196 protein-coding genes, 1 tRNA gene, 1 other RNA gene and 1 pseudogene (1 of these 199 cut by a window edge) are annotated in these 230,686 nt (G+C 37.9%); 105 read left to right on the top strand and 94 right to left on the bottom strand.

The features are described from left to right. Window positions 1-664, top strand: the final stretch of a protein-coding gene (locus DK857_RS01005) for a bifunctional metallophosphatase/5'-nucleotidase (protein WP_075673988.1). 959 nt of this gene lie to the left of the window's left edge; 664 of the gene's 1,623 nt are visible here — the last part of the coding sequence; its start codon lies off the left edge, out of view; it ends in the stop codon at window positions 662-664. Between the two features lie 262 nt (window positions 665-926). Here DK857_RS01005 and DK857_RS01000 read toward each other — a convergent pair whose 3' ends face one another. The 3 genes from DK857_RS01000 to sbcD form a co-directional block, all read right to left on the bottom strand. Then, window positions 927-1,526, bottom strand: a complete 600-nt coding sequence (locus DK857_RS01000; protein ID WP_109393221.1) for a nitroreductase family protein — start codon at window positions 1,524-1,526, stop codon at window positions 927-929. A gap of 130 nt (window positions 1,527-1,656) precedes the next feature. Next, window positions 1,657-5,385, bottom strand: coding sequence for an SbcC/MukB-like Walker B domain-containing protein (locus tag DK857_RS00995; protein ID WP_109401323.1), 3,729 nt, complete (start codon window positions 5,383-5,385; stop codon window positions 1,657-1,659). Continuing rightward, entirely contained in the window at window positions 5,385-6,614 is a 1,230-nt protein-coding gene (gene sbcD / locus DK857_RS00990; RefSeq protein ID WP_109393223.1) for an exonuclease subunit SbcD, read from the bottom strand. The genes DK857_RS00995 and sbcD overlap by 1 nt, the downstream gene beginning before the upstream one ends. Window positions 6,615-6,835: 221 nt before the next feature. On the opposite strand from sbcD, the gene phoB reads away from it, so the two are divergent. The 3 genes from phoB (at window position 6,836) to brnQ (ending at window position 10,670) form a co-directional block, all read left to right on the top strand. Then, window positions 6,836-7,525: a phosphate regulon transcriptional regulator PhoB gene (gene phoB, locus DK857_RS00985; RefSeq protein ID WP_109393224.1), complete on the top strand. Its 690-nt coding sequence runs from the start codon at window positions 6,836-6,838 to the stop codon at window positions 7,523-7,525. Window positions 7,526-7,548: 23 nt separating this feature from the next. Continuing rightward, window positions 7,549-8,847: a phosphate regulon sensor histidine kinase PhoR gene (gene phoR, locus DK857_RS00980; protein ID WP_109401322.1), complete on the top strand. Its 1,299-nt coding sequence runs from the start codon at window positions 7,549-7,551 to the stop codon at window positions 8,845-8,847. Between the two features lie 479 nt (window positions 8,848-9,326). Continuing rightward, window positions 9,327-10,670, top strand: coding sequence for a branched-chain amino acid transport system II carrier protein (brnQ, locus tag DK857_RS00975; RefSeq protein WP_109393226.1), 1,344 nt, complete (start codon window positions 9,327-9,329; stop codon window positions 10,668-10,670). 69 nt (window positions 10,671-10,739) lie between these two features. On the opposite strand, the gene ydhT is transcribed toward brnQ, so the two are convergent. From ydhT to DK857_RS00930, 9 genes are all read right to left on the bottom strand, one after another. Continuing rightward, window positions 10,740-11,711, bottom strand: a complete 972-nt coding sequence (gene ydhT / locus DK857_RS00970) for a protein YdhT (protein WP_109401321.1) — start codon at window positions 11,709-11,711, stop codon at window positions 10,740-10,742. A gap of 25 nt (window positions 11,712-11,736) precedes the next feature. Next, window positions 11,737-12,534, bottom strand: a complete 798-nt coding sequence (gene phsC / locus DK857_RS00965; RefSeq protein WP_109393228.1) for a thiosulfate reductase cytochrome B subunit — start codon at window positions 12,532-12,534, stop codon at window positions 11,737-11,739. After that, on the bottom strand, window positions 12,531-13,202 hold the full coding sequence (locus DK857_RS00960) for a 4Fe-4S dicluster domain-containing protein (protein WP_109401320.1): 672 nt from the start codon (window positions 13,200-13,202) through the stop codon (window positions 12,531-12,533). The genes phsC and DK857_RS00960 overlap by 4 nt, the downstream gene beginning before the upstream one ends. 66 nt (window positions 13,203-13,268) lie before the next feature. Then, complete coding sequence (locus DK857_RS00955) at window positions 13,269-13,982, bottom strand: YdhW family putative oxidoreductase system protein (RefSeq protein ID WP_227003098.1); 714 nt, start codon at window positions 13,980-13,982, stop codon at window positions 13,269-13,271. A 22-nt stretch (window positions 13,983-14,004) separates the two neighbouring features. Next, window positions 14,005-16,107 carry an aldehyde ferredoxin oxidoreductase gene (locus DK857_RS00950; protein WP_109393230.1) on the bottom strand — a complete coding sequence of 701 codons (2,103 nt, stop codon included), beginning with the start codon at window positions 16,105-16,107 and terminating at the stop codon, window positions 14,005-14,007. 52 nt (window positions 16,108-16,159) lie between these two features. Beyond that, window positions 16,160-16,789, bottom strand: a complete 630-nt coding sequence (locus DK857_RS00945; protein ID WP_006535141.1) for a ferredoxin-like protein — start codon at window positions 16,787-16,789, stop codon at window positions 16,160-16,162. A gap of 612 nt (window positions 16,790-17,401) precedes the next feature. Next, window positions 17,402-19,162: a gamma-glutamyltransferase gene (gene ggt, locus DK857_RS00940; RefSeq protein WP_109401318.1), complete on the bottom strand. Its 1,761-nt coding sequence runs from the start codon at window positions 19,160-19,162 to the stop codon at window positions 17,402-17,404. Between the two features lie 297 nt (window positions 19,163-19,459). Further along, window positions 19,460-20,062 carry a peroxiredoxin C gene (locus DK857_RS00935; RefSeq protein WP_109401317.1) on the bottom strand — a complete coding sequence of 201 codons (603 nt, stop codon included), beginning with the start codon at window positions 20,060-20,062 and terminating at the stop codon, window positions 19,460-19,462. 601 nt (window positions 20,063-20,663) lie between these two features. Beyond that, entirely contained in the window at window positions 20,664-21,251 is a 588-nt protein-coding gene (locus DK857_RS00930; protein ID WP_109393384.1) for an acyl carrier protein phosphodiesterase, read from the bottom strand. A 107-nt stretch (window positions 21,252-21,358) separates the two neighbouring features. Between DK857_RS00930 and queA the strand changes: the two genes are divergently transcribed. From queA to thiL, 10 genes are all read left to right on the top strand, one after another. Then, a complete protein-coding gene (gene queA / locus DK857_RS00925) occupies window positions 21,359-22,432 on the top strand; it encodes a tRNA preQ1(34) S-adenosylmethionine ribosyltransferase-isomerase QueA (protein ID WP_109401316.1) in 1,074 nt (357 codons plus the stop codon). A 182-nt stretch (window positions 22,433-22,614) separates the two neighbouring features. After that, window positions 22,615-23,757: a tRNA guanosine(34) transglycosylase Tgt gene (gene tgt / locus DK857_RS00920; RefSeq protein ID WP_036911729.1), complete on the top strand. Its 1,143-nt coding sequence runs from the start codon at window positions 22,615-22,617 to the stop codon at window positions 23,755-23,757. An 85-nt stretch (window positions 23,758-23,842) separates the two neighbouring features. Next, window positions 23,843-24,178 carry a preprotein translocase subunit YajC gene (yajC, locus tag DK857_RS00915; protein ID WP_006535133.1) on the top strand — a complete coding sequence of 112 codons (336 nt, stop codon included), beginning with the start codon at window positions 23,843-23,845 and terminating at the stop codon, window positions 24,176-24,178. A 32-nt stretch (window positions 24,179-24,210) separates the two neighbouring features. Continuing rightward, on the top strand, window positions 24,211-26,058 hold the full coding sequence (gene secD / locus DK857_RS00910) for a protein translocase subunit SecD (RefSeq protein ID WP_109393234.1): 1,848 nt from the start codon (window positions 24,211-24,213) through the stop codon (window positions 26,056-26,058). A 10-nt stretch (window positions 26,059-26,068) separates the two neighbouring features. After that, on the top strand, window positions 26,069-27,037 hold the full coding sequence (gene secF / locus DK857_RS00905; RefSeq protein ID WP_109401315.1) for a protein translocase subunit SecF: 969 nt from the start codon (window positions 26,069-26,071) through the stop codon (window positions 27,035-27,037). A 116-nt stretch (window positions 27,038-27,153) separates the two neighbouring features. Continuing rightward, the gene (nrdR, locus tag DK857_RS00900) at window positions 27,154-27,603 is read left to right on the top strand and encodes a transcriptional regulator NrdR (RefSeq protein WP_006535128.1); all 450 of its coding nucleotides are present in this window, start codon (window positions 27,154-27,156) and stop codon (window positions 27,601-27,603) included. A gap of 70 nt (window positions 27,604-27,673) precedes the next feature. Next, window positions 27,674-28,828, top strand: a complete 1,155-nt coding sequence (gene ribD, locus DK857_RS00895; protein ID WP_167394828.1) for a bifunctional diaminohydroxyphosphoribosylaminopyrimidine deaminase/5-amino-6-(5-phosphoribosylamino)uracil reductase RibD — start codon at window positions 27,674-27,676, stop codon at window positions 28,826-28,828. Between the two features lie 213 nt (window positions 28,829-29,041). Continuing rightward, window positions 29,042-29,512: a 6,7-dimethyl-8-ribityllumazine synthase gene (ribH, locus tag DK857_RS00890; RefSeq protein WP_023580887.1), complete on the top strand. Its 471-nt coding sequence runs from the start codon at window positions 29,042-29,044 to the stop codon at window positions 29,510-29,512. 28 nt (window positions 29,513-29,540) lie between these two features. Further along, window positions 29,541-29,954 carry a transcription antitermination factor NusB gene (nusB, locus tag DK857_RS00885; RefSeq protein WP_006535124.1) on the top strand — a complete coding sequence of 138 codons (414 nt, stop codon included), beginning with the start codon at window positions 29,541-29,543 and terminating at the stop codon, window positions 29,952-29,954. A gap of 98 nt (window positions 29,955-30,052) precedes the next feature. Then, complete coding sequence (thiL, locus tag DK857_RS00880) at window positions 30,053-31,036, top strand: thiamine-phosphate kinase (RefSeq protein ID WP_099659975.1); 984 nt, start codon at window positions 30,053-30,055, stop codon at window positions 31,034-31,036. Window positions 31,037-31,121: 85 nt separating this feature from the next. Here the strand turns inward: thiL and DK857_RS00875 are convergent, their stop codons facing one another. The 10 genes from DK857_RS00875 to xseB form a co-directional block, all read right to left on the bottom strand. Further along, window positions 31,122-31,457, bottom strand: coding sequence for a zinc ribbon domain-containing protein YjdM (locus tag DK857_RS00875; protein ID WP_109393237.1), 336 nt, complete (start codon window positions 31,455-31,457; stop codon window positions 31,122-31,124). Between the two features lie 383 nt (window positions 31,458-31,840). Continuing rightward, the gene (rbsR, locus tag DK857_RS00870; RefSeq protein ID WP_193528578.1) at window positions 31,841-32,851 is read right to left on the bottom strand and encodes a ribose operon transcriptional repressor RbsR; all 1,011 of its coding nucleotides are present in this window, start codon (window positions 32,849-32,851) and stop codon (window positions 31,841-31,843) included. Between the two features lie 4 nt (window positions 32,852-32,855). After that, on the bottom strand, window positions 32,856-33,782 hold the full coding sequence (rbsK, locus tag DK857_RS00865) for a ribokinase (protein WP_109401312.1): 927 nt from the start codon (window positions 33,780-33,782) through the stop codon (window positions 32,856-32,858). A 78-nt stretch (window positions 33,783-33,860) separates the two neighbouring features. Continuing rightward, the gene (rbsB, locus tag DK857_RS00860; RefSeq protein WP_109393240.1) at window positions 33,861-34,751 is read right to left on the bottom strand and encodes a ribose ABC transporter substrate-binding protein RbsB; all 891 of its coding nucleotides are present in this window, start codon (window positions 34,749-34,751) and stop codon (window positions 33,861-33,863) included. 42 nt (window positions 34,752-34,793) lie between these two features. Next, complete coding sequence (gene rbsC / locus DK857_RS00855) at window positions 34,794-35,759, bottom strand: ribose ABC transporter permease (protein WP_075672017.1); 966 nt, start codon at window positions 35,757-35,759, stop codon at window positions 34,794-34,796. A gap of 1 nt (window position 35,760) precedes the next feature. Continuing rightward, a complete protein-coding gene (gene rbsA, locus DK857_RS00850; protein ID WP_109401311.1) occupies window positions 35,761-37,269 on the bottom strand; it encodes a ribose ABC transporter ATP-binding protein RbsA in 1,509 nt (502 codons plus the stop codon). A 7-nt stretch (window positions 37,270-37,276) separates the two neighbouring features. After that, window positions 37,277-37,696, bottom strand: coding sequence for a D-ribose pyranase (rbsD, locus tag DK857_RS00845; RefSeq protein ID WP_109401310.1), 420 nt, complete (start codon window positions 37,694-37,696; stop codon window positions 37,277-37,279). 351 nt (window positions 37,697-38,047) lie between these two features. Then, on the bottom strand, window positions 38,048-39,913 hold the full coding sequence (dxs, locus tag DK857_RS00840; protein ID WP_109401309.1) for a 1-deoxy-D-xylulose-5-phosphate synthase: 1,866 nt from the start codon (window positions 39,911-39,913) through the stop codon (window positions 38,048-38,050). Between the two features lie 66 nt (window positions 39,914-39,979). Then, window positions 39,980-40,903, bottom strand: a complete 924-nt coding sequence (gene ispA / locus DK857_RS00835) for a (2E,6E)-farnesyl diphosphate synthase (RefSeq protein WP_109393244.1) — start codon at window positions 40,901-40,903, stop codon at window positions 39,980-39,982. Next, complete coding sequence (gene xseB, locus DK857_RS00830) at window positions 40,904-41,167, bottom strand: exodeoxyribonuclease VII small subunit (RefSeq protein WP_109393245.1); 264 nt, start codon at window positions 41,165-41,167, stop codon at window positions 40,904-40,906. A 201-nt stretch (window positions 41,168-41,368) separates the two neighbouring features. Here xseB and thiI point away from each other — a divergent pair, with 201 nt between their 5' ends. Continuing rightward, window positions 41,369-42,820 (top strand): tRNA uracil 4-sulfurtransferase ThiI, encoded by a 1,452-nt coding sequence (gene thiI / locus DK857_RS00825; protein ID WP_109401308.1) that lies wholly within the window; start codon window positions 41,369-41,371, stop codon window positions 42,818-42,820. 1,030 nt (window positions 42,821-43,850) lie between these two features. Here thiI and yajL read toward each other — a convergent pair. Together yajL and panE are read right to left on the bottom strand one after the other, a co-directional pair. Next, a complete protein-coding gene (yajL, locus tag DK857_RS00820) occupies window positions 43,851-44,468 on the bottom strand; it encodes a protein deglycase YajL (RefSeq protein ID WP_109393247.1) in 618 nt (205 codons plus the stop codon). Continuing rightward, window positions 44,437-45,357, bottom strand: a complete 921-nt coding sequence (gene panE, locus DK857_RS00815) for a 2-dehydropantoate 2-reductase (RefSeq protein WP_109401307.1) — start codon at window positions 45,355-45,357, stop codon at window positions 44,437-44,439. Before panE ends, yajL begins: the two co-directional genes overlap by 32 nt. Before the next feature lie 261 nt (window positions 45,358-45,618). Here panE and DK857_RS00810 point away from each other — a divergent pair, with 261 nt between their 5' ends. Beyond that, window positions 45,619-46,110, top strand: coding sequence for a YajQ family cyclic di-GMP-binding protein (locus tag DK857_RS00810; RefSeq protein ID WP_072063676.1), 492 nt, complete (start codon window positions 45,619-45,621; stop codon window positions 46,108-46,110). Between the two features lie 78 nt (window positions 46,111-46,188). Here the strand turns inward: DK857_RS00810 and DK857_RS00805 are convergent, their stop codons facing one another. The 7 genes from DK857_RS00805 to DK857_RS00775 all read right to left on the bottom strand — a co-directional run bounded on the left by DK857_RS00805 (window position 46,189) and on the right by DK857_RS00775 (window position 53,767). After that, window positions 46,189-47,559, bottom strand: coding sequence for an MFS transporter (locus DK857_RS00805; RefSeq protein ID WP_109401306.1), 1,371 nt, complete (start codon window positions 47,557-47,559; stop codon window positions 46,189-46,191). Window positions 47,560-47,732: 173 nt separating this feature from the next. Continuing rightward, the gene (gene cyoE / locus DK857_RS00800; RefSeq protein WP_109393250.1) at window positions 47,733-48,617 is read right to left on the bottom strand and encodes a heme o synthase; all 885 of its coding nucleotides are present in this window, start codon (window positions 48,615-48,617) and stop codon (window positions 47,733-47,735) included. A gap of 11 nt (window positions 48,618-48,628) precedes the next feature. Beyond that, complete coding sequence (locus DK857_RS00795) at window positions 48,629-48,961, bottom strand: cytochrome o ubiquinol oxidase subunit IV (protein ID WP_006535101.1); 333 nt, start codon at window positions 48,959-48,961, stop codon at window positions 48,629-48,631. Then, entirely contained in the window at window positions 48,961-49,572 is a 612-nt protein-coding gene (locus DK857_RS00790) for a cytochrome o ubiquinol oxidase subunit III (protein WP_109393251.1), read from the bottom strand. Before DK857_RS00790 ends, DK857_RS00795 begins: the two co-directional genes overlap by 1 nt. Next, entirely contained in the window at window positions 49,572-51,554 is a 1,983-nt protein-coding gene (cyoB, locus tag DK857_RS00785) for a cytochrome o ubiquinol oxidase subunit I (protein WP_109393252.1), read from the bottom strand. The genes DK857_RS00790 and cyoB overlap by 1 nt, the downstream gene beginning before the upstream one ends. Before the next feature lie 4 nt (window positions 51,555-51,558). Next, window positions 51,559-52,509 carry a cytochrome o ubiquinol oxidase subunit II gene (cyoA, locus tag DK857_RS00780; protein ID WP_109393253.1) on the bottom strand — a complete coding sequence of 317 codons (951 nt, stop codon included), beginning with the start codon at window positions 52,507-52,509 and terminating at the stop codon, window positions 51,559-51,561. A 496-nt stretch (window positions 52,510-53,005) separates the two neighbouring features. Beyond that, window positions 53,006-53,767 (bottom strand): nucleoside-specific channel-forming Tsx family protein, encoded by a 762-nt coding sequence (locus DK857_RS00775; RefSeq protein WP_109401305.1) that lies wholly within the window; start codon window positions 53,765-53,767, stop codon window positions 53,006-53,008. A gap of 368 nt (window positions 53,768-54,135) precedes the next feature. Here DK857_RS00775 and dbpA point away from each other — a divergent pair, with 368 nt between their 5' ends. Further along, the gene (gene dbpA, locus DK857_RS00770; RefSeq protein WP_109401304.1) at window positions 54,136-55,509 is read left to right on the top strand and encodes an ATP-dependent RNA helicase DbpA; all 1,374 of its coding nucleotides are present in this window, start codon (window positions 54,136-54,138) and stop codon (window positions 55,507-55,509) included. A 78-nt stretch (window positions 55,510-55,587) separates the two neighbouring features. On the opposite strand, the gene ampG is transcribed toward dbpA, so the two are convergent. Together ampG and DK857_RS00760 are read right to left on the bottom strand one after the other, a co-directional pair. Then, complete coding sequence (gene ampG / locus DK857_RS00765; RefSeq protein WP_109401303.1) at window positions 55,588-57,108, bottom strand: muropeptide MFS transporter AmpG; 1,521 nt, start codon at window positions 57,106-57,108, stop codon at window positions 55,588-55,590. 56 nt (window positions 57,109-57,164) lie between these two features. Next, window positions 57,165-57,743 (bottom strand): YajG family lipoprotein, encoded by a 579-nt coding sequence (locus tag DK857_RS00760; RefSeq protein ID WP_075671987.1) that lies wholly within the window; start codon window positions 57,741-57,743, stop codon window positions 57,165-57,167. 340 nt (window positions 57,744-58,083) lie between these two features. Here DK857_RS00760 and bolA point away from each other — a divergent pair, with 340 nt between their 5' ends. The 9 genes from bolA (at window position 58,084) to DK857_RS00715 (ending at window position 69,097) form a co-directional block, all read left to right on the top strand. Further along, window positions 58,084-58,398 (top strand): transcriptional regulator BolA, encoded by a 315-nt coding sequence (gene bolA / locus DK857_RS00755; RefSeq protein ID WP_075671985.1) that lies wholly within the window; start codon window positions 58,084-58,086, stop codon window positions 58,396-58,398. A 321-nt stretch (window positions 58,399-58,719) separates the two neighbouring features. Beyond that, window positions 58,720-60,024: a trigger factor gene (tig, locus tag DK857_RS00750; RefSeq protein ID WP_023580863.1), complete on the top strand. Its 1,305-nt coding sequence runs from the start codon at window positions 58,720-58,722 to the stop codon at window positions 60,022-60,024. Between the two features lie 257 nt (window positions 60,025-60,281). Further along, a complete protein-coding gene (clpP, locus tag DK857_RS00745) occupies window positions 60,282-60,905 on the top strand; it encodes an ATP-dependent Clp endopeptidase proteolytic subunit ClpP (RefSeq protein WP_004245088.1) in 624 nt (207 codons plus the stop codon). A 142-nt stretch (window positions 60,906-61,047) separates the two neighbouring features. Further along, window positions 61,048-62,319, top strand: coding sequence for an ATP-dependent protease ATP-binding subunit ClpX (clpX, locus tag DK857_RS00740; protein ID WP_006535087.1), 1,272 nt, complete (start codon window positions 61,048-61,050; stop codon window positions 62,317-62,319). A gap of 259 nt (window positions 62,320-62,578) precedes the next feature. Further along, window positions 62,579-64,939, top strand: coding sequence for an endopeptidase La (gene lon / locus DK857_RS00735; protein ID WP_075671981.1), 2,361 nt, complete (start codon window positions 62,579-62,581; stop codon window positions 64,937-64,939). Window positions 64,940-65,153: 214 nt separating this feature from the next. Beyond that, window positions 65,154-65,429 (top strand): nucleoid-associated protein HU-beta, encoded by a 276-nt coding sequence (gene hupB / locus DK857_RS00730; RefSeq protein WP_036911695.1) that lies wholly within the window; start codon window positions 65,154-65,156, stop codon window positions 65,427-65,429. A 476-nt stretch (window positions 65,430-65,905) separates the two neighbouring features. Next, a complete protein-coding gene (gene ppiD / locus DK857_RS00725; RefSeq protein WP_109401302.1) occupies window positions 65,906-67,783 on the top strand; it encodes a peptidylprolyl isomerase in 1,878 nt (625 codons plus the stop codon). Between the two features lie 289 nt (window positions 67,784-68,072). Continuing rightward, the gene (locus DK857_RS00720; RefSeq protein WP_227003097.1) at window positions 68,073-68,444 is read left to right on the top strand and encodes a ComEA family DNA-binding protein; all 372 of its coding nucleotides are present in this window, start codon (window positions 68,073-68,075) and stop codon (window positions 68,442-68,444) included. Between the two features lie 248 nt (window positions 68,445-68,692). Then, window positions 68,693-69,097 (top strand): acyl-CoA thioesterase, encoded by a 405-nt coding sequence (locus DK857_RS00715; RefSeq protein WP_023580858.1) that lies wholly within the window; start codon window positions 68,693-68,695, stop codon window positions 69,095-69,097. A gap of 128 nt (window positions 69,098-69,225) precedes the next feature. On the opposite strand, the gene queC is transcribed toward DK857_RS00715, so the two are convergent. Continuing rightward, window positions 69,226-69,930, bottom strand: a complete 705-nt coding sequence (gene queC / locus DK857_RS00710; protein ID WP_109401301.1) for a 7-cyano-7-deazaguanine synthase QueC — start codon at window positions 69,928-69,930, stop codon at window positions 69,226-69,228. Between the two features lie 158 nt (window positions 69,931-70,088). Here queC and DK857_RS00705 point away from each other — a divergent pair, with 158 nt between their 5' ends. The 5 genes from DK857_RS00705 to amtB all read left to right on the top strand — a co-directional run bounded on the left by DK857_RS00705 (window position 70,089) and on the right by amtB (window position 76,011). Next, entirely contained in the window at window positions 70,089-70,550 is a 462-nt protein-coding gene (locus DK857_RS00705) for an Lrp/AsnC family transcriptional regulator (RefSeq protein ID WP_036911686.1), read from the top strand. 55 nt (window positions 70,551-70,605) lie between these two features. Further along, the gene (locus DK857_RS00700; protein ID WP_109401300.1) at window positions 70,606-72,351 is read left to right on the top strand and encodes a SmdA family multidrug ABC transporter permease/ATP-binding protein; all 1,746 of its coding nucleotides are present in this window, start codon (window positions 70,606-70,608) and stop codon (window positions 72,349-72,351) included. Beyond that, window positions 72,338-74,125, top strand: coding sequence for a SmdB family multidrug efflux ABC transporter permease/ATP-binding protein (locus DK857_RS00695; RefSeq protein ID WP_109401299.1), 1,788 nt, complete (start codon window positions 72,338-72,340; stop codon window positions 74,123-74,125). Before DK857_RS00700 ends, DK857_RS00695 begins: the two co-directional genes overlap by 14 nt. Window positions 74,126-74,367: 242 nt before the next feature. Further along, window positions 74,368-74,706, top strand: coding sequence for a P-II family nitrogen regulator (gene glnK / locus DK857_RS00690; RefSeq protein ID WP_098941103.1), 339 nt, complete (start codon window positions 74,368-74,370; stop codon window positions 74,704-74,706). Window positions 74,707-74,718: 12 nt separating this feature from the next. Further along, the gene (amtB, locus tag DK857_RS00685; RefSeq protein WP_098941102.1) at window positions 74,719-76,011 is read left to right on the top strand and encodes an ammonium transporter AmtB; all 1,293 of its coding nucleotides are present in this window, start codon (window positions 74,719-74,721) and stop codon (window positions 76,009-76,011) included. A gap of 42 nt (window positions 76,012-76,053) precedes the next feature. Here amtB and tesB read toward each other — a convergent pair whose 3' ends face one another. Next, entirely contained in the window at window positions 76,054-76,929 is an 876-nt protein-coding gene (gene tesB / locus DK857_RS00680) for an acyl-CoA thioesterase II (RefSeq protein ID WP_088493671.1), read from the bottom strand. A 324-nt stretch (window positions 76,930-77,253) separates the two neighbouring features. Here tesB and ffs point away from each other — a divergent pair. Next, window positions 77,254-77,350, top strand: an RNA gene (ffs, locus tag DK857_RS00675) — signal recognition particle sRNA small type. 391 nt (window positions 77,351-77,741) lie between these two features. Here ffs and DK857_RS00670 read toward each other — a convergent pair. The 4 genes from DK857_RS00670 to DK857_RS00655 form a co-directional block, all read right to left on the bottom strand. Further along, entirely contained in the window at window positions 77,742-77,945 is a 204-nt protein-coding gene (locus DK857_RS00670) for an HHA domain-containing protein (protein ID WP_006535062.1), read from the bottom strand. A gap of 45 nt (window positions 77,946-77,990) precedes the next feature. Further along, a complete protein-coding gene (gene tomB / locus DK857_RS00665; RefSeq protein ID WP_109393261.1) occupies window positions 77,991-78,353 on the bottom strand; it encodes an Hha toxicity modulator TomB in 363 nt (120 codons plus the stop codon). A gap of 642 nt (window positions 78,354-78,995) precedes the next feature. Beyond that, window positions 78,996-82,145 carry an efflux RND transporter permease subunit gene (locus DK857_RS00660; RefSeq protein WP_075671963.1) on the bottom strand — a complete coding sequence of 1,050 codons (3,150 nt, stop codon included), beginning with the start codon at window positions 82,143-82,145 and terminating at the stop codon, window positions 78,996-78,998. Between the two features lie 14 nt (window positions 82,146-82,159). Further along, window positions 82,160-83,353 carry an efflux RND transporter periplasmic adaptor subunit gene (locus DK857_RS00655; protein ID WP_109401298.1) on the bottom strand — a complete coding sequence of 398 codons (1,194 nt, stop codon included), beginning with the start codon at window positions 83,351-83,353 and terminating at the stop codon, window positions 82,160-82,162. 124 nt (window positions 83,354-83,477) lie between these two features. On the opposite strand from DK857_RS00655, the gene acrR reads away from it, so the two are divergent. The 3 genes from acrR (at window position 83,478) to mscK (ending at window position 88,053) form a co-directional block, all read left to right on the top strand. Further along, window positions 83,478-84,122, top strand: coding sequence for a multidrug efflux transporter transcriptional repressor AcrR (gene acrR, locus DK857_RS00650; protein WP_109393263.1), 645 nt, complete (start codon window positions 83,478-83,480; stop codon window positions 84,120-84,122). A gap of 28 nt (window positions 84,123-84,150) precedes the next feature. After that, window positions 84,151-84,504, top strand: coding sequence for a DsrE/DsrF/TusD sulfur relay family protein (locus tag DK857_RS00645; RefSeq protein ID WP_023580846.1), 354 nt, complete (start codon window positions 84,151-84,153; stop codon window positions 84,502-84,504). A 126-nt stretch (window positions 84,505-84,630) separates the two neighbouring features. Continuing rightward, the gene (gene mscK, locus DK857_RS00640) at window positions 84,631-88,053 is read left to right on the top strand and encodes a mechanosensitive channel MscK (protein WP_109393264.1); all 3,423 of its coding nucleotides are present in this window, start codon (window positions 84,631-84,633) and stop codon (window positions 88,051-88,053) included. Here the strand turns inward: mscK and rsmS are convergent, their stop codons facing one another. Continuing rightward, complete coding sequence (rsmS, locus tag DK857_RS00635) at window positions 88,054-88,218, bottom strand: pleiotropic regulatory protein RsmS (RefSeq protein WP_109401297.1); 165 nt, start codon at window positions 88,216-88,218, stop codon at window positions 88,054-88,056. It abuts the gene before it with no gap. An 11-nt stretch (window positions 88,219-88,229) separates the two neighbouring features. Beyond that, complete coding sequence (gene priC, locus DK857_RS00630) at window positions 88,230-88,772, bottom strand: primosomal replication protein PriC (RefSeq protein ID WP_098941091.1); 543 nt, start codon at window positions 88,770-88,772, stop codon at window positions 88,230-88,232. 137 nt (window positions 88,773-88,909) lie between these two features. On the opposite strand from priC, the gene apt reads away from it, so the two are divergent. The 11 genes from apt to yjiA all read left to right on the top strand — a co-directional run bounded on the left by apt (window position 88,910) and on the right by yjiA (window position 102,094). Further along, window positions 88,910-89,461: an adenine phosphoribosyltransferase gene (apt, locus tag DK857_RS00625; protein WP_109401383.1), complete on the top strand. Its 552-nt coding sequence runs from the start codon at window positions 88,910-88,912 to the stop codon at window positions 89,459-89,461. A 253-nt stretch (window positions 89,462-89,714) separates the two neighbouring features. Further along, complete coding sequence (gene dnaX / locus DK857_RS00620; RefSeq protein WP_109401296.1) at window positions 89,715-91,688, top strand: DNA polymerase III subunit gamma/tau; 1,974 nt, start codon at window positions 89,715-89,717, stop codon at window positions 91,686-91,688. A 54-nt stretch (window positions 91,689-91,742) separates the two neighbouring features. Further along, window positions 91,743-92,072: a YbaB/EbfC family nucleoid-associated protein gene (locus DK857_RS00615; protein ID WP_023580840.1), complete on the top strand. Its 330-nt coding sequence runs from the start codon at window positions 91,743-91,745 to the stop codon at window positions 92,070-92,072. Continuing rightward, complete coding sequence (gene recR, locus DK857_RS00610) at window positions 92,072-92,677, top strand: recombination mediator RecR (RefSeq protein WP_069368552.1); 606 nt, start codon at window positions 92,072-92,074, stop codon at window positions 92,675-92,677. The genes DK857_RS00615 and recR overlap by 1 nt, the downstream gene beginning before the upstream one ends. Before the next feature lie 243 nt (window positions 92,678-92,920). After that, entirely contained in the window at window positions 92,921-93,589 is a 669-nt protein-coding gene (locus tag DK857_RS00605; protein WP_227003096.1) for a vWA domain-containing protein, read from the top strand. Further along, a complete protein-coding gene (locus DK857_RS00600; protein WP_109401294.1) occupies window positions 93,589-94,344 on the top strand; it encodes a PP2C family serine/threonine-protein phosphatase in 756 nt (251 codons plus the stop codon). The genes DK857_RS00605 and DK857_RS00600 overlap by 1 nt, the downstream gene beginning before the upstream one ends. A 17-nt stretch (window positions 94,345-94,361) precedes the next feature. After that, window positions 94,362-95,813: a DNA-binding protein gene (locus DK857_RS00595; RefSeq protein WP_157957583.1), complete on the top strand. Its 1,452-nt coding sequence runs from the start codon at window positions 94,362-94,364 to the stop codon at window positions 95,811-95,813. Window positions 95,814-95,828: 15 nt separating this feature from the next. Next, entirely contained in the window at window positions 95,829-98,336 is a 2,508-nt protein-coding gene (locus tag DK857_RS00590; protein ID WP_109401292.1) for a TonB family protein, read from the top strand. Window positions 98,337-98,672: 336 nt separating this feature from the next. After that, the gene (locus DK857_RS00585; RefSeq protein ID WP_109393270.1) at window positions 98,673-100,823 is read left to right on the top strand and encodes a carbon starvation CstA family protein; all 2,151 of its coding nucleotides are present in this window, start codon (window positions 98,673-98,675) and stop codon (window positions 100,821-100,823) included. Window positions 100,824-100,884: 61 nt separating this feature from the next. Next, complete coding sequence (locus DK857_RS00580; protein ID WP_004245057.1) at window positions 100,885-101,091, top strand: YbdD/YjiX family protein; 207 nt, start codon at window positions 100,885-100,887, stop codon at window positions 101,089-101,091. A gap of 22 nt (window positions 101,092-101,113) precedes the next feature. Beyond that, entirely contained in the window at window positions 101,114-102,094 is a 981-nt protein-coding gene (yjiA, locus tag DK857_RS00575) for a GTPase (RefSeq protein ID WP_109393271.1), read from the top strand. 178 nt (window positions 102,095-102,272) lie between these two features. Here yjiA and DK857_RS00570 read toward each other — a convergent pair whose 3' ends face one another. The 3 genes from DK857_RS00570 to pepT form a co-directional block, all read right to left on the bottom strand. Beyond that, complete coding sequence (locus DK857_RS00570) at window positions 102,273-103,595, bottom strand: L-cysteine desulfidase family protein (protein ID WP_109393272.1); 1,323 nt, start codon at window positions 103,593-103,595, stop codon at window positions 102,273-102,275. Window positions 103,596-104,267: 672 nt separating this feature from the next. Further along, window positions 104,268-105,635 carry a C4-dicarboxylate transporter DcuC gene (gene dcuC / locus DK857_RS00565; RefSeq protein WP_109393273.1) on the bottom strand — a complete coding sequence of 456 codons (1,368 nt, stop codon included), beginning with the start codon at window positions 105,633-105,635 and terminating at the stop codon, window positions 104,268-104,270. After that, complete coding sequence (pepT, locus tag DK857_RS00560; RefSeq protein WP_099659957.1) at window positions 105,632-106,885, bottom strand: peptidase T; 1,254 nt, start codon at window positions 106,883-106,885, stop codon at window positions 105,632-105,634. Before pepT ends, dcuC begins: the two co-directional genes overlap by 4 nt. Before the next feature lie 460 nt (window positions 106,886-107,345). On the opposite strand from pepT, the gene DK857_RS00555 reads away from it, so the two are divergent. Further along, window positions 107,346-107,963, top strand: coding sequence for a hypothetical protein (locus DK857_RS00555; RefSeq protein ID WP_109401291.1), 618 nt, complete (start codon window positions 107,346-107,348; stop codon window positions 107,961-107,963). Window positions 107,964-108,068: 105 nt separating this feature from the next. After that, a complete protein-coding gene (locus tag DK857_RS00550) occupies window positions 108,069-108,863 on the top strand; it encodes a hypothetical protein (RefSeq protein WP_109401290.1) in 795 nt (264 codons plus the stop codon). A 39-nt stretch (window positions 108,864-108,902) separates the two neighbouring features. On the opposite strand, the gene DK857_RS00545 is transcribed toward DK857_RS00550, so the two are convergent. Beyond that, window positions 108,903-110,243 carry an MATE family efflux transporter gene (locus DK857_RS00545; RefSeq protein ID WP_109393276.1) on the bottom strand — a complete coding sequence of 447 codons (1,341 nt, stop codon included), beginning with the start codon at window positions 110,241-110,243 and terminating at the stop codon, window positions 108,903-108,905. 199 nt (window positions 110,244-110,442) lie between these two features. Here DK857_RS00545 and DK857_RS00540 point away from each other — a divergent pair, with 199 nt between their 5' ends. Beyond that, window positions 110,443-111,342: a diaminopimelate dehydrogenase gene (locus tag DK857_RS00540; protein ID WP_109393277.1), complete on the top strand. Its 900-nt coding sequence runs from the start codon at window positions 110,443-110,445 to the stop codon at window positions 111,340-111,342. Window positions 111,343-111,428: 86 nt separating this feature from the next. Here the strand turns inward: DK857_RS00540 and DK857_RS00535 are convergent, their stop codons facing one another. Together DK857_RS00535 and DK857_RS00530 are read right to left on the bottom strand one after the other, a co-directional pair. Then, entirely contained in the window at window positions 111,429-112,256 is an 828-nt protein-coding gene (locus tag DK857_RS00535) for a phosphoenolpyruvate hydrolase family protein (protein WP_109401289.1), read from the bottom strand. Between the two features lie 16 nt (window positions 112,257-112,272). Beyond that, window positions 112,273-113,484, bottom strand: a complete 1,212-nt coding sequence (locus DK857_RS00530; protein WP_109401288.1) for a Tm-1-like ATP-binding domain-containing protein — start codon at window positions 113,482-113,484, stop codon at window positions 112,273-112,275. 231 nt (window positions 113,485-113,715) lie between these two features. On the opposite strand from DK857_RS00530, the gene DK857_RS00525 reads away from it, so the two are divergent. The 4 genes from DK857_RS00525 (at window position 113,716) to DK857_RS19090 (ending at window position 119,715) form a co-directional block, all read left to right on the top strand. Then, window positions 113,716-114,348, top strand: a complete 633-nt coding sequence (locus DK857_RS00525) for a TetR/AcrR family transcriptional regulator (protein WP_109393279.1) — start codon at window positions 113,716-113,718, stop codon at window positions 114,346-114,348. A 64-nt stretch (window positions 114,349-114,412) separates the two neighbouring features. Beyond that, the gene (locus tag DK857_RS00520; RefSeq protein WP_075674283.1) at window positions 114,413-115,045 is read left to right on the top strand and encodes a helix-turn-helix transcriptional regulator; all 633 of its coding nucleotides are present in this window, start codon (window positions 114,413-114,415) and stop codon (window positions 115,043-115,045) included. A 215-nt stretch (window positions 115,046-115,260) separates the two neighbouring features. Continuing rightward, on the top strand, window positions 115,261-116,823 hold the full coding sequence (locus DK857_RS00515) for a hypothetical protein (protein WP_109401287.1): 1,563 nt from the start codon (window positions 115,261-115,263) through the stop codon (window positions 116,821-116,823). Between the two features lie 51 nt (window positions 116,824-116,874). Beyond that, complete coding sequence (locus DK857_RS19090) at window positions 116,875-119,715, top strand: ring-infected erythrocyte surface antigen domain-containing protein (RefSeq protein WP_157957582.1); 2,841 nt, start codon at window positions 116,875-116,877, stop codon at window positions 119,713-119,715. A 22-nt stretch (window positions 119,716-119,737) separates the two neighbouring features. Here DK857_RS19090 and DK857_RS00505 read toward each other — a convergent pair whose 3' ends face one another. Then, window positions 119,738-120,148: a GNAT family N-acetyltransferase gene (locus DK857_RS00505; RefSeq protein WP_109401285.1), complete on the bottom strand. Its 411-nt coding sequence runs from the start codon at window positions 120,146-120,148 to the stop codon at window positions 119,738-119,740. 112 nt (window positions 120,149-120,260) lie between these two features. Here DK857_RS00505 and DK857_RS00500 point away from each other — a divergent pair, with 112 nt between their 5' ends. Next, window positions 120,261-121,316, top strand: a complete 1,056-nt coding sequence (locus DK857_RS00500) for an AbrB family transcriptional regulator (RefSeq protein WP_109401284.1) — start codon at window positions 120,261-120,263, stop codon at window positions 121,314-121,316. 123 nt (window positions 121,317-121,439) lie between these two features. Here DK857_RS00500 and DK857_RS00495 read toward each other — a convergent pair whose 3' ends face one another. Further along, on the bottom strand, window positions 121,440-121,790 hold the full coding sequence (locus DK857_RS00495) for a YacC family pilotin-like protein (protein ID WP_109393284.1): 351 nt from the start codon (window positions 121,788-121,790) through the stop codon (window positions 121,440-121,442). Window positions 121,791-122,003: 213 nt separating this feature from the next. Here DK857_RS00495 and cueO point away from each other — a divergent pair, with 213 nt between their 5' ends. Next, a complete protein-coding gene (cueO, locus tag DK857_RS00490) occupies window positions 122,004-123,584 on the top strand; it encodes a multicopper oxidase CueO (RefSeq protein WP_109401283.1) in 1,581 nt (526 codons plus the stop codon). A gap of 159 nt (window positions 123,585-123,743) precedes the next feature. Beyond that, window positions 123,744-124,286: a hypoxanthine phosphoribosyltransferase gene (hpt, locus tag DK857_RS00485; protein ID WP_098941060.1), complete on the top strand. Its 543-nt coding sequence runs from the start codon at window positions 123,744-123,746 to the stop codon at window positions 124,284-124,286. A 71-nt stretch (window positions 124,287-124,357) separates the two neighbouring features. Here hpt and can read toward each other — a convergent pair whose 3' ends face one another. Next, complete coding sequence (can, locus tag DK857_RS00480) at window positions 124,358-125,011, bottom strand: carbonate dehydratase (protein ID WP_036932822.1); 654 nt, start codon at window positions 125,009-125,011, stop codon at window positions 124,358-124,360. Window positions 125,012-125,785: 774 nt separating this feature from the next. On the opposite strand from can, the gene DK857_RS00475 reads away from it, so the two are divergent. The 4 genes from DK857_RS00475 (at window position 125,786) to DK857_RS00460 (ending at window position 129,176) form a co-directional block, all read left to right on the top strand. Then, on the top strand, window positions 125,786-126,721 hold the full coding sequence (locus tag DK857_RS00475) for an ABC transporter ATP-binding protein (protein WP_109401282.1): 936 nt from the start codon (window positions 125,786-125,788) through the stop codon (window positions 126,719-126,721). After that, on the top strand, window positions 126,718-127,488 hold the full coding sequence (locus tag DK857_RS00470) for an ABC transporter permease (protein WP_075674124.1): 771 nt from the start codon (window positions 126,718-126,720) through the stop codon (window positions 127,486-127,488). Before DK857_RS00475 ends, DK857_RS00470 begins: the two co-directional genes overlap by 4 nt. A 186-nt stretch (window positions 127,489-127,674) precedes the next feature. After that, on the top strand, window positions 127,675-128,907 hold the full coding sequence (locus DK857_RS00465; protein ID WP_109401281.1) for an MFS transporter: 1,233 nt from the start codon (window positions 127,675-127,677) through the stop codon (window positions 128,905-128,907). 86 nt (window positions 128,908-128,993) lie between these two features. Beyond that, a complete protein-coding gene (locus tag DK857_RS00460; RefSeq protein ID WP_098941055.1) occupies window positions 128,994-129,176 on the top strand; it encodes a DUF2526 family protein in 183 nt (60 codons plus the stop codon). Window positions 129,177-129,276: 100 nt separating this feature from the next. Here DK857_RS00460 and htpX read toward each other — a convergent pair whose 3' ends face one another. The 5 genes from htpX to DK857_RS00435 all read right to left on the bottom strand — a co-directional run bounded on the left by htpX (window position 129,277) and on the right by DK857_RS00435 (window position 134,878). Continuing rightward, window positions 129,277-130,242, bottom strand: a complete 966-nt coding sequence (gene htpX / locus DK857_RS00455; protein WP_109401280.1) for a zinc metalloprotease HtpX — start codon at window positions 130,240-130,242, stop codon at window positions 129,277-129,279. Between the two features lie 76 nt (window positions 130,243-130,318). After that, the gene (locus DK857_RS00450) at window positions 130,319-130,879 is read right to left on the bottom strand and encodes a LemA family protein (RefSeq protein ID WP_109401279.1); all 561 of its coding nucleotides are present in this window, start codon (window positions 130,877-130,879) and stop codon (window positions 130,319-130,321) included. Between the two features lie 287 nt (window positions 130,880-131,166). Further along, entirely contained in the window at window positions 131,167-131,985 is an 819-nt protein-coding gene (locus tag DK857_RS00445) for a dimethyl sulfoxide reductase anchor subunit family protein (RefSeq protein ID WP_109401278.1), read from the bottom strand. A gap of 2 nt (window positions 131,986-131,987) precedes the next feature. Continuing rightward, a complete protein-coding gene (locus DK857_RS00440) occupies window positions 131,988-132,539 on the bottom strand; it encodes a 4Fe-4S dicluster domain-containing protein (protein ID WP_072070981.1) in 552 nt (183 codons plus the stop codon). A 2-nt stretch (window positions 132,540-132,541) separates the two neighbouring features. After that, window positions 132,542-134,878, bottom strand: coding sequence for a molybdopterin-containing oxidoreductase family protein (locus DK857_RS00435; protein WP_109401277.1), 2,337 nt, complete (start codon window positions 134,876-134,878; stop codon window positions 132,542-132,544). 231 nt (window positions 134,879-135,109) lie between these two features. Between DK857_RS00435 and DK857_RS00430 the strand changes: the two genes are divergently transcribed. Beyond that, entirely contained in the window at window positions 135,110-135,799 is a 690-nt protein-coding gene (locus DK857_RS00430; RefSeq protein WP_109393291.1) for an IclR family transcriptional regulator, read from the top strand. 64 nt (window positions 135,800-135,863) lie between these two features. On the opposite strand, the gene efeB is transcribed toward DK857_RS00430, so the two are convergent. The 6 genes from efeB to DK857_RS00400 form a co-directional block, all read right to left on the bottom strand. After that, window positions 135,864-137,129 carry an iron uptake transporter deferrochelatase/peroxidase subunit gene (gene efeB / locus DK857_RS00425; protein WP_109401276.1) on the bottom strand — a complete coding sequence of 422 codons (1,266 nt, stop codon included), beginning with the start codon at window positions 137,127-137,129 and terminating at the stop codon, window positions 135,864-135,866. Continuing rightward, window positions 137,119-138,042, bottom strand: a complete 924-nt coding sequence (locus DK857_RS00420) for an EfeM/EfeO family lipoprotein (RefSeq protein ID WP_109401275.1) — start codon at window positions 138,040-138,042, stop codon at window positions 137,119-137,121. The genes efeB and DK857_RS00420 overlap by 11 nt, the downstream gene beginning before the upstream one ends. After that, window positions 138,032-138,868 carry an FTR1 family iron permease gene (locus tag DK857_RS00415; RefSeq protein WP_109401274.1) on the bottom strand — a complete coding sequence of 279 codons (837 nt, stop codon included), beginning with the start codon at window positions 138,866-138,868 and terminating at the stop codon, window positions 138,032-138,034. The genes DK857_RS00420 and DK857_RS00415 overlap by 11 nt, the downstream gene beginning before the upstream one ends. Window positions 138,869-138,870: 2 nt before the next feature. Further along, the gene (locus DK857_RS00410) at window positions 138,871-139,215 is read right to left on the bottom strand and encodes a cupredoxin domain-containing protein (protein WP_109393295.1); all 345 of its coding nucleotides are present in this window, start codon (window positions 139,213-139,215) and stop codon (window positions 138,871-138,873) included. Between the two features lie 69 nt (window positions 139,216-139,284). Then, window positions 139,285-139,842 carry an iron transporter gene (locus DK857_RS00405; protein WP_109401273.1) on the bottom strand — a complete coding sequence of 186 codons (558 nt, stop codon included), beginning with the start codon at window positions 139,840-139,842 and terminating at the stop codon, window positions 139,285-139,287. 303 nt (window positions 139,843-140,145) lie between these two features. Next, window positions 140,146-140,433: a helix-turn-helix domain-containing protein gene (locus DK857_RS00400; RefSeq protein WP_072063612.1), complete on the bottom strand. Its 288-nt coding sequence runs from the start codon at window positions 140,431-140,433 to the stop codon at window positions 140,146-140,148. A gap of 601 nt (window positions 140,434-141,034) precedes the next feature. On the opposite strand from DK857_RS00400, the gene gss reads away from it, so the two are divergent. Both gss and DK857_RS00390 read left to right on the top strand, forming a co-directional pair. Further along, window positions 141,035-142,912: a bifunctional glutathionylspermidine amidase/synthase gene (gene gss, locus DK857_RS00395; protein ID WP_109401272.1), complete on the top strand. Its 1,878-nt coding sequence runs from the start codon at window positions 141,035-141,037 to the stop codon at window positions 142,910-142,912. Between the two features lie 89 nt (window positions 142,913-143,001). Beyond that, window positions 143,002-143,355, top strand: a complete 354-nt coding sequence (locus DK857_RS00390) for a hypothetical protein (RefSeq protein ID WP_109393298.1) — start codon at window positions 143,002-143,004, stop codon at window positions 143,353-143,355. Between the two features lie 73 nt (window positions 143,356-143,428). Here DK857_RS00390 and DK857_RS00385 read toward each other — a convergent pair whose 3' ends face one another. Further along, window positions 143,429-144,085 carry a hypothetical protein gene (locus DK857_RS00385; RefSeq protein ID WP_109401271.1) on the bottom strand — a complete coding sequence of 219 codons (657 nt, stop codon included), beginning with the start codon at window positions 144,083-144,085 and terminating at the stop codon, window positions 143,429-143,431. 18 nt (window positions 144,086-144,103) lie between these two features. Beyond that, window positions 144,104-145,048, bottom strand: coding sequence for a DNA-binding transcriptional regulator DsdC (gene dsdC / locus DK857_RS00380; protein ID WP_109393300.1), 945 nt, complete (start codon window positions 145,046-145,048; stop codon window positions 144,104-144,106). Between the two features lie 223 nt (window positions 145,049-145,271). Here dsdC and dsdX point away from each other — a divergent pair, with 223 nt between their 5' ends. Both dsdX and DK857_RS00370 read left to right on the top strand, forming a co-directional pair. Then, on the top strand, window positions 145,272-146,609 hold the full coding sequence (gene dsdX / locus DK857_RS00375) for a D-serine transporter DsdX (protein WP_109393301.1): 1,338 nt from the start codon (window positions 145,272-145,274) through the stop codon (window positions 146,607-146,609). A 12-nt stretch (window positions 146,610-146,621) separates the two neighbouring features. Continuing rightward, window positions 146,622-147,950 carry a D-serine ammonia-lyase gene (locus tag DK857_RS00370; RefSeq protein ID WP_109401270.1) on the top strand — a complete coding sequence of 443 codons (1,329 nt, stop codon included), beginning with the start codon at window positions 146,622-146,624 and terminating at the stop codon, window positions 147,948-147,950. A 241-nt stretch (window positions 147,951-148,191) separates the two neighbouring features. On the opposite strand, the gene DK857_RS00365 is transcribed toward DK857_RS00370, so the two are convergent. From DK857_RS00365 to sfsA, 16 genes are all read right to left on the bottom strand, one after another. Beyond that, entirely contained in the window at window positions 148,192-150,561 is a 2,370-nt protein-coding gene (locus tag DK857_RS00365) for a TonB-dependent receptor domain-containing protein (protein WP_109401269.1), read from the bottom strand. Window positions 150,562-150,571: 10 nt separating this feature from the next. Beyond that, window positions 150,572-152,647 carry a TonB-dependent receptor gene (locus DK857_RS00360; protein WP_109401268.1) on the bottom strand — a complete coding sequence of 692 codons (2,076 nt, stop codon included), beginning with the start codon at window positions 152,645-152,647 and terminating at the stop codon, window positions 150,572-150,574. A 224-nt stretch (window positions 152,648-152,871) separates the two neighbouring features. Further along, a complete protein-coding gene (fbpC, locus tag DK857_RS00355; RefSeq protein ID WP_075673470.1) occupies window positions 152,872-153,912 on the bottom strand; it encodes a ferric ABC transporter ATP-binding protein in 1,041 nt (346 codons plus the stop codon). A 15-nt stretch (window positions 153,913-153,927) separates the two neighbouring features. Further along, on the bottom strand, window positions 153,928-156,006 hold the full coding sequence (locus tag DK857_RS00350; RefSeq protein ID WP_109393306.1) for an ABC transporter permease: 2,079 nt from the start codon (window positions 156,004-156,006) through the stop codon (window positions 153,928-153,930). Between the two features lie 74 nt (window positions 156,007-156,080). Beyond that, window positions 156,081-157,112: an ABC transporter substrate-binding protein gene (locus DK857_RS00345; protein ID WP_109401267.1), complete on the bottom strand. Its 1,032-nt coding sequence runs from the start codon at window positions 157,110-157,112 to the stop codon at window positions 156,081-156,083. A 2-nt stretch (window positions 157,113-157,114) separates the two neighbouring features. Next, complete coding sequence (uhpC, locus tag DK857_RS00340) at window positions 157,115-158,467, bottom strand: MFS transporter family glucose-6-phosphate receptor UhpC (protein WP_083629108.1); 1,353 nt, start codon at window positions 158,465-158,467, stop codon at window positions 157,115-157,117. Between the two features lie 67 nt (window positions 158,468-158,534). Continuing rightward, a complete protein-coding gene (locus DK857_RS00335) occupies window positions 158,535-160,091 on the bottom strand; it encodes an MASE1 domain-containing sensor histidine kinase (protein WP_109401266.1) in 1,557 nt (518 codons plus the stop codon). Between the two features lies 1 nt (window position 160,092). Next, complete coding sequence (locus DK857_RS00330; RefSeq protein ID WP_023580792.1) at window positions 160,093-160,725, bottom strand: response regulator transcription factor; 633 nt, start codon at window positions 160,723-160,725, stop codon at window positions 160,093-160,095. Between the two features lie 232 nt (window positions 160,726-160,957). Continuing rightward, window positions 160,958-161,338, bottom strand: coding sequence for an aspartate 1-decarboxylase (gene panD, locus DK857_RS00325; RefSeq protein ID WP_064719124.1), 381 nt, complete (start codon window positions 161,336-161,338; stop codon window positions 160,958-160,960). A 25-nt stretch (window positions 161,339-161,363) separates the two neighbouring features. Beyond that, entirely contained in the window at window positions 161,364-162,218 is an 855-nt protein-coding gene (gene panC / locus DK857_RS00320) for a pantoate--beta-alanine ligase (RefSeq protein ID WP_109393310.1), read from the bottom strand. 42 nt (window positions 162,219-162,260) lie between these two features. Continuing rightward, window positions 162,261-163,052, bottom strand: a complete 792-nt coding sequence (gene panB / locus DK857_RS00315; protein WP_109401265.1) for a 3-methyl-2-oxobutanoate hydroxymethyltransferase — start codon at window positions 163,050-163,052, stop codon at window positions 162,261-162,263. Window positions 163,053-163,412: 360 nt separating this feature from the next. Next, on the bottom strand, window positions 163,413-163,907 hold the full coding sequence (gene folK / locus DK857_RS00310; RefSeq protein ID WP_109401264.1) for a 2-amino-4-hydroxy-6-hydroxymethyldihydropteridine diphosphokinase: 495 nt from the start codon (window positions 163,905-163,907) through the stop codon (window positions 163,413-163,415). Beyond that, window positions 163,900-165,453 carry a polynucleotide adenylyltransferase PcnB gene (pcnB, locus tag DK857_RS00305; RefSeq protein ID WP_405124798.1) on the bottom strand — a complete coding sequence of 518 codons (1,554 nt, stop codon included), beginning with the start codon at window positions 165,451-165,453 and terminating at the stop codon, window positions 163,900-163,902. Before pcnB ends, folK begins: the two co-directional genes overlap by 8 nt. Window positions 165,454-165,544: 91 nt before the next feature. Continuing rightward, window positions 165,545-166,456, bottom strand: coding sequence for a tRNA glutamyl-Q(34) synthetase GluQRS (gene gluQRS, locus DK857_RS00300; protein WP_109401262.1), 912 nt, complete (start codon window positions 166,454-166,456; stop codon window positions 165,545-165,547). 53 nt (window positions 166,457-166,509) lie between these two features. After that, window positions 166,510-166,965, bottom strand: coding sequence for an RNA polymerase-binding protein DksA (dksA, locus tag DK857_RS00295; protein WP_023580786.1), 456 nt, complete (start codon window positions 166,963-166,965; stop codon window positions 166,510-166,512). Window positions 166,966-167,161: 196 nt separating this feature from the next. Next, window positions 167,162-167,872, bottom strand: coding sequence for a DNA/RNA nuclease SfsA (gene sfsA / locus DK857_RS00290; RefSeq protein WP_109393315.1), 711 nt, complete (start codon window positions 167,870-167,872; stop codon window positions 167,162-167,164). 85 nt (window positions 167,873-167,957) lie between these two features. Between sfsA and hrpB the strand changes: the two genes are divergently transcribed. Both hrpB and mrcB read left to right on the top strand, forming a co-directional pair. Next, a complete protein-coding gene (gene hrpB, locus DK857_RS00285; protein ID WP_109401382.1) occupies window positions 167,958-170,390 on the top strand; it encodes an ATP-dependent helicase HrpB in 2,433 nt (810 codons plus the stop codon). Between the two features lie 128 nt (window positions 170,391-170,518). Further along, a pseudogene (mrcB, locus tag DK857_RS00280) lies at window positions 170,519-172,825 on the top strand (bifunctional glycosyl transferase/transpeptidase); the annotation flags it as partial. 92 nt (window positions 172,826-172,917) lie between these two features. Here mrcB and hemL read toward each other — a convergent pair. Next, window positions 172,918-174,204 carry a glutamate-1-semialdehyde 2,1-aminomutase gene (gene hemL, locus DK857_RS00275; RefSeq protein ID WP_109401260.1) on the bottom strand — a complete coding sequence of 429 codons (1,287 nt, stop codon included), beginning with the start codon at window positions 174,202-174,204 and terminating at the stop codon, window positions 172,918-172,920. 275 nt (window positions 174,205-174,479) lie between these two features. On the opposite strand from hemL, the gene erpA reads away from it, so the two are divergent. After that, window positions 174,480-174,824, top strand: coding sequence for an iron-sulfur cluster insertion protein ErpA (gene erpA, locus DK857_RS00270; protein ID WP_006534944.1), 345 nt, complete (start codon window positions 174,480-174,482; stop codon window positions 174,822-174,824). 216 nt (window positions 174,825-175,040) lie between these two features. On the opposite strand, the gene btuF is transcribed toward erpA, so the two are convergent. Beyond that, window positions 175,041-175,868, bottom strand: coding sequence for a vitamin B12 ABC transporter substrate-binding protein BtuF (gene btuF / locus DK857_RS00265; RefSeq protein ID WP_109401259.1), 828 nt, complete (start codon window positions 175,866-175,868; stop codon window positions 175,041-175,043). 104 nt (window positions 175,869-175,972) lie between these two features. Continuing rightward, complete coding sequence (mtnN, locus tag DK857_RS00260) at window positions 175,973-176,668, bottom strand: 5'-methylthioadenosine/S-adenosylhomocysteine nucleosidase (RefSeq protein WP_109393319.1); 696 nt, start codon at window positions 176,666-176,668, stop codon at window positions 175,973-175,975. A gap of 127 nt (window positions 176,669-176,795) precedes the next feature. Between mtnN and dgt the strand changes: the two genes are divergently transcribed. From dgt to DK857_RS00240, 4 genes are all read left to right on the top strand, one after another. Continuing rightward, window positions 176,796-178,304: a dGTPase gene (gene dgt / locus DK857_RS00255; protein WP_109393320.1), complete on the top strand. Its 1,509-nt coding sequence runs from the start codon at window positions 176,796-176,798 to the stop codon at window positions 178,302-178,304. Between the two features lie 389 nt (window positions 178,305-178,693). Further along, complete coding sequence (gene rlmD / locus DK857_RS00250; protein ID WP_109393321.1) at window positions 178,694-180,019, top strand: 23S rRNA (uracil(1939)-C(5))-methyltransferase RlmD; 1,326 nt, start codon at window positions 178,694-178,696, stop codon at window positions 180,017-180,019. A gap of 71 nt (window positions 180,020-180,090) precedes the next feature. Continuing rightward, on the top strand, window positions 180,091-182,328 hold the full coding sequence (gene relA, locus DK857_RS00245) for a GTP diphosphokinase (RefSeq protein WP_098940995.1): 2,238 nt from the start codon (window positions 180,091-180,093) through the stop codon (window positions 182,326-182,328). Between the two features lie 149 nt (window positions 182,329-182,477). Continuing rightward, window positions 182,478-182,822 (top strand): colicin E1 family microcin immunity protein, encoded by a 345-nt coding sequence (locus tag DK857_RS00240; RefSeq protein WP_109393322.1) that lies wholly within the window; start codon window positions 182,478-182,480, stop codon window positions 182,820-182,822. Between the two features lie 17 nt (window positions 182,823-182,839). Here the strand turns inward: DK857_RS00240 and DK857_RS00235 are convergent, their stop codons facing one another. Next, a complete protein-coding gene (locus DK857_RS00235) occupies window positions 182,840-184,114 on the bottom strand; it encodes a colicin-like pore-forming protein (RefSeq protein ID WP_227003095.1) in 1,275 nt (424 codons plus the stop codon). Window positions 184,115-184,358: 244 nt separating this feature from the next. Between DK857_RS00235 and mazG the strand changes: the two genes are divergently transcribed. From mazG to DK857_RS00210, 4 genes are all read left to right on the top strand, one after another. Beyond that, the gene (gene mazG, locus DK857_RS00230; protein WP_109393323.1) at window positions 184,359-185,156 is read left to right on the top strand and encodes a nucleoside triphosphate pyrophosphohydrolase; all 798 of its coding nucleotides are present in this window, start codon (window positions 184,359-184,361) and stop codon (window positions 185,154-185,156) included. 511 nt (window positions 185,157-185,667) lie between these two features. Beyond that, window positions 185,668-187,305: a glutamine hydrolyzing CTP synthase gene (pyrG, locus tag DK857_RS00220; protein WP_109393325.1), complete on the top strand. Its 1,638-nt coding sequence runs from the start codon at window positions 185,668-185,670 to the stop codon at window positions 187,303-187,305. A 62-nt stretch (window positions 187,306-187,367) separates the two neighbouring features. Continuing rightward, window positions 187,368-188,669 carry a phosphopyruvate hydratase gene (gene eno / locus DK857_RS00215; protein WP_075673392.1) on the top strand — a complete coding sequence of 434 codons (1,302 nt, stop codon included), beginning with the start codon at window positions 187,368-187,370 and terminating at the stop codon, window positions 188,667-188,669. Between the two features lie 322 nt (window positions 188,670-188,991). After that, window positions 188,992-190,374: an SLC13 family permease gene (locus DK857_RS00210; RefSeq protein ID WP_109393326.1), complete on the top strand. Its 1,383-nt coding sequence runs from the start codon at window positions 188,992-188,994 to the stop codon at window positions 190,372-190,374. Window positions 190,375-190,632: 258 nt separating this feature from the next. Here the strand turns inward: DK857_RS00210 and mltD are convergent, their stop codons facing one another. Both mltD and gloB read right to left on the bottom strand, forming a co-directional pair. Then, entirely contained in the window at window positions 190,633-191,967 is a 1,335-nt protein-coding gene (gene mltD, locus DK857_RS00205; RefSeq protein ID WP_109401257.1) for a murein transglycosylase D, read from the bottom strand. A gap of 75 nt (window positions 191,968-192,042) precedes the next feature. Beyond that, a complete protein-coding gene (gene gloB, locus DK857_RS00200; protein WP_109401256.1) occupies window positions 192,043-192,798 on the bottom strand; it encodes a hydroxyacylglutathione hydrolase in 756 nt (251 codons plus the stop codon). A 38-nt stretch (window positions 192,799-192,836) separates the two neighbouring features. Here gloB and DK857_RS00195 point away from each other — a divergent pair, with 38 nt between their 5' ends. Then, complete coding sequence (locus DK857_RS00195) at window positions 192,837-193,553, top strand: methyltransferase domain-containing protein (protein WP_109393329.1); 717 nt, start codon at window positions 192,837-192,839, stop codon at window positions 193,551-193,553. Between the two features lie 4 nt (window positions 193,554-193,557). Here DK857_RS00195 and rnhA read toward each other — a convergent pair whose 3' ends face one another. Continuing rightward, complete coding sequence (gene rnhA / locus DK857_RS00190; protein WP_075673396.1) at window positions 193,558-194,046, bottom strand: ribonuclease HI; 489 nt, start codon at window positions 194,044-194,046, stop codon at window positions 193,558-193,560. A gap of 65 nt (window positions 194,047-194,111) precedes the next feature. Between rnhA and dnaQ the strand changes: the two genes are divergently transcribed. From dnaQ to fbaA, 11 genes are all read left to right on the top strand, one after another. Next, window positions 194,112-194,864: a DNA polymerase III subunit epsilon gene (gene dnaQ / locus DK857_RS00185; RefSeq protein WP_075673397.1), complete on the top strand. Its 753-nt coding sequence runs from the start codon at window positions 194,112-194,114 to the stop codon at window positions 194,862-194,864. A 123-nt stretch (window positions 194,865-194,987) separates the two neighbouring features. After that, a tRNA-Asp gene (locus DK857_RS00180) sits at window positions 194,988-195,064 on the top strand. A 134-nt stretch (window positions 195,065-195,198) separates the two neighbouring features. After that, on the top strand, window positions 195,199-195,744 hold the full coding sequence (locus DK857_RS00175) for an SMI1/KNR4 family protein (RefSeq protein ID WP_109393332.1): 546 nt from the start codon (window positions 195,199-195,201) through the stop codon (window positions 195,742-195,744). A gap of 1 nt (window position 195,745) precedes the next feature. Then, the gene (locus DK857_RS00170; RefSeq protein ID WP_109393333.1) at window positions 195,746-196,099 is read left to right on the top strand and encodes a hypothetical protein; all 354 of its coding nucleotides are present in this window, start codon (window positions 195,746-195,748) and stop codon (window positions 196,097-196,099) included. Continuing rightward, window positions 196,096-196,425: a hypothetical protein gene (locus DK857_RS00165; RefSeq protein ID WP_109401255.1), complete on the top strand. Its 330-nt coding sequence runs from the start codon at window positions 196,096-196,098 to the stop codon at window positions 196,423-196,425. The genes DK857_RS00170 and DK857_RS00165 overlap by 4 nt, the downstream gene beginning before the upstream one ends. A gap of 14 nt (window positions 196,426-196,439) precedes the next feature. Then, on the top strand, window positions 196,440-196,790 hold the full coding sequence (locus DK857_RS00160; protein ID WP_109393335.1) for a hypothetical protein: 351 nt from the start codon (window positions 196,440-196,442) through the stop codon (window positions 196,788-196,790). Between the two features lie 156 nt (window positions 196,791-196,946). After that, window positions 196,947-197,405: a hypothetical protein gene (locus DK857_RS00155; protein ID WP_109401254.1), complete on the top strand. Its 459-nt coding sequence runs from the start codon at window positions 196,947-196,949 to the stop codon at window positions 197,403-197,405. A gap of 556 nt (window positions 197,406-197,961) precedes the next feature. Continuing rightward, window positions 197,962-199,956: a transketolase gene (gene tkt, locus DK857_RS00150; RefSeq protein WP_109393337.1), complete on the top strand. Its 1,995-nt coding sequence runs from the start codon at window positions 197,962-197,964 to the stop codon at window positions 199,954-199,956. Window positions 199,957-200,213: 257 nt separating this feature from the next. Then, on the top strand, window positions 200,214-201,233 hold the full coding sequence (gene epd / locus DK857_RS00145; protein ID WP_075673402.1) for an erythrose-4-phosphate dehydrogenase: 1,020 nt from the start codon (window positions 200,214-200,216) through the stop codon (window positions 201,231-201,233). Between the two features lie 87 nt (window positions 201,234-201,320). Continuing rightward, window positions 201,321-202,484, top strand: a complete 1,164-nt coding sequence (gene pgk, locus DK857_RS00140; protein WP_109393338.1) for a phosphoglycerate kinase — start codon at window positions 201,321-201,323, stop codon at window positions 202,482-202,484. Between the two features lie 63 nt (window positions 202,485-202,547). Next, the gene (fbaA, locus tag DK857_RS00135; protein WP_109393339.1) at window positions 202,548-203,627 is read left to right on the top strand and encodes a class II fructose-bisphosphate aldolase; all 1,080 of its coding nucleotides are present in this window, start codon (window positions 202,548-202,550) and stop codon (window positions 203,625-203,627) included. Between the two features lie 251 nt (window positions 203,628-203,878). On the opposite strand, the gene dtpB is transcribed toward fbaA, so the two are convergent. Both dtpB and hpaC read right to left on the bottom strand, forming a co-directional pair. Continuing rightward, a complete protein-coding gene (dtpB, locus tag DK857_RS00130) occupies window positions 203,879-205,366 on the bottom strand; it encodes a dipeptide/tripeptide permease DtpB (protein ID WP_109393340.1) in 1,488 nt (495 codons plus the stop codon). 597 nt (window positions 205,367-205,963) lie between these two features. After that, entirely contained in the window at window positions 205,964-206,482 is a 519-nt protein-coding gene (gene hpaC / locus DK857_RS00125; protein WP_109401253.1) for a 4-hydroxyphenylacetate 3-monooxygenase, reductase component, read from the bottom strand. A gap of 591 nt (window positions 206,483-207,073) precedes the next feature. Here hpaC and hpaR point away from each other — a divergent pair. Beyond that, the gene (gene hpaR, locus DK857_RS00115) at window positions 207,074-207,511 is read left to right on the top strand and encodes a homoprotocatechuate degradation operon regulator HpaR (RefSeq protein ID WP_098940981.1); all 438 of its coding nucleotides are present in this window, start codon (window positions 207,074-207,076) and stop codon (window positions 207,509-207,511) included. A gap of 67 nt (window positions 207,512-207,578) precedes the next feature. On the opposite strand, the gene betT is transcribed toward hpaR, so the two are convergent. Together betT and DK857_RS00105 are read right to left on the bottom strand one after the other, a co-directional pair. Continuing rightward, the gene (betT, locus tag DK857_RS00110) at window positions 207,579-209,582 is read right to left on the bottom strand and encodes a choline BCCT transporter BetT (RefSeq protein ID WP_109401252.1); all 2,004 of its coding nucleotides are present in this window, start codon (window positions 209,580-209,582) and stop codon (window positions 207,579-207,581) included. A 366-nt stretch (window positions 209,583-209,948) separates the two neighbouring features. Further along, window positions 209,949-210,584: a hypothetical protein gene (locus tag DK857_RS00105; RefSeq protein ID WP_109401251.1), complete on the bottom strand. Its 636-nt coding sequence runs from the start codon at window positions 210,582-210,584 to the stop codon at window positions 209,949-209,951. 265 nt (window positions 210,585-210,849) lie between these two features. Here DK857_RS00105 and DK857_RS00100 point away from each other — a divergent pair, with 265 nt between their 5' ends. Then, the gene (locus tag DK857_RS00100; protein ID WP_109401250.1) at window positions 210,850-211,512 is read left to right on the top strand and encodes a DUF421 domain-containing protein; all 663 of its coding nucleotides are present in this window, start codon (window positions 210,850-210,852) and stop codon (window positions 211,510-211,512) included. Window positions 211,513-211,601: 89 nt separating this feature from the next. Here DK857_RS00100 and rnz read toward each other — a convergent pair whose 3' ends face one another. Together rnz and rtcR are read right to left on the bottom strand one after the other, a co-directional pair. Next, window positions 211,602-212,519 carry a ribonuclease Z gene (rnz, locus tag DK857_RS00095; protein WP_109393346.1) on the bottom strand — a complete coding sequence of 306 codons (918 nt, stop codon included), beginning with the start codon at window positions 212,517-212,519 and terminating at the stop codon, window positions 211,602-211,604. Window positions 212,520-212,528: 9 nt separating this feature from the next. Continuing rightward, on the bottom strand, window positions 212,529-214,121 hold the full coding sequence (gene rtcR / locus DK857_RS00090; RefSeq protein WP_109401249.1) for an RNA repair transcriptional activator RtcR: 1,593 nt from the start codon (window positions 214,119-214,121) through the stop codon (window positions 212,529-212,531). 560 nt (window positions 214,122-214,681) lie between these two features. Between rtcR and DK857_RS00085 the strand changes: the two genes are divergently transcribed. Both DK857_RS00085 and DK857_RS00080 read left to right on the top strand, forming a co-directional pair. Beyond that, the gene (locus DK857_RS00085) at window positions 214,682-215,821 is read left to right on the top strand and encodes a slipin family protein (protein WP_161711229.1); all 1,140 of its coding nucleotides are present in this window, start codon (window positions 214,682-214,684) and stop codon (window positions 215,819-215,821) included. Next, on the top strand, window positions 215,818-217,041 hold the full coding sequence (locus tag DK857_RS00080) for an RtcB family protein (protein WP_109401247.1): 1,224 nt from the start codon (window positions 215,818-215,820) through the stop codon (window positions 217,039-217,041). The genes DK857_RS00085 and DK857_RS00080 overlap by 4 nt, the downstream gene beginning before the upstream one ends. 437 nt (window positions 217,042-217,478) lie before the next feature. Here the strand turns inward: DK857_RS00080 and mrpI are convergent, their stop codons facing one another. Beyond that, on the bottom strand, window positions 217,479-218,039 hold the full coding sequence (gene mrpI, locus DK857_RS00075) for a phase variation DNA invertase MrpI (RefSeq protein WP_109393350.1): 561 nt from the start codon (window positions 218,037-218,039) through the stop codon (window positions 217,479-217,481). A 673-nt stretch (window positions 218,040-218,712) separates the two neighbouring features. On the opposite strand from mrpI, the gene DK857_RS00070 reads away from it, so the two are divergent. The 12 genes from DK857_RS00070 to DK857_RS00015 all read left to right on the top strand — a co-directional run bounded on the left by DK857_RS00070 (window position 218,713) and on the right by DK857_RS00015 (window position 229,585). Continuing rightward, a complete protein-coding gene (locus DK857_RS00070) occupies window positions 218,713-219,252 on the top strand; it encodes a fimbrial protein (protein WP_109401246.1) in 540 nt (179 codons plus the stop codon). A gap of 83 nt (window positions 219,253-219,335) precedes the next feature. Then, window positions 219,336-219,896 carry a fimbrial protein gene (locus DK857_RS00065; RefSeq protein WP_098944003.1) on the top strand — a complete coding sequence of 187 codons (561 nt, stop codon included), beginning with the start codon at window positions 219,336-219,338 and terminating at the stop codon, window positions 219,894-219,896. A 21-nt stretch (window positions 219,897-219,917) separates the two neighbouring features. Continuing rightward, on the top strand, window positions 219,918-222,533 hold the full coding sequence (locus DK857_RS00060; RefSeq protein WP_109401245.1) for an outer membrane usher protein: 2,616 nt from the start codon (window positions 219,918-219,920) through the stop codon (window positions 222,531-222,533). A gap of 55 nt (window positions 222,534-222,588) precedes the next feature. Continuing rightward, the gene (locus tag DK857_RS00055; RefSeq protein ID WP_109401244.1) at window positions 222,589-223,347 is read left to right on the top strand and encodes a fimbria/pilus periplasmic chaperone; all 759 of its coding nucleotides are present in this window, start codon (window positions 222,589-222,591) and stop codon (window positions 223,345-223,347) included. A gap of 13 nt (window positions 223,348-223,360) precedes the next feature. Then, a complete protein-coding gene (locus DK857_RS00050; RefSeq protein WP_109401243.1) occupies window positions 223,361-223,906 on the top strand; it encodes a fimbrial protein in 546 nt (181 codons plus the stop codon). A gap of 11 nt (window positions 223,907-223,917) precedes the next feature. Continuing rightward, window positions 223,918-224,403 (top strand): fimbrial protein, encoded by a 486-nt coding sequence (locus tag DK857_RS00045; protein WP_023581062.1) that lies wholly within the window; start codon window positions 223,918-223,920, stop codon window positions 224,401-224,403. A 10-nt stretch (window positions 224,404-224,413) separates the two neighbouring features. Continuing rightward, complete coding sequence (locus DK857_RS00040) at window positions 224,414-224,962, top strand: fimbrial protein (protein ID WP_109393353.1); 549 nt, start codon at window positions 224,414-224,416, stop codon at window positions 224,960-224,962. A gap of 21 nt (window positions 224,963-224,983) precedes the next feature. After that, on the top strand, window positions 224,984-225,790 hold the full coding sequence (locus tag DK857_RS00035; protein ID WP_109401242.1) for an MrpH family fimbial adhesin: 807 nt from the start codon (window positions 224,984-224,986) through the stop codon (window positions 225,788-225,790). After that, on the top strand, window positions 225,750-226,172 hold the full coding sequence (locus DK857_RS00030; protein ID WP_109401241.1) for a fimbrial protein: 423 nt from the start codon (window positions 225,750-225,752) through the stop codon (window positions 226,170-226,172). Before DK857_RS00035 ends, DK857_RS00030 begins: the two co-directional genes overlap by 41 nt. Window positions 226,173-226,192: 20 nt before the next feature. Next, the gene (locus DK857_RS00025; protein ID WP_109401240.1) at window positions 226,193-227,059 is read left to right on the top strand and encodes an MrpH family fimbial adhesin; all 867 of its coding nucleotides are present in this window, start codon (window positions 226,193-226,195) and stop codon (window positions 227,057-227,059) included. A gap of 22 nt (window positions 227,060-227,081) precedes the next feature. After that, window positions 227,082-227,399 carry a helix-turn-helix domain-containing protein gene (locus DK857_RS00020; protein ID WP_109401239.1) on the top strand — a complete coding sequence of 106 codons (318 nt, stop codon included), beginning with the start codon at window positions 227,082-227,084 and terminating at the stop codon, window positions 227,397-227,399. Between the two features lie 611 nt (window positions 227,400-228,010). Next, window positions 228,011-229,585, top strand: coding sequence for an AbgT family transporter (locus DK857_RS00015; RefSeq protein WP_109393363.1), 1,575 nt, complete (start codon window positions 228,011-228,013; stop codon window positions 229,583-229,585). Between the two features lie 61 nt (window positions 229,586-229,646). Here the strand turns inward: DK857_RS00015 and DK857_RS00010 are convergent, their stop codons facing one another. Further along, window positions 229,647-230,036, bottom strand: a complete 390-nt coding sequence (locus DK857_RS00010) for a DnaJ family domain-containing protein (RefSeq protein ID WP_109401238.1) — start codon at window positions 230,034-230,036, stop codon at window positions 229,647-229,649. A gap of 130 nt (window positions 230,037-230,166) precedes the next feature. On the opposite strand from DK857_RS00010, the gene DK857_RS00005 reads away from it, so the two are divergent. Continuing rightward, on the top strand, window positions 230,167-230,505 hold the full coding sequence (locus DK857_RS00005) for a carboxymuconolactone decarboxylase family protein (RefSeq protein ID WP_109393365.1): 339 nt from the start codon (window positions 230,167-230,169) through the stop codon (window positions 230,503-230,505). Window positions 230,506-230,686: the final 181 nt, after the last annotated feature.

Genomic DNA, 230,686 nt, shown 5'->3' with positions numbered 1-230,686 from the left:
CCGTAAATACGAAAAAGATCCAGCAGTTACTAAACTGTTAGAAGCTTACGAAAAAATTGCTACCCCATTAGCTAATCGTATTATCGGTAAGTTAGAAGGTAACCTGAACAAGCAAACGAATGACGCGGGTGAATCTGCACTGGGTCAAGTGATTGCTGATGCGCATTTATATACTGCAAAACCAAAAGATATGGGTGGTGCACAAATCGCATTTATGAACAGTGGTGGTATTCGTGCTGATATGACTGGTGGTGATGTTTCTTATAACGCAATCTACACTGTACAGCCATTCTCTAACGTACTGTTAACTCAAACGTTAACGGGTGAACAAATCAAACGCCTATTAGAACAACAATGGGATCGTTCACGTCCACAAGTGTTAGCTGTTTCAGGCAACTTCCAATATACATGGGATAGCAAAGCCTCTAATGGTAACCGTGTTATCGTCGAATCAATGAAAATTGATGGCAAACCAGTGGATATGAAAGCATCTTACCGTGTTGTGGCTAACGAATACTTAGCAACAGGTGGTAGTAACTTCTCTGTACTGAAAGAAGGTAAAGATCCAGTTTACAGCGTGCCAGATGTTGATGCAGTCGTGAAATATTTTGCTGAGCAGTCTCCAATTGCTCAACCAAAAGCAAATAACATCACACGTAAATAACGTATTTTCATACGCCTTGTGAAAATCGCACCTTTTACTTTAGTAGAAGGTGCGTAAATAAATAAAGAGAGCAAAGTGTTGAACACAAAGGGTCCATCCCTACCTTTGTATTCATTGCGCACTTTGCTCTTTTTTTTATTAAAAATAACTGTGAATGACTTAAATGAGAGATAAAAAAAAGCCCACAATGGCTGTGGGCAAGGAATGAAAGTAAAAAAGAGGGTATTATTTAGGGTCTTTTGTCAGATGTCTCTTCTAACACTTATTTGAAGATTTTAAAGCGTGAATCATCTTCCATATAACTCTTCTCGCCAGCCTCTTGTTCGATAGAACCAAAGACCATTTGAGCTCTTAATTTCCATGTTTTTGGCAGATCCCAAGTTGCATGAACTTCATCATCAATAATTGGGTTGTAGTGTTGTAATGAAGCACCTACGTTCTCTGCTGCTAATGCAGTCCAAACAGAAAGTTGCGCCATACCACTTGCTTGTTCTGACCATACAGGGAAGTTATCCGCATACAGTGGGAATTGCTCTTGAAGACCTTTTACAATATCGGTGTCTTCAAAATACAGAATTGAACCAGCACCAGCTGCAAAGCTATTAATTTTTGCTTCAGTTGCACTAAATGCTTCTGCGGGTACTAATTTTTTCAGGGTATTTTTAACGATATCCCACAGTTTTTGATGTTGTTCACCAAACAGAACAACTACACGAGATGTTTGTGAGTTAAATGCAGTTGGGCTTTCTTTAACCGCTTCTTTGATAATTGCCGTGACTCTGTCTTCGCTAATTGGAAGTTGATTACCTAAATGATAAATTGTTCTACGTTTTTTCATTAAATCAGTAAATGCGTTAGACATGATGTCTCCTCGATAAATTTAAGCGCTTAAAGCGTGTCTTAGCTTGGGCTAATCTATGGACATACTATAGGGCTTAGCAGTGATTTATTGATATATAAAAAATTTAATCAGTTACGTCAAAATATTCGACCTAGTTTTTAACTTTTTGATTTTCATTCTGTTTATCTGAAAATCTAAACTCAGGAGCAAGTTGGCTAATACCTAAACCTCCCGCTTTTTTTACTTTAATTTGGACAGGAATACGTTCTTTCATGGCTTCTACGTGACTAATTACGCCAATAATTTTGCCGGATGCATTAAGGCTGTCGAGTGCATCTAATGCAATATCTAAGGTATCAGGATCTAATGTGCCAAAGCCTTCATCTAAAAATAGTGATTCAATTTGAGTCTTGTTACTGACCAAATCTGAAAGCGCTAAAGCGAGTGATAAACTGACTAAGAAACTTTCGCCACCAGAAAGCGTGCGAGTATCCCGCAGTGCATCCGCTTGCCATGTATCTGCAATCTGTAATTCAAGGCTTGCTGGTGTTTTACGCTGTAAGAAATAACGCCCATGAAGCTTTTCTAAACGACGGTTAGCTAAATAAATCAGATGATCAAGCGTTAATCCTTGGGCGAAACGGCTGAACTTATCTCCTGATGCAGATCCCACTAATTCATTTAAATAACTCCAATCATCAAACTGAGATTGCTGTTTGGCAATATGAGTTAGTAGATCCTGTTGCTCTTTACGCTTTTCCTCGTCAGTACGCAGTTGTTCTTGAATACGAAATTTCGTTTCTTGTAATTGAGTAAACTGTGTTTCTAACATCAATAACTGAGCGGTAATTTGCTCGAGATCCTGTTGTGTTGCCAATATTGGCTGCTGTGATAAGTGCTGTTGATATACGTTTTCTTGTGTATCCAAACGCGTTTTTTCTTGCAGAAGCTTATCAAGTCTTTGTTTTTGCTGCTCTTGTAAATGATTTCTCTCTTCAACCGATAGTAATGAGGCTAAAAATGCGTTCTCATCATCAAATGGACTGTTTTTTAATCTGTTTTGGTATTGTTCAAGGGTGGCTTGTGAGTGAACATGAAGCCGTTGTAGTGATTTTTCGTTTTCCTGATATTGGCCAATAAGCTGATTTAAACGGATTTCGAGTCGGTTTTTTTCTTCGCTATATTGCTCAATTTGTTTTTGTAACAACTGACTTTGTTTATCCAACTCATTGCGAGCATCTTCGGTAGTTTGTGTGCCGAATAAAGCTTGGCGTTGGGTTTTTAGTTGTTTTTGTTGTTGATGTAATTGTTGTAAATGAACTAAAACAGCATCAAGTTCTTTTTGAACTTCAGCTAAATAGCGTTTTCTCTCTTTTTGCGTTAATAACAATTCGCGGATTGTTTGTTGTAATTCGTGATGTGTTTTTAATGTTGATTGATATTGTTGGCTTTCTTCTTTACGCGCAATAAGCCATTGAATTTTATCTTCAGATACCTGTAACTCATAACCTTGTTGTTTGACAAGGGATTGAATATCTTGCGCTAATTGGGTGTGTTGTTGAAGATATTGCGCTGTTTGTTGTCGTTTATTAGAAGCTTCTTTTTGTTGCTGAGCTAATTGATTTTGTTGATGAAGAATAGCTTGCTGTTGTTGATAAAATTGTTCTTTATTATCAGATAACAGCTTGTATTCTTGTTGAATTTTGGCTTCTAATGCTTGGTAATTTACTCGTTTTTGCGTCAGTAAATTATCTTCTTTTTCAAGTGCTGCATCTAATTGAGTTAAAACAGTTTCTTCGCAATCAACATCCGGTAATGCGTGAGTTTGAGCTAAGACTCGCCATTGCTGTTTTAATGACGCAATATCTTGTGTTAGTTGCTCAAGGTCGCTACTTAATTTTTCATTTTGAGCTTGATAGTTAGCACATTGTGTTTTTTGTTCTACTAACTCTATAGTTAATGCATGAACTTGTTGCGTTAAAATATCTAATCGTGTTTTTGTTTCATCTGGTTTTATTTCTTTATATTTTTCAACATAAGGATGTTCAGTTGAACCGCAAACAGGGCATGGATTGTCTTTAACTAAACGTTGTCTCTCTTCTTCGTATTCAGCTAATTTCCGAATTAAAAGATAATTGTCATTTAAATCTTTAAGGTGTTGCTCTTTCTCTCTTAAAACGATGCCATTTTTGCTGATATTTTCAGTCAGTACAGCTATTTTTTGCTGGTTTTCCGAATGACTTTTTTGGTACAGACGTTCAGTTTTTAGAGCACGCTGTAATTGAACCTGTAATCCCATTATTTTTGCGAGCGCATTTCTTTGCTGAGAAATTTGTTGCAAGCGATGAGGAATATCTGCAATTGTATCTGCTTTATTTTGTTGCTCAAGTTGCGTTTGTAATTCACTTAATTGTTGTTGTTGTAAATTAAGAGCGTGTTGTTGTGTTTCTAGTGTGCGTGTTGTTTTTTCGAGAGCAAGTTTAAGTAACTGCTCTTTTTCTTGTTCTGCTTTTTCACTTTTCTGACTAATTAGATATTTCTCTGCAATTTCATCATATTGTTCAAAATAGCGTTGCCACAAAGGTAAATTCTCAGCAAGTTGAGCATAAGCTGTATGCTGATTTAAATATTCACTTAATTCATTGAATTGTTTTTGTGATCCAGCTAATTGGATTTCTGTTAATTGTATTTTTTCCAGATATTCTGACTGTGTTTTTTCCAGTGTGTTTTTTTGCTGTGTTTTTGCTGAAATATCTTGTTGTAGCAAGACTAACTGGTTATCTAATGGCGTCACTTCTTCACGAATAAGTTGTAATATTTGCTGTTTTTTATCATCGTGTTGTTTAAATGTGTCACGAGCCTCCACTAATCGCTGGCTAATAGGTTGGCTTTGTTGTTCAATAAGCCGTTTTTCTGCTTTCAAGGTTGAGAGTTGTGACTCAATATAGGTTTGTTCTTTTAATAGACGATTTTTTTCATCATAAATCGGGCGGATCTTTTCAGCGGGTTCGCTATTTTCAAGACGTTGAATATCGGGCTTGGCAGCAACTAATGCTTCTTGCGCTAAGTTAACTCCGTTTTGTGCTAATAGCTTGTTTTTCTTGATTTCAATGTCTTTTTCTTTCCACTGCTTTGCTGCTTGATATTCCTGTTGTTCTTTTTGTAATAGTCTCTCTTTGGCAAAAAGTTCAGTTTGCTCAGTTAATAAAGCTTGGCGAGCATTTTCATCTAATAACGCCATCATTTCGGCTTGTTGCTTTAGTGTTTTTAAGGCTTGTTCTTCTTCACGCCAATGCTTAAAGATCGATTGGGAAATATGGCGATAAATATCTGTGCCAGTCAGTTCTTCGAGTAATTCAGCGCGAGATTTATCATCTGCATTTAAAAAGGCCGCAAATTGTCCTTGAGATAACAACATTGACTTAGTAAAACGATCAAAATCGAGCCCTGTAATATTAATAATTTCTTCTTTTACTTGGCTAATTTTATTCGTTAATATTTTATCGTTGCCACTCAGTATATTAATTTTAGCTAATTCAACTTTAGGTTCTTGAAGATTACCATCTGGTTTACCTTTAGCGCGCTTTTGTTCCCAAAATGCTCGATACGCCACACCCTTAACTTCAAATTCAACTTCAGCTAAACACTCTGCCGTGTGGCGTGTCATTAATTCATTTTGAGTTTTAGTTATTCGGCCTAGTCTAGGAGTACAGTGGTAAAGCGCCAAACTAATCGCATCTAATAGTGTGGTTTTTCCTGCCCCGGTAGGGCCTGTAATAGCAAATAATCCGTTGCTAACAAAAGGCTCTTGGTCAAAGTTGATTTTCCACTCACCTTTTAAAGAGTTAATATTTTTAAATCGCAGACTTAAGATTTTCATTATGCTTCGTTATCCTCTTGTTCTGCCATTTCAACAGCTTGTTTAAACAATGTTGTTAACCGTGTTTTCGTTTCTTCTGAATCAAATTCATGCTGTTCTAAGCGTCTTTCAAAAACATCATAAACCGTTAATTCGGTCAGTGTTTCGTTCTCATTTTGTGTGAATGCTTGGCGCTGTTTTCTGGCTCTTCTTAATAAGATCACATCAAAAAGGGGATCGTTAGTTAGCTCTTGAACTCGGGTTTGTATATCACTGAGATAATCTTGTGTTGAAACTTCGATATCCAACCAAATAGTGGTATCTGTTTCATCGTATTGTTTTTTTAAATCATCAAGTTGTATGGCTATCTCTTTTAATGAGCCACTGATAGTGCGTAGCAACTGAAATTCAGGAATAGGTAATAGTGTGAGATTAGTTAATTTGTCTTGTTCGAAATCGATAAGGCAGACGCTTTTTTGTTGTCCGCTTTCATCAAAACTTAAAGGAATAGGAGAGCCACTATAACGAATATGACCTGATTTATTTACCACTTGAGGGCGATGAATATGACCAAGAGCAATATAGTCAAATTCAGGAAATAGTGTTGCAGAGAAAGCCTCTAAAGTACCGATATAAATTTCACGTACAGAGTCCGTTACACTTGCACCAATGGTTGTAAGGTGACCTGTTGCAATAATAGGAATATTGACGTTTAGTTGCTTACGTAAATCGAGAGCCTCTTGATATTGAGCTTGATAATAATCAGCAATCGCTTCTTTTAGGATATCTTGTTTTTCAGCACCTGATTGCCCACTTTTACTACTTATCATATCTCTAGGGCGTAGATAAGGGATCGCACAAAGTAATGCTCCCGGAGTATTATCTTTTTGAGGAAGAATAAGCGGAGCTTGTGGGGTTTCAGCATGAACATTGGCAATAACCGTTGTATTTAAACATGCTAATAATGATTTAGATTCATTTAGTGTTGCGACTGAATCGTGATTACCACCCAGAATGACGAGCTGGCATTGTGTATCTCGGATAGCAACAACAAAGCGGTTATAAAGCTCTCGGGCATAACTTGGTGGGGAGCCTGTATCAAAAATATCTCCTGCAACAATCAATGCATCAACTTGATAATGTTTAATTTGTGCTAACAACCAATCAAGAAACTGTTGATGTTCTTGAGCTCGAGTTTTAGTAAAAAAATATTGCCCTAAATGCCAGTCTGATGTGTGAATAATCCGCATTGCTATTCCTCTTTTTTATCTGATGAAGAGTATAGCGCACCTTACTTTTTTAGTGAAAATCCAACAATAAGCCTTCTTTTTGAGTGATATTTCACCGAAAAATGATTTATTTACCTTAACAACTGGGATCTATTTCAGTAATGTTAAGGTTAGTCATAAATCTGTCATAAAACTGCATCATAATCATTTTGACCCTCTATATACATTACACAGGATAGAGTATGGCAAGGCGTATTCTTGTTGTTGAAGATGAAACCGCAATTCGAGAGATGATCTGTTTTGTTTTGGAACAAAATGGTTTTCAGCCTATTGAAGCAGAAGACTATGATTCTGCATTGAGCTTTCTTATTGATCCTTACCCTGATCTGGTTTTATTAGATTGGATGATCCCTGGTGGATCAGGCTTGCAGATAATAAAACAGATGAAGCGGGAAAGTAACACCCGTGATATTCCAATTATTATGCTAACAGCAAAAGGGGAAGAAGAAGATAAAGTTCAAGGGTTAGAAACGGGTGCTGATGATTACGTCATTAAGCCTTTCTCACCTAAAGAGCTTGTGGCTCGCGTGAAAGCAATTTTACGACGATTATCACCAATGTCTTCGGAAGATATTATTGAATTCAATGGATTAGGACTTGATCCTGTTTCTCATCGAGTAACGAGTCAAGATAAACCGATTGATATGGGACCTACCGAATTTAAACTCCTGCACTTTTTTATGACACATCCTGAACGCGTGTATAGCAGAGAACAACTGCTAAACTATGTTTGGGGAACGAATGTTTATGTCGAAGACCGTACTGTTGATGTGCATATTCGTCGTTTACGTAAAGCCATCGAAGAAGATGGTCATGACAGAATGATACAGACAGTACGTGGAACGGGATATCGTTTCTCTGCCCGTTTCTAAGTCAATATGGGAGTAATCGTCAGGTGTTAGAACGACTATCGTGGAAAGCCCTCGTTTGGGGGCTATGTCTATTTTGCTTACCTGCTTTTATATTATCGCTTTTTATCGGGCATCTTTCTTGGTTGCTGGTGGCATCGCTACTTAGTGCACTTGTGTGGCATGCCTATAACTTGCTGAAATTATCTAAATGGTTATGGCTAGATCGCTCAGTACTGCCTCCGGAAGGAAGAGGAGGATGGGAGCCTATTTTTTATGGTATTCGACAAACACAGCAACGTAATCGAAAACGACGTCGAGAATTAGGCGACTTAATTAAGCGTTTTAGAAGCGGGGCTGAAAGCTTACCTGATGCGGTTGTAATGATGACCAATGAAGGTAATATTTTTTGGTGTAACAGCTTAGCTCAACATCTATTAGGTTTTCGCTGGCCAGAAGATAACGGGCAAAATATTTTTAATTTATTACGTTATCCAGATTTTTTGCACTATTTTACCGCAGGCGATTTTAGTCACCCTTTAACGATTTCTCTTAATAATGGATCTATTGTGGAATTTCGTGTGATGCCATATAGCGAAGATCAGCGCCTAATGGTGGCGCGAGATGTGACAGAAAAAAATAAACTAGAAAATGCACGACGTGATTTTTTTGCCAACGTGAGTCACGAATTAAGAACGCCTTTAACCGTTATTCAAGGCTATCTTGAAATGATGGAAGAAAATAGTGTCGCTAAACCAGCAGAGCATAAGGCTATAGTGACGATGCAAGAGCAAGCTAAGCGCATGGATACGCTTGTTCAACAACTCTTACAACTTTCTCGTATCGAATCTGCTCCTCATATCGATTTAAACAAAATTGTTGATATTCCTGCTATTTTGGCTTTATTACAACAAGAAGCGGACTCATTGAGTCAAAGTCAACACCATATTATTTTTGATGTTGATGAGCATTGGGCTGTTCGAGGTAATGAAGAGCAATTACGTAGTGCGGTTTCTAACTTAGTGTATAACGCTATTAATCACACTGAAGAAGGTACAACAATCAAAGTCAGTTGGAAGAAAGTTCCCCAAGGTATGTTATTTAGTGTCTCAGATAATGGTTCGGGGATTAGCGCAGAACACTTAACTCGTTTAACAGAGCGCTTTTATCGTGTTGATAAAGCTCGTTCTCGTCATTCTGGCGGTACAGGGTTAGGTTTGGCTATTGTGAAAAAATCACTACTTCATCATCACTCTCAATTAAATATTGAAAGTAAAGTAGGTGTTGGGAGTACATTCTCTTTTATCCTTCCTCAAACATTGCTTACTGCTAAAAAAACACACTAGTAGTATGTCTTTTTTAAAGCCTTTATCACTTGTCTTTAATCTGTGATAAAGGCTTTTTTGCCCCTTTCTTGATCTTTTTAATATCAATAAAAACTAATATCGTAGCGTTAAATTTTAATATTATTAATTAATGGTAACTTTAAATGATGCCAATACTCAATATTATTGGTGATAAAGTGCACAAATCATATCATGTATATTCTATGATATATGAAAGTTATAACTAGTGCTGAAAAATAGTTTAGATGATTATTCTGGTTTTAGGATTGGCTATTGCCTTTTTTCATTATAAAAGTTTTACTTGTGAGCAGTTATCGGCAAATTTTTCTATTTAGTACTTAATTGCTCTGCATGAAATGATTATATTTAAATATTATCCTGAATAATGACGGTCTGAGCTTAAATAGATGTTGTTGATTTTATGTTGCGCTACCTTGGCGTAATTTAACCATTATTGTAACTACATATTAACAAAACTTATGGCACATAGATTAACTTCCAGAGATGTTCTGGCATTAGGGTTTATGACATTCGCCCTATTTGTTGGCGCTGGCAACATTATTTTTCCTCCAATGGTGGGGTTACAATCAGGCGAATTTGTTTGGACTGCTGCGATTGGCTTTTTGATCACTGGTGTGGGTTTACCTGTTTTAACGGTTGTTGCACTGGCAAAGGTCGGTGGTGGTATTGAGGCATTAAGTACACCTATTGGTAAATCAATGGGATTGCTATTAGCCATTGTTGCTTATCTTGCTGTTGGACCACTTTTTGCAACCCCTCGTACTGCAACAGTTTCTTTTAAAGTGGGTATTGCTCCTTTAGTGGGTGATACAGAAATCTCATTGCTGATTTATAGCATTGTCTATTTCTTAATTGTTATTGGTATTTCGCTTTATCCGGGGAAATTACTAGACAGTGTTGGTCATATTCTTGCACCGATTAAAATTCTGGCATTAGCGATATTAGGTATGGCTGCGGTATTTTGGCCTGCTGGTGGCGCTATTCCTGCGACTGAAGCTTATCGTGATATGGCGTTGACTCAGGGATTTATTAACGGTTACCTCACCATGGATACATTGGGTGCTATGGTTTTTGGTATTGTTATTGTTAATGCAGCACGCTCTCGAGGGATTGATAATTCATCATTGTTAACACGTTATACCATGTGGGCAGGAATTATTGCGGGTGTATTATTAACTGCGATTTATTTGAGTTTATTTAAATTAGGCTCTAGCAGTGGCAGTATCATTCCGGGTGCTCAAGATGGTGCTGATATTTTACATGCCTATGTTCAGTACACTTTTGGTAATTTTGGTAGCTTCTTCTTAGCCGTACTGATTTTCTTAGCCTGTATGGTGACTGCTGTTGGTTTAACCTGTGCTTGTGCAGAGTTTTTTAGCCGTTATTTGCCTATCTCTTATCGTGTATTAGTGTTGATTTTAGCGATATTTTCAGCCGTTGTTTCAAATTTAGGATTGAGCAAACTGATCGAGTTTTCTATTCCTGTACTGATAATGATTTATCCACCTTGTATTGTGATTATTTTAATGAGTTTCACATTACGTCTGTGGAATAACCCAAGCCGTATTATCGCGCCAGCAATGGCTGTTAGCTTATTTTTCGGTATTTTTGATGCAATAAAAGCGTCTAATTATCTGAAACATTTATTACCAGAATGGGCGACAAAACTGCCACTAAGTGAGCAAGGTTTAGCGTGGTTGATCCCAGTATTAGTAGCGATTGTTGTGTGTGGTATTTACGATAGAGTCGCAGGCTTACAGAGTAAAAAAGTGATCCATACTGAAGCCATCAATAAGCAATAAAGTACATTGATTGTAAAAGTAAAAAGGGAAACGAAAGTTTCCCTTTTTTAATAATATATATTTGAGGTATTAATTAACAGAAGTCGAATTCTGTTTTATATGTGCAACAGGATGCTGATTTTCATCTAAATAGTAATGAACTCCAGCGATGATACCATCCTCACCTTCATAGAAGATTTTAAAGCGGGTACGATTGCCGTCATGATAAGCAATAACGACACTACCGCCTTTTCCTAAGCAAAACTGATGGAGATCACCTGTTGAGATACAAATACTGTCGTCGCCAGATACCGTGACTTTACAGTTATCACCTGTATTAATTGCCACAGAGTTATTTCCAGTAACATTGATTTGCGCTAAATCACCAGTGTTAGTGACTTTTGCGCGATCTTGAGAGGCGGTAATGAAATTACGTATACCACTGTTTGCGATATGAACACCATTACCTGACGCATAAATTTTGACATCATTGCCACTATTACAAATGCGAGAGCGCCCACCTAAGCTACCAATACGACACTGATTACCCGTATTACACACTTTTCCTGCGAAACCCGTATTCATTAATTGATTGCTATAACCCGTGTTAGAAATGCTATTTTCATCACCAGAAAAAGCGACGATGTTATTACTGCCACATAAAGCGAGGTCAGTGCTTAATTGCTGACTTTTTAAGATCAATTGATGCCATTCAGTAGAAAATTGAATATTTTCAGAGGTTGGCAAAGTGTTGTGATAGGGCAGACGTTGTAATGTCACGCCTTGTTGTTGTTCATTGCCGAGCAGGAACAAGATGTTTTCCATGACTTCTTGTTCCTGTTTGGCAAAGGATACTTCACTAAAATGACGTAAATAAATATATTGAATAAAGCTTTCTATCCACTGTGTACGGCGCTGTTTTATTAACTCACTATGAATAGCACTGTAAGTGCCTCCATCAGGAAAATAACGTAAAAACCAACGATAAAGCGAAGTTGAAACATGCAGTTGTCGTAAGTCTTCTTTTGTTAATCTAATATTTTCCTTTGAAGGGACTGACATATAAGCTCCTTAATCCATGTATTAATTAGTGTCTATGGTAACCGTCAACCATACTGCGAAATGTTTGGAATGGCGTTTTTCCTGTTGTACACAGATAAAGGTGACCAATGATAAAAAAGACACTACATACAGCTAATATTTGGTGCGCGATTAATAACCAAGCTTTAAACATTACAGCATCAGCAGGAATGAATGCTGGATTTTGAAGTAAAACACCAGTTATCAAAAGCAGTGGAACTAACGCATACATCACACCTAAATAAGCCATTTGTTGCAGTGGATTAAACTTAACATTGGGTGTTGCTGGGAAAGGATGACCTTCTCCTTTAATAATACCGTAGAGATAAAAACGAGTTTGCATAAAGGCGCGTTGAAACCAGTTTTTGCCATCAATGCGGTAAAACTTGCCATTACCACCAATAAGATTAATAAGAACAAAGGACAACCAGCAAACCAAGAGCAGATAACCACAGATTTCATGCACACTAACTAATAACGCGGTATCGTGGGCTGAAAGTAGGGCGAAATGGTTGATGCCACCACTTAGAAGTAACAGAATAAATAAAGAGGCATTACTCCAGTGCCATAAACGAACAGCTTTAGAGTAAAGATAGAGTTTCTCTTCTTTATGCGATTCACCATGTGGTGTGGCAAAGCGATAACGTAAAAAGCCATGTAGTGCGAGCACAAGTAGCATGCCAATAAATAATACGCCTGCAACAATTAGCCAAAGAGGTAAATAGTCGGGAGTATAGATTAAAACATACTCTTTTAGTGCGGCTTGGAACTGAGCACTGTCTGGCATTGTATTGACGATACTCATACTTTACCCTCCTCTTGAACATGAGGCCCTACACGACGATAAAGATGCGGTTTTCCTACACCATCAAGTTGATAAATATAGTAATCGTGTGTTTTGAGCCATTCTTGAATTTGAGGGCTGTCTTCTCTACCAAATAACAAGGCACTTTGTGGACAAGCACTCACACAAATCGGTGGGAAACCTTTTTGTAATCGAGACTCAAGACAAAAGTCACATTTATCAGCAACATGTGTCACAGGGTTAAGATAACGGACTTGGTATGGACATGCCGATATACAATAGCTACAACCAATACATTTCTCTTTATTAACACGAACGATGCCATTGGTTTCATCACGCCAAGAAGCACCTGTAGGGCAAACCGGAATACAAGGGGCATCTTCACATTGTTGGCAAGAGTGTCTAAAGAAATGATATTTATCGTTGTCTTCTTTGAGGCTTAATGGAATATGGGCAATATCCATTCGTGCCATACCATTGGGTACTTTATTTAATCGACGACATGCAGTGGCGCAGATATTACAGCCATTACAGAGCGTCTCATCGTGGATCATGGCATAGCGGATAGGTTTTTTTTCTGCAGTTGCCGCAAGCGCACTTCCTAGTGGCGCACTGAAAAAAATGACCGATCCCATACCTGTTACAAATTTACGGCGAGAAACACGCATTATTTTTGCTCCTCAGTCTGATGATGTTGTAATACCCACATCGAATTTCGTTGATAAGGCAGAACATTAAGGATTTTCATGTTGTTCTACCTCGATCCATTCAGTTAAGCCTCGTGCTTTGCCGTAACTCATTAACGTATTGCTAAAGAGATAAGGGGCATCGTTGGATGCTAAAACTTGCTGAATATCCTGAAAATCAGGGTGAGTTTTCATCAGTGTCAGTGCATCTTCAATCTCTGAAGCCGTGTATTTAAAGGGTTCAGACATCAACATGCTTTGTTTCAATGGTCGAGGATAGGTTTCGCATTCAAAACGAACTACACCTGCAATTGCTGTACAAATATCCGCATGGCGGTTTAATAATTGCAGTTGTGCGAAGTTATCTGACATAAATTCATCAGAGTAATAATAATCCTCGCCATTGAGACTTAAATGGGCGATATCAATAAACTCGTCGCTCTTTAACGCGGTTTCTAACTGCGCAATGTCCTCTTCAGTCAGAGAATAGGGCGCATCATACAGCGTTGAAATTGCTAATAGTTCACCTTCTTTTGAACATTGACGTATCGCATTCGCTAGATGTTGTTCAGCAGATAATTCTGCTACTTCCGCAATGGGTTCTTCTGCGATATCTGTTGAGGTGTTAGCACTACGTCCAACACCTGTTTCTGATAATGGCAGTAACCAACGGCGACGAGAAATATCAGGTTGCTCTAAAGCAATATCTGCATCATCAGCGATATCTTGTGGTATAGAAGCCGATGCATTTTGTTCTATCATCATGATCTCCTTCTTTTACCTATTAACTTGGTAATAAACCACGAGACGCTAAATCGTCTGCAACATCTTGTAATCCAAGGCGAACTAAAGTTTCTTTTGTTGGGCAACCTAACTGTGGATCCCAGCCCATTTCTTGATAGAACATGGTGAGAGAAAGCTGCATATCGGCTCTGTCCATTTTGTCTGTACCTTCAGTAAAGACTGGAATATCAGGATCTTTATCGAATACCCATGAACAGATTTGGTCATGCTCATTACGCATATCCATAGTGTTCATTAATTTAACGGTATAAGCGCGGTGTAAAGTGAAGATACGCTCTGAGGCTAAATCCAGATCTTTAGAAGTGGTTGGTTCACCAGTGATAGCGGTAAAGAACTTGGCTTCCATTTCTAAGTCACCACGATAATTACGGCTCTTATGAGGAGAAACCGTCATCGGCCATACCCAGTTACATAAGGTGACCGCATCGTGTAAGCAACTACGTAAAATAGTCCACTTGGTATAAGCAATTTTGGCTTTATTGATTGGTGTATAGTTTTTGGTTTCATCAAAAGCATCACCAGAGCCAAATAGCTCACCCGCAATCTCTTTTTGTAGTTTTAGAGGTAAACCACTACCGATATAGTTGATATGTGTATGTGTCATCGCATCTCGGTTAAACATACAGTTAACGATAGAACCCACTTGAGCCGATGCTTCATTTGCGTGGTGAATTGGGAAGCCCATTGGTGACCAGAGTTTATTTTTCTTATCAGCCCAATACTCTTCACCTAAATTCCAGCGTTGTGCAATGAGATAAGAGCCATCAGCAAGGTGGCTAAATTCACCTTTACGATGCGCTAAACGGTAGTAAAAATCTTTAATAAATTCAGGATTGCCTTCTTCCAGTTTATCCCAAGGAATATCGTTATATTCTTCTTCAGAAAGTACACGCTTAAATACACCGTGGGTATAACAATAAGTGAAGTCACGATGAAGCTGACCGTAGTTACACCAAAGTCCCATATCATCAAAAATATTAAGACCGACTAAGTTACCTACAACGTTACCATCTCCTTTTTTCTCAACATCTTTAGGGCCATTAGGGAAAATGGTTGTGTGAACGAAGTTAGCGACACAAGTGTTACCACCCGTTTGTGGTACTCCAAATTTTTTCGCTTGAGGCACATTGAGTTGAGCCATACAACGGATAGGGCAAGAGTGACAACCTCCCATCTTCACGGTGTATTCTTCAGCTTCTGGTCCTAAGTCAAAGGTTGATTTCATGGTTCTAAAACCAACAGTATTGATATCACCAGGAGGAATTTCGCCTGTTTCAATTGGGCCACCTTCAGCAGCTCCCCAATACAGTCCTTTACGTGCAGTCCAACGAGAGCCTGGGTGTGAATATTCAGCCCATGATTGTGGCGTACTTGGTACAACGTGGTTGTTATTAGAGCCAATCAGTTGTGTCATCATATAGTCGTTAAGTTCTTTTAACGCTTTACGGTCAGCAACGTTAACGCCACGGCTACCTTCGACGACAATGGCTTTTAATTTTTTAGAACCTAAGACTGCGCCAACACCAGCACCACCACTGTGGTTACGGCTATTAATAATGCCGGATAAAGGTACAAGGTTTTCACCCGCAGGACCAATGGTCGCGACACAAGCTTCTGGGCTTGTTTGAGCACATAGTTCTTCTGTGGTTTGACGAACACCTTTACCCCATAAGAAAGAGGCATCTTCAATAGAAACTTGGTCATCATCAATATGGATCCAAACAGGCTTATCTGATTTACCTTCAATAATCAGAGAGTCATAGCCTGCAAATTTCATCCATGCGGCAAAAAATCCCCCCATATGAGCATCAACGACAAGATTGCCACGAGTAAAAGTGGAAAGAGAGGTGATATTGACGCGTGAGCTGCAAGGCGCACCAGATCCAGTTAGAGGTCCTACTGCGAAAACAACTTTATTTTCTTCATCAAAAGGTTTAACGCCGGGAGCAACCTCTTCGTACATAATCTTGTAACCAAAGCCCATGCCTCCAATTAAGGATTTATATTTGCTTGAGCTTTCACGAGTGATGGCACCGGTAGTTAAATTGATTCTTAGAATGTTTCCAGTCCAGCCGTTAATCATAATATTGCTTCCTAATCTAAATGTGGTTCAGTGATGTGATTGTCTGGATTTATTAAACAGTAATTTCTTTCCATTCAATGATTTGCAGAGCACCTGTTGGGCACGCTGATGCACACTCACCACATAAATTACATTTGCCGGATTTTTTAGTTTGTGGGTTGACGGTTGCCATCATCCACGGACAGGCTGTTGTACAGGCGGCACAACCAATACAACGACGTGTATCAACGACAATACAGCCGAACTCTTCTTGATAACGGATAGCTTTTACTGGGCAAACCTTCATACATTCAGGATCTTTACATTGGCGGCATGTATCCGTTGTAAAGTTTAAATCGCCATAAAGTCCACCACCGGAGCCAATACCTTTATCACCAAAATAAAAATGACGATGGATTTTTGTGCGCGAGAAGAATGAACCTACGCTTCCATCATTCCATGTTGTACATGCTGTTTCGCAGCGGTGGCACCCTGTACAACGCGCTCTATTTGTAACTAAGACGCCTTTAGGTGTTGTGGTTAATTGAATTATTCCGCTATCTATTTCTTCTTGCTTACAACCTAAAAGAGAAAGCAATGCGGGTGCTATTGTGATCCCTGCAAGCCCTTTACCGGATATTCGCAGAAACTCTAGTCTTGATAGCCCAATATCTAATATTGGACGGTGATGTGTATCAGACATTAATATTTATCTCCGCTTAACTAATTTATATAAGAATTAAGTTGTGATGATAAATTCTTTATTTATCCGCTTGCTTTACCGTTATATAAAAAATATAATAACGCTATAATTAAGGGATATATTATAAGATTTAACTATTTTTATGATAAAAACACACTGAGACTAAATGTTAAATATTTGTATTTACAATGTGTTATCTCCATTTTTTACGTATTTTTATTATCCTTTATGATAGTGTGGTTATTAAAAAATTTATTCTGTGATAGCTATCATAGAAATAAAAATAGAGAGTGTTATTAAATTTTATTTAATTAAATGATTATTGTTTTTATCTGTAATTAAGAAAGAGAATAAATACCATTTATATATATTCTTTCATTGAAGTTAAATTAAAAGTGATTTGCTCTTATATTCTATAAAATATTATTATTTTAATAATAATTTGATATTCAATATTAAATATATACATAATCAAAAATAGATATTGATTATTATTAATAGAATAAAATATGAATAAATTGTAAAACCATGACTAGATCATTTTTATAAAAAAAGAAACCTTATCTAATCAAGAGAAGGTTTCTTTTGTTGTTTTATTCGATGGCTTTATTGTTAGTAACCCACTGCTTTACCAGCTGGGCGACGAACATCATTTGATCCATAAAGATAACCTTCACGTACTGCACCAGAAACAGCGGAATCATTACCTGATGATGCTGGGATCACTCCTTCTTCTCCTGGGAGTCCGACCATAATAAGTTCAGCCGCTCCCCATGGAGTCTGTTCTACCATTTTATATCCCATGGCAGAGAGTTTCTCTAAAGTGTCTTTTGATAATCCTCTTTGCTCATAATAAACCTCATCCGGTAACCATTGATGGTGAATGCGAGGGCTATTAACCGCTTCTTGTGGGGGCATTCCAAACTCAATGATATTCAGTGCCGTTTGTAAGGTGATCGAGATAATACGTGAACCTCCTGGCGATCCTAAAATAAGGAAAGGTTTGCCTTCTTTAGTCACAATCGTTGGGCTCATTGATGATAGTGGGCGTTTTAATGGCGCAATACTATTGCGTTCACCTTGAACTAAACCATAGAGATTTTTTTCACCAACTTTGGTTGTAAAATCATCCATCTCGTTGTTGAGGAAAAATCCAGTTCCTGGTGCGATGACTACGGCACCAAAGCGGCCATTAATGGTGTAAGTGGTCGAAACTGCATTGCCGTCTTTATCCATTACTGAGTAGTGTGTTGTTTCAGGGCTTTCATGAGGAGCGATACCAGGTTGTACATTTTCTGATGGCGTTGCTTTATTCGGCTTGATTTGTTGGCGTATTTCTGTGGCATAAGCTTTATTTAATAACTTTTCTGTAGGATTTTTAATAAATTGGGGATCACCAAGAAAAGTATTTCTGTCCATATAAGCATGACGCATTGCTTCTGTTAAAGTATGAACATATTCAGCTGAATTAAAGCCCATCGATTTGAGATCATAACCTTCCAAAATATTTAGCGTTTGGCAGATAGTAACTCCGCCTGAACTTGGTGGCGGTGCAGAAATAAATTCATAACCTCGGTAAGTACAGGTGATAGGTTTGGTTTCTGTGATAGTAAAATTAGCAAAATCTTCTTGAGTTAACAGGCCATTATGTTGTTTCGAAGCTTCTTCAACTTTTTTAGGGATCTCTCCTTGGTAAAATGCATCAGAACCTTGGTTTGCGATGAGTTCTAATGTATTAGCTAAATCAGTTTGAATTAGGCGATCACCGGGTTGCCACGGTGTTCCATCTGGTTTTAAGAAAATTTTTGCAGACTCAGGATCTTGTTTAAAACGCTCTGTTGTCGTTTCTAACACATCAGTATCAGCGCGGGTTAAAATATATCCTTCTCTTGCAAGCTTAATTGCAGGCGCCATGACATCTTGGCGTGAAAGCGTACCGTATTTCTCTAATGCTGAATTCAATCCTTTTACTGTACCGGGTACTCCTGAAGCAAGATAACCATATAGGCTGGCATCTTTAATCAAATTTCCATCTTTATCTAAATACATATTTTTAGAAGCAGAAGAGGGAGCAGTTTCCCTAAAATTTATAAAAGTATTTGTACCATCAGCAAGGTGTATTGTCATAAAACCACCGCCACCAATATTACCACAGCAAGCATTTACGACTGCTTGTGCATAACCGACGGCAACGGCGGCATCAATCGCGTTACCCCCTTTTTGTAAAATATCATTCCCGACTTGTGATGCGAGGTGTTGAGAGGAGACAACCATGCCATGCTGTGCTTCAACAGCGGGTTCATAGGCTGCATAAAGTGAATGTGAAAAAAGGGTAGTAAGTAATAGCAGGTGCATTTTTTTTATAGTAATCATTATTATCTCCATTAATAACAGGGAGTTATTTTGAATAGATACAAATATAGAGTTTTACGCTGTTATTAATATGAATTAACAATTGCGTAACAATAAGTATAGAGAGAGGTTATTAGTGATGAGAATTTTTTTTGATGTGATGATCACAAAATTATCTTTAAGCAGATAAACAATAAGCTTATGTATAACTAATAACAGTAATAAATAGAGTGGATAAAAAATGAAAAGATAAGTGCTGAATAAACAAAAAAAGCCTGTTTTCACAGGCTTTTAAAAATGCGTTAGCTTACTGAACTATTACAGTTTGCCAGAGTTTGCTTTCAGGTATTTAGCAACGCCGTCTGGAGATGCGCCCATACCTTCTTGACCTTTTTCCCACTGTGCAGGACAAACGTCTCCGTGCTCTTCGTGGAATTGCAGTGCATCTACCATACGGATCATTTCGTCGATATTACGGCCTAATGGCAGATCGTTAACGACTTGGTGACGGACAACACCTTCTTTGTCGATCAGGAATGAACCACGCAGTGCAACGCCTGCTTCTGGATGTTCGATGCCGTAAGCTTTGATGATGTCGTGTTTGATATCAGCAACCATTGGGTATTTAACTTCACCAATACCACCGTCATCAATAGGAGTTTTACGCCATGCGTTATGAACGAATTCTGAGTCCATAGAAACGCCGATGATTTCAACACCACGTTTTTTGAATTCTTCAAAACGGTGATCGAATGCAATCAGCTCTGAAGGGCAAACGAAAGTGAAATCCATTGGCCAGAAGAAAATAACGGCAGGTTTGCCTTTGATAAATGAATGCAGGTTGAAATCATTAACAATCTCACCATTACCTAAAACGGCAGCAGCTGTGAAATCAGGGGCTTTGCGAGTAACCAGAACCATAATGTACTCCTGTAAATTGAAAGAGTTTATACTCGTCATATTTCAAGTTGTAGCGTTGTTGACTGTGCTCATTCGCACTAGTCACATACTATTGTATGCTCCTAGCGACTCATTCACTTGTCGCCTAGCTACACCTTGAACTATTTAGAGCAAATTCAGGGTGTATACCTTGTTTATACTCGTCATATTTCAAGTTGTAGCGTTGTTGACTGTGCTCATTCGCACTAGTCACATACTATTGTATGCTCCTAGCGACTCATTCACTTGTCGCCTAGCTACACCTCGAACTATTTAGAGCAAATTCAGGGTGTATACCCTGTTTTTAAATGATGTATACAGCATAAATAATCAATCGCTATTGATAAAGTCAAACAGAACAATCTATTTGATAGATTATAGCTATCAGTTTAATACAATAAAGTAGGATTATTTATGACTCCTTGTATAACGATTCATTCTAATCAACTTTGGAAATGAATACTATGCTTGTTAACAAATCGTTACGAATAATATGATAAATTGACTCAGCATCTATTTGATATATCAAATGTAATTCGACAATATGACAAAAAGATGAAACTCAAAATGACAGTTAAATGTATCAGTCATCAAGTTGATGTTGCTGTGCTCTTTCTAGCAATTGTGGATAAAACTGCCAAAAAATCCCACTTAATTCATCGTAATGTGTTTCGAGTACGATATAAGAGCCCGCAAGTGCGCTTAGTCGTGGTCTTCTTCTCGCCATTCCTTTCAATGTTTGAGCAATATATGCCTTGTCAGCATAACGAATTAACCAAGATTGTGACCATAGATATTCGTTGAGCTCTTGGAATTTTTCAGGTGTTTGCCATAAATCTGGTTCAATAATATTTCGAGTCTTGGTGACAAATTCAGTCAATGGTATATGCGGTTCAAACTTTGACCAATTTAAAGAAAGAAAATGATCCCAAAAAACATCTAAGGTAATCGGTGAAACTCGGCGATATTCATCAGGAAATAAAAGGCGAGCTTGTTTGACTAATGGGTGAGTATCAGTGAGTACATCAATACGTCTATGCATACGAATACCCTCAATAACAGCTTGGCTGTAATCAGAGCTAGGTGCGCCTTTGACGTAATCTGCCATCATATTACCTAATAGAGAGCTTTTTGCCCTAAAGGCCAGATGCAAGTGAGCAAGATAATTCATCTCATCATCATAGCGCTTTTTGAATAAAAAAGGGCTTCTTTGTTGCACTGATAAGCTGGCAGCACTAGACTAGTCCGCCTGTTTTTTATGAAAGTAGTCGTTTAATTATGCGTGTATCAGACTTTACATTTGAATTGCCAGAAGCCTTGATTGCTCACTATCCTCAACCTCAACGCAGTGGTTGTCGTTTGCTCTCTTTAGAAGGTGAGACTGGTGCTTTATCACACGGTATTTTTACCGACGTGTTAGATAAAATAAATGCCGGTGATCTACTGGTTTTTAATAATACTCGCGTGATCCCTGCGCGTATTTATGGCCGTAAAGCGTCAGGCGGTAAAATCGAAGTGTTAGTTGAGCGTATGCTTGATGAACATCGTGTGCTTGCCCATGTTAGAGCCTCTAAATCACCCAAAGAAGGCGCTGCGCTTGTACTAGGTGAAGATGAAAGTGTACAGGCAACTATGGTTGCGCGTCATGATACACTTTTTGAAATTCGCTTTGATGATGAAAGAGATGTTCTCACCATCCTAAATAGCATTGGGCATATGCCTTTACCTCCTTATATTGATCGTCCTGATGAAGAATCTGATAAAGAGCTTTATCAGACGGTCTATAATGAGCGTCCAGGCGCTGTTGCCGCTCCGACTGCGGGATTACACTTTGATGAACCATTACTTCAAGCCTTAAAAGAAAAAGGTGTGGAGATGGCATTTGTCACACTGCATGTTGGTGCGGGTACTTTCCAACCAGTACGTGTTGATAACATCGAAGAACACACAATGCATTCTGAATACGCAGAAATACCACAAGACGTGGTTGATGCTGTATTAGCATGTAAAGCGCGTGGTAATCGAGTGATTGCAGTGGGTACAACTTCTGTTCGTTCTTTAGAAAGTGCTGCGAAAGCAACAAAAGATGCGTTAATCGCGCCTTTCTTCGATGATACCCAAATCTTTATTTATCCGGGTTACCAATATCAAATTATTGATGCATTGATTACGAATTTCCATTTGCCTGAATCAACTTTAATCATGCTGGTTTCTGCTTTTGCAGGGTATAAAAATACCATGAATGCATATAAAGAAGCTGTTGAGCAAGAGTATCGTTTTTTCAGTTATGGTGATGCGATGTTTATTACTCGTAATTCTTTAGCTATTAATGAAAAAGTAGGACAAGAATAAAGATTTATTATTCTTTTTAACGTTTTTCTTCGTTTTATGAATTGTTATTTCAACTTTATTACTTAATCCCTTTGACTAAGCACTGTTTTTGTTGAAGTAACATATACAGCCGTCTAACAAATGATTAGAATGTGCTGTTTTTTATTGCGCATTGGACTGTTTTTCTGATGCTTGGAGGATGAGTGAAATACGAATTAGACAAAACCGACGGTAATGCTCGTCGCGGTCGCCTTATTTTTGAACGTGGTGTTGTTGAAACACCTGCATTTATGCCAGTGGGTACTTACGGCACAGTAAAAGGAATGACACCTGAAGAAGTAAAAGCAACAGGTGCACAAATTCTTTTAGGTAACACCTTCCACTTATGGTTACGTCCTGGTCAAGAAATCATGAAATTACATGGTGATTTACATGATTTTATGCAATGGCAAGGTCCTATTTTAACGGATTCAGGTGGTTTCCAAGTCTTTAGTTTAGGCGCAATGCGTAAAATTAAAGAAGAGGGTGTTCACTTCCGTAACCCTATTAATGGCGAAAAAATTTTCTTAAGCCCAGAAAAATCAATGGAAATCCAATACGATTTGGGTTCTGACATTGTGATGATTTTTGATGAGTGTACGCCATATCCTTCAGATTGGGATTATGCGAAAAACTCAATGGAGATGTCATTACGTTGGGCTAAACGTAGTCGTGCGCGCTTTGATGAACTTAATAACAAAAATTCATTATTCGGTATTATTCAAGGCGGTGTTTACGAAGATTTACGTGATATCTCTGTAAAAGGGCTAGTCGAAATTGGTTTTGACGGTTACGCTGTCGGCGGCCTTGCGGTCGGTGAGCCTAAAGAAGATATGCATCGTATTTTAGAGCATGTCTGCCCTCAAATTCCTGCGAATAAACCGCGTTATTTAATGGGTGTTGGTAAACCAGAAGATTTAGTTGAAGGTGTTCGTCGTGGTATTGATATGTTTGACTGTGTCATGCCAACACGAAATGCACGAAATGGCCATCTGTTTGTAACCGATGGTGTTATTAAAATTCGTAATGCGAAACATCGCTCTGATACATCAACACTTGATGAACATTGTGACTGCTATACCTGTAAAAATTATAGCCGTGCTTATTTACATCATCTTGATCGTTGTAACGAAATTTTAGGTGCAAGGCTGAACACTATTCACAACTTACGTTATTATCAACGTTTGATGGCTGAGATTCGTCAGTCTATTGAAGATTCACGTTTTGAAGAGTTTGTACACGAATTCTACGAACGTATCGGAAAACCTGTCCCACCGCTAAATGGCAGTGCGACTAAATGTGAATAATGTATACGAGAAAGCCCAATTCTGTGTATGATATTGGGCTTATAACTTGAATATCGTCGATATCGACAACAATGAGGAAAAGTGAATGAGTTTTTTCATTTCTGATGCTGTAGCTTCTGCTGGACAAGCAGCACCTGAAGCTAGCTTTATGTCTATTTTACCGATGTTAGTGATCTTTATTCTGATTTTCTATTTTATGATCCTACGTCCACAGCAAAAACGTACTAAAGAACATCGTAAACTGATGGATTCTATCGGTAAAGGTGATGAAGTTTTAACGACTGGTGGTTTAATTGGTCGTGTTGTTAAGGTTTCAGATAACGGCTATATCGTTGTTGCTCTGAATGAAACAACTGAAGTAACTATCAAACGTGACTTTGTTGCCGCTGTATTACCTAAAGGCACAATGAAAGCTATTTAATAACATTTCCCCAAAGGGAAAAGGGAACTGCCGTGCTAAACCGTTATCCTTTGTGGAAGTACCTGATGTTGATAGCCGCTATCCTCATCGGTCTGCTTTACGCACTTCCTAACCTATATGGTGAGGATCCGGCTGTTCAAATCACTGGCGCGCGGGGAACCGCCGCCAATGAGCAAACACTGGATCAAGTTCGATCTTTATTAGATAAAGAAAAAATTGAAGCGAAATCTATTGCACTTGAAAATGGTGTGATTTTGGCTCGTTTCGGTAACCCTGATATTCAGTTACGTGCCCGTGAAGTGTTGTTACCTGCATTAGGCGACCAGTTCATTGTTGCACTTAACCTTGCACCGGCAACACCAAAATGGTTAGAAGCCATTGGTGGTGAGCCGATGAAACTGGGGTTAGACTTACGTGGTGGTGTTCACTTCCTGATGGAAGTTGATATGGAAACTGCGTTAGGTAAACTTCAGGAACAAAATGTTGAAAGTCTGCGTACATTATTACGTGACGAAGGTATTCCATATTCCTCTATCCGTAAAACGGATAGCTATGGTGTTGAAATCCGTTTCCGTAATTCGGATGATCGCTCTAAAGCTTCAGATTACCTAGCTCGTCGTAATCAAGATCTCATTTTTAGAGATGGCGCAAATAACTCATTAAGAGCTATTTTTACTGACGAACGTTTACGTGATGCACGTACTTATGCGGTACAGCAAAATATCACTATCTTACGTAATCGTGTTAACCAGTTAGGTGTTGCAGAGCCATTAGTTCAACGCCAAGGCGCTGACCGAATTGTTGTTGAGTTACCAGGTATCCAAGATACCGCTCGTGCTAAAGAAATCTTAGGTGCGACAGCAACATTAGAATTCCGTTTAGTCAATACTACCGTTGATCCTTCTGCCTTAGAAACAGGTCGTATTCCGGGTGACTCAGAAGTGAAATATACCCGTGAAGGTAGACCAACTATTCTTTATAAACGCGTTATTTTAACGGGTGACCACATTACTGACTCAACCTCTCAGGCTGATGAATATGGTCAACCTCAAGTGAATATTTCACTTGATAGCGCTGGTGGTTCTATTATGTCTAACTTTACGAAAGATAACGTCGGTAAACCGATGGCAACACTGTTCGTAGAGTATAAAGACAGCGGTAAACGCGATGAGAATGACCGTGCTGTATTGGTTAAAAGCGAAGAAGTTATCAACATTGCGAATATTCAGAGTCGTTTAGGAAATAGCTTCCGTATTACGGGTATTTCAAATGCGAATGAAGCTCGTCAATTATCTCTGTTATTACGTGCTGGTGCGTTGATTGCACCTATTCAAATCGTTGAAGAAAGAACGATTGGTCCAACTTTGGGTCTGCAAAATATTACTCAAGGTTTAGAAGCGTGTTTATGGGGTCTGATTGCGTCAGTTTCCTTTATGATAATTTATTATCGTAAATTTGGTGTGATTGCGAGTACTGCATTAATGGCAAACTTAGTGTTAATCGTTGGGGTAATGTCACTATTACCGGGCGCAACACTGACCATGCCGGGTATTGCGGGTATCGTATTAACACTTGCCGTCGCCGTCGATGCCAATGTATTGATAAACGAACGTATCAAAGAAGAGTTACGTAATGGTCGATCAGTACAACAAGCAATCCATGAAGGTTATAAAGGTGCCTTCTCCAGTATTATTGATGCGAACTTAACCACATTAATTACAGCTGTGATCCTTTATGCAGTCGGTACCGGCTCAATCAAAGGCTTTGCTATCACAACTGCAATTGGGGTTGCTACATCCATGTTTACCGCTATCGTCGGTACTCGTGCGATTGTAAACCTGTTGTATGGTGGTAAACGCGTTAAGAAACTGTCTATTTAAGGAGCACGTTGTGGCACAGGATTATACTGTTGAACAATTAAACCATGGTCGTAGAGTCATTGACTTTATGCGTTGGGACAACGTCGCCTTTAGTATTTCGTTTCTGCTTTTGATAGCATCAATTGCTATCATTTCCGTGAAAGGATTTAACTGGGGACTGGATTTTACAGGTGGTACAGTAATTGAGATCAATCTCAGTCAACCAGCCGACCTTGATAAAATGCGTGATAGCCTAGATGCAGCGGGCTTTAAAGATCCTCTGTTACAAAACTTTGGTAGCAGTCGCGATATTATGGTGCGTATGCCTCCTGTTGAAGGGCAGGCGGGTCAAGAATTAGGTAAGAAGGTTATCGATGTTATTAATGCTGAAGTTGATAACGATGCTGTGGTAAAACGTATTGAATTTGTTGGGCCAAGTGTGGGTAGTGAATTGGCTCAAACAGGTGCAATGGCGTTATTATCTGCACTTATCTGTATTCTTATCTATGTTGGATTCCGTTTTGAATGGCGTTTGGCGTTAGGTGCTGTTATCGCACTTGCGCATGACGTGATTATTACGCTGGGTGTGCTTTCACTATTCCACATAGAGGTTGACTTAACCATTGTGGCATCATTGATGTCTGTTATCGGTTACTCACTAAACGATAGTATTGTCGTATCAGACCGTATTCGTGAGAACTTCCGTAAAATTCGTCGAGGTACTTCATATGAAATTATGAACGTTTCTCTGACACAGACATTAAGCCGTACCATCATGACATCAGCAACAACATTATTGGTTGTATTAATGCTGTATATCTTTGGTGGTTCAATGCTAGAAGGCTTCTCTTTAGTCATGTTAATCGGTGTTTCTATCGGTACTATTTCTTCTATTTATGTGGCTTCTGCATTAGCACTGAAAATGGGAATGAAACGTGAACACTTGATTGTACAAAAAGTGGAAAAAGAGGGTGCAGATCAGACAACACTCTTACCATAATAGAGCGTTTTTCTGATAAAACATTGCAAACACCCTGCCAGTGTATACTGACAGGGTGTTTTTTGTTCACTGAACAGGTACACTGTTTATGAGTATTGTCAAAAGTAGGAATAACTATGCATTGCCCATTTTGTGGAGCCGTAGATACCAAGGTAATTGATTCCAGACTTGTTGGTGATGGTTCACAAGTGCGCCGTCGTCGCCAATGTCTTGTTTGTCATGAGCGTTTTACTACCTTTGAAGTAGCAGAGCTTGTGATGCCTCGTGTTGTGAAAAGTGATGAAATACGTGAGCCTTTTGATGAAGAGAAACTTCGTCGAGGTATGCTTAAAGCATTAGAAAAACGTCCAGTGAGTTCAGATGATGTTGAAGCTGCGATAAGCCATATCAAATCACAACTAAGAGCGACGGGTGAAAGAGAAATACCTTCAAAAGAAATTGGCAATTTTGTTATGGAACAACTAAAGAAACTCGATAAAGTGGCTTATATTCGCTTTGCTTCGGTTTATCGTAGTTTTGAAGATATCCGTGATTTTGGTGAAGAAATCGCAAAATTACAGGATTAATGCGCTAATACTGTGATTTATTTAATGATTTGATAAATAACGATAAATAATAAAATTATATGTAATTATTATGACAAATAACAACAGCAACAATCCAAGTGAAAATGAAAGCCTGCATGATGAATACTATATGCGTCGAGCTATTGAGCTTGCAGCATTAGGTCGCTTTACAACATCACCTAACCCTAATGTGGGATGTGTGATCGTAAAAGAGGGTGAGATTATCGGTGAAGGTTATCACCATCACGCAGGTGGCCCTCATGCTGAAGTTAATGCATTAAAAATGGCTGGGGATAAAGCAAAAGGGGCGACGGCTTATGTCACACTTGAACCTTGTAGCCACTTTGGTAAAACACCACCTTGCGCTGATGCCTTGATTAATGCAGGTGTAAAACGAGTTGTTGCTGCGATGCAAGATCCTAATCCTCAAGTTGCAGGCCGTGGTTTGCACAAATTATTATCAGCGGGGATTGATGTTTCACACGGCGTTTTAATGCAAGAAGCTGAAAAACTTAACGTTGGGTTTTTTAAACGAATGAGAACAGGCTTCCCTTATATCCAGCTAAAATTAGGTGCATCTTTAGATGGTAAAACGGCATTAGCATCAGGTGAAAGCCAATGGATAACCTCTAAAGCATCTCGTCGAGATGTGCAAAATTTCCGGGCTCAAGCTAGTGCTATTTTAACGACCAGTGCAACAGTAATTGCTGACAACCCTTCTATGAATGTTCGTTGGGATGAGCTTTCAGATGAAATCAAAGCGATCTATCCTGAAGAAACGCTACGTCAACCTATTCGTATTGTTACTGATAGCCAAAATAGAGTGAGTGAAAATCATAAAATCACTCAAATTGAAGGCGAATGCTGGTTGGCGCGTACAAAATCACAGCCAAGTGACTGGCAAGGCAATGTATCAGAAATCCTATTACCAACAAATGGCAAAAGCAGAGGTGTGGACTTAGTTTTATTAATGATGCAATTGGGTAAACGCAATATCAATACTGTATGGGTTGAGAGTGGCGCTCATTTTGCTGGTGCATTATTAGAGGCTGGGCTTGTTGATGAACTTATTATTTATATAGCGCCTAAAATTTTAGGGAATGATGCTCGAGGATTATTTGCACTTTCTCCACTTTCATCATTATCCGAAGCACCTGAATTTACAGTAGATTCTCTCCAACAAATTGGCTCTGATATCAGAGTTTGTTTAAAACCTCGTTATTAATAGACGCAAATAAGTGTGTCTACGGCGCTATTTGTAGTAAAATAGCGCCGTGTGTGTTATTTCCTGTCGTTACGACATCGTTATCAGCCAACTAAATGCCTTGATTTATCAAGGGTTTTTGGCTCCTTTGCTGTGTAATAATAAAACAGAGCGCAGTAAAGGAAAGAATATGATAAAATCCGCGCCCCCGCGGATAGGAGAAAAAGGTAACCTATGAACGTAATCAAAGGTGTTGTCGCGGCGCCAAACGCACGCGTAGCAATTGCAATTGCCCGTTTTAATAATTTCATCAACGACAGCTTATTAGAAGGTGCGGTTGATGCATTAGAACGTATTGGACAAGTTTCCTCTGAAAATATTACCGTCGTTTGGGTTCCAGGCGCTTATGAGTTGCCATTAACTGTTAAAGCATTAGCAGAAAGCGACAAATACGATGCAGTTATCGCATTAGGTACTGTTATTCGTGGTGGAACTGCACATTTTGAATACGTTGCTGGCGAATGTAGTTCTGGTCTATCTCAAGTTGCAATGCAAAGCGAGATCCCTGTGACTTTTGGTGTATTAACAACTGAAAGCATTGAACAGGCCATTGAACGCGCTGGAACTAAAGCGGGCAACAAAGGTGCTGAAGCGGCAATGACAGCACTTGAAATGATCAATGTACTTAAAGCCATAAAAGGCTAATCATCTGTTTTAACTTAAGGGGAATTTTGTGAAACCTGCTGCTCGTCGTCGTGCTCGTGAGTGTGCTGTTCAAGCTATCTACTCATGGCAATTATCCGGAAATGACATCGCGGATGTGGAATTGGAGTTTTTATCCGAGCAGGATACCCAAGGTGTAGATATTGCTTATTTTCGTGAGCTTTTAGTGGGTGTTGCCATTAATGCAACACGTTTAGATAAGGCAATGGAACCTTATTTATCCCGCCAGCTTGAAGAATTAGGTCAAGTTGAAAAAGCAATTTTACGTTTAGCAATGTTTGAACTTAGCTTCCGTGAAGATGTTCCTTACAAAGTTGCGATTAACGAAGCGATTGAACTGGCTAAGGTATTTGGTGCTGACGATAGCCATAAATTTGTTAATGGCGTGCTTGATAAGGCAGCGCCAACTGTACGTAAAAAATAACGTTTTTCACGTTTCCTCTATGGTAAATAATTCAAGGCCGGTATTTCCGGCCTTTTGTTTAATAAAGCTAGTATGCATAGCTCAATAGGAAATAGATAATGCCTTGTGGTGAATTCTCCCTTATTAAGCAATATTTCACTTCACAACCTGTAAAACGAAAAGATGTGAGTACAGGAATTGGGGATGACTGCGCAATATTGACGGTACCTGAAAAGCAACAAGTCGCTATTAGTACCGACACTTTAGTTAGTGGTATTCACTTCCTTCCTTCTATCTCACCTGAAGATTTAGCCTATAAAGCACTTGCTGTAAATATTAGCGACTTAGCTGCCGTTGGTGCAGATCCTTCTTGGGCTTCATTAGCTTTAACGCTACCAGATACAAACAGTGAATGGCTTGAGGCATTTAGCCGTTCTTTCTTTGCGTTAGCTGATTATTATGCAATCCAGCTAATTGGCGGTGATACTACTCGCGGTCCTTTAAGTTTAACAATCACAATACAAGGGCTTGTTCCACAAGGAACTGCATTACTTCGTTCTGGCGCTAAAATTGGTGATTGGATCTATGTTACGGGGTTCTTAGGTGATAGCGCTGCGGGACTTGCTGTATTACAAAATAGATTACAGCCGACAGAAAAAGAACATAGTGATTATTTTATCGCAAGGCATTTGCGCCCTCAGCCTCGTTTACTGCAAGGGCAAGCATTACGCCATTTAGCGACATCTGCGATTGATATTTCTGATGGACTTATTTCAGACTTGAACCATATTCTCACGGCAAGTGGGTGTGGGGCTCGCTTAAATTTAGATGCATTGCCTTACTCGCCAGCGATGAAAGCGGAAGTGAGTGAAGAACAAGCGGAGATTTGGGCATTAAGTGGTGGTGAAGATTATGAGTTATGCTTTACGGTGCCTGAAATCAATCGTGGCGCTTTAGAGATTGCATTAGCGCATACTGGGGCTGATTTTCACTGTATAGGGCAAATTATGCCGATTGCTGAAGGCATTCGTTATTTACGTGATGGCAAAGATGTTTACCCTAATCTCAAGGGGTTTGATCATTTTAGTGAGTCTAATGAGTAACCTTACTTTAATTTAAAGGCGCTTTATTAGCGCCTTTGATGATCTTGATAATATCTAAATCTATGTTTAAAGAGATTATTTTATCTTAGTTCTTTTTCACAAATTCAGACTTCAATTTCATTGATCCAAAGCCATCAATTTTACAATCGATATTATGATCGCCTTCCACTAAACGGATACCTTTTACTTTAGTACCGATTTTTAGCATGGTTGAGCTACCTTTGACTTTGAGATCTTTAATCACAGTTACTGAATCGCCATCAGCTAATAAATTACCGTTAGCATCTTTAACTACTAACTCATCGTTATCAACAGTTGGTTCTGCATCGTTCCACTCGTGTGCACATTCAGGGCAAACATACATTGCACCATCTTCATAGGTGTATTCAGAATTGCACTTAGGACAAGAAGGTAATGACATAATAATACTCTCAAATTTTATCAAAATGGGAAGTGATTAATCGTCACAATGAGGATAACACTTGCCCCATAAATTAAAGGACACATTATCATTTAAGAGTGAAAGTTCTAAGCAATCCCCTAAATGGTACTGCCTCTGATAATGCGAAAGGGCAATAGTATAATAGATTTGATGTAAATTTGCATCTTTCACAGGCTATGACGTAAAGAGTGAGGGAAAGTAGGCTAAATATAGAGTGTTAAATAGAAAATAAAGATATATAAAAGTAGTTTTAAATATTTAATAACTTAATGATATTAAAGTGATAATGTTATAAATATAACTAAAAACAAATGCCCTCATCTTAAAGGAGAGCATCATCAATAATAGTGTTAATCTTCTTATTATGGTTTTATAAAATGACTCACCGAACCACGCTCTATAAGTTTAGGTGTAAGCACCAAAACATTGTCATCAGCATCGATATTCTCCATACGATGTAATAATTGGCTGACAGCAAGTTTACCCAATTCATCTTTAGGTTGGTGAATGGTAGAAAGAGGTGGGATCATATAAGAAGCCAGGTCGATATCGTCATAACCCATGACTGAAATATCATCAGGTACACGCAAACCTTTTTGATAAATAGCTTGATAAGCACCAACAGCCATTGCGTCATTACAGGTGAAAACCGCTTGTGGTAAGACAGAATGTGAGAGTAATTTTTGCATTGCGCTAAACCCGCCTGCAAATTCAAAATCACTGGTTAACACAAACTCTTCTCGAATAGTGAGTCCTGCTTTTTGCATCGCATTGTAATAGCCTTGCAAACGATGTTTTGCTGGGAGTTTATCTTGTGGACCAGCAATACAGGCAATTTCAGTAAAGCCTTTTTCAATCAGATAATTGGTGGCGATTTCTCCCCCAAGCAGGGAGTTATCTTGAATAATATCTCCGCCGTATTCAAACGGAGACCAATCCATCATGACCATAGGTAAACGAGGATAACGATTTAGTACTTCATGAGAGGGCGCTCGGGCTTCTGTTGACATCAATAATAAGCCATCAACACGTTTTTGTAGCAACGTTTCAAGGCTACTATCCATACGCTCGTAATCCCCTTCGGTATTACATAAAATTAGGCTATAGCCTTTTTCGTAGCAACTGCGTTCAACACCACGCACAACTTCTGCATAGAAAGGGTTGCTACTAGCTGTCACTAACATACCAATAGTGTGAGTACAGTTCATTTTTAAACTGCGTGCTAAAGCTGAAGGCGCGTAATTTAAGGTTTTGATAGCATCATTAACCTTTTTACGAATACCTTCGCTAACATAACGATTGTTATTGATAACGTGAGAAACAGTTGATGTCGAAACGCCCGCCAAACGGGCGACATCTTTCATTGTTGCCAAAGTACTATGCTCGCTCTGCTAAAAATGATTCGATTTCATGACGCCAAGGAACAGATGATTGCGCACCATGACGTGTAACTGCAATGGCAGCTGCTGCGTGAGCAAAACGGATAGCCTCAACGGAAGGTTTCCCTTCTAATATTGCAGTGACAAATGCACCGTTAAATGTATCACCTGCGGCAATGGTATCAACAGCATCGACACGAAATCCGGGAATTATCATGCCTTTTCCTTGTTCACTAAACCATACACCACGGCTACCCAAAGTGATAAGCACTTGTTTGATACCTTTTTGATGTAAAATTTCGGCAGCTTTTGCCGCACCCGCTTCATCATGCACAGAAACGCCTGTTAATATTTCGGCTTCCGTCTCATTTGGAGTGATAACATCAATAAAACTCAGAAATTCATCAGATAAAGGTTGTGCTGGTGCTGGGTTTAAAATGACTTTCGTTTGGTGTGATTTTGCCAGTTTTGCGGCTTCAAAAACAGTCTCTAACGGTGATTCTAATTGCATCAGCAAGGCATCAGCATGCTCAACAACATGATGATATTGCTGAAAATGTGTAGGTGTTAGTGCGCCATTCGCACCTGCAACAATACTAATTACGTTTTCACCTTGTTCATTAACAAGGATCATCGCAACACCTGTTGGTGTTTGCGGAATAATACTAATTGCATCGATATGAATATTATCTGTTTTAAGCTGTGAAATTATCTCACTTCCTATCGCATCATCACCGACACAAGCAATAAAGGTAATATCGGCGCCACTGCGACCACAAGCAACGGCCTGATTTGCACCTTTACCACCAAAGGCTATTTTGTATTGATGACCAATAATGGTTTCACCGGGTTTTGGAAATTGTGAAATATTCATAATGTGGTCAACGTTAATGCTACCTAGAACAGCAAGGCGAGGTGTTGTCATAGCCTTTATCCTTGTGAAAACGTGTTTTAATGATTAAAGCTACCACGGAGCAATATTACCCCGTGGTATTTATTGTTGTTATTTTTTAATAACTAACTCAAGTTCGACAGGGATTGTTGCATCCACTTTTTCGCCTTTGAGAATTTTATCTGCGGTTTGAATGCCGATAATACCAATTTGGTCTGGGCGTTGAGCAATGGTTGCACCTAACATGCCACGGTTTACCGCTTTGATCCCATCATCTGTACCATCGAAACCAATCACTAATACATCGGTACGACCGGCAGTTTGTAATGCACGTAATGCACCTAATGCCATTTCATCATTCTGTGCAAAAACAGCTTGAACCGCAGGATAAGCAGTTAATAAATTTTGCATCACGTTAAGACCTTTAGTACGGTCAAAATCAGCAGGTTGGCTGGCAAGTACATTTAGTTTATGAGCATCAACCGCTTGTTTAAAGCCTTCTCCACGTTCACGAGATGCAGAAGTTCCGGTGATCCCTTCTAGTTGGATAACTTTGGCATCACTAGCCACTTTATCTGCAATATAATCACCCGCCATTTTACCGCCAAGACGGTTATCTGAAGCGACGTGACTGACGACTTCACCTTTGTTTGCAACGCGGTCTAAAGTGATCACTGGGATTTTGGCTTTATTGGCTAACATAACAGCGTTACCCACAGCATCAGAGTCTGTCGGGTTAATGAGCATTAAGCGTGTGCCTTTTACTGTCAGATCTTGCACGTTAGCGAGTTCTTTAGCTGGATTGTCCATCGAGTCAAGCACAACTAAATCGTAACCTAATCGATTAGCTTCTTTCTGCGCGCTGTCTTTCATGGTGACAAAGAAAGGATTGTTAAGTGTTGAGATAACTAGTGCAATCGACTCTTTTGCAAATGCGTTGGCGCTGATTGTGGCGCTTAATGCAACAACAGAAAGAAGTGTCGCCATTTTTTTGAGTTTCATAATATAAGTTCCTGTCGGGATTCGGATTAAGAGAATAGAGAGTTATTTTTTGTTATCTACCAAAACAGCAAGTAAGATGACCACCGCTTTTACTATCATTTGATAGTTTGATGATATTCCTAATAAATTCAGTGCATTATTTAAGAAACCTAGAATAAGCGCACCAATTAATGTACCGATAATACGACCTTTACCACCAGCAAGACTGGTACCACCCAAAACAACTGCAGCAATAGCATCTAGCTCATAACCATTACCTGCCATTGGTTGTGCTGATGAAAGACGAGCAACTTCAATGATACTGGCAAGGGCGGCTAATAAACCACACAGTGCATAAACAATGATTTTGATTTTATCGACGCTAATACCTGATAAACGTGTTGCTGATTCATTACCCCCAAGCGCATAAATATAACGGCCTAAACGGGTATGATGTAATAAATACCATGCGCTTAAAAAGACGATCATCATGAGCCAGATTGGGGTTGGAATACCAAATGGGCGACCAATGCCAAACCAGCTAAACAGATCGGCATTATCGCTAAAGCCTGTATTAATTGGGCTACCGTCGGTATAGACGCGGGTAACGCCACGCAGTAATAACATCATGACTAGCGTAGCAATAAAGGCTTGAACTTTACCTTTAGCAACGATAATTCCTGTTACACCACCAATAGCTGCACCTAATGCCAATGCTCCAACAACAGCAACAAGTGCATTAACATCAGCACCTACCATAGAAGCAGCAACAGCACCTGTTAATGCAAGCAATGAACCAACAGATAAGTCGATACCGGACGTCAAAATAACCAGAGTCATCCCAACGGCCATAATGGCGTTAACCGATGTTTGTTGGAGAATGTTGAAAATATTATTTAAGGTAAAAAAATTAGGGCTGAGTGTGGAAACTACGACAATCAGAATAAGCAGAGCAATCAGTGATTTTTGCTCTAATAGCCAAGCTTTTGAGAACCAACGTTTTGACGCTGGAATTGAATTCGTGCTCATATCAAACTCCTACTTTAGCGTCATATTGTTTACCAACAGCCGCAGCCATTAGCATTTCTTGTGTGACATTGTGAGCGGAGAACTCGCCACTAATACGACCTTCATGCATAACCAAAATACGGTCACTCATTCCCATTACCTCAGGCATTTCAGAAGAAATTAAGATGATACTTAATCCTTCTTGTTTAAATTTATTAATTAGCTGATAAATTTCTTTTTTAGCGCCCACATCAACGCCTCGAGTGGGTTCATCAAGAATAAGTACTTTAGGGCGAGTCATTAGGCCTCTTGCGATAGCCACTTTTTGTTGATTTCCCCCTGATAAGAAACCAATGATTTGATCCATTGAAGGGGTTTTTATATTGAATAACTTAATAAAATCGCCAACAGTGAGCTGTTCTTCTTTATGATTAAGCACACCCATGCCGCGACTAAAATAGCGTAGTGCAGTCAGAGACATATTTTCTTTCACTGACATGCCAAGCACTAAACCATCACGCTTTCTATCTTCAGAGATGTAAACAATGCCTTGTTCTAAACCTTCAGCGGGTTTTTTGATTTGGCAGGGTTTACCATCTAACTCAACGGTGCCATTGGTTTTGGGTAATGCGCCGTAGATAATTTTCATTAATTCAGTACGACCAGCCCCCATTAAGCCTGAAATACCAAGAATTTCGCTTTCATGTAATGAGAAACTGACATCATGAACATCTTCGCCACTGAGGTTAATGACATTGAGTTTGGCTTTACCTTGAGGAATATTAATACGAGGGTATTGGTCTTCTAACTTACGACCAACCATCATTTCAATCAGAGTGTCTTCTTTTAATGAGGCGACAGGTTTTTCACCAATAAACTGACCGTCTCGCAATACAGTCACGTCATCGCAAATCTCAAAGATCTCTTTTAAACGATGAGAGATATAAACAATGCCACAACCTTGATCTCTTAGTTCACGAATAACACTAAATAGCGATTCAGTTTCAGTGTCAGTTAATGCATCTGTTGGTTCATCCATAATAATGACTTTGGAACCAAAACTAAGCACCTTGGCAATTTCTACCATTTGCTGATCACCAATCGATAATTCAGACACTAAACGGTGACTACTGTAAGCAAGATTTAATCGGGCTAATAACTTATCGGCTTCTGCATACATTTTCTTCCAATCGATAGCGCCAAAGGCACGGGTAAATTCACGACCTAAGAAAATATTCTCTGCAATGGTTAATTCAGGAATAAGGTTAAGCTCTTGGTGAATAATACCTATCCCTGCTTCTTGAGAGGATTTGGGGCCATTAAAAGCACAACTTTCACCTTGATAAATCACTTCGCCGGCATCTTTTTTATAGATCCCTGTGAGTACTTTCATCAGTGTTGATTTTCCTGCGCCGTTTTCACCGACTAAAGCCATCACTCGACCAGGGTAAATTCGTAACGTCGCACCTGATAGTGCTTTTACACCGGGGAATGACTTATCAATATCTTTAAGTTCAAGTAAAGGTTCCATATTGTCCTCAAAAAGTCACACCAGAAAACAACACAATATTGGCATAAGGCGTACATTCACCGGTTCTAATAACAGCTTTATTTTCAGTAAGTTGTTTTTTGAATGCTTCATGTGAAACATACATTATTTGAATAGACTTCTTCTGCTCTTGCTCTAATAAATAGAGATAAGAGAGGATTTCATTAAAAAGAGAGGGATTGATGGTTTTAATTTCTTCTGCCAGCATCACGGCTTCAACTTGCATCTCATGAGTGATTGTTTGCAACACGGACATAAAGTCTGGAATACCCTGAGTGAGAGCAATATCAATACGTTCAACAGAGGAGGGAATAGGTAATCCGGCATCTGCAATAGTGATTTTGTCAGTGTGTCCTAAACGTGAAATTACACTCGAAATAGGACTATTAAGTAATACACCTTTTTTCATGTTTTCTCCTCAGCGAAACGTTTCGCTGTCTATATAGTAGAAAAGAAAAGTGGGAAAACAAGTTTGATTTATTCATATTGTGAGCATGATCGAAACGTTTCGTTGGCAAACAAAAAGAAAGAAAAATCTAACTGATTGAATAAATTAACGCTGAATGGATTCAATAAGGAAAGTGATTGTTTTCAGAGAATTTCATAAAAATGTGATGAAAGACAAAATTATAATGGAAGAGGAAAATATGCGGTTTGAAAGTGTAAACCAGTATATAAAAGTAGGTAAACTTCAGTCTGGAAAATACATTAACCTCCCCTATAGTTAATTAGGAGAGGTTTTTTAATTATTTAAATTCAATCAGTTAGCTTGATAGGCTTTGATTGATTTTTCAATACCTTCAGCATCTAATCCTAAGTCAGTTCTGATTTCTTCTTGTCCACCTTGTGGTACAAATAGATCAGGTATACCTAAGTTTAAGACAGGTACTAAGCAACGTTCTTGCATCAATAACTCATTAACACCGCTTCCTGCACCACCCATAATGGCATTCTCTTCTAGTGTTACCAACGTATCATGTTGTTCTGCCAGAGAAAGGATAAGGGATTTATCAAGAGGTTTGATAAAACGCATATCAGCCACAGTTGCATCAAGTTTTTCAGCTACTTCTAACGCTTCGGGTAGTAATGTACCAAAGTTTAGAATAGCAATGCCTTTACCTTGACGACGAATAATACCTTTACCCATAGGTAGTGGACTAAGTGGTTGTAATTGCGCACCAACACTAGAGCCTCTTGGGTAACGTACTGCAACAGGACCATCTTGATAGTGATAACCGGTGTGAAGCATTTGGCGACACTCATTTTCATCACTTGGTGCCATAATAACCATATTAGGAATACAGCGTAAGAATGAGAGATCAAAAGCACCTTGGTGAGTTTGACCATCAGCTCCCACAATACCACCACGATCAATAGCAAATAAAACAGGCAGTTTTTGAATGGCAATATCGTGGATCACTTGGTCGTAAGCGCGTTGTAAGAATGTTGAGTAGATAGCAACGATAGGCTTATAACCACCAATTGCTAAACCTGCAGCAAAGGTAACAGCGTGTTGTTCTGCGATCGCAACATCAAAGTATTGTGATGGGTATTCTTTTGAGAAACGCACCATACCAGAGCCTTCACGCATAGCAGGGGTAATTGCCATGAGTTTCGGATCGGTTGAGGCTTCTTCACATAACCAGTCACCAAAAATTTTAGAAAATGTAGGTCGTGCATTAGGGCTTTTAGGTAATGTACCTGCTTGTGGATCAAATTTAGGTACAGCGTGCCAGCTAATAGGATCACGTTCAGCAGGTGCATACCCACGACCTTTCTTAGTCATAATATGCAGAAGCTGAGGACCTTTTAGATCACGCATATTGGCGAGTGTTTGCACTAACGCAATAACATCATGACCATCAACTGGGCCGATATAATTAAAGCCTAACTCTTCAAACATGGTGCCGGGAACAACCATGCCTTTAATATGTTCTTCTGTCTTTTTCAGTAATTCTTTAATCGGTGGAATACCAGAAAAGACCTTTTTTCCACCTTCACGTAAAGTGGTATACAGTTTGCCTGATAGCAATTGAGCAAGATGATTATTCAATGCACCAACGTTTTCGGATATTGACATCTCGTTGTCATTAAGTACAACGAGCATATCTGGCTCAATGTCACCTGCGTGATTCATTGCTTCAAAAGCCATACCCGCAGTAATTGCACCATCACCAATCACACAAACTGTTTTTCTGTTCAGCTTTTCTTGTTCAGCTGCAACAGCCATACCTAAACCTGCACTGATAGAGGTTGAAGAGTGACCGACACAAAGTTTGTCGTATTCACTCTCTTCTCGCCAAGGGAAGGGGTGCAACCCATTTTTTTGACGGATAGTATCAATGCGGTCACGGCGACCTGTTAAGATTTTATGGGGATAGGCTTGATGACCAACATCCCAAATAAGATTATCAAAAGGGGTTTTATAGACGTAATGAAGAGCAACCGTTAACTCAATAGCACCTAAACCTGAGGCGAAGTGACCACTTGAGCGGCTGACACTGTTAAGAAGAAATAGCCTTAGCTCATCACAGAGTTTAGGTAAACTCTCTTTTGGTAATAGGCGCAAATCTTCTGGTGTTTCAACCAACGCCAATGTGGGATATTTTTCGATATCAATGCTCATGTGATGCCTATTAATTAATCACTTGTAATAGGGAAAGAACAGGTAAGCTGCTCTCTTTATTTTTTATTAGTTTTTCCGTTCGACGATAAAACTCGCTAATTGTTTAAGCGTGGTCGTATCGTACTCGTATTGCTCAAGAAACGCTAAGGCATCCAGTGCTTCGTTATACAATTCCTGTGCTTTCTTTTGAGCTTGCTCTAACCCAAGAAGTGCAGGATATGTACTTTTTCCTGATTCTTGGTCACTACCTTGACGTTTTCCTGTTTCTTCAGTACTGCCAATGACATCTAAAATGTCATCTTGTACCTGAAATGCAAGGCCAATAGAGTGGGCATATTTATCTAGTGCGGGTAATACATCATGGCCTTTTGAGCCAGCACTAAATGCGCCTAAGCGAACAGCTGCACGAATTAATGCACCTGTCTTGTGTAAATGGATTTTTTCAAGAGATACGAGATCAATCGATTTATCTTCTGCTTCAAGATCAAGAGCTTGACCGCCACACATACCAGCGAGCCCGCTGGCTGTTGCTAATTCAGCAATCATTGCAACACGATCACTCATTGCAACATCAGGCATTGGATTTTTCGCTAAGATCTCAAAAGCGAGTGTTTGTAATGCATCACCTGCTAAAATTGCGTTGGCTTCACCAAACTCAATATGACATGTAGGTTTACCACGACGTAAATCATCATCATCCATCGCAGGCAGATCATCATGAATAAGAGAATAGGCGTGGATACATTCTACTGCGGCGGCGGGTGCATCAAGGTTAAGAGCAGGGATTTTAAACATTTCACCCACTGCATAAACAAGGAAAGGACGTAAGCGCTTTCCCCCTAAAAGAGCACCATAATGCATGGCTTTACCTAGAGGCATGTCAGTAAATGGTAAAGCGGATAGCGCTTGGTTTAATGCATCGTCAACACGCTGGTGGGCGGAATCTAATTTATGACGGAACGCATCCGTACTTGAAGTTGCGTTACTCAATTATTCTGCCTCTTGGATAAAATCATCAGGAGTTGCGTTATCATCTTCTTTAAGAAGAATACGAACACGCTGTTCAGCGTCTTGTAATGTTTTTTGTCCAACACGGGCTAGACGAACGCCATGTTCAAACTCATTAAGCGCTTCTTCTAAAGGGAGTTCACCGGATTCTAAACGGTTTACGATTTGCTCAAGTTCTTGCATAGATGCTTCGAAACTTGGTGTTTGTGCGATGTCTTCGTTAATTGGTGTCGTTTTCTTAGCCATAATATTTTTGATAATAAAGCATGTTAGCGCTGAATAATAGCGATCATCTTACTACAATTAAGAAGAAAATTTCTTATTCAGTCGATGATTTTTGCGGGTGAGCCCTAAATATTGGTGATATACTTTGTGACTTTTATAAACTCCAGTCAATTTACATCACTGTAGTTTATGTTTCTACTTAATAACCTATGACCATTGACTATGAAGTTTATTATTAAATTATTCCCCGAAATTACGATCAAAAGCCAATCAGTTCGTATACGTTTTATCAAGATCCTCACTAGTAATATTCGTAATGTACTTAACACATTAGGTGATGAAATCACGGTTGTCCGCAATTGGGATAACATTGTTGTTGTCAGCAAGGATGAAAGCAAAAGTGAAGCGGTATGTGATGCATTAACACGTATTCCTGGTATTCATCACTTTTTACAAGTAGAAGAGCATCCGTATACTGATCTACACAATATTTTTGAGCAAACTTTTGCAGCATTTAAGCATTTAGTTGAAAACAAAACATTTTGTGTTCGTGCCAAACGTCGTGGTAAACACAGTTTTACTTCAAATGAAGTTGAGCGCTATGTTGGTGGTGGTTTTAACCAACACGTTGAAAGTGCTAAAGTGAAATTAACTCGTCCAGATGTCACCATTAATTTGGAAATTGAAGATGACAAACTTATTCTGGTGAATGCGCGTTATGAAGGCATTGGTGGTTTCCCAATTGGTACACAAGAAGATGTTTTATCACTGATCTCTGGTGGTTATGACTCAGGTGTATCGAGCTATATGTTAATGCGTCGTGGTAGCCGGGTTCACTATTGTTTCTTTAACTTAGGTGGTTCTGCTCACGAAATTGGCGTTAAACAAGTTGCGCATTATTTATGGAACCGTTTTGGTCGTTCACATAAAGTGCATTTCGTTGCTGTTGATTTTGAGCCTGTTGTCGCAGAAATCTTAGAAAAAGTCGATGATGGTCAAATGGGTGTTGTATTAAAACGTATGATGGTACGTGCAGCATCAAGAGTGGCAGAGCGTTATGGTGTTCAAGCAATTGTTACAGGCGAAGCATTAGGGCAGGTTTCTAGCCAAACCTTAACTAACTTACGTTTAATTGATAATGCGACAGACACGTTAATTTTACGCCCTCTTATCACTCATGATAAAGAGAACATTATCAATATTGCACGTCAAATTGGTACAGAAGATTTTGCTCGCACAATGCCTGAATTCTGTGGTGTGATTTCAAAAAGCCCAACAGTGAAAGCGGTAAAAGCGAAGATCGAAGCAGAAGAAGAGAAGTTTGATTTTTCTATTCTTGATAGCGTTGTTGAAAATGCTAAGAATATGGATATTCGTCGTATTGCCGAAGAAACTGTACAGCAAGTTACTGAAGTTGAAATGGTCTCTGAATTTGGAGCTAACGACGTTATTCTGGATATTCGCTCACCAGAAGAGCAAGAAACGTCACCATTAAAGATAGAAGGTGTTGATGTTAAAGAGCTACCTTTCTATAAACTAAGCACTCAGTTTGGTGATTTAGATAAAGCAAAAACCTATTTACTCTATTGTGATCGTGGAATGATGAGCCGTTTACAAGCGCTTTATTTACGCGAGCAAGGTTTTGAGAACGTTAAAGTCTATCGTAAAAAATAATATATAACGTTTATCTTGTTGATAAAAAAGCCACTTTATAGTGGCTTTTTTAATTATACAACTTTTATGTTGGGGAATGTCGCTGCCATTCTCTGGATGATTACTTTGCTCTTATTGCTTGACCATCATCATTGGTGCTTGCACGAGCCCACATTTTTTACAAAATGCTTCATGTTTATAGAGCCAAGGGCGTATGTTGGCTCTTAAGCTAGAAAGATTATCTAGAACTAAGGAATATATTAATCTTAAAAAGAGGTCAAATTCAAAGATTACTTAAAAGGCAGATTGCAATAGAACATGTTAATCCTGATCTATTTAATTTTATAGTTGCTGTATTTAATGTTGTTCCCGTTGAGAGTAAGTCATCAATTAAAATAATATTATAATGATTTAATCTATTAATATCGAAATCTGGGTTTATTTCCCAAGGAGAAAAGTAGTGTCTAATTTTGTTTGGTATTTTCTTCATTGAAATAATTCTTAATTACTTCTTCCACAGTACATTTAATAAATACATCATTATAAAAAGCAGTTCTGAAATGGCGAGAGATCCTTCTTGCTAAGAAGTATGGTACTGCTGTAGATGACGGCATAACGATAAATATAATATTTTGATCTATTATTTTATTTAAAATAGCTAAGAAGGAAGGTTTGAATTTGTATAGCTCATCTTTTTTTATTTTATAGTTATAAATACCTTTTAATGAATATATTAAAGGGTTATCATCTCTATCACTATCACCAAATTTAGTTCGAATATAGTTAACTTATTTTTCTTACCTATTATGCTAATTTTAGGATTTTTATTAATGCTTGTTATTAGTCGACATTCATGCTGAGTATTTAAAGTAATTATTTTATTTTCAGAAATATCTATACCCAGAAGATTGTATCCTTATATATTAGTCGAGTAACTAAATTTATTTCTCATGATAATAACATGTTGAACATAGCTTAAATATAAAGAATATCTGAAATAAAACTAGAACCACTTTAATAATATTATATATTTGCGGTTCTAGTTATCTACTTATCTATCCCCAAAACCTGTAAATTCATCTTGGTAATTATAAATGCCGGGTGGCAATACAAGTTGTTTGGCAACATCGGCAGCGACTTCTTTGCCTTTTAAACGTTCGATAATTTTGAGTGCAAAATCAATAGATGTTGCAGGTGCTTGGCTAGTAATTAAGTTTACTCTTTCATCAAAATAGACTCGGTAATCTACCCATTTTTTCGGTGATATTTTATCTTTTAATGTAGGAAAACCCGTCATATTGCCAATGGGGAAAATATTGTGGGACTCAAGAATAATTGCAGGTGCTGCACAGATGGCTGCAACAAGTTTATTTTCACTGTGCATACGACGTACTTTCTCAACCACTAAAGGGCTATCTCTTAAGGTTTCAGTACCTTGTAAACCACCCGGTAGAATAATTACGTCATAGTGATGATCAACGACACGAACTAAAGGTGCATCAGCTACAATTTTAATACCACGAGAACAAGTGATAATAAGATCATCAACATCATCTTCTGCACTTGCAAGCACAACATTAATACCCGCTCTAACCAGCAAATCTGTGGTGGTAACGACTTCGGTTTCTTCACTTCCATTAGCTAGGCAGATGAGCGCTGATATGGTCATAATTGCCTTCCTGTTGTTTAATAAATTGAAAAAGGCGGTTATTTTCGGGTAATACAAGCCCTTGTTCTGAAGCTCGACGTAATAAATAACCAGTAATATAGTCAATCTCTGTATGGCGTTGATATTTCACATCTTGATACATAGACGAATAATTATTTGCAGTTTGTTCTATCGTATCAATAATATATCCATGAAGATGGGCTTGAGATGTTGGTACAACACCTTCGCGCTCCATTACTAAATAAACTTCATCGCATATTTTTTGAATATGTTCAGGATAACGCAACAAATCCCCATTACGGCATTGATAATAAACGGTAAGAGGGTTGATAACACAATTAACTGCAAGTTTTAGCCAACTAATCGTATGGATATCATTATGCCAAGCGACATCAGGTAAAGCATGATGCAAGATTTCTGCTAAATAACTGTATTGTTGAGCTGCATGATTTAATGGACCTATATGTGTTATTCCAGTTGCTGTATGAATAACATCTTGGCCTTGTTGGTATGCACCATGAGTAATAATGCCTTGTAAAATAGGCCTGATAACTGAGTGTTTTGTTGCGGTTAATTCATCAGCAGTACCCATACCATTATGAATTAGTAAAATAGGACACTGTGCAGAAAGATTAGGTAATAGTGCATTAACTGCATCTGAGACTTGCCAAGATTTTAAGCAAACTATTAATAATTCGCTTTGTTTTAACCATTCAAGTTGATTTGCGGTAATACGCTGATAAAAAGGTTCGCCATTAATACTATCAACACTTACATCTAAAAAAGGCTGAGGTACTCTTAGCCAACCTTGTACTTCATGAGATTGAAGTGTTAAAGCTGCAACCCAAAGTTTACCAATCGAACCACACCCTAAAACGGTAATTTTCATTGTGCCTCTTTTTGCAAATCGTAATAGCGTAAGGGGGCTACTGACGGTCATTAGACTATTTAGCTAAAATTATAACATTGATTACACTTCTCTGTTTAAAGTATGTTTGCGCTTTACTGTAAGAGGAAATTAACAGTTGCCCCGTAATTTCTCGTCCAATGTGAAGTAACTCCATAAATTTGTTATTGAATGTACAATGCTTTTTTGCAACCCTAAAAGAAGCTATTATTCGGGTTGTATTTATTTATTGAGGAAGAAAGAATGCCATCTTTTGATATCGTATCTGAAGTTGACTTACATGAAGTGCGAAATGCGGTAGAAAACGCACAACGTGAACTGACTACTCGCTGGGATTTTCGTAACGTTGAAGCAAGCTTTGAATTAAACGAAAAAGCAGAGTCAGTGAAAACGACCAGTGTATCTGAATTTCAGGTTCAACAATTATTAGATATTCTGCGTGAGAAAATGGCAAAAAGAGGGATTGATGGTGCAGTATTAAATATCCCTGAAGAGATGACTCACAGCGGAAAAATGTACAGCGTAGAAGCCACCTTAAAACAAGGTATTGATACAGCTTTAGCGAAAAAAATTGTTAAGCTGATCAAAGACAGTAAGTTGAAAGTTCAGGCTCAAATTCAAGGTGAGCAAGTTCGTGTTACAGGTAAATCACGCGACGACTTACAAGCCGTGATGAAATTAGTAAGAGAAGGCGAGTTAGGGCAGCCATTCCAATTTAACAATTTCCGTGACTAATTGTTCATCTATTTAGTCATACAAAAATGCGCTGTTGAACCAGCGCATTTTTATTTCATCCAATAAATTTATTGGACTTCAAACTAAAGGGATCAGAGCCTCTAATGTTGCTCTTGGTGTCTGTTTAGTATCAACCTTGATATAAGCACTTTGTTCATCCGCCATAATCACAACTTCATTAACACCGGGTTGTTGCTTAAATAATTGTTGTAGTTGCTGTTGTTGGCTTGAAGATAAGCTTTCAGGCAATTCAACACGTAAGCTACTGACATAAGAGGGTTGGCGTAATGTTAGGCTAATAAAAAACCAAATAAGACCAATCACTAAACAGCCTAAAAATACAGTCTGCGCATTATAATGTTGGTAAAGCCATCCTCCTAAAATTCCACCTAATGCCACACCTAAAAATTGGCTAGTAGAATAAATTCCCATTGCTGTGCCTTTATAACCTGCTGGTGCTTCTTTACTGATTAATGAAGGAAGAAGTGCTTCCATAATATTAAATCCAATAAAGAAAACTTGAATACCCGCAATAATTAACCACAAGCTAGAGCCTGAAATAATCAAAATAACTTGAGCAATAATAAGTAAGGAAATACAGAATAAGAAAACTTGTTTCATTTTTCGTTTCTTTTCTGCATAGATAATAAAAGGAAGTACAGTAATAAAGGCGATAAGCATGGTGACTAGATAAACAATCCAATGTTTCTCTTTCGCTAAACCTGCGTTACTCATAACCAGAGGAAGTGCAACAAATGCGGCCATTAATAAAGTATGTAGTGAAAAAATACCTGTATTCAATTTGAGAAGTTGTACATCAAATAAAACCTTTTTTACGCTACCACGAACAAAACCTGACTCTCGATTAAGAATATGGTGTTCGCTATTCGGCACAGTAAAAAGTGTAATAATAATGCCACCAAAGGCGAGTAGGGCAATTCCCCAAAATAGGCCATGTAAACCAAAAATATGCGTTAAAATAGGTCCTAAAACTAAGGCTAAAGCGAATGTTATCCCAAAACTAATACCAATAAAGGCCATTGCTTTTGTTCTATTTTGTTCTCGTGTTAAATCTGATAACAAAGCCATTACTGCAGCTGAGATAGCTCCCGCTCCTTGCAATGCTCTGCCAATAATAATGCCGTAGATATTGTCACTGAGAGCCGCAATCAGACTACCAAGAATAAAAATAATTAAGCCAAAAACAATCATAGGTTTTCGACCAAATTTATCAGAGAAAATACCAAAAGGAATTTGGAATATAGCTTGTGTTAATCCATAAATACCGATGGCTAGTCCAATGAGAGATTCTGTTGCGTGTTGTAGTTGAAGCCCATAGGTGGTTAAAACTGGGAGTACCATAAACATGCCAAGCATGCGAAGAGAAAAAACAGTGCCTAGTCCCCATGTGGCTTTGCGCTCTAATGGGGTCATTTTATTATCATTCATGGATTACCTCATATTACTGATACCCCCATTGTAATGACATTTTCTAGTGAGGTTAATCAATAAATGGGATACAAAAAAGACAAAACTGTACTGATATCATGCGAAGTCGTAAAGGAGATAAAAAAATACCAGTCAGGAGGCTGACTGGTATTTAGGTTACTTTAATAAATACATTATCTTATATACGCAAAAACCGCTTCTGTTGAGCTTGTTGGGTCAACAGACATCATTACGCTTAATGAAGTGATTGCGACAATAGAGAAAATAAATAATTTTCGTGCCCACACAATATCATTGGTTGCTTTGTAACCCGATAAAGCCATACCTAACCACCAAATACTGACAGCTGAAGCCACAATCAGGTATTTATAGCCTGCATAACCAACTAATGTCAGCATTAAGGTTGCGATCATAAACGCCAGAATATAGAGAATGATATGACGTTTCGCGACTGAGATCCCTTTAATTACAGGTAATACAGGGATATTTGCAGCTTGGTAGTCTTTAAAACGGAAAATAGCAATGGCATAAGAGTGGGGCATTTGCCACAAACTAAAGATAAGTAATAGGATTGCCGCGCCTGCATCAAATTCACCGCTAACGGCACAATAGCCGATAACAGGAGGTGCAGAGCCAGATAAACTTCCAATCAGTGTGCCATAAACAGATTTACGCTTCATGTAGAGGCTATAAACCCCAACATAAATAATAAAACCGAATACAGCGATAAACATTGCAAGTGGGTTGGCTGCTACATAGAGCAGCACAACACCTGCAATACCTAATACTGAGGCATAAATCAGGCTAATTCGAGGGTCAATTAATCCTTTAACTAATGGGCGATTCTTCGTTCTTTCCATGATACGGTCAATATCACGGTCAATATAGTTGTTAAAAACACAACCAGAAGCAACGACCAGAGACACCCCAAGTAGAGTCGCGAAAAATAGGGAGTAATCAATCTCACCTTTAGAAGCGAGCAGAAAACCACCTATTACAGAAATTAAATTTCCGAAAATAATTCCTGGTTTGGTGACTTGTAGGTATTGCTTAATCATAGCGACAACTCTTAATCCATCATCATATTGATGTTCAGGTTGTACATAATCCACAACGAGCCTACGACAACAATGCCGATAATAAGCAGTGTGAACAGGAATGCGACGACGTTCCAGCGCTCTTCTGATGACGTATTCATATGCAAGAAGCAGACTAAGTGAACCACAATTTGCACAACTGCCATACCGACAACAGTCCATAGAATTGTTGCTGGTGTCGCTGTTCCTTCCATCACCATCCAAAATGGAATAACGGTGAGGATAACAGACAGAATAAAGCCAATCAGATAAGACTTCATGCTGCCGTGGCTTGCGCCTGAAGGAGAAGTATTTGGATGACTCATTACATCGCTCCCATCAGATAAACTACGGTGAACACACAGATCCAGACAACGTCAAGGAAGTGCCAGAACAGACTTAAACAGCTTAAACGAGTACGGTTAACTTCAGTTAAACCACGGCGTGATACTTGGATCATCATAATAACAATCCAAATTAAGCCAGCCGTTACGTGAAGACCGTGTGTTGAAACTAATGCAAAGAATGCAGATAAGAATGCACTGCGATCTGGGCCATAACCTTCTGCGATTAGCTCATGGAATTCGTAAACTTCCATGATGACGAAACCTAGGCCGAATAAGAAAGTAACAAATAACCACAGATTAACTTGGCTAACGCTACCTTTGTTCATGCCCAGCATAGCGAAACCAAAAGTGATACTACTAAATAGCAGTAAGAAGGTTTCAACTAAAACAAACGGTAAGCTAAAAATTTCTTTACCTGAAGGGCCATCCGCAATCCCGTTAACAAGCACCGCATAAGTGGCGAATAAGCTGGCAAACAGGATAAGGTCGCTCATTAGGTAGATCCAGAAGCCGAAAACTTTCGTCGCTCCTGCATCGTGGTGCCCATGATGCTCATGGGCGTTTGTGTTATTTACAGTTTGAGTAGACATTATTTCACACCTGCTTTTTTCAGTTCTTCATAATGCTTATTCTCGAGAGCTTCAATTTCAGGTACTTGGACATAGTAATCCACATCTGTATCAAAGCTTTTCACGATCCAAGTGACAATCATGCCAGCGAAACCAACGATAGCTAACCACCAGATATGCCAGATCATGGCAAAACCAAGTACTAAGCTGAATGCTGAAATAATCACACCAGCACCTGTATTTTTAGGCATATGGATTGGTTCGTATTTAGTTGGACGCTGATAAGCAGTACCTTTTTCTTTTTGATCCCACCATTCATCACGCGTTTGAACATTAGGTTCAACGGCAAAGTTATAGAAAGGAGCAGGTGAAGAAATTGACCATTCCAGAGTACGTCCGCCCCACGGATCTCCCGTTAAATCACGGTTTTGATCACGGTCACGGATACTGACGTAGATCTGGACAACTTGACAAGCGATACCGATAGCAATCAGTGCAGCACCACCCGCAGCAACCATCAGCATTGGATGGAACTCTGGGTTGATGTTTTGGCTGATACGACGAGTCATACCCATAAAGCCAAGAATGTACAGTGGCATAAAGGCCATAAAGAAGCCGATAAACCAGAACCAGAATGCACGGATACCCCATTTTTCATTCAGTGTGAAACCAAATGCTTTAGGGAACCAGTAAGTCATACCAGCGAAACAGCCGAATACCACACCACCGATAATAACGTTATGGAAGTGAGCAATTAAGAATAAGCTGTTATGTAGAACGAAGTTTGCACCCGGAACGGCTAACAGAACCCCAGTCATTCCCCCAACAGAGAAGGTGATAAGGAAACCGATAGTCCATAACATTGGGCTTTTATATTCGATACGGCCTTGATACATCGTAAACAGCCAGTTAAATATTTTAACCCCTGTTGGTATAGCGATGATCATCGTGGCTATACCGAAGAAGGCATTGACGTTGGCACCAGAACCCATAGTAAAGAAGTGGTGTAACCAAACGATAAATGACAACACGGTAATAACGACAGTTGCACCAACTAATGAGGTATAACCGAATAACCGTTTTTTAGAGAATGTTGCTGTAACTTCAGAGAACACACCAAATACAGGCAGAACAAGGATATAAACTTCTGGATGACCCCAAGCCCATACAAGGTTGATGTACATCATCATGTTACCGCCCATATCATTGGTAAAGAAGTGCGTACCAAGATAGCGGTCTAAAGTTAACAACGTAATAGTGACTGTTAAAATTGGGAATGCAGCGATAATCAGGACGTTAGTACATAAAGCAGCCCAAGAGAATACAGGCATTTTCATCATGCTCATACCCGGCGCACGCATACGCAGGATAGTCGCGAAGAAGTTAACCCCTGTTAGAAGCGTACCAATACCGGATATCTGTAAACTCCATATCCAATAATCGACCCCGACTCCTGGGTTATATTCCAAACCAGAAAGTGGCGGGTAAGCTAACCAACCTGTTTGAGCAAATTCACCGATACCCAAAGAGATGTTGATTAATAACACACCTACAACAAAGAACCAGAAGCTCAGGGAATTAAGGAATGGGAATGCCACATCACGAGCACCAATTTGTAAAGGTACAACAAGGTTCATCAGACCCACAACAAAAGGTGTTGCCATGAAGAAAATCATGATAACGCCGTGTGCGGTAAAAATCTGATCATAGTGATGAGGTGGTAAGAAACCTGCTTCACCAGCAGAGGCGAGAGCTTGTTGGCTTCTCATCATAATCGCATCGGCAAAGCCACGGAACATCATGACCATTGCAACGAGGATATACATAATACCAATTTTTTTATGGTCAACGCTGGTTAACCATTCGGTCCACAACCATTTCCATTTACGAAAATAAGTTAGTGCGCCAACAACAGCAAGCCCACCAAGAACAATACCGAGTAAAGTAACGACGATAATTGGTTCATGTAGCGGGATTGCATCAAGAGTTAATTTTCCGAACATGCCTTTATTCCTCTGCTCCTGCATGCGCCGCATGGCTCATGTTCATATTCATTGTTGCATCAGCTTGTGCTGTCTGATTGCCACTGGTGTGAGCGCCATGACCCGTGTGACCAAATTTAGAAATGGTCTCTTGGAATAACATTGGCTTCACGCTTGAATAGTAGGTCACTGGATTTTTCTGGCTTGGTTTAGCAAGTTCATTAAATGCAGCGGTCGTATTTAACGTATCTGACGATTGTTTGACTTTTTCAACCCACGCATCGAAACCGGCACGATCAGGTGTCGCAATCGCTGTAAATTTCATATCAGAGAAACCGTGTCCACTATAACTTGCTGACATCCCTGGATATTCGCCAGGCTCATTAGCAATTAAGTGCAACTTAGTTTGCATTCCTGCCATCGCATAGATTTGTCCACCTAAGCGAGGGATAAAGAATGAGTTCATGACAGAGTCAGAAGTGATTTTGAAATTAACAGGAACATTAGTAGGGAAAGCCAGTTCATTAACTGTTGCAATACCTTGTTCTGGATAGATAAATAACCATTTCCAATCCATTGAAACAACTTCAATGGTGACAGGTTTTTCTGTGGACTCTAATGGTTTGTAAGGATCAAGTTCATGGGTTGTTTTCCATGTGATGCTTGCCAAAATCACAATAATGATAATTGGCACAGTCCAAACGACGAGTTCGATTTTATTTGAGTGAGCCCAGTTTGGGCGATAGGTGGCTTTAGTATTGGATTCACGGTAGCGAAAAGCGAAAACAATCACCATCAGTATTACCGGTATCACAACAATTAACATTAAACCAAGCGCAATGAGGATTAATGTTTTTTGCTCAGCGCCGATAGCGCCTTTGGGATTCATTAACGCCATATCACAGCCACTCAATAGAAGAGCTGCTGCTAATAGCGAGAGTGTCCCAATACTTTTTATGTATTTCATAAGTCTCATCCAACGACCCAAATGATAAAGGTTCTATTGTTGTTTCATCAGTATCAGTAAGGACATTTTACGGTAAGGTTGCGACAGTGTAAACAATTGTAATGGTAAGTAAGTGATTGGTTGGTCTTTTGTGTTAATGTGATCACAAGTAATCAAAGTATTAAATAAATGTTAATTTAATTATTGCATATTAACTATAATTTCATAAAGTATCATGTTTTTAAAATAAATACATATTTTTACAAATAAAAATGCAATAAAAAGTGTAAGAAAACGTATTCTGATTAAAAAAGTAACAAATTAGAGGTCGGAGGAGAGTTGATAGGTAAAATCCTTTTTATATTGATGTTTAATATCTATATTTGATACTTGTATGATTTTTAATATGGGTAATTAGTGATTTGATGAATGTTTATATCCAATGAGAAATATTTTCATTAAGTGATAAAAAGAGGTTACAGCGGATAAAAATCGATCCGCTGTAATAAAAATTAACAATTTCCTATCAGAAGTTATATTTCAAGCTATATACAATGCCATCTTGCAGAAAACTCTCTCCTAGCTTTTTATAAGCATAACGATACTGAATTCCAGTAGTGATAGATGTTGTCGGATGCCACCAAATGGCTAAAGCGCCATTAATGCCATTTTTACCTCCATTGCCATAACGTTTGTGTCGTTGGAATTCCATTTCATGCCAGTTTGTTAGGCTAAACTTTTGATTTTTTATATTAAAATCATATCCAGCAACCCAACCAGCCACATAACCGTTGTTACCTGAATATTTAGATTGATCGACATAATGAAGGGCAATAAAAGGTTTAAACCATAAATTAGCAATTTGTGTGTTATAGCCAACGCCGTAAAGTGTATTTACTTCATGGAAGTTACCACCATATTTTTTACCAGGGAGTGACCATGTACCGTAAACATGCCCGTATAGATTGAAATGACTTTCACCTAAATAAATGCGGCTTGTTGCTTTGACGGTATAACGTTGATTATCACCCGGTTGCGCTTTTCGAGGATTAAACGGATTTTCAAGATCAAAAAAGCCATAAAACTCCCCCCATGAAAAATTAGTAGCACCTTCAAGTTCTAAATAGGCAAAATCATCTTTATGGGAAGTTTTGCCAGTTTTGTGTGTTGTATGTGTTGTCCAATCCAAGTAGTTAATACTAGCGCTTGCAAATCCTCCTAAATAGCTTGCCTGAGAAGGTAAAGAGAATGTTGTTGCGAAGACAAACAAAAATGATTTTTTGATCATAAATTATCCCGATGGCTTATGGCCGATTATGGTTGCGGTGAATGTTCAGTTTTTCTTTTTTATTAGAATAATAAACTATAAAAATCCTTTTTATGGAAATTTGAGCTTAAAATAAGATCTATTTCTAGAATTTTGATATTAGTTTAAAAAATGAGAAATTTTGTATTTTTTTATTTTATTTTTTGAATTAATAGCAAAAATAAAAAAAGGAGTTTTTGATAAGAAGAGGAAATTTAAGGAGATAATGATAGAAAATGGCACTTAGATGAAAAAGTAATATGAACAGCACAAAAATACCTCACGACACAAGAATGAAGGGGTAGTATCATTAGCTCATATTTGTTTTTACTTTATTTGGAATTTTCATTGTGACCTCATTTGCTGAACTTAACGCACTTCCTGCTGAACAACTCGCTAACCTTAATGAATTGGGTTATCTCACTATGACTCCAGTTCAAGAAGCTGCTTTGCCCGCCATTCTTGAAGGAAAAGACGTTCGTGCTCAGGCAAAAACAGGCAGTGGTAAAACAGCTGCTTTTGGTTTGGGAGTTTTGCAATGTATTGATGCAAAACAATTTAATACCCAATCACTTATTTTATGCCCAACGCGAGAACTTGCTGATCAAGTTGCAAATGAATTACGTCGCCTTGCTCGTTATCTTCCAAATATCAAAATATTAACACTGTGTGGTGGTGTTCCATTTAGCATCCAGCGTGATTCATTGATTCATGCTGCACATATTATTGTTGCAACACCGGGTAGATTACTTGATCACATAAGAAAAGAGACTGTTACTTTAGATGATGTGAAAACATTGGTATTGGATGAAGCAGACAGAATGTTGGATATGGGATTTTTTGATGATATCAACGACATTATTTCTCGTATGCCAACCGCACGTCAAACATTGCTCTTTTCTGCAACTTGGCCAAATGAGATTGCAGCAATTAGCCGTAAAATCCAGCAAAATCCAGTAACTATTGAAATAAACTCTGTTGACGAACTTCCGGCGGTTGAACAGCAGTTTTATGAAATATCTCGTCACGGAAAAATAGGATTACTGCAAAAACTTTTAAGTCGTGAGCAACCTGCTTCTTGTGTGGTGTTTTGTAACACGAAACGAGATTGCCAAGATGTGTATGAAACACTGACAGAAAGCAACCAAAGTGTACTAGTTCTACACGGCGATATGGAACAAAGAGAGCGTGACCAAACGCTTATTCGCTTTGCTAATGGGAGTTGTCGTGTATTAGTAGCAACAGATGTTGCGGCTCGAGGACTAGATATTAAAGCGTTAGAAATGGTGATTAACTACGAATTATCGTGGGATCCTGAAGTGCATGTTCACCGAATCGGTCGGACAGCTAGAGCAGGCGAAAGTGGATTGGCTATTAGCTTTTGCGCACCAGAAGAAATTCAGCGTGCTAACGCTCTAGAAGAGATGCTTCATATGAAGATAAATTGGTTACCAGTACCAGCAGGGCTACAAATTACGCCTCTTGAAGCAACAATGGCAACATTATGTATTGATGGTGGTAAAAAAGCTAAAATGCGTCCGGGTGATATTTTAGGCGCATTAACGGGCGATATGGGGTTCAATGGTGCCGACATTGGCAAAATTATGATTAACCCAACACATGCTTATGTTGCCGTAAAACAATCTATCGCCAAACAAGTCTGGAAACAGCTGCAACAAGGTAAAATTAAAGGTAAAGCAGTAAAAGTAAGATTGTTTAGATAATTTTTCTTTACTAAGAATATAGAAAGGACAGCTTAAGCTGTCCTTTTTTATGGTTCATATCTTGAGAAGGCAATAAAATTAATATGTTGTTTTTTTAAGGGCTAAATAATCTAAGATTGTGCCAAAGACAAGGCTTATCGCACCAATAATAACACCGTATAAAAAGAGTGTTGAAGCCCACGAACTTAATCTATTAGCATCTATTGACTGAATAAAATCAACAGAATGGAATATTTCTAAAGTCGGTAGTGAATTTGTAATAACAAGAATTAAACTACAAATAAAGAAGAAAACGGTCAGCATCAAACCATACATAGCAAAACGGTACTGTTTAATAAATAAAGTTCTTCTAAGGAATTCACCTGTTTTTTGCGTATAAATAAGTGTGTTTTTCGAAATCAACAATAAGATAAGGCCGGGTACAGAAGCAACAATAGAAAAAAGATAAAATGCTTCCCAACCGTGGCTTTCAACATACCAGCCAGCAACGGGGCCAACATAAACACGACCAATGGCAGAGAGAGCTGAGAGCAACGCAAATTGTGTTGCTGAAAAGGAGAGATGACAAAGTGTCATTAAGAGGGCAACAAATGCAGCTGTTCCCATTCCTCCACAAATATTTTCAAATGCAACTACCGCACCCATGCTATAAATACTTTGCTCAGAAACAGCTAAATACCAATAACCAATATTTGAACCACCTTGCAAAATACCAAAAATCATCAGTGCTTTAAATAAACTCCAACGGCGCATTAATAAGCCACCTAGTAATGCCCCAATAATAGTGGCTGCAAGTCCAAGTGTTTTATTTACTAATCCTACTTCACCGGCATCAAATCCAGCACCGCGAATAAGAAAGGTGGTACTTAAACTTAGGGCAAAGGCATCACCCATTTTATACAGCACAATAAGCAGTAAAATTAGCCAAGCATTATTGCGAGAGAAGAATTCATATAAAGGCTCAATAACAGCTTCATAGAGTGTACGTGGTGGCTTTACGGCGGTTTCTGGCTCTTGAGCAAGTAATGTGGCAATAATACCAATTCCCATTAAGGCAGCCATTAACCAGTACATGTTTTGCCAGCCAATATATTTATCGGCTAACCAAAGCGCCATTCCTCCTGAAACAAGCATAGCTATGCGATAGCCTAATACAGAAACAGCAGCACCTGTACCACGCTCATCTGCTTTTAAAATATCTGTTTTATAGGCGTCAAAAACAATATCTTGTGAAGCAGAACAAAAGGCAACAATGACAGCTAAAGAGGCAAGCCACCATAAATGATCATTAGGATTTAGAAATCCCATTCCTGCAATACCAATCACTAACCCTATTTGAGTGAGCAACATCCATCCTCGGCGACGGCCAAGAAAAGAAGGGGTATAGCGATCCATAAAAGGCGACCAAAGGAATTTAAAAACATAGGCTTGTCCCACTAATGAGAAAAAACCAATGGTTTTTAAATCGATATCTTCTACCGTCATCCATGCTTGTAATGTACCCGCGGTTAACGCCAGAGGTAATCCAGAAGTAAAGCCAAGTAATAGAAGAATAAATGATTTATACCAAGTGGTTTGTTTGAAGGCGGGCTGAACCATGCAAAAATTCCTTTAAACGACCTGTTTTAAGTAACAGGTCGTTTATTCTAATAAAATTAACGGGCGTTAGATTTGATAAATTGACTGACTGAAGCGTCTTTTGCCATATCGTTAACTAGTTCACTTAAGACATTGTTAATCGCAGCGGCAATTTTCTCATTAGTTGCACCAAATGGACCTTGAACATTGTAGCTAGTACGGAATGTTTTGGTATTAGAACTGCCATTCGGTAAGGTGACGATAATTGAAATATCCGCTTTTGCACTGATATTATGACGAACACTTCCTTCACCAACATCTGCATTGAGTTTATTGATAACAATAATCACATCAGCAGAAGCCGGAGAACCTATCATAAAACCACGGGCTGTCATTTGTTTTTGTAAAACTTCTTGCATTAAAAATGCAATATCACGAGTTGGAACAAGGACTTCTAATTTACCGTTGCGGTTGATTTCCGCTAAGTTTTTTGATGCACGTTTGTCTTGGCTTGAAATATTCAGTGAAATAGGGCGCATTGTTGGATCCGCCGCAGGAACTGACATCACTGGCTCGATAGATAATTTGTTACTAGGAGTTGCACAACCTGAAAGCAGTGTTAATGCAAAAACAGCACAGAGTAAATTTTTAATCATGAGGTAATCTCGGTTAAATATATCTGTTGTGTTAACAAGTAGAATAGGCTTCAAACTTTAGCCTATCATACCATTGCTGATAGGTTGCTAATATCCCCTTAACGAACGAAATTATCTGATTTTATCAATTGATTTTATTTCAAATTACTCTCGTTTTTACTCATGTATTTGACAATATTCGGTCAATGATTTTACTCAAGATGAAAAATAAGCGATTATCATCAGCAAAATTAAAAAGAATAAGCTCATCATTTTGTATTGATAAAGACTAAATCAATATAGTCTGGTTGACTTATTTTTTATTCGCCATGGTATAAAGGCTAGAGTATTAGGGGCAGAGATGATCCGTGATGATATTGAGAATAAGCTGATTTCACGCTTTTCACCGCATTTTTTACAAGTAATAAACGAAAGCCATCGCCATAATGTGCCCGAAGGCTCTGAAAGCCACTTTAAAGTCATTATCGTTAGTGATGATTTTAATGAAAAACGTAGTGTTTCACGCCATCGTGATGTGTACCAAACATTAGCTCATGAAATGGAAAATGGTGTTCATGCACTAGCATTGCACACCTTTACTTTGAGCGAATGGAATGAACAACAGGATAAAGCATTACGCTCTCCTGGGTGTCGTGGCGGAAGCCAAGAAGATTAACAACCTTATCGTTAATCGTGAGTAAATAGATCTTAAGATGCGTATTTTTTGTTCTTTATAGAGGAAAAAAGGGGCGAGTTGCTCGGTTTTATGAAAAAATTGAGGAATAAAACGGCTCTTTCTCGACTCAACCCCTCTAGATCGTTATAATGTCGCGTCTAATTTTCAGTAAGGTTTCGGGATGCTTCTGATATCAGGGATCCTCGTTTTTTTAAATGTGGCGGCCCCGGTTCTGAAAGGAAAATAAACTTAAATATGTCAATATCATGTTAGTTTCCTTTAAAGTAGACCGAGCACTAAAACTTATTTTGAGGTAACAAGATGCAAGTTTCTGTTGAAACGACTCAAGGCCTAGGGCGTCGTGTCACAATCACCGTACCAGCCGCTGATATCCAAACTGCTGTAGACAGTGAACTGAAAAAAGCTGCTAAAACTGTTCGTATTGATGGTTTCCGTAAAGGTCACGTTCCAATGTCAATGGTTAAACAGCGTTACGGTATGTCAGTACTGAATGATGTTCTGGGTGACCTGATGCAGCGTAATTTCATTAACGCTATTATCGAAAACAAAGTAAACCCAGTTGGCGCGCCTGACTACAAACCAGAGCAATACAAAGAAGGTGAAGACTTTGTTTACTCTGTAGAATTCGAAGTTTTCCCAGAAATCGAACTGAAAGATCTGGAAAGCATTGAAGTTGTAAAACCTGTCGTTACTGTTAAAGACGAAGACGTTGATAACATGTTAGAAACACTGCGTAAGCAACAAGCAGAGTGGAAAGACAAAGATGGCGAAGTTGCAGCAGAGGATCGCGTAACTGTTGATTTCAACGGTTCTATTGACGGTGAAGAATTTGAAGGTGGAAAAGCTGAAGATTTCGTACTGGCAATGGGTCAAGGTCGTATGATCCCAGGTTTCGAAGAAGGTGTTATCGGTCATAAAGCTGGCGAAGAATTCACAATTGATGTGACTTTCCCAGAAGATTACCACGCTGAGAACCTGAAAGGTAAAAAAGCACAATTCGCTATCAACCTGAAAAAAGTTGAAGAGCGTGAACTGCCAGAATTAACTGAAGAGTTCATCAAGCGTTTTGGTATTGCTGATGGTTCTGTTGATGGTTTACGTGCTGAAGTACGTAAAAACATGGAACGTGAACTGAAAAATGCAATCCGTACTCGTGTTAAATCACAAGTTATTGATGGCTTAGTTAAAGCAAACGAAGTTGACGTACCAGCAGCTGCTGTTGACAGCGAAATCGAAGTTCTGCAACGTCAAGCTGCTCAACGTTTTGGTGGCGACGAGAAACAAGCTCTGCAATTACCACGTGAACTGTTTGAAGAACAAGCTAAACGTCGTGTAATCGTTGGATTACTGTTAGGTGAAGTGATCAATAGTAATGAACTGAAAGCAGAAGACGACCGTGTTAATGCACTGATCGACGAAATGGCTTCAGCTTACGAAGATCCATCAGAAGTTGTTGAGTTCTACAACAAGAACGAACAACTGATGAACAACATCCGTAATCTTGCATTAGAAGAGCAAGCGGTAGAAAAAATCTTAGCAAATGCTAAAGTAACTGAAAAAGAAACTAACTTCACTGAACTGATGAACGAAGTTCAAATGGGTTAATTCTTAACCGCGAATATCGGTTTTAAGCAAAAACCCGTGGTTTTTACCACGGGTTTTTTTCAGTTTGTATATATTTATCAAATTTTGCCTTGAAATTTGAGCGATTATCTCCAGATAATTCTATATTCTCTTTATCACTCCTCGCGAGGCGCCTTGAATGTCTTGTGAGAGATTAGATCATTAGAAATGGTCATGATCAATTATCTCAAGTAAAATTGTTGTCATTGGCACCAATAAGAATGCAATAGGAGACAGACATGTCATTTAACGACACACAGGAACAATTCGCACCTAATATGGCTCTGGTGCCGATGGTTATAGAGCAAACTTCGCGAGGAGAGCGTTCTTACGACATTTACTCACGTTTATTAAAAGAACGTATTATTTTCCTGACTGGCCAAGTTGAAGATCACATGGCTAATCTTATCGTTGCTCAAATGCTATTTTTAGAAGCAGAAAACCCAGAGAAAGACATCAACCTGTATATCAACTCACCAGGTGGCGTAATTACTGCGGGTATGTCTATCTATGACACCATGCAGTATATCAAAGCAGATGTTAGTACAATTTGTATGGGGCAAGCGTGTTCAATGGGCGCTTTCTTACTATCTGCTGGTGCGAAAGGTAAACGTATTTGCTTACCTAACTCTCGTGTAATGATCCACCAACCGTTAGGTGGTTACCAAGGTCAAGCAACAGATATTCAAATTCATGCTCAAGAAATTTTGAAAGTAAAATCCCGTATGAATGAGCTAATGGCTCAACATACAGGTAAATCTATTGAAGAAATAGAGAGAGACACTGAGCGTGATCGTTTCTTATCCGCTAACGAAGCGTTAGAATACGGATTAGTGGATAAAGTCTATACTCAACGTAGCTAATCATTACACGTTGTAATAGCAACTGAATTAATACGTTTTCTTTGTTGGTCAATAATGCAAAGGAAGCGGCTATCAATATTTATGTAAAAAGACTTTCTTCTTCTTATAAATGATAAGAGGAATAACTAAGTGAGGTTGACTGATGACAGATAAGCGCAAAGATAGCTCAGGGAAGCTTCTGTATTGCTCTTTCTGCGGTAAAAGCCAGCATGAAGTGAAAAAATTGATCGCTGGTCCGTCGGTTTATATCTGTGATGAATGTGTCGATCTTTGTGTTGATATCATTCGTGAGGAAATAAAAGAACTGGCACCTCATCATGAACGCAGTGAATTGCCAACGCCACATGAAATCCGTAAGCACCTTGATGACTATGTTATCGGTCAGGAATTGGCTAAAAAAGTTTTGGCTGTTGCCGTTTATAACCATTATAAACGCCTGCGTAATGGCGATAAAGCCAATGGTGTTGAGCTAGGGAAAAGTAATATTTTGCTGATTGGCCCTACTGGTAGCGGTAAAACGTTATTAGCAGAGACATTAGCACGCTACCTTGATGTTCCTTTTACTATGGCAGATGCCACAACGCTGACAGAAGCGGGTTATGTGGGTGAAGATGTTGAAAATATCATTCAAAAACTGCTACAAAAATGCGATTACGATGTGCAAAAAGCACAACGTGGTATTGTTTATATTGATGAAATTGACAAGATCACTCGTAAATCTGAAAACCCATCAATCACTCGTGATGTGTCTGGTGAAGGTGTACAGCAAGCATTATTGAAATTAGTTGAAGGCACTGTGGCTTCTGTTCCTCCTCAAGGTGGACGTAAGCACCCACAACAAGAGTTTTTACAAGTAGATACTTCTAAGATCCTCTTTATCTGTGGTGGTGCATTTGCAGGGCTCGATAAAGTTGTTGCGCAGCGTTTAAATACACATTCAGGTATTGGTTTTGGCGCAGAAGTTAAAAGCCAAAAAGAGAAAGCTAGCGAAGGTGAATTATTAGCCCAAGTTGAGCCAGAAGATCTGATTAAATTTGGTCTTATCCCTGAATTTATTGGTCGTTTACCTGTTGTTGCAACGCTAGGCGAGTTAAACGAAGAAGCATTAATCCAAATCTTACAAGAACCTAAGAATGCACTGACTAAGCAATATCAGGCATTATTTAAATTAGAAGGTGTGGATTTAGAATTCCGTAAGGAAGCGCTGACTGCAATTGCGAAAAAAGCTATGGTACGTAAAACAGGTGCGCGTGGTTTACGTTCGATTGTTGAAGCAGCATTACTTGATACGATGTATGACCTTCCTTCATTTGAAAATGCAGAAAAAGTGGTCATTGATGAAGGTGTTATTAATGGAAAATCTGAGCCACTGGTTATTTATAGCCAACCAGAAAATCAGGCTTCAGGTGAATAATGCATCATAATTTGGCAATGTCTCTTATCTGACATTATCTAGTTTTCTCTCAAAATAAGAGAGAAATTTAAGATAAAGCGCGCCAGCGCAATAAAAATGAGGGAATTTTCCCTCATTTTGTTTTTTTAATGGGTAATGCTATTGAATGTCAGAAAAGTGCCCTTATATATTTTGACAATCCGTGGAATTAATTTTATTTGGTGACATGCGAATAAAATTACCTGTAAAAGCGTTAAGCTAAAAACGAAGAGAGAGCTCTATGAATCCTGAGCGTCCAGAACGTATTGAAATACCTGTATTGCCATTACGTGATGTCGTTGTATATCCGCATATGGTGATCCCGTTGTTCGTTGGTCGTGAAAAATCTATTCATTGCTTAGAAGCTGCGATGAACGACAACAAACAAATTATGCTGGTTGCGCAGAAAGATGCATCTACTGACGAACCAGGTGTTAATGATCTTTTTTCTGTTGGTACAGTTGCCTCTGTTTTACAGATGCTAAAACTGCCTGATGGAACAGTGAAAGTACTTGTTGAAGGTATTCGTCGTGCCAAAATTACGACGTTATCTGATAATGGTGAATACTTTCAGGCGAAAGCAGAATACCTTGAAACGCCAGCAGTTGATGAGCGCGAACAGGAAGTCTTAAATCGTACAACGATTAATCAGTTTGAAGGTTACATCAAACTGAATAAAAAAATTCCGCCAGAGGTATTAACCTCATTACATGCTATCGAAGAATCAGCGAAATTAGCAGACACCATTGCTTCTCATATGCCGCTGAAATTAAAAGATAAGCAAGCTGTACTTGAAATGTCTGATGTTACAGAACGCCTTGAATATTTAATGGCGATGATGGAATCAGAAATCGATCTGCTACAAGTTGAAAAACGCATTCGTAACCGCGTTAAAAAGCAGATGGAAAAGAGTCAGCGTGAGTATTATCTCAACGAGCAAATGAAAGCGATTCAAAAAGAATTAGGTGAGATGGATGATGCACCTGATGAAATGGAATCGCTGAAACGTAAAATCGACGCTGCAAAAATGCCAAAAGAGGCAAAAGAGAAGACAGAAGCGGAACTTCAGAAATTAAAAATGATGTCGCCAATGTCAGCAGAAGCCACGGTTGTACGTAGTTATATTGATTGGATGGTTCAAGTTCCTTGGAATAGCCGTAGCAAAGTTAAAAAAGACTTAGTGAAAGCACAAGAAGTTCTTGATACTGACCATTACGGCTTAGAACGTGTTAAAGAGCGTATCCTTGAATATCTCGCGGTACAATCTCGCGTTAGCAAAATTAAAGGACCAATTCTGTGCTTAGTTGGGCCTCCAGGTGTAGGTAAAACCTCACTGGGTCAATCTATTGCTAAAGCAACAGGCCGTAAATATGTTCGTATGGCGTTAGGTGGTGTACGTGATGAAGCTGAAATTCGCGGTCACCGTCGTACTTACATTGGTTCTATGCCAGGTAAATTAATTCAGAAAATGGCAAAAGTTGGCGTCAAAAATCCACTTTTCCTGTTAGATGAAATTGATAAGATGTCATCAGATATGCGAGGCGACCCGGCTTCTGCACTGTTAGAGGTGTTAGATCCAGAACAAAACATCGCATTTAACGACCATTATCTGGAGGTTGATTACGATCTGTCTGATGTTATGTTCGTGGCGACATCTAACTCCATGAATATACCAGCACCATTGTTAGATCGTATGGAAGTTATTCGTTTATCTGGTTATACCGAAGACGAAAAACTGAATATTGCTAAGCAACATTTGTTACCAAAACAGATTGAACGTAATGCGCTAAAACCAAGTGAGCTGACAATCCATGACAGCGCAATTATGGGCATTATTCGTTATTACACGCGTGAAGCAGGTGTACGTAGTTTAGAACGTGAAATTTCTAAATTATGCCGTAAAGCAGTAAAACAACTGTTAATGGATAGCACAATCAAACATATTGAGATTAACGAAGATAATCTCAAAGACTACTTAGGTGTTCGTAAAGTTGACTATGGTCGTGCTGATACTGAAAACCGAGTGGGCATGGTAACAGGACTTGCATGGACAGAAGTTGGTGGTGATCTACTGACTATTGAAACAGCAAGTGTACCAGGTAAAGGCAAGCTAACATTCACTGGCTCTTTAGGTGAAGTGATGCAAGAGTCTATTCAAGCGGCAATGACAGTGGTTCGTGCTCGTGCTGATAAACTTGGTATTAATGGCGATTTCTATGAAAAACGTGATATGCACGTACACGTTCCTGAAGGTGCAACACCAAAAGATGGTCCAAGTGCAGGTATCGCAATGTGTACTGCATTGGTATCAAGCCTAACAGGTAACCCTGTACGTTCGGATGTTGCAATGACGGGTGAAATTACGTTACGCGGACAAGTATTGCCAATTGGCGGACTGAAAGAAAAGTTACTTGCTGCACATCGTGGTGGAATTAAGACAGTTCTTATCCCAGATGAAAATAAACGTGATTTAGAAGAAATTCCTGAAAATATTGTTGCTGATCTGGATATTCACCCAGTGAAAACAATTGAGGAAGTTTTATCGCTAGCCCTGCAAAATTCGCCGTTTGGCATGGAAGTTGTGACTGATAAATCACACTAAAGAGTGATGTTAGTCATAAATTATAGCTAAAAAAAAGGCTGGGTAAGTAATAAAAGCTTGCCAGCCTTTTTTTGTGTCGCTAATTTAATTGGGATTTTAATTAAAAATGCTGTTTTATCGGTCTTGCTATATCTAAAAAGGCTTGATATAACGACGTTTGCAAAATTTGCCATTAATGGTGAAAAATAACGCATAAAATTATGGGGATGAAAGCGTGAATAAAACTCAACTGATCGACAAAATTGCTGCAAATGCAGATATCTCAAAAGCGGCAGCAGGTCGTGTTGTAGATGCTCTGGTTGCTTCTATCACTGAATCTTTACAAAAAGGTGATGATGTAGCATTAGTAGGTTTCGGAACTTTCACTGTACGTGACCGTGCAGCTCGTACAGGCCGTAACCCACAAACAGGTAAAGAGATCCAAATTGAAGCTGCAAAAGTTCCTGCATTCCGTGCAGGTAAAGGCTTAAAAGACGCAGTTAATCAATAATAGTTGAACTTATTTTCTGCCAATGTGTTATTAGCTTAACGTTATGGATAAACAGAAAACGACTCAATTAAAAAATGGAGCGCATCTTTTTGAGATGCGCTTTTCTTTTTTTTAGGTTATAAATCACGATTAAACCTTGTATTCTCTGGCGATAAGACGTGAAACTGAAGTAGTCATTTGATAGAATGACGCGTTGTTCTATAACTGAAATAGACAACAATGAATGATTCAGTGATGAGTTAAATGGTTATCGTAATCAATGAATCAAATAATGCTGTTTAGTTTTTCTTAGTTATAGAAAGTGCGTGTTAAGACTGCGCATTAATACGGGACTGGCTGTTTTTAATGATTGTCGCGTGTCGCGACATTTTGATATTAAGCCAGCATGGGCATATTATCTTTTCGCTGTGCTCAAAATAGTCGTGTAACACCCATAAAAATAATTTTTATTTCACCAAACGGAGCCTCGTCTCGTTATGATGGACAACATTCGTTCCACTGCTAATAATCCATTTATAAAGATATTATTAGCTGTGATCATCCTCTCCTTCGTCCTAACTGGTGTGGGCGGATATCTCTTTAGTTCGGGCGTTAATGATGCTGCTGAAGTTAACGGATATAAAATTAGCCGTTCTCAATTAGAGCAAACTTATCAGCAACGTCGAGCTCAATTACAACAAGATATGGGGGAAAATTTTGCTGCTCTTGCTTCATCGGAAGAAGGTCAGAAACTTATTCGCCAACAAGCGCTTGATATGCTTATCAACCAAGCATTACTTGATCAATTTGCACAAAATCTGGGTATTTCAACCGGTGATCAGCAAATTAGAGATGCTATTTTTGCACTTCCTTACTTTCAAACTGACGGCAAATTTGACAATAAAAAATATGTCGATTTATTGAAAGGCAATAATATTGATGCAGATGCCTTTGCAGAAGGTATTCGTCAAAATCTTATCAACCAGCAATTAAAATTTTCTATTCAAGGTACAGATTTTGCCTTAGATAGTGAAGTTAAAGAATTTGCAGGCTTAATGCTACAAAGCCGTAATGTACGCTTAGCATCATTAGACATTCAGCCATTCCTTGAAAAAGAAACGGCCTCTGATGAAGAAGTGAAAGCGTTCTATGAGCAAAACAGCCAAATGTTCATCGCGCCAGAGCAATTTAAAATTAGCTATATCCAATTAAATGCTCAAAAAGATTTTAATAACATCAACATTACTGATGAAGAAGCGAAGGCTTACTATGATAGTAATATTGATGAATTCACAGCTGCAGGACAAAAACAATACAGCATCTTAGTATTAGCAGATGAAGCAGCAGCTAAAGCGGCAGAAGAAGAGCTGAAAAAAGGCGCTGATTTTGTTTCGTTAGTGAAAGAAAAATCTATTGATAGTTTTTCTAAAAAACAAAATGGTTCTTTAGGTTGGATAACTATCGGACAAGAATTACCCGAGCTGGCTAATGCAAGTTTGACAGAAAAAGGCCAAATTTCTAAGCCTGTTAAAATCAGCAATGGTTACGCAATTTTCCGCCTTGATGATGTTAAACAATCTGTTGTAAAACCATTTGATGAAGTGAAAACAGATTTATTGGCTAAAATGCGTGAAAATAAAGCAATTGATGATTTCTTCGCATTACAACAAAAAGTGAGCCAAGCTGCGTCTAACGACAACGACACATTAGCGCCTGCCGCTAAAGCGGGCAATGTAACTGTTGTTAATACTGATTGGTTTGATGAAAACACAGTTCCTGCACCATTAAATAATGAAAAACTCACCCAGTTAATTTTTGGTGGTTCATTAGTGGATGAAAATGGCCCAACAGGCATGAATTCAGATATGGTGACGTTAGGTAATGACAGTGCATTTATCGTGCGTGTAGAAGGTTATAAGCCCTCAGCAAGTCAACCATTAGATAAAGTACGCGATCAAGTTGTTATGCTGGTTAAACAGCAAAAAGCATCACAAGCAATGAATGCACAAGCTCAAAAACTTTTAGCTGCATTGAAAGAAGGCAAAGGCGAAGAAGCACTTAAAGCTGCTAATATTTCGTTTGGTAGTGAAGAAAGCATTGTTCATTCATCTGCAACAGATGTAGTACAAACTGCTATTTTCTCTATGCCAAAACCTGCTGAAGGTAAAAAAGAGTATGGTATGACTAATGTACCTGGTACTAAAGTCGTCCTCATTCAATTAGACAGCGTAACAGATGGCAAACCAACATCTGAACAACTAGAGTTTATGACTAATCTCTATCGTGCTCAGATGGGCGAAGAAGCGTTACAACTCATGTTACGTGATCTAAAAGATAACGCTAAAATTGAAATTTTTGATAAAGATTATCAATAATCAATTTTGAATTATTACATTGAAAACCCAGCATAAAGCTGGGTTTTTTTATGGCAGCTATCCTTGATAATGTAAATAATAACTCCGCCTCTCGAAAAACTCATGTTTGAGAGCGAGCCCGACAATTTTTTGTAATACTTTTTTTATTCATTTTTATTTTTCGTGACTTCTCGAGGTTTTATTTTTATGTAATTGCTGATTGATCAATATATTGGCATTCTTCTTCTGCATTCAGAAATCTCTGTATGTCATCGAATTTGAAATTATTGAATAAAAGGAAATTATGATTATGAAGATGGATAAAAAAGTGTTATCAGGTTTTATGGCCTCTATTTGCCTTGCTTTGGGATTAGGTCTTTCTCCTCTCTCTTATGCAGAAGAAACCCCGGCTTCAACACCAACGGTTTCTATCGAAACTCACACCTCAGTTGATCGTGATGCTAAAGAAAATAAAGCTAACACAGAAGGTAAAGTTAATTTAAATACGGCAACAGTAGATGAGCTAATGGGATTAAAAGGAATAGGAAAAGCGAAAGCGCAAGCCATTATTGATTATCGCGAGCAGTTAGGGCGTTTTACCTCTATTGATGAACTTGAAAAAGTTTTTGGAATTGGTATGAAGTTAGTTGATCAAAATCGTGATTTTATCGTTATTAATTAAGGTATTCATTCTTATACGATGTTGAGTATAAGTGACAGCAGAAACGTGAATATTAATTGAAAATCCCCGTGTTTCTCTTTGATTTTTTTGATAAGAGAAACACGTTTTCTTAGCGTTTTCTGTTCTGAAAGAAAACGAAATAAACCTATATCAGAAATTACTAAATTTATTTTCTTGGCTATATTTATGGTATCGCAAAAAAACTTTATAAAAAGTTTATAAGAATAATCAAGAGGTAATAAATTGATATGAGTACATTAATTAAAGTTTATGGCTTCCATTTAGATGTTTTTGAACATGTGAATAATGCACGTTATCTTGAGTTTTTAGAGCAAGCTCGATGGGATTGGATTGAGCAACATTTAGATTTTGATTGGTTTAAGCGCAATGGCTTGGCGTTAGTGGTTGCTAACATCAATATTAATTATCGCTTACCTGCAAGCTTAGGTGATGAGTTACTGATTGATTGCGATGTTGCTGAAGTAGGGATTAAAAGTGGCGTACTTTCTCAGAAGATCGTGAGAAAAAAAGACGGCGCACTTATCTCTGATGCATTAATCACATTTGTTCTTGTAGACATTAACACCAAAAAAGCATTGACATTAACAGATCAGCTAAGAGAGAAGCTTGAGTATGTACGTCAATCATCCTAATACACAAAGAGAGTATTAGAGATCTCTCACTCAATGCTATTAGACTAATCAAATATGATTTAATGCAGTGATAATGTTTGATGAATTATCACTGCATGAGCAAATAGAACGGTGGGGAAGCAAAGTAATTATGATGATTTAAGGCCTACTTTCTGTTTCATCGCCTGCATAATTGGTGTTTTATCGGCTAAGTAAGTGCTTAATCCTCGTTGTCTTAAATGGCAGGCTGCACATTCACCACAGCCATCACCTTGAATACCGTTATAGCAAGTTAAGGTTTCGTGACGAACGAAATCTAACTTCTTATAGTAATCAGCAAGGGCCCAAGTTTCAGCTTTATCTAACCACATTAATGGTGTGATAAATTTAATATCACGTGCAATACCTAAGCTGACAGCATGATTCAGTGCTTTTACAAATTCATCACGACAATCAGGGTAACCAGAGAAATCTGTTTCACAAACACCAGTGATGACACTCTCTGCACCAATTTGATAAGCGTAAATTGCCGCTAAAGTGAGGAAAAGGATATTTCTACCTGGCACGAAGGTACTAGGAATATCACTTTCTTCACTTTCTTTGAAATCAGGAACAGGAATATTGTCGCGAGTTAGGCTACTGATAGCGAGTTCATTGAGTAAACTTACATCTAAAACTTTATGCGCAGTTGCTCCCAGTAATTGACTAACTTTTTGTGCTACCTCAATTTCTTCTTTATGGCGTTGACCATAATTAAACGTAATACAATGTACTTCATCGTACTTTTCCAATGCTTGAATAAGGCAGGTTGTCGAATCTTGTCCACCACTAAAGACAACGACCGTTTTTTTCATCAGAATACTCCTGAATATTGAATTTCTATAAGGATTAGTACGCATAAAAGTACATATATTATGGCAATTTATTACCGATTTATCATTAGATGATTACTCTTATAGTAAGGGGCAGGTTATCATTATTTTTTGTAGGGGCATATTTTGAAGGAGTATCTATGTTAGATAAGATTGACCGTAAACTATTAGCGCTATTACAGGAAGATTCAAGCCTCTCACTGAATACTTTGGCTGAGGCTGTTAACCTAACCTCAACACCTTGCTGGAAACGATTGAAAAGACTAGAGGATGAAGGGTATATTCGTAAGCGCGTTGCGCTGCTTGATAGTGAAAAAATCGGGCTAGGTCTAACAGTTATTGTTATGATTAGAACACAGCAACATAATAGCGAATGGTACGAACAGTTTGTTTCATTTGTTAAGCAAATGCCAGAAGTACTGACATTCTATCGAATGGCGGGTGAGTGTGATTATCTAATGCATGTTGAAGTAGTAGACATGAAAAGTTACGACCTATTTTATAAGCGTATGGTTAATGGCGTACCGGGTCTTATTGATGTGACTTCTAACTTCGCAATGGAAAAAATTAAATACACAACGGCAATGCCGATACCTGAATAAGGTTCATCTTTACCAACTGGCACTTTTATTTTTGTATAACCTTAGGATTTAAGGCGTGGCTCTATTTTCACAGCTCAGTTGGTATTTTCTCAGTGAATGGCGTCGTTATGTAGGTGCCATTTTCTTATTGATGGTTATCGCAGTATTACAGGTGATCCCCCCGAAAATTGTTGGGATCATTGTGGATGGTGTCGATAACCATAGTCTGACATTTAGCCAAGTAATGAATTGGATTGGTGTGATGGTATTAATTGCCCTCGCAGTTTATCTTTTACGTTATTTTTGGCGTCTTTGGTTATTTGGTGCATCTTATCAACTAGCAGTGAAACTGCGGATGCAAATTTACCAACAACTTAACCAGCAATCCTCTTCATTTTATCACCGCTATCGTACAGGTGATTTAATCGCACGTACCACCAATGATGTTGATAAAGTCGTTTTTGCAGCGGGCGAAGGTGTATTGACCTTAGTGGATTCTATGGTTATGGGGCTTGCTGTGCTTGTCATGATGAGTATTCAGTTAAGTTGGGAACTAACATTAATTTCATTATTACCTATGCCAATCATGGCAATTTTAATTAAGCGATATGGCGATAAACTACACAGCCGCTTTAAAACTGCACAGGCACTTTTCTCTTCACTCAATAATCAAGCACAAGAAAGCCTGAGTAGTATTCGCATGATCAAATCATTCGGACTAGAGCAACAGCATGCCTCTCGTTTTGATGATGTTGCAAAAGAAACTGGACGCCAAAATATGCGTGTTGCACGAATTGATGCGCTATTTGATCCTACTATTTTCATCGCTATTGGTTTTGCTAATTTACTCGCTGTGGCTGGAGGTAGTTATTTTGTTATTAATGGCAAAATGACATTGGGTGAACTAACTAGCTTTGTAATGTATTTGGGGCAAATGATCTGGCCAATGCTGGCATTAGCATGGATGTTCAATATTGTTGAGCGTGGTAGTGCTGCTTATAGCCGGATTAATAGTTTATTGGATGAAAAACTCGATATGGTTGATGGTGAATTATCACCAAAGCAAGGTCGAGGTGTGTTATCTGTTGATATCAAACGTTTCCAATATCCCGAACAAACAACAGAAACACTGAAAAATGTTCATTTCACATTATCACCCGGTGAAATGTTGGGTGTTTGTGGAATGACTGGAAGTGGAAAAAGTACATTACTTTCTGTTATTCAACGACTTTATGATGTGACTGAAGGTGAGATTTGTTTTCAATCTATACCTATTTATCAATTGAAACTTGATGAATGGCGAGCACGATTGGCCGTTGTTAATCAAACACCTTTCCTATTTTCAGATACCATCGCGGGAAATATTGCCTTAGGGCGTCCTGATGCGACAAAAGAAGAAATAGAGTCTGTTGCGAAACTGGCAAATATTCATGAGGATATTTTACGCTTACCGGAAGGATATCAAACACAAGTCGGTGAAAAGGGCGTGATGTTATCTGGTGGACAAAAACAGCGTATTTCTATTGCTCGAGCACTATTATTGGATGCTGAAATTTTATTATTAGATGACGCTCTATCCGCTGTTGATGGACAGACTGAATATCAAATTTTGCAAAACTTGTCGCAATGGCGAAAAGACAGAACGTTAATTATTAGCGCTCATCGCTTATCTGCATTAGTTGGTGCTACTAATATTTTAGTTTTAAAACAGGGTGAGATTATAGAGCAAGGTACACATCAGCAATTAATTTCAATACCAGGTTGGTATCAAGATATGTACCATTATCAGCAATTAGAGGCCGCGCTGGATGACGATGAATAAAAATAAATCCGTTAAAGCGCTATTACCTGCATTAAAGCGTCTTTTGACTTATGGTAAAAACTATCGCAAGCCTATGGCATGGGGTGTCATTATGTTGTGGGCAGCTGCCATTGCAGAAGTGGGAGGCCCATTAATTGTTGGTTATTTTATTGATGCAAAAGTTGCCACAAATAATGTGGAGTTAATGTCATCATTAGGCCTGGCGTTAGCTTTCATCCTTTTACAGGTGATCGCTGCCACACTTCACTATTATCAAGCTATTGTGTTTAATCATGCGGCAGTTGGGGTTGTACAACAATTACGCACTGATGTAATGAGTGCGGCACTAAAACAGCCATTAAGTGCTTTTGATAATCAGCCTGTAGGGCAATTAATTTCTCGTGTAACAAATGACACTGAGACGATTAAAGATTTGTTTGTGAACGTGTTACCAACATTATTCCGAGCGGTTGCTTTAGTGGTTGTAATGCTGATCGCCATGTTCTTATTAGAATGGCAAATGGCATTAATCGCGATGACAATCTTCCCTGCAGTTATTGGTGTAATGATGCTTTATCAGCGACTTAGTACGCCGATAGTTCGTAATGTGCGTCATTTTCTCGCCAATATAAATGATGGTTTCCATGAAGTCATCAATGGCATGTCAGTTATTCAGCAATTTAGGCAACAAGCTCGATTTGGTGAAAGAATGTCAGATGACAGCTGGCAACATTACCAAGCACGTATGAAAGCGTTAAAACTTGATGGCCTGTTATTACGTCCTTTACTAAGTATGCTCTCTGCGTTGGTTCTGTGTGGTTTATTAATGCTGTTTGGGTATCAAGGCAGTGCTGTTATTGGTGTTGGGGTTATTTATGCATTTATTAGTTATTTAGGTCGATTAAATGAACCCTTGATCACCCTTACATCTCAGCAGTCGATTTTACAACAGGCAGTTGTCTCTGGTGAACGTGTTTTTGAACTAATGGATGCTCCTTTGCAGCGCTACGGTTCATCATCACACACCATCACCCAAGGTAATATTGACGTTAGCTCTCTTTGGTTTGCGTATCGTGATGAGCAATGGGTATTAAAAGATATCAATTTAACTATTCCTGCTCGTCATTTTGTCGCATTTGTTGGGCACACAGGAAGTGGAAAGAGTACTTTAGCTAGTTTATTAATGGGAAATTACCCTTGGCAAAAAGGGAGTATCTTTTTAGATAATCAACCGTTAGAAGCGTACTCTCACGCCGCATTACGCAGTGGTATTGCGATGGTGCAGCAAGATCCTGTTTTATTGTCAGGTTCACTGCATGACAATATTACATTAGGGCGTGAATGTGATGAGTCACATTTATGGCATGTTCTAGAGACAGTACAACTTGATCAGTGGGCTAAAGCATTACCTGAAGGGCTACAAACAGAACTTGGTGAGCAAGGTAGCCGCTTATCTGCTGGGCAAAAGCAGTTACTTGCATTGGCTCGTGTACTATTAATACCTCCTCGTATTCTTATTCTGGATGAGGCAACAGCAAATATTGACTCAGGAACAGAACAAGCCATACAGAAAGCGTTAAAAGTGGTTAGAGAAAAAACGACACTGATTATTATTGCTCATCGACTCTCCACTATTATTGAAGCCAATGAAATTGTGGTGCTTCATCGTGGTGCAATTGTCGAGCAGGGCGATCATGCTAAGTTACTCTCACAAAAAGGCAGATACTATAATATGTATCAATTACAGCAAGTCAGAGAGTCTTTACAAGAACAAGATCCTATTGAAGTAGAATAATAACCTTAAATAAAAAATATAATTTTAAAGGGCACATCATTTTTATGTATGTGCCCTTTTTTATTTCCCGATTATCTTGCTTTGAGCAAAATAGCCGTTATCTTTTTGCACCAATTCGGTGAATCTTTTCACTTTAATTGTTTTAAATATTTATTTTTTTATAAATATCAATCAATTAAATAGTGGCATATCTTTTGCTTTGCTATATAGACTTTGCTCTTTCAAATATCGACGAGGTTTATATGAAATATATCATCGCCATTATTAAGCCATTTAAATTAGAAGAAGTACGAGAGTCACTTTCTGAGTTAGGCATAAAGGGAATGACAATCAGTGAAGTAAAGGGATATGGGCGACAGAAAGGACATGCAGAGCTATATAGAGGAGCAGAATACGAAGTTAATTTTCTGCCCAAAGTAAAAATAGAACTCGCTATTTGTGATGAACAACTTGAGCCTGTTATGCAAGTGATTATGCAAGCGACAGATACAGGAAAAGTAGGAGATGGAAAAATTTTTGTTTTGGAATTATTGCAGGCAGTCCGTATTCGTACTGGTGAATCTGGTGATGAAGCACTTTAAAGGAGATATTCGATGAAACGCTTACTTTCTTTGCTATTAATGTTAGTGCTTACACACTTTTCTTCATCTGTATTTGCGACTGAAACAGTGACTGTTGATAAAGCCGATAATGGTTTTATGTTGATATGTACTGCTTTGGTTTTCTTTATGACTATACCCGGTATCGCCTTGTTTTATGGAGGATTACTAAGAAGTAAAAACGTACTTTCTTTGATCACACAAGTGATGATGATCTTTAGTGTTGTGGTCATTCTTTGGATAACTTTTGGCTATAGTTTGGCTTTTACTGTGGGCAATAAAGTCTGGGGTGGGTGGTCACTTACTTTTTTGAATAACGTATCACTGGATTCACTCTCTGGTTCAATTAATCAGTATGTGCATGTTGCTTTTCAAGGATCGTTTGCTGTTATCACTGTTGCATTAATTGTTGGAGCATTAGGAGAGCGCATTCGTTTTTCTGCATTGCTTATTTTTACGATTATTTGGTTCACTTTTTCTTATATCCCTATTGCTCATATGGTATGGGGAGAAGGTGGCTGGTTAATCGATGATGGTGCATTAGATTTTGCTGGGGGAACCGTCGTACATATTAATGCTGCTATTGCAGCTCTTGTTGGTGCTTACTTACTTGGAAAACGACGTGATAGTCAGCATACAGCGCTTAAACCTCATAATTTGCCCATGGTTTTTACAGGTACGGCTGTACTTTATATCGGTTGGTTCGGTTTTAATGCAGGCTCTGCTGGCAGTGCAAATGCGATTGCAGCTTTAGCGTTTTTAAATACGGTAGTTGCAACAGCGGGAGCCGTACTTTCTTGGACTGCATCAGAATGGATAACCAGAGGTAAGCCCTCTATGTTAGGTGGTTGTTCAGGTTGTATTGCAGGGTTAGTGGCGATTACGCCTGCTGCTGGCACAGTTGGAGTGATGGGCGCTTTATTTATTGGTGTAATGGGAGGGATTATTGGGCTTTGGGGGGTTGTTGTTTTGAAGCGTTGGTTAAAAGCCGATGATGTTTGTGATGTTTTTGGTATTCATGGTACTTGCGGTATTGCAGGTTGCCTATTAACAGGGATATTTACAGCTTCATTTTTAGGTGGTGTAGGGTATAGCGATGGTATGACACTGAGTAAACAGGTTTTAATTCAATTAATGAGTGTTGTGATTACAGTAATTTGGTCTGGTGCTGTTGCTTATATCAGTTTTAAAATCGCAGATAAGCTGGTGGGGTTACGCGTTTCTGAAGAGGAAGAGCATGATGGATTAGATTTAACAACTCATGGTGAAAGAGCTTATCAGCAGTAATTGTCTATTCCCCCTCTTTTGAGGGGGGAATATGCCAAAATATTATTTTGAATGTTTAGTACGTTTTTGGCGAATAACTCCTTCCTGAACAGAAGATGCTACTAGCTGACCGTTTGTATTAAAGAATTTACCTCTCACAAATCCTCTACCACCTGATGCTGAAGGACTTTCAATCACATAAAGCAACCAATCATCCACACGGAATGGACGATGAAACCACATCGAATGGTCAATTGTAGCAACTTGCAGGCTTGTATCCATAAAGCCTAAACCATAAGGTTGGAGAGCGGTTGGTAAAAAGTCAAAATCAGAGACATAGCCAAGCAAGTATTGATGCAAGAAAGGATCAGATGGCATTTCACCACGACTACGATACCAAACATAACGTTCAGCAGGCGCTTTAGAGTAGCCAAAAGGGCTAAAATATTGCACTGGACGCGCCTCAAAAGGCGTTTCTCGTAGTGCTAAAGATTTAATCGGTTCAGGTAATTTAGGCGCTAATTTCTTTAAAATCTCATGTTGTGAAATAAGTTCATTTGGAAAAGGAACATCTGGCATTGCATCTTGATGTTCAAAACCTTCTTCAAATTCTTGAAAAGAAACCGTCATATAGAAAATAGGCTTACCGTGCTGGATCGCACTGACTCTACGAGTGCTAAATGAGCCACCATCACGGATAAATTCTACATCATAAACGATAGGCTTATGGCTATCACCAGGACGTAAAAAGTAGCTATGAAATGAGTTGATATAACGGTTATCAGCAATTGTCTGTTTTGCAGCGTATAGTGCTTGTCCTACTACTTGCCCACCAAAAACTTGAGGTAATCCTAAATCTTCGCTTTGACCTCTAAATAGACCTTCTTCTATTTTTTCAAGTGCCATCAAATTGATGAGATCTTTCAATGCTTGACTCATAGTGTACCTGTATCATTAGATCTGGTTATTTTTTATAAAGTTGATTATATACAATCCTAAGAAGATAAAAAATAATCTCCCTTTTTTCTCTTAGATCGCAACCTAATGATAAATGCACAGAGTTGATGGAGATTATTATTTATCAGCTTATTGAATACCCTCTGATGAATTTATGAGAGGAAAAAAGAGCGTTAAAGGCAATTGAATAATCAGTGAGTACATATTTGGATAATTAATCATCACTTAGGCTTGCTTTCCTTGCTATTTAAGTCAGTTTAAAACATAATGCGTGTCGTCTTAGCAATAAGACAATCTATGGGGTCTTGTTGGTTCTCCCGCAACGCTAACTTGTTAACTCGGTCAGGTCCGGAAGGAAGCAGCCATGGCAGGTGTCGCGTGTGCCGGGATGTCGCTGGCAAGGCCCCACCCAATTTCTAGTCCTTCATAATTTCTAATCTCTCATAATTATTATCTCCTAAGGTTATTTATTTCCCTTTATATTTTAACTTACTATACGTGTTTTTGAGCGCTGTTTTCTTTAGGTTTAAGAGTCAATATTATTGAATAGAAAATAGTATGCTCAATGTATCAATTTATTATTGGAAAATTTACGGTAGTGTTTATAAATGGAAGGAATATTCGGGTAAAGCAATGCAGTCATGCCGTAATAAGTCAACGGCATGATGGTGTGTAATCATTCTACTGATAAGAAAACGTGAATAAAACGATATCTAAATTAAGAAATAATAACCCTACTACTATAAAAAATAAAAATAGCAAAAATAAAGCTAAGGTAATTAAATAGAACTAGATTATCTTACAAATTTCCAAACAGACGCTGGGATTTTATCATATAGCTTATTCATTGTGAGTTCGGCTAAACGGTGGTCTGCGGCTGAATAAAACAGCTCCAGTTCATCATCAGATAATTCATATTTGTTTTTTTCAATCACACGCTCTAATGTTTCGATTGAAGTACATTTTCTTAAACGCATTAGATAGTCTGTCTTAGTCATGTTGTCTTTTCTCTATTATTAAAATAAAACTAAAGATAATTAAATTTACTTAATATAACTTTTTGGGTTTTTGGCAATGAGAGTTAAAAGTGACAAGTTTAACTCTTTCCAATTATTGATATCTGAGTAAGAAATTGATGTATTACCAAATAAACGATAAGTCTCTTCAAGGTACTCATCTATAAGCGTATTAATGGCATGTTTATCTGGGTATTTAATCTTAAATTTCCAACTAAAGTCCATAATGTGTTCAATTAGGACATTAAGGTCAACGCTTTTTGTGCTACTCAGATCGTTGTGCCAAACTGTGCTACCTTTATCTAATGAGCCTAAAGCTTGCTGCAATAGCTCTTCACATAAAAATGACAATTCAGCTAAATCTACTTTTTCTGGTGAATATTCGTCCATAACATATCGTAATTGAATTAATAGAAAATATTCATTAATAATGATAAATACTTAAAATTGAACTTATTAACGAGAGACATCACATAATTCATTAATGGATTAATAAAAAAACATAAACTTGAAAATGGGTGTTTATATTTACTCATATGCTAAAAGAGTTTAATAGTTATATTTATTATTTCTAACAAAGTAATAGCATATCAAAAGATAATACTAAGCACTCAATTGCACTCGAATGAGTTTAAAATTTATACAATAAGTATTTCTTTGCTTAATATAGCACTATTATTGCATAAGTCACTATCTGAACAACAGAATTTTGTCTATTTTCGTAAAAATCAATAAATCTCAATTAAAGAGTGTTTTTCTTAACGTAATGATTATCTTTGTTTTTATTATGATTTGAATGTTTAAGCGTGCAATAGAGGCATAATTATCGCTGTTATTTATAAATAACAGAACTGTTTAATTTTGACAAAAAGTCACATATAAGAAAAAAAATAAAATAAATTTATTGATTAAAGAGATATTTCCTAAAAATAATATAATGAGATAAGTTTTCATTTAAAACAAGACATCAATAGATAAAGAAAAAGGTCGCTTTCGCGACCTTTTTGGCATTCTCACTCAAATTCATTCAAATTAGTGTGAATGATTTGGATGCTCTAAATCTTCATTTTTCTTCGCGAATCGTCTACGGATCACGACGAAGAAAATAGGAACGAAGTAGATAGCAAGGGAAGTTGCGGCAATCATACCACCAAATACACCTGTACCTACGGAGTTCTGAGCACCAGAACCTGCGCCGTTACTTAATACCAGAGGAATAACCCCTAACATAAAGGCCAATGAAGTCATTAGAATTGGACGTAGACGCATTCTTACGGAGTCTAACGTTGCTTCTATGAGTCCTTTGCCTTCTTTCTCCATCAGATCTTTGGCGAATTCAACAATTAATATTGCGTTTTTCGCCGATAACCCAATGGTTGTTAAGAGCCCAACCTTAAAGTAAACGTCGTTTTCAAGACCTCTGAGTGATGTTAATGCAAGCGCACCGATAACACCCAGTGGAACGACTAACATAACTGAGAACGGTACTGACCAGCTTTCATAAAGAGCAGCAAGGCAAAGGAATACGACTATCAAGGAAATGGTATACAGCGCTGGAGCCTGGTTACCTGATAAACGTTCTTGATATGACATTCCTGTCCATTCATAGCCGATACCGCTTGGTAATTTACTGGCGAGATCTTCCATCATCAGCATTGCGTCACCACTACTTTGACCTGGTGTTGCACTACCTTGAATTTGAACTGCTGGTAAACCGTTATAACGCTCTAAACGAGGAGAACCGTATAACCAAGGATCTTTACTTGTATCAATGAATGATGAGAATGGAACCATCTGACCGACATTGTTACGAACATAAAGATTACCAATATCTTGTGGCAACATGCGGAATTGTGATTCAGCTTGAACGTAAACTTTCTTAACACGACCACGGTCGATAAAGTCGTTAACGTAACTACCACCAAACATGGTACCTAATGTTGAATAGATATCGCTAATTGCAACACCTTGAGCTTGTGCTTTCTCTAGGTCAATATATAGACGATACTGTGATGTATCTTCCTGACCATTAGGACGCACACCCATTAACATTTCAGGCTGTTGCGCTGCCATTCCGAGTAATTGATTTCGAGCTTCCATGAGTTTATCGTGACCGAGGTTGGCTTTATCCACTAACTCGAATTCGAAACCACCCGCAGAACCTAACTCAACAATTGCTGGAATATTAAATGAGTAAACAAAGGCTTCCTTAATTTGGGATAATGCCATATTGGCACGCCCTACAATTGCCGGAACTTTGTCTTCATCTGCTTTACGCTCACTCCAATCATTCAATACAACGAAGACTAGGCCCATATTTTGCCCTTGACCACCGAAGCCGAAGCCACTTACGGTAAAGACAGATTTAACGAGCTCTTTTTCATCGGTATTGAAGTAGTCATTTACTCTTTCCAGAACGTCTTGTGTTTGTTCTTGTGTTGAACCCGCAGGTAACTGAACCATTGTCAGTAATACCCCTTGGTCTTCTTCGGGTAAGAACGATGCAGGTAAGCGAATAAACATTAACGCCATACCAGCCACTAATAAAACGTAAATTAATAAGTAACGACCAGTACCACGAAGTGTACGGGATACGCTGTCAGTATAGTGATGACTACTCTTTTCAAAGGTACGGTTAAACCAACCAAAGAAACCAGTTTGCACACCATGACTACCTTTCGGTACAGGTTTTAACATCGTTGCACAAAGTGCAGGTGTTAAAATCAAGGCAACGAAAACAGACAGCACCATTGCTGATACGATAGTGATAGAGAACTGGCGATAAATCGCACCAGTTGAACCACCAAAGAATGCCATTGGAATAAATACCGCTGAAAGCACTAGGGCGATACCGACCAGAGCACTTTGGATTTGTCCCATAGATTTACGTGTTGCTTCTTTAGGTGATAAACCTTCTTCTTGCATAACACGTTCGACGTTTTCTACCACAACGATGGCGTCATCCACCAGAAGCCCGATGGCAAGCACCATCGCAAACATCGTCAAGGTATTTATCGAATAACCAAACGCCGAGAGTATGGCGAAAGTACCTAACAATACAACAGGTACTGCAATTGTTGGGATTAACGTAGCACGGAAGTTCTGTAAGAACAGATACATAACTACGAATACCAGCATGATGGCTTCAATAAGCGTTTTTACCACTTCGAAAATAGAGATCTTAACGAATGGCGTTGTATCATAAGGATAAACGACCTCTAATCCCGCAGGGAAGAACGGTTCCATTTCAGCTAATGCAGCACGTACAGCTGTCGCGGTATCTAATGCGTTAGCTCCTGTTGCTAACTTAATACCAATACCAGAAGCAGGTAGGCCATTAAAGCGAGCAATAGTGCTGTAGTTTTCAGCCCCCATTTCAACAATACCCAGATCTTTTAGCTTAACCTGCGAACCGTCAGTGTTGACTTTCATCAGGATGTCGCCAAATTGCTCTGCGGTATTAAGTCGAGTTTGAGCAATAATAGATACGTTTAAACGCTGACCAGGAACAGGAGGTGTGCCCCCTAATTGACCCGCAGCCACTTGGTTATTTTGCGCTCTAATTGCACCAATAACGTCAAGTGTTGTCATGTTATATTTCACCAATTTATCTGGATCTAACCAAATACGCATTGCGTATTGGGTACCAAATAACTGGGTTTCACCCACACCGGTTACACGGCTTAACGGGTCTTTAATCGTTGCACCCACATAGTCTGCAATATCATCTTGTGACATTGAACCGTCACTTGAGATGAACCCTGCAACCATCAAGAATGAACTTGAGGATTTATCAACACTAATCCCTTGTTGTTGCACTTCCTGAGGTAATAACGGCATGGCAAGTTGCAGTTTATTCTGCACCTGTACTTGCGCGATATCAGGGTCAGTACCTGCTTCAAAGGTCAGAGTGATATTCATCATACCTGCTGAGTCACTGGTCGCAGACATATACACCATGTTATCGATACCATTCATATTCTGTTCGATAACTTGGGTAACGGTGTTCTGCACGGTGGTGGCGTCAGCACCAGGATAAACCGCAGAGATAGAAATCGCTGGCGGCGCAATCGTTGGATACTGGGCAACAGGCAGTTTGATGAGTGCCAGAAGACCTGCGAGCATGGTAATTATCGCAATTACCCACGCAAATATCGGTCTATCTATAAAAAACTTAGGCATGGATCACCGACTCCTTATTGAGGATTCTTAGCTGGCTCAGTTTGTTCAGGTGATGGCTTTGCATCTAAATTCTCTTCTTGAGGCGTTACTGTCATTTTTGGTTTTGCTTTTTGCAATCCAGAAACGATAACGCGATCACCAGCCTGAACACCATTATTAACGAGCCATTTATTACCAACAGCTTGTGACACTTCGATGGTACGAACTTCAACAACGTTGTCTTTATTAACAATCATTGCTGTTGCATCACCACGGGCTGTACGAATCACAGCTTGTTGTGGGATCAAAACTGCATTTTGGCGAATACCATTTTCTAACTTAGTACGAACAAACATACCTGGTAATAATTCCCCATTTGGGTTAGGTACGATAGCACGCATAGTAATTGAGCCTGTTGTCTCATCAACAGTCACATCAGAAAATTCTAAATGGCCTTTCTGTGCGTAAGCTTGCCCATTAGTCAGTGTTAAATGAACAACAGGTTTGCCTTGCTCTTGACGAATAACGCCACTTTCAATTTCATTTTTGAGTTTCAGGTAATCTTCACTCGACTGTGTCACATTGACGTAAATCGGATCGATTTGCTGAACAGTTGTCAGCGCGACTTGTTGACCTGGAGCGACAAGGGCGCCTTCAGTCACCGTTGATTTACCCGAACGACCTGAAATTGGAGCCGTTACTTTCGTATATTCAAGATTAATCTTTGCCGTTGTGACAGCTGCTTCGCCCGCTCTAACAGCAGCGACAGCTTGTGCATACTGAGAAGTTGCGGTATCAAAATCTTGTTTACTGACATAGTTTGTACCCAGCAGAGGCTTATAACGCTCCACAGTGAGACGAGCTATTTCAGCATTAGCTTTAGCTTTCGCTAGTTCAGCTTGCGCACTATTTAAAGTTGCTTCAAACATAGCTGGGTCGATTTGGTACAAAGATGTACCTGCTTCTACATAGCTACCTTCGGTGTAATTGCGTTTTAAAATAATGCCGCCAACTTGAGGACGAACTTCAGCAATACGGAAGGCTGATGTACGACCAGGTAAATCAGTTGTGATTGTCAGAGCTTGCGCTCCTAAAGTCACAACACCGACAGCCGGTGCAGGAGGTGGACCCCCAGCAGACTGTTTAGCTTTGTCGTCACATCCAGCAAGAACCAAGCTGCCTGATAGCACTAACAGAGCCAGAGGCAAAACCCCTCTGTTTTTTCGCATAAGAAAACCTCTATTCAAACGTTGTTTCCCGGGATAAAAATAATTAAGTTGATGATTGGTTGCGATGTATAGTACAAACATACATGAATGTATGTAAATTAACTTCAGTCAAAATCGAGGATTAATGGCACGAAAAACTAAACGGCAGGCACAAGAAACAAAACAGCAGATTATTGATGCTGCACTTAGGTTGTTTACTGTGCAAGGCGTTTCTGCCACATCACTTTCAGATATTGCATCCGCGGCAGGTGTTACCCGTGGCGCAATATATTGGCACTTTAAAAATAAAGTGGATTTATTTACTGAAGCGTGCGAACTCACCGACTTAAAAATAGAATCTTTAGAAATAGAGTATCAAACAAAATACCCAGATGATCCACTATTTGTATTAAGAGAATTGCTTATTTACATATTGACATCAATTGTAGAAGATCCCAAACATAATGCACTTTTAGAAATATATTTCCATAAATGCGAATTTGTCGGTGAAATGACACCAATTGTTGAAATTCGCAGAGAATTGTGTGCAGCCGATTACTCCAGAATAGAACAGTCTTTATCTCGTTGTATTGAAAAAAAACAACTTCCTGCCGACCTTAACTTAAGAAGATCCGCCATCATGTTAAGAGCAATGATGACAGGTCTTGCCGAAAACTGGTTATTTTCACCAGAAAGTTTTTCTATCAAAGATGAATGTCAATATTTGGTTGATAGCTTTATTGATATGATAAAGCACAGCGCAAATATGAGAATATCAGTGCCATCTTAATTTATTATTAAATTTGAGGAAGATGTTTATGAGTAAAGTATTAGTTATTGCTAACGGTGCAGCTTATGGTAATGAATCATTATTTAATGCACTGCGTTTATCAATAACATTAAAAGAACAGCATCCAGAAACTGAATTAAATATTTTTTTAATGTCAGACGCTGTGACTGGGGCTTTAGCTCGTCAACAACCTAAAGAAGGTTATAACTTACAGCAAATGTTGGAAATTCTAACTGCCCAGAACGTTCCAGTTAAACTCTGTAAAACATGTACAGATACTCGTGGTATCAGTGATTTACCACTTGTTGATGGTGCAGAATTAGGCACATTAGTAGATTTAGCTCAGTGGACATTAGACGCTGATAAAATACTGACTTTCTGATCACCATTTCGTTTTCTCAGGCGAGAAACAAATCAAGCAACTTGTGCTGTTTACACTGCCAATTTGAAGCAATTGGATTATAATAATAAACAGTTTTTCAATATTAATTGAACAAGTTGCTTAACCATGCGTACTCAAACTTTTTTTTCTCAGTTCAATAATCGAATAATGACGATTATCTTCGCCACGATTATTATGTTTATTTTTTTGAGTTTCTCAACCACCTCTGTTTTAGCTGCGACACCTAGTAATTTACCTACCCAAGAAAGTATTCAAAATCAGCTTAATTTATTAAACAAACGTAGTGAGTTAAGTGCTGAAGATAAATTAACGATTGCTGACTTTGAACAATCGCTCTTATTACTTGATAACATTCAACAGTTAGAAAAAAAATTAGCAAGTTATGATAAAAACGTAGAGCAATTACCTGAAAAACTGCGTAATGCACAATATCAACTTAATCAGTTAAAACAGAAAGTCGCTAATAAAGAAGCGGAAGACTATCAAAAATCACTAGAAGCATTACCGTTAGCAACGTTAGAGTCACAATTAGAGACTGTCTTACAATCATTACAAAAAGCGCAAGATGATTTAGCAAATTACAGCAATGAACTTATTGTGTTACAAACACAACCAGAAAGGGCGCAATCTGTTTTATTTAATAACTCAGAAAGACTGCAACAAATAAGAACATTATTGAATAAAAGCAGTGCAGATAAAGCGCAAATGCGACCTTCTGCAGTACAATTATTACAATTAGAACAATATTACCTTCAACAACAGAATAATTATCAAAAACGTACCTTACAATCTAATGTACAGTTGCAAAGTTTATTACAGCTTCAACGTGATTATAGTTCTGCTTACATTGATCTTTCCCAAGAACATGCTCAACTCATTCAAGATGAGATTAGTGATAAGCGTTTAGACAGTTCAGAAGAAACGGCGAAAGAAGCGCAAAGTACAGGACTTGAAAATCAAGCGATTAATAGTAATCCTTTTTATTTAGCGCAAACAGAAATTAATAAACGTCTTAGTGATAAGCTGATTGTTACAACGCAAAATAATAATGAGTTAAACAGCCATAGTCTAATGGTCAAAAATCGTTTAGACAGAGCTATTCAATCTGAACGAAATTTAAAAGAACAAATTGATGTGCTTAAAGGAAGCTTATTGCTTTCTCGTATTTTATTTGAAGAGCAGGTCGATTTACCTGATGGTATTTTCATTAATAATCTGCCGGATAAAATTGCAGACTTACGTTTAGAGCAGTTTGAAATAAACAAACAACGCGATCAGATAATACAGCCAAGTATTTATATTGACCAGTTGATGCATGAATACCAAGCTACTCATCCTGAAGTAACAGATCCCAATGCACAAAAAGAGCTGCGTAGTGCGTTAGAATTACTTGTTGATGCTCGACGTGAATTGCTTGATAAGCTCAATAATCAATTGGGTAATCAAATCTCGGGTTCGATTAACCTACAAATGGATCAACAGCAATTACGCAGTGTGGTGAGTTCTCTTGAAAATACATTGGCTCAGCAAATTTTCTGGGTAAGCAGTAATAAGCCAATTAATCTCAATTGGTTCTCAACATTTCCTGCTCAGGCAGTTGCTGAGTTTCAAGGTTTTAAACTTAATTGGTCAAATGAAAATCTGCTGATCGGGGCTAAGAAATCACTTCCTGTTCTTATCGCACTAATTTTGTTCGGTTCAATACTGATTTGGCAACGTAAGAAACTCGATACCCAGTTTGAAAAACTCAATGGGGATATTAATAAACTCAATAAAGATTCCCAGTTACATACCCCACTCGCGCTGGGAATTGTCTTTCTAAAAACGTTACCGTTATCTTGTTTCGTCTTAGCAATAGGATATTGGCTAATCAATAGCTTTAATGTGCAACAAGAATTTATCTGGTCTTTCGCTTGGCAATTTGCGGTATTTTGGTTGATGTTTGAATGGTCTTATCGCTTAATGTCTGACGATGGTGTTGCTGTAAAACATTTCAAAATTCCTATGGAACGAGTCCAACAAAACCGTAAGCGTTTATTGCGACTCTCTCTTCCTATGTTGCCTATTATTTTGCTTTCTGCTTATGGGATTAATAATCCATTATTGCTGGTGGGCGATGTTATTGGGCAGTTGATTGCAATTATTTCACTATTTGGTATTAGCTTATGCGCACTGCCATTTTGCCGTGAAATGTGGCAAGAGAAAGGCAATCATGTTGTTAGAACCGTTGTGATTACCTTATTAACGTTTTCGCCTTTAATTTTAATGGGGCTGGTTATTTTTGGTTATTACTATACGGCGTTACGTTTGGCAAATCGTTGGATCGACAGTTTATATCTGCTTATGTTGTGGTTTATTGCTTACCACGCCAGTTTACGTGGATTAACCGTTGCCGCTAGAAGGCTTGCTTATCGCCGAGCTCTTGAACGTAGACAAGCTATGTTAAAAGAGAAAAAAGAAGGTGAAGATAATAGCCTTGAACCTATTCAAGAACCACCAATGGATATGGAGCAAATCAATCAGCAATCATTAAGACTAACAACGATGATCTTATTTATCATCTTTGCTTCTAGTTTCTATGGAATTTGGTCTGATTTTATTACTGTCTTTACCTATTTAGATGGAATAACGCTCTGGAGTTACAATTTACCAACAGAACTAGGTAATGTTGTTAAGGCAGTTACTGTTGCTGATCTATTATTGTCTGTTTCTATTATGGCAATTTCTTGGTTTATGACGAGAAACTTACCGGGGTTATTAGAAGTATTAATTTTATCTCGCATAAAACTGCAACAAGGTGCTTCTTACGCAATCACAACTATTTTGACCTACATTATTATTGCTATCGGAACCATCGTATCACTGGGAATATTAGGTGTAGCATGGGAAAAATTGCAATGGTTAGCCGCAGCTTTAACGGTTGGTTTAGGGTTCGGTTTACAAGAGATATTTGCAAACTTTGTGTCTGGCTTAATTATCTTATTCGAAAGGCCTGTCAGAATTGGTGATACTGTTACTATTGGTACTTATTCCGGTACAGTTAGCCGAATTCGTATTAGGGCAACGACAGTGACTGACTTTGATCGAAAAGAAGTGATTATTCCAAATAAAGCGTTTGTAACCGAGCGACTTATTAACTGGACATTATCTGATACGGTGACACGTATTATTATTCAAGTGGGCGTTGCTTATGGATCTGATCTTGATAAGGTCAAAGAGATCTTAATGAAAGCCGCTAAAGATAATGTCAGAGTGATGACTGAACCAGAACCTGTGGTGCTATTTACTGAATTTGGGGCAAGTACCCTAAATCATGATTTGCGTTTTTATGTCAGAACATTAGGTGATAGAAGTATTGCAATAGATGAGGTTAACCGTGCTATTGATAAGCTATGTAATGAAAATAATATCAATATCGCGTTTAACCAACTTGATGTCTATTTGCATAATAAACAAGGTGATGAAGTACAAGAGATAAAACGTCCTCTGGATGGCTCAACACCTGAAGCCAATACGCCTTTCGCTTAATTAAATAGATGAATGGGGAGATTGTGCCGCCAATTTTTTTTCATAATCTTGGCGCACAATCTCAAGCGCTTCCAGTGCTGTTTTAGGATCAATATGGTGGCTTTCAAGTAAATAGATAAGATCGACAGCCAATTGAACAGACTCAGGTGCTTCTTTTAAACTCATTGTCACTTCCCCTAAAATTTATCTTCTTGTTTCTCAATGCTCTTTTCGATAGAAAACAAGGCGTTTTTACAGCGTGCAAGGCGATTTTCAAGCGCAGCAATCTCTTTTTGTAACTCTTGTTGCTTTATAAAGCTTTGTGCTTGCGTTAATGAAAGTTCTCTATCTTGGATCATGGATTGTAATCGACGTTCATAATCCTGATGTTGGGCAAGCTTTTGGTATAAATCGACACTTTTTTTTCGTTGAGTAAGCTGGTTCTCTTGCTTTCTTAGTGTTTGTGTCGATAATTCACGAGTTAATGCTTCAATTTGTTGTAGGATTTGTGTGGCCAGAAATTTAACCTGCTGGCTTCGTTGTGCTTCAACACAAGCGATTAACTGGGTAAAATTATCGCGGATCTGTTGCATATAGCCACCAAGGGAATCACTTCGGCGGTGGAACAGTGCTGTGTCGAAGCAAGGTGCTGCAATTTTTTTGTTTGCAATAGGCGCCACTGTTTCGGCAAGATTGTCTATCTGTTTTTTAAACAAGCTTAAAGGATCGGGTTTATTCATCTGGTTCTTGTCCCTGTTTTGATAAAAACATGAATTGACTTAAAGCAACAAAAAAGAGTTGTTAACTGGCTTTCTGTTGCATTTTAACGGCATATTGCATAGATTCTATCGTTTCGTTTTTTATTATGGCACTGATTATGACTGCTAACGCGCAACAACTGCAATTTATTAAAGACAGTATTGAAACCATTCCTGATTATCCAAAAGAAGGGATATTATTCCGTGATATCACTACGTTATTGGATAATCCTGCTGCATATCAGGCAACCATTGATTTATTGGTAGAACACTATCAAGGTCAGGGTATCACTAAAGTTGTGGGTACCGAAGCGCGTGGCTTCTTATTTGGTGCTCCTGTTGCCTTACGCCTAGGTGTTGGTTTTGTTCCTGTTCGTAAAAAAGGTAAATTGCCTCGCGAAACGCTCAGTGAAACTTATGATCTGGAATACGGCACAGATACTTTAGAGATCCACAAAGATAGCATTACGGATCGAGACAAAGTGTTAATGGTTGATGATTTACTGGCAACGGGGGGCACTATTGAAGCAACTGCTCGTCTTATCCGCCGTTTAGGTGGTACTGTGACAGAAGCCGCTTTCATTATCTGCTTACCTGATTTAGGCGGTATCGAACGCTTAGAAAAACAAGGTGTTCACAGCTTTACACTGGTTGATTTTCCAGGACATTAATATCTTCACTGTTTAGAGAAGGGCTTATGAGCTCTTATCGTAAGCACAAGTAAAAGTGCGGGTGTTTATATATCGTTTATAAGTTTTTCTATTTTTATAAATGTATATTGCCCGCACAATTGTTACTTTTTATTTTATCTTCAATTTCTGCTGGTTCTTTCATCAATATCTCATTTGTTTCTTACAAATCTCGCTCAATAGGTCGTCCCTGTGTTAGCATAGAGATAAATCTTGTTCAAATTTAGCGGAATCAATGAGCTATCAGGTACTTGCCCGTAAGTGGCGCCCACAAACTTTTAACGATGTTGTTGGTCAACGTCATGTGTTGACGGCTTTAGCTAATGGTCTTGATCATCAGCGACTTCATCACGCCTATCTTTTTTCTGGCACAAGAGGTGTTGGAAAAACCACTATTGCCCGATTATTTGCCAAAGGGCTTAATTGTGAAACTGGCATTACGAGTAAACCTTGTGGTCAATGTGCAAATTGTCTTGAAATAGAACAAGGGCGTTTTGTCGATTTAATTGAAATCGATGCCGCATCTCGTACTAAGGTAGAAGACACCCGTGAATTGCTTGATAATGTTCAATATGCGCCTGCTCGTGGACGTTTTAAGGTCTACCTAATCGACGAAGTTCACATGCTTTCTCGTCACAGTTTTAATGCGCTATTAAAAACATTAGAAGAACCGCCAGAGCACGTTAAATTCTTATTAGCGACGACCGATCCACAAAAATTACCTGTCACGATTTTATCGCGTTGCTTACAATTTCATCTGCGTGCATTAGATATTGACCAGATTGCAACACAACTCGAAAAAGTGCTTGCAGCTGAGCATATTGAAAATGATGTAAGAGCGCGTCAACTTATTGCGCGTGCCGCTGATGGCAGTATGCGAGATGCATTAAGCTTAACAGACCAAGCTATTGCAAGTGGCGAAGGTGTTGTCAGTGCAGAAGTGGTTAGCCAAATGCTTGGCACGATTGATGATGCTCAGCCTTTAGCATTGATTGAAGCGCTGGCAAAAGCCGATGGTCAACAGGTTATGTCGCTGGTTAATGAAGTTGCTTCAAGAGGTACTGACTGGGAAAATCTCTTGGTTGAAACACTCTCATTACTACATCAAATTGCAATGTTGCAATTATTGCCAAGTGAAGAGGATCCTCAAGCACAATTTACTCAAGAGCGCTTACGTTTATTGGCTAAATCTGTTTCTCCACAAGATTTACAACTCTATTATCAAACCTTATTAGTAGGGCGAAAAGAGCTGGCTTATGCGCCAGATAGACGTATGGGCGTTGAAATGACGCTACTACGTGCGCTTGCTTTTCATCCTAAAACAGTGATTGACGAAATACCTTCTGCGCCATTAGCACAAACGTTACCTTCGGCATCACTGCCTGCGAATAGAATGTCTGAACATTACGCCCCGCAAGTGGCGCAAACGCATTCGTCTCAAATGGCTCACAAACCATCTTCACCAACAGAAAATAGTGCTTCATTAGGCAATAGCCCTGCTGCACAACTTTTAAGAGCAAGGCAGGCAATAAAGGGGACGGAACAACAAACCCCGCCAAAAAAGTCTGAACCGGCGACGCCTAATCGGGCTAAGCCGGCTGCTAGTGCATTAGAGCGGCTAGCAGCCGTGAGTGAAAAACGCCAGCAAGTTGCTAAGCGTCAGACTAATGCGCCTGAAAAAAAGAAAAAAGAAGAGTATCAGTGGCGTCCACAAAACCCTGAATTAATGTCAACGCAAGAGGTTGTTTCTTCACCAAAAGAGCTCAAAGAAGTTCTCGAATATGAAAAAACACCTGAATTAGCAGCAAAAATTGCTAAAGAGTCGCAAGAAAGAGATGCTTGGGCTGCTGAAATTGACAAAATGCCACTGCCTAAATTAGTACAACAACTGGCATTAAATGCGTATAAAGAGACAGTAAGTGAAGAAAACGTTATTTTGCATTTACGAACTAAACAGAAACATTTAAATTCAGCAAATGCGTTACGCACGCTCACTAATGCGTTAAGTGAATTGCATGGAAAAGCAATTTCACTCACAATTATAGAAGATGATGATCCAGCGGTAAAAACACCGTTGGAGTGGCGACAAGCCATTTATGATGAAAAATTGGCGTTATCGCGTCAATCGATTATTACGGATAAAACGATTCAAACATTACAGCAATATTTTGATGCTGAACTGGATGAAGAAAGTATCCGACCTGTTTAATCGCAACATGTTGTATGACTTCATACTGTGTGGCTTTTACAAAGAGAGACAATTATGTTCGGAAAAGGTGGTTTGGGTAATCTGATGAAGCAAGCCCAACAAATGCAAGAAAAAATGCAACAAATGCAAGAAGAGATCGCAAACTTAGAAGTGACTGGTGAATCTGGCGCTGGCTTAGTTAAGATCACTATCAATGGTGCTCATAATTGCCGTCGCGTTGAAATCGATCCTAGCCTGCTAGAAGATGACAAAGAGATGCTGGAAGATCTGATTGCTGCTGCCTTTAATGATGCTGCGCGTCGTATTGATGAAACACAAAAAGAAAGAATGGCCTCTGTTTCTAACGGTATGCAATTACCACCAGGCTTTAAGATGCCATTCTAATGCAAACCAGCCCACTTCTTGAATCATTAATGGAAGCGTTGCGTTGTTTACCCGGTGTCGGACCTAAATCAGCGCAACGAATGGCTTTCCAACTGCTTCAACGTGATAGAAGCGGTGGTATGCGACTTGCACAAGCACTCACGCGTGCAATGTCTGAAATTGGTCATTGTTGTGATTGCCGAACCTTTACTGAAGAAGAGCGTTGCACCATCTGTGCCAATGTTCGCCGTCAGCAAAATGGGCAAATTTGTGTTGTCGAAAGTCCTGCGGATATTCATGCTATCGAGCAGACAGGGCAGTTTGCGGGACGATACTTTGTTTTAATGGGGCATTTATCCCCTTTAGATGGTATTGGGCCTATGGATATTGGTTTAGATAGACTTGAAGAACGCTTAAGCCAAGAGACTATTTCAGAAGTGATCTTGGCTACAAACCCGACCGTTGAAGGTGAAGCTACAGCCAATTATATTGCTGAAATTTGTGCTCAGTATGATATTGCTGCTAGCCGAATTGCTCATGGAGTTCCCGTGGGCGGTGAGCTTGAAATGGTCGATGGTACAACGCTTTCGCACTCTATCGCTGGACGCCAAAAAATCCACTATTAACATCATAAATAGTTTATTAAAAAGCACCTTTTTACTTTATGTAATGAGGTGTTTTTTTTATCTAAAAGCTCGAAAAGTATCTCAGATTTAGCCAAAAACTAGCTTAATGAGCTTTAAGGCAAGATTTTTATTAGATATATCTTTATCTTCAATTTATTGCTTTTTTCTTTCTGATGAATTTCTTGTCTTTATGTTACATTAATCATTATCATGAAAAATAATAACTGAATGATGGAGCATCTTATGATCCCTGACGTAGCCTTGGTTGATAATAGTGAACAAAGAACCCCACTGATCTTAGTATTAGATAGCTCTGGTAGTATGTATGGACAGCCTATTCAACAACTAAATGAAGGCCTTAAGCTACTAGAACAAGAACTAAAAAATGATGTTATTGCGGCAAAACGTGTGCGTATTTTAGTGATTGAATATGGCGGGTATGACCAATGTACAGTTCATGGTGATTGGAAAGATGCAATGGACTTTACGGCACCTGTTTTAGAAGCAAATGGTACAACGCCTATGGGGCAAGCCATTACGCTAGCGCTTGAAGAGATTGAAGCTGAAAAACAGCACTTTAAACAAGCAGGTGTTGCTTATACTCGTCCTTGGCTGTTTTTAATGTCTGATGGTGTTCCGACAGACCAATGGGAGCAGGCTGCACAGCTTTGTCGCCAAGCCGAAGAAAGTCAAAAAACAGCGGTATTTCCTATAATGGTTGATGGTGCATCAGCGGAAGTCATGGGGAGCTTTAGCCGTAATGGTGTTAATGGTGTGAAAATGCTTAAAGGATTGCAATTTAAAGAATTGTTCTTATGGCTAAGTGCTAGTATGCAGGTGGTTTCTCAATCTACACCGGGTGGCACAGCACAATTACCTTCAACTGATTCTTGGGCGAGTGTACCTGTTTGATGAATGATTGGTTAGCTTATGGGGCATCAGTGACAGGCATAGCCCATCAAGAACGTCAAATTCCCTGTCAGGATGCTTATTTTATTCGTCGCAAAGGTGAATATCTTATTGCTGCGGTTTGTGATGGTGCGGGCTCTTCTCGCTATAGTGAACAAGGTGCTCAGCTTGTTGCTCGGTTATTTACGCTACGAATTACAGAGTGGCCAAATATTGATTTGTTAACTGAAAAACAGATAGCACAAGGGGCTAAGCAACTTATTGAAGATATTCGCCTCCAGCTTGCCGAATATGCAGAAATAAAACAGTGTGCGCTTAATGAATATGCATCAACACTGGTTGCATGTTGGGTTGGTGATGATAGTGGCTATTTGTTCCATCTGGGTGATGGTATTGCTGTGGTGGAATACTGCGATGGTACAAGTTATGTATCACAGCCAGAAAACGGAGAATATGCGAATCAAACTTGGTTTGTGACATCAGAAAATTGGGAAGCACACTTACGCGTTATTCCCCTAAATAAACCAATAAAACAAGTTATTCTGATGTCTGATGGTGTACAGCCTTTTGCTATGAATAAAGCGTGTGATGCCCTTTATGAACCGTTTATTACCCCCGTGATCCGTTATTTAAAAACAGTTTCAGAAGATAGCGGAAGTGAGGCGTTAGCAGGGACTTTAGCTGATCCTCGAACACATTCAATCACAGGTGATGATAAAACCTTAGTTATTTGCATCAGGGATGAAGAGTTGTGGTAAAAGCGAGAAAAAAAGGGATGGCTCAGCCAGTATCTACGCAACTACAAGATGAAAACGGCAAGATTTATCAAATAGGTAATTTGATAAAAAGCGGTGGTGCAGGTAGCGTTAGCCATATTAATAACGCACCTTTCCAAGTTTCAAAAGTTTATCATGACAAAATTGATAAAGCTTATTATCTGAAAAAGATCTCGGCGATGCAGAAATTAGAACCTGCATTAAAGCCTGTCTCTGTTAACAATACTCCTATTATCCAACTCGCATGGCCCCAAGCTCGTTTATACAATAGTCAAAAACAATTTGTTGGCTTTGTGATGCCTGAACTTGATGTCAAAAATACTATTGAATTGGAATACATTCTTCAAGAACGCCAAGCCAAAGCTCATGGGTTACCTACGGGAATGGGGGCAAAAGTTAGTCTCGCATATAACCTTTGTTCATTGATTGATGCTTTACATCAACAAGGGCATCGCATTATTGATATGAAACCGCTGAATTTGCGGTTTTATAAATCAAGTTTGTATATGTCTCTTCTAGATTGTGATGGATTTAGTATTCAAGGTGAGAATACACGTTATCCCGCAGGACAATTTACCGTCGAATATTTAGCGCCAGAATTTCAAGCCAAGCAAACTATTCCTGAAGCAGAGGAAGAGTGGCAAGACCGATTTGCCTTAGCAGTAATTATTTTCCAGTTGCTTAATTTTGGTATTCATCCTTTTAGTGGTCGCCCTAAAAACGACACTGTACCTACGGATATTCCAAGGCGTATTGCTGGGCGTTTTTACGGTTATGGTATAAAAGCGCATAATTTAATTACACCTAGTGTGGCGAGTGGACATAAACAATTACCCGATACATTAAGAACACTCTTTGATAAAGCGTTTTCTGGTGCGCCTTCATTAAGACCAAGCGCCAAAACATGGTCTACAGCGCTTTATGAATATGCACAACCTGAAAAGCAGCAAATGTTGGTTTGTCAGAAAGAAAAAAACCACCAGCATTTTGCGGGTAAAGCCTGTGCTGCATGTGCAAGACAAGCTCAATTACAACAAGTTGCAACGACTCAAAAACAAAATGAAACGCAACGAGAGCAGGTAGGTAAAACCAGAGTACAAAATGCTACAGTTAGACAAGCGACAAGACGCACAGCTCCGCCTAAACCGCGACAGCCTCCTGCGATTTTTATTGCTATAAAACAAGCAATAAGTAAAGTCCCTAAGGTTATTTTACATACCGCAATTGCCATGTTGGTTCCTGTGATATTTGGATTATTGCTGATGAATTTTATTCCGCAGGGTATAAGTAGTGGGTTAGGCCCCAATTGGGTCTCGGATTTAATCAAAGCGGATTATATTGAACAAATACTAATAACAATGTTGAGTGTGATGTTTTTAATGGTTTCAGCCATTATCTTGTTAGTTATTTTTGTTTTCCCTTCAATGCATATTTTGAAAAGAAAGCCATAGTTTAGGGAAAATAATATGAAAAAAAGAATAAAGCTGATCCTCATTATTATTGGCGTTATAACGTTACTGTTCCCTTTTTGGTTGCCAGCCTTCCTAGTTTCAACCTTTAGCTTGATTGATGGTTTTAATAGTAAAATTCTCCCCGCATCAGTTCGCTTTGATGAGCGTAATTTCTTACTGGGATTATGGCTAGGCTCTCTCATTATGACGATTGTTATGTTATTGCAATCGTGGAGAGCTAAAAATATTTACTATTTATTTGGCGGAGGGCTAGTGCTTTTAATGGCGCTAGGTGTGTCATTTTCGGTGATCCCAAAGAATGAATTAGAAGATCGTCGTCGTTTTGTTTTACAAAATATCGAACAATCTGAATGGCAAAATTTTCATTATTTTGTTGTTAATAGTGAAGATGATATTCGTAAAATTATTCGGTCTAATCAAGCTAAAGCATTGGCATCTATTAACGCTATTGAAAAAGCACGAATAGCTTTACCAGGATTAGATTATTTTAGTGATGATGTGACTGCTGCGACAAAAGCGAAAGAAGCTTATTTAATTCATACAAAAGGAACACCAGAACGTGCGGACGCTTTAAAAACACTCAATTTTTATGGCGACTGGCTATTAAATCAACCTGAGATTATGGTTGCTCAGGCATTAGCTTCCCTTTCAAATAGTCATGATGCTCAATTAACGCAATCAGGTATTAATGTTATTGCTGTTGCCCCCTTATCACCTGAGGCATGGCAAGTTTTAGCATTGACTTATATTGCTCATCGTTCCCCCGATGCTCAGATTGAAAAAGCGATGTTAGCTTTAATGGTAGCCGATACGTTGAAACAGGCTAAGCAAGGGCATAATGATATTTCAGCACAACAATTATTGAAAAAAGCAATTTCAGAGCTTACTGAAAATCAACGGCAGATTTATCAAATATTGCAAGCGCGTGTTATCGAAGATCGTTTTTATCGACAAAACAGTACACCACCAGAAGAAGTCACTAAGCTTGCTAATCAGCGATTACCAGTGAGTAATGCAATTAATAATGATTTAACCACTTATCTTGAAATGCAATCAATGATGGGAAAAGAGTATCCTGGAGAAGTGATTGTTGAATCACCTAATGAAGTGAAAAACTTAACTGAGATCCGTTATCCAACCATCAGAAGATATATCCCCCGCGCAGAGGTTATTTTATCCGTTGATGTTGATCCTCAAGGGCGTATTTCAGGGCTTTGGGTGCAAAACAGTAGTGGTGTTGATGCTTTCGATGATCAAGCTGTGAGTGCTGCTCGTTATTGGCGTTTTATGCCAAATAAAGACGGATATCGCCAACGTGTAACAGTGCGTTTTGAAAGCACTCTCCTTGGTTGGAAAGAGTATGCTGTTAAGCTGCAATCAACATTGATAAAACTGGTTAAAGCTTACGCAAGACAAGAAGCTAAAGGGATAACACTTACCGAAAATGTTTATTCAGAATTGAAAAAACAAGCGCCAGAATTAAACGATGAAAGAGAAGTAACTCGCTCTAGCTATGATCCTTATGCTTCTTATTACCCTAGACTATCGCAAAAACAGCAAGAAAAGCGTGCAACGTTACAAGCAATCTTAAAAGAGTTGCAGACATTGCCTAATGGCGAGAATAATCATGAAAATTGGGATAACAGTATTCGCTTTTTAAATGAAAAACTCGTTATGAATCAAGATAACGATGATGTTGTTAGAATGGTTGCGCGTTTTGAGTTGCAGTATTACAACGTGGGAACTAACAACTTAGCCAGATCACCTAATATTTATCCGCAAGATAAAGAATATTGGCAAACTTTATTATTGAAAGCGCGTACTCATTTTGAACAAGCTATTGCATTAGATCCTGAGCGTGAAGATGTCTGGTTAGGTTGGGGAATAACATGGCTTGATGAAGATCCAGAAATTGCCGCAGGTGCATTTGCGAAAGCTGCACAGCAAAAATCGAAAGAGAGTATTAGTTCTTTAATGCAAATGCTAGAAATGAGAATGGTGATAAATACACTTGAGGGTGCTCGTTTAGAGCGCTATCAAACCTTACGAGCAAGAATGGATATGCGTTATTTACCTGAAGGTGTTGAAGTTAAGCCTTCTGATGATTATCTCAGTGATGACTTAACACAAATTCAGTTAGCTCAACGTGCAATACCGGCATCAGATCCGAATAGCAAAGTTGTTCGTTCATTTTTGAATACCGATAAAATTGAGCAATCAAATCGGACATTTAGTGTTGATTTCTCATCAGCGAATATCAAAGGTAGTAATCAGCCACTACCAAAAGTGAATGCGCCTGACTCCGCACCTAAAACAGGAGATATGATCTTACAACTTGATGTTGATCCTCAAGGTGTTCCTACTGTGGTGTTATTGAAATCTAGTAGTGGAGATATGAGCATAGACGATGCTGTTATTGATGCTGCATATCAATGGCGTTTTAATGGTTCACCTACTCGAAAAGGTAATGTACTTTTGATATCAGTTCAATTTAGCCAATAATTACCATTTAATTAAATAATGTTATAAAAAACCTCCTTTTTTGTTAGAAAAAAGGAGGTTTTCTTCTATTTGGAGATTTTCTAACTTATTGAAAGTCATAAAATTGTTATCTAGATCACAAAAAAATCACCATTTAAAAATAACAGAACCACTTAACTGAGAAAACAGACCGCTTAATTCGTTATACAACCGCTAAGAGATTTAGTCACACCATTCCCGTGTAAGAATTCTTATTATGTATCTGCGGGCAGTTATTTCTCAGATTCGCTCAAATTATTCTCTGCTGTCCCGCATTACTCTTTGGCTGTTCGGTCTTGCCTGAAAAAAAGGTGTCTCATGAACAAAAATGCATTTTTAAAGCACATACCTTGGGTTATTCTCGGGATTATTGGTGCTTTTTGTCTTTCAGTAGTTGCACTTCGCCGTGGTGAACACGTTAGTGCATTATGGATAGTTGTTGCTTCTGTTGCTGTCTATTTAGTTGCTTATCGTTACTATAGTCTTTACATTGCTCAAAAAGTGATGAAATTAGATCCAACAAGAGCGACTCCTTCTGTTGTTAACAATGACGGTTTGAACTATGTTCCTACTAACCGTTATGTTTTATTTGGTCACCACTTTGCAGCGATTGCAGGTGCTGGTCCTTTAGTTGGCCCCGTTCTTGCCGCACAAATGGGGTACTTGCCAGGTACACTTTGGCTATTAGCTGGGGTTGTGCTTGCTGGTGCTGTACAAGACTTTATGGTGCTGTTTATTTCAACACGCCGTAATGGTAATTCACTTGGTGAGATGATAAAGAAAGAGATGGGTCCTATTCCGGGTACTATCGCTTTATTCGGCTGTTTCCTTATCATGATCATCATTCTTGCAGTGCTTGCACTTATCGTTGTTAAAGCATTAGCAGAAAGCCCATGGGGTGTGTTCACTGTTTGTTCAACAGTACCTATTGCCCTGTTTATGGGTATTTACATGCGTTATATTCGCCCAGGTCGTGTTGGCGAAGTGTCTGTTATCGGTATTGTATTACTGATTGCCGCGATTTGGTTTGGTGGTGTTATTGCTAGCGATCCGTACTGGGGACCTGCGTTAACCTTTAAAGACACGACAATTACATTTGGTCTTATTGGTTATGCTTTCATTTCCGCATTACTGCCTGTTTGGTTGATCCTTGCACCTCGTGACTATTTAGCCACTTTCTTAAAAATTGGGGTTATTGTCGGTTTAGCGGTTGGTATTGTTATTCTGAACCCTGAACTGAAAATGCCAGCGATGACTCAATATATCGATGGTACAGGTCCATTATGGAAAGGGGCTTTATTCCCATTCTTATTCATTACTATTGCTTGTGGTGCTGTATCTGGTTTCCACGCACTGATAGCATCGGGTACAACACCTAAACTTATTGCCAATGAGATGGACGCACGTTTCATCGGTTATGGTGCAATGTTAATGGAATCATTCGTTGCAATCATGGCGTTAGTTGCGGCTTCTATTATTGAACCAGGCCTCTATTTTGCAATGAATACTCCACCAGCAGGTTTAGGTATTACTATGCCAAACCTTCATGAGTTAGGTGGTGAGAATACAGCAGTTATAATGGAACAGCTAAAAGATGTTACCGTACATGCTGCTGCAACGGTTAGTTCATGGGGCTTTGTTATTTCGCCTGATGAAATCTTACAAACAGCAAAAGATATTGGTGAGCCTTCTGTATTAAACCGTGCTGGTGGTGCGCCTACCTTAGCTGTTGGTATTGCGATGGTATTCCATAAAATCATTCCTGCTGCGGATATGGGCTTTTGGTATCACTTTGGTATCTTGTTCGAAGCGCTCTTTATTTTAACGGCGTTAGATGCAGGTACACGTTCTGGTCGTTTTATGTTCCAAGACTTGTTAGGTAACTTTATCCCTTATCTGAAGAAAACAGACTCGTTCATTCCAGGTGTTATTGGTACAGCGGGTTGTGTAGGTTTATGGGGATATTTATTATACCAAGGTGTAGTTGACCCATTAGGCGGTGTTAAGAGCTTATGGCCACTGTTTGGGATCTCGAACCAAATGTTAGCAGCGGTTGCTCTGGTGTTAGGTACTGTTATCTTAATTAAGATGAAACGTACTAAGTATATCTGGGTAACGGTTATTCCAGCAGCATGGTTATTAATTTGTACAACATGGGCATTAGGTCTGAAATTACTGAGTGATGACCCACAAATGGAAGGTTTCTTCTATCTAGCAAATGAATACAAAGCGAAGATTTTAGCGGGTGGTGCTGACTTAACAGCTGCAGAAATTACCAATATGAATCATATTGTAATTAATAACTACACTAATGCGGGCTTAAGTATTCTATTCTTAGTGGTTGTTTACAGTATCATTTTCTACGGTTTCCGTACCGCAATGAAAGCACGTAAAAACCCAGAAGCAACTGCACAAGAAACACCTTATGTGCCTATGCCAAAAGATGTAAAAGTGTCCTCAGGTCACTAACTTCAGGTTGATAGGTTAAATCCCCGTACTGGTTTGCCAGTACGGGGCTTAGGAGAAACTTATGTTTGGTAATTTAGGACAAGCTGGAAAATATCTAGGACAAGCAGCACGTATGCTAATAGGTATTCCTGATTACGATAATTATGTGCAACACATGAAAGATAACCATCCAGATAAGCCTGTTATGACCTATAACGAGTTTTTCCGTGAGCGTCAGGAAGCCCGTTATGGCGGTGGTGATGGTAAAGGCGGTTTTCGCTGTTGCTAATGATCCGTAAAGGAGATAAATGATGGAACCTATTGCAGTGACAATACTGACCGGTTTTTTAGGATCAGGAAAGACAACACTTTTACGTCATATGCTTAATGAAGAGCACGGCTATAAAATTGCTGTTATTGAAAATGAATTTGGTGAAGTACCGATTGATGATGAAATCATTGGTGATAGAGCCACCCAAATAAAAACACTAACCAATGGTTGTATTTGTTGTAGCAAATCGAATGAATTAGAAGACACACTATTAGACTTATGTGACAGTTTGGATCGCGGTGAAATCGAGTTTGATAGATTAGTGATTGAATGTACAGGCATGGCTGACCCCGGCCCTATTAGCCAAACATTCTTTTCTCATGAAATTATCTGCCAGCGCTACTTGTTAGATGGCATTATCACGCTTGTTGATAATGTTCACGCTCAGCAACAACTGGATCAATTTACGATTGCACAATCACAAATTGGTTATGCAGATCGCATCTTATTAACGAAAACAGATGTTGCGCCAGCCTCTCCTGAACTAATGGCACGACTAAGACGTATTAATGCCAGAGCACCTGTGCATACCGTTATTCATGGACAAATTGATTTAGGATTACTGTTTAACGTAAAAGGTTTTATGTTGAACGATAATCTCGATGTAAAACAGCCTCTGTTCCGTTATCAGGCTGATAATCAAGATGACATCAATTCGATTGTACTAAAATTTGATTATCCCGTTGAACTGCAAGAAGTTTCAGATGTAATGGAAAAATTACTATTAAGTTTCGCTGATAATCTTTTGCGTTATAAAGGGATATTAAATATTAAAGACCAACCTAATCGTTTGTTATTTCAAGGCGTACAACGCCTTTATAGTGCTGATTGGGATAGACCGTGGCATGAAGATGAAACTCGTCAAAGCACATTGGTTTTTATTGGTATTCAATTACCAGAACAAGAGATAAGAGCCAGTTTTGATGCATTGATGCCTAGTACAAAAGAAAAGGCTTATTAACCGAATCCCCTGTAGTGAGTGTTAGAAAGTAGTAAGAAGTAGAGTAGTAACCGTAGTAGTTGTAAATAGCAGTAACGAATATTGATAAGCTCCTGACTTGAGGAGGATCCTGTTCCTAGGATCTTATATTTCACCCCATAATGACTAACATTATGGGGTGCTTTTTTAAACGCTTAAATTAGCCATTGGCAACGGCTTTATATTCCATTATCTCAATAATTTGAACATCGGTATGTTGCATTGCACGGCTTGCTAATGCACACAGATTTTCAATTGTAGAATCAACGTCATGAGCGACAATACCGTCATTACCTGTCACATAAGTGTTATCTAGCGCCATTAATACAGCTTTATAAGCTGCACTTGCTCCAGTTGAGACTTTCATTGCACAGCTATTAGATGCGCCATCACAAATCACACCGCTGATATCACCAATCATGCTACTAATTGCCATAGCCATAGATTCATAACGTTCATCCATTAGCCATGCAATTGCGCCAGCAGCGCCCATTGATGCTGTTGTTGCTGCACATAACGCAGATAGTGCCGGAAACTTATGGTGAATATAGATTGCCAGTAAATGGGAAAGCATTAATGCTCTTGCCATTTTTTCTTCGCCAACTTGCAAATATTCAGCAACCACTACGACCGGCATCGTTGCGGCAATACCTTGGTTACCTGAGCCTGAGTTACTCATCGCCGGTAAAACGGCGCCACCCATACGTGCATCAGATGCCGCAGAAGTACGGATCATGATTTCTGATAATAAATCTTTTGCTAATAAGCCACGCTGTTGTTGGCGTTGTAAAGTTTGCCCAATATGTAAACCATAAGTATTGTTCAAACCTTCTTTTGATAATGCATCATTTAAGTGTGCTGACTCAAGGATAAAAGAAATTTCTTCTACTGGAGTTTGAGTCACAAATTGGTAAATTTCTTGGGTATTGGTTTGAGTTAACGTTTCTTTAATTTCACAAGGTGATGCAGACTGTTCTGCGTCATAGCAAGTGTTATCAAGAACAACATGACCGTTATGAATAATTTTGACGATATTAGTGTGATTACCAGCAATAATCACTGTTGCGCTATTTTCACCATCTTCAACAGTCACTTCACTATAAAGAACTTCTTGGCACGCTTTTTTAATTGAAACGTTTACAATGCCAGCAGCTAATAGCGCTTTACTTTGCTCAACATGATCAGGAGTCGCATTCTTTAATACTTCAAGGCCAGCTTTACAATCACCACCAACGGCACCTAGGCTTGCGGCGATGGATAATCCCACCATGCCTGTACCCGGTACAGTTACACCCATACCGTTTTTCATTAAATTGGGAGAAACTTCTGCACTAATACGGGTAATAGCGTGTTGTAAGTAACTTGCTGCTGTTGCAGCCGCTAATGCAAGCGAGATAGGTTCTGTACAACCTAAAGCGGGTTTAACTTGTTGCTTAACTGCCGCTATCAATATTTTCCAACGAGAAGATAATTGTTCTTTCATTGCATACATCCAATAAACAGTATGAGAATTCAAAGGGTTATTCTATTTCTAATATCATCATCATACTGAATTTATTGGAGAAAGTTTTTTCTGAATTTACTAACATTGTTCAAATTTTGAGAAAATATTACCCTTTATAGCTTCTGTATTAGTAATTTTTTCCACATAAAATAAAAAAATGTTTTGACTCTTTAATGTAATTTATGAGTGCTAAAGAAGGGAGGCTTTGTATCTAATGTATAAATTAAGGAGGATAAAAATGAAGGTAAATAAGATAATTTAAAAAATAACGATGAGATTAAATAAAAAGGCAATAGAACGAATACACAATTCTATTGCTAGTATAATTATCATACTTAATGTGGGCTAACTCAGAATCGTTAAAATAAAAATAATGAATGAATATTTTCAATATCACATTTTTATTTTAACAAAGCAGATAATAGGCTCATTGTTTTTCAGTGTATAAGAATAATGCTTTATTCTTTTGTTAATATTTTCATAATGATAGCTTTGATGTTTGTTTTAGAATAAGTAATTAAATAAATTTTTAAAAAAATAAACAATTAGTTATTGTTTATAAAAATAACAATAAAATATCTTTGACTATTTTTAATATGTTTATTATTTGAAAATAACCTGAAGCAACAAATATTGCTTCAGGTATATTTATCAATAATAGAAGATAGCAATAATAGCGCTGTGGAATACAAAACCTACCATAAGCGGTATTGCAGTCCTTTTTACAACATCAAATGGTTGTAATTTCGCGCCACTAGATACTGCAATGATAACCCCAGCCACAGGAGACATACCTCGTCCCATATGTGATGCTTGTTGCATTGGTAAAATCATCGCAATTGGGTTTACACCCATGCTATGGGCAATTTGTGGAATAAGTTCAACGAACGCAAGGAAAGGCGCATTACCTGAACCCATAATAATTGCTGCTGCTAATGTTACGATAGCGAAGACCAATGCCATTGCAAATGGTGGTAAACCAACAGATTCCGCCATCACGATCAGGCTATCAATTGCACCACTGACTTTAATACCATGAGCAAAAACACCTGCTGCGACTAATAATCCCACAACGTTACTAAATGCAGAACCCATACCTTTTAAGAAATGCTGGAAGCCTGCACACACTGATTTAAAATCACGCAAGCGTAATGTTTCAATCAGCATACAAATTGCCATTGAAATTAATACGATCGTGACTACATCAAGGTGAATACCTTCAACAAAGAGGCTTGATGAACCGACTGCCATTATGATTGGTAACATTGGCAGTAAGGCATAAAAGCCGGGTACGTTTTTATCACTCTTTGCTTCTTCAGACACTTTACCTAACTGAGGTACAAATCCGGCTTTACGGTCACAATGGCGCTGCCAGAAGATATGTGTAATACCAACAGCTAATACGGTTGCAATCGCCGCAGGGCCTTGGTAATAAAGCACATATTCAACAACCCCTAAATCAACCGCTTTTGCACCACGAATGGCATCAATGGCAGTTGGGGTATAAGCAACACCCAATGAAGTTGCAATTACACCCGCAGCTGAAGCTGGAGATAAGCCAAGTCCTATCATAATCGGGAACATCGTACCCATTAATAGAACGGCCAATCCAGTTGCTGAAGGAATAGCAAGTTGCAAAATACTAGCGAGTAAAAACGAGAAAAATAGCAATACATAAGGTGAGCGCATATTTTTCAATGGGCGAGTTGCAACACGAACAACGGCCTCATTGGCGCCAATATGATCCATATAATGTGCAAATCCCATCAGTGCCATGATCATTAAACCAAGATCAGCCGCACGACTACTAAAGAGATCACGCATTACTTCAAAAGGATCTAACCAACCGATACCTGTTGTTTTGACATTTTTAGGAAGAATATCTCCCCAACCAAACATCATTGTTAGCGCCATTAAGGCTAAACCAGCAACTAACAAAACAGGTTCTGCTTTATATCCTTTCAAGATCATTCTAGCGACAATAACAACGACAATTAAGACCGCAAGAATTTGGATCATGCTTTAGCTCCAGGTGCAAAACGCTCTGCTGTGATCTTAACGACAGATTTTAAGACATCACTGGCAGCATAAAGCGATTTAACGGGTAGATATTCATAAATAGAGTGGAAGTTATGAGCGCCAGTAAAGATATTAGGACAAGGTAGGCCATTTTGAGAGAGTGCTGCGCCATCATAACCACCACGCATTGGAATTGGGCGAGGTGTAATACCATTCGCTTCATAAGCAGCCACAGCAATATCGATAGGATAACGATTATCACCTTGCAGGCTATTAAAGACGTTGGCATAACGGTCAGCAAGTTTACAAGCTACTGAACCTTCACCCCATAAACCTTCACAATAATCGGAAAGTTGTTTTAAAAATGCCATACGTTGTGCATAACCTTTTTCGGTGAAATCACGCACATCCATTTTTAATACAGTACGGGCACTATTACCTGCTAATTGTTTGACCCAATAATAACCTTCACGGCCTTCGGTATATTCAGGTGCTTCACCGCCCGGTAACATGGCAACAAATTTGTGCGCCATTAACAGTGAATTTTTTAATTTACCTTTTGCTGACATTGGGTGAGCAGATGCACCTGTAAAAGTGATTTCAACATCACCAGCATTCCAGTTTTCATACACTAATTCACCAATACCACAGCAATCTAAAGTATAGGCGAAATCAGCACCAAACTCTTTAGTATCAAAGACTTTAGCACCACGTAAACCCTGTTCTTCATCGGGAACAAAACCGATTTTAACGGTACCGTGTTTAACTTCAGGGTGTTGTTTAAAGTATTGCAACATATCCATAATAGAAGCGATAGCAGCTTTGTCGTCAGCGCCTAATAAGCTAGTACCATCGGTTACGATAATATCGTCACCAATATAATTTTCTAATTCAGGAAACTCGCTTTGACGTAAAAAGATCTCAAGTTCTTTATTTAAGCAAAGATCGCCACCTTTATAAGGTAGAATTTGCGCTTTGGTATCATTAGTTTGTTCAGCACTGGTATCTAAATGGCCAAAAAAAGCAACGGTTGGAACTTCATAGTCAAGATTAGAAGGCAGTGTTGCGGTAACAATCGCAGTATCACGAATTTTGATATCTTCAACACCTAAAGTTTTTAACTCTTCGACTAATTGTAGAGCTAGGACTCGCTGACCTTCCGAAGAAGGCATAATACCAGCTGCGCCATTTTCCCTATTTGTGGTGGTGTTAACTTTTGTATAAGAAATAAACCGTTCAACGAGATTCATGACAATACTCCATTGTGTTTTTAATTGTATTCTTTGTATTAATACTTACTTATTTCATTTATTAGAAAAGACTAACACTTACTTGTATCATAAAAAAAACAATAGGGAATTATAGAAAAATTATTATTTTTAAAATAATAATTTAATGTTAATTATTATTTAATTTTTGGTTTTCTCTTTATTAGAAAAAATAGTGTTTTTTGTAGGTTAGGTTCTTGTATTTAACTTATGGGAACGTTTTTCTGTGATCTTAATCATGGAAAAAGCACTGTAAACATTAAATGTTTTAAAAATATAAAAATAATCATTACTTATTTTAATGTTTTATTTTATTAAATAATTATATTTTATTGACTTTTTTATGAATCTTTTAGCAAATAATGATTAAAAAAACATAACTTATTGATAGAAGTTAATTATGATATACGTTTTAATTCTCCTAAAACGATTAGGAGGATATATGTATATAAATAATATTGTTAGAAATACATTTTCAGCAATAAAAAATGTTGAAAATAAAAGCAGAGAAATTAAAAATATTTTAAATGGAATAATATTAAGTTGTTATAATACAATTATCAGTTTTATAAAACCAAGCATTAACATAAAAAATGATTTTTTAGGATTGAGAAAAAATATTTCTAATGTTGAAAATAAGAACAATCAGAGTGAAAGCACTCCTGTAAAATTAGATAACAAGGAAAAAACAGATAAAAAAGAAAACGATGAAGTTTTTGATAAACCATTATCCGAAGCCCAAAGAAAAATAAAAAGTGATGAAATAAAATCGAGCATTATTAATGATATTATCTCTTTCTTGAAGGAAATACCTGAATTAGAGAAAGAAAAAATTACAGAGTTTAAGAAAGAATTAGAATTTCATTCTAAATGGATTTTATTTTCTGGTAATAAAATATCTTTAGATAATTCTAAAAATAATTTTTTAGAATCAATAGCAGATAGCCTATTAAATTCAGACGATAAAATAAAATCTAGTTTTGGAAGTATTGATAGCTATAAATTCTTTTTAAAAGAAAGTATTGATAATACTGTGGAAAATATTCTTTATAAGAATTAATTTAATATATTATAAAAATCAATTATATAGATGGTGGATAAATGAAAGAAGAAGAGAAAACAAAATATAAAATAGTGCCTATAATAAACTAATGGGATGATAATAATGATTATCGAAAGTATAGGTAGGCTAGAACAAAAAAGTTCATTAAATGTATTAAATCAATCATCAAGTGCTGATTTTAACATTAAACTTAACTCAGTATTATTAGTAGAAAATTCAGTAAATGAATTTTTTGATGTTAACTCTTTAAATGAGAACGATCTAACGGAAGATGAACCCATTTATATGGAAATGGGTAAGAGTTTAGATAATGTTACCAATTCTTATGACGTTAATTATGATAATAATTCCGATACTTATCTTTTTGATAAAAGTTTATCCATTAATAATAAAAAATTTAATTTTTTTGTTGATTTAAGTAAGAAAGAAATAGAGCTAATATTTAGTTACTTAAAAAATAAAAACTATGATGTTAATAAATTGAAAAATATAAATTCATTAGTTTATTCTATTGATAATTTAATGAAAGATTTTGTTGAAGAAAGTATTTATGAAACAATGAATAATGATTATTCTTTAAGTGAAAAATTAGATTTAATTGATGCTTTATCTGAAATTGTTTCTGAAAATAAAAAAATAAAAGGAAGTTTTAAAGATAATCTAATCCGAAGATTAAGTGATGTCTCATTAAATGAGTTATTTTCTTTATGTGATAAGTATGAAGAGCAATATGAAATAGAAGGATCTTTCTTAATTAGTAGATTTATTTTTCGATTTATAGATGATTTTAATAAATTAAATAAAAATCAAATAAAATTAAATGAAGATTTAAAAAGAGGCTTAAATTCTATTATTCTTTTAAAAAGCCTAAAATTAAAAGACAATAATATTATTTAACAAATTTCCCCCGATCAAAATATCGGGGGAATTTGATAGTTATATATCCAAGCGCTTAGCTTGCCATCTGCGAGAGCGCCAACGCCATGCGTTAGTTAATCCGCGTAGCCACTCATCACAAAGGAAGCCAATCCAGATACCAATTAGACCCATTTCCATCTTAATACCGAGGAAATAGCCAACAGGAATAGCAACACCCCACATAAAGCAAATTGCTGTCATCAGCGGGAATTTAGCATCGCCTGCCGCACGTAAAGCATTTACCATTATGATATTAAAAGTACGGCCCGGTTCTAAAAAGACCGATAAAATAAATAATGGGATCAATTGGTCAATAATGCGTTGATCTTCTGTAATGGAATACAAAATAGGATCACGCATAAACCAATAAACAATAACAACACCAATCGTAAATATCACACCTGTTTTTAAACTTTTCCAGCCTCGAGTAAAAGCATCATCAAAGCGTTTTGCACCGACTAAGTGGCCTACTAATATTTCATTACCAATGCTAATCGCAATCCCAAAGAGCATTAAAAATAATGACAGTTGGAAATAGAGAGTTTGTGCTGCAAGAGGGACTTCACCCATTAATCCAATAAAGGCAGATGCAGTCATATAATGTAAAATCCAAACTAGGTTTTCTCCCGCTGCGGGCAAACCAATATGTAGGATCTTCCCTAACATATTTTTAGACCATACCACGAGTTGTTTGGCTTCGAATTTAATACGTAAACCGTAGAACAGTAATCCACACAGTAAAATAACTGCAATAATACGACCGATAACTGTAGACCAAGCAACGCCAACTAATCCGTATTGTGGTAAACCAAAGAAGCCGTAAAGTACAATCATATTACCAATAACGGTAACAATGTTGGCTATCAATGTGACATACATGGCTGCTTTAGATTTGCCATAAACTCTCAGACAAGCTGCAAGAATAATCGAGATTGCCTCAGGAATAAGGCAAATACCAATAATATGTAGATAGTTATAGCCATCTTGCACTAAGTGCTCTGGCGTATTCATGATATGCAGAATATTGTAGCCAAAGAAAAGAATGATCAAAGCGCTACTGATACCGAGCAAAGAGTTAAAAGCGATAGAAATATGGATGGCTTGGCTGGCTTTTTCTTTTTTACCAGCTCCTAAGTATTGGGCAATAACAACGCTACATCCCACACTAATAAAACTAAAAATAGTAATGAAAAGGTCAAAAACTTGGTTACCGACGCCCATAGCAGCTAAGTAAGCTGTGGAAACGTGGCTTACCATGTAAGTATTAATTAATAGTGTGGCTAGATGTAGGAATATATCTATAAATATCGGCCAACTAAGAGAGAAAAGCGAGCGATCCGCTACATCAGATTGATGCATTGAAAACCTTCTTAAAAACAGAGTGAAATCGATTTATTAATATAACGTGTAGGAAGATAGGGGATTCTACAAGGTTTATTTATAAGGTAATAGAGCAAATAATGTTTATCTGGCAAAAAAGATATTTATATGGTTTATTCATTGATAACTAATCACTATTATCATTAAGAGATGATTAACGTTAAAGTCAGGGGAATTAATGAATACTAAAATAAAAGTGGCCATTGTAGGTTATGGCAATATTGGTCGATTTGCATTAGAGGCTGTTCAAGCTGCTCAAGATTTTGAATTAATAGGTGTTGTTCGTCGTGATATCAATAATATTCCAGAAGAACTGCATAATATTACCGTGACTAACGATATCAAAACATTAGGTAATGTTGATGTTGCACTCTTATGTTCACCGACACGCGCGATTAAAGAGTTAGCAAAATCTATTTTAAGCTTAGGGATTAATACTGTAGATAGTTTTGATGTTCATAGTGAAATTGTGTCATTAAAAACAGAATTAGATGAAGTTGCGAAAAAGCATGACCGTGTAGCGGTAATTTCTGCGGGATGGGATCCTGGCTCCGATTCTATAGTTCGTACTTTAATGTTAGCTATGGCGCCAAAAGGGATCACTTATACTAACTTTGGGCCTGGAATGAGTATGGGGCACAGCGTTGCGGCTAAGGCCATTGAGGGTGTAAAAGATGCGCTTTCAATGACTATTCCATTAGGTACAGGGGTTCATCGTCGTATGGTTTACGTCGAATTGGAAGCAGGGGCGAATTTTAATCAAGTAGAGCAAGCTATTAAAGCTGATAGCTATTTTTCTTCTGATGAAACCCATATTAAGCAAGTTGATTGTGTCGATAGTTTAAAAGATGTTGGGCATGGCGTTCATATGACCCATAAAGGGGTATCAGGTAAAACTCATAATCAATTATTTGAATATTCAATGCGTATTAACAATCCTGCATTGACCTCTCAATTTATGGTATCTGCCGCAAGAGCCAGTATGAAACAACGTGCAGGTGCTTATACCGTTATTGAAATTCCACCCGTTGATTTCTTAGCTGGTGATTTAAATACATTAATTGCAAAATTGGTCTAATTTTAATTGAGACTCTCTGCATAAAATATTGCCCACATAAAGTGGGCAATATGGATTAACGCTTAGGCAAACTTGATGATTTTGAATTAGCGTTTAATACTTTTAAATTCTTTAGTTGTTGCGGTTAATGCCACTTCTGTTGGTAAGCGTTCCATTGAACTTGCACCATAGAAACCATGGCAGTCAGGGCAATTATCTAAGATATATTGGGCATCTTCTGGCGTTGCAATTGGGCCACCATGACAAAGCACAATGACATCAGAACGCACAGCTTTAGCGGCTTTTGCCCAGTCATTAATTAAAGGAACACAGTCCGCTAATGTTAATGCTGTTTCAGCACCAATATTACCGCCAGTTGTTAATCCCATATGAGGCACAATAATATCTGCGCCCGCCTCAGTCATTGCAATCGCATCTTCACGGCTAAAGACATAAGGTGTGGTTAATAAATCTTTCTCATGGGCTTTGCGGATCATCTCCACTTCAAGTCCATAACCCATACCTGTTTCTTCTAAATTAGCGCGGAAATTACCATCAATTAGACCTACTGTTGGGAAATTTTGTACGCCAGCAAACCCTGTTGCTTTAACTTCATCTAAGAATTTATCAAAGTTGCAGAAAGGATCTGTACCGTTAACACCAGCAAGCACAGGTGTATGTTTAACAACGGGTAATACTTCTTTTGCCATATCCATAACGATTTCATTAGCGTTACCATAAGCTAATAAACCCGCTAAAGAGCCACGGCCAGCCATACGATAACGACCAGAGTTATAAATAACAATAAGATCAATACCACCGGCTTCTTCACACTTAGCTGAAAGACCTGTACCTGCGCCACCTCCAATAATGGGTTCATGGCGTGCAATCATTTCATTGAATTTTTTTAGTAACGTTTCACGTGAATGAGTCATTCTTCTTTCTCCGTGGTTAACAAATAAGTTCCTGGTGTAAATCATAAATTTGCTGAGTAAACTCAGCGGAGTTTATGTGATAAGGACTGATGACTAACTGACGAGTCTCTGTCTCTTTAAATGTTGTTATAAATGCATCAAAAAAAGCTTGATTCGCTTGAGGATCCCAGAAAGGGGCTCCTTCAATATCCAGAGCTGAAAAACCGCCCTGTGGTAATACAAACCGCAATAGACCTTCACACTGATTGAGTTTCTCAGCGATCCAGACACCTAATTGGCGGTTTTCCTCTGGTGTTGTACGCATTAAGGTGACTTGTGCATTGTGATGATAAAATTGACGTCCTTTATATTTCTCAGGAACACTTGATGGGCGACCGAAGTTCACCATATCTAATGCACCACAAGAACCTATATAAGGAGTTTGGGTACGGGCGATTGCGCCAAAACGGTCTTCATCACAAGCAAGCACACCGTCAAACAAGTAATCACACACTTCTGTTGTTGTTAGATCGAGCACGCTATGAAGTAAGTGACTGTCTGCCAGTTTTTCCATGGCTTTACCGCCACTTCCTGTTGCATGAAAAACAAGGCAGTCATAATTATTTTCAAGTTTTTGTGTGAGTTGTTGTACACAAGGTGTGGTGACACCAAACATAGTCAGTGCTACCGCGGGCTTATCAACAACATGCTCTTCTTGGTAAAAATAAACAGCGCCAGCTATTTGATTTGCCGCATTTCTTAATACTTTGCGAGAGATACGATTTAAGCCGGATACATCTGTGACGGAGTACATCATTGAGATATCACTTGCACCGATATAGCCTGAAATATCACCAGACGCCATCGTTGATACCATCAATTTAGGTACACCAATTGGCAGAGATTGCATTGCTGGTGTAATCAGTGCCGTTCCCCCTGATCCGCCTAGTCCAAGAATGGCCAAGACATCATCACAGTGAGTTAAATAGTGTTCAAATGCGATAGACATCGCTTCTATTGCTTTCCCTCTATCGCCACAAAATACAGCTTCTTCGCCATTTGGGTGAAAGCGTGCAACTTCTGTTGCGGTGACATCAGCTTCTCGAGCTAATGCCGTGGGTTTGGTTGTCAAGTCAACGGTTTTAACAGGGAGGCCTGCTTTTTTAATTAAATCACTGACATAAAAAATCTCAGCACTTTTAGTATCAAGCGTTGTGGCAATATAAATAGAACCAGCATACTGTTTCATAAGCCTTCCCATACCTTTTATGATTATCGACGAATAGATTATAATCATAATGAGACTCGAGTTTCATTTATCATAGCATCGTTTTGAGACTCTTGTCTCATTATTTTTATTTTTTGTACATTAAAGGTCGATAAGGTTCGATTAATCACCTAAAGTAAACGTTAAATGTTGTAAGTATTTAGCTTAAGATAAGCCCAGATATAAAAGTGTAGGAATAACGAAGGATTTTCTATGAGTTACAGTGATGAAACGGATGCCATGTCCGGTACACGAAAAAGAACCTATCAATTATTGGTAACAACTGCGTTGGGGCTTTTTGAGCAAGGAATGTTACCGACAGTATCAGAATTAGCTGCACATGCAGGTGTTTCGAGGGCAACCGCATATCGTTATTTTCCCACACAAAGTGATTTAATTAGTGCCACGGTTGATGCAAGTTTAGCACCGATCATTGCATGGACACCCACTCCCGAAGATAATACGCAACAACGCATTACTGAGTTGCTCAATCTTGCCTATCCACAAATGTTTAAACATGAAGGCGCACTGCGTGGTGCTTTGCAAATTTCATTACAGCAATGGGCAAAAGAGAGACAATCGAGAGAATATGCAGAAAAACGATTTATTCGTGGTCACCGTAAGGAGATTTTACTCAAAGTTATTGAACCTTTAAAAGCACACTACCCTCAAGAAATGTGGGACAAGGTGATTAAATCGTTCTCTTTAATTTATGGGTCAGAAGTCTTTTTGGTAATGAAAGATATCTGGAAAATGGATGATCAACAGGTCATTGATATGACTCAATGGATGGCAAAAGCTATCCTAAATCAGGCAAAATCTGATTATCCCGCAGATAACGATTAATTATTTGAATAAATCGGTTAAAATTGTATAAATCATTTACGTTTTAGCTATTGCAGGGATCGTTATGTCACACAAAACAGAAGACCAAGAGTGGCTGGTAGAACAACTACAATTTATTGCACAAGGCATTGGTAAAACATTATCGCCTTTTTGTGAAGTTGTACTTCATGATCTAACCGATAGTGAAAATACCATTATGGTCATTGAAAATAACCTATCAGGTAGAAAAGTGGGGGATAGAGCAACTGAGTTGGGAATGGCGCGTATTGAATCGTCAAATTTCCCTCAAATAGTGGCGAATTACCCAAATCAGTTCCCTGATGGTAGGACAGCAAAAAGTACCTCTATCGGTATTAAGGATAAGCAAGGCAATTACGTTGCTGCGTTATGTTTAAATATTGATATTTCAATGATCAAAGGATTACAAATGGTACTTAATCAATTTGCAACCCTTGAAGAAGGTAATGACATTATTGAAACCTTTAGTTCAGTGACTGAAGACTCGCTGAAAAAACGTATCGATGAATTTTCTGCGACTTATTCAGTAACACCAAGAGCATTAAAACCCCATCAACGACGTGAATTGCTATTGTGTCTGCAGGATGAAGGTTATCTTTCATTGCGTAAGGCAATGGAAATTACCGCACAATATCTTGGTGTTTCAAGAGCGACTGTGTATAACGATTTAAAAGAGTAGTAATTTTTCATTATTAGCTATTGCTAAAAAATAAATAAACTTAAAAAAAGATATCACTTGTTGATATCTTTTTTTTACTTCTATTTATTGAGTTTTATAATATGTCGTATTTTTATTGAAAATGATTAATTGATTATTATTGTGTGATTTTTATAAACTTTAAAAAATAAGAGGAATAGACTATTTATTATTATTTTTAAAGAAGGTGTTAAAAAATGAGCATTACTAAAATATTAAGTAAATTTAATGAATTTAGCAGCAATATAAATGATAAAGTCAATAAAACATATGGTTTTTCAGAAAGCATTAAATCTACTGTAAATACAAATTCAAAATTTAATATAGAAAGAATGAGTAATAACAGTGTTCAGAGTGCAGATGAAAAGGTTAAGGCTGTATTCAATGAAACCGTTAATGAAATTTCAAACAAACCCTTTAATTCAAACTTGAAACTTGATGATTTGAATAACTTAATCGATAATCTGAAAGATATATCTAACAATATTATTGTTTCAAGTGAAGATTCTAATAAAGTTATAAAGAATCAACGTCTTGAAAAAAAAGAAAATATAGAAAAACTTCCTGACTGGATCACTAGCTCAGGAAAAAAAGAGTTAAATACAAATCAAAAACTTTATTTTTCAACAGAAAAGAAAAGAAGTTTTAAAAATCTATTAAAACCCATAATTTCGCCATTTAAGTTTATAAACAGATCATTATTATCTATAAAAATAAATTATGAAAATTTAAATATAAACAAAGGTGTGGATACATTTAAATTTGATAATATATCAAGTAATAAGGGTGCTTTTATTAAATTTTCAAATAAATTACATCAACTAAATGAAACCTTTACTGAAAATATTAATGAGGTAATATCTAAAAAAATAAAAAACAGAAAAAAAATAGATATTGCGATCAAGTATCATACATTAGAAAGAATGCTAGTATGTAAGTTTGTTCATGAGATTAAACAGCTACAAGATGAATTAAAAGCTGACTTAGCTAAAAATAAATTTCAAGAGGGTTATTTTGACTTACCTGATGAGATAGTAAATAAATTAAATACTAATATTAATTTAAATATAGATGATCTATTTTCTTCTAAAACAATAGATGATTTGAAAAATTTAATAAAAGAAAAAGTAAATAATCAGGATAAGAATGTAAAAATTGGAACTTTTATTGATAATGTTTTTGATGAGAAAAACAAGTTAGTAATGGTTGAAAATTTTAAGGATGATTTAAATGGGGCTAAAGAAGAGCTGTCTTTAAATTTGACAAAGGAATTATTTAAATGCTTATCAAAAGATGATGAATTTATTGGTGAAAAAGCATCTATTTCTAAGATAGATAATTTAATAAGAATGGTAAATAAAGATGTTTATCAAAGAATGGGAGGGGTAACGGATGAATTAATAAACTCACTTTGTAAAGGTTTCTATGAAAATATAAAACAAAATGATCATAGAGATAATTTAATTATTAGATTATTTAGAAATTCAAGTAATAATATTAATTACAAATTGGCGGGGGATTCTATTGCTTTATTGGCTTTTTATGGTTATTTTGAAAATAAAAATTATGAATATTCTAATTACTTTAGTGGAGGTAAGGCGATCGAAGGCGGTGAAGGCTCTTCTTATGAAAAAAATACAAAAATAGAAAATGAGCTAATAAAAATTTCTAATCGACTAGGATTAAATTTTAATAATTTAGATGAATTAATAGAAGAGATTATTAGAAAAATTATCGCTAATTATTCTAAGCCAATTTGATGGTGTAATAATTTTTAATGGTTTATTCAATATATTAACTAGGTATTTATTATGAGTGAAAATAATATAAATATTAATCCTAAGTTTTCTTTTTGTAAAGTTACTCATCGATACCCTAAAAAAGAAGAGTATGTTATTTCAAAAAAAATAAAAGTAATAGAGAACACACCAGTATCACCTTCATTTTTAAAGAAAATACTTCATGCCACTTCCTATATTTTTCATAAGATTAATATGATTTTTCTTATTAGAAGCATTAATAATAATAAAGGATTGGGTTCTTTTGGATACTTTGAAAATATAGAGGTTAGTTATGAAAATCATAAGAATAGTAAGAATTATAATGATAATGTAAAAAAATCAAGTATGATACAACAACTTATTAATAATGTTAATTCTAAATTTGATTTTCATAGTTTTTGCAATTATTTAACAGAAGTTAAGATGGCTAAAAATTATTTTTCATTATCTAATCATCATGATTGTATCAACCCTAATGATCAGGATCTAAGTATTATCTTTAATGATATAATTCATACTAGACTTAAAAGGTTATATGATGATGATTTTAAAAATATCTATAATCTTATTATTAAGAGATATAACTATGAAAAAATACATTTAAATAAAAAAAATAGTTTTATAAGTAATTTTTCAAGTGTTAAAAAAAGAGATGAGCTTATAAGTTTTATTAATTTACTGATTATTGCTGTAAATGAAATAGATATATTAAGTAAATTTGATAGAAAGATTCGTGATAAAATAAAGAATGATTTATCAATAATAATGAAGGAATGCTTAGGAAGTGAATATCAAGAATATATGACTTTTGAAGAATTATCGATGGCTTGGATGAATACGCATGTTTATAGATATAAGCAAGGAGAATGTATAGAGATAGATAAAGGGAAGATTGATGTAATTGAAAATCAATTGGCAGAGGTTAAAGGAGAGGTTAACGAAGAAGTTGGTGAAGAGATTACTAACGAGGTTAAGGAAGAGGTTAACGAAGAAGTTGGCGAAGAGATTAATAAAGAGGTTAAGGAAGATATAGACACTAACACAGACATTAATATAGAGGAAAATCCAGAGGTTGATGAATGTAATGTGATAATTAATATAAATCATTGGTTTAATTATTGTGATGATGAGCTAACAGAGATTCTTGGGGAAAAAGAGTTATTTCCAGAAGAAAATATTGAAAAAGAAAATATTAATATTGACTTTGATGATACAGAATATAAAAAAATCATGGATGATATTAAACTTTTGTTATCTCAGAATGTGACTGATGAATTTGATAATATACTCTTATTGTTAAAAAATGAATTACATGAAATTAATCAGTATTTAAATAAAGAGGAAATTAAAAGTATATATGATGAGTTGTATTCCAAATTTAAATCTTATTTAAATAACATGAATAATATAAAAGATAAGCTTGGTAGTATTTCTGAAGAGTTAAATAAAATATCTCTGGAAGAGGATGATATTTTAAACGATATAAAATCAAGTGGTAATTTCTATTATGATATTGATTTATACAAAAATGAAATAAAACAAATTGTTAAGGAAATCGATGAAATATTAGATAGTAAAAATAAAAGTGACTCAAATAGTATGAAAGATACTTTAAATTATGATTTTGAAAAATTAAAAAGTAGTTTAAATGATATTTTGAGTGATATACAAGTTTCTAATATTGAAGATAAGAAAACTATCTTTAATGGTTTGATTAAAGACTTTGATAAAATAATATTAAATTCAAAAAATGATTACTTAGATAATGAAATTAATAGGCTGAATGATATTTTTAAACAAAAAACAAGAGAACATAATATTGTAGTTAAGCCTTTATCGGTTAATAATGAAATCACACCATTGGTTAAAGATATAGATGTTGATAATACATCATTGTTATATCAAAATAATACTGATGAGGTAGATGTTGATGAATTATTGTCATCTTTAGATAGTCGTATAAATAAAATGGGAGTTGGTGTTTCTGATGTTATTGATAAGTTTAAAAATTTATCACGTAATACTGAAAATAACATGATAACGAACTCTACTTTAAATAAGGTGCAAGAGTTAAAAAATAAGTATACTAATAAAAAACAAATGTTTGTTGGTCATGATGTTAAAGTTCCGCATGAAGATGATCTTTATGATAAATATCAGGAAAGTGCTAAAAAATCAAAAGCGTTACAGGAAGAAATAAGTGTACTGAAAGGAAAATTGATAGAGTCAAAAGAACGTCGTAGTAGAGAAAATAAAAATTATATGAATGATTTAAATAAAACCAGAGAAGCTGAAGAATATAGAGAAAAAGTAAAGGATAGTAGCAGTAGTAGTAGTAGTAGTAGTAGTAGTAGTAGTAGTAGTAGTAGTAGTAGTAGTAGTAGTAGTAAAAATGTTGTAAATTTTATTAAAGAGGAAATTATATTAGATAAATCAAAACAAAAACCAAAATCAAAACAAAAAATAGCACCAAAACTATATGATTTAAATAATAAAAAAAATATAAATGATGATGATTTTCATGGTGAATTAAGAACAATGCATTCAATTAGTATCAATACGGTTAATAATATTGAAATAAAAGATGAAAATATCATTTTGATTAAAGATTATAAAAATGAAAATAAAAATATTGAAAATGTAAGCTTTAATGTGAATGAAGATAGAGTGACCTATTTAAGAGTGGATTATGATAATAAGAAAGTGGCTAAGAGTTTTGAATATACTATTAGCGATGAAACAATAAAAGAAAAAATGAAAGAAATAAAAGGAAAAAAAGGAAAAAAAGAAGAAGAGAGAATCATAAAGGAAAAAGTTAAAGGTGATATAATAAATATTATCAATAAAATAAATGAGGTATACAAAAAATAAGTATTAAAGGATAAAACTTGCGTTAAAGTTTTTTTCTCAAGTAGTACTTCTTATCACTTATTGGATAATTTTCTAGGGTGCCAAATATTACAAATCCCTGCTTTTGGTAAAAAGGCAGGGCTTGAAAGCTAAAGGTATCGACCTCAGCATATTTGGCGCCTTTTTCTTTTGCTGTAGTTTCCATTGTTTGCAGTAATTCTGTACCTATGTTTTGTCCACGATAGGCTTTATCTACCCACAAATAGCGAATACGTAGCCAATTTCCTAAAATATCCCCCGTGATCCCGCCTATTTTTTTACCATTCTCTTCTTTAAAAACAGCCAGTGGTGAGTATTGTTCCATCTGAATATAACGAAGATTGTGAGTTAACAACCCTTCATAAATTTCATTGATCTCATTCGGTGTTGGATTTGTAGTAATTTTTAACGACATAATCGGCTCTTAATATTAAGAAAAATAATAATTACATTATCACTATTTGTTTATTAAATATTTATATAAATGCTAGGATAAAACCATAATTAAAAAAACTGGATAACACAACATGTCGTTTTTAAAAACTCTGCCCGGTATTCTATTTTGTGCATTAATAGGTGGTGTTCTTACTCTTTCAGGTTTACCCATGGCACTGATGTTTGGGCCAATTCTTGTTGTTATTATCGCTTATCGTTTTAAATGGGAGCTTGCGGTTCCTAAACATACGTTAACCTTTATTCAACTGATGTTAGGAACTTCAGTTGGTTTAATGTTTAACCAAGTTCATTTAGGTAGTGCTGATAATTTAATTATTCTATTGCTCACTCTTGTTATTTGTTTAGCAATTCAATTTCTTGTGAGCTACTTTTGGTTTCACCGCCATATTGGTTGGACGAAAGAAGAGTCAATGTTAGGAGCAGTGCCCGGTGCTATGGCCGCTATTTTAGCATTAACTGATCATACAAAAACGCCCCCTCAAAAAATTGTTATTTCTCATACTATTCGTTTAATGGTTTTGATTATTATGGCGGGTTTTATCGTTGGTGCTGATAAAGCCAATATGCCAGAATTTGCTATACCTGAAATGACCATTATTTCATTATTGTGGTTATTATTGATTGTTGCTTTAGGATTAGGTTCAGGGCTTTTATTGCAGAAAATCCGATTCCCTGCACCCTTTATGTTGACTTCATTAGGTAGTGCGATATTGGTTCAATCATTTGTTAGCGAATCCATTGCTTTTCCCATGTTACTTAATGAATTGAGTATGGTTTTAATTGGGATGAATATTGGTGCTCACTTTGTTGTTTTCCCTCTTTCATCATTAATTAAAAATGCTTTTTCTTCTGTGCAAGTAGTTATTATTAATGTGATTTTAACAGTGATTGTCGCATATGGTGCTGCTTATTTAACGGGAGTTCCTTGGGCTACATTAGTATTGGCTTGGGCGCCAGGAAGTATGGAAGCTATGACATTTGCTGCGATAACGATGAACGTAGATGCGGCTTTTGTTATGTCGAATCATATTTTTAGGATGTTGATTATTCAAAGTATTCCATCAGTGGCTTTGTATTGGAATGAATATAAACAGAAGAAAAATAATCAGAACAAAAAAGAAGAATAAAATATAAAAGGGATAATTTTGTTTTTTTGATAACCTCTATTTAGTTGACTATGTTGAAAAACAAGCATGCTATTTCAAGAGGTTATCTTATTCTATCAATACAATTGTGACTTAATAGTAGCATTAATAGTTTAATAAACTGAGTGATTTATTAGCTAACAATTGGCATTTTTTATTGTGTGATACTTCAATACCTTTTAGATCATTGTAGCTATCTTCATTTAATTTGCTCATCGGTAACGTTGAGTAATTACTCACATCCCATTGTTGTGAGCGAGAAAAGACCATTAAGGCTCTTTCAATTTTAGATTTTGATATTTGCTCATAACCACAATCTTTATTTAAAAAAAGGTAGATGGCGGTTAAATCTGCCAAGTCTTCTGCTTGTGTATAAGTTAACGCTTTTGCACTCGAAGAAAAAACCAGAGTAAAAGAGAGCGTTAATGTGCAGAACAAGGCGAACATTTTTTTCATTAGGTGTGCTGTTCCTTTGTGTGATGATTTAGCAAGTTTTGTTATTTGGCTTAATGTAGTTAAAAGTTTTGCAAAGACCCGCTGTTTTGTTGGGTTTTAAATTGACCTTCCAGTAAGGGGAAACTTTAGCATTGGTAATAGTTTACAAAACTTCTTTATTCATTTTATTTCGATAAATACAAAATAATTTGTTTTTATTCAAAGGAATATATTATGCAACGTCGCGAATTTTTAAAATTAGGCGCCACATTAAGTGCTGTAACATTATTACCAAGTTGGAGTCGCTTTGCGTTTGCCCAAAGTAACACGCCTTCATTGGCTATTCCACCTCAAATTACCCCCGATGCCCAACAAAAGATTGTTCTGAATATTCAACAAGGTATTTCTAAATTTATACCTACCGCGAATACCACTACATGGGGCTATAACGGTAGTTTATTAGGCCCAGCATTGAAACTTAAACGTGGTCAACCCGTTACAATTAATATCAATAACCAATTACCAGAAACAACAACGGTTCACTGGCATGGGCTTGAAATCAGCGGTGAAGAAGATGGCGGCCCACAAGCAATGATTGAACCTGGAAAATCTCGTACTGTCACTTTTACACCAAATCAAGCTGAATCAACGTGTTGGTTCCATCCTCATACTCATGGTGTTACCGGACAACAGGTTGCTATGGGATTAGGTGGGTTAGTGATTATTGAAGATGATGAAACCGCAAGCCGTAAATTGCCTAATCGTTGGGGGGTTGATGATTTACCCGTTATTTTACAAGACAAGCGTTTAGATAGTGATGGACAAATCGATTATCAACTCGACGTAATGAGCGCTGCAATTGGTTGGTTTGGCGATATGATGTTAACCAATGGCGCTATTCAACCACAGCATATTGTGCCAAAAGGTTGGGTTAGATTACGTTTCTTAAATGGCTGTAATGCACGTAGTTTAAATCTTGCGACAAGTGATGGCAGACCAATGTATGTCATTGCAAGTGATGGTGGATTACTCGCAGAGCCTGTAAAAGTGACTGAATTACCGATTTTAATGGGAGAGCGCTTTGAAGTTTTAGTCGATACCTCTGATGGTCGTGATTTTGATATTGTTACTTTACCTGTACGCCAAATGGGAATGGTTTTAGCGCCATTTGATAATGTATTGCCTGTATTACGCTTGCTACCATCCGCAGAAAAAGGACAAGGTCTTTTACCTGAGCAATTAGCGCTTATTCCTGCATTACCAACATTAAGCAATCTTTCAACACGCACATTACATTTACGTATGGATATGCGTTTAGATATGCAAGGTATGATGCTATTAACAGAGCGTTACGGCGATAAAGCACTAGCGGGTATTCATCATGGAATGAGTCATATGCGTCAAGGTAACGGCAGTGGCATGATGGGCGGTGGAATGAATTGTGGTCATGGCAATGGTGATTTAGATATCTATAATGCCAATAGTATCAATGGTATTCCATTCTCAATGACTGAACCTGCATTTGATGTGAAACAAGGCGTTTATGAGCGTTGGGTTGTTTCTGGTCGTGGTGACATGATGCTACATCCATTCCATGTTCATGGTACACAATTTCGTATTTTATCTGAAAATGGTAGAGCACCAGAGAAGCATCGCCAAGGTTGGAAAGATATCGTGAAAGTTGAAGGGCAATTTAGCGAAATTTTAGTGAAGTTTGACCATTTGGCCACAAAAGCACATCCATTTATGGCACACTGTCATTTATTAGAACATGAAGATACCGGAATGATGGCGGGTTTTACTGTTAGTAAATAATCAATCACTGTAAAAACCATCAATATCAGTAAGATAAATTAATAAAGGGCATGAAATTGATATTTTGTGCCTTTATTTTCATTAAATCAGATCATCGCATGATGAAGGAAGTTCTGGTACAATCGTTTGCTTTCTCCGTTAACCCAATCGAAATTAATCATGAAACATATTGTTGATGTCATGATCTCTGAAGAAGAGATCAAACAGCGTATTGCTGAGCTAGGTCGTGAAATCACAGAACATTACCGCCCACGTCAAGATCAACATGCTCTTGTCTTAATCGGCTTGTTAAAAGGTTCTTTTATTTTTATGGCAGATTTATGCCGTGAAATTGACGTGGATCATGAGGTCGATTTTATGACAGTATCAAGTTACGGTAATGGGATGACGTCAACACGAGACGTTAAAATCATTAAAGATCTCGATGAAGATATTCGTGGTAAAGATGTTCTGATTGTTGAAGATATTATCGACTCAGGTAACACCTTAAATCGTGTTAAAGAGATTTTAAGCTTACGTGAGCCCGCTTCTATTTCTATCTGTACTTTATTGGATAAACCCTCTCGTCGTGAAGTAGATGTCCCTGTTGAGTGGATTGGTTATTCTATCGAAGATAAATTTGTTATTGGTTACGGCATTGATTACGCACAGCGTTATCGCCACCTGCCTTATATTGGGCATGTAACATTATTAGATGAGTAATTTATTTACTTAAATTAGCAGTTAAAAACCCGCTTTAGGCGGGTTTTTGTTATTTAATCGAACGTATCTTATTAGCGTGGATGACTCAATTTTGCCATTGCTTGACGATAAGAAAGTTCAAGTTTCTCACGGCTATCAGAGGTGACATCAAGATCGTGTAGTTCACCGTTATTTAAGCCATAAACCCAACCGTGGATCATCACTTTTTGTCCGCGTTTCCATGCTGCTTGCATAATTGTCGAGTGACCAAGGTTGTACACTTGTTCAATAACGTTCAGTTCACAAAGTAGGTTTAATCTATCTTGTGGGGCAAGTTCGCCTAACATGGAACTGTGTTTGTACCAGATATCGCGGATGTGCAGTAACCAGTTATTGATAAGTCCTAATTCAGTACCTTCAATAGCGGCTTCAATACCACCACAACCATAGTGACCACAGACAATAATGTGTTCAACTTGTAATACATCAACCGCATACTGGATCACAGAAAGGCAGTTTAAGTCAGTGTGAATGACTAAGTTTGCCACATTACGGTGAACAAATAAGTCACCTGGTGCTGCGTTGATTAATTTTTCTGCTGGAACGCGGCTGTCAGAGCAACCAATCCATAAAAAGTGAGGTTTTTGACCTTTACAGAGATCTTTAAAAAACTGAGGATTTTCTTCAGTAACAGATTCTGACCATTGCTTGTTATTGGCTAACAGCTCTTCAATTTTTCTCATCATGACGTGACTGCCTGTAAATTCGGTTTCCCACCATTTGCGCTGACAGTACGCCAACACGAAATAGCTCTAGTGTTATTGTTGGATGCGAGAGAAAGGGTATTTTTATACCATTACTTTTGAATTAATCAGAGGGCTTTTTAAAGCCAAGTGACAGATAATTTCTTGTAATTTTTCGCTTTCAAATAAGATAGATCTTTTTATAGCATTTGTTTAATTAATTTATCAATACATTCTTTGATGTAAATCAAATGTGTAAAAAGATAACCGTTTGTTAAGCCAGCCATTGTGTTATTCAAAAATAGAACCCCATAAAAAATTTATAAATAAATCTTATATTTATGGTTGCTCACTTTATTATTACACTGAAAATAAATTTGATAAAAAAGAATGAGTATCATTGATTGATATAGTAAATGACGAGATAATATCCATCAGTAAACTTGAGAAACAAAGGCAATTATTTTATTGGTATCAATTAGGCTAAATGATTGCACCGAGGGATAAATTTATTAAAACATCAGAATATTCGTAAGAAATAAAAGAACCAGGGCCTTGATAGTTAATTTTCTTTCTCTCCATCTCTTATTCTTTATTATTGTAATAGTTAAAAAATATTTATTTATTCGTTTGTGTCATAAGCTCTAAAACGGTTTATTTGGCACCGAATATTCTCTAGAATAACTTATTCCATTTTATTCTTTAAACTAAGCTTATTTTCTGATTTCAGCTCAGTTAATGCTGAATAATGCAGTTGATAAAAGGTAATTCCCACATATGACGTATGCATTGGAGTTAACGGAGTTAACGAAAACTTATCACAATGGCGTAAAAGCGCTAAAAGGAATTGATCTCACCGTTGAGGCTGGCGATTTTTATGCTTTATTGGGCCCTAATGGCGCAGGCAAATCGACCACGATTGGTATTATTAGCTCTTTAGTTAATAAGAGTAGCGGTAAAGTCAAAGTATTTGGTTATGACACCGATACCGATATGGTCAATGCAAAACGTCAATTAGGATTAGTGCCACAAGAATTCAATTTCAACCCTTTTGAAACCGTATTACAAATTGTACTCAATCAAGCCGGTTATTATGGGGTACCTCGTAAATTGGCATTAGAACGTGCCGAAATTTATTTAACCCAGTTAGATTTATGGGAAAAGCGTGAAGATAGAGCACGTTTTTTATCTGGGGGAATGAAGCGCCGTTTAATGATTGCGCGTGCATTAATGCACCAACCTAAATTACTTATTCTTGATGAGCCTACCGCTGGCGTTGATATTGAATTGCGTCGCTCAATGTGGACGTTTTTAAAACAATTAAATGCTGAAGGCACTACCATTATCCTAACCACACACTACTTGGAAGAAGCTGAAATGCTGTGTCGGAATATTGGTATTATTCAACGGGGCGAGCTGGTTGAGAATACCAGTATGAAAGGGCTATTAAGTAAATTAGAGTCTGAAACCTTTATTTTAGATCTTGCGCCAAAAAGCCCATTACCTGAATTACAAAATTATCAATATCGCTTGGTTGATACATCAACATTAGAAGTTGATGTTAAAAGAGAGCAAGGACTAAATAGTGTTTTTGCTCAGCTTAATGCACAAGGTATTCAAGTGTTAAGTATGAGAAATAAAGCCAACCGTCTTGAAGAATTATTTGTTCACTTAGTTAATGAAAAGCATACAGTAGAAGGAGAGGGGGAATGATTCAGCTGTATTGGGTAGCCCTCAAAACCATTTGGATTAAAGAAGTCACCCGTTTTGGCCGTATTTGGGTACAGACATTAATTCCACCCGTGATAACCATGTCTCTCTATTTCGTTATTTTCGGCAACCTGATTGGTAAACGAATTGGCGATATGGGCGGTGTAGATTATATGCAGTTTATTGTTCCTGGCCTGATTATGATGGCAGTAATAACAAACTCTTATGCGAACGTTTCTTCTTCTTTCTTTGGTGCGAAATTTCAACGTAGCATTGAAGAATTATTAGTTTCACCAGTACCAACGCATGTTGTTATTGCCGGTTTTGTTGGTGGTGGTGTGGCTCGTGGTATTTGTGTTGGTATATTAGTGACCTTAATTTCACTATTTTTTGTGCCTTTAGAAATACATTCTTGGACAATGGTCGTAGTGACATTACTGATGACCTCAATTGTGTTTTCTCTCGCTGGATTATTAAATGCGATTTTTGCGAAGACCTTTGATGATATTAGTATTATTCCAACCTTTGTTTTAACACCATTAACCTATTTAGGTGGTGTATTCTACTCACTTTCGTTACTACCTGAGTTTTGGCAAGGTGTATCCAAGCTTAACCCAATTGTTTATATGATTAGTGGTTTTCGCTACGGTTTTCTGGGCATTACGGATGTCTCTTTAACCGTAACGATTAGTGTTTTGTGTCTTTTCATTGCCGTGTTTTACGTTATTGCATGGTATTTAATTGAAAAAGGCCGAGGTTTAAGAAGCTAATCAAAAAAGCAAAATAGAAAGTTATAAAAGTTGAAATCGGTATCTTATTTAGAGATACCGATTTTTTTTAGCCATTTTTTCAGCATGAATGTTAATTTTTCTTTAAATGATGACTTTGCTATTAACAAAGTGATTTTTCTTGTTTAGTATACTAAACACTTTGGCAGGGGATAAAAAGGAAATGTAATGACAACGGCAAGCCAAACAGGTAAAGCACCTGAGGCAATTTCTCGTAATAAGCTTTTATGTATTGCAGGTATGGGATGGACTTTTGATGCAATGGATGTGGGATTACTCGCATTCTTACTCACGGCATTAAAAGAAGATTGGGGATTAACGGCATCACAATTGGGTTGGATTGGAAGTGTAAATTCAATCGGAATGGCTGTTGGCGCTTTTGTGTTTGGCATTATGGCTGATAGAAAAGGGCGTAAACCCGTATTTATCTTTACTTTGTTACTGTTTAGCTTAGGTTGTGGGTTAACGGCATTAGCAAGCTCTTTGATGGTGGTACTTGTTTTACGTTTCTTTATTGGAATGGGATTAGGTGGCGAATTACCCGTTGCCTCAACGCTTGTTAGTGAAAGTGTTGAAACCCATGAACGAGGCAGAATTGTTGTTTTATTAGAGAGTTTTTGGGCTGTCGGTTGGTTAATTGCAGCGTTGATTGCTTACTTTATTATTCCTGATTATGGCTGGCGTATGGCGATGCTATTAAGTGCATTACCTGCGGTATATGCTCTCTATTTACGTTCAAAATTACCTGAGCCTACTTCATCGCATATTTCACAGAAAAAAACACGTCTATCGATTCGACAATCAATGGCATTAATTTGGTCACCACAATATCGTCGTTCAACACTAATGTTGTGGATCTTATGGTTTTGTGTCGTTTTCTCTTATTACGGTATTTTCTTGTGGTTACCCAGTGTTGCCATGTTAAAAGGCTTTAGCTTAATTAAGAGCTTTCAATATGTGCTTATTATGACATTAGCGCAGTTACCTGGTTATTTTACCGCGGCTTGGTTAATTGAACGCTATGGGAGAAAGTTTGTTTTAGTGACTTATTTAGCCGGAACAGCCATCAGTGCTTATTATTTCAGTGTGGCTGATTCTACTACGGCACTGCTTATTTTCGGTATGTTGTTATCGTTCTTTAACTTGGGCGCTTGGGGAGCTTTATACGCTTATACGCCAGAACAATACCCCGATGGAATTCGGACAACAGGAGCTGGAACAGCAACAGCAATAGGACGTATTGGCGGAATATTAGGACCTTTAATGGTGGGATATTTGGTTCAATATCAATTTGAAATAAGCTCAATATTTCTGATTTTCAGTTTTTCAATTGTGATTGGAATATTAGCGGTGATGTTATTGGGACAAGAGACAAAAAATAAGCCGCTTAACTCAATTTAATCCTGCTTTGTGCGACTAAAAATATAGAATTTCTCTTTCTTGTAATATGATAGCAGTTAAGATTTTTATGAGAAAAGGAGATCACGATGTCTCATTATGATGAAATGGTGAAACAGGTTGATGATGCGATTGCCACAACCAGTATTCAAACCATGAATGAACTTTTAGTGGAGTTAGGTAAAGATAAAACGATTGAATTTCCACTGCGTTATGAGCAACAAGAGCGTTTACGTACCGCTATTTTCCATCACGGTGAAAAACAGCGTTAATCGGATTGTTGCTAAGAAATAAGAATTAAAAAAGCGTTTGAACCATATTGATAAACAGGGGAAAACGCTTTTTTCTTTTGACTGCTTTGTATGATACGAATTAAAACGTCTTTCGACCTTCTAGCACTGCGATCCTATTTTCAATGGAAGGGTGTGTTGAAAAAAATGAGTCCCCTTTATTAAAAATAAAAGCAGCTTTACGATAAGCTCGTCCCGTCGAACCATCTTCAAAGTTTTCAGTGTCATGCTGTGCTGAAATTTTCTTTAATGCATTAATCATCGCTTGATTATCTTGGGTTAAATCAACCGCCACAGCGTCTGCCATATATTCGCGAGTTCGGGATAAATAGAAATAGAGTACCTGTGTAATGATCGGCAAAACAAAGTTTAGAATAATTAAAATTAGTCGAGCTTTACTTGCTGCGTCATTACTTTTACCACCTCGATTACCTGAGGCAATATATAAACGACTGCCAAAGATATTTGTTACCGTCAAAATAACGTTGGCTAATATGCCAACATATAATGTCAGTCGTGAATCACCATGAATAATATGTCCTGTTTCATGAGCTAATACAGCCTGTACTTCTTGGCGATTAAGACGACTTAATAAACCCGTTGTTACACCAATAAAGGCATTTTTCTCAGACCAACCGGCAGCAAAAGCATTGGCTTCAGGTGTATCAAGAAGATAGAGTTTAGGAATGTAGCCCAGAGTTGCACTTAAACTAAGCTCTTCAACAATATTGAGTAATTGGCGCTCTTGTGCATTTAAGGTGTCATCAGGGCTAATTAATCGAGCATTCATTCCTGTAAGCATGATTTTATGCCCTTTAAAATGAATAAAGATAAGCAATAAAATCGAAACAGCGAGAATAATTAATGTGGCAATGGGTAGAGATTGAAACGTCAGAAATGCCCACATATTATCGGTCAGATCTAAATAGGGATTTGCGCCAATAGCCGTATCCACCAGCAAACCGATCATAAGCATTAAGAGTAAATATGTTGCTATAACAAAACGAGTTCGAATAGCATTTTTTCGTAGAACATTTCTGAAATCCATTAGTGACTCCAAACAGCACCGTTAAGTACTGTTTTTATCAATTTAGAAGTAATAACTATCTCTTATTACTATAAAATTAATCGAAATTAATGCGACGCGCTTCTTCCGTTTTAATGGTTCCTTCATCAAGACGCCAGTACTCTTTATCAATAACAAGGCTTGGGAAAATCTTCACGATAAATATCGCAGGGATAGAAGCGATGAAAGCGCGATATTGTTCTAAAGTGCGGTTGTAGCCACGTTTAGCAAAAGAGAGTTTATTTTCTGTTGAAACAATCTCTTCTTGTAAATTTGCCATGATGGTGTCGGATTTTAATTCAGGGTAATTTTCAACCGCAACATTAATGGCACCACTTGAGACGATTTTTGATAATTCATCTTCAGCCGCTTTGGCTTCTTTGGTATTTGCGCTTTGGGATTGTGTTCTTAATTCAGTGATTTTAGTAAAGACTTCAGACTCATGGCTGAGGTATTTTTTTACGGTGGCCAATAAGCTGTCAAACACTTTTCCACGACGATCTAATTGTACTGAAATTTCAGTTTCACTTGAGATAACCGCTTCACGCATAGAGATAATACGGTTGTAATAATAAAAAATAAGACCCAATAACGCGATGGTAATAATTAATCCAGTCATGAGAAGCGTTCTCTTTTCTAATAGTAAACAGGAAATTGTATTAAATCATTAAGATTAATTTTGCCTATTATTGATAAAGATAGCTAGATGATTATTTCATCAAAGATAAAAAGGGTGCCGATAAAGCCAAAGCAATAATATTGGGCGAGATAAAAAAATACCCCGAATAAATTCGGGGCAAAATTAAAGGTAATGTTAAGGTAAATAAAATTATCAAGTGAAACATCTGGGATGAAAACTAGGTTAAATAAACAAACGAAGCCATTTAACCTAGAGAAATAACAAATTTAGAACCAAGGTGCTTGCGCCATTACATTGCCATAAAACAGCATTCTTCCTGTGATTTCACCGCTAAAAAGCATCAAAATAGCGATAATAGAGAGTGATGTTTTGGTAAATGAAGCACTGTGAGATAACGTAATAATGCAAATACCCACAATCAAACTAGCAATGACTTGCCACCATAATAATAGACTTGCTACATCAGCACCGGGTACTTGCGCTCTCATAACTAATCCCACAAGTACAAATAATGCGCCGATAAACGCCCCTATTTTTAATGAATTGCTAATGACTTTACCTTGTAAACGTAACCAAGGGATCATCGAGCCAAAACCAAGTAGCAACGCTGTACCAATAAAGCTAATTTGTGTTGCAGGTGTATGCCATAACGGGTGTGTTTGCATTTGGTAATAGATTTGCGCTGTAACCAAGATAATAGGTAAACCAATTACACCACAAAACAATCCAATCAAACTATTACGGCGAATAGCATTAGGCTGTACCCAACTTGCTAATGCCCATAATGAAATCAATCCATTAAGCATAACGAAAGCAATTGCTTCACGACTTAACCAAGAGTGAGCAATACCTAAAACAGAACGATAAGCACCAAGTGGATCACCTAAATGTCCCATTGACATTGATGAGCCCACAACCTCAATCAGCCAAATCAGCGCAATGGTTGTTCGTAATGCTTTGTTACTTAGCATTGCAACGTTTTGCGTCTGGTTTTGCCATTGATACAGTGAAAGCGCTAATACCGCACCAATGCCCCATTGACTCATTACCGTAAACAGGACTAACGGCAGTTGGTAATCATGCATGATTAATCCTCCATACCAATAATGACAATATTAGGGTTGCTGATGGTGTGATCAGGAACACCATAGCGTTTTTCTAATAAAGCCCAATTTGTCGTATGTTTTTTACGTAAATCTTCAATTTCACCAAATTCAATGGCACCCGTAGGGCAAGATTCAACGCAACGTGGTTTCAAACCTTCATCCAGTCTATCTGCACACATATTGCACTTACTGGTTTTGCCTTCAACCGGATCATAAACTGGAGCGTTATAAGGGCATGCCATGATGCACATTTGACAACCGATACATTTGTCATGATCTTGCACGACAATACCGTCTTCACGTTTGGTATAAGTATCAGCAGGGCAAACTTTCAGGCATTGTGGATCATCACAATGGTTACAAGACATTGTTATAAATGCTTGTGCATTAGGTTGGTCTTCGTTGAATTCACGAACACGACGCCATAGCACACCGGGAGGTGTTACGTTTTCAGATTTACATGCCATAGAGCAGGTACGGCAACCGTAGCAATCTTTGGTATTTATCAGAAAACCATACTGTTTCTTCGCCATGATCATGCCTCCCGTCTTACGTTAACTAAGGTGCTATTACAGCAATGGCCATTACCTAAAGGCTCTACGTGATCATTGGTGACATGGCTACTACTTCCGCCTTGTTGCTCCCACCATCCATTATCCAATGAGATAACACCTTGCTTAATATGAGTGGTCACAACGGCAATAGCGCGGTGTTCACCCCGATCATTAAACGCGATAGCCCATTCACCATCTTTAATACCGCGAGCTAAGGCGTCATTAGGATGGATAAGAATATTAGGCTGATTACGCTGTACTTCTAAGATCCACTCATTCATACCGTGACTAGAGTGAACACTACGGGCGAGTTTGCGTTGTACTGCCATCAGAGGATACTTTTTGGCAAGTTCAGGTGAGCCTTTTGTCGATTCTTTTACTGGGTAATAGGTGACAATAGGGGAAAAATTTTTGCCCTGCCACTCTTCAATAAAGAAGTGCGCTTTTTTCGTTGAAGTACGGAAAATACCATCTTTAAATGGGATCCAATCACCTTCAACTGGGCGTACTGGGCCTTTTTCAAGCATTTCACGCGTAATGCCAGAACCTTTGAGACATGCATCAATATAATGTTCAATCGGCTGATTAAAGACTTCACCGAAGCCAAAACGTTCAGCAAGACGAGCAAATATCCAGTAATCAGGTTTTGCTTCTCCCGGTGGCTCAACGGCTTTTTCCATTAATTGTACATATTGGCTACGAACTCCGGCCATTAAGCTGGTATCTTCAAAAATAGTGGTAACTGGAAGTACGAGATCAGCATAAAGAGCGGTGGATGACATCAAGTTATCAGCGACAACAACAAAAGGAACTTTTTTCAGTGCATTACGCACCATATTAGTGTTAGGAAGTTGCGTCATTACACCCATAGTCATGATCCACCAAAAGTTAATTGGGTGTGGTCTTTCATTGACAATCCAATCACCGACTTTTGCAACAGGGATAGGTTTGATGGGTTTTGCATTCGGTGCTGGTGGAATAATTGGGCTAAATTTCGCCATTTGACGAGCACCACCTGCATCACAAATTCCAGCGCCTTTTTTACCGATATTGCCGGTTAATAAAGCGAGATAAAACTGGCTTGCAGCAACATAAGCACCGAACTCTGTTCGTTGAGCACCAGACATATTTTGTACAATCATTGCCGGTTTGGTGGTGGCATAATCGCGTGCTAAACGAATAATCGTTTCTTTGGGAATATCGGTTTCTTGGCTCGTTTTTTCGATAGTCCAAGGCTGGGCTTGTTGATAAATTTGCTCAAAGACAGTCACGTAATCAGCATTAGCTGGCAGTTCATCATGAGTTAACGCAGGAACAATATTGGGTGTTTCATGGTGAACAAGTTGCTGGCTCAGAGTATCAAAAACCAGATAGCTATCTTGGTCATTATCAGATTGGCGTAATAGTTTTTGCTGGGCGTTAACAAGATAAACAGCACCCGTATGTGCACGTAAAAAAGGTTTATCAGTGAGATTTTCTTCAATGATAATTTTGATCATACCTAATGCAAGAGCAGTATCTGTACCGGGTACAATTGGGATCCATTCATCGGCTTTAGCCGCAGTTTCATTAAAGCGAGGATCAATAACTACCATTCTGGCGCCGTTTCGACGAGCTTGATTGTAGTTTTTAAAATATGCTTGCATGGTGACAGCAGGGTTATTGCCCCAGCAAAGAATATAACGACTATCTTTTACAGTATCACGAGTATCGGCATAGCGCAGGCCTACCATGGGGATCATTGCTGCTGTTACAGCGGAGCAGCATAAAGAGCCTGCTTGTTTTGTTGAACCTCCCAAGTAATCGAAAAATGCTTTACCCATATCATTTTTAATCGAGTCCATATTGCCCGCATGAGTAGAGATAAATAGCCCCTCATTGCCAAACTTATCAATGGTTTCTCTGATATTTTTTTCAATAAGATCAAGCGCTTCATCCCAACTGATCGGTTTAAATTCTGCTTTCCCTTTTTCGCCAACACGTAATAAAGGTGTGGTGAGACGATCTTTATGATATACCCACTTAGTTCGGCTCATTCCACGCAAACAGCATTTCACATTAAAGCCTTCAGAGGCTTCAACTTTGATCAATTTCCCCTTATGTGTAAAAGCTGTTAGGTTACAGTGTAAACATTCCATCGCACAGGTTGAACGAAAGGTTTTATACTCGGATAATTTGATCCGTGGTTTCTGGTTAAATATGGGTTTATTTTCATTAACTAGACTGAACGCGTTAGGAGAAAGAGCTGCCACACCAATGGCACCCATTCCTTTTAACAACGTTCTTCTATTTAATTCCCATTTTTGATTTTTAGACATAGACATTCTCACGCACAAGAAAAGTTAACTATATATAAACCCAATTCATATATAGTTAACCTTGAGTTAGATCATCTAAAAATAGACAAAGAAAATAATCGATAGAAAATGATTAAAAAGCCCTATTTAAAATAAGGTTTCAGTGAAATAAACTAGTAAAAGTGACAAAAAAAGAATAATGGCATATCGTCATAAAGCAAAGTAAATAATGAATAGGTGTGAAAAAAATAAATGCAGAATTCTCAAGGAGTTAACTCGGTTGATATCGCTATTACCATTCTTGAATTTATTGCTTCGAATGGAGGTATTGCCCGATCGTCAGATATTGCAAAAGCCTGTTCGCTTTCAAAAAGTCGCTTACATAAGTATTTAGTTTCACTTTGTCGCTCTGAAATGTTGTATCAAGAGAGTGAAGGAAGCCAGTATTGTTTGGGCAGTAAAATTCTTTTTTTAGCACAGGCAACGCCAAAGCCACAATCCTTTGTGGATGAGATTAATCAGTTATTATGTGAGTTTAGAGACGAACATAATATGTCTACAGGACTGGTGGTTTCTCAAGGTAATCAACTGTTTTTAACTCGTTACAATCGTAGCTTTAAACATGTTGATATCGATTTTTTACCAGATACTCCTGTTCCTCATAAAATTAGTGCAGCGGGTGCTGTTTTTGCCACTTTTAGTGATTTAAAAATTGAAGCCGATTTATCACAAAAGCAACAAAATACTATTCGCCAACAAGGTTTTGCTATTCGTCATGAGCCGGCAGAAGGCATTCCAGGCGCACAATCTATTTCATGCCCTGTACTTAATAAAAAAGGGGAAATGGTGGCGGCAGTATTGACGATGGGATTTATTGAACCTGAAAAGCAAATAGAACTGGGCAATGCATTAAAAGCAAAAATGGCACATTTCTCCCGCTAATTTTCTAAAGGCGTTATTTAGGCACTTTTGCAGAAAAAGCTAAGTGCCTAAAATCGTGCATTGATTAATCAAATAGCCCTTTTGCCAGAATATCACCTTCTTGAGATATACCAGGTAACACGAAGTAATACCCGCCACCGAAAGGTTTGATATAACGCTCTAAAGGTTCACCATCTAAACGTTTTTGCGTATCAATAAAGCCCTTTTTAAGGTTATTTTGAAACGAGATAAAAATCAGCCCCATATCTAGTTGACCTGAAGGCGTTAATCCTAATGAGTAGCTATAACTACGTCGGCGTAGTTTGGCACTATAGCGTTCTGGATTTCTTGGTTCAGCTCGTCGCATATGAGAATCAAATAGCACTCTGTCACCATGAGGATCTTTTTCAAATTGAGGATCGTCCATCTCTTGCTTCATACCTATTGGCGCACCAGTTGAGCGATGGCGACCAAAGTTATTTTCTTGATCTTCAAGAGGCGTTCTATCCCAAAATTCCAAAGCAAAACGAATAAGGCGAACCGCTTGATAACTCCCACCTAGACACCACTGTGGCTCTTTTTGTTTTTCAGTGATCCATACAAGAGAGTCCATCAAACTATTATCTGAAGAAGGTGCGTTACCAGAGCCATCTTTAAAGCCAAAAAGATTAATCGGCGTTTGTCGATTATCGATATCACGAGCAGGAAGAAAACCATCGATTTTCCATACAGCATAAACCTTCCCGGACAGGTGTTTTAAAATATCCCTTAACGCATAAATCACGCTTTCTTGGCTATTCGCACAAAGTTGCAGTAATAGATCGCCACCGCACCATTTAGGATCGAGTCGGTCATTAGGAAAGGGTTTCATTGGCTCTAAGCGTTTAGGTTTTTTAGCTTGAAAACCAAAACGACTATCAAAAAAACTATCGCCTAAAGCGACGGTGACGGTTAATTCATCAGGGTGTAGTTGTGTGCCTAAAATACCAGACTCAGCAGGAGGAAGGTGTGGATTAGCCCTTTGTTGTAGTTCTCTTGGTTGAGTTAAAAACGCAATTCGTTGTGTCAGTATTGTGAATATTTTTTTCACATCATCGGCGCTTGTTACTGTCAGATTAAGTGCAATAAATGAGGCATTTTTTTGTTCTGGTGTAATAACGCCCGCTTGATGTTGACCTAAATAAGCAATAGCGCGTTGATAACGCGAGGTAGATGAAGTTTCTTGTTTTTCTATTGCTTTAGCTCCCATACTGGCGAGTAATAAGCTTCCTCCTAGCCACTTTAACGTTGTACGTTTATTGAGGTTAACAGGATTTTTTGATAGCGATTTAAAGAGAGTTTTATTTTTCATCACTTGCTTCTTTATAGTGATAGTAAACATCAATATTGAGCGTGCTACGTAAGTTTGCGACTTGCTCTGCTAATTGTGTCACTTGAGAAAAAAGCCAACTTTTTTCTGTTTCAGGAAGCGCCGTTAAAGGCTGGAATAGACCTTCATCGCGCTGATATTTTAAAAGTAGAGCACCAATATCGTCATATTGTTTGATAAGAGATTGATATTCAGCTGTTGGAATATGATGAGATAAGATCTCTACGATTAGGCGCGATCCAGATAAATTGGCATAGCTATCTCCCAGATCGCTGTTTGAATATTGATTTTCAATACCAGCGAGTTTGTCAGTCAAAATAAACTCTAGGTTATCACCCGCAGATTGAACCAATTTAGGAATAGGAATATCTTCAATTGCGACACGTTTTTTTAAGTCACTAATGTCTCTTAAAAGGGCTTTTGCCGACTCTGTCGCTTTTTGAGGATCTCTTAATTTAAACAGTTGATATTCAACTAAATGAAATCCTGAAAAACGAGGTGAATTTTCTCTTTCAAGAAAGAAATCAGCCCGATTATTTAATAAACGTTCGCTTGACCCAAAAAGAGCGATAATAGGGCGAATAACCTCATAATAATAATGCGCTTGTTGATAAGCATTTTGTGCATTAATAAGCTGATTTTTTTCACTATTCTTGATTAATTTATTGAGCGACTTTTCAACTAACGTTAATTGCCCAACCGCTTTTTCTCGATAATTTAAAATATCAGTTTCGAACTTTTTAGGAGTCGGGATATCCCCTTTGGCAATAACGATGTTTTCACTATCTTGAATAATGCCCTGAATAATTTTTTCGGCATAAACAGGAAAAGAAAATAATAAGATAAATAGAAAAGCGGTGAGCTTTTTACTTTTCGATTTTGCATTATTTAGCATGGCGAGAACCTCGCTTAAATAACAGTGCGACAACCGCCCAATAGGCAATAAATGTCACCACGCTTAAGCCAATAGGTTGAGAGCGATACGCAAAAAACGAAACTAAAAAATTACCAAAAATACTGGAATCATCAAGAATATGGCTAATATCCCAAAGTGGATAAATAAAGAAATCGGGTAATTCAAAATCCATTTCAATCAGTAGATTTGCAATTTCTTCTACGGCTTTTAATAACAGAGAAACGGCAAGGAATAGTAATAAAAAACCAGTTACGGTAAAGAAATAGCGCCATGAAATCACTTTTGAAGTCAGCAGAAATAGCCACAGTGTGAATACTGCGACAACTAGGCCAATAAAGACTTCAATAAAGAAAGGCAGTACTGTTTGTGTATTGAGGGCCATTATATGGCTAGAAAGGAATACCACCACTTCACTGCCTTCTCTAGCAATCGCAATGGCTACAATCAATAAAATACCCCACGCACTTTGTTGCTGTGTTTTTTGGGTGAGTTCATTTTCTATATTTGCTTTTAATGATTTTCCTTGTCCATTCATCCAATAGACCATCTGTACAATAAGCACACAGGCGAGAATTTCCATTGTGATCATAAATAGAGATTGCCACATGTCTTCTAGCGAGCTAAATACACCATAAATACTCAGCGCTAGAATAACGGCAAGAAATAGCCCAAATATCACACCACCCCACAAGTATTTCATACCTTGTTGTGGTGTTGGTGAACGTTTTATCCACGCATAAATAATACCTACTACTAATAGCGCTTCAAAACTTTCTCGCCAAACAACAAACAGAACTTGTCCCATATTTACTCTGCCTTTTCAGTTGCAACAATTTCACCTTGAGGGTGAGAAAGGTGGAAATCATCAAAGAAGGTGTAACGACCTGGTTTTAGTGGTGCGATTACAACGACAGAATTTGCGCCCGGTGCTAATACTTTTTCTTTACGTAGTTGTGTACTTTCAAATTCAACAGGGCTAGTGCCTGTATTACGAATTTTTATTCTAATGGGTGTTTTTGCCGGTACTTCAAGTACTTGTGGAATAAGTTCACCATCTTTCATTTCTAATTCAACAGTGTATTTCTCTGCTGCAAAAACAGAGGATGTCACCATTAATAGTAGTAATGTGTATTTAGAGAGAGTTTTGATCATCAGAGTTTCACTTAAAAAAAGAGAAAAAGGATAAATCCAAATGATTGGATTTATCCGTTATCAAGCTAATTAGTAACTACCTTTACGGCCTGTACCGCTATAGGTGAAATCCCATGACACTTCAAAGGGTTCAAACCAAGGTGCAACACCAGTTTCTTTATCGATATGGCGACCAAAAGCGATATCTTTGTTATATGAAGGCGGGTAAATCTTATAGGTCACGTTATATTGGCCATTTCCATCCAGTTTCAGGTTTTCACCATAGTGAGGACCATCATTGGCAACCATTGCCATAAATGTGCCTTGCTGTTTTTTCGCTGGAGCATCAGATTTTGTGACGGTGTATTCAATGGTGAGGTAGGGGATCCAATCGCCTTCAGCAAATCCATTCGGATTATCTTCTGTGGCATGAATATCTGCTTCTAAATGGATATCTGCTTTATCAGCAGCTAAGTGATTCATTGCATGATGACCTTCTTCAGTATCCATGGTAATAGGTTGGAGATAAACCCCTTGAATTTCCATACCATTTTTAAGAATAGGGTGACCAACTGGATACTCAACAGCTAATGCAGATACAGAAAGAAATGAGAGTGCAGTGAGAGAGAGCGTATAGCGATATTTCATGTTTAATCCTTATTATTGAATGATAATCGTTATTATTCTTAATAAGGTTAACATGATTTGTATTAGAAATAGGAGATAATTTATACGAAAAATATCGCTTAAGTTGGCAGAGAAGTCAGTGAAAATAGCACTAATACTTTCTTTTATAAAAGAAAAAAATTTGTTGTTCTAAAAGAAATATATGAAGAGAATTAATAATTTCAGATGATAATGTCCAATAAAATCATCTAATTAAGAATGGTATATGGAAATCTTATTTATCTTAATGAGAAGATAAAACAGAAGATTTCCATACTAAGAATATTAAATCTGACTTTGAGCACTCCAAAATTGTTTGGATTGTGTCAATGCCACAGCAGAAACTTGCTCTTCATTTGGTGGTAGGAAAAATGCAGGAGTGACTTTTAGCTCTTGTGCAATATGAAAGAGCATATCAACATCAATCTTACATAGCCCATTCTCATAACGTGAAAATTGTTGCTGGCTAATACCGACTCGTTCAGCGACAACCTTTGCTGACAAGCGAAGTTGCTGGCGTTGTTTACGAATTTTATGCCCAATAATTTGAGAAATGGGATAAATCTTTGACATTAGTGACCTCATTCTTCCTATCAACCACCAATAATATCCAATAAATTGAATATCAAGTTTCAGTGATGGATCTTCAAAATAAACAAGCACTCCGGCTTGAATGAGTAAAATCCATACTAATGTGTTATCGGTTAATTGGGTGAATTATTTATACCCATCATGTTATAAGATGATATTAATTTTCATTAAACTATTTTGATATCCTTCTTTTCTCCAGCAGGATAGTCGAGAATTTTTTGATAAACAGTGCTATATATTACCTAAAGGCCATTTTATCTGTCATTTGTGCTCGCATTTATGATTAATAAAGAGTAAATAATGAGACTATAACAAAAAAGATAAAGCCCTCTTTGACTGTGTTTATACTCGAAAATACCTTTTATGCTTTTTTATAATGGGTTATTTTTGAGTTTTTTTTATATCGTCGAAATTTCCTTTCTTAAACTCGAGTTAAATTCAAACAACTATCCTCACTTTATTGAAATTTATAAAATTACATTCACATCTAATAGGCTACGGCGTTAATATTGTTAACTATAATACTTAGGCAAGATTATAAGTGTTGCAGGGTAATTATCTATTTATCGTCAAGGTCGAGATTATGAATGTAAAAGATATCATTCGTCATGAACCATTTGGAACATTGTTAGGTTATGCGCCTGGTGGTGTCGCGATTTACTCTTCAGATTACAGCAGTATTGATAAAGAAGACTATGCCGCTAATGATTCATTCCGTAGTTATATTGGTAATGAATATATGGGGCACAAGTGGCAGTGTGTTGAATTCGCTCGCCGTTTTCTCTATTTGCATTATGGGGCTGTATTTACTGATGTGGGAATGGCTTATGAGATCTTCTCACTGCGTTTTCTACGTAAAACCATAGATGACGATATATTGCCATTACAAGCCTTCGCGAATGGTAGCAAACAACCCCCAGCAGTGGGTGCTTTGCTGATTTGGCAAGAAGGTGGTGAGTTTAAAGTAACTGGGCATGTCGCTGTTATTACTGAAGTGCTTGAAGATAAGATCCGTATTGCAGAACAAAATGTTATCCACACTCGATTACCTGCAGGGCAACAGTGGACAAGGGAATTACCCCTTAAAGTGACGGATAACGGCTATTTTATTCAAGATACTTTTGATAACACAACGCTATTAGGTTGGATGATCCAAACAGAGCCTAATATCTATAGCCTTCCTCAACCTAAAATTGCTCCTGAATTATTAAATATCCATGCCGAAAAGCTTGATAATAAAGGCCAATTAGATGGCAAGTGGTTAGATGAAAGCTCCCCTCTAGAAAAAGCCTATGTCCTTGCACAACACGGCCATATTATTAATCAAGATAGCTATGAATATTTCACCATCTCAGAAAGTGCAGAGCAGGAACTTATTCGCGCAAGTAATGAAATGCACTTGATGTATCTGCATGCAACAGAAAAAGTGTTAAAAGACGATAAGTTATTACGTTTATTCGATATCCCTGAAGTGTTGTGGCCTCGTATCCGTTTGTCATGGCAAAATAGGCGCCATCAAATGATCACGGGACGATTAGATTTTTGCATGGATGAACGCGGTGTTAAAGTTTATGAATATAATGCTGATTCTGCCTCTTGCCATACAGAAGCGGGTTTAATTATCGAGAAATGGGCACAGAAAGGTGGAATTAAAGACGGTTTTAACCCTGGTGAACGTTTACTTGATGCATTAGCCGATGCTTGGAAACACTGCGATGCGAAACCTTTTGTGCATATTCTTCAAGATGATGATAGCGAAGAAGATTATCATGCTCTCTTTATGCAACAATCGCTGACTCAAGCTGGTTATAGCAGTAAAATTCTACGAGGGTTAGATGAGCTTCATTGGAATAGTCGTGGTCAATTAATTGATGCAGACAAACGTGTCGTTGAATGTGTCTGGAAAACATGGGCTTGGGAAACGGCGTTAGACCAATTAAGAGAAGAGAGTGAGCAACAAGCACTGATCCCTATTCGTACAGGACATGCTGAAGATGAAGTACGTTTAGTTGATGTGCTTTTACGTCCTGAAATTACAGTTTTTGAGCCTCTTTGGACATTAATTCCTAGTAATAAAGCCATCTTACCGGTTTTATGGCAATTGTTCCCCGATAACCCTTATTTATTAGATACTGATTTCACGGTGACACCTCGTCTTGCACAAAGTGGTTATGCAATTAAACCTATTGCGGGACGTTGTGGTAGTAACATTGGTTTAGTGGATCATAAAGAGAATGTCTTAGATGAAACCAATGGTCAATTTGATCATCAAGAAAATATTTACCAAGAACTATGGTGCTTACCAAAAGTGGCAAATCGTTATATCCAAGTTTGCACCTTTACTGTTGGCGGACATTATGGTGGTTGTTGCTTACGTTCAGACCCAACTCTGGTGATTAAGAAAGAGAGTGATATTGAGCCTTTAATAGTGATTGAAGATAAACACTTTTTAGCTAAATAAGATCATAGACGTTTAGAATTAAGAAATAATAGACCCGCCTAATTGGCGGGTTTATTGTAAAAATAACTAGATCCTTAGTGAGAAATAGAATGATACAAAAATTTGAAACGCTTAGTGAGTTATTAGCATCGCTTTCAACACTTGAATCTAATGAGTGGATTTATACGGAAATTGCAAATTGGGATCGTGATCCTAATAAGGCGATTTTTTATTACATTCCTTGGGATTATCTTCAAGAATTACCTGATGATGAAATTTACCTTGATGATGAAGGTCTAGAAATGCCAAAAGTTGTTGAAGATAAAAACTTACGGGGCTGGATGGTCGTTTGTGATTTAGTGTTATTTTATCAAACCCAACAAGCTCAACAAAAAAACTTGCAGTGGGTCATTGAAGAAATTAACTATTATCGTGAGTATGATGCCTTTCGATGTTTGAGTTAGATTTTATTCGTAGTAATAAAATATCAAATCATTAACTATAATAATTTGATAATTAATGCTTTTATTTGTTTTTTTAGTAAAGAATATTTTCAATATTAGGCCAATCATCGGCATAATGATCTGTCATTAATAAAAAACATTCAGCAATAGCACGGTTGAGTGATTTATGTTCAACAGTGTCTTTTTCTACTGAAGTGACAGACCATACTTTGTTTTCTTGATGATAAGAGCATGTCATTTCACAATCTTCTAATAAAGAAAGTGCATCATTGGCATTTTTGAGTAAATCGAATGACGCACCATCAGGATCTAAAGAGCTCCAAACTTTTTCGGTTTCTGCATCAAATTCGATTTCATAACCATAACGACGATAGATAGCGGTTAGGTTTATTTGAAAATCTGTATAGTGGCTATAACGATGAATGGAAGGTTGGTAAGTATCAGGCTCTTGAGTTTTTCGATTATTTTTATAGTCTTGAATTTGTGTCTCGCGAGCTTGTGCGCGTTGATAGCCCTTGTCGTCAAATTCTAAAATACGTGCTTTGCGATGAATGTTACTAAAATCCAGCACCGCAGCCCCGTAATAAAGTCCTTCTTCTGTTTTTACATCCAGTAAATCAACGAGGATATAGTGTTTATTTTCTGTGATATTTTTTTTATTCGTGATCGTTAGCCCTGCATATTCTGCAATAGCAATAATTTGTTGTGTTGAAAAGGTCATCTCTTTCATCGGATTTTCCTTAAAAAATTACATGCTTTCCTTGATTTGTTTTTTCAGCCATTGAATGAAAAGTTGTACTTTAGCATTATTTTTTTCATTTCGAGTGACAAGGTAATAACGCTGAGCACAAAAAAGCTCACTATTATCAAAAGGAATAATTAATTCTTTATTAGCCAATTGTTTTTGCACTAAACGCTTCCTTCCCATTGCCACCCCTGAATGGTTCACAGCAGCGATAACAGCAAGATCAGAACGGTCAAAACAGATATTGCTGCGATTAGGAAAAAGTGAAAGCCCCATATATTCACTCCAAGCTCGCCATTCATCAAAATCAGAGTTATTACTCCACGCTTGTCTATCATGTAGCAAAGTGCAATTAGAAAGATGATGAATATTGCCGGCAAGCTCATGTCTTTTCGCGTATTCGGGACTGCATACAGGAATAATAGATTCTGAAATTAAATCTTCACAATAAAGGTTTTGTAGTTGCTTATCATCGAAATAGATTGCGAGATCAATACCATAGCCTCGAAAGTTAATATCATCATTTCCTGTGAGTAGATTTAACTCAATGGATGGATAACGTTCAGTAAAATCTGAAATACGAGGGACTAACCAACATTGAGCAATAGAAGGGCGAGAATAAACAGTGAGAACACCGGAAACTTCTTGATTATGAATATCTAAAATTTCTTGGTTAATATCTTCTAGTGTTTTTTTAAGTGCCCAATAAATACGCTCTCCTTCTTCTGTTAACTCAATTCGGCGATGAAAGCGGTTAAATAGCTTAATTCCTAGCTCTTCTTCCAATGTATTAATACGGTGGCTAATGGCACTGGGGGTTAATGATAGCTCTTCTGCCGCTAAAGCGAATGAAAGATGACGACCTGTTGCTTCAAAAGTGTGAAGTCTTGCTAATTGATAACTGGATAATCGTTTATTTCTTAAAATCACGTTAGAAGATTCAAACATTCTTTTATTCTCGTTTTGTTATTGATAGTAACGTAAGTTAACAATCAAGGTAATGTTAAGATGAAATACCATGCTACCACTCGTCACAATGTGATTATTTGTGCTTTTGATCACTTATTTGAGTTAATTGAGTTCATCTTAGTGTAAGTTTTCATCATTTGTAAGTACCGAATGATTAATATTCAATATGATTAACAATAAATAAAATATTTGGGATGGATATATGGATTCAACGTTATGGGTGCTAGGTACTCTGATAATTAGTATCTTGCTCATTGTTTTTACTATAATAAAACTTAAGTTTCACCCGTTTTTAGCCTTACTATTGGCAAGCTTCTTTGTGGGTACTGCAATGAAGATGAATCCTTTAGAAATGGTAAATGCGATTGAAAATGGTATTGGTGGTACGTTAGGATTTTTAGCAGCAATTATCGGTTTAGGCACTATTCTTGGTAAGATGATGGAAATATCAGGTGCCGCAGAACGCATCGGTATTACATTACAAAAATGCCGTTGGTTATCTCCAGACGTTATTATGGTATTGGTTGGTCTTATTTGTGGTATTACACTTTTTGTTGAAGTGGGTGTGGTATTACTTATTCCTCTTGCTTTCTCAATTGCGAAAAAAACAAATACATCATTATTAAAATTAGCTATCCCATTATGTACAGCATTAATGGCTGTTCACTGCATTGTTCCTCCTCATCCAGCTGCTCTATTCGTAACAAATGAATTAGGAGCAGATATGGGAACCGTTATTGTTGCAGGTCTTGCGGTAGGCTTAGCTGCATCTTTAGTCGGTGGTCCTTTATTCTTAAAAATATTAGGTGAGCGCTTACCATTTAAAACCGTACCTGAAGAATTTTCTGATATGGAAATTCGTGAAGAAAAAGATTTGCCTTCATTAGGTGCCACTCTGTTTACTGTCTTATTACCTATTGTTCTGATGCTGATAAAAACAGCAGCCGAATTAAATATGACTAAAGGTACATCGATTTATACCGCATTAGAGTTTATTGGTAACCCAATTACTGCGATGTTTATTGCTGCCTTTGTTGCTTATTATGTGTTAGGTATTCGCCGTAATATGGGCATGAATACTTTATTAAAGAAAACAGAAGATAGCTTTAGCTCCATTGCCAACATCTTATTAATTATTGGTGCGGGGGGGGCTTTTAATGGCATTTTAAAAGGTAGTGGTTTAAGTGAATCTTTAGCGTTAATTCTTTCTAACTTGGATATGCATCCAATTTTATTGGCTTGGTTAGTCGCCATTATCCTTCATGCAGCTGTTGGCTCTGCAACTGTTGCAATGATGGGAGCTACTGCAATTGTTGCACCATTAATGCCTTTATACCCAGACATTAGCCCTGAAATTATTACATTAGCAATTGGTTCAGGTGCTATTGGTTGTACCATCGTCACAGACTCACTGTTTTGGTTAGTGAAACAGTATTGTAATGCAACTTTAAGTGAAACTTTTCGTTTTTACAGTGTCGCGACCTTTATTGCCTCCTTTGTCGCATTAGGCGGTACATTTATGCTTTCTTTTGTCATATAAAAGAGAACGACTATGAGCCATATAGATATAAATAAATTAAAAAGTAATTTTCCACTAGTTAATGACTTAGTGGACTTAAAAGAAGTGGTTTGGTTTAACCCAAAAGTGACCTCCACTGACCAGGGACTTCCATATGTTGGTTTAACGCAAGATGACGTAATTGACGCACAAGCGCGGTTACAACGTTTTGCACCTTATTTAGCTAAAGCATTTCCAGAAACAGCGGTTACTAAAGGGATCATCGAATCAGAAGTGGTTGATATTCCTAAGATGAAAGTTGCTCTTGAAAAGCGTTATAACACCTCTATTAGCGGTCAATTGCGTTTGAAAAAGGACAGTCACCTGCCTATTTCAGGTTCAATTAAAGCACGCGGTGGGATTTATGAAGTACTGACTCATGCTGAGAAATTGGCGATCAATGCGGGATTATTAAGTACAGATGATAATTATGAAAAGTTATTTTCTGATAAATTCCGTGAGTTTTTTAGCCAATATAGTATCGCGGTAGGTTCAACAGGCAACTTAGGTATGTCTATTGGGATCATGAGTGCGAAATTAGGCTTTAGTGTGAGTGTTCATATGTCTGCTGATGCACGTCAGTGGAAGAAAGATAAATTACGCTCTCATGGCGTGAATGTTGTTGAATATGAACAAGATTATAGTATTGCGGTAGAAGAGGGGCGTAAAGAAGCAGAGAAGGATCCTAACTGTTTCTTTATCGATGACGAAAACTCAAAAACATTATTCTTGGGTTATGCGGTAGCGGGATTACGTTTAAAACGCCAATTTGAAGAACAAGGTGTTCGTGTTGATAGTGAGCATCCTCTGTTTGTTTATCTGCCTTGTGGTGTTGGTGGTGGCCCTGGTGGTGTTGCTTTTGGGCTGAAATTGGCATTTGGTGATGCAGTACACTGCTTATTTGCCGAGCCAACGCACTCACCTTGTATGTTATTGGGCGTTTATACCCAATTACATGAAGGCATCTCAGTACAAGAGATTGGTATCGATAACGTCACTGCTGCTGATGGTCTTGCCGTTGGTCGTGCATCAGGCTTCGTAGGTCGTGCAATGGAGCGCTTAATTGATGGTTATTACACTATTGATGATCAAGAGCTTTATGATTTACTCAGTTTATTAAATAAAGAAGAAGGAATTAAGTTAGAACCTTCGGCTTTAGCTGGAATGGCTGGTGCTATACATGTCACTCAAGCTAGAGATTATCTGCAAGGCTTATCACTGGACAGTCAAAAAATGCAAAATGCAACGCATTTAGTGTGGGCGACTGGCGGTGGTATGGTTCCTGCGGATGAAATGCAAAAATATCTTGCTCAAGGAAAATAGAGTGTAGAACGGGTGCTATCAGCTTTTGTTCTGATAGCATCTTAAAAAAATAAAGGGAATAGTACAAGTATCTCTAATCATTATTTAAAACAATAATAGCGTAGCAATGTGTTACACCAAGTGTTACATCAAACATTCACACCAGGATGTCACACCAGGGGAAAATGTCGTAGTATTATTATAAAAAAGAGGCACCCATTGGGTGCCTCGCTTACTTTATATCTTGTTAAATCTGAATATATTAAAAATCAATTTTGACATTTACTCCATAATTTCGACCCGGTAATGGCGCTAAGTATTTCAATTGAGAAGATGCCGCTCTTGCTTCAGTATTGGTGAGATTATTAATAATAAAATCAACTGAAACGTCTAACTTATCAAGATGATATTTTTTACCAATACCCGCATCGACTAAAGTATAAGAAGGGAAAGTAATATCTCCACCATACATTAATCCACCACTTTCTTTCTGTTTTTTATTGTAAGTGGCGCTACTAAATGCCGTTAATTCTCCATGCTGATAATTAATGCTAATACCATGTTTTTCATTAGGTAAGTTTGGCAAATAATTACCTGCAATAAATAGCTTTCTTTTGCTTTTATTTTCGACAAAATCCCCAAATAGTGTAAATGTGAGATTGTGCTCGTGAGGTAACTCGTATAAATACTTAAATTCGTATTCTAATCCTTTTGTTTCAAGATCTGTTTCATCCCATTCCATAACGGTAACGCCACCACGGCTAACTCCTGTTAATCTCCTAAATTTAAAGTCACTATAGTCTGTTTTATACAGATTAAGTTTATTAGAGAAATTACCAACCTCGATAACAGATGATAATTCAATACTTTTACTTTTCTCTGTATTAAATTTACTATTTCCTTGTTCCTCAATTAGATAAGCATAATGAGGACCATGTGTATAAAGTTCATTAATTTCTGGTGCCCGATAGGAAATATTTTGTTGTAGCTTTAATGTCCATTCATCAATTGGTGTAAAAGATAAGGCTAGTGTATTTGCACTTGTATCAAAATGACGGTTTTGTAAATTAGAACCTTGTCCTCTACCGCTATTATAATTAGCTGGAATATTGAGGTGATGTTGAGTGTAGCCTTTACGGTATCCAGCGGTAATTTCAAAAGGAGATAAATTGAGTGACTCAACCCAATATATCCCATACTCTTTGGTTAATACACTTGGTAAATAAGCATCATAACCAGACGTTTTCAGATCACGATAATTACCATTAACGCCAACAGCACCATTTAACCGATTAAATAGTGGAGCATGTGCAGTTTCTAATGCTAATTGGTGATTTTTTGTCTCAAATACTGATGATGCAATTTGTCCCACCAATTCTTCATCTTTAGATTCAGAATAAGAGTAATAAAAAGCACTGTCCCTTAAAAAAGGTGTTAAGTGATAATGTTTTCCCTGTATATCTATCCGCCGATTATGGTTTGAAACTGAAACCGGTTTATACATTTCTCGGCTTGTTTTTGTGGTGAGATAGGCATATCCTGGCACACCGTAAGAAGTCTGAAAATCAGTAACAGATAAACCTATATAGCCTTTATCTCTAATATAAGAAAGAGATGCATTGCCACTTTGGCTTTTTAAAAAGCTATTCGGGATCTCTTTATTGTTATTTTCAACATAATGTTTAGGTGGAGTTACATGTTCAATAGATGGAGGACTACCGGGTTTATATAGTGAATTTGGTTCGTTATTTACATAGCCAATGCCTGAAAAATAATCTTTATCTTTAAAGGTGTATTTATCGCCTTCACTTAACTCATATTCAATCTGATACTTTTTCCAGAATTCACTAATATAAGGATAAGCTTCAGGATTACGACTGGTAAAAACTTTCATATCCACTTGGCATTGATCACGTAATGCAAAGTGCTCTTTAAGTTGCTGAAAGCTGTAGCAAGGACCTGCTTTAGAATTCGTAGGAATTTTATATCTAGAGACACGCTTCGTTGCTCCAGAAAGATTAAAAATCCAATTTTCTTCATCGCTGAGTTTAATATTTGCAGAGCCACCATTACCGTTATTGGTACTTCCATTAAAAGTCACTGCACCTGAAATGGCTTTTTCAGGTAATTGTGTCATTATCCTATCATCCCATAAATGAATGGCACCACCGCTTGTACTACCACCATAAAAGAGTGCTTCAGAATTCTTACTGATCGATATTTCATTAATTCGGTTCATATCAATGGGAATAGGCATATTTCCACTAATAAATGAAACATCATTAATTGGCAGATTATTGACTAAAATACCGACACGATTTCCTGATAAACTTCGAATAACAGGTCTTGCAGCATTAGGTCCAAAACCTTCGGCTTGTACACCCGCAACTTTTGCAACGGTATTACCAATAGTATTCGTTTTTATTTGTTCAAGTTGTTTATCTTTTATCTCTTCTCGGTTATTAAGTAATAAAGAGGAAAACGTCTCTTTATTTTTTATTAGTGTACCTTTAACTGTTATTGCATCGTTTTGATTTTCTTTTTCTTTGCCTTTATCATCATTACTCTCTTTTCCATATAAAGGAGATGACAAAAGCATAAGCAAAATAATAGAGAGTTTACTTTTTTTCATGATATTTATATTAGAATGTAAGAGTAGCGCCTAAGATAATATTACGACCTGGTAAATACATTTCATCTTTAATATAAGAGGTACTATCTTTCCCTTTTGCATCAAAAATATTATTAATCTTGGCATATAAGGTATAATCGGAGTTGTCTAAATAACCAATATATTCACTACCTAAACTAACCGTGTTATAAGAATCCGTAGGTGTTTCATACTCGGTTGTTTTATTCTGTTTCCCAAAATGATCAACACGGATTTGTCCAGTTAAGTTTTCTGCCAAACTATGTTTAATATAAGCACTTAATCGATAAGCCGGTATTCTTGGTATATTTCCCTTATTATTTAGTAAATTTGCTCTGATATAATCACCAGAAATACCAATTAAGTTATCTTGGTTATAGTAATAATCAATATTTCCTTCTACACCTTTAAATTGTGCATCATGTTGAACATATTGTAATGAACGATAACCATTATTTAATTCAGCACCAGTAAACTTGCCGTAAATATAATTATTGATACGATTGTAATAGGCACTCATATTAAATTGAATATCGCCTGTTACTTTAGTTACTCCAATATCAATATTATTTGCGGTTTCTGCAGTTAAATTAGGATCGCCTTTTTCAATGGTTCTACTTGCGGCATGAACACCATTCGCATAGAGCTCTTCTGCGACAGGTAATCTTTTTGTGTGTGATAGTGATAAATTTAAAAAATAGTCTTGTGTAAAATTCCACGCTAATCCAGTAGAAATAGAAGATGCACTCTGTTTATTAGTTTTTTGAGTTTCTCTATTTAACAGCGATTGCCACTCTTGGCGAAATCCTAATTCATAGCGAAAATCACCTAATTGGTATTCTTCTAATAAAAAGAGTGAGTGATTTTTTGTTTTTGTTGAAGGAACATAAGCCTCCTCTCCATAGGCACTAAAATCACGTTGATTAAATTGTCCGCCAATAACGCCATGCCAGCCTAAAATGGGTTGATGTGTGAAAGAAAATCTTAATTCATCTCCTTTGTTTTTAAATTGGGTACTGACTTCATGACCTTCTTTTTCGTCATGATGATAATTGGTTCTGGCTGCACTGAAACGTACAGATTCAATACCGACAAAAGGGTTACTTTTTTCACCACGAAGATCCCATCGTTTACTCTCCATAACAATATAAGGAATGCCATGTTCATGTTTTTCATCAGGGTATTCATGATTGTGATCATGATGATGACCAGCTAAAGGAGGGCTAATAGGGGTGTGGTGGTGGCCCTCATCATGATCGTGAAAATGAGTATGACTAGGCAATCCATATCGGCGATGCTGTTCACCATAGCCAATACCAATATAGCCATCATCAAAGATCCAAGATGTACCAATATTTGCAGATTGGTTATCTTGATAAGAGCCTGCTAAACGGCTAGGTTCTCCTTGATGCAAAGGCGCAGGTTGTTTGTAATCGCTTTGATAACGCTTAGTGCCTTCAATACGCAGAGCTAAATTATCTTGCCCTAATGTTAATCCGGCTGATCCTGTATTTCCCTTAGAAACGGAATCGTATTGATACTGTAATTCACCCTCGTAGCCTTTTTCAGGTACTGACATAGGAATTTTGCTATCAATAACATTTATTGCTCCACCTATCGTGCCTCCTCCATAAAGTAATGTTGCTGGTCCTTTTAATACTTCAATACGCTGGCTTAAAAAAGGTTCACTGGTGATGGCGTGATCAGCACCAATAGATGAAACATCCATAAGATCACTACCACTGTGCAATACCTTGACTCGATTTCCTGACATTCCCCGAATAACAGGGCGTACCGAACCCCCCCCAAAAAAGCTGGCATGAAAACCTGGCAAAGATGTCAATGTTTCTGCAATAGATGCACTACGATTAGTGCGTAGATCTTCTTGTATTAAAACTGCAACGGGTATTGCCATTTTCTCTTGTGACGTATGTAAAGGTGTTGAATAGACTTTTAATACCTCATTATTCTGATTTTCTTTTGACTTTATTGCAGGGATTGCATTTGCAAATAAAGAATAACTTATTGAAATAAAAAGTGTTGTATAGCTAAAAATAGATTTTTTCATATCACTTACCCTTCTTTGTTTATTATGTTATAACATAACATTTTGTAAATATTGTAAGTAAATATAATTATTATTAGCAAGTGATCATTTTTAAAAATAATAAAAATATTATAATTAATTGTAATTTAAGGATAAAAAATAAATTAAGAGTATCAAAAGTAAAGAGGCAAAAAAGGCGCCATAATGACGCCTTGAAGATAAATGATAAAATAGGGTGAAAATGTTTATTCTAAAATAAACATGCCATAAGGATGGATTTGCAGATAGTAGCTATCGCCTACATTAGGTTGAAGCTGTGTGGCATTGACTTGTAATAGCAAGGTTTGATTTTGCCATTCCACTGTCACTTCATATTGAGGCCCCATATAAGCGACATGGACAATTTTGCATTGCTGACAAGCATCACCTTGTTGAGATAAGGTGATCGCTTCAGGTCTAACGCCCACTCTCACTTCTGTTTTAGTCGTATTAAACGTATCTGGTTTTGGTAAACGATATTGGAAGATATCAACATAATCAGCGCCCAATGTCGCTGGGAATAAGTTGGCATCCCCCATAAAGCTTGCCATAAATTCAGAAGCGGGTTGGCGATAAAGAGTTTGCGGTGAACCTAATTGCATTATCTTGCCTTTATTCATCACCAATACCATATCAGAAACCGCAAATGCTTCACTTTGGTCATGAGTTACGTAAAGAGAGGTGATATTAAACTGTTGTTGTAATTCACGAATTTTCTCTCTCATACTACGGCGTAAGTTCGCATCAAGGTTACTCAGTGGTTCATCAAAAAGTAACACTTTAGGCTTTAAAATTAACGCACGCGCTAAGGCGACACGTTGCTGTTGTCCACCCGATATTTGGTCAACAAAGCGGTCTTCAAAACCGGCTAAATCCACCAGCTCTAAAGCTTCAGAGACACGTTGTTTAATTTCAGCTTTAGGTCGTCCTAGCATTTTTAAGCCATAGCCAATGTTTTCCCCCAAAGACATATGAGGGAAAAGGGCGTAAGACTGAAACACCATACAAATATCACGTTGCTGGATTGAGCGGTCAGTAACATCCTCACCATCAATAAAAATCTTACCTTCTGTCGGTTTTTCTAACCCTGCAACTAAACGTAACACCGTTGTTTTACCACAACCTGAAGGCCCCAATAATGAAACCATTTTGCCTTGTGGAATAGACAAACTGAGATCTTCAATTACCGTGTTAGAGCCAAAACGCTTAATTACATTTTTCAGTTCAACGAAATGTTGTTGTGTCATGATTTATACTCCGTATTACTGTGCATTTTTGGCTTTAGAGCGTGAAACACGGGCTTCGCCAATCAAATAGTCAAATAAGAAAATAATTGCCAACATCACAACGATTAAAATCGAGCCGTAGGCAATTGCGACGCCGTATTCACCATCTTCAACACGATTTAAAATATAAGCGGTGGCAACGCGTGTATCTGGTGTAACAAGGAAAACAATGGCACTGACTGTGGTAATGGCACGCACAAAGCTATAAATCAGCGCAGATAAAATAGCAGGGCGTAATAACGGTAATAGCACATAGAAAATGGTTCTCATTGAGTTCGCTCTTAAACTTAGAGAGGCTTCATCAAGAGATTTATCAATTTGTCCTAACCCCGCAATACCTGCACGTATTCCCACTGGTACGTTACGCATTGTCATAGAGATAATGACAATGGCAGCTGTTCCCGTTAAATAGAAAGGCGAGTCGTTAAACGCAAGAATATAAGAGACACCTGCAACGGTTCCCGGTACAGCGAAACAAAGCATTGTAGTGAACTCGATACTTTTCTTACCTTTAAAGTCTTGGCGTACTACGATATAGGCAATTAATAGTCCGAGAATGGCTGTAATCGGCGCCGCAATACCTGCATATAACAAGGTATCTAACAACGAAGGCCATGCACCGTCACTCATTCCTTGACCAAATAGTTTGATAAAGTTATCGAATGTTAAGGTGTAATCAACCCCCCAGTTAACAGTGAAACTGCCATAGAAAATACTGCCATAGAGCAGGATATTAAAGACAACCCAAATACCTAAAACGGTAGTCACAAAAGCAATCAGTGAAGACGGAAGAGGTTGAACATCACCGCGATAAGATTTACCTGATACCGTGACGTAAGAGCGTTTACCAATCCACATATACTGCACACAGAACACTAATAGTGAGAAAACTAGCAGTGATGCACCTAATGTACTGGCTGATTGATAATCCAGCTGAGAGCCTGTGATATAGAAGTAAATTTGTGTGGCGATAACGTCAAAGTTGCCCCCTAAAACCAGAGGGTTACTAAAGTCGGCCAGAGATTGCACAATCACAATTAAAAACGCATTGGCTAACGCGGGCTTAAGTAACGGCATAAAGACGTTAAAGAAGGTTTGATAGCGGTTAGCTCTTAAGGTGTAAGACGCTTCTTCCAATGAAGGATGAATGGTTTTTATAGCACCATCTAAAATCATAAATGACATTGGGGTAAAGGCGAGTACTTGAGCTAACCAAATCCCTGTAAAACCGTATAACCAGTTGGTATTTTCCAGTCCTGCGTAAGTCGCGAGAAACTCTGTCACATAGCCAGAGCGGCCCATCATTAATGTCACGCCTAAACCGACAACAAAAGGAGGTGTAACAATAGGTAAGATAGAAAATACACGACCAATAATGGCAGAACGTACCGCAATACGAGACGTATAAATTGCCAAAATTAAACCAAAGAAAGTACAACCGATACCCACTGCGATAGAGAGCACAATAGAGTTGAGCATCACTTGCACAATATGAGCTTGGCTTAAAATAGCGATAAACTCAAAAGGTGCAAAATTGCCCGCGCTATCTTTAAACATCGGAATAAAAATAGCGATACTTGGGAAGATGATAAAGGCGCCAATCAGTGCAACAACGGCGATTAAAGAGCCAATAACAAAACTGTCACCACCCAGCCATTCAAGGCGTGTTAAGGCGGTTTTCATGATCATTCCCAAAGAAATAAAGAGGATGATCGCAGAATAACCTAAGCCACGCCCTTCAAGAGTTGCACTAACGATTGCAATAAATGCACAAAATAGCGCAAAACTAGCATCAAAATAGTGGCGAGAGCGATTTTCACGCTTAGGAGCAGTTAATGGACGAAATAACAGTAAACTAGGTAATAAAAACCAGAGCCAACTGATATTGACGCTACTCCAGCCGTAAGAGGTGAGCAATTCATCTGCTGTAGAATCTAAAAGACCGTAATCAAGGCTCCATGACGGCAGTAAAGCAAATGCCATCCATGCAATTAGGATCCATAAAAATATGGGATCCCGCCTCTTTTTTTCAGGTAAAGCGAGTGTGTGAGACATAAATCCCCCGAGAGTAAATGTATTTATTATTATGAGAAAAAGAGAGCGAGAGGTTATCTCGCTCTATTAATGAGCTATTTACCCATTTTTACTTCGGTAACCCACTTATTAATCAGCTCTTTACGCACTTCGCTATCGCCATATTTATCCATGTCGTAGTTAATGAGTTTTAAGTCTGATAATTTCAGTGCCATTGGTGAAGATTCAGCCGAAGTATTAGTTAGAATTTGGTAAGATTTACCTTCTTTCCAGCTAATTTCCTGAGCTTCTTTTGAGAGTGTCCAATCTACGAATAATTTTGCGTTATCCATATTGCGGGCATTTTTAATGATACTCACACCACCGATTTCATAGCCTGTACCTTCACAAGGTGAAATCAATTCAAGTGGAGCGCCATTTTCAACTTCTAATGAGTAGTCATGTAAGAAACCAATACCAATGGCGGCTTCGCCACGCGCTGCATTTCGTGCCGGAGCAATACCTGATTTGGTATATTGAGAGATGTTTGTGTTGATTTTTTTCAGATAATCAAAGGCTTGTTCAGTGCCCCACAATTGGTCAAAGGTTGCCAGTGCAGTGTAAGCTGTACCTGAGCTTTGTGGATCAGCGATTTGAATTTCACCTTTATATTCAGGTTTAATTAAATCTTTCCAGCAAGTTGGGATCGCAATGCCTTTTTCTTTTAAGCGATCTTTATTCACGCCAAAACCTAAAATGCCGACATAAACCGCAGAAGAGTAGTTGCCTTTGCGTTTAGCTGGATCACGAAACTGTGCCATTATCTGATCGAGGTTAGGTGAAACATAAGGCTCTAGTAGATCCATTTCACCAGCTTGTGAGTGAGGGTCCATTGTACCGCCATACCAAACGTCAGCTTGTGGATTACGTTTTTCAGCTTCAATTTTAGCTAAAGTACTTCCTGAACCATTACGAACGAAGGTTGTTTTAACATCATACTTTTCGGCAAAGGCTTTTGTTTCAGCTTCACACATGGCATTTGTCGCACTACAGTAAACCACTAAGCGACCAGCCGCATTTGTTGATAAGCTAACTGCAGAAAGAGCCAGACCAGCAGCAACGAGTGTAGAGAGGGTTTTCAATTTCATGTTCAGAACCTTTTAAATGTGTCGTCATCGGAAAATGAAAGAGGGCCAACTAAATGCTCTTGTTTGCTAACATCAGCAATCAACAATGGCATTAGTAAGAGTCCCATTAAGGCCGCAGCACTGGTTAATAATGCAAACATCCCAGTCCAACCATAATGCGCCATGACCTGACTTAATGGCCAACCTGCCATTGCCGCCCCTAAATAGGCAAACAATCCCAAGTAGCCAGTTACCGTGCCTGCTGCGTTTTTATGGCAATATTCTGTTGCAGCAAGCCCGATTAACATCTGTGGCCCGAACACAAAAAAACCGATACTAAAAAAACAGGCTGCGAGCAAAGCATAATGATGAATTGGAATTAACCAAAGTGCTGTTACTGCGGTAAAAAGTCCGAGTGAAAACAGCAATATCATTGGTGCTCGTTGACCGCGGAATAATAAATCCGAGCCCCAGCCTGAACATAACGCGCCGAGTAAGCCACCCACTTCAAATAAAGAGAGAATGGCATTAGCACTCAATAAGTTGGCGCCATGTGTTTCTGATAACCAGATATTTCCCCAATCGTTAATCGCCATACGTATGAGATAAACCAAAATATAGGAAAAACCCAGTAACCAAATCATTCGGTTAAATAAAATGCTCTCTTTCAAAATAGTTAGCATAGGTTTAGGGGGTGATGCCTGCTCTTGACGTAATTCAAAAACATCGCGCCGCCACACACCCACGGTAGGAAGCCCTTCCTCTGCAGGAGTACCTTTTAACCGTACACACAACCACAACCCGATGATGATACCGATAATACCGGGAACAAGCAGTGCGACTTGCCAACTATAATGCGTCGCTAGCCACGCAGTTAAAATGGGAAGACTCATCCCGCCAAGGTTGATTGAGATATTCCATAATCCCCACCAGAAACCGCGTTCATTACGTGAATACCAGTGTGTTAACAACCTTGCACAAGGAGGCCATCCAAAGCCTTGAAAGAAACCATTTAGTGCCCAGACCAAAAGCAGCGCGGGAAACGAAAGACAATAGGCAAAAATAATATTCATAATGCCTGTCATGACTAGTCCCACACCCATAAACCAGCGGTATCCCCATTTGTCATGGAAAATACCGGAAACAAATTTAGATAAACCATAAGTGAGATAAAAAAGGCTGGCTATCCAACCGATATCCCCTTTATCTAAATTCAATTCAACCTGCATAACGGGCATTACAAAGTTGACGCTTTTACGAGTGAGATAGAAAGTGGCATAACCGATAATCATCGACAGCATTAAATTTTTGCGCCAAAAGTTATAGGTCTTATTAATTGATGCCGAATTTTTACCTGACATAACATCCTCTTTGATGTTGCAAATGTAAAAAAAATGTCGCGAAAAAGAATGAGATAAGGTTGTAGATGACTAAGACTTATTCCTAGTTTTCACTGTTTTCTTTTGAATTTGTGGGTAAGTTAACAATTATTTTCGTACCGTGACGGTTAATCACTTCCCATTCTCCGCCTAAAGCGCGAATGCGTTCTTCTATTCCTCGTAATCCAAAGCCACTACTTTGCTGTGCTGATAATGATGTCGGTAACATACCAACGCCATTATCACTAATAATTAGCCGTAAACGGTTTTGATTTTGAGTCAGTGAGATTTGGATGTAGGTTGCGTTAGCATGTTTACTAATGTTGTTTAACAGCTCTTGCACCAAACGGTAGAGAGTAAAAATAATGGTTTCGTTTTCAGGCTCTTTATCTAATGAGTAATTAAAATTACAGGTAATGCCGTTGTCATCAAAAGCAAACTCATTGATTAAATGATGAAGGGCTTTTTCAAGCGACATCTCTTCTAAAACAGGAGGGCGTAATTGTCGGAGTAGTTGACGTGTAGATTGATGAATTTGTAGGGCGAGCCGTTCAATTTGCTCTCCGGTTTGGCGTGTTTTGTCGTTATCCGCCGTTCTTTTGATTAGCATTGATTGAATTTGGATAGCCGTAATATTCTGCCCAATTTCATCATGTAATTCGCGAGCAATGGCTTTTTTAACATCTTCTTCGGTATGAACCAGTTTTTCCATTAGATCGCGACGAGCTTGTAACTCTTGTTCTAGGCGTAAACGGTAATGACGTAAATTATGAGCAAGTTGCTGTTGGCGACTAATCGCAATCCCTAAGCCAATACCGATAATGGCTTGTGTGGTTAAGAACATTTCTAACTCACGCAAATCATTAAAAGCGCCATTGACTTGGCGAGCAAAAGTGATAATCAAACTACCTAACAGTGCGGATAAAACGCCACCTTGCCAGCCATAACGGTAAGCCATAAAAACATTAGGAATAAATACAAGGATAACTAATAAACGCTCTATCTCGGGTGTTAAAAAAAACTGAGCACTTAACCCGATAAGGCAAAATAGAAATCCCCACATCAGCAAGGAAGTTCTTAGAGGAGGATCGGGAGTACCATCAGAGACTAAGGCGCGACTTTGTAATTCACGAAGATATTCATAAAGTAAAAAGACAAAAGGCGCGAGCAATATACCCCCAGTTACTGATGTGAGGAAAATATCGCTGGTGGTATTAATAATAAACCCGAGAATAAAGGCTTGTAGCAGGCTATTAAAGCCCACAGCGCCAATTAATAGGGTTAAGCGTTGCCAATAAAGCGGATATCGCCACCAAATACGCTGAACTTCTAGTGCGACAACGAGGCTTAGTATCGGAGAAAGATAAATAATGGTGTGGGTAATTAATTGCTCTTGCGCTAACCAGTAATAAAGCCCCCATTCGGCAAATAGCATCGGAAGCCAAAAGCGACGCCAGAGTAAAATTATCAGGGCTAATCGTAGACCTTGGGGTAAGAAAAGGGCGGCTTGTTGCCCATTTTTACTTAAATAGAAGCCAATCACCCAAAGTGATAGCCAAAGTAAAGAGTAGGTAAGCAATAAAAAAAGGGATTGAAGAAGAAAACGCAGTCCCCTTTTCATATTACAGCGAGCCTGTGATCAACTGATTCTTTAAGGCGAAATGAACTAAATCGATGGTGGTTTCACAGCCTAATTTACCCAGTACATTGGCTCGATGAACGTGTACGGTCTTATGGCTAAGATTAAGTTGTACAGCAATGGTTTTGACATTAACACCTTGAACTAACAGATTAAAAATCTCTCTTTCACGAGGAGTTAAAGTGTGGAGTGCATCTTCTTTTTCAGGTGTTTGTCGCAATGCTTTCATTGCATCAGAGCAGAGATAACAACCACCTTGATGTACAGCACGTACTGCTTGTACTAACTCTTCAGGACCACAACGTTTTGTTAAATAACCGCGAGCACCAGAGTCTAGTGCACTCTGAACAAAGGCAGGGGTGTCATAGATACTTAAAATAATAGTTCGAAAATCAGGGCGCTTTTGTTTTAAACGGCTTTGGAGTTGTAGACCACTTTCGCCAGGCATAGAGAGATCCATAACGGCAACATCAATATCGTCATGAGCTAAATAAGGCCATGCTTCTTGCCCATTAGAATACTCACCCACGATGTGAATATCGGGTTCTAGCATTAGGAGTTGTGCAAAACCAGAACGCACAACAATGTGATCATCTACTAAAGCAACTTTTATCATAATTTTTTATTAGTCAGAGAGTAGTCAGACAATACTTATATGATTTATAACAAGCTACAGAAAGATAAGCGAGGAAAAACGGAGAAGAAAACTGGTTTTGAACCTTATATCTCGTTTTTATCAAGGTGAATCGTGACAAGCAAATAATAATAATGGGTTATTTATTGGTCTTGTTATTATTTCCCATAAGCAGGGAACCTCTGCCTATGGGAAGTGAGCAATATTTTACTGATTAAGCAACTTGAACGGGCACAGCTTTAGCAATGCGCTTCATTTCATTGTTGTCTTCAAAATATGCAATGTTTGGCTTATGGCTACGCGCATCGCTATCAGGAATTTGTACATAAGAGCAAATAATTAAGCGATCGCCAACAGCGGCACGACGAGCGGCGGCACCATTAACAGAAATAATTCGTGAACCTCTTTCTGCACAAATGGCGTAAGTTGAAAAACGTTCGCCATTATCAACGTTATAAATATCGATAGCTTCATTTTCAAGAATACCTGCGGCATCCATAAAATCCTGATCAATCGCACAAGAGCCTTCATAATGCAGATCGGCTTGTGTCACTTTTACGCGATGAAGTTTGCCTTGTAACATAGTGCGTAGCATTGTTGTGTTTCCTATATTCTAATAATTAATCTACAAGATTAACTTGCTGGTTATCGATAAGGCGAGTATTACCCAGCCATGCAGCCATTAAAATAACAGCTCGACGGCTCTCTTCATTTAATGGTGTGAGTGTATCTGCATCACAAATAAAACACTCATCTGTACGAAAACCTTGTTGCTCTAAGGTGTTTTTTGCATTTTGTAGTAACTGATTAACATCACGATCCCCAGACTTTAATTGCTCTGCGATTTCTTGCATCGCTTGATAAAGTGCGGGAGCTTGTTGTTTTTCGTTATCAGATAATAGGCGATTACGCGAACTGAGCGCTAAACCATTTTTGTCACGGACGATAGCAACAGGAACGATACTGATATCCATACATAAATCACTTACCATCTTTTTGATAATTTGCAGTTGTTGAAAATCTTTTTCACCAAACATTGCAACATCAGGTTGTACAAGATTAAAAAGCTTACTGACAACGGTTGTGACACCACGGAAATGACCAGGGCGACTTGCTCCTTCTAATACGCTAGATAATACCGGTACATCAACGGTAGTTTGGTTTTCCATACCGTGTGGATACATCTCTTTCGCTGAAGGAGCAAAGATAATATCAACATGTTTATCACGCAGTAACTCGCAGTCTTCTTGCAAAGTTCGAGGGTAGTTTGCTAAATCCGCCTCTCTATCAAATTGAAGTGGATTCACAAATATAGAAGCTATCACGACATCTGCGTGAATGCGGGCTTCTTCAATTAATTTTAGGTGACCTTCATGAAGATTACCCATGGTTGGAACCAATGCAATGCGTTTACCTTCTTGCTTTAATCGCTTGATTTCTCTGCGTAAGATAAGCGTAGTTTCAATAATTAGCATGGCGTGACTCCTTTAAACGATATTGATAATTAAGATAATAAATCAGTTAAATGAATGTTTTTCTTCGGGAAACAGACCTTGTTCAACTTGTTGAACATAAAGGCTGACAGCACCTTTTAATGATCCTGCTTCTTGTAAAAAATCTTTTGAGAACTTAGGTGCTTGAGGGGTTAAGCCTAATAAGTCATGCATCACAAGAATTTGCCCATCAGTGACATTACCAGCACCAATACCAATAACAGGCATCGTTAACGCGTCTGTAATTGCTTTAGCTAGAGTAACAGGAACACATTCCAATACCGCTAATTGAGCACCTGCATCTTCAAGGACGATAGCATCTTGCTTTAATTGCTCTGCTTCATCTTGTTCTCTACCTTGGACTTTGTAACCCCCGAAAACATTGACTGACTGTGGTGTTAATCCTAAATGGATACAGACAGGAACTGCACGCTCAGCCAGCATTTTAACGGTAGGAATTAACCAACTTCCACCTTCAATCTTCACCATGTTGGCACCTGCTTGCATCAAAATGCCGGCGTTAAGGCAAGCCTGTTCAGGTGTTGAATAAGACATAAAGGGCATATCAGCAATTAAGAAGGCATTAGGAGCGCCAGCTCTTACACAGCGGGTGTGATAGGCAATTTGCTCAACAGTAACGGGGAGCGTGCTGTTATGGCCTTGTAATGTCATTCCTAGTGAATCACCAATCAGCATGGCTTGAATACCTTCTTGTGCAAAAAGGCGGGCAAAACTTGAATCATAAGCGGTGATTGTGGCGAATTTTTTCTTTTCTTGCTTATAGCGATTTAACGTAGAAAGCGTAGTGGGTTTCATTGTAACAAACTCCATCATTGTCGTTTTTTTGTGTGTAGATAAAATTAATTACTTCACATAATTGTTTGTTTATTAAGGAAAATATTGAATTGTCAAAATAAAGCCGCTTTCGATTGTAGCATTTAAGGACTAAAAACGAAGAAAAAGTAACTAAATGAGTAATAAAAAATAACAAATGATAATTTTTATTTATATTCATCAATTGGTTATATGTGAAAAATAAATACAAAAGAGTTTAAAGATTGAGGCGATGAGGGGAGTTTGAAAAATTGAGGGAAAGCAAAGGAGAGGAGATAGGCTGATACTGTTTATGTTTTTTACAGTATCAACCTTTAGCATTAAGGGCGTATTAGTGTGAAGTTACCACTTTTCCATGCCATTTTCAGGCACTAACGCCAATCTGTCTGCTAATAATTCACCATCAGGAAAGCGAAGATCTGGTGCTAATTCAGATAATGGATAAAGCATAAATTCACGTACTTTAAGCCCGTAATGAGGTACGGTTAATCGTTCTGTTTGGATTACGTCATTACCAAATAACATAATATCAAGATCAAGCGTTCTTGGCCCCCAACGATTACCTTCTTTTCTAACACGACCTTGCGCCAATTCAATAGCTTGAGTGTTATCAAGTAACTCTTCTGGTGCTAATGTTGTATCAACCGCAACAGCGACATTTAGGTAATCAGGTTGATCTTGAGGCCCCATTGGACGTGTACGATACCAAGATGACTGTGCAATCAATGTTGTTTGTGGGATCTCACTGATTGCCTTAATCGCTGAATTCACCTGATCGTCAGGTGAATTCAAGTTACTTCCCAGAATGATATAAACACGTTTTTTCTGTTTACTCATTGGTACTCTCTTGTCTAGATGCAGGCTTTGCACTTGGATGACGAGGGCGTTTACGTGGACGTGGACGTCTGCGAACCGGTGCTTGACCTAATTCAGATACCATTGAGCGCTGTTGCGTATTATTAGACGCTTGGAAATCAGCCCACCAACTTGCTAACGCTTCAAGCTCTGGGTTGCGTTGTACATTGGCACGTAATTCCAGTAAATCAAACGCTGCTCGGAATTTAGGGTGTTCAAGTAATTTATTTGCACGACGGCCTTGGCGTTTAGGTAAACGCTGCTGTAATTGCCAGATATCACGCATTGTTGTGGTAATACGTTTTGGTATCGCAATAGTACGGCATTGCTCATCTAAAATATCGTTCATTGCCATAGAGAAAGAGTCATAGTAAGAAAGACCACTTTCTTGGACTAGTTTTTCAGCATGTTCAATTAATGGATACCATAACATTGCTGCAAATAAGAACGCCGGATTGACTCGCATCTCTTTATTAATGCGATAGTCTGTATTTTTGAGAACTTGATCTAACATTCTCTCCATCGGCGTATCATGTTGCTCTGTCATTTTAGAAGCAATCAATGGAAACAGTGGCTCAAGTAATTGATGGCGACACATTAATTTGTAAGTTTTGTAGCCTTGCCCTGTTTGTAATAATTTTAGTGACTCTTCAAAAAGGCGAGCAGATGGAATATTACGTAATAAAGGGGCGAGTCTGCTAATTGGCTCTGCGGTTTCAGGCGCAATTTGCATATCCAATTTGCTGGCAAAGCGAATGGCTCTAAGCATTCTGACGGGATCTTCGCGATAACGCGTTTCAGGATCGCCAATTAAGCGAATAATACCTGCTTTTAGATCCGCTAAACCGCCAACGTAATCACGTACAGCAAAATCATCAACACCGTAATAAAGACTGTTTAATGTAAAGTCACGACGAATGGCATCTTCTTCAATTGAGCCGAAAATATTATCGCGTAGTAACATGCCGCTTTGTGCTTGCTGAGATTGGTTATTGTCTGAAACCTCATGATCTTCATGAGAACCGCGGAAAGTCGCAACCTCAATCACTTCAGGGCCAAACATAATATGAGCAAGACGGAAACGACGACCGACTAAACGGCTGTTGCGGAATAATCGACGTACATCTTCAGGTGTTGCATTAGTGGCAATATCAAAATCTTTTGGTTTTCTTCCCAGTAATAAGTCACGGACACCACCACCAACTAAATAAGCCTGAAAGCCTGAGTTGTTAAGGCGATAAAGCACTTTTAATGCATTATCGCTGATATCTTTACGTGAAATTGGGTGTTGATCTCTTGGGATCACAGTCATTGGCAAATCACTCCCGTTCGCCTTTTCTTTATTACTCTTTTTTTTACGGGGACGGTCTGCGGATATAGCAGGACGCCGACGCACAGGTTTCTGTGTTTCTTGTATTGGTCGGTCAGATGCAGTGACTGGCCTTTCACTTGCTACCGGTTGTGTGTCTGATGACGTTGTTTGTCGCCCTAGCAGATTACGGCAGAAATGTGCTACTCGATTAAAAATATGACACCTCGAATAATAAATTCTAATAATTAAAAAAATTAAGCGGCTAATCATAGCCTACTGAACATTTTTTGAGAATGCTTTGTGTGGTTTATTCATACCCTTGTTGCTGATGATTTTGTTTTAAAATCTCAGAAGGTGACCACTGCGCAGTCGCAATCTCTAATAATGATGCTAATGAATAATCTTGCCAACCCTCAATAATAGGCTGATTAAGAAACCGCAAAGCATCGATAATGACGGGTCTTGGATCAGTATCTGGCAACGCATGCGCGTGATTTTGTTTTGATAATTTATTACCGTCATGATTTATTGCTAAAGGTAAATGAGCATAACGCGGAATAGGTAAATTCAGTTGTTTATGTAAACTGATTTGTCGCAATGTGGGATCAAGTAGATCGGCACCTCTAACAACTTCGGTTACACCCTGATAATTATCATCAATCACCGTCACTAGATTATACGCAAATAAGTTATCTTTTCTGTGAATAATCATATCTTCTAACACGATAGATGTACTCTTTGCATAATATGTACCTTGAATGACATCTTCAAAATGATAAACAGGATGCTGTTGGATCAACCTCCATGCACTCTCTTTATCAAAAGGTATCACATTATCTGTGAGTGACTCTCGGTGACGACAGTGGTTATCATACACGCCCCCTAAGTCATGTAAACGATGACGGCTACAATGACAGTGGTAGCAAACACCCTCTTTCCAAAGAGTGTGTAAAGTTTCACGGTAAGCATCATGGCGTTGCGATTGATAGAGGATCTCTTCATCCCAGAACAAACCATAATGTTCTAATGTGCGAATAATTTGGGATGCAGTGCCGGGAGGTTCTCTAAGAGGGTCTATATCATCGATGCGCAGAAGCCAACGCCCATGGTGTGCGCGAGCTTGAAGATAACTGCCAAGTGCAGTAACCAATGAGCCAAAATGAAGTTGACCCGTTGGCGATGGCGCAAAGCGCCCAATATAGTCTGTAATCTCGTGCATCGAAAGATTCAGATTAACGCCTCAACGTATTAGGTTGAGGCGTTTGCTCATTATTAGCCAGCCATCTGCTTTTCACGGATTTCAGCTAATGTCTTACAGTCGATACATAAATCAGCTGTAGGGCGAGCTTCTAAACGGCGAATACCGATTTCCACTCCACAAGATTCACAGAAACCAAAGTCATCATCTTCGACTTTTTTCAGTGTTTTCTCGATTTTCTTAATGAGTTTACGTTCACGATCACGGTTACGCAGCTCAAGACTGAATTCTTCTTCTTGTGCAGCACGGTCAACGGGATCGGGGAAGTTTGCCGCCTCATCTTGCATATGAGTAACGGTGCGGTTGACTTCATCCCTGAGCTGATTGCGCCAAGATTCAAGTATTAGCTTAAAATGCGCTAATTGGGCTTCGTTCATGTACTCTTCGCCCGCTTTTTCCTGATATGGCTCAACGCCAGCAATAGCGAGAATGCTCATGGACGATGTTTTACGCTTTTGCCCTTCTTGCATAATGCTTCTCCTACATACGCATTTCTGAATAATCCCCACCTTCAAAATAGGAAGGGGAAAAAATAGGGCGCTATAAATAGCAGATGCCCGCGAGGATAGCAATTATTCCTTCAATAAGTTTTCTCATGGTGTGAAGGCACGCAAGTAAATGTCCTTTTTTAGTTAAAAAATGCTTAACTAACACCATAAGAATCAATTAACCATTTGAAATAAAAGGTAATTGCTGTCCAATTGTTAAATTGTATTCACTAATATTGATGCGATAACACAAGATTTCAACCCCTGCATCACTCGCTTCTTTTAGCAGTGAAGCATAGGCAGGGTCAATCTCTTTAGCAACAGTCACTTCCGTAATCCCAGTATGGGGAACTGCGTAGAATAAGACAGCCCTTAAGCCCAATTTTGCGATAGCCGTCAACTCTCGAAGATGTTTCTGCCCACGTTCTGTCTTTGCATCAGGGAAATAGCCCATACTGTTGTCTAGCAAGGTGACTGACTTCACTTCAATATAACAGTCAACTTTATGATTTGATTTAAGTAAAATGTCAATACGGCTGTTCTCACTGCCGTATTTCACTTCTCGTTTTATCTCGTCATACTCAGATAATTCTGGAATGTTACCCGCCTCAATAGCATCAGCAATAATTCCATTTGCTCTTAAGGTATTTACACAAATCCAATCATCGGTTTGAGTTTGAGTTAGTTCCCAGCTATGCGGATATTTTCTTTTTGCATTTGAAGAGGTGGAGTACCAAACGGTATCACCGGGGGTTGCACATCCCGTCATTGCACCGGTGTTGGCGCAATGGAGCGTGAATTCTTCCCCATTAGGGGTAACAACGTCTGCTAAAAAACGTTTATATCGTTTTAGTAAAGTGGCAGATTTTAGTGGTTGCTCAAATTTCATGACAACTCCGATGAAAATACGACCTTTAATAAAGCGCTAATGCTACAATGCCTAGCCAAGAAAGTTAATGAGCCATGGAGCCTGTGTGCATTTATTGCCAATCTTTGATGTAACAGAAAAAATTGTTACTGCCTTAAAACAATCCCCACAAGTTTTGCTTCATGCACCTACTGGTGCTGGTAAATCCACGGCGCTTCCTCTCTATTTGCTGGAACAAAATTACTTTGATGGCAAAATCATTTTATTAGAGCCAAGACGAATAGCGGCTAAAAGCATTGCTTATCGCTTAGCCAGCCAGCTAAATGAAGAAGTTGGAAATACGGTAGGTTATCGTATGAAGGCGGAAAGCAATGTCAGCTCACAAACTCGGCTTGAAGTGGTAACAGAAGGGGTATTAAACCGGATGTTACAGCAAGATCCAGAGTTGACAGGCGTGAGCCTAGTGATTTTAGATGAATTTCATGAACGCAGTTTACAGGCAGATTTAGCACTGGCTCTATTGCTTGATGTGCAGATGGGGTTACGTGATGATTTACGTGTTTTGATTATGTCCGCAACCTTAGATAATCAAAAACTCACCTCTCTATTACCAGATGCTCCCATGATTAGTGCACAAGGGCGCAGTTACCCCGTCGAAAGAGTGTATTCTCCTATCAATACGCATCAACCCTTTGAACAAGAAATTGCCACAATGGCGTTGCGATTATTGGCACAAGAAACTGGTTCTATGCTGATATTCTTGCCAGGTAGTGCAGAGATAGTGCGTGTTGTAGATATTCTAAAAGATAAAGTGGATGGCAATATTTTGCTATTTCCACTTTATGGTGCGCTTTCATTAGCAGACCAACAAAAAGCGATTGAGCCAACTAAAAAAGGTTATCGAAAAGTCGTACTTGCCACCAATATTGCAGAAACCAGTCTGACAATTGAAGGTATTCGCTTGGTTCTTGATAGCACTATTGAAAAACGCGCTCAATTTGATTTGAAAAGCGGTGTGACTAGCTTACTGCGTCAAAGAATTAGTCAATCATCACAGACCCAAAGAGCAGGGCGAGCAGGACGTCTTGAAGCGGGTATTTGCTGGCATTTAATCAGCCAAGAACAGGCAGAGCGTGTTGCTTCTCATCATACACCTGAAATTTTAAGTAGTGACTTATCGTCGTTATGGCTTTCTGTCTTGCAGTGGGGCTGTCGTGACATTAATCAGTTGAATTGGTTAGATACGCCAACACCTCAAGCATTACATTCCGCAAAAGATTTATTGTATCGTTTAGGTGCAATAGATAAACAAGGTGGATTAACCGCACGAGGCTCACGCATGGCTCGATGGGGCATAGAGCCTCGATTAGCAGCAATCTTAGATTATGCGAGTGAGCAAAGTGACAATCATCTTGCGACGGCAGCACGCTTATGTGCAATCTTAGAAGAGCCACCCCGAGGACAAGAAATTAATTTAGAGTGGATTGCTCAACAAAAAAACACCTTCTGGACACGACGTGAAAAACAGCTTTCTCAACATCGGAAAGGGATGTTTTGTCCTGAATTGTTAGGTTTATTATTAGCGGTTGGATTTCCTGATAGGATTGCTAAAAATCGTGATAATCAAGGTCGTTTTCGCTTGGCAAATGGGCAAGGTGCTATGATGGAGCACTCGCACTCAATAAGTGATTCAGCGTGGATCTTAGCACCATTATTACTACAAAATGCGCATTATGCTGATGTCCGCATTTTATTAGCGCTACCGATTGATATCGATGAAATATCAGCAACTTTTCCAGAGCTTATTGAAAATAATACAACTGTTGAATGGGATGAAAAACGCGGTACGTTGGTTGCATGGCAACAACGCCAATTAGGGCGATTAACCTTAAGCCAGCGCCAATTAGACAAACCCAATAAACAGCAAATGCAACAAGCATTATTGAATTGGTTGAGAGATAACGGTTTAAATACTCTCGCGCTTAGTGAAGAGACTCAACAATTGTTTATACGCCTTTCTTTGGCGAAAAAATGGTGCCCAGAAGTTTTATTACCTGATTTAGAAGAAACCATGTTGCTTGAAACGTTAGAAACATGGCTATTGCCTGAGCTGGGAGATGTTCAGACATTAAAGGCATTACAACAAATTGATATCAATACGATTATTAAAAATCAATTAACATGGCATGAAAATCAGTTGCTTCAAAGCTTATTTCCGACGCATTATTTGGCGCCAACAGGCACAAAAGTGATTATCAACTATGATTTGGAGTTACCTCCTGTGATCGCGATCCGCATTCAAGAGGTTTATGGCGAACAGCAAAGTCCTATTGTAGCGAATGGTCAATTACCCGTTGTGATGGAATTATTATCACCTGCTCATCGACCTATTCAGAAAACACAAGATTTAGCGACATTTTGGGCAGGAAGTTATAAAGAGGTGCAAAAAGAGATGAAAGGGCGTTATCCCAAGCATTTATGGCCTGATTCACCCGCAGATACCGCACCCACACGACGAGTAAAAAAATATAGCCAATAAATGAATATCAGTTTTACCCTAGTTTTATTCGTATTTGAGAGCTTTCTTGTGGGATCACACAGAAAAATAGCGACAATGTTAGGCTTCTTTATCCCGTGATAAAGGGGTTTTAATGAGAGATACAGTTCATGAGTAGAAAGAAAAGACCAGTGAAACAAACCAAAAGAGGTCGTTCTTGGTTTTGGTTATTTGTCAAAATCGCCATTGTGGTTGCGGTTTTAATGGGCATTTATGGTGTTTATTTACATTCTCAAATTAAAGAGCGTCTTGATGGCAATGTTTGGGAATTACCAGCCGCGGTTTACGGACGTACCGTTAACTTAGAACCGGGCATGAATTATAGCCAAAAAGAGATGGTGAGCTTACTTGAGGGGATGCAATACCGCAATGTTAACAAAATCACTCGTCCTGGCGAATTTGTGGTAAGAGGCAACACGATTGAAATGTTGCGCCGACCTTTCGATTTTCCTGATGGTCGTGAAGAACAAATTTTAGCTAAATTAGCCTTTGAGCAGAATTCCTTGGTTAGTATTACTAACATGGATAATCAGCGGCAGTTTGGTTTTTTCCGTCTTGATCCTAAATTAATTACCATGATGCAATCTGCAAATGGTGAACAACGCTTATTCTTAGCAAGAGATAAATTCCCACAATTATTAGTGGATACATTAATTGCAACAGAAGATCGACGCTTCTATGAACACGACGGGATCAGCTTTTATTCTATTGGTCGTGCTGTATTAGCGAATTTTACTGCGGGCAAAGCAGTTCAAGGCGGGAGTACCTTAACGCAACAGTTAGTAAAAAACCTGTTTTTAACTAACGAAAGAACATTAAAAAGAAAGCTTAATGAAGCCTATATGGCGATCATTATGGATGCGAGTTATAGCAAAGATCGCATTTTAGAGTTGTATCTTAATGAGGTTTTTTTAGGGCAAAGTGGCGATGAACAAATTCGAGGCTTCCCTTTAGCTAGCCTTTACTACTTTGGTCGTCCTGTTGATGAATTAAGCCTTGATCAGCAAGCGCTTTTAGTGGGTATGGTTAAAGGTGCCTCTGCTTATAATCCTTGGCGTAACCCTAAAGCGGCGTTAGAACGTCGTAATATAGTATTAAAACTACTGCAAACCCAAGAGATAATCGACCAAGAGCTTTATAATGTGCTTAGTGCGCGTCCTTTAGGTGTGAAGCCACGTAGCGAAGCGTTAACGCCTCAACCTGCGTTTATGCAACTGGTTCGTCAAGAGTTACAAACAACCTTGGGCGATAAAGTTAAAGATTTATCGGGTACGAAAATTTTCACCACATTAGATCCTGTCTCACAAGATGCGGCTGAAAAAGCGGTTGAGGTGGGGGTCGCAGATATCCGTAAAGTTCGTAAAATTGACGATCTTGAAGGAGCGATGGTTGTTGTGGATCGCTTAAGTGGTGAAGTGAGAGCCTTAGTGGGGGGATCTCAACCACAATATGCAGGTTTTAACCGTGCATTATCGGCTCGTCGCTCTATTGGCTCTTTAGCAAAACCAGCGACCTATTTAACCGCATTAAGTGAACCTGATCGTTTTCGTTTAAATACATGGCTTGCTGATGAACCGATTTCTGTACCTATTCCCGGGGGAAAACCTTGGCAACCTCGTAACTACGATCGTGGTTATAAAGGTAAATTAATGCTGGTGGATGCGTTAGCAACATCACGTAACATACCTACAGTAAATCTTGGTTTAGAAGTGGGATTAGACCAAGTGATCAAAACATGGATTAACTTAGGCGCACCAGCGGAAAATCTGGAAAAAGTGCCCGCGATGTTATTAGGTGCATTAAACTTAACACCGATGGAAGTGGCTCAAACCTTCCAAACAATTGGTAGTTTAGGCAATCGCGCAAAATTATCATCATTGCGTTCTGTTATTGCCCAAGATGGTACAGTGCTTTACCAAAGTTATCCTCAAGCTGAAACGACTGTTTCACCTCAAGCGGCTTATATGACGCTATTTGGTATGCAACAAGTGGTGAATTCGGGAACAGCATGGCGCGTATTAAAACCAAAATTTGGCAATTACAACCTTGCGGGTAAAACTGGTACAACTAACGATCTTCGTGATAGTTGGTTTGCGGGAATAGATGGCAAGGAAGTGACGGTTTCATGGATGGGACGCGATAATAATGGTCCAACGAACTTAACGGGTTCAACAGGGGCATTGTTGCTATATCGCAACTATTTAGAAAATCAAGCACCGCTGAAATTAAATCCACCAGTACCAGAAGATATCGCAGAAATGTCTGTCGATGCTCAAGGTAACTTTGCTTGTTATGGCGGAGGTGTTCGTACTCTACCTGTATGGACAGCAAATCCAGATGGATTGTGCACACCTATTCAGCAAGATACTGATGAAAGTGGCGCACCAAAATGGTTACAAGATCTATTTTCTGAGTAGGTAATCACGTAGATTAGCTAAAATAAAAACGGCACATAAGTGCCGTTTTTTGTTTATTTATATCTTATTTTTATCAAAAAACTAATCGGATCTTAGCCCTTCATCTGAGCAAAAGCATATTCCGCTGCATCAATAGTGCGTTGAATATCTTCTTTGGTATGAGCGATAGACATAAAGCCAGCTTCAAATGCAGAAGGTGCAAGGTAAACGCGTTTTTCTAGCATTAAATGGAAGAACTGTTTGAAGCGTTCAACATCGCAGTTCATCACATCTTGGTAGCAAGTGACTTCTTTTGCATCCGTAAAGAATAGACCAAACATACCGCCAACATGGTTGATAACCATTGGAATACCCGCTTGTTGTGCTTTTTCAAGTAAACCATCAGCCAGCATTGTTGTTAGTTCATTTAATGTTTGATGAACACCCGGTTGTGATACTTCGTGTAAACAGGCGAGACCTGCTGCCATTGCAATGGGGTTGCCTGATAAAGTACCCGCTTGATAAACAGGACCAATTGGTGCGAGTTTAGACATCACTTCCATATGTCCACCAAATGCCCCCACTGGCATACCGCCACCAATGATTTTACCTAAGCATGTTAAGTCAGGATCAACATCGTAGTAAGCTTGTGCGCCACCTAATGCCACGCGAAAGCCGGTCATAACTTCATCAATAATCAGCAATGCACCAAACTCATCACATAATGCACGCAAGCCCGGTAAGAAGTCTGCTTTTGGTGGTACACAGTTCATATTGCCTGCGACAGGTTCAACAATGATACAAGCGACTTCTTCAGGGTAGTTTTCAAATGCTTGGCGTACAGAATTCAAATCATTGTAAGTACAGGTTAAGGTGTGTTTTACAAAATCAGCCGGTACACCCGGTGAATTTGGCTGCCCCATAGTTAATGCGCCAGAGCCCGCTTTTACTAATAGGCAATCGGCATGACCGTGGTAGCAACCTTCAAACTTAATGATTTTGTCACGACCAGTGTAACCTCGAGCAAGGCGAATAGCGCTCATTGTCGCTTCTGTCCCTGAGTTCACCATGCGAACCATGTCCATGGAAGGTACAAGTTCAGTGACTAGATTTGCCATTTCAACTTCAGCAGCTGTTGGTGCACCAAAGCTTAGACCTTTTTGTACAGCGTCAGCAACAGCATGACGAATGGAAGGGTGGTTGTGACCTAAAACCATCGGTCCCCATGAGCCGACATAGTCAAGGTAAGCTCGTCCATCAACATCATAAATATACGCACCATTAGCACGTTCAATAAAAAGAGGGGTTCCACCTACACCGTTAAATGCTCTAACAGGTGAGTTGACACCGCCGGGGATCACTTGTTGTGCGAGATTATAAAGCGTTTCAGACTTGCTCATGTCAGACTCCTAATGATGGGTGAGCGTAAGATTAAGGCGTATTCTAAAGCACCATGCAGATGAAGCCAAATATACGACAACAACATTTTGATTTATCACTGTTATTGTGGGTATGTGGTTTATCGTAAAAAGTGATAGGTAGCAAAAAGTGTATTTTGTCCACAACAAACTTGAAGGTTATGAGCAGGTATTAGATAATCATCACATTATATCAGCAAGAATATTAAATTTTTGCTGGCTGTTTTTTTGCTGGAATACCCAGTCTGGAGTGAACAATGAGTGATGATATGGCTCTGCCGTTACAATTTACTGACGCGGCTGCAAATAAAGTAAAAGATTTGATTGCGGATGAAGAAAATCCAAATCTGCGTTTACGTGTTTATATCACGGGTGGCGGTTGTAGCGGATTCCAGTATGGTTTTACCTTTGATGATGCAATGAATGAAGGTGATATGACCATAGAAAAACAAGGCGTTGCCTTAGTGGTTGATCCGATGAGCTTGCAGTATTTAGTGGGCGGTTGTGTGGATTATACCGAGGGATTGGAGGGGTCGCGTTTTATTGTGACGAATCCTAATGCTAAGAGCACGTGTGGTTGCGGTTCCTCCTTTAGTATTTGATCCTTCTTTGGCGTCGTGGCTGTGCAGTAGTGCCACGGCGTTAGGGCTGCGCTCGTAATGCTCACATACTAATGTATGCTCCGCTTACTGTGCTATCTCTGCCTTGTTGCACTACTTGCTCGCTCACGACTTTTGTCTGCGGTTACTCTTCTCTTCGTTATTTTTGGTTGTTTAAAAGGCTGTGTATTAATGGCTATTGAATAACTGATTATTTTACTAATGGTTCGTTGCTATTGCCTTACAAACTTGCTGTGCTGCGTTAATAATACGCGGTGCAGGTCGGCTAAAACTATCTTCATCAATAGCAATAACCGGTACAGTAAGCTGAGGTTGCCAAAATGCTTGTACTGTAGGTATTTGATCTGCTTTACCACTGAATATAATTAAATCGGGTTGCCTTGTAAGTACTTGCTCACGGCTTACTTGAGGCCATGACACTGAGCTATTAGCGAAGATATTTTCACCGCCACAAAGTTCAGTAATATGGCTTTGTAATGAGCTATTTGATGTAGTAAATAACGGCTGCATCCCAAATTGAATAAACACTTTTTTCTTGGAGTGATTCGATATAGTTGATGCGTATTGCTGCTGCAACGCTTGATATTGCTGGCGTAATTGTTGGGCATTTTTTAATGCAATATCAGGATGATGGCTATAATTGGAAAGAGTAATGAGATCGTCTGCGATTTCTTCAATACTTTGTGGATCAGAATAGATGATAGAAATACTCAAAGCTTTTAACTGATCTAACGAACGTTGTGGATTACCGCCTTGCCATGCAATCACTAAATCAGGTTTTAATAATAGAATGCGTTCGATATTAATACCCTGCCAATTGGCAACTTGTTCAATACTTTTAGCTTCCGCTGGATAATCAGAGTAAGCACTAACTCCTACTATATTATCACCCATACCCGCGGCGTAAGCCATTTCAGTGGCTGATGGCGATAGCGTAATAATACGATCAGCAGGCGTGATAGCAATGGCAAAGCTTAGCCAAAATAATGAACAGAATAATAATCCCAAATTGATAAATAAACGCATTACTTTTCCAATAATAAAAAATACCCACCTATTTTTTATCTTAGAATAAATAAGAAATAAAGGTGGGGTATTGATAAAACGATATTAGGATTATCTCGGCTTAATTAGTCTTTTAATTTATCCAACATCGCTGTCACCATTAAACTTGATTGTTCTGCTGCTACAGATAAAAATTCATCAAAGCTTAAATGCGATTCTTTATCAGCCACATCAGAAATAGCGCGAACCACAACAAATGGTGTGTTGAATTGATGGCAAACATGACCAATCGCGGTGGATTCCATTTCTACGGCAGCAACATCTGGGAATGTACGACGAATGCGCGCTAAAGGCTCTGCACCATTAATAAAGGCATCACCGCTACAAATTAAACCACGAACAGCATTTAATTTTAGCGATTCAATACACTCTTCTGCGATGCTAACAAGTTTAGGATCTGCAATAAAAGCAGGAGGGCATTGTGCCATTTGACCAGGTTCATAACCAAACGCAGTAACATCTGCATCGTGATAGCGAACTTCTGTTGAAACAACGATATCACCGACATTTAATCTTGAGTCTAAGCCACCCGCAGAACCAGTATTGATAACAACATCAGGGCGAAAATGCTCAAGCAATAAGGTTGTGCCAATTGCAGCCGCAACTTTACCAATACCTGATTTCAATAATGCAACATCAACACCGTTGATTGTGCCTGTATAGATTTCACAACCGCCACGAGATAAGATTTGGCAATCTTCAATTTTCTCACGCAGAAGTGTGATTTCTTGCTCCATTGCACCTATTACGCCAACTCTCATTGTGTCATACTCACTTGTAGGTTAATAATAAATAGAAATTTAAATAGAGTTTAACATCTATCGGAAAAACACGATATAACACAAAGAATAGAGAATTCGTTTCATCAAAACCAGAATGAGGACAGAAATGATCGATTTTAAGCTGAAGTTAAATTATCAACGCAAATATAACAGTAGTGATATCGATATTAACGATGAAATACAGGTGTCTCGTCAATTTGAAAGTGATCGTGGCCGTATTATTAACTCAGCAGCCATTCGACGTTTACAACAAAAAACACAAGTCTTTCCTTTAGAGCAAAATTCTGCAGTACGTAGCCGTCTTACACATTCTCTTGAAGTTCAGCAAATTGGTCGTTATATCGCTAAACAAATTATCGGTGAATTAAAAAAACAAAATAAGCTTGAAGCTTATGGCTTAATTGATCGCATCGATAGTCTTGAAAGTTTAATTGAGATGGCGTGTTTAATGCACGATATTGGCAATCCACCTTTTGGTCATTTTGGTGAGGCCGCGATTAAGCATTGGTTTCAAAAAGTATTATCACCAGAGGCGACCGCCGAATTCGATAGTTGCCCGTTTATGCCTATGCAGTATTCAGCTAAAGTGCAATTAAATGAATTGCGGCAAACTTTACGCCAAGATTTATGCCAATTTGAAGGCAATGCTCAAGCTATTCGAATGGCGCATCATCTTCTTAAATTGAATTTAACCTATGCTCAAATTGGCTGTGTATTAAAATATACCCGTCCTGCTTATTGGCAAGGTGAAATCCCCAAAGAATATAGCTATTTAATGAAGAAACCGGGGTATTACTGGTCTGAATTAGCATTCGTAAAAGAAGTACAAGAAAAATTAGATATGGGGGAATTTTGTCGCTTTCCTCTCACATATATTATGGAAGCTGCCGACGATATCTCGTATTGCATTGCGGATTTAGATGATGCGGTAGAAAAGGGGATTTTTGATATCAACCGCCTTGTTCAACTTTTACGAGATGCATGGCGTGAAAATGGTGATGTGACCGAAGGTGATTTATTCGATATTACTGTGAATCGGGCTTATAAAAAAGTTGATCAAAATGAAGCCAAACGTAGTATGCAAGATCAGTTTTTTATGTATTTACGAGTTTATATTACAGGAAAATTAGTCCCTTATACGGCGTACCGTTTTATAAAAAATCTCCCCCAAGTTTATGAAGGGAGTTTTAATCACGCCTTATTGGAGGGGAATAGTGCTGAGCATCGTTTATTAACAACATTAAAAAGTGTCGCTAAAAAATGGGTGTTTAGCCATCCTGAAGTTGAAGAACTTGAAATGAAAGGATATCGCGTGATCAGTGGATTACTGGATATCTATAAGCCCTTGCTTTTATTATCAACTGAAGATTTTTTAAGATTGCATAAATATAACGAACATCCTAAATATGTAATTGAGACGCGTTTATATCATAAGCTTTCTGTTAAACATAAACTGGCTTATAACGAAATGTTAGAAAAGCTAAATGATATAAATACTGAAAGAGGAAAAATTTTAGAGTTTTATTATCGTACCAGATTAATTCAAGATTATATCAGTGGAATGACTGATCATTATGCTTATGAAGAATATAGAAAATTAATGGTTTGTGATTAATTTGTAATCATTAAGAGAAATGCTATCTAATTGATTGGTGATAATTTTTAGACTTTTCTTAGTGATAATAAATGTTTATTAAAATAACAGAAAATAGATGTTATTAATTGTAAATATATTCAATATAAAAGTTATATATAATATTTGTTAGTTATAGAACAATATAAAATTCATAAAGCGAGTGCCTTAGGTTGTTATCATTAAAAGTTTTCTCAATTTAACAAAAATATTGCTTATATCAGTTAAGTAAATAACTTGTTCGATGTTATACTCTTCCCATGTTTTCTTCTGAAATGCATAGTCATTCATGTAACGCTGAAAAACATACAGCGTATTCTAAAACGATGTCATTTCACTGTTAATCCGTCATTGATACTTAATTTAATACTATGGTGCAGTTTTATTCTCCTAAAAAACGTCCTGTGAAAAAACAGGCGACAATTCTGGAAGTGACCGCCAGTGCATTGGATGCAAATGGTCAAGGTATTGCTCATGCTGAGGGCAAAACGATTTTTGTAAAAGGATTACTCCCACAAGAAACTGCTCGTATTCGTTTAACAGAAGAAAAGCGCCAGTTTGCTAAAGGCGAGGTTATTAAACGTTTAACTACCAGTGAGCAGCGTATAACGCCTCATTGTGAATATTATGAGCGTTGTGGTGGTTGTCAGCAGCAACATGTGCCGATTGCGTTACAACGTACAACAAAAGCGGGTGTGTTATCACATCTTATTAAACGTGAAACGGGAGTGGTGATTTCAGCGGAACCTGTTATTGCCGGCGCTGAATATGGTTATCGTCGTAGAGCAAGATTGGGATTGCGTTATCAACCTGAAAAAGGGTTGGTGATGGGATTTCGCCAAGAGCGCTCTAATGATTTGGTCATGATAAAAAAATGCCCAGTATTAAAACCACAGTTAAATGATTTATTGTCTCCTCTTTGGGCATGTCTTAAACAATTAACATCAGTACGTGATTTAGGGCATGTTGAAATGGTGCTCGCCGATAATGGGCCGTTGGTGATTTTACGTCATTTATCACCATTACCTGAGAGTGATAAACAGAGTTTGCGTGATTTCTCTCAAACTCATCAAGTTACGATGTATCTTGCAGGTGATAATAGCGAGATAGCTCGATTAACTTCAATTGAGAAGGAACCCTTCTATCAAATAGAAGGTCTAAATTTACGTTTTGCACCTACTGATTTTATTCAAGTAAACGATGAAATAAATCCTAAGATGGTTGCTCAAGCTATTGAATGGCTTGATTTATCGCCAGAAGATCGCGTGTTAGATCTGTTTTGTGGTATGGGAAACTTTACTTTACCTATCGCAAAACGTGTTAGTGAAGTGGTGGGGATCGAAGGTGTACCTGCGCTGGTTGAAATGGCGAAAAAGAATGCAGAACTAAACCAACTGGGTAATGCGCATTTTTGGCATGCAGATTTATCAGCTGATTTCTCTGCGATGTCGTGGTCGAAAGAAGGATTTAATAAAGTGTTGTTAGATCCCGCAAGAGCAGGCGCTTCGGAGGTAATGTCACATATTGTGAAGTTATCCGCAGAAAAAATCGTGTATGTCTCCTGTAATCCGACCACGTTAGCCAGAGATAGTAAGATATTATTAGATTCTGGATATCAGTTAACCGGTTTAAAAATGTTGGATATGTTTCCACAAACGGGTCATCTGGAATCAATGGCACTGTTTAGTCGAAAGTAAATTTACTTGAAAATAAACAGTTAGCCAGTAAATAAGTCGCAAATAAGATTTATACCGTGTAGGGAGAGAATATGGTTGCAGTAAGAAGTGCTCACTTAACACCTGCAGGAGAGTTTGCTGTTGATAAATGGGTCAATAGCTTGAACTTAACCCATGTCAATGCGGGTAGTGAAATCATGCAAACCTGGGAATACTGCCATCGTACTGTTCAAGGGCGTGAAGATGCCGAACTGTTATTGTGGCGTGGTGTTGAAATGGTTGAGCTTCTTTCGACACTAAGCATGGATAAAGACAGCATGAGGGCAGCGCTTCTTTTCCCTCTTGCTGAAGAAAATCTTATTGATCAGGAAATTGTTACTGAACACTTTGGTGATGCTATTTGGAGCTTAGTGCGCGGTGTTATGGAAATGGATGCCATACGCCAATTAAAAGCGACACACACTAATGAAACAAGTTCGGTTCAGGTAGATAACGTGCGCCGCATGCTGTTATCTATGGTGGAAGATTTCCGTTGTGTGGTCATTAAACTTTCAGAACGTATTGCCCATTTACGTGAAGTGAAAGATGCCACAGAAGATGAGCGCGTACTGGCTGCTAAAGAGTGTTTTAATATTTATGCACCATTAGCCAACCGATTGGGTATTGGTCAATTAAAATGGGAATTAGAAGATTTTTGTTTCCGCTATCTTCATCCTGATGAATACAAAAAAATAGCAAGTTTGCTTCATGAGCGTCGTATCGATCGCGAACAGTACATTGATAATTTTGTCAGTACAGTACGTGGTTATATGAAAGAAGAAAATGTCGATGTAGATATCTATGGACGTCCCAAACACATCTATAGTATTTGGCGCAAAATGAAGAAAAAAAATCTCGCATTCGATGAGTTATTTGATGTGAGAGCGGTACGTATTGTTGTTGAACGCCTTCAAGATTGCTATGCGGCATTAGGGATTGTGCATACTCATTTCCGTCATTTACCTGATGAATTCGATGATTATGTCGCAAATCCAAAACCGAATGGCTATCAATCTATTCATACAGTTGTATTAGGGCCCGAAGGCAAAACGGTTGAGATCCAAATTCGTACTCGCCAAATGCATGAAGATGCAGAATTGGGTGTGGCAGCGCACTGGAAATATAAAGAAGGGGCAACTGGAGCTGCAACGAAAGGCGGTACAGGCAGTTATGAAAACCGCATTGCATGGTTACGTAAACTGATTGCATGGCAAGAAGAGATGGCGGATTCTGGCGAAATGCTGGATGAAGTCCGTAGCCAAGTCTTTGATGATCGAGTTTATGTCTTTACACCAAAAGGTGATGTGGTTGATTTACCAGCGGGATCAACACCACTTGATTTTGCTTATCATATTCATAGTGATGTGGGACACCGCTGTATTGGGGCGAAAATTGGCGGGCGTATTGTACCGTTTAGCTATCAATTACAGATGGGTGACCAAATTGAAATTATCACGCAAAAACATCCTAATCCAAGTCGTGATTGGTTAAATCCTAACTTAGGTTATGTCACCACAAGTCGTGGGCGTGCGAAAATTCATAACTGGTTCCGTAAGCAAGATCGCGATAAAAATATTCTTGCTGGGCGCCAGATTTTAGATAACGAATTGGCGCATATGGATATCAACATGAAAGAAGCAGAAAAACTGCTGATTGCACGTTATAACGTGCATAGTGTTGATGAAGTATTAGCAGGTATTGGTGTTGGCGATATTCGAATCAACCAGTTGGTGAATTTTATTCAAAGTAGATTGAATAAAGCCACTGCGGAAGATGAAGATAAAGAAGCTCTGCGGACACTAGAAAACAAAACGCCAGCACCAAGAGCTACAGGATCAGGTGGAAGCATTGTTGTCGAAGGCGTAGGTAACTTAATGCATCATATTGCACGTTGTTGCCAGCCTATTCCAGGTGACAATATCGTCGGCTTTATCACTAAAGGTCGTGGTATTTCGATTCACCGTGCAGACTGTGAGCAACTAGCTGAACTGCTTTCTCATGCACCAGAACGTATCGTTGATGCGGTATGGGGAGAGAATTACTCTAGTGGCTATTCATTAGTTGTTCGCGTTGTTGCCAATGATCGTAGTGGATTATTACGTGATATCACCACTATTTTAGCGAATGAAAAAGTGAATGTACTAGGCGTCAGTAGCCGTAGTGATGTGAAGCAACAAATTGCGACAATTGACATGAATATTGAGATTTATAATCTCCAAGTATTAGGTCGTATTTTGGCAAAACTTAATCAGTTGCCTGATGTGATAGAGGCGAAACGCTTTTCTCACTAAAACATTAAAATGATAAGATGCCGAGACAACTGTTCTCGGCATTTTTTTATCTAAAAATCAGAAAAACTGTATATTTAGTTAGTAATTAAATTGTTATGGTTTATTTAAAATAAATATGGTTTTAAATAAAAGGGATCTAGTAGATAAATATGAAGATAACTAAACAATATTATATTAAAAATATGTGTTGGGGGTGGTTTATTGGTTTTTGTTTTTTATATCTTTCTTGGAATGATGAATTTAGATATAAAACTATTTATTTAATTATTAATATTTATGGAACTATATTCTTCCCTGTATCTAAATGGATAATTGAGATTTTCTTTCTAAGATTCACTACAAGAGAGTTTTGGAATAAGGGATTGTTTATGGATACACCAGGGAAAATGGGAGGGTTAGCGATATATCATGGCGTCATTTTTTTATTGACGATCCCAATTACAATTATTCATATTATAGTTGTATTGATAAGAGGCCACTTATTAAATAAGTAACCACTTATTTAATAGAATTAAATTCCTAAAAATTGGTTGGCTTTTTCAACTAAATCATCATTTATTAATGCACCAACACCAGCCATGATTAATCCATAGCCTAATATGCCTATAGGCCCTCCTAGGAGTACACTAAATGTAAACCCAGTAATTGCTGTACCCGCCATTCCTACGATAATCGTTTCTGTTTTGACAAAAAAAGGACGCCAATTATCGGTCTGTATTGCTTTATGTAATTCAGTAGCCCAATCTGCAAAGTTAATAGCGTAACTCGTGTAGGCCATACCTTTACTAAATTTTTTTAATTTTTGAGTTATATCATCGAGTTTGATCGATTCCAATGCGGTTGCAATAGCTTTACGATCTTTGGCATTAATTTTTCTATTGATATCCGCTTTGTATTTTTCGTAAGCTTTTAGCGCATCATCAACGTTACGGATGGTTTTTCCTCTGGTTTGTTGTGCTAAAGATTCCGCTAATTTCTTTGCTTTATCACCATAAGCATTAAACACTTCTTTATAAAAATCAGCCGTAAACTTTATTGAATCATGCAACAGCTTAAATTCATCGTTTGTTTGTTCTTTTTTATTTGCTTGTTGAGCTAGAATATCAGCAATTTGGAAATTGCGATGTGTAAACGTCATATTATTATGGAAATCTTGGCATGCGGATTTAAAATCTTGTTCTCTAATATATTTTTGCATCTCAGAAAAATTATTTATATTGTCTGCGCCTTTATCTGCATATAAGGCATGTAAGGCTAATCGTACTGAGGGTAGCCAGCGGGAATATTCCCCAAATTTTTCACCTATATTTTGTAACATAGGGTCTGGATGAGGACTAAAATGAATATCAAAGAGAAAACCATTTATATAGTTCATTTTTTGGTAAAACATTCTACTTAGATTCAGATCTGCTTCGAATATATGACTTATATTTTCATTATTTAATGGAATATTGTTTTCTTTCATATTCAATAATAGTAATGGAGAGCTTTCATTAAACTCGTTTGATCTGTGCATTAAAGCACGGCCATAAGGTCGCATTCTTAATGCTTTTTTTAATGCTAATTCGGTTTTTTGTTTTAAGTAAGATTTACATTCATTTTTAAATGCTGGGCAATTTTTCTTTCCACAAACTGGGCATTCTTGGTTTTTATTCTGCATAAAAGCATTGCAAATAATATTTGTAGCTTGATTAAATGAAAAATTATTATTAAAAGCATACTCTGGAATATAAGCACTATGTGGCGTTACAGTTAATGAACTAAATTGAATTACATTTTCACTCATTTTATTAATCCTTTGATAAAAATGACGTATTTATATGATGTTGAAAAGTGGATTTATAGCGAGGAGTATATTTGTAAATAACAAATTCATAGTTCAATTTAAAATGTCATTATTCTTTCAAAAAAGTTATTTTTAAGATCTTGAGCTTGAAATGATAAGATGCCGAGACAACTGTTCTCGGCATTTTTTTATCTAAAAATGTGTTAAACAGGATAAAGCTCACTCTTATTTAAAAGGCAATATGATGTCAGAAAATCGTGAAATTTTTCGTTTATTAGAAATTATGGCGCAGCTACGTGATCCTAATACTGGATGCGAATGGGATAAAGTGCAGACTTTTGACACTATTGCACCTTATACATTAGAAGAAACGTATGAGGTGTTAGATGCTATTACTCGTAAAGATTTTACAGATTTAAAAGAAGAGTTAGGCGACTTACTTTATCAAGTTGTTTTTTATTCACGCATGGCGCAAGAGCAAAAGTTATTTGATTTTAATGATGTTTGTGACGCCATTAGTAATAAGCTAGAACGTCGTCATCCTCATATTTTTGCCTCTGAAAGCGAAAACAATTTATCAACAGAAAAACATCGCTGGGAAAAACTTAAAGCGCAAGAGCGTGAGGCAAAAGCACAATTTTCATTATTAGATGATATTCCCGCCACATTACCCGCTTTGATGAAAGCAGAAAAAATTCAGAAACGATGTGCTTCTGTTGGATTTGATTGGAATGAACTTGAACCTGTTTTAGGTAAAGTGTTTGAGGAAATTGATGAAGTGATGGCTGAAGTGAAAAAAACACCTCAAGATGCGTCTAAAATTGAAGATGAATTGGGTGATTTATTATTTTCAGTTGTAAATTTATCTCGGCATTTAAAACAAAAACCAGAACAAGCATTAAATCGAGCATGCCGTAAATTTGAACAACGCTTTCGCTTTGTTGAAAAAACGCTCTCGGAAGATGGCATAGGCATAGAAAATGCTTCATTGGAAGAGATGGAGATCTGTTGGCAGAAAGCAAAGAAACAACAGATTGAGTGAATTGTGACACGCAAATTAACGCCAGCGTGACATAAAATGCGATAAAAATAGTCTATAACATCTCGTTTTTTCAGCCATTTTTATAAAAAATTTTAAAAAGCGAAATTATAAAAGGTAATTTCGTTTTTTTGTTTTTGGGTGATTTTAAATATTGCTGTTACATTTCATTGCATTGAAAATGTGATTAACCTCAAAAAAATTAAAAGCATGATCATAAGCAAAAGATCTCGCTATAAACCTGCTACACTTAATATCGTGAAAAAAATAAAGCATCTCTTTTCTAAAAGTGGTATCTTAGCTGAAAGGATTAAGCTAAAATGCTTGAGAAATATTTTCACGGGTTTAGTTTATTGAATTTTTACTGTTTTTTCGTGTTTAAACGGATAAGTGGCGTGATGAAAAAGAACTTTATACTACTAAGAATGTTTGTAGCGAAAATAAGGTTCGGGTATACTGTGTTCCCGTCCAGTTATATCCATCATCCTAATACACCTAAACTTTCAGGTTCAGCATGAAAACGAATTATATTTTTGTGACCGGCGGGGTCGTATCCTCTCTGGGTAAAGGCATTGCCGCAGCCTCTCTGGCGGCTATACTCGAAGCCCGTGGACTCAATGTCACCATGATGAAGTTGGATCCGTATATCAACGTCGATCCTGGTACTATGAGCCCAATTCAGCACGGGGAAGTCTTCGTCACTGACGATGGTGCTGAAACTGATCTCGACTTAGGACACTATGAGCGCTTTATTCGCACGAAAATGACTCGTCGTAATAACTTCACGACAGGTCGCGTATACTCTGAAGTATTACGCAAAGAGCGCCGTGGTGACTATCTTGGGGCTACAATTCAAGTTATTCCTCATATCACTAATGAAATTAAAGAACGCATCATCCGTGGCGGTGAAGGCCATGATGTCGTTTTAGTTGAAGTCGGTGGGACAGTTGGTGATATCGAATCTTTACCATTCTTAGAAGCGATTCGCCAAATGGCAGCAGAAGTGGGTCGTGAGCACACATTCTACCTGCATTTAACATTAGTACCTTATTTAGCCGCTTCTGGTGAAGTGAAAACCAAACCAACTCAGCATTCTGTAAAAGAATTACTGTCGATCGGTATTCAGCCTGATGCGTTGATTTGCCGTTCAGACCGCGTTATTCCTGCAAACGAACGTGCCAAAATTGCACTGTTCTGTAATGTGCCAGAGAAGGCGGTTATTTCATTAAAAGACGTCGATTCCATTTATAAAATCCCTGCACTATTGAAATCACAGGGATTAGATGATTATATCTGTAAACGATTCAGCTTAGATTGCCCAGTTGCAAATCTTGCAGAGTGGGAACAAGTTATTTACGAAGAAGCTAATCCTGAAGGCGAAGTAACCATTGGTATGGTTGGTAAATATGTTGAATTACCAGATGCCTATAAATCAGTGATTGAAGCATTAAAACATGGTGGCTTCAAAAGCCGTGTTACTGTAAATATCAAATTAATTGATTCACAAGACGTTGAAACCCGTGGCGTAGAAATGCTTAAAGGGTTAGACGCAATCTTAGTACCAGGTGGTTTTGGTGAACGTGGTGTTGAGGGCAAGATTATGGCTGCTCAATATGCGCGTGAAAATAAAATCCCTTACTTAGGCATTTGCTTAGGTATGCAGGTTGCTATGATTGAGTTTGCACGTAATGTCGCTGGTATGGAAGGCGCAAATTCCACTGAATTTGCACCAGATTGTAAATATCCAGTTATCGCATTAATTACTGAATGGCGCGATGAAAATGGCAACATTGAAGTGCGTTCAGGTGAAAGTGATTTAGGTGGCACGATGCGCCTTGGTGCTCAGCCTTGCCATTTAAGTGGTGATAGCTTAGTCCGTACACTGTATGGCAAAAACACCATTACAGAGCGCCATCGTCACCGTTATGAAGTAAATAATCTACTATTAAAACGTATCGAAGATGCGGGTTTACGTATTGCAGGTCGTTCAGTAGATAACAAACTGGTGGAAATTATTGAAAATCCAAACCATCCTTGGTTTGTTGCTTGTCAGTTCCACCCAGAGTTTACCTCAACGCCGCGTGACGGCCATCCGTTATTTGCAGGCTTTGTGAAAGCAGCCTTTGATAACCAAAAAGGCCTGCTGAAATAGGATATATGAGAAGAGATAGGGTATCTCTTCTCGGAAATTTAACTTGTACAGAGGAAAACCGAATGTCCAAAATCGTTAAAGTACTTGGTCGTGAAATTATTGATTCTCGTGGCAACCCAACAGTTGAAGCAGAAGTTCACTTAGAAGGTGGTTTTGTTGGTATGGCGGCTGCTCCATCAGGCGCATCAACAGGTTCTCGCGAAGCTTTAGAATTACGTGATGGTGATAAATCACGTTTCTTAGGTAAAGGTGTTCTGAAAGCGGTTTCAGCTGTTAATGGTCCAATCGCTAAAGCGATCCTTGGCCAGGATGCAAAAGACCAAGCTAACATCGATAAAATCATGATCGATTTAGACGGTACTGAAAACAAATCAAACTTTGGTGCAAACGCAATCCTAGCGGTTTCTTTAGCAAACGCAAAAGCAGCAGCTGCTGCGAAAGGTATGCCTTTGTATGAGCACATTTCTGATCTGAACGGTACTCACGGTCAATATTCTATGCCTCTGCCAATGATGAACATCATCAATGGTGGTGAGCACGCAGATAACAACGTTGATATCCAAGAATTCATGATCCAACCAGTTGGTGCGCCTACTCTGAAAGAAGCAGTGCGTATGGGTTCAGAAATCTTCCATCACTTAGCAAAAGTGCTGAAAGCAAAAGGTATGAACACTGCAGTTGGTGACGAAGGTGGTTATGCACCAAACTTAGAATCTAACGCTGCTGCATTAGCTGCTATCAAAGAAGCAGTTGAGAAAGCAGGTTACGTTTTAGGTAAAGACGTTACTCTGGCTATGGACTGTGCAGCTTCTGAGTTCTACAACAATGAAACTGGTAACTACGAACTGAAAGGCGAAGGCAAAACCTTCACTTCACAAGAGTTCACTCATTATTTAGAAGAACTGACTAAACAATATCCAATCGTTTCTATCGAAGATGGTTTAAACGAATCTGACTGGGATGGTTTCGCATACCAAACTAAAGTTCTTGGTGACAAAATCCAACTGGTTGGTGATGACCTGTTTGTAACTAACACTAAGATCCTGAAAGAAGGTATCGACAAAGGCATCGCTAACTCAATTCTGATCAAATTCAACCAAATCGGTTCACTGACAGAAACTTTAGCTGCAATCAAAATGGCGAAAGATGCAGGCTACACAGCTGTTATCTCTCACCGTTCTGGTGAAACAGAAGATGCAACTATCGCTGACTTAGCAGTTGGTACAGCAGCTGGCCAAATCAAAACAGGTTCTATGAGCCGTTCTGACCGTGTTGCTAAATACAACCAACTGATCCGTATCGAAGAAGCATTAGGTAACAAAGCACCTTTCAACGGTCTGAAAGAAGTTAAAGGCCAAGCATAATCTTGCTTATTTGATTAAAAAATCTTATTAATCTGAAAGGGGAGAACCTTAAGTTCTCCCCTTTTTTTTGATTTTTTTTCAGAAAAAAAAGAATATTTATTCTTAACATCTTTGAAAAAGTGTGATGTGTAAGAGGAAATAGTGTTCAATTATTACTCTTTTATTAATAAATTGGTTAATTCTCGTGGATGAGATCCCAATTATACGTTTTGCACATTTTCAATGGTGCGAAATGTTTTTATATTTCACATATAACCTATTTCGTTAACAATTATGGCTTAGTGAACCTAATGTTCATATCAGCTAATGTGGAGTATTATCAATGGACGCGTCCAATTTAGCCCCATCGGCGAAATCAAGCCCGATAAACAAACGAGGGTTAATTATTCTGGCAATCGATGTCGTTTTATTATTACTTTTGCTTGAATTTTTACCTTATGATCCAAAGGCCAATGCAGGTTTAGCATTAATGGTGTTTGTGGGAGTGTTATGGCTAACGGAAGCTATTCACGTTACGATCACAGCATTATTTATACCTATTTTAGCCGTCGTACTTGGGCTAATGAATACCAATGAGTCATTAAAATCATTTGCGAATCCCATCATTTTCTTATTCTTCGGTGGCTTTGCGTTAGCGACAGCGCTTCATATTCAAGGGTTAGACCGCTTAATTGCTAATCGCTTGCTGATGATTGCAAAAGGTAAACTCTCAATTGCGGTATTGTTGTTATTTGGTGTCACTGCATTATTGTCAATGTGGATCAGTAACACTGCAACAGCAGCAATGATGTTACCTTTAGTGTTAGGTATCTTATCTAACTTAGATATTCGTTCAGAGCGTAATACTTTCGTATTCGTATTATTAGGTGTTGCTTACAGTGCGAGCATTGGTGGCTTAGGTACGCTAGTGGGAAGCCCGCCAAATGCGATTGCAGCAGCTCAATTAAACTTAGATTTCATTACGTGGATGAAGTACGGTGTCCCAATCATGCTGGTATTATTACCTATCATGTTTATCGTGATGTATCTGATGCTACGTCCTAACTTAAAACATAAGTTTGATCTGAAATTAGAAGTATTAGAGTGGAATAACAAACGTGTTATTACCATGATCATCTTCTTAATTACTGTCGTATGCTGGATCTTCAGCTCTTTTATCAGCAGTGCTTTTGGTGGTGTAAAAGATTTGGATACCGTTATTGCGGTCAGTGCTGCAATTGTTATCGGTGTTACAGGCGTAGCCAGTTGGAGCCAAATCCAAGAGAACACAGAGTGGGGAGTATTAATGCTGTTTGGTGGTGGTTTAACACTAAGCGCAATTTTACAATCATCTGGTGCAAGTTTGGTTATGGCTGACTTTATGAAAGATACCTTTGGTAATAGCCATTGGTTCGTGATTATCCTTGCAGTAACAACCTTCATCATCGTATTAACTGAATTTACCAGTAATACAGCGAGTGCGGCGTTATTAGTACCAATCTTTGCAACTGTTGCACAAGCATTAGGTATGCCAGTAATGGCGTTAACTATGATTATCGGTATCGGTGCATCTTGTGCGTTCATGCTACCTGTTGCAACCCCACCAAATGCGATTGTCTTTGGTTCTGGTTACATCAAACAGACAGAGATGGTACGTGTTGGTGGTGTACTGAACTTAGTGTGTATCTTAGTTATCTCTCTGTTTGCTTGGTTCTTCTGGCTATAAGTTAGAACGCTAAATTAATCAAATAGAGATAAAAATGAAGCGCTTGATAATTAAATATCAGGCGCTTTTTTATTGCCTATTATGTTGAATAATAAAGGGGGGGATTCAAACGAAATTAAATAGAAAAAAGGAAGAATAAAAGATGCGATTTTCTTGAAAGGGATTACTCATTGAGAAGAAAGAAAAAAGCCATCTCTATTTATCACCTCTAAGGCATTAAATATATTGATGGCTTTGAAGAAACTAAAGTGCAGAAAACTATTTTATATACAGTGTTAATTGAGTACCCGGTTTTAACATTTTAATGTCAGCGTTCCAGCCCATTAACTGTTTTAGGTTAATGCCGTGACGACGGGCAATACTGTAATAAGAATCACCTTGGCGTACTTTATAGTAGCTTGGTGAAGGTTTTGTTGGTTTCGTTGTTGTGGTGCTACTGACACTACCCGCATTATGAATTTTTAATGTCTGACCAACCAGTAATGTGCTCTTTGCATTTAACCCATTAATACGCTGTAAATCTTTGATACTCATATTATAGCGACGAGCAATAGCGTAAAACGAATCTCCTGAACGAACCTTATAAACGCCTTCTTGCTTAATAGATTGATTCGTTTTGGCGACAGCCAAGCGAATAGTTTCTAATACAGCTTCATCTTCAAAAGCGTTACGGAATTGGTCAAGCTTATTGCGAGGCAACATAATGACATGAGGGCCATTCGGTGCAGTTATTCCACGTTTATAGCCGGGGTTATAGTCTTTCACGGTATTAATAGGTAACTGACTTAATTCAGCGACTTTATTTAACGTGATTTGCTCACCGACATCAAATGAGGCTAATGCTTTATCGCGATAGTTACTTTTTGGAAAAGTAATATCTTGTTCGTTTTCACGAATAACCTTACTTAAAGCGAGGATTTTCGGCACGTAATTCATCGTTTCTTTAGGTAAAGAAAGCGACCAATAGTCTGTTGGTAAGTTTTGACTTTCATTTGCCTTTATTGCTTGCATAACACGGCCTTCACCAGCGTTATAAGCAGCAAGGGCAAGTGCCCAATCACTATCAAACATCACATATAAACGCTCTAGTAAATCAAGAGCCGCTTTAGTTGATGCCATAACATCACGACGACCGTCATACCATTGATTTTGTGTCAAACCATAGTAATTACCAGTTATTGGTACAAATTGCCATAAACCCGCTGCATTTGCTGAAGAGGTAACATGAGGATTAAACGCACTTTCAACGACAGGAACAAGTGCAAGTTCCATCGGTAATTCACGTTTTTCAATTTCATCAATAATCGAATACATATAAGGCTCAGCACGAGCAGCAACGCTCTGTATATGTTTGGGATTATTTAAAAAATATAATTCTTGCTGCGAGATCCTTTCATTTTCAGGGAGATCCATTTTCAATTCACTTACCACATAACCCCATAAATTGGTTTTTACATCATATTGAGGTTGGTGAGAAGTTGAAGTCCCTTTCGTTGATATTGGTGCGTTCGCAGACAAATTAGGTTTAATGTTCTCAGATTGCTGGCAGCCCGCCAGTAGCAATATGGAGAACAAAATCGCTTTTGTCTTCATAATAGAAAAATTCATCCTGTGTGTTTTTTGAACCAAATGATACTTAGTGTGCCAAAATAAAACAACCAATAGGAATTAAAAGTTGTCTTTTAATTCTCTTAATTTTGTAAATGTCTTAATTGGAGCATAAGTATTAGTGGTTATACCTAAAATCCTTTGCAAATCAATATCGTCAGATTTCAAAAAAAGATTAATATTCTTTTCGTTTTTCAGTGTTATTGGCACAGTAGGTTGCAAATTTTTACGCATTTCACTAACTTGGGCTAAATAATCGGTAATAAGTGCATTTTCTGGCATGATATGATGTGCAAAGGTCATATTTGATAGGGTGTATTCATGAGCACAACAAATTAATGTGTTATCAGGTAAAGCACTTAATCTTTGTAATGAACTGAACATTTGTTGTGCGGTGCCTTCGAATAAACGGCCACAACCACCAGAAAAAAGTGTATCGCCACAAAATAGATAGGGCTCGCAATAATAAGCAACATGACCCAATGTATGGCCCGGCGTGCCAATCACATTAAAAGTAAAAGAGCCAACAATAATGCGCTCTTGATTATGAATAATATTTTCAGCCCCTTTACTTTGTGTTTCTTGTGGGCCAAAAATGTCGATGTTAGGATATTTTTTTACAAGTTCAGCAACACCACCAACATGATCATCATGATGATGGGTTAATAAAATCGCGATAGGTGTTAGTGAGCGTTGTGAGAGTATTTCAATAACAGGTTTGGCCTGTGACGGGTCCACAATCACACATTCACTATTTTCATTACTTAATAGCCAAATGTAGTTATCGGATAAAGCAGGAATTCTGATAAGCTCCATATAAGTTACCTTACTTATAAAATATAAAGGGTTAAACGATGAAAGCAGCGCGTTCAGTAAAACCAATTACAATGCCGGATTCTTGGCGTGATATTCCTTGGGGAGAATATTATCGCATGGCGATTGAATTGCGTTTACAAAACTGGTGGCCGAAAATGTATGGCTTTCATTTGCTGAAACTCGGTCAACTCAGTGCCGAACTGGATACCAAATTAAGTATCGTTTCACATCAAGTCAATGTGACATCGAATGCAATAAATGCGAATGTTATGGCGTCTTTGGATTATCTACCCTTTGAAAATAAATCGGTTGATGTTTGCCTTATGGCTCATGTGCTTGATTATAGTGCAGATCCCCATTGGCTATTAAGAGAAGCTGATCGTGTTCTAATTGATGATGGCTGGATAGTATTAACGAGCTTCAACCCTATTAGTTTATTAGGACTGGGTAAATGCACGCCTCTTTTGCGACAAAAACAGCCTTATTCAAGTCGTATGTTTTCACTTCGACGCCAAATTGATTGGCTTAGTGTGCTAAATTACGAAGTGATGACACAACAGAATTTTCAGATTATGCCATTTTCAAGACCAATAAAACGTGATGGTAGCCGCTATCACACCGGAGGATGTTTAAATTTAATTATTGCTCGTAAAAGAACGCTTCCTTTAACACCCACCGCGTTGAAATTTGCATTGCCTCGTATGAGTGTAAAAGGTCGAGTTTTAGGGGCTACACGCAATCATTCAGAGCCATAAAATATTACTCGTTGGCTGTCTTATCTTTCTGGCTTTCAATATAGCCAGTGTCTTCTTGTGTAGGTGATTGAGCCGCCGTTTTTGCTAATTCATCACAACGTTCATTTTCATCATGACCTGCATGGCCTTTTACCCAATGCCATTCGATTTCATGACGAGTAATAGCACTATCTAAGCGTTTCCATAAATCGACATTAAGCACTGGGCTTTTGTCTGCTTTACGCCACTGGCGCTTTTTCCAGCTATGGATCCACTGTGTGATACCCTGTCTGACATATTGGCTATCTGTTGTCAGTGTAATTTTACAAGGGAATTTTAATGTTTCTAATGCTACGATAGCGGCAAGAAGTTCCATTCGGTTATTGGTGGTCATAAAAAAACCTTCACTTAGGGTTTTTTCATGTTGTTGATAGCGTAAAATAGCGCCATAACCGCCGGGGCCTGGGTTGCCTAAGCATGAACCATCGGTGAATATTTCTACCTGCTTGTGCATAAAGGCGACTTATCCTTTTTGATTAATACGAAAAACTAACCCTAAGTCTGACATAAAAACGGATTATGAGCACTCCAATCACACGACAAATTGTACTTGATACCGAAACCACCGGTATGAATAAGCTGGGCGTTCATTATGAAGGTCATAATATCATTGAAATTGGTGCCGTAGAGGTTATCAATCGTCGATTAACAGGGCGAAATTTCCATGTTTATATTAAGCCTGAAAGATTAGTTGATCCTGAAGCATTTGAAGTTCACGGTATTAGTGATGAGTTTTTAGAGGATTGTCCTTCTTTTGCCGATATTGCCGACGAGTTTTTAGAATATATTCGTGGCGCAGAGCTGATCATTCATAACGCATCGTTCGATATCGGCTTTATGGACTATGAGTTTAGAAAGCTTAATCGCGATATTCCGCCTACTGAAACGTTCTGCCAAATTACTGATAGCCTTGCAATGGCAAGGGCATTATTCCCTGGCAAACGAAATAATCTTGATGCCTTATGTGATAGATACTTTATAGATAATTCTAAACGTACTCTTCACGGCGCGTTATTGGATGCTGAAATACTTTCTGATGTTTACTTGGCGATGACCGGTGGACAAACAGCACTAGCATTTTCAATGGATGGCGAATCAAGTAACGAACAAGAGCAAAATGATATTCAGCGTATCGAGCGCCCAGTTTCAGGATTAAGAGTAATAAGAGCTACCGCAGAAGAACTTGCTGAGCATGAGTCTCGATTAGACTTAGTTGAGAAGAAAGGTGGGCATTGTTTATGGCGTCCTGCATCAAATGATGAGGCGGTTTGAATATAAAAAAAGCAGAATTGTTTAGTTGAGATTAAAAACTATCCAAATGCATCTTTTTGTTAGAAAAACAGTTGACGACAAGGCAAGAGATTCGTAATATTTACCTCGTCCGAAAGGATACGCGGAGCGGTAGTTCAGTTGGTTAGAATACCTGCCTGTCACGCAGGGGGTCGCGGGTTCGAGTCCCGTCCGTTCCGCCAACATTCTAAACCCCAGCATTTATGCTGGGGTTTTTGCTTTATTAGCCTAAAAAACTTTAAATCTTAATTATTCCAATCCCCAGTTAATACGTTATCTTATCTTAATAGTTAACACTATTCTTGAGGCAGTTCTTATGTTATTAACTCTCGACCAAATCACAAAAGAGCTAGAAGATAAATTTTCTCCTTTAGGTGAGGATTTTAATGATTTAATTCTTTTTAAAAGAGCAACACCTCTTACTGGTTTAGGTTTGCTAGAACAGACGCTAACACTCTCCCTTCCTGATGATTTTACTTCTTTTATTTCTCTCTATAATTTAGATAATTTCTCATTATTTAATATTAGTTTTGGTTGCGGTGAAGATTATCTTGAAAGACTTTTCATGCTAAATAGCCCCAATGAGTTTACTCAATGGTGGATTGGTGATAAACGACCTGAAAACATCATTGTTATTGCATTGTCAGATCCTTATACCATTTTATTAAATACTCAAACAGGGAATGTTTTTGCAATGACGAGTGAGTCATCTATGGATAGTTTTGAACATATTGCAGCGAATTTTTTTGTTTTTTTTAGTGCAGTTGCCACACTGTTTTTAACGGATATTTCGCCAGATAGAATTATTAAATTAACATCATCTCAAACAACTTCATTTTGGCATCAATTAAAACCTGAATAAGATGAAAAATATAAAGAAAAAAGAGCTAGTTTATGATGGTTTTGAAGATAATTTTTATCAGCTAAATCATCTTATTCAATGCCCTTATTACGATGAAAATATGTTAGTTAGCGTAAAGCAATTAAGAGACTTAAACAGCTTAGATGAAGAGGTAAAACAGCAGGTAATAAATAAGATTAAAGGACTCACCTTAAATTTAGGAACGAGCTATACCTATGATGGTTTATCAGTAATGTATGATATCCAAGGATCAAAAAAAGAAAATATGCAGTTGCTTGGTTTATTTGCTATAGGTGAAAGACAACCTGCACGCTATCAAATCATAGTGTTAGGGATATTTAGGATTAATTTATGAATACGGAATTTTATTTACGTTTAAGTATGCTATCTAAAATGCTCGACCATTTTTATTATCAAGAATTTGAAACTGAACAAGCCGAATACAATAAAAATAAAGAGATAAAACAAGCCATTGTTCAATTTATTCTTGAAATGAAGGAACATGGTGAATACACATTAATTGATGAGGCTTTAAACCTTATATTTCATAATACTGGTTGTCATATTGATTGTGAAATTCTAGATGAAATCATGCCTCCTGTTATTGAGCAAAATATCATTACGCTAGAATTGATTGATAAAAATCTGAGAGAAAATTCACCTATGGGGCGTTGGTTTTAATACAAAGGAAAATAATGGAAAAAGATAAACTTGTTATTAATGAAATATACAAAGAGTTATTTGGAGATAATCTTAAGCAATATAGTGAAAGATTAAATAGACAAGATCCAGAAAGTTACCATGAAGGTGCTTTCTCTCAAGTGAATAAGATTTTTGTTAATTTATCAGAAAAAGAAAAGCAATCAGTGATTGATATGATGAAAATTGTGATGACAGATACAGCATCAACAATATTCGGAACACTAGACGGTACTCATTTCGTTAATAATATCGATGAAGATTTTCAGCTTATTTATGACAATGAAGAAATTCAAGGCGATCTTCAAGATCATTTTTTAGCGTTAGTGGAAGATAATAATAGTTAAACTAAAATGGAATGGACCTGAATAATAAATAAGGTATTTTTCCAGCGTTACAGCCTTTAACTATTATATAGAAGAAGAGGTTATCCTTACTTTGGGTAATATAAAGTTTGTTGAAATCAGACAGAGTTAACGTAAAAATAATTGAGCCTATTAGCCATGAGCTTTTTTAACGAAATCCAACAAAAAGTCAGCATTACATCTTTTTTTTCTAATATGGGGAAGATGAGCGTTGATGATAATAAAATTATCTATTTTCAAAGTATCCAAGCTTGTTTTGAATCGCCTTTAAATGTCGAATGGTTGCCAACTTCTCCCACACAAGATGATCCTTTCTATATAAAACAAGAATACCCCAAAGATTTGGTCGAGATGCGATTAGTCGTCAGTAAAGCCGTGATAGAGAGTCTAGAAGCGTTTCCTGTACCAGATAGTCAATTTCAATACGATGCACATAACTTTAAAATTGCAGCAAGAAATGCGATATGTTACGCATTTAGGCAGTATCTTACTGAAAAATATTTCAATTATGGTGACAACTGGGAAAGGATCATTCAGATTTACTACCAAGGTCATTTTCCGATAGGTTTTTATAAAAAGAAATTAGTGGTGATTTAACTGCTAGCTATTTAAAAAGAGTTTTCAGTTAGAGTGACAACTAGAATTAAATTTGTTTTATCCTTTTTTATTAATATTAAAAGTAACATTTACGTTACGCTGATTTTCCCTTTTAGTTATATATGATGTAAATAAAATTTTTATTACTGAATCAGTGGATTATCTGCTTTTTATCTTTTTTAAGCTCTTATAATTCTACGTCCTTGTAACAAGTTTAGTCAGTTATTAGGTTATAATTAAAACAAACACGGTATTTATTTGATTTGATGGATAATTCAGCAATGAAATTTTATCTTGATTAGTCATATCAAGCTAAGGTTTAATAGCACGCTTCTCAATTGCGCAAATTGTTGTCTTTTTTGCTTTTTGTTGCGCAACAATGCAGTGGTGTAATGTTATTTTCCGCTTTGATCGTAAAAAATGCCGTGCAAATCAAAGAATTATTGCTTTATGCTAATTACGATATCCACCTTTGTGGATTTTTTATATTGCGGTTTTTTGCCCGCATTGAGAGAATCAGCTATCTAGATGCTTTTTATCCGACTTGGAGTAGAAAATGACCACTCGTAAAACCCTTGCTAATGCGATCCGTTTTTTAAGTATGGATGCTGTGCAAAAAGCTAAATCAGGACACCCTGGCGCCCCTATGGGTATGGCTGATATTGCAGAAGTATTATGGCGTGATTTTTTAAATCATAACCCAACTAACCCTAACTGGGCTGATCGTGACCGTTTCGTTTTATCTAATGGTCATGCTTCAATGCTGATTTACAGCTTACTGCACCTGTCTGGTTATGATCTTTCTTTAGATGATCTGAAAAACTTCCGTCAATTGCATTCTAAAACACCTGGTCACCCAGAATATGGTTACACCGCTGGTGTTGAAACAACAACAGGTCCTTTAGGTCAAGGTATTGCAAACGCAGTGGGTTTTGCAATTGCAGAACGTACATTAGCGGCTCAATTTAACCGTCCTGGTCATGATATCGTTGACCACTACACCTACGCCTTTATGGGTGATGGTTGTATGATGGAAGGTATCTCTCATGAAGTGTGTTCTTTAGCGGGAACATTACAGTTAGGTAAACTGATTGCATTTTATGATGACAATGGCATCTCTATTGATGGTCAAGTGCATGGTTGGTTTACTGATAACACAGCAGAACGTTTCGACGCTTATGGCTGGCATGTAATTAGTGGCATTGATGGTCACGATGCAGCAAGCATTAAAGCAGCTGTTGAAGAAGCAAAACAAATCACAGACAAACCTTCACTGTTGATTTGTAAAACTACTATCGGTTTTGGTTCTCCTCATAAAGCAGGTACTGCTGATTCCCACGGCTCTCCATTAGGTGATGCAGAAATCGCTGAAACACGTAAAGCGTTAGGTTGGGAATACGGCGCATTTGAAATTCCACAAGAAATCTATAAAGAGTGGGATGCAAAAGAAGCGGGTAAAGCAAAAGAAGCTGCATGGGATGCTAAATTTGCTGCATACGCAGCACAGTTCCCTGAATTAGCGGCTGAATTTAAACGTCGTATTTCTGGTGAATTACCAGCAAACTGGGAAAAAGATTCCAAAGCATTTATTGAAAATCTGCAACAAAACCCTTCAAGCATTGCAAGCCGTAAAGCATCTCAAAATGCATTAGAAGCATTCGGTAAAGTATTACCAGAATTCATGGGTGGTTCTGCGGACTTAGCACCAAGTAACCTAACTATGTGGTCTGGTTCTAAAGCGCTGAATGAAGACAAAGCGGGTAACTACATCCATTACGGTGTACGTGAATTCGGTATGTCTGCAATCATGAACGGTATTGCATTACACGGCGGTTTTGTTCCTTACGGCGCTACCTTCCTGATGTTTATGGAATATGCACGTAATGCTGTACGTATGGCTGCACTGATGAAGATCCGCAGTATCTTTGTTTATACTCATGACTCTATCGGTCTGGGTGAAGATGGCCCAACTCACCAACCTGTTGAGCAAATGGCAAGCTTACGTGTAACTCCAAACGTGAGCACATGGCGTCCATGTGACCAAGTTGAATCAGCTGTTGCATGGAAATATGCAATTGATCGTAAAGATGGCCCAACAGCTCTGATCTTCTCTCGTCAAAATCTTGCACAACAACCACGTACTCCAGAGCAACTGGCAAATATCGAGAAGGGTGGTTACATCCTGAAAGATTGCGCCGGTACTCCAGAATTAATCTTTATCGCAACAGGCTCTGAAGTTGAATTAGCGGTTAGCGCTTATGAACAACTGACAGCGGAAGGCCGTAAAGTACGTGTTGTTTCTATGCCAGCAACAGATGCATTTGATAAACAAGATGCAGATTACCGTGAAGCAGTATTACCAGCATCAGTGAAAGCTCGTGTTGCTATCGAAGCAGGTATTGCTGACTACTGGTTCAAGTATGTTGGTTTAGATGGTGCGATTGTAGGTATGCATAGCTTCGGTGAATCTGCACCTGCAAACGAACTGTTTGAAGAGTTTGGTTTTACTGTTGAAAATGTAGTTACACAGGCAAAATCTTTACTTAAATAATCAATAAGTGTTAACAAGAGCACATTTTTGGGAAGAATTTCTCAGATGTGCTCTTTTTTTATCCTTCCATCTTTGTTTACTATTGCGATTTTCTCTCATTTCTCGTAATCTGATTATTAGTAAGCTGAACCGTTTCAGTTAATCCTAAAGTGTCGGTGACTGCACAATTTCTAGATTTACTTGATTTATCGTTGTTGATTAGTATCTTGCTCTATTATTCTAAGCGGTTGCAAATCACAAGTTATCAAGGGAGTCACATGACAATCAGAGTCGCTATTAACGGTTTTGGCCGTATAGGGCGTAATGTGTTAAGAGCGCTTTATGAATCAGGTAAACGAGCTGAAATAACGGTTGTTGCAATAAATGAATTGGCTGATGCGCAAGGTATTGGGCATCTTCTCAAGTATGACTCCAGTCACGGACGTTTTGCTTGGGATGTACGAATTAATAACGATTTATTGCAAGTGGGTGATGATACTATTCGACTTTTTCACCACGCTGATATTACTGATTTACCTTGGGGTGAACTTGGTATCGATGTTGTACTTGATTGTAGTGGTGCTTATGGCTCCCGTGCTGATGGTGAAGCGCATATTGCACAAGGCGCAAAGAAAGTGCTTTTTTCTCATCCTGGTACAACCGATTTAGATGCAACAGTCGTTTTTGGTGTCAATCAACACGAACTAAAAAAAGAGCACCGAATTGTTTCAAATGCATCTTGTACAACGAATTGCATTATTCCCATTATAAAAATGATGGATGACGCGTTTAATATAGAATCAGGAACAGTAACAACAATCCATGCAGCCATGAACGATCAACCCGTGATTGATGCATACCATAAGGATTTACGCCGTACTCGTGCAGCAGGACAATCTATTATTCCAGTTGATACGAAGTTGGCAGCAGGAATTACTCGAATTTTCCCGAAATTTAAGGATCATTTTGAGGCAATTTCTGTACGAGTTCCTACAATTAATGTGACGGCAATTGATTTAAGTGTCACTGTAAAAACTGCTGTAAATGTGTTAGATGTCAATCGGTTAATTCAAAAATCAGCAACTGGCGCATTTCGTGGTATAGTGGATTACACAGAATTGCCATTAGTCTCAACTGATTTTAACCACGACCCTCATAGTGCAATCGTTGATGGCACACAAACAAGAGTCAGTGGGCAACACCTGATCAAGACTTTAGTCTGGTGTGATAATGAATGGGGCTTTGCTAACAGAATGCTTGATACAACGTTAGCAATGGCTGCAACTGGTTTTAAATAATCATGTTTTAATGATGGTGTCGCGTAATAATACGACGCACTGAACAGAAGATTACTAAATTTTAGAGAATCAATGAGAGGATTCATCATGTCTGTAATTAAGATGACCGATTTAGACCTAGCGGGTAAACGAGTTCTTATCCGTGCTGACCTGAACGTTCCAGTTAAAGATGGTAAAGTGACTTCAGATGCGCGTATCCGTGCTTCTTTACCAACAATTGAAGCCGCGTTAAAACAAGGCGCTAAAGTGATGGTAACTTCTCACTTAGGTCGTCCTACCGAAGGTGAGTACAACGAAGAGTTCTCTTTAAAACCAGTTGTTGACTATCTGAAAGACAAATTAACTGCACCAGTTAGTCTTGCTAAAGACTATTTAAATGGTGTTGAAGTCAATGCAGGCGAATTAGTTGTTCTTGAAAACGTTCGTTTTAACAAAGGCGAAAAGAAAGACGACGAAACTCTGTCTAAACAATACGCTGCATTATGTGATGTATTCGTAATGGATGCATTTGGTACTGCTCACCGTGCTCAAGCGTCAACTCATGGCGTTGCTAAATTTGCACAAGTTGCTTGTGCGGGTCCACTGTTATCAGCAGAACTTGAAGCATTAGGTAAAGCATTAGATAAACCAGCTCGCCCAATGGTTGCGATTGTTGGTGGTTCTAAAGTTTCAACTAAACTGACTGTATTAGATTCTTTATCAAAAATTGCTGATCAATTAATCGTTGGTGGTGGTATTGCAAATACCTTTATCGCAGCAGAAGGTCATCCAGTAGGTCGTTCTTTATATGAAGCAGACCTTGTTGATGATGCTAAAAAGCTGATGGAAAAATGTGATATTCCAGTACCAAGTGATGTTCGCGTTGCGACTGAATTCTCTGAAACAGCAGAAGCTGTTTTAAAATCAGCAAACGACATCAAAGATGATGAACAAGTACTGGATATCGGTGATGTGACTGCGGAGCGTTTAGCAGAAATCCTGAAAAATGCGAAAACTATCCTGTGGAATGGCCCTGTAGGCGTGTTTGAATTCCCTAACTTCCGTAAAGGTACAGAAATCATCGCTAATGCAATCGCAGATAGCGAGGCATTCTCTATCGCAGGTGGTGGTGATACGCTGGCTGCTATTGATTTATTTGATATCGCAGACAAAATCTCTTACATTTCAACCGGTGGTGGTGCTTTCTTAGAATTCGTTGAAGGCAAAAAACTTCCTGCTGTTGCAATGTTAGAAGAACGCGCTAAACAGTAATTAAGTCAGCTCATACAGGTAGAAAGTTATTTTCTACCTGTTCCAAATATAGGATCTTATTACATGTCTAAAGTTTTTGATTTCGTGAAACCGGGTGTCATCACTGGTGATGATGTACAAAAAGTATTTGCAGTAGCAAAAGAAAATAAATTTGCTCTGCCTGCGGTTAACTGTGTAGGTACTGACTCAATCAATGCTGTGTTAGAAGCTGCTGCGAAAGTTCGTTCTCCTGTGATTGTACAGTTCTCTAACGGTGGCGCTGCATTTATCGCAGGTAAAGGTCTTAAATCTGATGTACCACAGCAAGCTGCTATTTTAGGCGCAATTTCTGGTGCTCATCATGTGCATCAAATGGCTGAATACTACGGTGTTCCTGTTATTCTGCATACTGACCACTGTGCGAAAAAATTATTACCATGGATTGATGGTCTGTTAGATGCAGGTGAAAAACACTACGCTAAAACAGGTAAACCACTGTTCTCTTCTCACATGATTGACTTATCTGAAGAGTCATTAGAAGAAAATATCGAAATCTGTGCTAAATATTTAGCGCGTATGGCTAAAATCGATATGACTTTAGAAATCGAATTAGGCTGTACTGGTGGTGAAGAAGACGGTGTTGATAACACTGGTATGGATAGCTCTGCGCTTTATACTCAACCAGAAGATGTTGCCTACGCATACGAAAAACTGAGTGCGGTAAGCCCTCGTTTCACTATCGCAGCATCTTTCGGTAACGTTCATGGTGTTTATAAACCAGGTAACGTTCAGTTAACGCCAAAAATTCTACGTAACTCACAAGACTACGTGTCACAGAAATTCAATCTGCCACACAATAGCTTAGATTTCGTTTTCCACGGTGGTTCTGGTTCTTCTGCTGAAGAAATCAAAGAAGCAGTTGATTATGGCGTTATCAAAATGAATATCGATACCGATACTCAGTGGGCAACTTGGGATGGTATCTTACAGTTCTACAAAAAGAACGAAGGCTACCTGCAAGGCCAATTAGGTAACCCAGAAGGTGCTGATAAACCTAACAAAAAATACTACGATCCACGTAATTGGTTACGTCAAGCACAAGCATCAATGGTTGTTCGTTTAGAACAAGCATTTAAAGAACTGAATTCAGTTGACGTTCTGTAATTGAGTCATTCTTAATGATTAAACTAAACCCGCTTATTTAGCGGGTTTTTTTATGCCTGATAAAAAGTGATTAGGTAGTTTGGTTATGATGATATTTATTATTAAAGTTGGGTGTGAGGGGGATGTAGGTTAGTCTCTATTAGGGATATCTAGCCAATACGAAATGAAATCTAACGTTGAGATAAAGCAGATATAAAAAAGCGCCTATTCATAAATAGACGCTTAAATCGAGCAATATATTATTTGGAAGATCAGCCAGTGACTTTAGCGCCTTTGCTTTCTTCTTTCATCATACGATTTAATAAAGGTACGGTTGCCCACATAACGATACCTACAATTAAGGTCACAATACCGATTTTACCAAACACATCAGTGTAAATAGGTAATGTCTGTAGTGGATCAGTAATTCCTTCTGGTGCTGCGGTGAAGGTTGCTACATAACCGCCTAACAGGTAAGCCGTTGCTTGTGTTAAGAACCACATACCTAAAATAAAACCCATCATGTATTGCGGTACGAACGCTGCAACCATTGCTAAACCTAACGCACTGATCATCAGTTCACCTAAGCTCTGGAATAAATAAACCAAAACGATAAACCAAGGTGAAGTTAAGCCTTGAGCATCGGCAAACCACATGCCTGATGCAGCCGCTGTAAGGAATCCTAACGAGCACAGAAGCATACCCGCAGTAAACTTCGCTGGCATTGATAAGTCTTTGCCTTTTGCGCCAAAATGGCTGTATGCGATAGCAAGGATTGGGCTAGCAACAATGATCCAGAATGGATTTAGTGCTTGGAAACTTACAGGGTTAATATCAAAGCCTAAAAGTGTGTGATGAACGTTATGAATAGCAAAGAAGTTCAGTGAAGTTGGCATCTGTGCATACAGAATGTAGAAAACAACAGCTTCTAACATCAGAACAAATGCAACATACATTTTATTACGAGCAACTCTGTCTTTTTGCTTAAAAGCTTCACGGAAATAAATGAAGACAACAATAACAGACAGACTGACTAAAACGATATTCGCAATCATCACGTTGTGCAGTAACCATGCACAAGCAAATACCATCGCAATTGAGCCAGCAATAACTAATAACAGTTTGCTAAAGCTCATTGGTAAATGGTCTGGTTCAGAACCAATATTAGCAACCATTTTACGACAGAAGAAATAAACTAATAACGCCATGATCAAGCCAACACCACAGATATTATAAGTTAGTGCATATCCGTAACGTTCTGCAAGTACAGGGGCGATAGATAAAGAGATTAATGAGCCGATATTAATCGACATATAAAATAGCGTAAATGCACCATCAAGGCGTGGATCTTTAGGTGGATAACATTTTGCTAATAGGCTGGCAGGGTTGGCTTTAAATAAACCATTACCTACTGCGATAGTTCCTAATGCATAGAAAATTAAATTAGGATACATAATTGACATACCAGTCATGAAATAACCGATAGCCAAGACAATAGCACCTAAAACAATTGTTCGTTTTGTTCCTAATAAGTGGTCACCAACATAACCACCAATAGAAATAAGCCCATAAACCAGTGCGGAGAATGCACCAAAAGTAATGAAAGCCTGTTCTTGAGAGAAACCGAGTTTACTAACAAAATAAACGGCAAGAATACCTTGTACGCCGTAGTAACCAAAACGTTCCCATAATTCTACAAAGAAAATCATAAAGAATGGTTTAGGCTGTTGTAATAAACCGACTTGAGCGGGTTTATCCATATCTGTAATGCCCCTAATTATTATTTATTTTCAACAACGATGTTATTTACTCACATTCACGAGGAATGTTACACAACGGTAACATTATCTATCGCATTTAGAGTGATGTTTGCAAATTTAAGAAGGTAATCAGCAAGTCGAGTAGACTAATATATTGATAGAATGACTTCTCAAAGGTTGATCACACTGTAGGTAAGATTAATACCAGATTGAAAAAAATATTCATTAGTTTATTTTCAAATAAAGTCATTTAATTGATGTTTGGTATGAAATATAACCAGTAAGATTATTATTTGTTTATATTTTAATCTGAGTAAATTAAATAAAGATAAAGGGAAAAAGTGGAGGGGAAATATTCTTGATTATGTGACTGATTGATTCTAGAAAGAATTTTTTCACTATAATTAAAAAATATTCTTTTATAACAAACAGATGTTAATAAATTTTTAATAAACATCTAAAAGTCAGCTAATATCATTTAATTAAATAAGTATTCACTTAATATAAATAAATATTTAATTTTATATTGTGATTATAATCAATAAAAAACGCCCTTATTAAAAGTGCGTTTTTATCTTGAGACAAAATAAGCGAAAGTTAAACAGAGATTGGTACTTGTTCATTTTTAACAGAATGGAAACGACGTTTGAAATAAATAAGTCCATCACCATCTTCACGTACTGAAATATTCTTAATTTCGGTCATATAAACAAAATGTGTGCCGACTTGGCGCACATCATAAATATCACCTTCAAGGCAGGCAAGCGCATTAGTTAATACGGGTTGTTGTAATTGTCCGTTTTGCCATCCTGGTTGGGTAAAGCGATCTGCCATCGCGAGCCCTGTCATTCCGGCGAAATGACATGCCATTTCTTCTTGCTCATGATTCAATATATTGATACTCAATTTTCCATTCTCTTGAAAAATAGAGTTCATCTGACTTTTACTGTTGATGCAAACCATCACGGTAGGTGGATTATCAGTAACGGAACATACTGCTGTTGCTGTTAAGCCACAACATCCCGCATCGCCATTTGTTGCCACGATATTGACCGCAGCGCCTAAGTTTGCCATTGCATCCCGAAAAAGTGGGTTAGCCTGTTTTTCCTCAGACATTATTTACTCCTACTGCCAGACTTCTCGTCTGTGGGCGTCTTCACTTAAAATAATTATTAGTCAGATAACTAAAAAATCACCTAACTACTCCGCTAACAAAGTTGTAATGGTATTGCCGGTTTCTTTGTTGCGTTGTTTTAAAGCCGTAACGCTACCGCGCATAAACAAAGATAGCAATCTTTCTTTGTTACAACCTGTTAACTTTATCTCAAAAAACTGTGAGACAACCTTATCGCTAAGCGTCATTATTCCTAATTTAGAGGTAGGATAATAGGCAAATCAGGCTACTTTTTGGGGTTGGCTGAGGGATAACACAAATTGCCAATTGATGAAAATTGTGTATAGGTCAAGATGTTGCAGAATATGAAATAAACACTAAAAAGAAGCATGGGTGATAAATTGCACAAAGGGAATAAAATTGCAAAAATTGAGTCAACTTTATTTATTTGTTAATATGAATAATTGTAACAATTAGTCTATTCTTAGAATATAGTCATTTTATAAACCGTAAGCAGCGGTACTTTTTCACTGTCTATATTGAGTGATATTTTGTCATTTCACCTATAACACCATATAAAGAGCTTCTTGATTATGCATGAATCATTAACTATCGCGCTATTACAAGCACGGGAATCTGCGATGGGTTTTTTTCGACCTGTTCTCAAAGAGCATAATCTGACAGAACAGCAGTGGCGGATCATTCGCGTACTTGCGGATAAACGCTCTATTGATTTCCACGAATTAGCACAAAAATCGTGCATTCTCCGACCAAGTCTAACGGGTATTCTTATTAGAATGGAAAGAGACGAGCTAATTTGTCGTTTAAAACCTGTGAGTGACCAACGTAAACTTTTCGTTTCACTGTCTGCCAATGGGCAAAGTTTATACGATAAAATTCAGCCTAAAATTGAAGAAGGCTATCAATTACTTGAGCAAAAATTTTCGACTGAGAAGTTACAACGCCTATCTGGGTTATTAAAAGAGCTGATTGCATTAAATCCAGATGATATAGAACAATCAGAGAAATAATTTATTTTGATAATAAAAAAGGAGATGCAAGGGCATCTCCTTTTTGTTTGTTATGACTTAGATAATATTACTGTTTACCCAATACATGTAAGAAGTGGATGTGTTTTTCATACTGATCAAGAATATCGTGAATGATTTGTTCTTTCGTCCAACCCATTACATCATAGTCTTGCCCACCTTCTTTTAAATGAATTTCAGCACGATAATATTTATGTTCTTCGTCTCTTTCTTCATCACTTAATCCAGCTAAAGCAAAAGCGGGTTGAGTATAAAAACGCAGACGAACTTCATAGAAGAAATTCATGTCATCGCCTAAATCGACTTCGAAGCCAATGCGATCATCTTCTTCATTATGGATATAGCATTGAGTTGCTTGTTTGCTTAATTCAGCAGAGACCATTTCCATTGAAGGTTGAATAACTTCATCCATAAAACGTTTTACATGGGAACGTTTTGGAAAATAAGCAATATTTCTTAAACGACGTTGCCAAGGAATTGGATTACGGCTTGCTGGTGGTGCAATCGTAGTTAACTGTTGGCTGTCACGTTTATATACATCCACTCGCAATGCTTTTATCAGTCCATAAATAGAAGCGAGTAATACAATAGAGAAAGGTAATGCACTTGCAATCGTAACAGTTTGAAGTGCCGTTAATCCACCCGCTAATAATAAAGTGATGGCAGAAACACCCATTAAGGCAGCCCAGAAAATACGTTGCCATACAGGTGTTTCACTATCTCCCCCTGATGCTAAGGTGTCCACTACCATAGCTCCAGAGTCCGCAGATGTGACAAAAAACACAATGACCATCAGCATCGCAACAAAGGATAATACGGTTGAGAATGGAAAATAGTTTAAGAACTCAAATAAAGCCAAGGAAACATCTTGTTGCACAATATTGGCGAGTGCCTCGGCACCTTTATCTTTGATTAAATGGATTGCTGTGTTACCAAACACTGTCATCCAAAGTAAAGTAAAGCCAGCAGGAACAAACAGAACACCGACAACAAATTCGCGGATAGTACGACCACGAGAAATGCGGGCAATAAACATCCCTACAAATGGAGACCATGAAAGCCACCAGCCCCAATAAAGCAGAGTCCATCCCCCTAACCAGTCACTCGATTTTGGTTCGTATGCGTAAAGATTAAAGGTTTTACTCACAATTTCGGATAGATATCCCCCGGTATTCTCAACAAATGATTTTAATATCAATACGGTTGGGCCGAGAATAATGACTAATAAAAGAAGAATTACCGCTAATCCTAAGTTAAGTTCAGATAAAAAGCGGATCCCTTTTTCTAATCCAGAAACAACTGAAATAGTTGCAAGTCCTGTTATCACAACAATCAATATAACTTGCACGGTTGGATTAATGGGTACATTAAAAAGATGGTTTAAACCTGCATTAACTTGCAGAACACCAAATCCTAGAGAAGTTGCAACACCAAAAACTGTTCCCATAACAGCAAAAATATCGACGGCATGACCAATAGGTCCATGTATGCGATCACCAATAATAGGATAAAGTGCAGAACGCAATGTTAATGGCAAACCATGGCGATAAGAGAAAAAAGCCAAGATTAAAGCGACAATGGCATAAATAGCCCACGCATGTAATCCCCAGTGGAAAAAAGTTAATCGCATAGCTTCTTTGGCTGCTTCTATGGTTTGAGCATCACCGGTCGGGGGCATTAAATAATGCATGACAGGTTCAGCAACGCCAAAGAACATTAACCCAATTCCCATTCCCGCAGAAAAGAGCATGGCAAACCAGGCAAAATAGCTAAAATGTGGGCGTGCATGGTCGGGTCCCAGTTTTATTTGACCAAAACGGGAAAGACCTAAATAAGTCACACTCAGCAAAACCAATGCTACGGCTAGAATGTAGAACCAACTCGCATTTGTGAAGAGGTTTTCCTGAAGATGACCTAATTTATCATTAGCCAGCTCTGGAAATAATGCAGAGAAGCCAACGACCAATAAAATTAACAACGCTGATGTATAAAAAACGGGAGGATTAATTTTCATCCTAACTTTTTGAGGGGTTATATCGTTTTGTTGACTCATAGTTAACCTATTTTTTGTTATTTTCCTAGAAAGAGACTTTTCGCTATTCACTATCTGATATTCTTCATTACCAGAAAAGAAAAGTTCATAAGAAAATTTGAATAAATCATCAAACCAATGTGATGTTTTATAAAAGAACGGAAATAAATTACTTTTTCCGTAATATGAAGAAAACTACAATTAAATCAATTTTTTACCATTTGTTTATAGTATAGGCATTCACTCTTTAATAGGTTTCTCCTGTTAAAAAAAGGAGAACATGGTTACATTTTTTGCTTAATCGATCAACCCTTGTCTTTTTTTTGCACAAAAAAAAGCCAGCGAAAATCCACTGGCTTTTGATTCATCAAAAATTCTGAAATCAAATTATTTGTTCTCAGCTTTTAAATCATCAATTTTTTGTTTTGCCTGATCGGTTAATTGATCTGCTTTATCAAGTGCTTTATTTTCAGTCTCTTGAGCTTGTTGTTTTATATCACCACTTGTTTTTGAAGCATCACCTTTTAGCTGATCAACTTTTGTGTCAGCTTCTTGCATCAGGTTATCTGCTGTTTTACTGGCATCTTGTTTTAATTCTGCCGCTTTTTCAGAGAGTTTATTGCTTTCAGCTTCTAGGCTTTGTTTAATTTCTTCTGCTTTTGCAGCACTCGCATCTTTTAGCTCATCGGTTTTTTGTGAAACACTCTCTTTTAGAGTATCTGTTTTTTCATCAGCTTGCGCTTTTAGCTCAGCCGCTTTTTGTTCAGCTTTATCTTTTAGCTCTTGAGCTTGTTGTGTTAATTCATCTGCTTTTGCGGATGCATCTTCTTTCAAGTCAGCTGCTTTATCTTTGGCTTGTTCTGTCAACTCATTGGCTTTATCTTGTGCTGTTTCAGTTACTTGAGTTGCTGTTTCTTTTGCCTTATCAATACTTTCATCAACTTTTTTAGATGAATCATCACAACCTGCTGTAATAGTAACAAGACCCGCTAGAACCAATGAAGTAAGTAGTTTTTTATTCATTTTTTTCTCCAAAATGTGTGTTCAAAAACAATTCAGTGATATCCCGCGTAAGAACTAGAAAAAGCGAGAAGTTATTGAGTTGGTAGTAAGAGATTACGAATAAATCATCATAATAAGTATAGTATGAGTCTTAAAATCAACAAACCTAAGTATATTAAGTGTTTTTTCTTAGTCAAATATCATTAAAAATAATTTAGATTTTTATCTGGGAGAGATTTTCTGCTTTATAATAAGTATAGAAATTATTGGAAATATGAGACGGCAAATGGAATATTACTTTCTGGTTATTATCAAATTTATTATTGGTTTTACTATCATATTAGTCCATATGAATTTATCGGGTAAAACACAACTCTCTCAATTAACACCTATTGATTTTATTGGTAATTTTGTACTCGGTGGCATTATGGGGGGAGTGATTTACACTGATGCGATCCCTCTTTATCAATATATTATCGTCTTCTTAATTGGTGTCTGTTTTATATCTTTGCTTAATTATATCAGTAAGCGATTCAATTTTTTCCGTGCAGTAACTATTGGTAATCCTATTCCCATTATAAAGAAGGGCGAATTTATAATGGAAAACATCATGGAGAAAAAGAACAAAATAGATATTTTAAACATAACGTCTCGTCTTCATGCTCAAGGCATTCACTCATTTCAAGAGGTCAATTACGCACAAATTGAACCTGATGGACAAATCACTGTGGTATGTGACGGTGCAAAAATGCCTTCGATTATTGTTATGAAAGATGGTGTTATTCGAACATCAGAATTAGAGCAAATAGAAAAAGATGAAATATGGCTTCAAGATGAGATGAAAAATCAGCATATTGAGAAACCAGAAGATATTTTCTTAGCTGAATTCTGGGATGGAAAAGTTAATTTTATTTTGCAAGATGGGAAGATAAAACGCACAAAATTATAGATAACTAACTAAAATATATGTCGATGAGTGAAGTATGAGCCATAACAGTGGCGACATAATATCGCCACTGTTATTTAGTGAAAGTGTAATTACAACTTAAATACCTCAAAATCAGAAGCCATTTCAGTATGGCTAAAGATCTGTTGGCTTTCATTGAGTAATCCAACACAGTCTTCGGGGGAATAGCGACTACTAATATGTGTGATAATCAGCTTTTTGGCATTAGCGTCTTTGGCTAACTGTGCTGCTTGTACCGTTGTTGAGTGTCCACGGCTATTTGCTTGCTCTGCCATTTCATGTTTAAACGTCGCTTCATGAACAATAATATCTGCATTATTAGCCAGTTTTAATGCATCCGGCGTGGGTTGTGTATCACCAAAAATAGCAATACAGCGTCCTTTTATTTCAGGGCCAATATACTCTTTGCCGTCAATAACTCTTCCATCTGGCAAGGTAATGGTTTTACCTTGTTTTAATTCTTGTAACCAAGCGCCCGCAGGAATATTGTCAACCTTCAGTTTTTCTGCATTTAATTTACCCGGGCTGTTTTCTTCTTCTAAGCGATAACCAAAACAAGGTACAGGATGAGAAAGTGCTTCACAACTCACTTTCATACCTTCCTCTTCAAACAGAAAGCCCGCTTTGTCAATTTCAACAATATTAATAGGGTAAGTTAAATAGGATTGGCTTAATGTCAACGCCGTTTCTATAAAGGCTTTGATACCCGTAGGGCCATACACTGTTAAAAGTGTTTCGGTTCCTCCCATTGAGCGACTACAAAGTAATCCTGGTAAACCAAAAATATGATCGCCATGTAAGTGGGTAATAAAAATTTTATTTAAACGCGGTAATTTTACGCGGGTATGCAATATTTGATGTTGTGTCGCTTCACCACAATCAAACATCCACATACTTTTTTGTTTATTTTGTAAATCAAGCACCATACTGGTGACATTGCGATCTTTAGAAGGGACGCCTGCGTTAGTGCCTAAAAAAGTGAGCTCCATAATGAAATATTATTCTCCGTGTCGAATTTGTTCCCAACTTAAATCGAATTTCGCAAGATACTTACGTAGACGATCGGCATCGTTGGGTTGTTTTTTATTTTGTCTTGATACTGCGAAAAGTTTTCTACCAGCTTCTGAGAGCGTTGATGATTGCTGACATGTTTTGATAACTGTATTGAGTTGGCTAAGATCGAAAAGATCAATATCAGAACTATTAAATAAAGAAGAGGAAGTAACACCCCAATTTTGTTTTAAACGATTAATTTCTTCATCAACAAGAGGAAGGGTAATACGACCATTTTCGGCAAGTGTTGCCATTCGCGTTATACTAGCACTAAGTTCACGGAAGTTACCACGCCATAATGCCTGTTCAGATGTTGCAAATCGAATATAGTGTGATTTCGCATCAGAATTAAAGCGAATTGCCTTTTGATAAAGCTTTGCAAAGTGATGTAATTCATAATCGATGTTAGGCTCAATATCCTCTTTGCGATCGGCTAAACCCGGCAGAGAAAAAGACCATAAGTTGATCCTTGCATAGAGATCTTCACGAAAAAGCCCTTTCGCAATTTGTTTGTCCATATCCCGATGCGTTCCCGCAATTAGCTGAAAATCGCTTTGAACTTCAGTATCGGAACCATAAGGATAAAAAGATTTTTCTTCTATTGCTTTCAGTAACATTGCTTGTTCATCAAGTCCTAATTCCGCAATTTCATCAAGAAATAAAATTCCTTTATCGGCCTCCCTTAATAAGCCTTGCCTAGCTTGTAATGCACCTGTAAATGCCCCTTTTACGTGGCCAAATAAAGTAGACATGGCGTTATCACCGCGCAAAGTGGCGCAGTTAACAGCAATAAAACGACCTTTTACAAAATGGCGAGACTGCCGTAATTCATAAATACGCTGAGCAAGGAATGATTTCCCGGCTCCTGTGGGACCTGTTAATAAAATGGGTGCAACAGAGCGTAATGCCACTCGCTCAATCTGAGCAATTAAAGCATTAAAACGTTCGTTGCGTGTGGCTATCCCTGATTTTAAGAAAGAGAGTGATTCATTATGGTAGTGCTCGAATCGGCTTGTTAGTTTTGTATAACGGCTTAAATCGAGATCAATAACAGAATAACTCCCCGTGGCTGATTGTACTGTTTTGATACCATCTTCATTTTCGATTTTAGAAGAGGGGGAAGTTTGTAATAGTTTTGCAGGTAAGTAGTGGGCTTCAGTCAGTAAAAACCAGCAAATCTGAGAGATGTGCGTACCCGTTGTGATATGGACATAATATTCTTCATTTTCAGTATCAAATGGATAGCTCACTGCAAAATCAAGAAAGTGGCTGTAAACCTCTTCTAGATCCCAAGGATCACAAATATCAATTTCGTAAGGTAATACTTCTGTATCTGGGGAGACAGTATGGATATCTTCAATGATTTTTGACGCTAATATTGAATCATTGGGTTGATGGATCATGACCAATCGACTAACGGGGAAATCTTTTTGATGGCAAATAGAAATTGTTGGACGCCATGAGTTCCATCTTTTATGGCTTTTTCCCCGTTTATCTAATGTTGTGCCTAAAACACCAATCACCACTTTGCGTTTCATTAAGTTATCTCTACTTATCTTTTTATCTATATTTATAAATCTTTAGATAAAAAGATAAGTTTTTATCGATTTTAATTCAATGGCTAAATATTTAAAAATTACATTGAAAATATTTTTATTAATTAAAACATATGGTTAAAAATGATTTTGGTGATATTTAAAAACTTGGCACGATACTCGCAATATTATTAATGTCTTGAGCAGATTTTAAATCTGGTAGGCACATAAAGAACACTCTGTGGTGTTATCAAAATGTGTTCCTCCACATCGAGACTCTGTAGGTGAAGAGGGTTATTTTCAGGTTCGATTCCTGACACCAAAACCATTACAAATCCAAATGTAAAATTAAATATAAAAAATCGTTGTGACAGCAGTATCGTCACCTTGCTTATCCACCAGCAACTACGCTGGATTGAAGGCAGAATAAGAGACAAACAGAGTATCGTTCCTCTCTTGTTTTCCCTTCGATTTCGCCAAGTTTGTTCGTGGAGAGCAAGTCACGATAAAAATGGTAATAAAAGAAAGCCAATAATAAAGAAGAGAAAAGGGAAACAATGATGATAAGAACAACAATAAAAGTGAAACAGGGACAACTGGGTTTATTAAAGAAGGACGATGAATATATTGATGTCCTTGCTGTGGGTGAACATAAATTTTTCGATCTTCGCCGCCAATTAAGTGTTGAGCTGGTGGAATTAAACGGCCCTGCAATTGAAAGAGAGAAAGCCGAATTTTTACGTCAATATCATCCAGAATGGGTGAGTGAATATTGTTTTGATATTGTGCTATCTGATGAAGAGATTGGCTTACTCTATGAAAATGGTTCACTCAAAGAGATCTTAGCGCCGAGCACTCGCCGTCTCTATTGGAATTATGCACAGCGCTCAATGGAAGTATTGTCAGCAAATGAATTGGAAGTTTCACCAGCTTTGGTTAAAAAATTGCAGCATCCAAAATTACGTAACCAGACGATAAAAGGCAGTGAAGGTGTATTAAGTGTGGATATTCCGACATGGCATGCCGGCATTATCCGTGTTAATGGTGAAACTCAATCACTATTACCACCAGGATTAAAAGGCTATTGGCGTTATCAGCACAAAATTGATGTTGAAGTCGTTGATATGCGCTTACAAACACTCGATATAAGTGGTCAAGAGATTTTAACGAAAGATAAAGTGACCTTACGCATTAATCTGTCAGCGAGTTGGCGTTATCGCGACGTGCTTTCAGCGTACCAACTACTGAGTTCACCTCTTGAGTTCTTATACAAAGAGTTGCAGTTTGCGTTACGTGAAGCCGTAGGAACAAGAACATTGGATGAATTATTAGAAAATAAAACACTGATTGACAGTTTAGTAAGTGAAAAAATCAGGGAAGTGACTAAAGGATATGGCATTGAAGTAGCTTCATTAGGGGTAAAAGACATTGTTTTACCGGGTGAAATGAAAACGATTTTAGCGCAGGTGGTTGAGGCTGAAAAATCAGCTCAGGCTAATGTTATACGTCGAAGAGAAGAAACATCCGCAACACGTTCTTTATTAAATACGGCAAAAGTGATGGAAAACAATCCAGTAGCTCTACGATTAAAAGAGCTAGAAACCGTAGAACGTATTGCAGAACGTATTGATAAGATTTCCGTTTATGGTGGTTTAGACCAAGTATTAAACGGGCTAGTACAAATTAAAGGAGCACAAGAATGATATTGGATCATCAAATAGTAAAAGAAGCAGGGACTGCTGAAATCAAAATGTGGACAAATGGTGTACCTGTTGAAGCAGATGCTCTAAAGCAACTTATCAATACTGCAAAGATGCCTTTTATTTTTAAACATATGGCAGTAATGCCCGATGTTCACTTAGGGAAAGGTTCAACAATAGGAAGTGTTATCCCAACAAAAGGTGCGATTATTCCGGCTGCTGTTGGTGTAGATATTGGATGTGGAATGATTGCGGTAAAAACATCGTTACACGCAAATGATTTGCCAGATAATTTATTTGCCATAAGAACGGCAATAGAAAGAGCAGTACCTCATGGACGAACAAGTTATCAGTCAGGGAACGATCGTGGTTCATGGAAGAACCCACCTAAACTTGTTGATCAACATTGGCAACAACTTGAAGGGCGTTTTAAGGTTTTAACTGATAAGTATCCACGTTTACGAAATACAAATAACTATCGTCACCTAGGTACATTAGGAACAGGAAACCACTTTATCGAGTTGTGCCTTGATGAAGCAGATAATGTTTGGGTAATGCTACATAGTGGATCTCGTGGTGTGGGTAATGCTATTGGTACTTTATTTATACAAATGGCACAAGAAGACATGAGAGAACATATCGCTAACTTGCCAGATAAAAATTTAGCGTACTTAAAAGAAGGAACGCTTTTCTATGATGACTATATAGAAGCCGTAGAATGGGCACAGGATTTTGCCCGACATAATCGTGAAATTATGATGGAACGCGTGTTGGCGGCATTATCAACAGAAATAACTAAACCTTTTACAACTCAACAACAGGCAGTGAACTGCCACCATAACTATGTGCAAAAAGAAATGCACTTTGGTGAAGAGGTACTGGTGACTAGAAAAGGGGCTGTTTCTGCTCAAAAAGGTGAAATGGGGATCATTCCGGGTTCAATGGGAGCGAAGAGCTTTATTGTTAGAGGTAAGGGAAATGCCGAAAGTTTCTGTTCATGTAGCCATGGCGCAGGACGCGTAATGAGCCGAACAGCAGCGAAAAAAGCCTTTAGTATTGAAGACCAAATTCGAGCTACAGCGCATGTGGAATGTCGAAAAGATGAAGATGTGATTGATGAAATTCCAATGGCTTATAAGGATATTGATGCTGTAATGAAGGCTCAGTTATCGCTTGTTGAGGTTGTTCATACACTACGACAGGTTGTTTGTGTAAAAGGTTAATCGTGCTTTTTACGGTAATTCATAACTATCCCCTAACAGTAACGTAGGGGATAGTGAGATATGACAGCGTGTGCATGGAATGCAAATGAATAAAAAGTTTTAAAAATGGAAATTTTCTTTAAATAAAACCCTTATTTCCTCGGTTAAAAATTAAACAAAAAATGTTTAGTATTATTAATAAATAAAGATTGATATTAAAATTATCTCCCTCCAATAAAGATAATCAAAAAGAGAGTGCTAGTATTGAATTATTCTTTAATTAGAAAATGATTATTAATAAATTATTAATACCAGTAATCGTAATTATGTATTTAGTCTAAAACAAATCCTAAATTTCTTAATTATATTAAAAATTAACTTTATTCTTATTGAAAAAATATAGCCTGCTATATTTAGTGTATTAATCTTCATAGAGCGTATTAATAAAATAATAATTGTTAATTTCTTATATCCCAAATGTGAACAAATCGTTTTGAATTACTTGCGGTATAGATAACAGTATGTGAAATATTACGGTGTCCCAAGTAATCCTGAATTAAACGGGTATCTCTACCTAAATCTGCTAGTGCATAGCCACATGCATGGCGTAGCATATGGGGATGAGGAGAAACGGATACATTAGCATCTTTACCTAAACGACGTAGTAATCCATACACCTGCTGACGTGAAATAGGTCCTGTTTTTTGGGATAAAAAGACCCATTCTGAATCAGATTCTCGCCATGTTTCCCGTTTTTTCAACCAGTTAACTAACGCTTCGTACTCCTCTTCAATAATTGGTTGCGTTGTAGATAACCCCCCCTTCAAACGCCTGACATAGAGTATCCGACTTTCCAAATCAATATCACTGAGGGTTAATCTGCATAGTTCACTAACGCGAAACCCATGTAAAAAACACATTAAAAACATACAGTAATCTCTTTCTGGATACCGTCCTTCCTTTGCTTGTTTCAAAATAGAATTGATCTCAAAACGTGTAAGAAACTTACGTTGCTTCATTTTTTATAACCTTTTCAATGAGATAACAAGGAACAAAAGTCAATTGTTGCATCACTATAACAAGTAATATGCATCAATAAAGAGTTGTGTTTTTTTTATGCTTTCACTTTTACTTGTTAATTTTAAACAAGTTTATTGAAAGTTTATTTATTTTGGGAAAATGAAAGTTATTGATTGGAAAAGTGAAAAACGAACAGAGATAGGAATTCAGGCATCTTTAGAGAAATAAACAGAATACACCAAATTGTTTACTATTATTCTCTGGCTTCTCACTTAAGTCAAATTTAATGTTAACCACAGATCTAATATTAATTAACATATTGATATTTATCATTATTTTAAAAAGCAAACATGATTGGTTACTTTGTTTAAAATCCAGAAATAAATTTTTTTACTTTTTTCACAAATTATAGTATTTGCACTTAGAATTATAAACTCTTTTTCTGGCATTTAAAGATTGATTATCTAAATACATTCGATTTCGAGATGAAAATTTTTAACAAAACAATTTGGTGTATTTTGTTTCTAACGATATTTAATTTCGTTTTGGACGGACATAAGTATACCAAAATTCAAAAACTCAATAAATGAGTCATTCAATTAGGAATAATTCAATCCTAATGAATTTATTATTTTTAATGTCTTCGTCCTTTATATTTTAGGAAACAAAAAGATGAAATTAAATAAATTAGCGTTAGTTCTTGGCTTAGGTTTATCTGTTGCTGCGGGTTCTACATTTGCTGCTGATCCAGTAAAAGATCAAGGTCACGGTACAGTTAAATTTGTTGGTTCAATTATTGATGCTCCTTGCTCAATTACTCCAGATACAGAAAATCAAACTGTTCCATTAGGTCAAATTTCTACTGCTGCATTAAAAGATGGTGGTCGTAGTAATTCTCGTGACTTTAAAATTTCTTTAGAAAATTGCACAACTGAAACTTATAAAACAGTTCAAACAACCTTCACTGGTTCAGAAGATGCAGACATTTTAGCTGGTTCTTTAGGTATTGAAGGTATCGCTAAAAATGCTGCTGTTGTTATCACCGATGCGGGTGGTAAACAAATCAAATTAGGTACACCAAGTGCAGCTCAAAACTTACGTGATGGTAATAACGATCTGAACTTTGCTGCTTACTTACAAGGTTCTTCTGCAGAAGCTGCTGTTCCTGGTGACTTCACTGCAATCGCAACTTTCGCACTGACTTATCAGTAAGAAAAAATAAGTTCTGTACAGGGATGTACAGGGCTTTTTTTCCTGTGTCTATTTTTAACGATTTTTTTCTTACGGAGAAAAATATGAATCGCAAGATGACACCACTATGGCTATGCCTTATTGCCAGCTTACTGACAACAACAGCAGTAGCAAGTGATGTAAAACAAGATAAAAACATGCATCAGCGATTTGGGGTACTTAATCTTTCAGGCTCGATCTTAGAACCATCTTGTACGATTGCTGCGGGAAGTGGTGAACAAGTTATTCCACTGACAATGGTTTCTATTCCGATGCTGGTGACTGAAGGGCAAGGACCTATCGAGTATTTTTCTATCAGATTAACGGAGTGTACGCTAATTGAACAAAAAGGTCAGGAAGCGGACAACCCTCGTTTTATTGCAACGTTTGAAGGTCCCTCTAACGAGAATGGTAATTTTGCACTCACTGGTGAAGCGAGAGGTGCGTCATTAGCTATAGCTGATCGTTATGGCAGGCGAGCAATTCCGGGTAAGCCATTACCCCCTGTTGGCATTGACTCTAAATCAATGGCATTACTTTACCAAGCGCGAATAGTCAAAAATAACGAAATACCAAAAGCTGGAAATTACCGAACAACGCTGCGATTTAAGCTGGAATACTATTAAATGGATCGGGTTGGATAACTTATGGTTAGAACATTCAAAACCGTTGGTTTAGGGACGGAAAAAAAGAAAAAACAACATACTATTCGGCCTGTTGCTGTACTGATCTATTTAATTCTTACTGGCGCCTCCAGTATTTCAAGTTCAGCTTTAGCAAATAGTAATATTGAATTTAATGCTGATATTTTGGATCTAAAAGATAAGCAAAATATCGACTTATCAGATTTCTCTCGCGCTGGCTATATTATGCCCGGCCGATATGAGTTTGTTATTCGTGTGAATAATAATGAACTCCCTGAACTTTATAATATTAGTTATGTAGTGCCTGCCAATGATCCTAAAGGTAGTGAGGCTTGCTTACCGCCTGAATTGATCCACCAAATAGGGCTCAAACCTGAATGGGCTGAAAAAGTGAAATATCAAGATAATGGAAGTTGTCTTGATATTTCTTCCATTCCCGGAATGACGGTAAATGCAAGTCTGGGAAATGGCAATCTTATTCTTACTATTCCTCAAGCGTATCTTGAATATTCAGCGCCAAATTGGGATCCACCTTCTCGTTGGGATCACGGTATCTCAGGAGTACTTTTCGATTATAACGTCAATGCTAACGTAACAGATCCCGCTAAAGGGAAACAGCGCCAACAAGTTACAGGCTTAGGAACCGTGGGAGCAAACCTTGGTGTTTGGCGTTTTCGTGCCGATTGGCAAGCAAGTTATCAGCATACAACGGGTCTTCCTGATAGCACTGAAAATAGTTGGAAATGGAACCAGCTTTATCTTTATAGAGCGATCACGCAATTAGGGGCTCGCTTTGTAATGGGGGAGACTTACTCACGCTCTGACATTTTCGATAACTTCCGTTTTACCGGGGTTAATTTGTCTACGGATGACAATATGCTGCCACCTAACTTAAGAGGATATGCCCCTGAAGTAACGGGAGTAGCAAAAACGAATGCGAAAGTAACGATTAGCCAGCAAGGTCGTGTGATCTATGAAACTCAGGTTGCTCCCGGGCCGTTTCGTATTCAAGACATCAATGATGCAGTGAGTGGCAAATTAGACGTGCGTGTTGAAGAGCAAGATGGATCTGTTCAAGAATTCCAAATGGATACTGCAAGTATTCCTTATTTAACACGTCCGGGTCGAGTCCAATATAAATTATCTGCGGGTAAACCGTCAGATATGAACCGTAATACGGAAGGCCCTATTTTTGGTATGGGTGAATTCTCATGGGGGATCAGTAACGGTTGGTCACTTTATGGTGGTTCATTAGTATCGGGAGATTATAACTCGGTTTCTGCCGGTATTGGTCGTGACCTAATGGCGCTGGGTGCAATCTCTTTTGATGCGACACATTCTTGGGCCAAAATTCCAAGTGATAATAAGCGTTATCACGGTGGCTCTTATCGTTTAAGTTACTCAAAACGTTTCGAACAAATAAATAGCCAAGTGACATTCGCCGGCTATCGATTCTCCGAACGTGACTTTATGAGTATGAATCAATATTTAGATCGTCGTTATCGTGGTGGTGAAGAAGATAACAATAAAGAGCTTTATACCATTATGTTTAGTAAGCAGTTCCCTGAATGGGGGTTGAGTGCTTACTTAAACTATAGTCATCAGACTTATTGGAATAAGCCTAATAATGATAATTATAACTTGTCATTAGCCAAAACGATGGATATTGGTAGCTTCAAAAATATCAATCTCAGTCTGTCGGCGTTTCGCAATAAATTTAATGGCACCAATGATAATGGTGTTTATATGAATGTCAGTATGCCTTGGAGCGATCGCGCGACCATTAGCTACAACACTGTGATTAATAAACACGGTAATTCACATAATGTCAGTTATTACGATCGTATTGATGACAATAGTAGTTATCGTGTTGGTGCTGGTTTAAGTAGTAACGGTAAACCATCCGCAGATGCCTATCTCATGCATTATGCTGATACCGCCTTAGTGACCGCCAGTGCGAGCCATATTAATGGCGAGTACACATCAGCCACATTATCACTACAAGGTGGGGCAACACTAACACCAAAAGGTGGTGCATTACACCGCACAAGTCGTATTGGTAGTACTCGTTTACTTATTGATACAGATGGTATTTCTGATGTACCAGTGAAAAGTATCGGCGCGATTACTCGTACCAATGCTTTTGGTAAAGCGGTACTGCCTGATATCAATGATTATTACCGCAGTAGTGCCAGCATCGACCTTGATCAGATGCCAGATAATGCTGAAGCATTACGTTCAATTCAACAATTAACCCTAACAGAAGGTGCAATAGGCTACCGCCACTTTGATGTGGTATCGGGGCAAAAAGCCATGGCTGTCATTCGCTTACAAGACGGAACTTATCCACCATTTGGTGCCAGTGTCACAACTGAGAAAGGGCGTGAGCTCGGTATTGTCAATGATGGTGGAAATGTCTATCTGACGGGGATTAATAGTGATGATGTATTGAGTGTGCGTTGGAATGGTCAAGAGCAGTGCAAAGTCCGTATTCCAACATTAGTTGAAGGATTATTTATGTCTTCTTTATTACTGACTTGTAGTGATGGAGACGCAACACCTTCGACAATCAATCAAAGAACTGAGCCCTTACCTAAACCTCAACTGATTACACAATAAGGTTAGGAAAGAAGGGAAAGATAAAAATAATTTCAGACAAAAAGAGTAATTCAAAATGATTTTATCAAAGCGCTTATTCATTGTAACAACCACTTTATTGACTGGAATGGTCTTTACTAGTCAAGCCCTTGCTGCGATTGCTTTAGATAGGACGCGTGTCATTTTTAATGGTGCAGATAAATCTATTAGCTTAAATGTCAGCAATCAAAACAAAGAGCTCCCTTACTTGGCTCAGGGCTGGATGGAAAATGAAAATGGAGAACGTATTGACAGCCCATTATTAGTTTTACCTCCAATTCAGCGTATTGAGCCGGGTGATAAAAGCCAAGTAAAAGTACAGTCATTACCAGATATTGCCAAGTTACCACAAGATAGAGAAAGTGTTTTCTATTTTAACTTGCGTGAAATTCCACCTCGTAGTGATAAACCTAACGTGTTGCAAATTGCATTACAAACACGAATTAAACTGTTTTATCGCCCAGCATCAATTTACGCCACACAAACGGATCTCACTCATCCTTGGCAGGAAAAAATCACCTTAATAAAGAAAGGTGATCGTTATGAAGTGAATAACCCAACACCTTATTACGTGACATTAGTGGATGGGTTGACAGGATTACAAGGAAAAAGTCTAGATGGTTTTGAACCGATCATGATTGCCCCTAAAAGCACAGGAACGATAAATCTACCTATTTCTGCGTTTGGCTCATCACCTGTACTCAGTTACATCAATGATTACGGTGGACGCCCACAGATGAAATTCACCTGTAATGGCAATGAATGCAAAGTCACAGAAACATCAGCAGGAAACTAAATAGGCCTATTTTATGAAAATGGAACAGCGGTTTAGCCCAAGCAAAGCAGTGTTGATTCTTATTTTGGCAACGTTTACTGGAGGCCTAAGTTTTACTGCTGTTGCGAATTTACCCGCGAGATCGGTGAAAGATATTATTCCGGGCATTGTTTATATCAATATTTCAGGGAATGTCATTGCGCCACCACCTTGCTTAATTAATGACGGCAAAATGATCGAAGTTAATTTTGGTGAGGTGATGAGTACACGTATTGATGGTGTTCGCTATAAAGAGCCTATCCACTACACTGCGACTTGCCAAAAAATGCCAACCAATGCGATGAAAGTTTATGTCACGGGTAGTGCTACTGGCTTCGATTCAAATGCGCTACAAACAAATATTACAGGATTGGGGGTACGTATTCTATATCAAGGAAACTTATTAGATTTAGGCAAAGCGGTGAATTTTACCTATCCCAACTTACCTGAATTAGAAGCTATTCCTGTTCGTGATCAGAATGAAGCCTTAGTGGGTGGTGATTTTGTCGCAAGTGGCACACTGCATGTGGATTATCAGTAAGAGGTCAGAAGATGAATAAATTAAAGTACATGTGTCTGATTGCATTACTGAATTCTTATTCTGTCATGAGCGCAGACGCACCTAATATGAAATTGTTTGGCACTTTATTAGTGCCGCCACCTTGTGTCATCAGTAACAACGAACTGATTGATGTCTATTTTGGGCACAACGTAGGTATTCATAAAGTAGATGGCATTAACTATACCGAATCAGTGAATTATCGATTGGTCTGTGATCCAAATTTAAAAGGTTGGGATTTAGGGCTTTCTATTATTGGTCCTAAAACACAGTTTGATGAAGCTGCGCTACAAACCAATATTCCTGATTTAGGTATTCATCTCACACAAGATGGTAAGCCTTTTAAATTAAACGAGCGTATTGCGATATCACCCGATAATCCACCTGTGATCCAAGCCGTACCAGTTAAAAGACCGGGTAGCACTTTGCCTGAAGGTGCATTTGAAGTTTCAGCAACACTGCTTGCTGAATACCAATAGGAGCGTATTGATGAATATAACAAGATTATCGATCCCGTTCGTATTGAGTCTGGCCACATTTATGGGATTAACATCAAACGCTTTCTCTGCACCAGACAATATGCGCTTTCACGGCATATTGGTCGATGAGCCTTGCACTATAAAGCCCGGAGACGAAACCGTTGAGTTAGATTTTGGCAATATTCCAGACAAAAACCTTTATGCGTATCAAAGAACACCAAGCAAGTTGTTTCAAATACGCTTGTCTGAATGTGACTTAACGATTGGTAAAAGCGTCAAAATCACCTTTAAAGGCGATGAAAATCAAGCCATGGCAGGACAAGGTTTTTTAGCGATCAGCCCAAGCAGTCAAGCTGCGGGTATTGCTGTTGGACTGGAATCCGAAAATGGAAATGCGCTACCTGTTAATAAAGAAACAGACAAAATGTCATTAAGTGCGGATGACACAATTTTAAATTTTTATGCCTTTATTCAAGGGGAGCCGGATGCGATTGCTAACCAGTCCATTAAACGCGGCCCATTTAGTGCAATAGCCACATTTCATTTGAATTATGACTAATTATTAGGGTTGAGGTTTTTTATGTCCATATTAAAGCGATTTCCGGCTTTATGTATTGCAATCGGTTTGCTGTTTTCGGCACCTGCGATGGCATCCATCTTTTCTTATATAACCGAATCAACTGGAACACCAGCAAATGCAACCTATACCTATGTTATTCAACGCTGGGATCCTGAAGATCCTTACACCCCAAATCCTTGTTATGGTTGGAGTAAATGCTGGATAACCATTAACCATAAACATGATGCTAATGGTTCTCCAGGATCTGCGGTAAGAAGTATTGTCCGTGTTGAAAAAGAGCGTTATTTAGCTGGCGTTCGTGATGCGGTAATGCGAATGGAAAGTTTTCCAATACAAGGCACTGCTCGACATGTTGGTGATCCACTTACCTCAAACCAAGAATGTGTCGGGTTATTTTATGAATCTAAGGAAGGAGGTTGGTCTCCAAATGGGCGTTTATTACCAGGATCACTATGTGGTATTGCGCCACCACCAGTAGGTGCCTGCAAAATAACAGAAGGCGCTGTAAACCTAAATTATGGCGATATTGATGAAGTGAGTTTAGAAAATGCAACACGTGCTCAAAATATTAATGTCACTTGTAACTTGGCAATGAAAGTTCTAGTTATCGCATCAGGCTCAGACAGTGGCCGAGTACCACTGCGACCTGATAATAGTCTTTATGCCGATTTGTTTCTTGATAATTATCCTGGTGAAAAAGGTACTGTAATTGATGTTCCTGCAAATGGAACCATACCTGTAGAGGTTAAATCAGTTTTACATACCAATGGTCGCGTTGCTCCAGGATATTTCTCTGGAATTTGGTAATGTTCCTGACAAAACATTTTATATTGGTTCTGGAAGAACAAATAGCCAAGCATTTCAAATTCATCTATCAGAATGTGATCTTTCTCTTAATAAGAAAGTAAGAGTGACATTTAGTGGTACTGAAAATCAGGCAATGATAGGGCGAGGTTTTCTTGCATTAAGTGCAGGAAGTCAAGCTGAAGGTATTGCTATTGGCTTAGAAAATTCTGATGGTACTCCACTACGGATTAATCAGGAAACCAGCAATATCGCCTTAAATTCAGGGGATTCGATTTTAAGGTTCCGTGCATTTATACAAGCAGAGCCGAATGCTATTGCAAATGAATCAATAAAACGAGGTCGTTTTAGTGCAATAGCCACATTCCATCTGAATTATGATTAATCTTTACGATTGAGGTTAATATGTTTACCCCAAAACGATTATCAGCATTATTTATATTTAGTGTGATGATGTTATTTTCAACATCATCAATGGCAGCAATTTTTTCTTATATTACGGAATCAAAACCAGTAGGGCATAAGAATGATGGTGCTAACTATACCTTTATTATTCAACGCTGGGACCCTGAACCTCCTGGTGCATTAAATCCATGCTATGGATGGAAAAAATGCTATATTACTATAAATCACAGACACCAAGCTGATGGTTCCGGTGGTTCAAGAACAAAAGTTATTCTTAGAGATGCTGAAAAATATAGAACCATGGAAGAACTGCGCATTGCAGTTCTCAATAGTGGGAGATTACCATTACCTTATGGCCCGAGTGTTGCGAAGCATAGAGGTGTTCCTCTTGATACTCTTCAAGAATGTGTGGGCTTGTTCTATCAAGAAAGTTCAGGAGGGATTGCTGATGATGGGCGTTTATTACCGGGATCATCATGTGGTATTGCCCCTCCACCTGTAGGTGCTTGCCAAATTATCAATGGTTCCGTGGATTTGGATTATGGTCAAATTAATGAGAATGAAATCGAGAACGCCCGTCGTTCACAAACGATCCATGTTACCTGTAATAAAGATATGACAGTAAAAGTCATTGCAACGGGTATGGCGAGTGATCGCATTTCTTTACGCCCAGATAATAGTTTATATGCAAACTTATATTTAGGATCCCTTAATGGGGGCGAATATCCCGGGGAAGACGGCGCAATTATTTTTGTTCCCAAAGGTAGAGCAACATCAGTAGCAGTCAGTTCTGTATTGCACACTAATGGCCGTGTCGAGGCTGGATTCTTCTCTGGTTCTGGTGCACTTATTTTAACATTGCCATAATAGAGAGAGAATAGGTTAAAGCATGATGGATTATGATCTTATAGACATCAATGTGAATGAGCTAGTTGGAAAAAGAATACAGAGAAAACGTAAAGAGCTTGGTTATACTGGCGGCCACATTGCTGATAAATTGGGAATTAGCCAACAACAGTTCTCACGTTATGAACGCGGGTTAAATAAAATAGACTTGAGTTACCTTGTGACATTGGCGGTCTATTTAAAAACCCCCATTCACTGGTTTTTTGAAGATTGCTTTCACGTTGAAGAAGAAATTGAAGATAGACGTGCAAGTAAGTGCATATATTTTATAGCAGAAACTACGCCAGATGTTATCTTCTAATCAGTAAATATTTTCTCATTAATTGATAAATAAAAAGGGCAATTTATTATTGCCCTTTTTATCTTCAAAATATCAATGATATTGTCCTCTTAAAGATTTTTTTTGTAATATTTCTTTTTCTTTCCTCAGATCATCAACTCTTCATTCTACGTATAGTCGAACGTTCAATATCTACTGTAAAATTAGTTGTTTATGTTACAAATAATCTAAAGTTTTAACCTATCCTGACCATTTATTCGTCATTGTTTTCCCTTTTATAGTAATTACAACCGTTACTATCAGGTTTATCTGAGTGTTTAATCGTTTCTGACTATTAATTAATGGCATTTTTAATCAGAAAAGGTTAATAAATAATCAAGATAATGTTAAAAAATGTTATCTTATGCACATTTTTTAATTTTAGATATTATAAATTAATTTTAATGTAAGTTGTTTGTAATTGTATGATTAATTTTTAACTAATTGTTTATTAAGGTTAAAAATATTTTATTTAACAATTTTATCCTGATTATTATCTTAAATAAGGCATTTATAAATAGGATTAACAGATAGTCATAATAAAAAGGGTTGTGTACTGTGCATTTTCTGTTTTTTTATAAAAAGGATAAATGATGCAAACAAAAAAACAGGGAGGCAGTCGCTTTCTACGCACAGTGGAATGGCTAGGAAATGCGCTACCCCATCCCGTTATTTTATTTATTATTTTAATTGCTATTTTACTTGTCTCTTCGGCGGTTGGTGAATACTTCGGTGTTACGGTACAAGATCCCCGACCAGAAGGCGCCAAAGGACGCGCAGAAGATGGCTATATCCATATTATTAGTTTGTTAGATGCGGATGGTATTCGTCGTATATTGGCAAATGTCGTTACAAACTTTACTGGATTTGCACCTTTAGGTACGGTGCTGGTGGCGTTATTAGGTGTTGGTATTGCTGAACGAGCAGGTTTATTATCTGCGGTGATGCGTTTAGTGGTCATGAAAGCACCGCGTAAAATGACCACATTGGCAATTGTCTTTGCTGGTATTATGTCTAATACTGCAGCTGAATTAGGTTATGTGGTACTGATACCGTTATCAGCGATTATCTTCCATTCGTTAGGGCGGCATCCTCTTGCTGGTTTAGCAGCTGCGTTTGCAGGGGTTTCAGGCGGTTATTCCGCTAACCTACTCTTAGGAACGATAGATCCGTTATTATCGGGTATTACACAGCAAGCTGCGCGTATTATAGATCCAACCTATATCGTTGGTGCTGAAGCAAACTGGTACTTTATGTTTATCAGTACATTCCTTATTACTTTCTTAGGTTACTTCATTACAGAAAAAATCGTTGAGCCTCAACTAGGGCCTTATAACGGTAACGAACTTGATGATGAAGAAAATGATTTAAGGAATGCTGCTGAAGTTACGCCACTAGAAAAGAAAGCACTATGGGCTTCAACAGGGACATTTATTGTGATGGCCGTGATTTTGGCGCTAACGGTTGTTCCTGAAAATGGCATATTGAGAAATCAAGAAACAGGGCTAATTGGTAATTCTCCTTTCTTAAAATCTATTGTTGTCTTTATTTTCTTATTCTTTGCAATACCAGGTATTGTCTACGGATGGATTGCTAAGACAATGCGTACAGATAAAGACATCGTTGATGCTATGGCGAATTCGATGAGTACGCTTGGCCTTTATTTAGTGATTATTTTCTTTGCGGCTCAGTTTGTTGCGTTCTTTGGTTGGACAAACATCGGTCAGGTTATTGCTGTTAAAGGGGCTGCGCTACTTAATAGTATTGATATGCCAAGTGGATTGCTGTTCTTAGGCTTTATTTTAATCTGTGCTTTTATTAACTTAATGATTGGTTCGGCATCGGCACAATGGGCTGTGACAGCACCTATCTTTGTACCAATGTTAATGCTTGCAGGTTATGCGCCAGAGACAATCCAAGCGGCATATCGAATAGGCGATTCTGTCACTAATATCATTACACCTATGATGAGTTATTTTGGTTTGATATTAGCAGTCGCAACAAAATATAAGAAAGATACAGGCATTGGTACCATGATCTCTATGATGTTGCCATATTCCGTGATTTTCTTAATTGGTTGGTCATTATTGTTCTATTTATGGGTGTTTGTATTCAATTTACCAGTAGGGCCTGGCTCACCAACATACTACTCTCCAACAGCAGGTTAATTCTCTGCAATGATTGAAGCTTATACAGGGATGTATAGGCTTTTTCTATTTTGATATTTCATTATTTTTGTTCGGTTTCTTTTTTATGATTTACCAATTTTTTTGTTAATTGTGTGGCATAGTCTGCATGTAAAAATTGGGTATCTAAACCTGCTTGTTGCAATTTTAGCTCAAGTAATGCCAAACGCTTTTGCAGTGTTTCATCTTCTATTCCCGTTTCATTTAACGTACTTAGGATTTCCGCTAGAGATAAGGCTTCTTTTCTATCTTGCATTTCAGGTGGTAAAAAACCAGCATTCTTTAATAAGTGATAGCTTGCTCTGAGTGACTCAGGAACATGGCTATTATCATCAAGGATCAGTGGTTTTCCTTCACCTTTTAGTGATGAAAGTTCCCCTTTTTGTAACGCTTTTTCGATATGGCGTTCAGCCCACTCATCTAAAATAGACACTTTAAACCTCTTTTTTAGTAACTATCGCAATAGAAAAGATCACCACAAATTAAATTGACTTGCTTAGATTATATAATTTGATATTATATTTTTATATTATATATATAAATATATTGATAGGGGATCAAAAATGAGCAAGTACAAAGAAATAGTAACAGACATTGCAGGTAACATGGGGGTATTGTCTCAAAATATTCCAGAAGTGATGAAAGCGTTTATGAGTACGACAAAAGCGGGTGGTAAAGAAGGCGCTTTAGATGCAAAAACAAAAGAATTGATCGCCATTGCAATTGCTGTTGCGAATCGTTGTGATGGTTGTATTGGATTTCATACAAAAACACTTGTAGAGCTTGGCACAACAGAACAAGAACTTGCTGAAGCATTAGGTGTTGCTATTTATATGGGCGGTGGCCCTTCAGTTATGTATGCATCCAACACCATGGGCGCTTTTAAAGAGTTTAGTAAATAAGATTTTTATCATCATATAATTAAACAACGTAATCAAAAACCAGAATTAGTTCATTCTGGTTTTTTTTTATTATGGCTTTAGCCAGTTTAAGTCGCGCTAGCGTCTTAAACATAAAACCACCTGCTTTGCAGGTGGCGTTCAAGGGTTATACCAAGAAAAACACCTTTCCGTTACGATATAG

This window comes from Proteus terrae (genome assembly GCF_003144325.1).
Classification (GTDB): Bacteria; Pseudomonadota; Gammaproteobacteria; order Enterobacterales; family Enterobacteriaceae; genus Proteus; species Proteus terrae.
This window is presented reverse-complemented; position numbering and strand designations above follow the sequence as displayed.

What these genes read in the sequence shown, in the direction of transcription:
- DK857_RS00715 (WP_023580858.1), top strand. Translation starts at nt 68,693, where the DNA reads ATGAGTACATTAATTAAAGTTTATGGCTTCCATTTAGATGTTTTTGAA.
- DK857_RS00580 (WP_004245057.1), top strand. Translation starts at nt 100,885, where the DNA reads ATGTTTGGTAATTTAGGACAAGCTGGAAAATATCTAGGACAAGCAGCA.
- DK857_RS00540 (WP_109393277.1), top strand. Translation starts at nt 110,443, where the DNA reads ATGAATACTAAAATAAAAGTGGCCATTGTAGGTTATGGCAATATTGGT.
- fbpC (WP_075673470.1), bottom strand. Translation starts at nt 153,912, where the DNA reads ATGACACAACAACATTTCGTTGAACTGAAAAATGTAATTAAGCGTTTT.
- DK857_RS00535 (WP_109401289.1), bottom strand. Translation starts at nt 112,256, where the DNA reads ATGACTCATTCACGTGAAACGTTACTAAAAAAATTCAATGAAATGATT.
- DK857_RS00165 (WP_109401255.1), top strand. Translation starts at nt 196,096, where the DNA reads ATGAATACGGAATTTTATTTACGTTTAAGTATGCTATCTAAAATGCTC.
- DK857_RS00930 (WP_109393384.1), bottom strand. Translation starts at nt 21,251, where the DNA reads ATGAATTATCTTGCTCACTTGCATCTGGCCTTTAGGGCAAAAAGCTCT.
- DK857_RS19090 (WP_157957582.1), top strand. Translation starts at nt 116,875, where the DNA reads ATGAGTGAAAATAATATAAATATTAATCCTAAGTTTTCTTTTTGTAAA.
- DK857_RS00475 (WP_109401282.1), top strand. Translation starts at nt 125,786, where the DNA reads ATGACGTATGCATTGGAGTTAACGGAGTTAACGAAAACTTATCACAAT.
- glnK (WP_098941103.1), top strand. Translation starts at nt 74,368, where the DNA reads ATGAAATATATCATCGCCATTATTAAGCCATTTAAATTAGAAGAAGTA.
- DK857_RS00430 (WP_109393291.1), top strand. Translation starts at nt 135,110, where the DNA reads ATGCAGAATTCTCAAGGAGTTAACTCGGTTGATATCGCTATTACCATT.
- DK857_RS00530 (WP_109401288.1), bottom strand. Translation starts at nt 113,484, where the DNA reads ATGAAACAGTATGCTGGTTCTATTTATATTGCCACAACGCTTGATACT.
- rnz (WP_109393346.1), bottom strand. Translation starts at nt 212,519, where the DNA reads ATGGAGCTCACTTTTTTAGGCACTAACGCAGGCGTCCCTTCTAAAGAT.
- ggt (WP_109401318.1), bottom strand. Translation starts at nt 19,162, where the DNA reads ATGATTACTATAAAAAAAATGCACCTGCTATTACTTACTACCCTTTTT.
- panB (WP_109401265.1), bottom strand. Translation starts at nt 163,052, where the DNA reads ATGAAACCCACTACGCTTTCTACGTTAAATCGCTATAAGCAAGAAAAG.
- DK857_RS00590 (WP_109401292.1), top strand. Translation starts at nt 95,829, where the DNA reads ATGAAAAAAAGAATAAAGCTGATCCTCATTATTATTGGCGTTATAACG.
- mazG (WP_109393323.1), top strand. Translation starts at nt 184,359, where the DNA reads ATGTCAGAAAATCGTGAAATTTTTCGTTTATTAGAAATTATGGCGCAG.
- DK857_RS00065 (WP_098944003.1), top strand. Translation starts at nt 219,336, where the DNA reads ATGAATCGCAAGATGACACCACTATGGCTATGCCTTATTGCCAGCTTA.
- rbsD (WP_109401310.1), bottom strand. Translation starts at nt 37,696, where the DNA reads ATGAAAAAAGGTGTATTACTTAATAGTCCTATTTCGAGTGTAATTTCA.
- DK857_RS00105 (WP_109401251.1), bottom strand. Translation starts at nt 210,584, where the DNA reads ATGAATAAAAAACTACTTACTTCATTGGTTCTAGCGGGTCTTGTTACT.
- ribH (WP_023580887.1), top strand. Translation starts at nt 29,042, where the DNA reads ATGAACGTAATCAAAGGTGTTGTCGCGGCGCCAAACGCACGCGTAGCA.
- sbcD (WP_109393223.1), bottom strand. Translation starts at nt 6,614, where the DNA reads ATGCGGATTATTCACACATCAGACTGGCATTTAGGGCAATATTTTTTT.
- DK857_RS00440 (WP_072070981.1), bottom strand. Translation starts at nt 132,539, where the DNA reads ATGGCGAAGAAACAGTATGGTTTTCTGATAAATACCAAAGATTGCTAC.
- queA (WP_109401316.1), top strand. Translation starts at nt 21,359, where the DNA reads ATGCGTGTATCAGACTTTACATTTGAATTGCCAGAAGCCTTGATTGCT.
- apt (WP_109401383.1), top strand. Translation starts at nt 88,910, where the DNA reads ATGACTGCTAACGCGCAACAACTGCAATTTATTAAAGACAGTATTGAA.
- DK857_RS00070 (WP_109401246.1), top strand. Translation starts at nt 218,713, where the DNA reads ATGAAATTAAATAAATTAGCGTTAGTTCTTGGCTTAGGTTTATCTGTT.
- DK857_RS00390 (WP_109393298.1), top strand. Translation starts at nt 143,002, where the DNA reads ATGATACAAAAATTTGAAACGCTTAGTGAGTTATTAGCATCGCTTTCA.
- DK857_RS00450 (WP_109401279.1), bottom strand. Translation starts at nt 130,879, where the DNA reads ATGACTGGATTAATTATTACCATCGCGTTATTGGGTCTTATTTTTTAT.
- DK857_RS00045 (WP_023581062.1), top strand. Translation starts at nt 223,918, where the DNA reads ATGAATAAATTAAAGTACATGTGTCTGATTGCATTACTGAATTCTTAT.
- dsdC (WP_109393300.1), bottom strand. Translation starts at nt 145,048, where the DNA reads ATGTTTGAATCTTCTAACGTGATTTTAAGAAATAAACGATTATCCAGT.
- cyoB (WP_109393252.1), bottom strand. Translation starts at nt 51,554, where the DNA reads ATGTTCGGAAAATTAACTCTTGATGCAATCCCGCTACATGAACCAATT.
- DK857_RS00805 (WP_109401306.1), bottom strand. Translation starts at nt 47,559, where the DNA reads ATGAATGATAATAAAATGACCCCATTAGAGCGCAAAGCCACATGGGGA.
- phoB (WP_109393224.1), top strand. Translation starts at nt 6,836, where the DNA reads ATGGCAAGGCGTATTCTTGTTGTTGAAGATGAAACCGCAATTCGAGAG.
- DK857_RS00175 (WP_109393332.1), top strand. Translation starts at nt 195,199, where the DNA reads ATGTTATTAACTCTCGACCAAATCACAAAAGAGCTAGAAGATAAATTT.
- rbsK (WP_109401312.1), bottom strand. Translation starts at nt 33,782, where the DNA reads ATGACAACACCTCGCCTTGCTGTTCTAGGTAGCATTAACGTTGACCAC.
- gloB (WP_109401256.1), bottom strand. Translation starts at nt 192,798, where the DNA reads ATGGAGCTTATCAGAATTCCTGCTTTATCCGATAACTACATTTGGCTA.
- cueO (WP_109401283.1), top strand. Translation starts at nt 122,004, where the DNA reads ATGCAACGTCGCGAATTTTTAAAATTAGGCGCCACATTAAGTGCTGTA.
- hemL (WP_109401260.1), bottom strand. Translation starts at nt 174,204, where the DNA reads ATGAGCAAGTCTGAAACGCTTTATAATCTCGCACAACAAGTGATCCCC.
- sfsA (WP_109393315.1), bottom strand. Translation starts at nt 167,872, where the DNA reads ATGAAATTTGAGCAACCACTAAAATCTGCCACTTTACTAAAACGATAT.
- thiL (WP_099659975.1), top strand. Translation starts at nt 30,053, where the DNA reads ATGCCTTGTGGTGAATTCTCCCTTATTAAGCAATATTTCACTTCACAA.
- DK857_RS00695 (WP_109401299.1), top strand. Translation starts at nt 72,338, where the DNA reads ATGACGATGAATAAAAATAAATCCGTTAAAGCGCTATTACCTGCATTA.
- DK857_RS00160 (WP_109393335.1), top strand. Translation starts at nt 196,440, where the DNA reads ATGGAAAAAGATAAACTTGTTATTAATGAAATATACAAAGAGTTATTT.
- DK857_RS00445 (WP_109401278.1), bottom strand. Translation starts at nt 131,985, where the DNA reads ATGCATGATTACCAACTGCCGTTAGTCCTGTTTACGGTAATGAGTCAA.
- DK857_RS00465 (WP_109401281.1), top strand. Translation starts at nt 127,675, where the DNA reads ATGACAACGGCAAGCCAAACAGGTAAAGCACCTGAGGCAATTTCTCGT.
- DK857_RS00555 (WP_109401291.1), top strand. Translation starts at nt 107,346, where the DNA reads ATGTATATAAATAATATTGTTAGAAATACATTTTCAGCAATAAAAAAT.
- DK857_RS00945 (WP_006535141.1), bottom strand. Translation starts at nt 16,789, where the DNA reads ATGTCTGATACACATCACCGTCCAATATTAGATATTGGGCTATCAAGA.
- panD (WP_064719124.1), bottom strand. Translation starts at nt 161,338, where the DNA reads ATGCTACGCACTATGTTACAAGGCAAACTTCATCGCGTAAAAGTGACA.
- rlmD (WP_109393321.1), top strand. Translation starts at nt 178,694, where the DNA reads ATGGTGCAGTTTTATTCTCCTAAAAAACGTCCTGTGAAAAAACAGGCG.
- hpaC (WP_109401253.1), bottom strand. Translation starts at nt 206,482, where the DNA reads ATGTCTGAGGAAAAACAGGCTAACCCACTTTTTCGGGATGCAATGGCA.
- DK857_RS00720 (WP_227003097.1), top strand. Translation starts at nt 68,073, where the DNA reads ATGAAGATGGATAAAAAAGTGTTATCAGGTTTTATGGCCTCTATTTGC.
- dnaQ (WP_075673397.1), top strand. Translation starts at nt 194,112, where the DNA reads ATGAGCACTCCAATCACACGACAAATTGTACTTGATACCGAAACCACC.
- cyoE (WP_109393250.1), bottom strand. Translation starts at nt 48,617, where the DNA reads ATGATTAAGCAATACCTACAAGTCACCAAACCAGGAATTATTTTCGGA.
- DK857_RS00035 (WP_109401242.1), top strand. Translation starts at nt 224,984, where the DNA reads ATGTCCATATTAAAGCGATTTCCGGCTTTATGTATTGCAATCGGTTTG.
- DK857_RS00345 (WP_109401267.1), bottom strand. Translation starts at nt 157,112, where the DNA reads ATGAAATTGAAAACCCTCTCTACACTCGTTGCTGCTGGTCTGGCTCTT.
- can (WP_036932822.1), bottom strand. Translation starts at nt 125,011, where the DNA reads ATGATGAGAAAAATTGAAGAGCTGTTAGCCAATAACAAGCAATGGTCA.
- htpX (WP_109401280.1), bottom strand. Translation starts at nt 130,242, where the DNA reads ATGGATTTCAGAAATGTTCTACGAAAAAATGCTATTCGAACTCGTTTT.
- eno (WP_075673392.1), top strand. Translation starts at nt 187,368, where the DNA reads ATGTCCAAAATCGTTAAAGTACTTGGTCGTGAAATTATTGATTCTCGT.
- clpX (WP_006535087.1), top strand. Translation starts at nt 61,048, where the DNA reads ATGACAGATAAGCGCAAAGATAGCTCAGGGAAGCTTCTGTATTGCTCT.
- dxs (WP_109401309.1), bottom strand. Translation starts at nt 39,913, where the DNA reads ATGAGCATTGATATCGAAAAATATCCCACATTGGCGTTGGTTGAAACA.
- rbsA (WP_109401311.1), bottom strand. Translation starts at nt 37,269, where the DNA reads ATGGAACCTTTACTTGAACTTAAAGATATTGATAAGTCATTCCCCGGT.
- dnaX (WP_109401296.1), top strand. Translation starts at nt 89,715, where the DNA reads ATGAGCTATCAGGTACTTGCCCGTAAGTGGCGCCCACAAACTTTTAAC.
- mltD (WP_109401257.1), bottom strand. Translation starts at nt 191,967, where the DNA reads ATGAAGACAAAAGCGATTTTGTTCTCCATATTGCTACTGGCGGGCTGC.
- dsdX (WP_109393301.1), top strand. Translation starts at nt 145,272, where the DNA reads ATGGATTCAACGTTATGGGTGCTAGGTACTCTGATAATTAGTATCTTG.
- thiI (WP_109401308.1), top strand. Translation starts at nt 41,369, where the DNA reads ATGAAGTTTATTATTAAATTATTCCCCGAAATTACGATCAAAAGCCAA.
- DK857_RS00960 (WP_109401320.1), bottom strand. Translation starts at nt 13,202, where the DNA reads ATGCGTGTTTCTCGCCGTAAATTTGTAACAGGTATGGGATCGGTCATT.
- DK857_RS00795 (WP_006535101.1), bottom strand. Translation starts at nt 48,961, where the DNA reads ATGAGTCATCCAAATACTTCTCCTTCAGGCGCAAGCCACGGCAGCATG.
- brnQ (WP_109393226.1), top strand. Translation starts at nt 9,327, where the DNA reads ATGGCACATAGATTAACTTCCAGAGATGTTCTGGCATTAGGGTTTATG.
- DK857_RS00060 (WP_109401245.1), top strand. Translation starts at nt 219,918, where the DNA reads ATGGTTAGAACATTCAAAACCGTTGGTTTAGGGACGGAAAAAAAGAAA.
- DK857_RS00545 (WP_109393276.1), bottom strand. Translation starts at nt 110,243, where the DNA reads ATGCATCAATCTGATGTAGCGGATCGCTCGCTTTTCTCTCTTAGTTGG.
- DK857_RS00400 (WP_072063612.1), bottom strand. Translation starts at nt 140,433, where the DNA reads ATGTCAAAGATTTATCCCATTTCTCAAATTATTGGGCATAAAATTCGT.
- DK857_RS00415 (WP_109401274.1), bottom strand. Translation starts at nt 138,868, where the DNA reads ATGGGACAAGTTCTGTTTGTTGTTTGGCGAGAAAGTTTTGAAGCGCTA.
- DK857_RS00050 (WP_109401243.1), top strand. Translation starts at nt 223,361, where the DNA reads ATGAAAATGGAACAGCGGTTTAGCCCAAGCAAAGCAGTGTTGATTCTT.
- DK857_RS00015 (WP_109393363.1), top strand. Translation starts at nt 228,011, where the DNA reads ATGCAAACAAAAAAACAGGGAGGCAGTCGCTTTCTACGCACAGTGGAA.
- DK857_RS00760 (WP_075671987.1), bottom strand. Translation starts at nt 57,743, where the DNA reads ATGATTAAAAATTTACTCTGTGCTGTTTTTGCATTAACACTGCTTTCA.
- dgt (WP_109393320.1), top strand. Translation starts at nt 176,796, where the DNA reads ATGATCGATTTTAAGCTGAAGTTAAATTATCAACGCAAATATAACAGT.
- DK857_RS00500 (WP_109401284.1), top strand. Translation starts at nt 120,261, where the DNA reads ATGTCGTTTTTAAAAACTCTGCCCGGTATTCTATTTTGTGCATTAATA.
- dksA (WP_023580786.1), bottom strand. Translation starts at nt 166,965, where the DNA reads ATGCAAGAAGGGCAAAAGCGTAAAACATCGTCCATGAGCATTCTCGCT.
- DK857_RS00655 (WP_109401298.1), bottom strand. Translation starts at nt 83,353, where the DNA reads ATGCGAAAAAACAGAGGGGTTTTGCCTCTGGCTCTGTTAGTGCTATCA.
- DK857_RS00705 (WP_036911686.1), top strand. Translation starts at nt 70,089, where the DNA reads ATGTTAGATAAGATTGACCGTAAACTATTAGCGCTATTACAGGAAGAT.
- DK857_RS00645 (WP_023580846.1), top strand. Translation starts at nt 84,151, where the DNA reads ATGAGTAAAGTATTAGTTATTGCTAACGGTGCAGCTTATGGTAATGAA.
- DK857_RS00350 (WP_109393306.1), bottom strand. Translation starts at nt 156,006, where the DNA reads ATGTCTCACACACTCGCTTTACCTGAAAAAAAGAGGCGGGATCCCATA.
- relA (WP_098940995.1), top strand. Translation starts at nt 180,091, where the DNA reads ATGGTTGCAGTAAGAAGTGCTCACTTAACACCTGCAGGAGAGTTTGCT.
- DK857_RS00810 (WP_072063676.1), top strand. Translation starts at nt 45,619, where the DNA reads ATGCCATCTTTTGATATCGTATCTGAAGTTGACTTACATGAAGTGCGA.
- DK857_RS00020 (WP_109401239.1), top strand. Translation starts at nt 227,082, where the DNA reads ATGATGGATTATGATCTTATAGACATCAATGTGAATGAGCTAGTTGGA.
- rsmS (WP_109401297.1), bottom strand. Translation starts at nt 88,218, where the DNA reads ATGAGTTTAAAAGAAGCACCTGAGTCTGTTCAATTGGCTGTCGATCTT.
- tig (WP_023580863.1), top strand. Translation starts at nt 58,720, where the DNA reads ATGCAAGTTTCTGTTGAAACGACTCAAGGCCTAGGGCGTCGTGTCACA.
- DK857_RS00775 (WP_109401305.1), bottom strand. Translation starts at nt 53,767, where the DNA reads ATGATCAAAAAATCATTTTTGTTTGTCTTCGCAACAACATTCTCTTTA.
- DK857_RS00600 (WP_109401294.1), top strand. Translation starts at nt 93,589, where the DNA reads ATGAATGATTGGTTAGCTTATGGGGCATCAGTGACAGGCATAGCCCAT.
- mrpI (WP_109393350.1), bottom strand. Translation starts at nt 218,039, where the DNA reads ATGAAGCAACGTAAGTTTCTTACACGTTTTGAGATCAATTCTATTTTG.
- priC (WP_098941091.1), bottom strand. Translation starts at nt 88,772, where the DNA reads ATGAATAAACCCGATCCTTTAAGCTTGTTTAAAAAACAGATAGACAAT.
- DK857_RS00525 (WP_109393279.1), top strand. Translation starts at nt 113,716, where the DNA reads ATGAGTTACAGTGATGAAACGGATGCCATGTCCGGTACACGAAAAAGA.
- DK857_RS00330 (WP_023580792.1), bottom strand. Translation starts at nt 160,725, where the DNA reads ATGATAAAAGTTGCTTTAGTAGATGATCACATTGTTGTGCGTTCTGGT.
- DK857_RS00790 (WP_109393251.1), bottom strand. Translation starts at nt 49,572, where the DNA reads ATGTCTACTCAAACTGTAAATAACACAAACGCCCATGAGCATCATGGG.
- DK857_RS00155 (WP_109401254.1), top strand. Translation starts at nt 196,947, where the DNA reads ATGAGCTTTTTTAACGAAATCCAACAAAAAGTCAGCATTACATCTTTT.
- DK857_RS00040 (WP_109393353.1), top strand. Translation starts at nt 224,414, where the DNA reads ATGAATATAACAAGATTATCGATCCCGTTCGTATTGAGTCTGGCCACA.
- DK857_RS00410 (WP_109393295.1), bottom strand. Translation starts at nt 139,215, where the DNA reads ATGATCAAAACTCTCTCTAAATACACATTACTACTATTAATGGTGACA.
- DK857_RS00025 (WP_109401240.1), top strand. Translation starts at nt 226,193, where the DNA reads ATGTTTACCCCAAAACGATTATCAGCATTATTTATATTTAGTGTGATG.
- rbsB (WP_109393240.1), bottom strand. Translation starts at nt 34,751, where the DNA reads ATGAAACTCAAAAAAATGGCGACACTTCTTTCTGTTGTTGCATTAAGC.
- DK857_RS00080 (WP_109401247.1), top strand. Translation starts at nt 215,818, where the DNA reads ATGATATTGGATCATCAAATAGTAAAAGAAGCAGGGACTGCTGAAATC.
- DK857_RS01000 (WP_109393221.1), bottom strand. Translation starts at nt 1,526, where the DNA reads ATGTCTAACGCATTTACTGATTTAATGAAAAAACGTAGAACAATTTAT.
- DK857_RS00420 (WP_109401275.1), bottom strand. Translation starts at nt 138,042, where the DNA reads ATGCTAAATAATGCAAAATCGAAAAGTAAAAAGCTCACCGCTTTTCTA.
- lon (WP_075671981.1), top strand. Translation starts at nt 62,579, where the DNA reads ATGAATCCTGAGCGTCCAGAACGTATTGAAATACCTGTATTGCCATTA.
- DK857_RS00660 (WP_075671963.1), bottom strand. Translation starts at nt 82,145, where the DNA reads ATGCCTAAGTTTTTTATAGATAGACCGATATTTGCGTGGGTAATTGCG.
- DK857_RS00515 (WP_109401287.1), top strand. Translation starts at nt 115,261, where the DNA reads ATGAGCATTACTAAAATATTAAGTAAATTTAATGAATTTAGCAGCAAT.
- DK857_RS00935 (WP_109401317.1), bottom strand. Translation starts at nt 20,062, where the DNA reads ATGGTTCTGGTTACTCGCAAAGCCCCTGATTTCACAGCTGCTGCCGTT.
- DK857_RS00605 (WP_227003096.1), top strand. Translation starts at nt 92,921, where the DNA reads ATGATCCCTGACGTAGCCTTGGTTGATAATAGTGAACAAAGAACCCCA.
- DK857_RS00950 (WP_109393230.1), bottom strand. Translation starts at nt 16,107, where the DNA reads ATGATTAACGGCTGGACTGGAAACATTCTAAGAATCAATTTAACTACC.
- clpP (WP_004245088.1), top strand. Translation starts at nt 60,282, where the DNA reads ATGTCATTTAACGACACACAGGAACAATTCGCACCTAATATGGCTCTG.
- gluQRS (WP_109401262.1), bottom strand. Translation starts at nt 166,456, where the DNA reads ATGCACGAGATTACAGACTATATTGGGCGCTTTGCGCCATCGCCAACG.
- pyrG (WP_109393325.1), top strand. Translation starts at nt 185,668, where the DNA reads ATGAAAACGAATTATATTTTTGTGACCGGCGGGGTCGTATCCTCTCTG.
- betT (WP_109401252.1), bottom strand. Translation starts at nt 209,582, where the DNA reads ATGAGTCAACAAAACGATATAACCCCTCAAAAAGTTAGGATGAAAATT.
- DK857_RS00460 (WP_098941055.1), top strand. Translation starts at nt 128,994, where the DNA reads ATGTCTCATTATGATGAAATGGTGAAACAGGTTGATGATGCGATTGCC.
- DK857_RS00615 (WP_023580840.1), top strand. Translation starts at nt 91,743, where the DNA reads ATGTTCGGAAAAGGTGGTTTGGGTAATCTGATGAAGCAAGCCCAACAA.
- DK857_RS00875 (WP_109393237.1), bottom strand. Translation starts at nt 31,457, where the DNA reads ATGTCATTACCTTCTTGTCCTAAGTGCAATTCTGAATACACCTATGAA.
- DK857_RS00055 (WP_109401244.1), top strand. Translation starts at nt 222,589, where the DNA reads ATGATTTTATCAAAGCGCTTATTCATTGTAACAACCACTTTATTGACT.
- rbsC (WP_075672017.1), bottom strand. Translation starts at nt 35,759, where the DNA reads ATGAGCACGAATTCAATTCCAGCGTCAAAACGTTGGTTCTCAAAAGCT.
- DK857_RS00360 (WP_109401268.1), bottom strand. Translation starts at nt 152,647, where the DNA reads ATGAAAAAATCTATTTTTAGCTATACAACACTTTTTATTTCAATAAGT.
- dcuC (WP_109393273.1), bottom strand. Translation starts at nt 105,635, where the DNA reads ATGATCCAAATTCTTGCGGTCTTAATTGTCGTTGTTATTGTCGCTAGA.
- DK857_RS00335 (WP_109401266.1), bottom strand. Translation starts at nt 160,091, where the DNA reads ATGAAAAGGGGACTGCGTTTTCTTCTTCAATCCCTTTTTTTATTGCTT.
- mtnN (WP_109393319.1), bottom strand. Translation starts at nt 176,668, where the DNA reads ATGAGAGTTGGCGTAATAGGTGCAATGGAGCAAGAAATCACACTTCTG.
- btuF (WP_109401259.1), bottom strand. Translation starts at nt 175,868, where the DNA reads ATGCGTTTATTTATCAATTTGGGATTATTATTCTGTTCATTATTTTGG.
- fbaA (WP_109393339.1), top strand. Translation starts at nt 202,548, where the DNA reads ATGTCTAAAGTTTTTGATTTCGTGAAACCGGGTGTCATCACTGGTGAT.
- erpA (WP_006534944.1), top strand. Translation starts at nt 174,480, where the DNA reads ATGAGTGATGATATGGCTCTGCCGTTACAATTTACTGACGCGGCTGCA.
- DK857_RS00170 (WP_109393333.1), top strand. Translation starts at nt 195,746, where the DNA reads ATGAAAAATATAAAGAAAAAAGAGCTAGTTTATGATGGTTTTGAAGAT.
- tomB (WP_109393261.1), bottom strand. Translation starts at nt 78,353, where the DNA reads ATGGACGAATATTCACCAGAAAAAGTAGATTTAGCTGAATTGTCATTT.
- DK857_RS00030 (WP_109401241.1), top strand. Translation starts at nt 225,750, where the DNA reads ATGGTCGCGTTGCTCCAGGATATTTCTCTGGAATTTGGTAATGTTCCT.
- rnhA (WP_075673396.1), bottom strand. Translation starts at nt 194,046, where the DNA reads ATGCACAAGCAGGTAGAAATATTCACCGATGGTTCATGCTTAGGCAAC.
- ribD (WP_167394828.1), top strand. Translation starts at nt 27,674, where the DNA reads ATGACAAATAACAACAGCAACAATCCAAGTGAAAATGAAAGCCTGCAT.
- ampG (WP_109401303.1), bottom strand. Translation starts at nt 57,108, where the DNA reads ATGGTTCAGCCCGCCTTCAAACAAACCACTTGGTATAAATCATTTATT.
- epd (WP_075673402.1), top strand. Translation starts at nt 200,214, where the DNA reads ATGACAATCAGAGTCGCTATTAACGGTTTTGGCCGTATAGGGCGTAAT.
- hpt (WP_098941060.1), top strand. Translation starts at nt 123,744, where the DNA reads ATGAAACATATTGTTGATGTCATGATCTCTGAAGAAGAGATCAAACAG.
- amtB (WP_098941102.1), top strand. Translation starts at nt 74,719, where the DNA reads ATGAAACGCTTACTTTCTTTGCTATTAATGTTAGTGCTTACACACTTT.
- DK857_RS00495 (WP_109393284.1), bottom strand. Translation starts at nt 121,790, where the DNA reads ATGAAAAAAATGTTCGCCTTGTTCTGCACATTAACGCTCTCTTTTACT.
- panE (WP_109401307.1), bottom strand. Translation starts at nt 45,357, where the DNA reads ATGAAAATTACCGTTTTAGGGTGTGGTTCGATTGGTAAACTTTGGGTT.
- cyoA (WP_109393253.1), bottom strand. Translation starts at nt 52,509, where the DNA reads ATGAGACTTATGAAATACATAAAAAGTATTGGGACACTCTCGCTATTA.
- yajC (WP_006535133.1), top strand. Translation starts at nt 23,843, where the DNA reads ATGAGTTTTTTCATTTCTGATGCTGTAGCTTCTGCTGGACAAGCAGCA.
- xseB (WP_109393245.1), bottom strand. Translation starts at nt 41,167, where the DNA reads ATGGCTAAGAAAACGACACCAATTAACGAAGACATCGCACAAACACCA.
- DK857_RS00570 (WP_109393272.1), bottom strand. Translation starts at nt 103,595, where the DNA reads ATGAAAGAACAATTATCTTCTCGTTGGAAAATATTGATAGCGGCAGTT.
- DK857_RS00210 (WP_109393326.1), top strand. Translation starts at nt 188,992, where the DNA reads ATGGACGCGTCCAATTTAGCCCCATCGGCGAAATCAAGCCCGATAAAC.
- DK857_RS00955 (WP_227003098.1), bottom strand. Translation starts at nt 13,982, where the DNA reads ATGATAGAACAAAATGCATCGGCTTCTATACCACAAGATATCGCTGAT.
- DK857_RS00520 (WP_075674283.1), top strand. Translation starts at nt 114,413, where the DNA reads ATGTCACACAAAACAGAAGACCAAGAGTGGCTGGTAGAACAACTACAA.
- yajL (WP_109393247.1), bottom strand. Translation starts at nt 44,468, where the DNA reads ATGACCATATCAGCGCTCATCTGCCTAGCTAATGGAAGTGAAGAAACC.
- ppiD (WP_109401302.1), top strand. Translation starts at nt 65,906, where the DNA reads ATGATGGACAACATTCGTTCCACTGCTAATAATCCATTTATAAAGATA.
- mscK (WP_109393264.1), top strand. Translation starts at nt 84,631, where the DNA reads ATGCGTACTCAAACTTTTTTTTCTCAGTTCAATAATCGAATAATGACG.
- dtpB (WP_109393340.1), bottom strand. Translation starts at nt 205,366, where the DNA reads ATGGATAAACCCGCTCAAGTCGGTTTATTACAACAGCCTAAACCATTC.
- DK857_RS00405 (WP_109401273.1), bottom strand. Translation starts at nt 139,842, where the DNA reads ATGAAATATCGCTATACGCTCTCTCTCACTGCACTCTCATTTCTTTCT.
- DK857_RS00235 (WP_227003095.1), bottom strand. Translation starts at nt 184,114, where the DNA reads ATGAGTGAAAATGTAATTCAATTTAGTTCATTAACTGTAACGCCACAT.
- DK857_RS00670 (WP_006535062.1), bottom strand. Translation starts at nt 77,945, where the DNA reads ATGACTAAGACAGACTATCTAATGCGTTTAAGAAAATGTACTTCAATC.
- tkt (WP_109393337.1), top strand. Translation starts at nt 197,962, where the DNA reads ATGACCACTCGTAAAACCCTTGCTAATGCGATCCGTTTTTTAAGTATG.
- DK857_RS00385 (WP_109401271.1), bottom strand. Translation starts at nt 144,085, where the DNA reads ATGAAAGAGATGACCTTTTCAACACAACAAATTATTGCTATTGCAGAA.
- DK857_RS00005 (WP_109393365.1), top strand. Translation starts at nt 230,167, where the DNA reads ATGAGCAAGTACAAAGAAATAGTAACAGACATTGCAGGTAACATGGGG.
- tesB (WP_088493671.1), bottom strand. Translation starts at nt 76,929, where the DNA reads ATGAGTCAAGCATTGAAAGATCTCATCAATTTGATGGCACTTGAAAAA.
- DK857_RS00505 (WP_109401285.1), bottom strand. Translation starts at nt 120,148, where the DNA reads ATGTCGTTAAAAATTACTACAAATCCAACACCGAATGAGATCAATGAA.
- DK857_RS00435 (WP_109401277.1), bottom strand. Translation starts at nt 134,878, where the DNA reads ATGTCTAAAAATCAAAAATGGGAATTAAATAGAAGAACGTTGTTAAAA.
- panC (WP_109393310.1), bottom strand. Translation starts at nt 162,218, where the DNA reads ATGCTAATTATTGAAACTACGCTTATCTTACGCAGAGAAATCAAGCGA.
- ydhT (WP_109401321.1), bottom strand. Translation starts at nt 11,711, where the DNA reads ATGTCAGTCCCTTCAAAGGAAAATATTAGATTAACAAAAGAAGACTTA.
- DK857_RS00595 (WP_157957583.1), top strand. Translation starts at nt 94,362, where the DNA reads ATGGCTCAGCCAGTATCTACGCAACTACAAGATGAAAACGGCAAGATT.
- DK857_RS00550 (WP_109401290.1), top strand. Translation starts at nt 108,069, where the DNA reads ATGATTATCGAAAGTATAGGTAGGCTAGAACAAAAAAGTTCATTAAAT.
- rtcR (WP_109401249.1), bottom strand. Translation starts at nt 214,121, where the DNA reads ATGAAACGCAAAGTGGTGATTGGTGTTTTAGGCACAACATTAGATAAA.
- bolA (WP_075671985.1), top strand. Translation starts at nt 58,084, where the DNA reads ATGATCCGTGATGATATTGAGAATAAGCTGATTTCACGCTTTTCACCG.
- DK857_RS00195 (WP_109393329.1), top strand. Translation starts at nt 192,837, where the DNA reads ATGAAAGCAGCGCGTTCAGTAAAACCAATTACAATGCCGGATTCTTGG.
- DK857_RS00370 (WP_109401270.1), top strand. Translation starts at nt 146,622, where the DNA reads ATGAGCCATATAGATATAAATAAATTAAAAAGTAATTTTCCACTAGTT.
- DK857_RS00995 (WP_109401323.1), bottom strand. Translation starts at nt 5,385, where the DNA reads ATGAAAATCTTAAGTCTGCGATTTAAAAATATTAACTCTTTAAAAGGT.
- DK857_RS00470 (WP_075674124.1), top strand. Translation starts at nt 126,718, where the DNA reads ATGATTCAGCTGTATTGGGTAGCCCTCAAAACCATTTGGATTAAAGAA.
- nrdR (WP_006535128.1), top strand. Translation starts at nt 27,154, where the DNA reads ATGCATTGCCCATTTTGTGGAGCCGTAGATACCAAGGTAATTGATTCC.
- DK857_RS00365 (WP_109401269.1), bottom strand. Translation starts at nt 150,561, where the DNA reads ATGAAAAAAAGTAAACTCTCTATTATTTTGCTTATGCTTTTGTCATCT.
- DK857_RS00100 (WP_109401250.1), top strand. Translation starts at nt 210,850, where the DNA reads ATGGAATATTACTTTCTGGTTATTATCAAATTTATTATTGGTTTTACT.
- gss (WP_109401272.1), top strand. Translation starts at nt 141,035, where the DNA reads ATGAATGTAAAAGATATCATTCGTCATGAACCATTTGGAACATTGTTA.
- acrR (WP_109393263.1), top strand. Translation starts at nt 83,478, where the DNA reads ATGGCACGAAAAACTAAACGGCAGGCACAAGAAACAAAACAGCAGATT.
- phsC (WP_109393228.1), bottom strand. Translation starts at nt 12,534, where the DNA reads ATGAGTATCGTCAATACAATGCCAGACAGTGCTCAGTTCCAAGCCGCA.
- DK857_RS00240 (WP_109393322.1), top strand. Translation starts at nt 182,478, where the DNA reads ATGAAGATAACTAAACAATATTATATTAAAAATATGTGTTGGGGGTGG.
- pgk (WP_109393338.1), top strand. Translation starts at nt 201,321, where the DNA reads ATGTCTGTAATTAAGATGACCGATTTAGACCTAGCGGGTAAACGAGTT.
- yjiA (WP_109393271.1), top strand. Translation starts at nt 101,114, where the DNA reads ATGGAACCTATTGCAGTGACAATACTGACCGGTTTTTTAGGATCAGGA.
- pepT (WP_099659957.1), bottom strand. Translation starts at nt 106,885, where the DNA reads ATGAATCTCGTTGAACGGTTTATTTCTTATACAAAAGTTAACACCACC.
- hpaR (WP_098940981.1), top strand. Translation starts at nt 207,074, where the DNA reads ATGCATGAATCATTAACTATCGCGCTATTACAAGCACGGGAATCTGCG.
- queC (WP_109401301.1), bottom strand. Translation starts at nt 69,930, where the DNA reads ATGAAAAAAACGGTCGTTGTCTTTAGTGGTGGACAAGATTCGACAACC.
- DK857_RS00585 (WP_109393270.1), top strand. Translation starts at nt 98,673, where the DNA reads ATGAACAAAAATGCATTTTTAAAGCACATACCTTGGGTTATTCTCGGG.
- recR (WP_069368552.1), top strand. Translation starts at nt 92,072, where the DNA reads ATGCAAACCAGCCCACTTCTTGAATCATTAATGGAAGCGTTGCGTTGT.
- folK (WP_109401264.1), bottom strand. Translation starts at nt 163,907, where the DNA reads ATGAGTAAACAGAAAAAACGTGTTTATATCATTCTGGGAAGTAACTTG.
- efeB (WP_109401276.1), bottom strand. Translation starts at nt 137,129, where the DNA reads ATGAAAAATAAAACTCTCTTTAAATCGCTATCAAAAAATCCTGTTAAC.